216 protein-coding genes, 27 tRNA genes, 3 rRNA genes, 1 other RNA gene, 1 riboswitch and 2 other annotated features (2 of these 250 only partly in view) are annotated in these 230,686 nt (G+C 38.8%); of the genes, 38 read left to right on the top strand and 209 right to left on the bottom strand.

Features of this window, described 5'->3' with window-relative positions; all coding sequences use genetic code 11:
- Together AC3B6D_RS02785 and AC3B6D_RS02780 are read right to left on the bottom strand one after the other, a co-directional pair.
- A protein-coding gene (locus tag AC3B6D_RS02785) for a ComF family protein (RefSeq protein ID WP_489774847.1) crosses the window boundary here: on the bottom strand, positions 1 to 369 show its 5' portion. It extends 315 nt beyond the left edge of the window; the window shows 369 of its 684 coding nt (coding positions 1-369); it begins with the start codon at positions 367 to 369; its stop codon lies beyond the left edge, outside the window.
- On the bottom strand, positions 362 to 1,642 hold the full coding sequence (locus tag AC3B6D_RS02780; RefSeq protein ID WP_489774846.1) for a DEAD/DEAH box helicase family protein: 1,281 nt from the start codon (positions 1,640 to 1,642) through the stop codon (positions 362 to 364). The genes AC3B6D_RS02785 and AC3B6D_RS02780 overlap by 8 nt, the downstream gene beginning before the upstream one ends.
- A 44-nt stretch (positions 1,643 to 1,686) precedes the next feature.
- Here AC3B6D_RS02780 and AC3B6D_RS02775 point away from each other — a divergent pair, with 44 nt between their 5' ends.
- Positions 1,687 to 2,313, top strand: a complete 627-nt coding sequence (locus AC3B6D_RS02775; RefSeq protein WP_489774845.1) for a YigZ family protein — start codon at positions 1,687 to 1,689, stop codon at positions 2,311 to 2,313.
- Here the strand turns inward: AC3B6D_RS02775 and AC3B6D_RS02770 are convergent.
- The 24 genes from AC3B6D_RS02770 to AC3B6D_RS02655 all read right to left on the bottom strand — a co-directional run bounded on the left by AC3B6D_RS02770 (position 2,282) and on the right by AC3B6D_RS02655 (position 29,973).
- On the bottom strand, positions 2,282 to 3,415 hold the full coding sequence (locus tag AC3B6D_RS02770; protein WP_489757357.1) for a glycosyltransferase family 4 protein: 1,134 nt from the start codon (positions 3,413 to 3,415) through the stop codon (positions 2,282 to 2,284). The two genes, AC3B6D_RS02775 and AC3B6D_RS02770, sit on opposite strands and share 32 nt — an antisense overlap.
- A 98-nt stretch (positions 3,416 to 3,513) precedes the next feature.
- Positions 3,514 to 5,076, bottom strand: coding sequence for a ribonuclease Y (gene rny / locus AC3B6D_RS02765; RefSeq protein WP_489757356.1), 1,563 nt, complete (start codon positions 5,074 to 5,076; stop codon positions 3,514 to 3,516).
- A 331-nt stretch (positions 5,077 to 5,407) separates the two neighbouring features.
- Positions 5,408 to 6,511 (bottom strand): recombinase RecA, encoded by a 1,104-nt coding sequence (recA, locus tag AC3B6D_RS02760; protein ID WP_489774844.1) that lies wholly within the window; start codon positions 6,509 to 6,511, stop codon positions 5,408 to 5,410.
- Between the two features lie 41 nt (positions 6,512 to 6,552).
- A complete protein-coding gene (locus tag AC3B6D_RS02755; protein WP_489757354.1) occupies positions 6,553 to 7,083 on the bottom strand; it encodes a CinA family protein in 531 nt (176 codons plus the stop codon).
- A gap of 88 nt (positions 7,084 to 7,171) precedes the next feature.
- A complete protein-coding gene (gene pgsA / locus AC3B6D_RS02750) occupies positions 7,172 to 7,753 on the bottom strand; it encodes a CDP-diacylglycerol--glycerol-3-phosphate 3-phosphatidyltransferase (RefSeq protein ID WP_489757353.1) in 582 nt (193 codons plus the stop codon).
- 5 nt (positions 7,754 to 7,758) lie between these two features.
- Positions 7,759 to 8,595, bottom strand: coding sequence for a helix-turn-helix domain-containing protein (locus tag AC3B6D_RS02745; protein ID WP_489757352.1), 837 nt, complete (start codon positions 8,593 to 8,595; stop codon positions 7,759 to 7,761).
- A gap of 37 nt (positions 8,596 to 8,632) precedes the next feature.
- Positions 8,633 to 9,358 (bottom strand): elongation factor P 5-aminopentanone reductase, encoded by a 726-nt coding sequence (gene ymfI, locus AC3B6D_RS02740; RefSeq protein WP_489757351.1) that lies wholly within the window; start codon positions 9,356 to 9,358, stop codon positions 8,633 to 8,635.
- On the bottom strand, positions 9,359 to 10,624 hold the full coding sequence (yfmH, locus tag AC3B6D_RS02735; protein ID WP_489774843.1) for an EF-P 5-aminopentanol modification-associated protein YfmH: 1,266 nt from the start codon (positions 10,622 to 10,624) through the stop codon (positions 9,359 to 9,361).
- Complete coding sequence (locus tag AC3B6D_RS02730) at positions 10,621 to 11,883, bottom strand: M16 family metallopeptidase (protein ID WP_489774842.1); 1,263 nt, start codon at positions 11,881 to 11,883, stop codon at positions 10,621 to 10,623. The genes yfmH and AC3B6D_RS02730 overlap by 4 nt, the downstream gene beginning before the upstream one ends.
- Complete coding sequence (locus AC3B6D_RS02725) at positions 11,876 to 14,149, bottom strand: DNA translocase FtsK (protein ID WP_489774841.1); 2,274 nt, start codon at positions 14,147 to 14,149, stop codon at positions 11,876 to 11,878. Before AC3B6D_RS02725 ends, AC3B6D_RS02730 begins: the two co-directional genes overlap by 8 nt.
- Positions 14,150 to 14,360: 211 nt before the next feature.
- Positions 14,361 to 15,776 carry an oligosaccharide flippase family protein gene (locus tag AC3B6D_RS02720; RefSeq protein ID WP_489774840.1) on the bottom strand — a complete coding sequence of 472 codons (1,416 nt, stop codon included), beginning with the start codon at positions 15,774 to 15,776 and terminating at the stop codon, positions 14,361 to 14,363.
- 20 nt (positions 15,777 to 15,796) lie between these two features.
- Positions 15,797 to 16,795 carry a Stealth CR1 domain-containing protein gene (locus AC3B6D_RS02715; RefSeq protein ID WP_489769105.1) on the bottom strand — a complete coding sequence of 333 codons (999 nt, stop codon included), beginning with the start codon at positions 16,793 to 16,795 and terminating at the stop codon, positions 15,797 to 15,799.
- Positions 16,795 to 17,904, bottom strand: coding sequence for a hypothetical protein (locus AC3B6D_RS02710; protein ID WP_489774839.1), 1,110 nt, complete (start codon positions 17,902 to 17,904; stop codon positions 16,795 to 16,797). Before AC3B6D_RS02710 ends, AC3B6D_RS02715 begins: the two co-directional genes overlap by 1 nt.
- Positions 17,905 to 17,979: 75 nt before the next feature.
- Positions 17,980 to 19,023: a glycosyltransferase gene (locus tag AC3B6D_RS02705; protein ID WP_489774838.1), complete on the bottom strand. Its 1,044-nt coding sequence runs from the start codon at positions 19,021 to 19,023 to the stop codon at positions 17,980 to 17,982.
- Between the two features lie 10 nt (positions 19,024 to 19,033).
- Positions 19,034 to 20,086, bottom strand: a complete 1,053-nt coding sequence (locus tag AC3B6D_RS02700; RefSeq protein ID WP_489757343.1) for a glycosyltransferase — start codon at positions 20,084 to 20,086, stop codon at positions 19,034 to 19,036.
- 1 nt (position 20,087) lies between these two features.
- Positions 20,088 to 20,786: a sugar transferase gene (locus AC3B6D_RS02695; protein WP_489757342.1), complete on the bottom strand. Its 699-nt coding sequence runs from the start codon at positions 20,784 to 20,786 to the stop codon at positions 20,088 to 20,090.
- 31 nt (positions 20,787 to 20,817) lie between these two features.
- A complete protein-coding gene (locus AC3B6D_RS02690) occupies positions 20,818 to 21,663 on the bottom strand; it encodes an LCP family glycopolymer transferase (protein ID WP_489757341.1) in 846 nt (281 codons plus the stop codon).
- Positions 21,664 to 21,710: 47 nt separating this feature from the next.
- Entirely contained in the window at positions 21,711 to 22,415 is a 705-nt protein-coding gene (locus AC3B6D_RS02685) for a CpsD/CapB family tyrosine-protein kinase (protein ID WP_489757340.1), read from the bottom strand.
- Positions 22,416 to 22,442: 27 nt separating this feature from the next.
- Complete coding sequence (locus AC3B6D_RS02680) at positions 22,443 to 23,165, bottom strand: YveK family protein (protein WP_489757339.1); 723 nt, start codon at positions 23,163 to 23,165, stop codon at positions 22,443 to 22,445.
- 416 nt (positions 23,166 to 23,581) lie between these two features.
- Positions 23,582 to 23,983 carry a DUF1149 family protein gene (locus tag AC3B6D_RS02675; protein ID WP_489757338.1) on the bottom strand — a complete coding sequence of 134 codons (402 nt, stop codon included), beginning with the start codon at positions 23,981 to 23,983 and terminating at the stop codon, positions 23,582 to 23,584.
- An 11-nt stretch (positions 23,984 to 23,994) separates the two neighbouring features.
- The gene (trmL, locus tag AC3B6D_RS02670) at positions 23,995 to 24,504 is read right to left on the bottom strand and encodes a tRNA (uridine(34)/cytosine(34)/5-carboxymethylaminomethyluridine(34)-2'-O)-methyltransferase TrmL (protein ID WP_489757337.1); all 510 of its coding nucleotides are present in this window, start codon (positions 24,502 to 24,504) and stop codon (positions 23,995 to 23,997) included.
- A gap of 302 nt (positions 24,505 to 24,806) precedes the next feature.
- Positions 24,807 to 28,076, bottom strand: a complete 3,270-nt coding sequence (locus AC3B6D_RS02665; protein ID WP_489774837.1) for a pectate lyase-like adhesive domain-containing protein — start codon at positions 28,074 to 28,076, stop codon at positions 24,807 to 24,809.
- Positions 28,077 to 28,439: 363 nt separating this feature from the next.
- A complete protein-coding gene (locus AC3B6D_RS02660) occupies positions 28,440 to 29,603 on the bottom strand; it encodes an AI-2E family transporter (RefSeq protein ID WP_489757335.1) in 1,164 nt (387 codons plus the stop codon).
- 10 nt (positions 29,604 to 29,613) lie between these two features.
- Complete coding sequence (locus AC3B6D_RS02655; protein WP_489757334.1) at positions 29,614 to 29,973, bottom strand: PTS glucitol/sorbitol transporter subunit IIA; 360 nt, start codon at positions 29,971 to 29,973, stop codon at positions 29,614 to 29,616.
- Positions 29,974 to 30,066: 93 nt separating this feature from the next.
- Between AC3B6D_RS02655 and AC3B6D_RS02650 the strand changes: the two genes are divergently transcribed.
- Entirely contained in the window at positions 30,067 to 31,086 is a 1,020-nt protein-coding gene (locus AC3B6D_RS02650) for a lactonase family protein (RefSeq protein ID WP_489757333.1), read from the top strand.
- Positions 31,087 to 31,111: 25 nt separating this feature from the next.
- Positions 31,112 to 31,939, top strand: coding sequence for an undecaprenyl-diphosphate phosphatase (locus tag AC3B6D_RS02645; RefSeq protein ID WP_489757332.1), 828 nt, complete (start codon positions 31,112 to 31,114; stop codon positions 31,937 to 31,939).
- Positions 31,940 to 31,999: 60 nt separating this feature from the next.
- Here AC3B6D_RS02645 and AC3B6D_RS02640 read toward each other — a convergent pair whose 3' ends face one another.
- From AC3B6D_RS02640 to yjbM, 3 genes are read right to left on the bottom strand one after another with little or no spacing between them, the layout of a single operon-like run.
- Positions 32,000 to 32,884 (bottom strand): RluA family pseudouridine synthase, encoded by an 885-nt coding sequence (locus tag AC3B6D_RS02640; protein WP_489774836.1) that lies wholly within the window; start codon positions 32,882 to 32,884, stop codon positions 32,000 to 32,002.
- The gene (locus tag AC3B6D_RS02635; RefSeq protein WP_489757330.1) at positions 32,884 to 33,681 is read right to left on the bottom strand and encodes an NAD kinase; all 798 of its coding nucleotides are present in this window, start codon (positions 33,679 to 33,681) and stop codon (positions 32,884 to 32,886) included. The genes AC3B6D_RS02640 and AC3B6D_RS02635 overlap by 1 nt, the downstream gene beginning before the upstream one ends.
- Complete coding sequence (gene yjbM / locus AC3B6D_RS02630; RefSeq protein ID WP_489769116.1) at positions 33,659 to 34,336, bottom strand: GTP diphosphokinase; 678 nt, start codon at positions 34,334 to 34,336, stop codon at positions 33,659 to 33,661. The genes AC3B6D_RS02635 and yjbM overlap by 23 nt, the downstream gene beginning before the upstream one ends.
- 297 nt (positions 34,337 to 34,633) lie before the next feature.
- Between yjbM and AC3B6D_RS02625 the strand changes: the two genes are divergently transcribed.
- On the top strand, positions 34,634 to 35,260 hold the full coding sequence (locus tag AC3B6D_RS02625; protein WP_489774835.1) for a DsbA family protein: 627 nt from the start codon (positions 34,634 to 34,636) through the stop codon (positions 35,258 to 35,260).
- Here AC3B6D_RS02625 and AC3B6D_RS02620 read toward each other — a convergent pair.
- From AC3B6D_RS02620 to AC3B6D_RS02605, 4 genes are all read right to left on the bottom strand, one after another.
- Positions 35,211 to 36,119, bottom strand: coding sequence for a competence protein CoiA (locus AC3B6D_RS02620; RefSeq protein ID WP_489774834.1), 909 nt, complete (start codon positions 36,117 to 36,119; stop codon positions 35,211 to 35,213). The two genes, AC3B6D_RS02625 and AC3B6D_RS02620, sit on opposite strands and share 50 nt — an antisense overlap.
- Before the next feature lie 88 nt (positions 36,120 to 36,207).
- Positions 36,208 to 36,849 (bottom strand): adaptor protein MecA, encoded by a 642-nt coding sequence (locus tag AC3B6D_RS02615; protein ID WP_489769118.1) that lies wholly within the window; start codon positions 36,847 to 36,849, stop codon positions 36,208 to 36,210.
- A 74-nt stretch (positions 36,850 to 36,923) separates the two neighbouring features.
- Positions 36,924 to 37,325, bottom strand: coding sequence for a transcriptional regulator SpxA (spxA, locus tag AC3B6D_RS02610; protein ID WP_489757325.1), 402 nt, complete (start codon positions 37,323 to 37,325; stop codon positions 36,924 to 36,926).
- A gap of 141 nt (positions 37,326 to 37,466) precedes the next feature.
- Entirely contained in the window at positions 37,467 to 38,204 is a 738-nt protein-coding gene (locus AC3B6D_RS02605; RefSeq protein WP_489774833.1) for an MBL fold metallo-hydrolase, read from the bottom strand.
- Positions 38,205 to 38,231: 27 nt separating this feature from the next.
- On the opposite strand from AC3B6D_RS02605, the gene AC3B6D_RS02600 reads away from it, so the two are divergent.
- Positions 38,232 to 38,645: a hypothetical protein gene (locus AC3B6D_RS02600; protein WP_489774832.1), complete on the top strand. Its 414-nt coding sequence runs from the start codon at positions 38,232 to 38,234 to the stop codon at positions 38,643 to 38,645.
- A 64-nt stretch (positions 38,646 to 38,709) separates the two neighbouring features.
- On the opposite strand, the gene AC3B6D_RS02595 is transcribed toward AC3B6D_RS02600, so the two are convergent.
- Positions 38,710 to 39,126, bottom strand: a complete 417-nt coding sequence (locus tag AC3B6D_RS02595) for a CopY/TcrY family copper transport repressor (protein ID WP_489774831.1) — start codon at positions 39,124 to 39,126, stop codon at positions 38,710 to 38,712.
- Positions 39,127 to 39,244: 118 nt separating this feature from the next.
- On the opposite strand from AC3B6D_RS02595, the gene AC3B6D_RS02590 reads away from it, so the two are divergent.
- Positions 39,245 to 39,775, top strand: coding sequence for a DapH/DapD/GlmU-related protein (locus AC3B6D_RS02590; protein WP_489757321.1), 531 nt, complete (start codon positions 39,245 to 39,247; stop codon positions 39,773 to 39,775).
- 126 nt (positions 39,776 to 39,901) lie between these two features.
- On the opposite strand, the gene ptsP is transcribed toward AC3B6D_RS02590, so the two are convergent.
- The 3 genes from ptsP to AC3B6D_RS02575 form a co-directional block, all read right to left on the bottom strand.
- Positions 39,902 to 41,635 carry a phosphoenolpyruvate--protein phosphotransferase gene (gene ptsP / locus AC3B6D_RS02585; RefSeq protein ID WP_489757320.1) on the bottom strand — a complete coding sequence of 578 codons (1,734 nt, stop codon included), beginning with the start codon at positions 41,633 to 41,635 and terminating at the stop codon, positions 39,902 to 39,904.
- Positions 41,635 to 41,901 carry a phosphocarrier protein HPr gene (locus tag AC3B6D_RS02580; RefSeq protein WP_489757319.1) on the bottom strand — a complete coding sequence of 89 codons (267 nt, stop codon included), beginning with the start codon at positions 41,899 to 41,901 and terminating at the stop codon, positions 41,635 to 41,637. The genes ptsP and AC3B6D_RS02580 overlap by 1 nt, the downstream gene beginning before the upstream one ends.
- 136 nt (positions 41,902 to 42,037) lie before the next feature.
- Positions 42,038 to 42,223: a hypothetical protein gene (locus tag AC3B6D_RS02575; protein WP_489757318.1), complete on the bottom strand. Its 186-nt coding sequence runs from the start codon at positions 42,221 to 42,223 to the stop codon at positions 42,038 to 42,040.
- A gap of 483 nt (positions 42,224 to 42,706) precedes the next feature.
- On the opposite strand from AC3B6D_RS02575, the gene AC3B6D_RS02570 reads away from it, so the two are divergent.
- Entirely contained in the window at positions 42,707 to 44,947 is a 2,241-nt protein-coding gene (locus tag AC3B6D_RS02570; protein ID WP_489774830.1) for an ATP-dependent Clp protease ATP-binding subunit, read from the top strand.
- A gap of 91 nt (positions 44,948 to 45,038) precedes the next feature.
- Here the strand turns inward: AC3B6D_RS02570 and AC3B6D_RS02565 are convergent, their stop codons facing one another.
- The 8 genes from AC3B6D_RS02565 to AC3B6D_RS02530 all read right to left on the bottom strand — a co-directional run bounded on the left by AC3B6D_RS02565 (position 45,039) and on the right by AC3B6D_RS02530 (position 51,528).
- Positions 45,039 to 45,902, bottom strand: a complete 864-nt coding sequence (locus AC3B6D_RS02565; RefSeq protein ID WP_489774829.1) for an aldo/keto reductase — start codon at positions 45,900 to 45,902, stop codon at positions 45,039 to 45,041.
- Between the two features lie 29 nt (positions 45,903 to 45,931).
- The gene (locus AC3B6D_RS02560) at positions 45,932 to 46,936 is read right to left on the bottom strand and encodes an aldo/keto reductase (protein ID WP_489774828.1); all 1,005 of its coding nucleotides are present in this window, start codon (positions 46,934 to 46,936) and stop codon (positions 45,932 to 45,934) included.
- Positions 46,937 to 46,959: 23 nt separating this feature from the next.
- On the bottom strand, positions 46,960 to 47,490 hold the full coding sequence (locus AC3B6D_RS02555) for an NAD(P)H-dependent oxidoreductase (protein ID WP_489774827.1): 531 nt from the start codon (positions 47,488 to 47,490) through the stop codon (positions 46,960 to 46,962).
- Entirely contained in the window at positions 47,487 to 47,882 is a 396-nt protein-coding gene (locus tag AC3B6D_RS02550; RefSeq protein WP_489757313.1) for a MerR family transcriptional regulator, read from the bottom strand. The genes AC3B6D_RS02555 and AC3B6D_RS02550 overlap by 4 nt, the downstream gene beginning before the upstream one ends.
- 102 nt (positions 47,883 to 47,984) lie before the next feature.
- On the bottom strand, positions 47,985 to 48,866 hold the full coding sequence (locus AC3B6D_RS02545) for a DUF4097 family beta strand repeat-containing protein (RefSeq protein WP_489774826.1): 882 nt from the start codon (positions 48,864 to 48,866) through the stop codon (positions 47,985 to 47,987).
- Positions 48,863 to 49,534 carry a DUF1700 domain-containing protein gene (locus AC3B6D_RS02540; RefSeq protein WP_489769124.1) on the bottom strand — a complete coding sequence of 224 codons (672 nt, stop codon included), beginning with the start codon at positions 49,532 to 49,534 and terminating at the stop codon, positions 48,863 to 48,865. The genes AC3B6D_RS02545 and AC3B6D_RS02540 overlap by 4 nt, the downstream gene beginning before the upstream one ends.
- The gene (locus tag AC3B6D_RS02535; protein ID WP_489774825.1) at positions 49,506 to 49,841 is read right to left on the bottom strand and encodes a PadR family transcriptional regulator; all 336 of its coding nucleotides are present in this window, start codon (positions 49,839 to 49,841) and stop codon (positions 49,506 to 49,508) included. Before AC3B6D_RS02535 ends, AC3B6D_RS02540 begins: the two co-directional genes overlap by 29 nt.
- Positions 49,842 to 49,950: 109 nt before the next feature.
- Positions 49,951 to 51,528 carry a peptide chain release factor 3 gene (locus tag AC3B6D_RS02530; protein WP_489757309.1) on the bottom strand — a complete coding sequence of 526 codons (1,578 nt, stop codon included), beginning with the start codon at positions 51,526 to 51,528 and terminating at the stop codon, positions 49,951 to 49,953.
- Between the two features lie 416 nt (positions 51,529 to 51,944).
- On the opposite strand from AC3B6D_RS02530, the gene AC3B6D_RS02525 reads away from it, so the two are divergent.
- On the top strand, positions 51,945 to 52,406 hold the full coding sequence (locus tag AC3B6D_RS02525; protein WP_489757308.1) for a hypothetical protein: 462 nt from the start codon (positions 51,945 to 51,947) through the stop codon (positions 52,404 to 52,406).
- Between the two features lie 51 nt (positions 52,407 to 52,457).
- Here AC3B6D_RS02525 and AC3B6D_RS02520 read toward each other — a convergent pair whose 3' ends face one another.
- Positions 52,458 to 52,994, bottom strand: a complete 537-nt coding sequence (locus tag AC3B6D_RS02520; protein WP_489774824.1) for a DUF402 domain-containing protein — start codon at positions 52,992 to 52,994, stop codon at positions 52,458 to 52,460.
- Between the two features lie 66 nt (positions 52,995 to 53,060).
- Positions 53,061 to 53,840 (bottom strand): recombination regulator RecX, encoded by a 780-nt coding sequence (gene recX, locus AC3B6D_RS02515; RefSeq protein ID WP_489774823.1) that lies wholly within the window; start codon positions 53,838 to 53,840, stop codon positions 53,061 to 53,063.
- A gap of 83 nt (positions 53,841 to 53,923) precedes the next feature.
- On the opposite strand from recX, the gene rlmD reads away from it, so the two are divergent.
- From rlmD to AC3B6D_RS02500, 3 genes are read left to right on the top strand one after another with little or no spacing between them, the layout of a single operon-like run.
- The gene (rlmD, locus tag AC3B6D_RS02510) at positions 53,924 to 55,300 is read left to right on the top strand and encodes a 23S rRNA (uracil(1939)-C(5))-methyltransferase RlmD (RefSeq protein ID WP_489774822.1); all 1,377 of its coding nucleotides are present in this window, start codon (positions 53,924 to 53,926) and stop codon (positions 55,298 to 55,300) included.
- 23 nt (positions 55,301 to 55,323) lie between these two features.
- Positions 55,324 to 55,671 carry a hypothetical protein gene (locus AC3B6D_RS02505; protein ID WP_489774821.1) on the top strand — a complete coding sequence of 116 codons (348 nt, stop codon included), beginning with the start codon at positions 55,324 to 55,326 and terminating at the stop codon, positions 55,669 to 55,671.
- Positions 55,668 to 55,943: a hypothetical protein gene (locus AC3B6D_RS02500; protein WP_489774819.1), complete on the top strand. Its 276-nt coding sequence runs from the start codon at positions 55,668 to 55,670 to the stop codon at positions 55,941 to 55,943. The genes AC3B6D_RS02505 and AC3B6D_RS02500 overlap by 4 nt, the downstream gene beginning before the upstream one ends.
- 8 nt (positions 55,944 to 55,951) lie before the next feature.
- On the opposite strand, the gene AC3B6D_RS02495 is transcribed toward AC3B6D_RS02500, so the two are convergent.
- From AC3B6D_RS02495 to AC3B6D_RS02480, 4 genes are all read right to left on the bottom strand, one after another.
- Complete coding sequence (locus tag AC3B6D_RS02495; RefSeq protein ID WP_489774818.1) at positions 55,952 to 56,374, bottom strand: OsmC family protein; 423 nt, start codon at positions 56,372 to 56,374, stop codon at positions 55,952 to 55,954.
- A 383-nt stretch (positions 56,375 to 56,757) separates the two neighbouring features.
- Complete coding sequence (locus tag AC3B6D_RS02490) at positions 56,758 to 57,918, bottom strand: hydroxymethylglutaryl-CoA synthase (RefSeq protein ID WP_489774817.1); 1,161 nt, start codon at positions 57,916 to 57,918, stop codon at positions 56,758 to 56,760.
- Positions 57,902 to 59,167: a hydroxymethylglutaryl-CoA reductase, degradative gene (locus AC3B6D_RS02485; protein WP_489774815.1), complete on the bottom strand. Its 1,266-nt coding sequence runs from the start codon at positions 59,165 to 59,167 to the stop codon at positions 57,902 to 57,904. The genes AC3B6D_RS02490 and AC3B6D_RS02485 overlap by 17 nt, the downstream gene beginning before the upstream one ends.
- Positions 59,146 to 60,324: a thiolase family protein gene (locus AC3B6D_RS02480; protein ID WP_489757296.1), complete on the bottom strand. Its 1,179-nt coding sequence runs from the start codon at positions 60,322 to 60,324 to the stop codon at positions 59,146 to 59,148. Before AC3B6D_RS02480 ends, AC3B6D_RS02485 begins: the two co-directional genes overlap by 22 nt.
- Positions 60,325 to 60,371: 47 nt before the next feature.
- On the opposite strand from AC3B6D_RS02480, the gene AC3B6D_RS02475 reads away from it, so the two are divergent.
- Positions 60,372 to 60,668: a hypothetical protein gene (locus AC3B6D_RS02475; protein WP_489769134.1), complete on the top strand. Its 297-nt coding sequence runs from the start codon at positions 60,372 to 60,374 to the stop codon at positions 60,666 to 60,668.
- A 131-nt stretch (positions 60,669 to 60,799) separates the two neighbouring features.
- Here the strand turns inward: AC3B6D_RS02475 and galU are convergent, their stop codons facing one another.
- Genes galU through map form a run of 3 tightly spaced genes read right to left on the bottom strand, consistent with a single transcriptional unit; the run spans position 60,800 to position 63,500 of the window.
- Complete coding sequence (gene galU / locus AC3B6D_RS02470; RefSeq protein ID WP_489774814.1) at positions 60,800 to 61,693, bottom strand: UTP--glucose-1-phosphate uridylyltransferase GalU; 894 nt, start codon at positions 61,691 to 61,693, stop codon at positions 60,800 to 60,802.
- Positions 61,694 to 61,745: 52 nt separating this feature from the next.
- Positions 61,746 to 62,699 (bottom strand): YihY/virulence factor BrkB family protein, encoded by a 954-nt coding sequence (locus AC3B6D_RS02465; protein WP_489757293.1) that lies wholly within the window; start codon positions 62,697 to 62,699, stop codon positions 61,746 to 61,748.
- Between the two features lie 12 nt (positions 62,700 to 62,711).
- A complete protein-coding gene (map, locus tag AC3B6D_RS02460) occupies positions 62,712 to 63,500 on the bottom strand; it encodes a type I methionyl aminopeptidase (protein WP_489757292.1) in 789 nt (262 codons plus the stop codon).
- 199 nt (positions 63,501 to 63,699) lie between these two features.
- On the opposite strand from map, the gene AC3B6D_RS02455 reads away from it, so the two are divergent.
- Together AC3B6D_RS02455 and AC3B6D_RS02450 are read left to right on the top strand one after the other, a co-directional pair.
- Positions 63,700 to 64,149 carry a flavodoxin gene (locus tag AC3B6D_RS02455; RefSeq protein WP_489757291.1) on the top strand — a complete coding sequence of 150 codons (450 nt, stop codon included), beginning with the start codon at positions 63,700 to 63,702 and terminating at the stop codon, positions 64,147 to 64,149.
- Between the two features lie 22 nt (positions 64,150 to 64,171).
- On the top strand, positions 64,172 to 64,618 hold the full coding sequence (locus tag AC3B6D_RS02450; RefSeq protein WP_489757290.1) for a GtrA family protein: 447 nt from the start codon (positions 64,172 to 64,174) through the stop codon (positions 64,616 to 64,618).
- Between the two features lie 57 nt (positions 64,619 to 64,675).
- Here the strand turns inward: AC3B6D_RS02450 and AC3B6D_RS02445 are convergent, their stop codons facing one another.
- Complete coding sequence (locus AC3B6D_RS02445; protein WP_489769135.1) at positions 64,676 to 66,031, bottom strand: serine hydrolase domain-containing protein; 1,356 nt, start codon at positions 66,029 to 66,031, stop codon at positions 64,676 to 64,678.
- Between the two features lie 120 nt (positions 66,032 to 66,151).
- On the opposite strand from AC3B6D_RS02445, the gene AC3B6D_RS02440 reads away from it, so the two are divergent.
- Positions 66,152 to 67,072, top strand: a complete 921-nt coding sequence (locus AC3B6D_RS02440; RefSeq protein ID WP_489774813.1) for an aldo/keto reductase — start codon at positions 66,152 to 66,154, stop codon at positions 67,070 to 67,072.
- Positions 67,073 to 67,172: 100 nt separating this feature from the next.
- Here the strand turns inward: AC3B6D_RS02440 and wecB are convergent, their stop codons facing one another.
- The 5 genes from wecB to AC3B6D_RS02415 all read right to left on the bottom strand — a co-directional run bounded on the left by wecB (position 67,173) and on the right by AC3B6D_RS02415 (position 71,632).
- On the bottom strand, positions 67,173 to 68,324 hold the full coding sequence (wecB, locus tag AC3B6D_RS02435) for a non-hydrolyzing UDP-N-acetylglucosamine 2-epimerase (protein WP_489769137.1): 1,152 nt from the start codon (positions 68,322 to 68,324) through the stop codon (positions 67,173 to 67,175).
- Between the two features lie 256 nt (positions 68,325 to 68,580).
- Positions 68,581 to 68,654 (bottom strand) — tRNA-Arg (locus AC3B6D_RS02430).
- 39 nt (positions 68,655 to 68,693) lie between these two features.
- Complete coding sequence (locus AC3B6D_RS02425) at positions 68,694 to 69,890, bottom strand: DEAD/DEAH box helicase (RefSeq protein ID WP_489774812.1); 1,197 nt, start codon at positions 69,888 to 69,890, stop codon at positions 68,694 to 68,696.
- Positions 69,891 to 69,897: 7 nt separating this feature from the next.
- On the bottom strand, positions 69,898 to 70,881 hold the full coding sequence (locus AC3B6D_RS02420) for a Gfo/Idh/MocA family protein (RefSeq protein WP_489774811.1): 984 nt from the start codon (positions 70,879 to 70,881) through the stop codon (positions 69,898 to 69,900).
- Position 70,882: 1 nt separating this feature from the next.
- A complete protein-coding gene (locus AC3B6D_RS02415; RefSeq protein ID WP_489769140.1) occupies positions 70,883 to 71,632 on the bottom strand; it encodes a GH25 family lysozyme in 750 nt (249 codons plus the stop codon).
- A gap of 74 nt (positions 71,633 to 71,706) precedes the next feature.
- Between AC3B6D_RS02415 and AC3B6D_RS02410 the strand changes: the two genes are divergently transcribed.
- Positions 71,707 to 73,014 carry an APC family permease gene (locus AC3B6D_RS02410; RefSeq protein ID WP_489757283.1) on the top strand — a complete coding sequence of 436 codons (1,308 nt, stop codon included), beginning with the start codon at positions 71,707 to 71,709 and terminating at the stop codon, positions 73,012 to 73,014.
- Between the two features lie 98 nt (positions 73,015 to 73,112).
- Here AC3B6D_RS02410 and adhP read toward each other — a convergent pair whose 3' ends face one another.
- The 3 genes from adhP to AC3B6D_RS02395 form a co-directional block, all read right to left on the bottom strand.
- On the bottom strand, positions 73,113 to 74,132 hold the full coding sequence (gene adhP, locus AC3B6D_RS02405; RefSeq protein WP_489774810.1) for an alcohol dehydrogenase AdhP: 1,020 nt from the start codon (positions 74,130 to 74,132) through the stop codon (positions 73,113 to 73,115).
- A 179-nt stretch (positions 74,133 to 74,311) separates the two neighbouring features.
- Positions 74,312 to 75,343, bottom strand: a complete 1,032-nt coding sequence (locus tag AC3B6D_RS02400; RefSeq protein ID WP_489757281.1) for a branched-chain amino acid aminotransferase — start codon at positions 75,341 to 75,343, stop codon at positions 74,312 to 74,314.
- Between the two features lie 165 nt (positions 75,344 to 75,508).
- Complete coding sequence (locus AC3B6D_RS02395; protein ID WP_489769142.1) at positions 75,509 to 76,240, bottom strand: GntR family transcriptional regulator; 732 nt, start codon at positions 76,238 to 76,240, stop codon at positions 75,509 to 75,511.
- A 153-nt stretch (positions 76,241 to 76,393) separates the two neighbouring features.
- Here AC3B6D_RS02395 and AC3B6D_RS02390 point away from each other — a divergent pair, with 153 nt between their 5' ends.
- Both AC3B6D_RS02390 and AC3B6D_RS02385 read left to right on the top strand, forming a co-directional pair.
- Positions 76,394 to 77,767 carry a glycoside hydrolase family 1 protein gene (locus AC3B6D_RS02390; RefSeq protein WP_489774809.1) on the top strand — a complete coding sequence of 458 codons (1,374 nt, stop codon included), beginning with the start codon at positions 76,394 to 76,396 and terminating at the stop codon, positions 77,765 to 77,767.
- A 72-nt stretch (positions 77,768 to 77,839) separates the two neighbouring features.
- Positions 77,840 to 79,162: a PTS sugar transporter subunit IIC gene (locus AC3B6D_RS02385; RefSeq protein ID WP_489774808.1), complete on the top strand. Its 1,323-nt coding sequence runs from the start codon at positions 77,840 to 77,842 to the stop codon at positions 79,160 to 79,162.
- Positions 79,163 to 79,348: 186 nt separating this feature from the next.
- Here the strand turns inward: AC3B6D_RS02385 and AC3B6D_RS02380 are convergent.
- From AC3B6D_RS02380 to AC3B6D_RS02235, 30 genes are all read right to left on the bottom strand, one after another.
- Positions 79,349 to 79,433 (bottom strand) — tRNA-Leu (locus AC3B6D_RS02380).
- A gap of 33 nt (positions 79,434 to 79,466) precedes the next feature.
- Positions 79,467 to 79,537: transfer RNA gene (locus AC3B6D_RS02375), tRNA-Cys, on the bottom strand.
- A gap of 9 nt (positions 79,538 to 79,546) precedes the next feature.
- A tRNA-Gln gene (locus AC3B6D_RS02370) sits at positions 79,547 to 79,618 on the bottom strand.
- Between the two features lie 10 nt (positions 79,619 to 79,628).
- A tRNA-His gene (locus tag AC3B6D_RS02365) sits at positions 79,629 to 79,702 on the bottom strand.
- 10 nt (positions 79,703 to 79,712) lie between these two features.
- Positions 79,713 to 79,783 (bottom strand) — tRNA-Trp (locus tag AC3B6D_RS02360).
- Positions 79,784 to 79,790: 7 nt separating this feature from the next.
- Positions 79,791 to 79,873, bottom strand: a tRNA-Tyr gene (locus AC3B6D_RS02355).
- A 5-nt stretch (positions 79,874 to 79,878) separates the two neighbouring features.
- Positions 79,879 to 79,951 (bottom strand) — tRNA-Phe (locus AC3B6D_RS02350).
- A 6-nt stretch (positions 79,952 to 79,957) separates the two neighbouring features.
- Positions 79,958 to 80,031: transfer RNA gene (locus AC3B6D_RS02345), tRNA-Asp, on the bottom strand.
- 3 nt (positions 80,032 to 80,034) lie between these two features.
- A tRNA-Met gene (locus AC3B6D_RS02340) sits at positions 80,035 to 80,108 on the bottom strand.
- A 10-nt stretch (positions 80,109 to 80,118) separates the two neighbouring features.
- Positions 80,119 to 80,206: transfer RNA gene (locus tag AC3B6D_RS02335), tRNA-Ser, on the bottom strand.
- 30 nt (positions 80,207 to 80,236) lie between these two features.
- Positions 80,237 to 80,324 (bottom strand) — tRNA-Ser (locus tag AC3B6D_RS02330).
- Between the two features lie 2 nt (positions 80,325 to 80,326).
- A tRNA-Ile gene (locus AC3B6D_RS02325) sits at positions 80,327 to 80,400 on the bottom strand.
- Positions 80,401 to 80,403: 3 nt separating this feature from the next.
- A tRNA-Gly gene (locus tag AC3B6D_RS02320) sits at positions 80,404 to 80,474 on the bottom strand.
- Positions 80,475 to 80,489: 15 nt separating this feature from the next.
- Positions 80,490 to 80,562 (bottom strand) — tRNA-Phe (locus AC3B6D_RS02315).
- A 6-nt stretch (positions 80,563 to 80,568) separates the two neighbouring features.
- A tRNA-Asp gene (locus AC3B6D_RS02310) sits at positions 80,569 to 80,642 on the bottom strand.
- Positions 80,643 to 80,645: 3 nt separating this feature from the next.
- Positions 80,646 to 80,719: transfer RNA gene (locus AC3B6D_RS02305), tRNA-Met, on the bottom strand.
- Positions 80,720 to 80,756: 37 nt separating this feature from the next.
- Positions 80,757 to 80,830, bottom strand: a tRNA-Ile gene (locus AC3B6D_RS02300).
- A gap of 6 nt (positions 80,831 to 80,836) precedes the next feature.
- Positions 80,837 to 80,910 (bottom strand) — tRNA-Met (locus tag AC3B6D_RS02295).
- 19 nt (positions 80,911 to 80,929) lie between these two features.
- A tRNA-Pro gene (locus tag AC3B6D_RS02290) sits at positions 80,930 to 81,003 on the bottom strand.
- 9 nt (positions 81,004 to 81,012) lie between these two features.
- Positions 81,013 to 81,086, bottom strand: a tRNA-Arg gene (locus AC3B6D_RS02285).
- A gap of 9 nt (positions 81,087 to 81,095) precedes the next feature.
- Positions 81,096 to 81,181: transfer RNA gene (locus AC3B6D_RS02280), tRNA-Leu, on the bottom strand.
- 14 nt (positions 81,182 to 81,195) lie between these two features.
- Positions 81,196 to 81,267 (bottom strand) — tRNA-Gly (locus tag AC3B6D_RS02275).
- A gap of 4 nt (positions 81,268 to 81,271) precedes the next feature.
- Positions 81,272 to 81,344 (bottom strand) — tRNA-Thr (locus AC3B6D_RS02270).
- A 43-nt stretch (positions 81,345 to 81,387) separates the two neighbouring features.
- Positions 81,388 to 81,470: transfer RNA gene (locus AC3B6D_RS02265), tRNA-Leu, on the bottom strand.
- Between the two features lie 4 nt (positions 81,471 to 81,474).
- Positions 81,475 to 81,547: transfer RNA gene (locus AC3B6D_RS02260), tRNA-Lys, on the bottom strand.
- A 2-nt stretch (positions 81,548 to 81,549) separates the two neighbouring features.
- Positions 81,550 to 81,622, bottom strand: a tRNA-Val gene (locus tag AC3B6D_RS02255).
- Positions 81,623 to 81,637: 15 nt separating this feature from the next.
- Positions 81,638 to 81,754: ribosomal RNA gene (rrf, locus tag AC3B6D_RS02250) — 5S ribosomal RNA — on the bottom strand.
- A gap of 73 nt (positions 81,755 to 81,827) precedes the next feature.
- Positions 81,828 to 84,744, bottom strand: a 23S ribosomal RNA gene (locus tag AC3B6D_RS02245).
- Between the two features lie 155 nt (positions 84,745 to 84,899).
- Positions 84,900 to 86,466: ribosomal RNA gene (locus AC3B6D_RS02240) — 16S ribosomal RNA — on the bottom strand.
- Together the 16S, 23S and 5S rRNA genes with 26 tRNA genes alongside form the textbook arrangement of a ribosomal RNA operon.
- Before the next feature lie 212 nt (positions 86,467 to 86,678).
- Complete coding sequence (locus tag AC3B6D_RS02235) at positions 86,679 to 87,146, bottom strand: CvfD/Ygs/GSP13 family RNA-binding post-transcriptional regulator (RefSeq protein WP_489774807.1); 468 nt, start codon at positions 87,144 to 87,146, stop codon at positions 86,679 to 86,681.
- A gap of 70 nt (positions 87,147 to 87,216) precedes the next feature.
- On the opposite strand from AC3B6D_RS02235, the gene AC3B6D_RS02230 reads away from it, so the two are divergent.
- Both AC3B6D_RS02230 and AC3B6D_RS02225 read left to right on the top strand, forming a co-directional pair.
- Positions 87,217 to 88,200 carry an NAD(P)/FAD-dependent oxidoreductase gene (locus AC3B6D_RS02230; protein ID WP_489769144.1) on the top strand — a complete coding sequence of 328 codons (984 nt, stop codon included), beginning with the start codon at positions 87,217 to 87,219 and terminating at the stop codon, positions 88,198 to 88,200.
- A gap of 67 nt (positions 88,201 to 88,267) precedes the next feature.
- On the top strand, positions 88,268 to 88,903 hold the full coding sequence (locus tag AC3B6D_RS02225) for a VTT domain-containing protein (RefSeq protein ID WP_489757275.1): 636 nt from the start codon (positions 88,268 to 88,270) through the stop codon (positions 88,901 to 88,903).
- 53 nt (positions 88,904 to 88,956) lie between these two features.
- Here the strand turns inward: AC3B6D_RS02225 and AC3B6D_RS02220 are convergent, their stop codons facing one another.
- The 5 genes from AC3B6D_RS02220 to AC3B6D_RS02200 all read right to left on the bottom strand — a co-directional run bounded on the left by AC3B6D_RS02220 (position 88,957) and on the right by AC3B6D_RS02200 (position 92,752).
- Positions 88,957 to 89,592, bottom strand: coding sequence for a TIGR01906 family membrane protein (locus tag AC3B6D_RS02220; RefSeq protein ID WP_489757709.1), 636 nt, complete (start codon positions 89,590 to 89,592; stop codon positions 88,957 to 88,959).
- Positions 89,592 to 90,365 (bottom strand): TIGR01457 family HAD-type hydrolase, encoded by a 774-nt coding sequence (locus AC3B6D_RS02215; RefSeq protein WP_489757274.1) that lies wholly within the window; start codon positions 90,363 to 90,365, stop codon positions 89,592 to 89,594. Before AC3B6D_RS02215 ends, AC3B6D_RS02220 begins: the two co-directional genes overlap by 1 nt.
- Before the next feature lie 7 nt (positions 90,366 to 90,372).
- Positions 90,373 to 90,984, bottom strand: a complete 612-nt coding sequence (locus AC3B6D_RS02210) for a YutD family protein (RefSeq protein WP_489757273.1) — start codon at positions 90,982 to 90,984, stop codon at positions 90,373 to 90,375.
- A 1-nt stretch (position 90,985) separates the two neighbouring features.
- Positions 90,986 to 92,377 (bottom strand): bifunctional metallophosphatase/5'-nucleotidase, encoded by a 1,392-nt coding sequence (locus AC3B6D_RS02205; RefSeq protein ID WP_489769145.1) that lies wholly within the window; start codon positions 92,375 to 92,377, stop codon positions 90,986 to 90,988.
- A gap of 63 nt (positions 92,378 to 92,440) precedes the next feature.
- On the bottom strand, positions 92,441 to 92,752 hold the full coding sequence (locus AC3B6D_RS02200; protein ID WP_489757271.1) for a hypothetical protein: 312 nt from the start codon (positions 92,750 to 92,752) through the stop codon (positions 92,441 to 92,443).
- Between the two features lie 30 nt (positions 92,753 to 92,782).
- Between AC3B6D_RS02200 and AC3B6D_RS02195 the strand changes: the two genes are divergently transcribed.
- Together AC3B6D_RS02195 and pepV are read left to right on the top strand one after the other, a co-directional pair.
- On the top strand, positions 92,783 to 94,201 hold the full coding sequence (locus AC3B6D_RS02195; RefSeq protein WP_489769146.1) for a glycerophosphodiester phosphodiesterase: 1,419 nt from the start codon (positions 92,783 to 92,785) through the stop codon (positions 94,199 to 94,201).
- Between the two features lie 59 nt (positions 94,202 to 94,260).
- Entirely contained in the window at positions 94,261 to 95,658 is a 1,398-nt protein-coding gene (gene pepV, locus AC3B6D_RS02190) for a dipeptidase PepV (RefSeq protein ID WP_489774806.1), read from the top strand.
- Between the two features lie 137 nt (positions 95,659 to 95,795).
- Here the strand turns inward: pepV and AC3B6D_RS02185 are convergent, their stop codons facing one another.
- Positions 95,796 to 96,962 (bottom strand): MFS transporter, encoded by a 1,167-nt coding sequence (locus tag AC3B6D_RS02185; RefSeq protein WP_489757268.1) that lies wholly within the window; start codon positions 96,960 to 96,962, stop codon positions 95,796 to 95,798.
- Between the two features lie 246 nt (positions 96,963 to 97,208).
- Here AC3B6D_RS02185 and AC3B6D_RS02180 point away from each other — a divergent pair, with 246 nt between their 5' ends.
- Positions 97,209 to 100,037, top strand: a complete 2,829-nt coding sequence (locus tag AC3B6D_RS02180) for a transglycosylase domain-containing protein (RefSeq protein ID WP_489774805.1) — start codon at positions 97,209 to 97,211, stop codon at positions 100,035 to 100,037.
- Between the two features lie 96 nt (positions 100,038 to 100,133).
- Here AC3B6D_RS02180 and ccpA read toward each other — a convergent pair whose 3' ends face one another.
- On the bottom strand, positions 100,134 to 101,141 hold the full coding sequence (gene ccpA / locus AC3B6D_RS02175; protein WP_489757266.1) for a catabolite control protein A: 1,008 nt from the start codon (positions 101,139 to 101,141) through the stop codon (positions 100,134 to 100,136).
- A 149-nt stretch (positions 101,142 to 101,290) separates the two neighbouring features.
- Between ccpA and AC3B6D_RS02170 the strand changes: the two genes are divergently transcribed.
- A complete protein-coding gene (locus AC3B6D_RS02170) occupies positions 101,291 to 102,394 on the top strand; it encodes a M24 family metallopeptidase (protein WP_489769149.1) in 1,104 nt (367 codons plus the stop codon).
- Positions 102,395 to 102,476: 82 nt separating this feature from the next.
- Here the strand turns inward: AC3B6D_RS02170 and AC3B6D_RS02165 are convergent, their stop codons facing one another.
- Positions 102,477 to 102,755, bottom strand: coding sequence for a hypothetical protein (locus AC3B6D_RS02165; RefSeq protein ID WP_489757264.1), 279 nt, complete (start codon positions 102,753 to 102,755; stop codon positions 102,477 to 102,479).
- A gap of 14 nt (positions 102,756 to 102,769) precedes the next feature.
- On the bottom strand, positions 102,770 to 103,171 hold the full coding sequence (locus AC3B6D_RS02160; RefSeq protein WP_489757263.1) for a DUF948 domain-containing protein: 402 nt from the start codon (positions 103,169 to 103,171) through the stop codon (positions 102,770 to 102,772).
- 110 nt (positions 103,172 to 103,281) lie between these two features.
- On the opposite strand from AC3B6D_RS02160, the gene AC3B6D_RS02155 reads away from it, so the two are divergent.
- Positions 103,282 to 104,190: a mechanosensitive ion channel family protein gene (locus AC3B6D_RS02155; protein WP_489757262.1), complete on the top strand. Its 909-nt coding sequence runs from the start codon at positions 103,282 to 103,284 to the stop codon at positions 104,188 to 104,190.
- A 133-nt stretch (positions 104,191 to 104,323) separates the two neighbouring features.
- Here AC3B6D_RS02155 and AC3B6D_RS02150 read toward each other — a convergent pair whose 3' ends face one another.
- The 36 genes from AC3B6D_RS02150 to AC3B6D_RS01975 all read right to left on the bottom strand — a co-directional run bounded on the left by AC3B6D_RS02150 (position 104,324) and on the right by AC3B6D_RS01975 (position 146,379).
- A complete protein-coding gene (locus AC3B6D_RS02150; RefSeq protein WP_489769150.1) occupies positions 104,324 to 104,917 on the bottom strand; it encodes an XTP/dITP diphosphatase in 594 nt (197 codons plus the stop codon).
- A 3-nt stretch (positions 104,918 to 104,920) separates the two neighbouring features.
- Positions 104,921 to 105,715: a glutamate racemase gene (gene murI, locus AC3B6D_RS02145; protein WP_489757260.1), complete on the bottom strand. Its 795-nt coding sequence runs from the start codon at positions 105,713 to 105,715 to the stop codon at positions 104,921 to 104,923.
- A 140-nt stretch (positions 105,716 to 105,855) separates the two neighbouring features.
- On the bottom strand, positions 105,856 to 107,136 hold the full coding sequence (dltD, locus tag AC3B6D_RS02140) for a D-alanyl-lipoteichoic acid biosynthesis protein DltD (protein ID WP_489774804.1): 1,281 nt from the start codon (positions 107,134 to 107,136) through the stop codon (positions 105,856 to 105,858).
- Positions 107,129 to 107,371 carry a D-alanine--poly(phosphoribitol) ligase subunit DltC gene (gene dltC, locus AC3B6D_RS02135; RefSeq protein WP_489757258.1) on the bottom strand — a complete coding sequence of 81 codons (243 nt, stop codon included), beginning with the start codon at positions 107,369 to 107,371 and terminating at the stop codon, positions 107,129 to 107,131. Before dltC ends, dltD begins: the two co-directional genes overlap by 8 nt.
- 83 nt (positions 107,372 to 107,454) lie before the next feature.
- Positions 107,455 to 108,675 carry a D-alanyl-lipoteichoic acid biosynthesis protein DltB gene (gene dltB / locus AC3B6D_RS02130; protein ID WP_489757257.1) on the bottom strand — a complete coding sequence of 407 codons (1,221 nt, stop codon included), beginning with the start codon at positions 108,673 to 108,675 and terminating at the stop codon, positions 107,455 to 107,457.
- Positions 108,668 to 110,179: a D-alanine--poly(phosphoribitol) ligase subunit DltA gene (gene dltA / locus AC3B6D_RS02125; protein ID WP_489774803.1), complete on the bottom strand. Its 1,512-nt coding sequence runs from the start codon at positions 110,177 to 110,179 to the stop codon at positions 108,668 to 108,670. Before dltA ends, dltB begins: the two co-directional genes overlap by 8 nt.
- A gap of 11 nt (positions 110,180 to 110,190) precedes the next feature.
- On the bottom strand, positions 110,191 to 110,331 hold the full coding sequence (locus AC3B6D_RS02120) for a teichoic acid D-Ala incorporation-associated protein DltX (protein WP_489757255.1): 141 nt from the start codon (positions 110,329 to 110,331) through the stop codon (positions 110,191 to 110,193).
- Between the two features lie 172 nt (positions 110,332 to 110,503).
- Entirely contained in the window at positions 110,504 to 110,812 is a 309-nt protein-coding gene (trxA, locus tag AC3B6D_RS02115) for a thioredoxin (protein ID WP_489757254.1), read from the bottom strand.
- A gap of 77 nt (positions 110,813 to 110,889) precedes the next feature.
- Complete coding sequence (locus AC3B6D_RS02110) at positions 110,890 to 113,244, bottom strand: endonuclease MutS2 (RefSeq protein WP_489774802.1); 2,355 nt, start codon at positions 113,242 to 113,244, stop codon at positions 110,890 to 110,892.
- 251 nt (positions 113,245 to 113,495) lie between these two features.
- The gene (locus AC3B6D_RS02105) at positions 113,496 to 114,038 is read right to left on the bottom strand and encodes a CvpA family protein (RefSeq protein WP_489757252.1); all 543 of its coding nucleotides are present in this window, start codon (positions 114,036 to 114,038) and stop codon (positions 113,496 to 113,498) included.
- A gap of 24 nt (positions 114,039 to 114,062) precedes the next feature.
- Positions 114,063 to 114,368, bottom strand: coding sequence for a DUF1292 domain-containing protein (locus AC3B6D_RS02100; protein ID WP_489757251.1), 306 nt, complete (start codon positions 114,366 to 114,368; stop codon positions 114,063 to 114,065).
- Positions 114,369 to 114,380: 12 nt separating this feature from the next.
- Positions 114,381 to 114,821 carry a Holliday junction resolvase RuvX gene (gene ruvX / locus AC3B6D_RS02095; protein WP_489757250.1) on the bottom strand — a complete coding sequence of 147 codons (441 nt, stop codon included), beginning with the start codon at positions 114,819 to 114,821 and terminating at the stop codon, positions 114,381 to 114,383.
- Positions 114,818 to 115,081: an IreB family regulatory phosphoprotein gene (locus tag AC3B6D_RS02090; protein WP_489757249.1), complete on the bottom strand. Its 264-nt coding sequence runs from the start codon at positions 115,079 to 115,081 to the stop codon at positions 114,818 to 114,820. Before AC3B6D_RS02090 ends, ruvX begins: the two co-directional genes overlap by 4 nt.
- A gap of 111 nt (positions 115,082 to 115,192) precedes the next feature.
- Positions 115,193 to 117,835 carry an alanine--tRNA ligase gene (alaS, locus tag AC3B6D_RS02085; protein ID WP_489774801.1) on the bottom strand — a complete coding sequence of 881 codons (2,643 nt, stop codon included), beginning with the start codon at positions 117,833 to 117,835 and terminating at the stop codon, positions 115,193 to 115,195.
- A gap of 327 nt (positions 117,836 to 118,162) precedes the next feature.
- Positions 118,163 to 119,506: a DEAD/DEAH box helicase gene (locus tag AC3B6D_RS02080; RefSeq protein WP_489774800.1), complete on the bottom strand. Its 1,344-nt coding sequence runs from the start codon at positions 119,504 to 119,506 to the stop codon at positions 118,163 to 118,165.
- 32 nt (positions 119,507 to 119,538) lie between these two features.
- Positions 119,539 to 120,480, bottom strand: coding sequence for a DHH family phosphoesterase (locus AC3B6D_RS02075; protein ID WP_489757246.1), 942 nt, complete (start codon positions 120,478 to 120,480; stop codon positions 119,539 to 119,541).
- Between the two features lie 9 nt (positions 120,481 to 120,489).
- Positions 120,490 to 121,635, bottom strand: coding sequence for a DNA polymerase IV (gene dinB / locus AC3B6D_RS02070; protein ID WP_489774799.1), 1,146 nt, complete (start codon positions 121,633 to 121,635; stop codon positions 120,490 to 120,492).
- The gene (zwf, locus tag AC3B6D_RS02065; protein WP_489774798.1) at positions 121,592 to 123,079 is read right to left on the bottom strand and encodes a glucose-6-phosphate dehydrogenase; all 1,488 of its coding nucleotides are present in this window, start codon (positions 123,077 to 123,079) and stop codon (positions 121,592 to 121,594) included. Before zwf ends, dinB begins: the two co-directional genes overlap by 44 nt.
- A 274-nt stretch (positions 123,080 to 123,353) precedes the next feature.
- The gene (yajC, locus tag AC3B6D_RS02060; RefSeq protein ID WP_489769159.1) at positions 123,354 to 123,785 is read right to left on the bottom strand and encodes a preprotein translocase subunit YajC; all 432 of its coding nucleotides are present in this window, start codon (positions 123,783 to 123,785) and stop codon (positions 123,354 to 123,356) included.
- A 66-nt stretch (positions 123,786 to 123,851) separates the two neighbouring features.
- Positions 123,852 to 124,994, bottom strand: coding sequence for a tRNA guanosine(34) transglycosylase Tgt (gene tgt / locus AC3B6D_RS02055; protein ID WP_489757242.1), 1,143 nt, complete (start codon positions 124,992 to 124,994; stop codon positions 123,852 to 123,854).
- A gap of 186 nt (positions 124,995 to 125,180) precedes the next feature.
- Positions 125,181 to 126,218: a tRNA preQ1(34) S-adenosylmethionine ribosyltransferase-isomerase QueA gene (queA, locus tag AC3B6D_RS02050; protein ID WP_489774996.1), complete on the bottom strand. Its 1,038-nt coding sequence runs from the start codon at positions 126,216 to 126,218 to the stop codon at positions 125,181 to 125,183.
- Positions 126,214 to 127,230 (bottom strand): Holliday junction branch migration DNA helicase RuvB, encoded by a 1,017-nt coding sequence (gene ruvB / locus AC3B6D_RS02045; RefSeq protein ID WP_489774797.1) that lies wholly within the window; start codon positions 127,228 to 127,230, stop codon positions 126,214 to 126,216. The genes queA and ruvB overlap by 5 nt, the downstream gene beginning before the upstream one ends.
- A gap of 16 nt (positions 127,231 to 127,246) precedes the next feature.
- Positions 127,247 to 127,843, bottom strand: coding sequence for a Holliday junction branch migration protein RuvA (ruvA, locus tag AC3B6D_RS02040; RefSeq protein WP_489774796.1), 597 nt, complete (start codon positions 127,841 to 127,843; stop codon positions 127,247 to 127,249).
- Positions 127,844 to 127,852: 9 nt separating this feature from the next.
- Positions 127,853 to 129,763, bottom strand: coding sequence for a DNA mismatch repair endonuclease MutL (gene mutL / locus AC3B6D_RS02035; protein ID WP_489757238.1), 1,911 nt, complete (start codon positions 129,761 to 129,763; stop codon positions 127,853 to 127,855).
- Positions 129,764 to 129,882: 119 nt separating this feature from the next.
- Positions 129,883 to 132,474 (bottom strand): DNA mismatch repair protein MutS, encoded by a 2,592-nt coding sequence (mutS, locus tag AC3B6D_RS02030; protein WP_489757237.1) that lies wholly within the window; start codon positions 132,472 to 132,474, stop codon positions 129,883 to 129,885.
- Positions 132,475 to 132,532: 58 nt separating this feature from the next.
- The gene (locus tag AC3B6D_RS02025; RefSeq protein WP_489757236.1) at positions 132,533 to 133,315 is read right to left on the bottom strand and encodes a TIGR00282 family metallophosphoesterase; all 783 of its coding nucleotides are present in this window, start codon (positions 133,313 to 133,315) and stop codon (positions 132,533 to 132,535) included.
- Between the two features lie 179 nt (positions 133,316 to 133,494).
- Positions 133,495 to 135,126, bottom strand: a complete 1,632-nt coding sequence (groL, locus tag AC3B6D_RS02020) for a chaperonin GroEL (protein ID WP_489757235.1) — start codon at positions 135,124 to 135,126, stop codon at positions 133,495 to 133,497.
- 63 nt (positions 135,127 to 135,189) lie between these two features.
- Positions 135,190 to 135,474 carry a co-chaperone GroES gene (groES, locus tag AC3B6D_RS02015; RefSeq protein WP_489757708.1) on the bottom strand — a complete coding sequence of 95 codons (285 nt, stop codon included), beginning with the start codon at positions 135,472 to 135,474 and terminating at the stop codon, positions 135,190 to 135,192.
- Positions 135,475 to 135,823: 349 nt separating this feature from the next.
- Complete coding sequence (locus AC3B6D_RS02010) at positions 135,824 to 137,755, bottom strand: LTA synthase family protein (RefSeq protein WP_489757234.1); 1,932 nt, start codon at positions 137,753 to 137,755, stop codon at positions 135,824 to 135,826.
- 323 nt (positions 137,756 to 138,078) lie between these two features.
- Positions 138,079 to 139,056, bottom strand: a complete 978-nt coding sequence (gene manA / locus AC3B6D_RS02005) for a mannose-6-phosphate isomerase, class I (protein ID WP_489774795.1) — start codon at positions 139,054 to 139,056, stop codon at positions 138,079 to 138,081.
- Between the two features lie 108 nt (positions 139,057 to 139,164).
- Entirely contained in the window at positions 139,165 to 139,794 is a 630-nt protein-coding gene (locus tag AC3B6D_RS02000) for a redox-sensing transcriptional repressor Rex (protein ID WP_489757232.1), read from the bottom strand.
- Positions 139,795 to 139,897: 103 nt separating this feature from the next.
- Positions 139,898 to 142,522, bottom strand: coding sequence for a glycoside hydrolase family 38 N-terminal domain-containing protein (locus AC3B6D_RS01995; protein ID WP_489774794.1), 2,625 nt, complete (start codon positions 142,520 to 142,522; stop codon positions 139,898 to 139,900).
- 21 nt (positions 142,523 to 142,543) lie between these two features.
- Positions 142,544 to 143,641: a PTS fructose transporter subunit IIC gene (locus AC3B6D_RS01990; protein WP_489774793.1), complete on the bottom strand. Its 1,098-nt coding sequence runs from the start codon at positions 143,639 to 143,641 to the stop codon at positions 142,544 to 142,546.
- Between the two features lie 22 nt (positions 143,642 to 143,663).
- Positions 143,664 to 143,984: a PTS fructose transporter subunit IIB gene (locus AC3B6D_RS01985; protein WP_489757229.1), complete on the bottom strand. Its 321-nt coding sequence runs from the start codon at positions 143,982 to 143,984 to the stop codon at positions 143,664 to 143,666.
- Between the two features lie 20 nt (positions 143,985 to 144,004).
- Positions 144,005 to 144,451, bottom strand: a complete 447-nt coding sequence (locus AC3B6D_RS01980; protein WP_489774792.1) for a PTS sugar transporter subunit IIA — start codon at positions 144,449 to 144,451, stop codon at positions 144,005 to 144,007.
- Positions 144,452 to 144,453: 2 nt separating this feature from the next.
- A complete protein-coding gene (locus AC3B6D_RS01975) occupies positions 144,454 to 146,379 on the bottom strand; it encodes a BglG family transcription antiterminator (RefSeq protein ID WP_489774791.1) in 1,926 nt (641 codons plus the stop codon).
- Between the two features lie 361 nt (positions 146,380 to 146,740).
- On the opposite strand from AC3B6D_RS01975, the gene AC3B6D_RS01970 reads away from it, so the two are divergent.
- A complete protein-coding gene (locus AC3B6D_RS01970) occupies positions 146,741 to 148,663 on the top strand; it encodes an ABC-F family ATP-binding cassette domain-containing protein (RefSeq protein ID WP_489774790.1) in 1,923 nt (640 codons plus the stop codon).
- 159 nt (positions 148,664 to 148,822) lie between these two features.
- Here the strand turns inward: AC3B6D_RS01970 and AC3B6D_RS01965 are convergent, their stop codons facing one another.
- The 4 genes from AC3B6D_RS01965 to AC3B6D_RS01950 all read right to left on the bottom strand — a co-directional run bounded on the left by AC3B6D_RS01965 (position 148,823) and on the right by AC3B6D_RS01950 (position 153,376).
- Positions 148,823 to 150,163 (bottom strand): aspartate aminotransferase family protein, encoded by a 1,341-nt coding sequence (locus AC3B6D_RS01965; protein WP_489774789.1) that lies wholly within the window; start codon positions 150,161 to 150,163, stop codon positions 148,823 to 148,825.
- A gap of 177 nt (positions 150,164 to 150,340) precedes the next feature.
- Positions 150,341 to 151,360 carry a tRNA (adenosine(37)-N6)-threonylcarbamoyltransferase complex transferase subunit TsaD gene (gene tsaD, locus AC3B6D_RS01960; RefSeq protein WP_489774788.1) on the bottom strand — a complete coding sequence of 340 codons (1,020 nt, stop codon included), beginning with the start codon at positions 151,358 to 151,360 and terminating at the stop codon, positions 150,341 to 150,343.
- A gap of 720 nt (positions 151,361 to 152,080) precedes the next feature.
- Positions 152,081 to 152,803 (bottom strand): tRNA (adenosine(37)-N6)-threonylcarbamoyltransferase complex dimerization subunit type 1 TsaB, encoded by a 723-nt coding sequence (tsaB, locus tag AC3B6D_RS01955; protein WP_489774787.1) that lies wholly within the window; start codon positions 152,801 to 152,803, stop codon positions 152,081 to 152,083.
- A gap of 54 nt (positions 152,804 to 152,857) precedes the next feature.
- A complete protein-coding gene (locus AC3B6D_RS01950) occupies positions 152,858 to 153,376 on the bottom strand; it encodes a folate family ECF transporter S component (protein WP_489757222.1) in 519 nt (172 codons plus the stop codon).
- A 34-nt stretch (positions 153,377 to 153,410) separates the two neighbouring features.
- Positions 153,411 to 153,507: riboswitch (THF riboswitch) on the bottom strand.
- An 81-nt stretch (positions 153,508 to 153,588) separates the two neighbouring features.
- Here AC3B6D_RS01950 and AC3B6D_RS01945 point away from each other — a divergent pair.
- On the top strand, positions 153,589 to 154,557 hold the full coding sequence (locus AC3B6D_RS01945; protein ID WP_489757221.1) for an asparaginase: 969 nt from the start codon (positions 153,589 to 153,591) through the stop codon (positions 154,555 to 154,557).
- A gap of 494 nt (positions 154,558 to 155,051) precedes the next feature.
- Here AC3B6D_RS01945 and AC3B6D_RS01940 read toward each other — a convergent pair whose 3' ends face one another.
- Entirely contained in the window at positions 155,052 to 156,998 is a 1,947-nt protein-coding gene (locus AC3B6D_RS01940) for a PTS sugar transporter subunit IIABC (RefSeq protein ID WP_489774786.1), read from the bottom strand.
- 229 nt (positions 156,999 to 157,227) lie between these two features.
- Between AC3B6D_RS01940 and treR the strand changes: the two genes are divergently transcribed.
- The gene (treR, locus tag AC3B6D_RS01935; RefSeq protein ID WP_489757219.1) at positions 157,228 to 157,953 is read left to right on the top strand and encodes a trehalose operon repressor; all 726 of its coding nucleotides are present in this window, start codon (positions 157,228 to 157,230) and stop codon (positions 157,951 to 157,953) included.
- Between the two features lie 9 nt (positions 157,954 to 157,962).
- Positions 157,963 to 159,630 carry an alpha,alpha-phosphotrehalase gene (treC, locus tag AC3B6D_RS01930; protein WP_489774785.1) on the top strand — a complete coding sequence of 556 codons (1,668 nt, stop codon included), beginning with the start codon at positions 157,963 to 157,965 and terminating at the stop codon, positions 159,628 to 159,630.
- Positions 159,631 to 159,808: 178 nt separating this feature from the next.
- On the opposite strand, the gene AC3B6D_RS01925 is transcribed toward treC, so the two are convergent.
- Both AC3B6D_RS01925 and mmuM read right to left on the bottom strand, forming a co-directional pair.
- Complete coding sequence (locus tag AC3B6D_RS01925; protein WP_489774784.1) at positions 159,809 to 160,894, bottom strand: PTS sugar transporter subunit IIC; 1,086 nt, start codon at positions 160,892 to 160,894, stop codon at positions 159,809 to 159,811.
- Between the two features lie 138 nt (positions 160,895 to 161,032).
- Positions 161,033 to 161,266: a binding site (T-box leader), on the bottom strand.
- A 79-nt stretch (positions 161,267 to 161,345) separates the two neighbouring features.
- Positions 161,346 to 162,266, bottom strand: a complete 921-nt coding sequence (mmuM, locus tag AC3B6D_RS01920) for a homocysteine S-methyltransferase (protein ID WP_489774783.1) — start codon at positions 162,264 to 162,266, stop codon at positions 161,346 to 161,348.
- 119 nt (positions 162,267 to 162,385) lie between these two features.
- Between mmuM and AC3B6D_RS01915 the strand changes: the two genes are divergently transcribed.
- Entirely contained in the window at positions 162,386 to 163,738 is a 1,353-nt protein-coding gene (locus AC3B6D_RS01915) for an amino acid permease (protein WP_489774995.1), read from the top strand.
- A gap of 129 nt (positions 163,739 to 163,867) precedes the next feature.
- Here the strand turns inward: AC3B6D_RS01915 and AC3B6D_RS01910 are convergent, their stop codons facing one another.
- From AC3B6D_RS01910 to AC3B6D_RS01900, 3 genes are all read right to left on the bottom strand, one after another.
- Positions 163,868 to 164,575 (bottom strand): glucosamine-6-phosphate deaminase, encoded by a 708-nt coding sequence (locus AC3B6D_RS01910; RefSeq protein WP_489769175.1) that lies wholly within the window; start codon positions 164,573 to 164,575, stop codon positions 163,868 to 163,870.
- An 86-nt stretch (positions 164,576 to 164,661) separates the two neighbouring features.
- Positions 164,662 to 165,825 carry a hypothetical protein gene (locus AC3B6D_RS01905; protein WP_489774994.1) on the bottom strand — a complete coding sequence of 388 codons (1,164 nt, stop codon included), beginning with the start codon at positions 165,823 to 165,825 and terminating at the stop codon, positions 164,662 to 164,664.
- A 346-nt stretch (positions 165,826 to 166,171) separates the two neighbouring features.
- Positions 166,172 to 167,398, bottom strand: coding sequence for a NupC/NupG family nucleoside CNT transporter (locus tag AC3B6D_RS01900; RefSeq protein ID WP_489757214.1), 1,227 nt, complete (start codon positions 167,396 to 167,398; stop codon positions 166,172 to 166,174).
- 349 nt (positions 167,399 to 167,747) lie between these two features.
- Here AC3B6D_RS01900 and AC3B6D_RS01895 point away from each other — a divergent pair, with 349 nt between their 5' ends.
- Complete coding sequence (locus tag AC3B6D_RS01895; protein WP_489774782.1) at positions 167,748 to 168,398, top strand: HD domain-containing protein; 651 nt, start codon at positions 167,748 to 167,750, stop codon at positions 168,396 to 168,398.
- Between the two features lie 122 nt (positions 168,399 to 168,520).
- On the opposite strand, the gene AC3B6D_RS01890 is transcribed toward AC3B6D_RS01895, so the two are convergent.
- The 12 genes from AC3B6D_RS01890 to AC3B6D_RS01835 all read right to left on the bottom strand — a co-directional run bounded on the left by AC3B6D_RS01890 (position 168,521) and on the right by AC3B6D_RS01835 (position 176,930).
- Positions 168,521 to 169,243 carry an alpha/beta hydrolase gene (locus AC3B6D_RS01890; protein WP_489774781.1) on the bottom strand — a complete coding sequence of 241 codons (723 nt, stop codon included), beginning with the start codon at positions 169,241 to 169,243 and terminating at the stop codon, positions 168,521 to 168,523.
- Complete coding sequence (locus AC3B6D_RS01885) at positions 169,240 to 169,992, bottom strand: acyl-[acyl-carrier-protein] thioesterase (protein WP_489769178.1); 753 nt, start codon at positions 169,990 to 169,992, stop codon at positions 169,240 to 169,242. The genes AC3B6D_RS01890 and AC3B6D_RS01885 overlap by 4 nt, the downstream gene beginning before the upstream one ends.
- Positions 169,989 to 170,870, bottom strand: coding sequence for a 16S rRNA (cytidine(1402)-2'-O)-methyltransferase (gene rsmI, locus AC3B6D_RS01880; RefSeq protein WP_489757210.1), 882 nt, complete (start codon positions 170,868 to 170,870; stop codon positions 169,989 to 169,991). The genes AC3B6D_RS01885 and rsmI overlap by 4 nt, the downstream gene beginning before the upstream one ends.
- A 1-nt stretch (position 170,871) precedes the next feature.
- On the bottom strand, positions 170,872 to 171,201 hold the full coding sequence (locus AC3B6D_RS01875) for a DNA replication initiation control protein YabA (RefSeq protein ID WP_489757209.1): 330 nt from the start codon (positions 171,199 to 171,201) through the stop codon (positions 170,872 to 170,874).
- Positions 171,202 to 171,203: 2 nt separating this feature from the next.
- Positions 171,204 to 172,142, bottom strand: coding sequence for a hypothetical protein (locus tag AC3B6D_RS01870; RefSeq protein WP_489757208.1), 939 nt, complete (start codon positions 172,140 to 172,142; stop codon positions 171,204 to 171,206).
- Positions 172,142 to 172,468, bottom strand: a complete 327-nt coding sequence (locus AC3B6D_RS01865) for a cyclic-di-AMP receptor (RefSeq protein WP_489757207.1) — start codon at positions 172,466 to 172,468, stop codon at positions 172,142 to 172,144. Before AC3B6D_RS01865 ends, AC3B6D_RS01870 begins: the two co-directional genes overlap by 1 nt.
- A 2-nt stretch (positions 172,469 to 172,470) precedes the next feature.
- Positions 172,471 to 173,109: a dTMP kinase gene (tmk, locus tag AC3B6D_RS01860; RefSeq protein ID WP_489757206.1), complete on the bottom strand. Its 639-nt coding sequence runs from the start codon at positions 173,107 to 173,109 to the stop codon at positions 172,471 to 172,473.
- A gap of 69 nt (positions 173,110 to 173,178) precedes the next feature.
- Positions 173,179 to 173,778 (bottom strand): recombination mediator RecR, encoded by a 600-nt coding sequence (gene recR, locus AC3B6D_RS01855; protein WP_489757205.1) that lies wholly within the window; start codon positions 173,776 to 173,778, stop codon positions 173,179 to 173,181.
- Positions 173,779 to 173,795: 17 nt separating this feature from the next.
- Positions 173,796 to 175,505 (bottom strand): DNA polymerase III subunit gamma/tau, encoded by a 1,710-nt coding sequence (gene dnaX, locus AC3B6D_RS01850; protein ID WP_489774780.1) that lies wholly within the window; start codon positions 175,503 to 175,505, stop codon positions 173,796 to 173,798.
- Between the two features lie 152 nt (positions 175,506 to 175,657).
- An RNA gene (ffs, locus tag AC3B6D_RS01845) (signal recognition particle sRNA small type) lies at positions 175,658 to 175,745 on the bottom strand.
- Between the two features lie 107 nt (positions 175,746 to 175,852).
- The gene (locus AC3B6D_RS01840; RefSeq protein ID WP_489774779.1) at positions 175,853 to 176,347 is read right to left on the bottom strand and encodes a nucleoside deaminase; all 495 of its coding nucleotides are present in this window, start codon (positions 176,345 to 176,347) and stop codon (positions 175,853 to 175,855) included.
- Positions 176,322 to 176,930 (bottom strand): class I SAM-dependent methyltransferase, encoded by a 609-nt coding sequence (locus tag AC3B6D_RS01835; RefSeq protein ID WP_489774778.1) that lies wholly within the window; start codon positions 176,928 to 176,930, stop codon positions 176,322 to 176,324. The genes AC3B6D_RS01840 and AC3B6D_RS01835 overlap by 26 nt, the downstream gene beginning before the upstream one ends.
- A gap of 911 nt (positions 176,931 to 177,841) precedes the next feature.
- Between AC3B6D_RS01835 and AC3B6D_RS01830 the strand changes: the two genes are divergently transcribed.
- On the top strand, positions 177,842 to 181,132 hold the full coding sequence (locus AC3B6D_RS01830) for an Ig-like domain-containing protein (protein WP_489757201.1): 3,291 nt from the start codon (positions 177,842 to 177,844) through the stop codon (positions 181,130 to 181,132).
- A gap of 68 nt (positions 181,133 to 181,200) precedes the next feature.
- On the opposite strand, the gene AC3B6D_RS01825 is transcribed toward AC3B6D_RS01830, so the two are convergent.
- From AC3B6D_RS01825 to AC3B6D_RS01735, 19 genes are all read right to left on the bottom strand, one after another.
- On the bottom strand, positions 181,201 to 182,739 hold the full coding sequence (locus tag AC3B6D_RS01825) for an ABC-F family ATP-binding cassette domain-containing protein (protein WP_489757200.1): 1,539 nt from the start codon (positions 182,737 to 182,739) through the stop codon (positions 181,201 to 181,203).
- A gap of 79 nt (positions 182,740 to 182,818) precedes the next feature.
- Positions 182,819 to 183,187 carry a 50S ribosomal protein L7/L12 gene (rplL, locus tag AC3B6D_RS01820; protein ID WP_489757199.1) on the bottom strand — a complete coding sequence of 123 codons (369 nt, stop codon included), beginning with the start codon at positions 183,185 to 183,187 and terminating at the stop codon, positions 182,819 to 182,821.
- A gap of 30 nt (positions 183,188 to 183,217) precedes the next feature.
- On the bottom strand, positions 183,218 to 183,727 hold the full coding sequence (rplJ, locus tag AC3B6D_RS01815; protein WP_489757198.1) for a 50S ribosomal protein L10: 510 nt from the start codon (positions 183,725 to 183,727) through the stop codon (positions 183,218 to 183,220).
- A 24-nt stretch (positions 183,728 to 183,751) separates the two neighbouring features.
- Positions 183,752 to 183,868, bottom strand: a sequence feature (ribosomal protein L10 leader region).
- Positions 183,869 to 183,886: 18 nt separating this feature from the next.
- Positions 183,887 to 184,570, bottom strand: a complete 684-nt coding sequence (gene rplA / locus AC3B6D_RS01810; protein WP_489757197.1) for a 50S ribosomal protein L1 — start codon at positions 184,568 to 184,570, stop codon at positions 183,887 to 183,889.
- 86 nt (positions 184,571 to 184,656) lie between these two features.
- A complete protein-coding gene (gene rplK, locus AC3B6D_RS01805) occupies positions 184,657 to 185,082 on the bottom strand; it encodes a 50S ribosomal protein L11 (protein WP_489757196.1) in 426 nt (141 codons plus the stop codon).
- Positions 185,083 to 185,461: 379 nt separating this feature from the next.
- The gene (nusG, locus tag AC3B6D_RS01800; RefSeq protein WP_489757195.1) at positions 185,462 to 186,010 is read right to left on the bottom strand and encodes a transcription termination/antitermination protein NusG; all 549 of its coding nucleotides are present in this window, start codon (positions 186,008 to 186,010) and stop codon (positions 185,462 to 185,464) included.
- A gap of 148 nt (positions 186,011 to 186,158) precedes the next feature.
- Complete coding sequence (gene secE, locus AC3B6D_RS01795; RefSeq protein WP_489757194.1) at positions 186,159 to 186,332, bottom strand: preprotein translocase subunit SecE; 174 nt, start codon at positions 186,330 to 186,332, stop codon at positions 186,159 to 186,161.
- A gap of 11 nt (positions 186,333 to 186,343) precedes the next feature.
- Positions 186,344 to 186,493 carry a 50S ribosomal protein L33 gene (gene rpmG, locus AC3B6D_RS01790; protein WP_489757193.1) on the bottom strand — a complete coding sequence of 50 codons (150 nt, stop codon included), beginning with the start codon at positions 186,491 to 186,493 and terminating at the stop codon, positions 186,344 to 186,346.
- A 35-nt stretch (positions 186,494 to 186,528) separates the two neighbouring features.
- On the bottom strand, positions 186,529 to 187,140 hold the full coding sequence (locus AC3B6D_RS01785) for a hypothetical protein (RefSeq protein ID WP_489774777.1): 612 nt from the start codon (positions 187,138 to 187,140) through the stop codon (positions 186,529 to 186,531).
- A 73-nt stretch (positions 187,141 to 187,213) separates the two neighbouring features.
- Positions 187,214 to 188,533, bottom strand: a complete 1,320-nt coding sequence (locus AC3B6D_RS01780; RefSeq protein WP_489774776.1) for a D-alanyl-D-alanine carboxypeptidase family protein — start codon at positions 188,531 to 188,533, stop codon at positions 187,214 to 187,216.
- A gap of 23 nt (positions 188,534 to 188,556) precedes the next feature.
- Positions 188,557 to 189,084: an NYN domain-containing protein gene (locus AC3B6D_RS01775; protein ID WP_489757190.1), complete on the bottom strand. Its 528-nt coding sequence runs from the start codon at positions 189,082 to 189,084 to the stop codon at positions 188,557 to 188,559.
- Positions 189,085 to 189,087: 3 nt separating this feature from the next.
- Entirely contained in the window at positions 189,088 to 189,861 is a 774-nt protein-coding gene (gene rlmB / locus AC3B6D_RS01770; protein WP_489774775.1) for a 23S rRNA (guanosine(2251)-2'-O)-methyltransferase RlmB, read from the bottom strand.
- On the bottom strand, positions 189,842 to 190,255 hold the full coding sequence (locus AC3B6D_RS01765; RefSeq protein ID WP_489757188.1) for a Mini-ribonuclease 3: 414 nt from the start codon (positions 190,253 to 190,255) through the stop codon (positions 189,842 to 189,844). The genes rlmB and AC3B6D_RS01765 overlap by 20 nt, the downstream gene beginning before the upstream one ends.
- Entirely contained in the window at positions 190,252 to 191,664 is a 1,413-nt protein-coding gene (cysS, locus tag AC3B6D_RS01760; RefSeq protein WP_489769184.1) for a cysteine--tRNA ligase, read from the bottom strand. The genes AC3B6D_RS01765 and cysS overlap by 4 nt, the downstream gene beginning before the upstream one ends.
- 67 nt (positions 191,665 to 191,731) lie before the next feature.
- A complete protein-coding gene (gltX, locus tag AC3B6D_RS01755; protein WP_489757186.1) occupies positions 191,732 to 193,222 on the bottom strand; it encodes a glutamate--tRNA ligase in 1,491 nt (496 codons plus the stop codon).
- Positions 193,223 to 193,443: 221 nt separating this feature from the next.
- Positions 193,444 to 201,426: an immunoglobulin-like domain-containing protein gene (locus AC3B6D_RS01750; protein ID WP_489774774.1), complete on the bottom strand. Its 7,983-nt coding sequence runs from the start codon at positions 201,424 to 201,426 to the stop codon at positions 193,444 to 193,446.
- Positions 201,427 to 201,533: 107 nt separating this feature from the next.
- Entirely contained in the window at positions 201,534 to 201,674 is a 141-nt protein-coding gene (locus AC3B6D_RS01745; RefSeq protein WP_489774773.1) for a hypothetical protein, read from the bottom strand.
- Positions 201,675 to 201,809: 135 nt separating this feature from the next.
- Positions 201,810 to 203,177 (bottom strand): DNA repair protein RadA, encoded by a 1,368-nt coding sequence (gene radA / locus AC3B6D_RS01740; RefSeq protein ID WP_489757184.1) that lies wholly within the window; start codon positions 203,175 to 203,177, stop codon positions 201,810 to 201,812.
- Between the two features lie 26 nt (positions 203,178 to 203,203).
- Entirely contained in the window at positions 203,204 to 203,740 is a 537-nt protein-coding gene (locus AC3B6D_RS01735; protein ID WP_489757183.1) for a dCTP deaminase/dUTPase family protein, read from the bottom strand.
- 93 nt (positions 203,741 to 203,833) lie between these two features.
- On the opposite strand from AC3B6D_RS01735, the gene AC3B6D_RS01730 reads away from it, so the two are divergent.
- The 3 genes from AC3B6D_RS01730 (at position 203,834) to AC3B6D_RS01720 (ending at position 206,235) form a co-directional block, all read left to right on the top strand.
- Positions 203,834 to 204,148 carry a GNAT family N-acetyltransferase gene (locus tag AC3B6D_RS01730; protein ID WP_489757182.1) on the top strand — a complete coding sequence of 105 codons (315 nt, stop codon included), beginning with the start codon at positions 203,834 to 203,836 and terminating at the stop codon, positions 204,146 to 204,148.
- The gene (rpiA, locus tag AC3B6D_RS01725) at positions 204,135 to 204,821 is read left to right on the top strand and encodes a ribose-5-phosphate isomerase RpiA (protein ID WP_489757181.1); all 687 of its coding nucleotides are present in this window, start codon (positions 204,135 to 204,137) and stop codon (positions 204,819 to 204,821) included. The genes AC3B6D_RS01730 and rpiA overlap by 14 nt, the downstream gene beginning before the upstream one ends.
- Before the next feature lie 70 nt (positions 204,822 to 204,891).
- A complete protein-coding gene (locus AC3B6D_RS01720; protein ID WP_489774772.1) occupies positions 204,892 to 206,235 on the top strand; it encodes a C1 family peptidase in 1,344 nt (447 codons plus the stop codon).
- A 240-nt stretch (positions 206,236 to 206,475) separates the two neighbouring features.
- On the opposite strand, the gene AC3B6D_RS01715 is transcribed toward AC3B6D_RS01720, so the two are convergent.
- The 4 genes from AC3B6D_RS01715 to AC3B6D_RS01700 form a co-directional block, all read right to left on the bottom strand.
- Entirely contained in the window at positions 206,476 to 206,973 is a 498-nt protein-coding gene (locus tag AC3B6D_RS01715; RefSeq protein WP_489774771.1) for a shikimate kinase, read from the bottom strand.
- A 3-nt stretch (positions 206,974 to 206,976) separates the two neighbouring features.
- Positions 206,977 to 208,266: a 3-phosphoshikimate 1-carboxyvinyltransferase gene (gene aroA / locus AC3B6D_RS01710; RefSeq protein WP_489774770.1), complete on the bottom strand. Its 1,290-nt coding sequence runs from the start codon at positions 208,264 to 208,266 to the stop codon at positions 206,977 to 206,979.
- Between the two features lie 97 nt (positions 208,267 to 208,363).
- Positions 208,364 to 209,530 (bottom strand): chorismate synthase, encoded by a 1,167-nt coding sequence (gene aroC / locus AC3B6D_RS01705; RefSeq protein WP_489774769.1) that lies wholly within the window; start codon positions 209,528 to 209,530, stop codon positions 208,364 to 208,366.
- Between the two features lie 9 nt (positions 209,531 to 209,539).
- Complete coding sequence (locus AC3B6D_RS01700; protein WP_489774768.1) at positions 209,540 to 210,598, bottom strand: serine hydrolase domain-containing protein; 1,059 nt, start codon at positions 210,596 to 210,598, stop codon at positions 209,540 to 209,542.
- Between the two features lie 358 nt (positions 210,599 to 210,956).
- On the opposite strand from AC3B6D_RS01700, the gene AC3B6D_RS01695 reads away from it, so the two are divergent.
- Entirely contained in the window at positions 210,957 to 213,044 is a 2,088-nt protein-coding gene (locus tag AC3B6D_RS01695) for a KUP/HAK/KT family potassium transporter (protein ID WP_489774767.1), read from the top strand.
- A gap of 111 nt (positions 213,045 to 213,155) precedes the next feature.
- Here the strand turns inward: AC3B6D_RS01695 and AC3B6D_RS01690 are convergent, their stop codons facing one another.
- Both AC3B6D_RS01690 and AC3B6D_RS01685 read right to left on the bottom strand, forming a co-directional pair.
- Positions 213,156 to 213,836 carry a 2,3-bisphosphoglycerate-dependent phosphoglycerate mutase gene (locus tag AC3B6D_RS01690; RefSeq protein ID WP_489774766.1) on the bottom strand — a complete coding sequence of 227 codons (681 nt, stop codon included), beginning with the start codon at positions 213,834 to 213,836 and terminating at the stop codon, positions 213,156 to 213,158.
- Positions 213,837 to 213,849: 13 nt separating this feature from the next.
- Positions 213,850 to 214,791, bottom strand: a complete 942-nt coding sequence (locus tag AC3B6D_RS01685) for an AEC family transporter (protein WP_489757173.1) — start codon at positions 214,789 to 214,791, stop codon at positions 213,850 to 213,852.
- 111 nt (positions 214,792 to 214,902) lie between these two features.
- Between AC3B6D_RS01685 and lepB the strand changes: the two genes are divergently transcribed.
- Positions 214,903 to 215,487, top strand: a complete 585-nt coding sequence (gene lepB, locus AC3B6D_RS01680; RefSeq protein WP_489757172.1) for a signal peptidase I — start codon at positions 214,903 to 214,905, stop codon at positions 215,485 to 215,487.
- Here lepB and AC3B6D_RS01675 read toward each other — a convergent pair.
- Both AC3B6D_RS01675 and AC3B6D_RS01670 read right to left on the bottom strand, forming a co-directional pair.
- Positions 215,484 to 216,380, bottom strand: coding sequence for a cation diffusion facilitator family transporter (locus tag AC3B6D_RS01675; RefSeq protein ID WP_489769197.1), 897 nt, complete (start codon positions 216,378 to 216,380; stop codon positions 215,484 to 215,486). The genes lepB and AC3B6D_RS01675 overlap by 4 nt on opposite strands.
- A gap of 252 nt (positions 216,381 to 216,632) precedes the next feature.
- The gene (locus AC3B6D_RS01670; RefSeq protein WP_489757170.1) at positions 216,633 to 216,842 is read right to left on the bottom strand and encodes a hypothetical protein; all 210 of its coding nucleotides are present in this window, start codon (positions 216,840 to 216,842) and stop codon (positions 216,633 to 216,635) included.
- 226 nt (positions 216,843 to 217,068) lie between these two features.
- Between AC3B6D_RS01670 and AC3B6D_RS01665 the strand changes: the two genes are divergently transcribed.
- Positions 217,069 to 218,001: a DUF5067 domain-containing protein gene (locus tag AC3B6D_RS01665; RefSeq protein ID WP_489774765.1), complete on the top strand. Its 933-nt coding sequence runs from the start codon at positions 217,069 to 217,071 to the stop codon at positions 217,999 to 218,001.
- A gap of 308 nt (positions 218,002 to 218,309) precedes the next feature.
- Here AC3B6D_RS01665 and rpsI read toward each other — a convergent pair whose 3' ends face one another.
- From rpsI to rplE, 22 genes are all read right to left on the bottom strand, one after another.
- Positions 218,310 to 218,702, bottom strand: a complete 393-nt coding sequence (rpsI, locus tag AC3B6D_RS01660; RefSeq protein WP_489757168.1) for a 30S ribosomal protein S9 — start codon at positions 218,700 to 218,702, stop codon at positions 218,310 to 218,312.
- Positions 218,703 to 218,715: 13 nt separating this feature from the next.
- Positions 218,716 to 219,159 carry a 50S ribosomal protein L13 gene (gene rplM / locus AC3B6D_RS01655; protein WP_489757167.1) on the bottom strand — a complete coding sequence of 148 codons (444 nt, stop codon included), beginning with the start codon at positions 219,157 to 219,159 and terminating at the stop codon, positions 218,716 to 218,718.
- A 149-nt stretch (positions 219,160 to 219,308) separates the two neighbouring features.
- The gene (gene truA, locus AC3B6D_RS01650; RefSeq protein ID WP_489774764.1) at positions 219,309 to 220,052 is read right to left on the bottom strand and encodes a tRNA pseudouridine(38-40) synthase TruA; all 744 of its coding nucleotides are present in this window, start codon (positions 220,050 to 220,052) and stop codon (positions 219,309 to 219,311) included.
- Positions 220,053 to 220,850, bottom strand: a complete 798-nt coding sequence (locus AC3B6D_RS01645; protein WP_489774763.1) for an energy-coupling factor transporter transmembrane component T family protein — start codon at positions 220,848 to 220,850, stop codon at positions 220,053 to 220,055.
- A complete protein-coding gene (locus tag AC3B6D_RS01640; protein ID WP_489757164.1) occupies positions 220,843 to 221,706 on the bottom strand; it encodes an energy-coupling factor transporter ATPase in 864 nt (287 codons plus the stop codon). The genes AC3B6D_RS01645 and AC3B6D_RS01640 overlap by 8 nt, the downstream gene beginning before the upstream one ends.
- Complete coding sequence (locus AC3B6D_RS01635) at positions 221,682 to 222,518, bottom strand: energy-coupling factor ABC transporter ATP-binding protein (RefSeq protein ID WP_489774762.1); 837 nt, start codon at positions 222,516 to 222,518, stop codon at positions 221,682 to 221,684. The genes AC3B6D_RS01640 and AC3B6D_RS01635 overlap by 25 nt, the downstream gene beginning before the upstream one ends.
- Before the next feature lie 199 nt (positions 222,519 to 222,717).
- A complete protein-coding gene (gene rplQ / locus AC3B6D_RS01630; RefSeq protein WP_489769202.1) occupies positions 222,718 to 223,098 on the bottom strand; it encodes a 50S ribosomal protein L17 in 381 nt (126 codons plus the stop codon).
- A gap of 20 nt (positions 223,099 to 223,118) precedes the next feature.
- Positions 223,119 to 224,054, bottom strand: a complete 936-nt coding sequence (locus AC3B6D_RS01625; protein ID WP_489757161.1) for a DNA-directed RNA polymerase subunit alpha — start codon at positions 224,052 to 224,054, stop codon at positions 223,119 to 223,121.
- Positions 224,055 to 224,123: 69 nt separating this feature from the next.
- The gene (gene rpsK, locus AC3B6D_RS01620) at positions 224,124 to 224,519 is read right to left on the bottom strand and encodes a 30S ribosomal protein S11 (protein ID WP_489755290.1); all 396 of its coding nucleotides are present in this window, start codon (positions 224,517 to 224,519) and stop codon (positions 224,124 to 224,126) included.
- Between the two features lie 21 nt (positions 224,520 to 224,540).
- Positions 224,541 to 224,906, bottom strand: coding sequence for a 30S ribosomal protein S13 (rpsM, locus tag AC3B6D_RS01615; protein ID WP_489757160.1), 366 nt, complete (start codon positions 224,904 to 224,906; stop codon positions 224,541 to 224,543).
- 18 nt (positions 224,907 to 224,924) lie between these two features.
- Positions 224,925 to 225,041 carry a 50S ribosomal protein L36 gene (gene rpmJ, locus AC3B6D_RS01610; RefSeq protein WP_045922249.1) on the bottom strand — a complete coding sequence of 39 codons (117 nt, stop codon included), beginning with the start codon at positions 225,039 to 225,041 and terminating at the stop codon, positions 224,925 to 224,927.
- Positions 225,042 to 225,090: 49 nt separating this feature from the next.
- Positions 225,091 to 225,309 carry a translation initiation factor IF-1 gene (infA, locus tag AC3B6D_RS01605; protein WP_489757159.1) on the bottom strand — a complete coding sequence of 73 codons (219 nt, stop codon included), beginning with the start codon at positions 225,307 to 225,309 and terminating at the stop codon, positions 225,091 to 225,093.
- A gap of 107 nt (positions 225,310 to 225,416) precedes the next feature.
- Positions 225,417 to 226,073, bottom strand: coding sequence for an adenylate kinase (locus tag AC3B6D_RS01600; protein WP_489757158.1), 657 nt, complete (start codon positions 226,071 to 226,073; stop codon positions 225,417 to 225,419).
- A gap of 18 nt (positions 226,074 to 226,091) precedes the next feature.
- Positions 226,092 to 227,396: a preprotein translocase subunit SecY gene (secY, locus tag AC3B6D_RS01595; RefSeq protein WP_489757157.1), complete on the bottom strand. Its 1,305-nt coding sequence runs from the start codon at positions 227,394 to 227,396 to the stop codon at positions 226,092 to 226,094.
- Entirely contained in the window at positions 227,396 to 227,836 is a 441-nt protein-coding gene (rplO, locus tag AC3B6D_RS01590; RefSeq protein ID WP_489757156.1) for a 50S ribosomal protein L15, read from the bottom strand. Before rplO ends, secY begins: the two co-directional genes overlap by 1 nt.
- Before the next feature lie 29 nt (positions 227,837 to 227,865).
- Positions 227,866 to 228,048: a 50S ribosomal protein L30 gene (gene rpmD, locus AC3B6D_RS01585; RefSeq protein ID WP_489757155.1), complete on the bottom strand. Its 183-nt coding sequence runs from the start codon at positions 228,046 to 228,048 to the stop codon at positions 227,866 to 227,868.
- An 11-nt stretch (positions 228,049 to 228,059) separates the two neighbouring features.
- Positions 228,060 to 228,560, bottom strand: coding sequence for a 30S ribosomal protein S5 (gene rpsE / locus AC3B6D_RS01580; RefSeq protein WP_489757154.1), 501 nt, complete (start codon positions 228,558 to 228,560; stop codon positions 228,060 to 228,062).
- An 18-nt stretch (positions 228,561 to 228,578) separates the two neighbouring features.
- Positions 228,579 to 228,944, bottom strand: coding sequence for a 50S ribosomal protein L18 (gene rplR / locus AC3B6D_RS01575; RefSeq protein ID WP_489757153.1), 366 nt, complete (start codon positions 228,942 to 228,944; stop codon positions 228,579 to 228,581).
- A 30-nt stretch (positions 228,945 to 228,974) separates the two neighbouring features.
- Positions 228,975 to 229,511, bottom strand: a complete 537-nt coding sequence (rplF, locus tag AC3B6D_RS01570; RefSeq protein ID WP_489757152.1) for a 50S ribosomal protein L6 — start codon at positions 229,509 to 229,511, stop codon at positions 228,975 to 228,977.
- 27 nt (positions 229,512 to 229,538) lie between these two features.
- A complete protein-coding gene (gene rpsH / locus AC3B6D_RS01565) occupies positions 229,539 to 229,937 on the bottom strand; it encodes a 30S ribosomal protein S8 (RefSeq protein ID WP_489755280.1) in 399 nt (132 codons plus the stop codon).
- Between the two features lie 26 nt (positions 229,938 to 229,963).
- A complete protein-coding gene (locus AC3B6D_RS01560; RefSeq protein WP_489755279.1) occupies positions 229,964 to 230,149 on the bottom strand; it encodes a type Z 30S ribosomal protein S14 in 186 nt (61 codons plus the stop codon).
- Positions 230,150 to 230,169: 20 nt separating this feature from the next.
- Positions 230,170 to 230,686: the 3' portion of a 50S ribosomal protein L5 gene (rplE, locus tag AC3B6D_RS01555; RefSeq protein ID WP_489757705.1), read on the bottom strand. It continues 26 nt past the right edge of the window; 517 of the gene's 543 nt are visible here — the last part of the coding sequence; its start codon lies off the right edge, out of view; its stop codon occupies positions 230,170 to 230,172.

The following is a 230,686-nucleotide window of genomic DNA, read 5'->3' as shown; positions in this document are numbered from 1 at the left end:
AATATAAACTACTGTGCCTTGAAAAGACCGTAATTTTTGGTGGATTAGGCTTTGAAAACAAGCCCTTAAGGCATAATCGCCATAGCGCTTATATCGTTTAAAATAATCATGCATGGCATTATTATATTTAAACAAAGCACGATGGCGCACATTTAGATAACCTTGTTTTTGCCATAATTGACAATCTGAACACAGTTTACTGGAACCCATTTTATAACATTGCGGACAATGTGGTGACGTAATTGGCGCAAATTCTTGTAAACAACGCTGACAAATCGCGGGTGGATCAATTAGCTGAATTCCTAAAACTTGCATCGGTGTCAGCTCAAAAACAATCGCTTCTTGGCATAATAAACATTGCTTAAGCACAATTCAACCGCCGAATTTGGTGAATTGCCTGGGCAATATTAGTTGTATAATGTGTTCCAAAAAACCAAACTTGATTATCCGGATGACTACTACTGCGCCCGGCTCTCCCAGCAATCTGAACCAATGCTTGTTGGGTAAAACGCTTGGAATCGGCCTGCCAAACTAAGACATCAATATTATCAAACGTTACTCCTCGTTCCAAAACGGTGGTTGTCACCAGTGCTTGCCACTGACCAGCGCGAAATTTTTGCACTTTGATTTGTCGCATTGCATCTTTGGCGTGCACATAAGTTTGTTGTAAGTCAGGATAGGTTTGCTGTAACAACTGTGATAATTGTTCAGCTTGCCGAATACTATCCACAAACAATAAAAAACGTTGTTGTTTGTCCAAAAGTTCACGAATTTGCCGTTTTAGGCGCCAATGAAGTTGCTGCATCGAAATATGATTGACCCAACAATATTTAGGTTCTGGTAAATCATGTCCATGAAATCGGCGGTTTAGTAAGCTATAGGATAATTTTTGCTTCTTGATCAATTGTAAATATTCTAAACTAGGCGTGGCAGACAAAGAAATTAGTGAATGCTTTGGCTTCAAAGCGTTTTTAACGGCATTATGCAACATTAAATTATTAACATATGGATACGAATCACATTCATCCAGAACTATCAAATCAAACGCTTGGTAAAATTTTAATAGCTGATGGACTGTACAAACTAAGATTTGTGAATAATAATATTGGCTAGCACCTTGTCCATGTAATAGTGCCAAACTAACTGGTTGAAAAGCTGCTTGCAATCGTGGATAGATTTCATTACAAACATCCACTCGCGGAGCAACCCAAGCAATCCGTTCTTTCTGAATAACCGCTTGCTGTAAAACTTTAAATAACATTTCAGTTTTACCACTACCAGTTACTGCCCACACCAAATGATCCTGTTTGGCTCGTTCTATTTGACAAAGTTTGTGCGAAATGATTGTTTGAGCAGCTGTTAATTGCCCAGTCCACGTCAACGGTTGCTGAATTGCTGGAAATTGATTCTGCTCAGCAATCGCAATTAGATAATTATGATTAGTTAAACGTCCTAAGCTTAGACAGGCTGGACAATAAAAATTATCGCCTGGCAAACTATAAACTCGCCAGTCATTAACCATCTGGCACCGACGACAACAAAATTGATTTCCATCAAGTTTATATAGTGCAGGAATAGCTTTAGTATAAGTTGTCGGTGAATCTAGAACTAATAGTCGTCCAGATAATTGTTTTACATCCATCAATTAATCACCTTAAATTAATTACGATAAAAAGGAGAATTTTTTTGCCAAAAATTACAATCGCACAGGACTTTACGAATGAACTAGTTATTAAAAAATCTCGGTTCATTACTTCACTGAAACGCGTGCAAAGCGTTAATGAAGCGCAAAATTTTTTAACAGACATCAAAAAAAAGACTAGCAAAGCTAGTCATCATTGTAGTGCTTATATTATTGATAATTTACAGCAACACGCCAGTGACGATGGTGAGCCCCGAGGCACTGCCGGAATACCTATGTTAGAAACTTTACAAGCTATGCAAGTTCAAAATACACTAGCCGTAGTCACCCGTTTTTTTGGCGGAATTAAACTCGGTGGCGGTGGTTTAATTCGCGCTTACCGTCAAAGTGTTGCAGATGCTATTAATCAAGCAGGACGTGTGCAAATTGTGTTGCAACAACAGCTGCTTGTTACCTTAACTTATAAACAGCTAGACCTGATCAATTACTGGCTCAAACAGCAACCTGTTAATCTAGTTAATACCAATTATGCCGCTCAAGTCCAACTAACATTACTACTTGATCAACAACAGACTCCGAATTTTCTCACCGATCTTAATAACCAACTACACGCACAAATCCCCGTGCAAATGGGACCTACTACTTTTCATGAGATTCCTTATTTAAAGTAACTTCATCATCTTTTTTCAGATCATCTTTTTCCAAACGTTTAACTAATTTTTGAATTGCATGTAACAGAGGTTGGCGATTCTCTCCAACTAAACCAATTGATTCCACAAAGAGCTCCAAGCCAATTAACACAGCAATAGTTAGTAAAATACTACCCCAAAAAGAGGAAACCGGATATAGTAAGGCAATAAAAGAAAAGACTAATGATAAACCATAAATGACTAACACCGTTTGGCGATGGCTCAAACCCAATTGCATCAAACGATGATGTAAGTGATGTCTGTCCGCCTGAGAAATGGGCTTGTTATTCAAAAACCGTCTTAACATGGCATAGACCGTATCACTAATTGGCACTCCTAAAATCACAATCGGAATGACTAAAGAAATAAAAGTGACGTTCTTTAATCCTTTTAAAGAAAAGACAGCAATCATAAAGCCCACAAACAGTGCACCAGTATCTCCCAAAAAAATTTTTGCCGGATGAAAATTATGTGGCAAAAAGCCCACTAAGGAAGCCACCATCGCAAAAATCCAGATCGTCACATAAGTATTACCCACAGATGAAAAAAAGTAACCAATTACACCCATGGTAAACAGTGCAATGATCGAAACGCCAGTGGCCAACCCATCCAATCCATCAATCAAGTTAACCGCATTCGTAATTGCCAAAATCCAAAATACTGTCACTGGCAAACCGAGCCAACCTAATTGAAAGGAACCTACAAAAGGCAAGACAACATAAGTCATTTTAATTCCAGCCAAGAAATAAACTACTAGTGCTGCAATTAAAATCCCAAACATTTTTTGCATCGGCTTTAATTCTCGAATATCGTCAATCAAACCCGTCAATAAAATAATACATTCTGCTAAAAAAACACTAAACAATTCATGTGTGGGAAATTGGGCACGTAATAAGACAAAAGTCGAAAAATTAAACGCTAAAAAAATAGCTAAACCGCCCAGTGTGGGCATTGGCTTTTTATTAACTCGCCGCGCATTAGGATTATCAACAGCTCCCAATACCAGGGCCAATTTACGAACAAAAGGAGTTATTACTGCTGCAATAATCATTGTTAAAACCAATTTTACAATCACACTTAACATCGTTGGTAGCGACTCCTTTCACATACAAAGGAAATTATAATATTTGCTCTACTTGAATACAACTTTTATTAATTTTTTACTTAAAAAAAGCTTATGCCTTATTTAGCATAAGCAATTTTTCGAGTTTCACGAATCACCGTTACTTTGATATGACCCGGATATTCTAATTCTTTTTCAATTTGATTGCGAATTTTCCGCGACAAAATTGTTGCTTGATTATCGGAAATTTGTTCTGGCTTTACCATAATCCGAATCTCACGTCCTGCTTGAATTGCATAACTATGATCAACGCCATCATAACTATTAGCAATATTTTCCAGCTTTTCCAATCGATGAATATAATTTTCCATTGATTCAGAACGAGCTCCAGGACGAGCAGCAGAAATTGCATCTGCCGCAGCCACCAATACTGCAATCATCGATTGTGGTTCAACATCACCATGATGCGAAGCAATCGTATTAACTACCACTTTGGGTTCTTTGTACTTACTTGTAATATCGACACCAATTTCAACATGTGATCCTTCAATTTCGTGATCTAATGCTTTGCCAATATCATGTAGCAATCCTGCACGCCGCGCCAAAGTCTCATCTTCACCTAATTCAGCAGCCATAGTTCCTGCTAATTTTGCAACTTCAATTGAATGGCTCAAGACATTTTGACCATAACTAGTCCGGAAATTCAATCGTCCGATAATCTTAATTAAATCGGGATTAATACTATGAATTCCCAAATCGTAAACAGTCTGCTCACCTAATTCACGAATACGTGTATCCATTTCTTTACGTGACTTATCAACCATCTCTTCAATACGAGCTGGATGAATTCGTCCGTCGGAAATTAATTTTTCCAATGACAACCGCGCAATTTCACGCCGAATGGGATCAAAGCCACTCAAAGCCACCGCCTGTGGTGTGTCATCAATAATTACATCAATTCCTGTTAAAGATTCTAAAGTACGAATATTGCGACCTTCACGCCCAATGATTCGACCCTTCATTTCTTCATTAGGTAAAGAAACAGTTGTAACTGTGGATTCAGAAACAGTATCCGCTGCACTTTGCTGAATAGCATCAACAATAATTTGTTTAGCACACTTATCAGCATCTTGCTTGGCTGCTTCTTCACTATTACGAATCAAACGGGCTTTTTCTTGAACTAAATGTTCATCAATTTGTTTTAAAAGATAGTTACGGGCCTGTTCATGTGTCATGGCCGCAACTTCTTCTAATTTATTTTGTTGCTGAGTTAAGGTAGAAGAAATTTGCTTTGTCTGTTGTTCTAATTGTTGTTCTGTAGTATCAATCTTTTGTTCACGTTTCTCTAAAGAATGTTCACGTTGATCCAGCGAGTTATCTTTGCGATCTAAAGTTTCTTCTCGCTGCAACATTCGATTTTCTTGCCGTTGTAATTCCTTACGGCGATCACGCAGATCATCTTCTTGTTCCTGACGATACTTGTGACTTTCCTCACGTGCTTCGATCAATGCCTCTTTTTTGGCAGATGCAGCAGCTTTTTTAGCATCCACAATAATTTGTGCTGCCGATTGTCCTGCCTGCTCTAAACTTTTTTCGTAGACATTTTTTCTAATCAAAAAACCAACTACAGTACCAATAACTAATAACCCCAGCGCGACTATTAGGGCGATTAAAACTGCCATTTAAATCCCTCCAGCCACACTAATGACTTCAGAGACTGAAATAAAACGGCTTACCATCAAGCAAGTTAATTTTTTAGAAAGTAACTAAAAAATTTCAACCTGACTATTAAACTTAAAACATTCAAATAAGCACATTCGTTTCAGTTTCTTTTTCTATTTTATTGGCACCTAGATAAAGCACTTAATTAAATTACTGCTTTAAAACTCGGTACATATTAATATTATTGTTTATTGGGCAAACTGTCAACGAATGTTTATTTGAATCAGAACTTTAACGTTAAAAAGTTTCGATAATAGGCAAATCTTTCCAAGCAGCAAATTTTAACCAAAATTATTGATCTGTTAAATTAAGATCAGTTTTATTGTTTTTAGAATCGGCAGCAGTTTTTTCTACTGCTTGATCTTCAGTAGTTGATTGTTTAATATCGTCCATTTGATAAGCATCACGAACCTGCTGTTTAATATCGGCTTTCATCTCTGGATGATCATCTAGATATGCTTTCGCATTTTCGCGGCCTTGACCGATACGTTCATTTTGATAAGAGTACCAAGAACCACTCTTGTTAATAATTTCTTGATCAGCAGCCATATCTAAAATCTCACCTGTTTGTGAAATTCCGTGACCATACATAATATCTACTAGTGCTAATTTAAAGGGCGGTGCTACCTTATTTTTAACCACTTTAATTTTAACTTTATTACCAATAACGTCAGAGCCCTCTTTGATCTGTTCAGAACGGCGAACCTCTAAGCGCACTGTCGCGTAAAACTTTAAAGCACGACCACCGGGAGTAGTTTCCGGATTACCAAACATAACGCCCACTTTTTCACGAATTTGATTAATGAATAAAGCAATCGTTTTGGTTTTATTAATATTACCAGACAGCTTACGTAAAGCTTGCGACATCATCCGCGCCTGCAAGCCGACATGTGAGTCACCCATTTCACCATCAATTTCTGCCTTAGGAACCAAGGCAGCTACTGAATCAATGACCAAGATATCAATCGCACCACTTTTAATTAAAGCATCAGCAATTTCCAGTCCTTGTTCTCCAGTATCTGGCTGTGACAATAACAAATTGTCAATATCAACTCCCAAAGCCTTAGCATAATCTGGATCCATCGCATTTTCAGCATCAATATAAGCTGCGGTTCCCCCGTTCTTTTGCACTTCTGCCACAGCATGTAAGGCCACAGTTGTTTTACCAGAACTTTCTGGACCATATATTTCCACAATTCTGCCGCGCGGATAACCACCAATGCCCAACGCATTATCCAAAGCCAAAGAACCACTTGAAATAGAAGAAACTTTAGTTTTAGGACTTTCTCCCAAACGCATAATAGCTCCTTTACCAAAATCTTTTTCAATTTTCTTTAGAGCTTTATTCAGCGCTTCCTCGCGACCAGCTTCATCTTCTTTATTATCTTTAGCCACTTTAATACCTCCATGCCAAACGTTTGTTCTCTCAATCAAGATTATAACTGATTTAAAATCATAATAAAAGCAGCAATTACACTTTTTTGGCGAATGACTTGTCTGGTTCCTTGAAACGCAAACCGCCGAACTTGCACATCTTTGGGTGACTTAACTCCTAGATAAACGGTCCCTGGTTGTTGTTGCTCCAATAAACCTGGTCCAGCCACACCTGTTAAGCCGACCCCCCAATCACTACCAATAATCCGAGCACTATTTTGCGCCATTTGTTCGGCCGTCCAAGCACTCACCACTCCATAATGTTCTAATAAATCTGCATCAATAGCTAATAATTGAGCTTTCATGGCTAGCGAGTAAGTCACAAAACCACCCGCAAAAACTTGCGAAGCACCAGGTACGGTCGCTAAGGTTGCTTGAAATAAACCCGCGCTTAAACTTTCTGCTGCCGTAATGGTTTGCTTATTATGTTGCAATCCGCGTACCACTTGTGCTATTAAAGGTTGATAATCAGCCCAATTAAATTGGGGCGGATTCCCTTGACACATCCAAAATTGTTTTATTTCTTCTGACATCCAATCACCCTTTTATTAATTACAAAATTATCTTACTAAATAACTTAAAAAAGCAAAAAACGTCCTATTAACTAACAGGACGTTTCAATTATTTAAAATCAGAATAAAACTGACGATTCTGCCATAAATAATCATATGCCGAATAAACGGTAAAGATTAAACAAATATATAACATAATTAAACCAAACGGAATATTCCAATAAGCAAAAATCGGATCTTTTAACATTAAGAAAACAATTGCCAACATTTGGGTTGCAGTTTTAATTTTACCGGGCATCTGTGCTGCCATGACGGAACCACCCTGTTCCACAATCAATAATCTTAATGTCGTAATCAATAACTCGCGACAAGCAATAATTGCCACAATCCAAGCCGGGGCTTGGTGCCGAGCTGCCAAATACACGAACGCTGTTAAAACCAACATTTTATCAGCTAATGGATCCATATATTTACCAAAATTGGTCACCAAATGACGTCCACGCGCAATTTTACCATCAATAAAATCTGTAATAGAAGCTACTATAAAGATAATTGTAGCGATTAATGATTGCCACGTAATGGTCGTTGCTAAAAAACTCACCTGTCCTAAATGAAAATCAATCGACATAAAAATCATAAAGATGGGAATTAAAATAATCCGTAATAAAGTTAATTTATTGGGTAAATTCATTCAGATTACTCCTTAATTTGCATTGTATAGGTATGAACCGTACCAGTTTGATTATCTGGAACTGGCAAGTTTTGATTATTAATCAAAACTTTAGTTACCGCAGCATTACCAGTTTGTACTTGAAATTGTTTTAAATTACTACTCAATTGAACCGTTTGCTCAGAATTAGGCTGTAAAGCTCCTTGCCAAACAGTTTGTCCATTAGCCCGTACCGCAATCCACGCCTGGGCAGAAGTAGCTTGTAATTTAACTTCGTGCTGCGGTTGTTGTGACCAATTTTGAATGGTAAAATGATCAGCCACATCAGCATCTGCCTTTAAAACTAGATTTTTATTGTTGGCAGTTGTTTTTTTAGTTGACTGCTTAGCTACTGGCTTTTTAATATGCTTCTTCGGCTTTTTAGTCGTTGTTTGTTCCACTTTTTGATGCGAAGTTGGAATTGGATTAGCATTTTGCTTGTGAACTTTCGCTGCCACTAAACAAATTAAAATCACAATAATTAGCACTACTGCTAAAATTACAATCTGTGGCCAATGCCGTTTTAAATTAGGAGCCAAAGCTTCTTTTTTAACCGTTGGTGACTGGACGGGTGTCTCTTCTGGTTGTACTTTAGGAATTTCCGACTGATAGTCCTCAATTAAAGCTTGGCTATCTAACCCAACACTATCCGCATACTGTTTGACAAAAGCACGCACATAAAAATCACCGGGTAATTGATCTAATCGTCCTTCTTCAATTGCCGTTAAATAACGTTTTTGAATTTTAGTTATTTTTTGTAGATCATCAATTGTATAACCCTTTTCCAGCCGTGCATCACGTAATTTATCGCCTAATTCACTCATTGCTCAACCACCATTATATTGAAATTTAAATAACTAATTAATTTAACCAACCACCAGTTACGTACAAAGTTTGACCTGTCAAGTATTGGGCTTTAGGATCCAAAATCGTTCTAATCCAATAACTTAAATCTTGTGGAGTCGCCATTCTTCCTAGCGGAATCTGTTCCACTAGTTGCTGTTTAGCCGGTGGAGTTAGCATTTGATTCATAGTAGTATCCACTGCCCCAGGAGCCAAAACATTGACTGTGATGCCTAAACTAGCCACTTCTTTTGCATAAGCTTTCGCAAAAGCGGTCAAAGCACCTTTAGTGGTACTATACATCACTTCCATTGCACTACCTTGAGCGCCATATACTGAACCTAATAAAACAATTCTGCCACAATGACTGACCGCCAACTTATCTTGCAATTGTTGGATCAAGTGCAATGGAAAAACCACATTAACACGCAAAATTTCCTGCATTTGTGTCAAACTCAACTGATCAAATAACTGATAATTAGTAATTCCTTGTGCCGCAATCAGGGCATCTAAACTAAAGATATTATCAACTATTTGGGCAGTATTTTCAAGCTTCTTGAAATCGGATTTTAAAACCAAAAAATCTTGTTGGGGATATTGCTGCTGTAATTGTTGTTGATCCTGTTGTAATTGCGCAATATGTTCGTTACCTTGAAGATACAATGACCAGCCTGCTTGTGCTAAATCAGCAGCAATAGCTTGGCCCATTCCTCCACTTGCTCCTAAAATTAACGCCCACTTCATTTAATTCATCTCCGGCTGTAAATAAGTAATGGTCATATTATCTGCTTGAAAAATTGTGGTCGCTAAAGTTTGCAACTTTTCCAAAGAAACCTGATTAATTAATGATGGCATTTGTTCATAACTCAAATCATAAAAAGCCAACTCTGCTGATTCTGTAGCCAAATTTTCCATATAGTCACTCGCAAACAAATAGCTCCCAATACTATCAGCTTTAACCATCTCTAAAGCTGCCGCTGTTAATTCTGCCATAAACTTCTGCTTGAGTAAATACGTGCGTAAAACTTCTCCTAAATGATGGGGCTGGTCAGTTTCTGCACTAATCAAAATAAAGGCATATTGCCGTTCTACAATGACACTATAACCAAAGCTATCATCAATCAAGTGCTGTTCTAATAAAGATTGTCTGAATGAGGAGGTTTCGCCTAAAATCAATTCGAATAACAATTCCAATTGATTTTGTAAAACAATCATCTCGGATAAACTAGCTTGGATCATAATTCGTAAACCAATCATCATATGCGGCCGCTGCGCTTTAAAGACAATCTCTTGTGCACTTTTGACAGGATAGTCCACTGGCCGATACCGCAAAATAGGTTGCTTAGTTCGGTGCGCAAACTGTTGGATAGCCTGATTATGAGCAATAATTTCGGCCAACTGAAATTCTAACTTTTGTTGATCAATAGCACCAGCTAAATAAATCTGAAAATTACTAGGCACATAATATTGTTGGTAAATCGCTAATAAATTAGCGGCGGTGATTTCTTGAATTGAGCTTAAAGTACCCGCAATATCTTGTGTAATGGGATCATGGGGAAACAAGTTATTTAAAGTAGCTTGTTCCAAGACCCAATCCGGGTTATCGGCATACATCTGAATTTCCTGGGCAATAATCTTTTGTTCTTTTAAAACATTCGCTGCCGTAAAATACGGTCGACTGATCAAATCTAGCAATACTCCCAGATTATTGGCTACTTGTCCTACAGTTTGAAATAAATAAGCTGTTTTGGTATAACTCGTAAAAGCATTGGAATTAGCACCAAATTTAGCAAAAGCTTCGGCACTATCAAAATTAGGTTTGGCAAATAACTTATGTTCAAGAAAATGAGCAGAACCCGGGATAATATTTGATTGATTAGTTATCGTCGAATCTAAGGAACCAAAATCAACCATGGCTAAAGCATAAGTTTGATGAAAATCAGGTTTAATGATTGCTTTAATTGGTAAATTGGCGGAATTATGAATTGTAGTAATTTCTAAAGAACTCATTTATTATCACCTATTAATTGATATTGGGCACTTAACTGTAACTGTGCCGCTAAAGCTTGAACCTCAGCTAATTGCACCGCTTGAATTTGGTGAGCATAGTCACTATCAGGCCAAATAAAGTGGGAGTTAAGCGCCTTTAACAGTAACCGCTCACTTTGGTGAGCAATATTATCAGAATCAATCAGTCGTTGATTAACTAACGCTAATTTTGCATGCTGTAACAACTGCTCATGATCTTGTTCGGCCAATTGCGTGATTTGTTGTTGAATTAGCTCTTGAGCAGTTGCAATTTGCGCGGCTGAAACGCCCGCTTGAATTGTTACCAATCCTTCAAAAGCATTCACTGTACTATAAATTGAGTAAGCTAAGCCCTTTTGCTCCCGGACATTAATGAACAATAACGATTGGTCATCACCACCCAACATCATATTGAAGACTTGCCAAACAGCCGCTGCGTGCTTTGTAGAACTATGGTAAGCCATCACTAATTGACTCTGCTGAATGGGTTCATGTTGTTGGATACAGACAGGATGTTTTGGTAAAGTTAATAACTGCTGCGCCTTCAAGTTAATTGATTGTGCGCGGGCCGTTAAAAAATCCAGTTGCTGTAAAAAGGTAGTAGTTGCCTGATCGTGCGGATCACCCACCAGCGTCATAATTAATCGATCTTGTTTTATTAAGTCATGATATTGTTGACTAACTTGCTCATTAGTCAATTGGTGTAACTGTGTCGAAGACCCAAATGCTGGCACTTGATAATCGGCACTGGCTAATATTTGCTTTAACCCTAAGCTAGCTTTCAACGCATAATCATCTTGCAGTGATTGATAAAAATTAGCTAAATTAGTTTGCTCAAGCTGAAACGCGGATTCCATAAAAAGTTGCTGGTTCGCTTGCAAATTAGGAGCCGCAATTAATTCTGACAATAATTTCAATCCTGGTTGTATTAAACTAGTTGTCTGAAAAGCTGCTGGGGCTGTCACAGCTAACGATAATATATTTAAATTTCGTAAAATACTCGTTTTTCCTGTAATCTCTGCCCCATATAATAAAGATAACTGCCGGGCCAACTGTGCTTGTGTCGTATATCGTTTACTAGAGCGTTGTAATAAGTTGACCAACAATTTACGTTGAGTAGTTTGTGCTTTTTTTTGCGGCGTAACAAAATTAAATTCCCAACGAAACACTTGAAATTTATCAGTCGGTAACCACCACAACTCCACCCCCGGGCGTAATTGTATAATTTTAGGTTCATTCATCTTTTCTAATATCCTCAATTTCTGGGCGATCAATCAATACTTTACGTGACTTAGATCCTTGGGCGGGTCCCACAATTCCACGTTCTTCCATCGCATCAACTAAGCGGGCGGCGCGATTATAACCAATTTGAAACCGCCGTTGTAACATTGATACACTCGCTTTTTGTTCCCGAGCAACTAATTCGACCGCTTCTTGCCAATACTCATCATCAACTTGCTGACTATTAGTCGCTTCTGCTTGGTCACTTGGTAATAGCTGTTCATCATATGCTGCGGCCTGCTGCTGCTTAACAAAATCAACGACGCGTTCCACTTCTTCTGTCGAAATGTATGCTCCTTGAATTCGGCTAGGCTTATTTTGCCCAATGGGTTCAAATAACATATCTCCCCGTCCTAGCAATTTTTCCGCGCCAGGTGAATCTAAAATTGTGCGTGAATCAATATTGCTAGAAACAGCAAAAGCCATTCGGGAAGGAATGTTGGCCTTAATTAAACCGGTAATCACATCAACTGATGGTCTTTGTGTTGCTAAAATCAGGTGCATTCCAGCTGCGCGCGCTTTTTGGGCTAGCCGCACAATTGAATTTTCTACATCACGGCCAGCAACCATCATCAAATCGGACAATTCATCAACTACAATAATAATATAAGGTAATTTTTCCTTGACGGGTTTAGTTTTATCTTGATTATTTTGTTCAACAGCTTGATTATACTCCTCAATCTTGCGATAACCGGTTTGTTCAAATAATTGGTACCGGCGTTCCATTTCTTGGACCGCTTTTTGAAGAGCACTATTAGCTTTTTTAGCATCGGTCACTACCGGGATTAATAAATGCGGAATGCCATTATACATACTTAACTCAACCATTTTGGGATCAATTAGAATCATTTTCACTACCTGCGGACTAGCTTGCATTAATAGCCCCGTAATAATCGTATTAATCGCCACTGATTTACCACTACCGGTGGAACCCGCAATTAGTAAATGCGGTAATTGCGCCAAATCACACATTGCAATTTGTCCATAGACATCTTTGCCCAAAGGAACAGCCAAAACCTGTTGCGCATGCTCTGGTTGATTTTCAATAATTTCGCGAAAGGAAACCATAGAAGGCGTTTGGTTCGGGACCTCAATGCCAATATAAGGCTTGCCAGGAATAGGGGCTTCAATGCGCAAGTCTTTGGCGGCCAAGGCCAGAGCTAAATCGTCCGCTAAATTAACAATACGACTGACTTTAACACCAACTGCCGGCTGAATTTCGTACTTCGTAACTGTGGGCCCCAGCGTAGCTTTTTTAACTTCCACTTCAACTCCAAAACTAGCTAAGGTTTCTTTTAATTTTTTCCGATTTTGATCAATTAATGCATACTCCTGCGATTGATCTGCTGGCGGAACTTGTTTGAGCAACGAAAGATCTGGCAATTGATAATCTTCATTGGATACGCTACTAGTGACTGGTTGTAAATTGGGGGTTACCGGTTTTAAAGTTGGGGGCGTTTCAATTTTAAAATCATCATCCCCTTGAGTTGCTGGCTCAGTTTTAGGAACAGCTGGCTGATTGTGATCTGAACTTTCAGTTGCAGAACGTTGCGGTTTTAATTTTCGATTCGTTAAATGTGGCTCATGAACTGGTTGTTCTTGATAAGCTGTTTTTAAATAATTACCTAACCATTGACAACCACTAATCATTTTTTGAAACACCATTACTACTTGTTTAATCTGCACATTCAAAATCATTAGTATCCCACAGATTAGTAATAAACCACATAATAAATAAGTTCCGGGCATCGAAAATAATTCTTGGAACAGTGTCAGTAACCAAGCACCCAGCATTCCACCACCAACATTTGAAGCCACTTGATTAATAGCTATATCTCCCGCTAACATGCGCCACGTGATATGAACTAAATCATGACTTAATTGTAATTGCTTAAACAAAGCCGCATGCATTAACGTTAACAAACTGCTAGTAACAAAGATGATTCCCCATAATTGTTTACCAGCTAAGCGCGGTATCCGCCCCAAAACAAACATACTAAGTCCAATGATAGTTACTACAACCGCTAACACTTGAAATCCGTTACCAACTAAAATGCGGTATAAATTAGCACAAAAGCGCCCAACTAGACCTAATTTAAAATCCGCCAAAATTGAAAGCAATACTAGTGCTAAGCCCACCAAATTGATAACATAATCCGCTTCTTTTACTTGTGCATGTTTTTTACGCTTCTTCTTACTAGTTTGTACCGCTTTTTTACGAACCATTTTCTTCTCCCATTAACATTACTTGACTAATCGTTGAACAAGCACAGTCATTAAAATAATGTTTTTTAACCAGTCTCTAGAATTTAAATGATCTCTCGTTACTTACTACTGGTTTGTATTATCCACTATTTTTAGTGTCTCAATAATATAGTATTAAAAAAGCCGACCAAGTACCAGCCCGCTTACCTTTTTTTACCAATCTTTATCAAAATTAATGTTGCTTGAGTAAATTTAACACAACTGTTTTAACTTGCGGATGTAGAATCCACAACAAACTAAAATAGATTACTACGCCTAAAACCACTTCTAATAATAGCGTAACAATGTTAAAGCTTAACCACAAGTTCAGTGGATAAACCACTAAGAACATGATACTACCAGCTAAAAAGGCTTTCCAGCAATCTCCAAACAATTCTTTCCAAGAAACTACTTTTCTGAGAGCAAATAATTCATAAAGTAAGATACTACTTTCCACTATTACCATGGCAAAGGTGGCACCTATTTGTCCAAAAAATTTGGCTAATGGTGGATTCAACAATAAACTCACCAGCGCTCCTACCAAAATTGCTTTCGTATAAGTTGCTGTTTGATTAGTGGGAATTAAATATTGATTACCCAACACATTTTCCCAGGCAATAATGACAATCACCACTGCTTCTAGCATCGTTAATACACTCACAACTTGATAATGATGACCTAGAAAAAACGGAATAAATTTGGGTGCAATGGCAGCCAAACCAAACATAATTGGCACAGCCAAATAACTAATTCCGTTAAATAACAAACATAGATAACGTTTGACTTTAGTCAAATTGCCTTGAGCAAACATTTGCGCCATTCGTGGTAACATGACGGTTCCTACCGCCGTGACCACCGCTAATGCTAAGCGGACAATTCGATCAGCGTAGTCAAACATCCCTGCAGCAGTAACTGAAACTAACCAACCCAGAATAGTTTTGTTAAACGAAGTATATAAGGATACTGAAATTTGGGGTATAAAAAACAGTAAGGCTTGACGGAAATGCTTAGAAAAATGCAATGGCCATTGCGGCCAAACCACATAGTTTTTGAGATAAGTAAACATAGATAAATTACCTAACAATTGGGCTACAGAAGTAATAAGAATATAGATGACTGTATCTGCTTTCGACTTAACCAAAATAAAAATTAAAACCAAGGAAATGAGTTTGACCACAAAGTTACGCATCACCGTCACTTTAAAATTTTCTAAGCCCATAAAAAACCACGAAATATCAAATGCCGTGGCAATAATTAAAACAGATTGTGCCATGTAAGCCATGACATATTGCTTCTGTCCTATTAATAAGAGCGCAAATAACCCCAGGGTTACAAACATCATAATAAGTCGTAAACTAAATAATTCCCAAAAAATTTGTGATAATGTGCGTCGATCTTGGCGATGATAAGCCACCTCTCGGTTGCCGTAAACTGATATTCCTAACGAAGCCAGTAATACAAAATATTGCGTATTGGAAGCCGTAAAGGCCACAATACCAGAATTTTTTGCTCCCAAAATGCGGGCAATATATGGCATCGTGACTAACGGAATTAGTAATACAAAAATTTGGTAAACTGCGTTATATAAATAGTTCTTAATTAACTGCACTACTAAAATCTCCCATTGTTTTAATTTTTTTCAAACGATGATTTATGGGGTAATCTTTGCTCCAAAATTCCCGCCAAATTATTCTGCACATCCAGTAATTGTGTCGTTGTCATTGGAACATCATTCACACAAATAGTTTTACAATGCCGATCAGTTAAAGCTGTTTGAATAGCAGGCAAGTCAGTTAATGGTAAATATTTACCAAAACGATAGCTGCGCGGTTGAAATTGTCCCGTGCACAGCTGCCAGTAACGAACCAACCAAATGGTCAGATCACCATTTGAGCGCAAGCGGTGTTTGTTAGTTTGTAAAAATTGTTGAGGAAATTGTTCTGCCAAAGCTTGTAACACACTTTTTTTGAGTGATAGTGGAATATGAAAGTCCATAAAACCACTAAACTTGGTATAAGGCAACAAAAACAAAGTCCGTAAATTATAGGGGCCGTTACGCCAATTAAAAAATTTTGACCAATAGTTTTTTACCACTGCTTTTTGGGTAAATTGCGAGTTAATCAACTTGACATCATTAGCCATCGAGCTTTCAATTCCATCAATCTCTGGGCAAATGGGGGATAAAGCGGCGGTATCTTTAGGTAAATCATGCACAAAAAAATCTGTAGGTTGCACTGGTCGGGTTAACAACGTATCGTCATTAAATAAAATAAAATTTTCGGACAATTCAGCTATTTGGTATAGATTCATTTCAATCACATTGGAATTAAAAGTCGGAAGAAATTCCGTTGGAATAAAGTCGCGATGATCAACGACTTGTAACTTTGCATGATGCTCAACTAGCCACTGTGGCACTTGTTGATCCGTTATTAAAAAAATTTTGTGAATCCATGGCGCAAAATCAGCTAAAGAACGCAAGACATACTTTAAGGTATCAAAATCTCGGTACCGTGCTGCTCCATTTAAAAACTGATCTGCTTGGGGTTGATAATGATTTTTTTTAGCTAACCACTTAGGATCATTGTCATTAACCCAAGTAATTACAGCATCAATATTTGCCTCGGACATCATTTACTCTCCTTTTGGGCCGAATCGTTCATAAACCAAATTAATAAACCAATATTGTACTGAAAATAATTTAAACGCGATTCCATTAAACTAACGAGACAAACAACGACGACTAAGGCAAATAGTTGAAAATTATGTCGTTGAATTAAGCGTTTGATGACAGCGCTGAGATAGCCTAGAAAAATAATAATGGAAATCAGACCCGTCCGCATTAAAATGGAAAAATAAGAATTATCGATGACGTTGCGGTTTAAATCTTGATAAAAACCACTTCCAGTGGGGATAAATTGTCCCCAAATAGTCACCGGATAATAATTCCAAACGTTATTCATGTAAGCTAAACGATTGGATAATAATTCATTCAAACGCCAATAAAAATTACTGCCCGAAAAGTTAGTAATCAAACCAACTGAAATCCCAGTCAAAACCCAAGGTAACACCATCCACATTAAGGTCCATGTTTTAGATAGACCGGCCGATTGCTGCCAATTAAAATACAAATTAAACAGCAATAACACCACTAATCCTAATTCGGTGGAGCGTGAATCAACCATAACCATATTCCATATAAAAACTGCAAGAATGGTGAAATTAACCAGGTAAGGATGCTTGCGCCCGTAAAGAAACGCTAAATCACCCATCAAAGCCAGCAACATTTGTCCCGTCGTATTCGGATGATCAAATCCTAACGAAGAACGTAAGCCACTACCATTACGATTCAATAAGAGATTGGGAATGAGGTGCATAATTGACAAAAGTATAACTAAACTGACCGCCACAAGCCGCATTAACCAATCTTTTTTAACAAAAGCTCTAACGGGCACATTTTGTGCACTAAAAATAAAGACAATTAACACAATAAAGACGGTTGTATGTGACGTCACGGAAACCATGATCGCCATGATCATGCTCCCCACCAAAACTAAAAATTCAGTTAAAGAATAAGTGCGCCAAAGTAAAAAGGGACCAAACCCCAGCATGGAAACAATCAAAAAAGGAAATTGCAGTGTCGTGGTTAGCCCTAAATTACTCGTCATTAATACAATATAACCAAATAAGTAAATACCGTACATATTCAGCCAAATTTTAGACCTCAATTCCCATTGCACTAATTATAATCTCCTTTGAGTTACTTACAGTTTCCATTACACTCACATTACCTAGCTGTTGACTGCAGCAAAACTTTATTGATAAATCTGACTAAACTGCTGTTGAAACCGATCCAAACGGTTAATTTGCTGAGCTTTTTGCTGGGCCGCTACAGCTTTAGAATGATACAAAGTTGGCGATTGTAAGAGTTGCATAATGGCCGTTACAAATTCTGTCTTTGTCTGCACTAAAGCTCCACAAGTGGAATCAACAATTTCAACAAGCCCCCCAACCGGTGGAGCAATCACTGGTTTGGCCAGTAACAAACTTTCCAACGCCACTAAACCGAAACCTTCATAATCAGAAGTGATGACTAATAACTTAGTAGCATTAAGATATACATACTGCTCTTTTTGAAAGCCCAATAAAGTAATATTATTTTGCAATCCTTCTTGCCTAATCATTTTTTGTAATTGCGTCATTAAAGGCCCTGAGCCTAACATTGCTGCTTGTAAATCAGGCTTTCTTTTAACTAGTTCTGCCATAACGGCGACAAATTTCAAAGGTTGCTTAGCCGCCACTAATCGTCCAACAAATAAGCAATCCCACTGCTTCTTCAGTGTTTGAGAGGACTGTAATTGTTGCTTAATGCTTTGTGGATTAATCACATTTTCAATAGCTGTAAATTTATCAGCAATCAGTTTCTTGAATAAAAATTCATCTAAAACAGCTTTTGACACTCCAATCACTCGGTCGTAACTCAAGCTACTGACTGCATATAATAATGACCGCCACGTCAAATGTGTCATTTGGGGATCATTACTATGCAATTGGGAAATAATTTGAATTTGGCTTTGATGACAATAATGAGCATTAGCTGCTAAACACAAACTGGCGACCACATCATGACCTTGAACAATATCTGGCTGATATTGTTCAATCACTTGTCGGACAATCCTAGGAGTTAATTGCTGAACAATAATATGTTGAACATGAGCTGCACTTAAATAGTCATCAATTACTCCTGATGGTGAAACATAAGCTTGCTGATAGCCAGGAACTAAGGTGCAAATATTTAAAACCGTACTTTCCAAGCCACTAAAAATATTTGTACGCACAAAATGTAGAATCTTTTTCACAATAGTTTCCTCATGAATTATATAATTGGTAATATTTTTTAACCATCCGTCGTACATCATAATTCTGCAGCACGCTTTTTTTGGCAGCTCTACTATATAAATCAGGTTGCTTTAATAACTCGTTTAATGCCGCCACAGCTTGCGGTAAATCGGCAACCACCAAGCCTGTTTGCTGATCCTGAATCACTGCTTGATTACTAGCAATGTTACTGACTATGCAGCTATTCTGGCAATACATCGCTTCTAATAATGCCAATGATAATCCTTCCCATTTAGACAATAAAATGAAAATTGACGTTTGTTTGAGAATAGCCAATACTTGCTCGTGCGCTAACCAACCTAAAACTTGAATATTTGGCGCCGTTAATTGTGACTTCAAGGGTCCATCACCCAACCACAAAAACTGTTGTTGCGGAAACTTTTGCGCCAACTGATTAAAAAACTTCGGATTTTTTTGTTCACTAATGCGCCCTACCGTTACAATCGCATGCTGATATGGCAAATCAGTTGGCTGAATTGGATCAATTGCTTGGACGTCAATACCATTATTGATACATTGTACATTTTTAGTAACTTTTTGAGCTTGCTGGTACTCACTGAAACTCACCGTGACTGTTTGCACACGTTTGCGGTATCCTAATAATTTTTCAGCCCAAAAATATAAATTTAATTGGGGCTTTGACTGCGGTGCGTTTAAAAAACTATAACCATGTGGTGTGTAAAAAATTTTGGTTTGTGCATTAAATGGTAACAAGCGACCTAAAAAGCCCGCCTTAGAAGAATTCAAATGTACAATATCGGGCTGTAAAGTTTTAAGTAGTTGATACAAGTGACAATATGCGCGACTATCGGCTATCAAATTTAAACTGCGTTGAAAGTCTTTAATTTCAATTAATTTGATCTGACTTGAAAACAGATCAGCCACATTCTCGGGTGTTTGCGCGCGGCGACCATACAGAATGATAATTTCAAAATCTCCAATTAATCCTTGCGTTAACTCCCGTAAAAAAGTTAACACCCCGCCACCAAAGGATTCCACAATATAAACTAATCGTCGTTTCAACTTAATAAGCTCCTACGTGTTTAATGACACTGATAATACTTTTCCAAAAAATCCAAAAATCAAAGCTAAAAGAGGCATTTTTAACATAATATAACTCCAAGGAGCAGCGTCTGGGATAAGGAATATTACTGCGACCACAAGCCTGCCAATATCCTACAATCCCGGGGCGCATCGACAGTAATTGTTTAATCCTTTGGGGCGTTCGATAATTCCGCAATTCTGATGGAACTAACGGTCGCGGACCAATCAAACTCATTTCACCTTTTAAAATATTCCAAAATTGTGGTAGTTCATCTAACGACCACTTACGCAAGAAAATTCCCACTTTAGTCACGCGTGGATCTTGCTCAATCGGAATTTTATAGTCATTAGCAACATATAATTGATTTAATTGCGGATCATTTTTTAATAATACATCGGCACCAACAACCATTGTTCTTAATTTATAAATCGTAAATAATTGGCCATTTTTACCCACACGCTGTTGCCGATAAAAAATGGACTGGTAGTCACCATGCATTACATAAATTAATTTGATAATTAGCGCCGCTATTACCAGGACTAGTAGACCAATAATTGCAAATATAATATCGCATAATCGTTTACTAATTAGATAGAATTTAATATTTAATCCTTTGTCAGAAGTATTCCATGTTTTTGTAGTCAGTTTAAATTGTGGCTTAACTTTACGTTCCTCCACTATTTTCTTATTCCCCTTTCATCAGGTTATACTATTTTAATTGTTGTTTTAATGCTTGTTGCACCTGTAATTTGACCGTCTTAGAACTAGTAGGCAGTAATTGATACTTTTTGACGTGTTGCGTAACACCACGATAATGCAGTGTCAAATGTTGAAAGTCGGCAAATGTCAAATTAGTTTGGACATTATCTTCCAAACTATTGAGCAGGTCTGAATAACTAGTTAAAGTTTGGGGCTGATAAATTTTCCGAATCAAAGCTTGAACAACTTGATCTTGACGTTGTTGACGGACAGTGGCACCAACGGCCACATAACGGATTACTTTTTGACCATCAAAAGGCGTTTTTTGTGGAGCCGATTGCCCCGTTAAGGATAAGTAATTCATTTGAATGCCCCCAACGTTATCTACCAAGCGACCTAAGCCCGGTAAATTTAAAGCAAAGTAATAATCTACTGGAATTTTTAGGTAATTTTGAACTAAATTAATGACCAAGTTAATATCTTTTTGATTGTAGGCTTGTCCTAACAAAACTTTTTGCTTTTGCGAAGAAACAGCAATTTTTTCACTTAAACTAGTCAAGGTCACGGTTTTAGTTTGCGGATTCAAAGTTGCTACAGTTAGCGAAGGCAGAGAACTGTGGCTCACCTTGCGCGAATTATTAATTCCCAATAGCAAAATAGAAATTGGTCGCTGTTGTTTGATGGTTGACTGAGTCGTATGTCGTAAATTGTGCGCAGCTTTAGGATGATAAATATTTTTACTAGCAGAATAAACATCATAATATAATTGTGCGGCGTAAGTGACACTACCAACAACCACTAAACTAATCACTATGACAATAAAACTTTTCAACCAATGTTTGACTTGTTTACCCATTATTTTACCTTCCAATCAATTTAACAATTGTGAAGCTATTGTAGATTTTAACCGTAGTAATACCCAGATTGTGCTTGCATAGCATAGTCATTACAAATTACGCCAAAGATTGTGGAATGGACTAAATTCAAGGTTTCTTGCGCTTGCATCAATGATTTTTTAGTAGTCATTCCCGGACGAACCACTAACAACGAGCCTGTAACTTGCCGCGACAAGATTTGTGCATCTGTTACCGCCAAAACAGGTGGAGCATCAAAAATTACCAAATCAAACTTAGTTTCCATTTGCTGCACGAGATGCTGCAAATTATTGGAATTAAGCAATTCTGCTGGATTAGGTGGCCGAAAACCACTAGTAATTAATGATAAGTTGGGAATTTTAGTTTCTTGAATACAGTCAGTTAGGCTAACTTGATCAACTAACAAATTGCTGAGTCCACTTTGATTATTGACGTTAAAAGTCCGATGCACCGTTGAACGGCGCATATCTGCGTCCACTAATAAAACGCGTTGTGCTGCTTGCGCAAAGACCACTGCTAAATTAGCAGCCACTGTGGACTTACCTTCACCTAAACTTGGAGAAGTTAACATCATGGAATATAAAGGGTGATCTTTAGTCGCAACAAATTGTAAATTAGTTCGAATCGTACGAAATTGTTCCGTGATTGGCGATTGCGGTTTAAAAAAGCTAATCAAACTCACTCCATTTAATTGCTCTCGATCATGAGTATGTGATCTGTACTTCTTAAACATCAATTCACTCTCCTATTGTGAAATAACTTAACTATTTTTGAGTAAAGATTCTTGATTTTCAGACAATCGTAATTGCTTTTTGGAAATTTTCGCAACCCGCCCCATAATTGGTAATGCTAATTCTTGTTTGATAAATTGTTCGTCTTTCACCGTTTGATCGGTTAATTCCAAAAGAATACTTAAAAAGAGCCCTAACAATAATCCCAGGAAGCTGCCTAAGCCTAGAAATAACATTTTAGGAGGAAAAGTCGGCTTCTGGGGTAATTTAGCTTGTGAAATAATTGCAATCTTATCTACATTTAAGTATCGTTGAACATTTTTTTGAAACATCTGTGCTAATAAATTAGCTGTTTCCGTTGCTGCAAAACGATCTTTATCTGTTACTACAATGCTAAACATCAGTGAATTAGGTGCTTGTTTAATCTTAACTTCTTTTTTCACCTGCGCACTACTGCGATGTACGCCTAATTGATCAAGGTGAGTTACCGTTTGTTCAAGTACCACATCCCCCGTCACAAACTCCTTGTACGTATTAACTAATTGCAAATTATTATTGACATCATTATCTGTTTGCTGTGACTGATGAGGTAAAGTTGCCACCACTTGTGTTTGCGCTTGGTACTGCGGTTTTAAAATTACAAACGTTAAGATAGCCGCCACGCCCAATCCGACAATGACACAATTAATCAACATTTGCCAATGTTTTTTAATAATTAAGTCTAAACGAAGTAGATTAATTGTTGGATTCAAATTCCTACCTCCCTTATTAAGAATGAGACCAAAAGAAATTTTTAATGATTGATCCAAGTAATAATTTCTAAAAGTCTAAAGTCGCTGTCTTGCTAAATTCAAGCATTTAATTACAGTTAATAATTTTGTGTCGATACCGGTATTGTCGACTGCTGAGCGATTTTTACCTCTAACTATTGTAGAGTTAACACTAAATTAATACCTAAATTATACTATAATTTATATTAACAATCACTAAAACTGCTTATTTCTGTTAATTATTTTATTTAAAATCTTTTTTACTTTTTTCAAATCAATATTGTTAAAATAACTCTCAAAAACCACAAAAAAAGACCGATTATCACGCTTAACTTTAAAAGTTTTACCACTTTTAAAGCACAGCATGCCTCAGTCTTATCAACTCATTATTAACTTAATTAATTATCCTGAATTTCTCCTGAACCAAAATCCGCCTGAAAGTCCAAATGATAACCATGTTCTAAAGTCAAAGCCGTCACTTGATAAGTAATGGTTTGAATTTGTTCAATCATCGGTTGCGATAATTGTGCAACCATTTCCGGTGTGATTTCTGATAGCTCACCTGTAAAATCAGGCAATTGAAAAACTTGTCCAATTAATCCAGAAACGGCAAATTCCGCTTGAGCTGGATGAACATTAAACGGTGTTAAAATTTGCACCATTTTCCCTGATAATTCTTCACCATCGGCTACCGGATAATCTTGAACTTGAACTTGAATATCCGTTTGCGGCTCAGATTTTGGATCAACTAAATCATAATGAAACGATTGCACAACAACGGGTCCTGTGTTAACTTTCATACTCACATCTCCTAATGTAACTTATCATGTTCATAACGATGTGTTAATTCTAACCCAGCAAAATGCTGTTGTCGAACTGCTTCATAAATTACCAAAGCACAACTATTGGACAAATTTAAAGCCCGAATGTTTTGAGTCATTGGTATTCGCAGGCACTTTTCAGGATTATCGCGCATAAATTTTTCCGGCAAACCAGTAGTTTCTTTACCAAACAAAAAATAATGATCCACATCCGTATTGGAATAATCAACATCACTGTAAACTCGATCGGAAAACTTGCTAATCAAATACAAATAACGTTGATCAGGTATACTAGCTAAAAAGTCGGTTAAATCATCATGCATCACCAATTTAACCTTATCCCAATAATCCAAACCGGCACGCTTCATATGCTTATCATCTAAACTAAATCCTAATGGTCGAATCAAATGCAAGACCGTATCGGTCCCCGCACAAGTTCGGGCAATGTTGCCAGTATTAGCTGGCATTAACGGTTCAAAAAGTGCAATATGATTAGTCATGTATCAAAGCTTCCTTTATATCAGTTTTCTACAAAAAAACGCATCCCCTCGGCAAATGCAGCAAGAAGATACGTTAAATTACTTCTGATTAAGCTCTTTTATCAAACCAGGTCTGATAAAAGAGTTTAAGTTAAGTCCACGTTTAATAATATACAACTTATTTAATAGACTGACAAGTCAAAATGAGTACTTAACTAACTAAATTCCGATAGAATTCAACTTGTTTTCAAAAAATATACTTTAAAGTGGCCATAACTTTCCAGTATTATGAATGAATAATTAGCCTGAACAGAGCAGTAACCTTAATTAACGCTGTTGGTCAAAGACCAAGCTAAACACCCTGTATGATTTTTTGTAGGCATCGTTGTGGCAGCACTAACATTTTTTAAATATGGCCCTTGAGGAACATTCTCCATCGTTTGCGGATCAATCGTCCATGAATGGGAAATATCTAAAATATTATCGACAATTGGTGGCTGATCATTTTGGAAAATTGCTAATGGCGTCGTTGTAATTTGTGAACTGACTAGACCTTCACCATAGTATAGGGGCAAATTAGCCGTCCCCAAATCATCCCCAACTTGATTGTCCAGCTTAACGTTAACTGCCCAATTCGCTGCTTGATGATCCGTATCGGTTACTGCTAAATTACCATCTAATGCAGTAATAGGAATATTATGATGATCATTAGCACGCTGCTGACCAAAATATAATTTGGTAGGCACTTGCAGCGTCAATTCTCCCTTCACCGCTAAGGTCGTTGCTCCGGGCAAAATGGTATCGTGATAAGTCACTGTCGTCTGCGGATTAGTATTATTGGCTGCATCAGTTAACAGAACTTGCAGTTGATCACCTGAATTCAAACCGTGCAATCGCTCTAAACGCCACTGACCCGCGCTATCAACTTGCGTATTCTCTGAAGGCATCGACGAATATTTAAGACTACCATCAGCGTTTAAAATTCGCCACGACACGATTGCATTAGCAGCCGCTGTCCCCGTCAATTCAGTCGTGGAGGGTACAATTTTTGTCAGATTAGTGGCTGCTTGATTGTTCGTTAAAGTCGACTTGGCGGATAAAACTTTGGCTGGTAGTGGTGGTGTTTTATCAACGACAGTTTTTTCACTATCATCAAAATCCTTTTGTGGTTCGGACACAATGACACTTGAACTATAATGTCCATTGTCATAAGTACCATTTCGCCAAACTCGTAAAATCTTAATTTTCGTTCCCGTCGGCAGCAGTTGTAAATCAGGCGCAGCAATTTTCATCACGCCCTTAATTGTTGTTTGATCATAATAAGTGTCTTGTAGCGCAGAAGTTCCCCGCAAAATTTTGACGGTACCATCAGGTAAAGTAACCTGTAATTCTGCTTGCACTTCATTATCTAAGCCCGGTCTTAAGGCATCGTTCTCGGCGGGAACTTGCGCTTTGAGCCAAATATATTTATCAGTATTGGCTGGATCAATAAAATGATTATTCGCATCTTGTAACCAACTCACTTTAGCGGGCGTGACGTTAGCTGTCATCCGCGTAATTTTATTTAATCCCTTAGCACCACTTTTAGCCAATGGAGTTTCTAAATATTGTTTAAAATCAGCGGCTTCTGTCGCATCGCTGTCAGAAGTCGGAACTACAACCTCAAATAACTTGGCAAACAAACCAGATGTCGATTGATAACTAGCACCAACGTGTTGCCAATTTCCCGAAGGATTGCCATTGATGTCACTATTACTGTCCCAAACTTGTAAAGGTAAAGCATTATGTTGAAAAGTACTGTTCTTAGAACCATCAAACAAGTAACTATTACTACCACTTGGAGCTTGATTTTGAAAATCAAAGTAGCGCGGATACGGCATATTAAATGTTAATTTTTGCCCACTAGGAGCAGAAAAAATTCCTCCCTTCGGATAATTACCGCGCGCTACGAAGGAAATCTTATCATTAGCAGTATCCCCTGCATCAATTTTTAACGGTGTCGAATTCGTCATAATGGCAGCACCACTTTGAGCAGCAACCAAAACTTGCGAATTAGGATCTTTTAAAACAAAAGAATTATACGGATCAACGGTGCCATCAGCTCGAGCATCGCGATACAAAATACCTTGTCCACCAGATTCACCTGCACTAGGCGTTCCTACCGCATTATTATTATGCAGATTAAACTCGGCTCCTTGGGAAACAGAAATTTTATTACCCATTCCGTACATCCGAATACCGGGCGGATTGTCCCCTTTACTATTCACATTTTGATAATTTTGATTAACATTGACTTTCGCATTGCCCTGAATATCAAAGAACATGCCGCCAGTCCAAATAAAACGCACCGCCGGATTGGTCGAATCACCACCACCGCCTTCGCCGCGGGTAGCATTCAATGTCGTCGTTTGATCATTGGCAGCACCAGTAACTTTAAACTGACTATTATTGCCTGAGATACTGATCGCAGAACCATTAATATTTTTAATCGTTAAATTGGAACCACTGGCTAATGTAAAGAGTGAATTAGCTCCATAGATTCGAATGACTCCAGATTGATCCAAATTTCCTGCATTGTTATAAAGAACATTAATTTTGGAATGATCATTAATATTCAGATTTAGACCAAAATAATTGCGTTGCGTGGTATTATCATTGGCACTATTTAAGAATAAATTATAATTTTTAGTATATAAATCACTTGCTTGAACAGCGGCAATGGTCGAGTTCTTGATATTAACTGTTTTATCAACACTTAAATTACTATTCATATTCGGGAACATGATATAATTATTAGCTTGAATTTGTAACTTACTATCATTGATAGTTAATTGACTACCACTAGAACTATTCATCACAATCGCATAATCGTTAGTATTACCAATACTAGTTTGAACCAGATCGGCACTCACTTGTTGTGACACATTAGCATGATCAAAAGTTAGTTGAACTGGCGCTTGGGCTTTTTCAGCTGTGTAAAAGCCGCCATTAATAATGGTACTGTTCGTATTAGTATTATCCATATCCGCCGGTGAAGCATTAGTTGTCAGATTAGTATCTTGGACCACCAGGTTTCCTTGAGTGGCAGTAAAACAATAATAAGTAGCAGCACTAGTATGATCAGAAACCACATTAGCATCTTGCACCGTGGTCGTCCCCTGAGTTAATGAGATGGTTTGCTTGGCAGTATTGATTTGATAATTGTTAAAATTAATGGTTTTATCAGTCGTAATGCTCGGCGAAGAAGTAGCTGTTAAATTGTTAGTTAAAATAATGGTAGCTACTTGTGGGTTTTGAACCTGTTCACAAAATTCTGCCCAAGTACTAACACTCACAGTCGTGGCATCTGTAATTGGTGTTTGATGTTGTGTTTTATAACTTAATTTATTAGTTAAGTCAGTTGTGAAGTTCGTTTGCATTTGCAATAAATCACTGTAATCACTACGCAGTAAATTCTGACTCCAATCACCTGTGACTTGATTACTACGACTTAAGCCAACTGGTAAACCCTGATTTTGAATTAACTGCTCTAATGCAATACATTTAAGCGTCTCCGCTCGTAACGTGGTTGTGTAAAAGACACTTTCAACCATAACTATCATTAAAATCAAAAACTTGATATGACGTCGATCAGCGCATTTTGTGATAAAGAAACCTCCCAATGATTCATCTACAAAAACATCACGCTAAGTATAACTTTCAGCTAATATTTTATCAATTTCTTATTATAAATAATAAATTCCTAACAAATCTGTAAAAAACATTTAACTCATACTAACCAATCAGTTTTTTTAGTTTAGTTTAAAATTTTAATTAAAATTTAGCTTTTTTAAGGCTAAATTTTCGAATTAGCCTCAATAAAAAAACTAATTTGGAAAATTTTATCCAAATTAGTTAAATTCATGAACCTTTTTTACATAGCTGTGCTTAGTTATAAGCACAAGTTTGTTCTTGCATTAATGGGAATCTTTTGGCTGTTGTGTTTCTAATAAATTTTCATCTTGGTACCAATTAGAATTAGTTTCAAACCAATTAAATGTTTTAGTGAATAGAATTTTTAAAATAGCATACATTGGAATGCCTCCAATAACTCCTAATAAACCAAACATTCCGCCTGAAACCAATAATACAAAGATCGTCGTTACTGGATGCATATTCATTTTATTGCCCACAACTAGCGGTGAAACCACGCGCGTTTCAATAGTTTGTTCAATAGCAAAAATAATAATTACACTAAAAATCATTCGGTGTCCGGATAATAAAGCCAGAATCACCGCGGGCAATAAGCCAATTGCCGAGCCGACATAAGGAATCAGATTGCAAATTCCCGCAAAAATCCCTAACAGAATACCATAAGGCATGCCCACTATTAAATAGCCAACACTAAACATCACTGCGACCCAGAAAGCGACCGTTAATTGTCCACGAATATAAGAACTAAGTGCCGCATTGATTTCGCTTAAAGTCTGTGCTGTCGCTGCTTTTAAGCGATTAGGGATAAATTTTAAAATTGCTGGTTTAATTTTTTGATCATCCTTCAGTAAAAAGAAGAGGACAAACGGTGCCGTTAAAAAGATCATGATCACATTGGAAATAACTCCTAAAGCCGAAGTAAAATTATTCCAAGCCGTATCAAAAGTCCCGCCCAAACTGTTCATAAAAGTATCCGAAAATTTACTCCAAGATAAATTATCTTGCAGATGCAAATTTTGTAAATGCGGCTCATGGCTAATTGCATTAATCGTATGTTGAATTAAATGCCAGTAGGCCGGCAAGTTTTTGATTAAAGATGTTGCCTGACTCTGTAAAATTGGGATCAATGTCAAAATTGCCCAGACTAAGATACATAAAATCACTAAAAAAACGACTGCAATAGCTACAATTCGATTCAAATGCAACCGCCGTTGCAAAAAATTGGTCAACGGCTTAATTAAATAATACAAGATCATGGCCACAATTAAAGGTGGACAAATAATTCCTAAAATTTGCCACAATGGGCGAAAAACATAACTAATTTTAGCAAAAACCGCAATGATCAAAAATAATAAGAGTACATTCAGTAAAACCACTGTAAACTTATTATTTAAAAACCATTTTGTAAACCAAGTTTTTTTTTTCATACTTACCTCATTATTGTTCATAACAAATGATAGAGCCAACCTGTAGCTTTGGCATTGTACCTGTTACATAAACACCGTTAATCTGGGGATTACTGGGAGCTTTTTGGAAATACAAGATCGTATGACCAATGGCTCGCAATTGATCGTTGACCTGTTGACCAACCGCTTGAATTGTAAAACTGTGGTGATCAATCATTATCTTTTGTCCTACTTGTAAATTTAACAATTGCTGCTGTCCCGCGGCAAACTCTTGAATCAGAGCAACTTTGCGCAAATCCAAGGTTGCACTGGAATTGAATAATATCAAAAAATCATCACTCGAATCAAGTGCTTGTGGACCAATTTCAGTTATTTTTGCTTTGATTTCCATATCTTTTACACTCACTTTTATGATAAATTACTATAATACTACCAGCATTTTAATGGAAGTTGTTATAAAATGTTGTTCAAGGAGGTTTTCTTCATGCAAGAAAAATTATTAATCGGTGGTTACACAAAACAAACCAGTCAAGGAATTTATCAATTAGAATTTGATACACAAAAAGCTAGCCTGTCTGCAGCTCATTTAGCTGTCAAACTACAAGGACCAACCTACTTTACAATTTCTAATAATAATATTTTATATTCCATTGTTCAAGATGGCGACCAGGGCGGGATTGCCGCGTATGATCTCAATAATAACTTTAACTATCTGGGCAGTGCCCTACAAAATGGAAGTTCACCGGCTTATGTGGAAGTAGCTGAACAAAAACAATTAGTTTTTTCCGCTAATTTTCATACTGGAATTGTGACAATCCATAAAATTAATCCCGACAAAACTCTCACCATTACTGATACCATTCAATTAGAAGGCAGTAGTGTTAAACCAGAACAAGAAGCAGCTCATCCGCACATGGCTCATCTCACACCTGATGAACAACTAGTTGTCTGCGATTATGGTACAGATCAAATTACTACTTACCAAATTGATGATCAAGCACACGCTACATTAAATAGTACCTTTACTGCTCCTGCGGGTAGTGCGCCGAGACATTTGGTCTTTAACCCGCAACATCCTGATTTAGCTTATTGTATTTGTGAATTAAGTTCTGTGGTTTTAGTTTTACACTATGATCACGGCCAATTTAATTTATTAGATTCCTATCACTTACTACCGCAAGAATATTTAGGTGAAAATACTGCCGCTGCTATTCGCATCAGCGCTGACGGTCAATACCTCTATACTTCCAATCGGGGCCACAATTCCCTAGTTTCATTTCGGATTAGTGCTGATGGTAAGAAACTGGAACATTTACAAACCATCAAAACACAGGGTGATTTTCCGCGTGATTTTTGCTTAGATCCTACGGGCCAGTTTGTTTTAGTGCCACACCAAAAATCCAATGACGTTACGATTTTTAATCGTGATTTAGATTCCGGTCAATTAACTTTTAACAATCACGATTGTCAAGTTCCCGAAGGTACTTGCATCAAATTTTACTAATCATTAATCTGAAACGAGGAAACTGATGTTAAACATTTTTAAAGCCATTATTTTAGGCATTATTGAAGGAATTACAGAATTCCTCCCTATTAGCTCCACGGGGCATTTATATTTAGCTAATGAATTTGTTAAATTAAAGGAATCCACCGCCTTCATTAATATGTTTATGGTGGTGATTCAATTAGGCGCCATCTTGGCCGTGGTCGTAATTTACTTCCATAAATTAAATCCTTTTTCACCCACCAAGGATACTCGACAAAAAAAATCAACTTGGGTTTTATGGTTGAAAGTATTACTAGCTTGTTTGCCGTCTGTCATCATTGGCTTACCATTAAATGATTATATGGACGAACATTTTAATAACTGGCAAGTTATTTCTGCCACTTTATTAATCTATGGGATTTTATTTATTATCATTGAAAATTGGAACAAAAAACGTCAGCCTCGGTTAACGAACTTGGATAAGTTACCTTATTCGATTGCTTTAGCCATCGGTGTCTTTCAAGTTTTATCATTAATTCCAGGAACCTCGCGCTCCGGAGCAACTATCTTAGGCGCCATTTTAATCGGCACTTCCCGCTTTGTGGCCACAGAATTTTCATTTTTCTTAGCTATTCCGACAATGGTTGGTGCTAGTGGTTTAAAACTGGTTAAATATTTTTTGCATGGTAATACTTTTACTGTCATGCAAACTAGTGTCTTATTAGTCGGCACATTGGTTTCATTTATTGTAGCTTATCTATCAATTAAATTCTTACTCAACTACATTCAAAGAAACGACTTTAAAGCCTTTGGCTGGTACCGAATCATCTTAGCAATCATCGTTATTGGTTACTTTGGCTTTTTGAAATAATATTGTTGATATTAAAAAGGTTGCAGTTTTTAACCTGCAACCTTTTTTCATACATAAAAATTAACTTTTGCTGACTAAACGAGTTAAATCTGAAGGTAATGGGGCCTGAATAACAAGCTGTTTTTGCCCAATTGCATCAAAGAAACTTAACTTTGAGCAATGTAGTGCCTGTCTTTTAATTAAAGAACTAGCTCCCCCGTAAGCTTGATCACCTAGTAGCGGATGCCCAATTGCTGCAAAATGAACACGGATTTGATGTGTTCGCCCCGTAATCAGTTGCACTTTAACCTCCGTGAAATCCGACATACGATGCAATACTTGATATTTGGTTAAAGCCCATTTTCCCTGTTGGTCGACACAACGCAAATTATGATTTTTAGGATCTACACCAATTGGTAGATCAATTTCGCCTTGATTAGCAGATAAGTGTCCTTTTATTAAGGCTATATACTCTTTGGTAATACTTTGTGTGCGAAACTGTTGATCAATTAAGTGATGTGCATAAGCATTCTTAGCAAATGTCAAAACGCCTGAAGTATCACGATCTAATCGGGATACCAAGTGAATTACATCATTGACTTGGTGCGTTCTTTGTAAATAAGCCTTCACCAAATTAGCCATTGTTACAGTCGTTAACCCCTTTGCAGGTAACGAAGCAACCCCGGCTGGTTTATTAACTAATAAATAGTTATCATCTTCATATAAAACTGCCAGTGCCCCTGAAATCGGTTGAATTTGCTCGGAGCCTTGTTCAGTTGGTAAAGTGACAATAATTTCATCACCCACTTTGACTTTAAAGCTCCAATAACGTCGTTTGTGGTTAACGTAAACATTTCCTTGATGATATTGAATTTGTTTGAGTTGCGTTTTAGAAAAGCCTTGTTGCTGTAAAAATTGTCGTAAATTTTGTTCATTAGAACTGGTCTTGAGCCACCGATAATTCATTAACTACCATCCGTTAAAAATGCATTCCGTACTCGTTGCCAAAAATTCTTGGTACGATAAGATGCAATTTGAATTTTTTCATCTGCAATTTGGTATTGAGTTTTTTCAACTAAATTTTTATCATAAGCCAAATTATCTACGGTCAAAACATAATCAGCTGCCATCTGTGGTACCACGGTAATCACTTGACCTTTAGGCAAAATTAAAGGTGAATTAACGGTCCGATAAACACGATTATTAATCGGTGCTACTTCATTAAACTGCATCACTTCTAAATTAGGATTAATAATGGCGCCACCAATAGACTTTGCATAAGCTGTCGAGCCTGTAGGAGTAGAGACCGTGATGCCATCTCCGCGAAAACGTTCAAATAATTGACCGTCAATTAAAATGTCAGCGCGCATTGTTTGGGAAACCCGTTTCAACTGCGATTCGTTTAACGCCAAAAACTGTCGACGACAACCATTCGTATACTGTATCTGAACTTTTAGCAATGGATAAGTAACCACTTGTTGGGGTCCTTGTAAAATTTGTTCCACTAGTTCATCTACTTCAGAATCTTTCCAATCAGTATAAAAACCTAAGTGTCCCGTATGAATGCCAACAAATTGCACTTGATCTAATTGCTGGGCGAATTTATGAAAAGTACTCAAAAAAGTCCCATCGCCACCAATTGTAATGACTAGGTTTGGGTCTTTTTGAGTAATTACTACTCCAGCTGCTAATAACTTAGCATTTAATTGCTGGGCCAATTTTCGCGATAAATCTTTAAAATTATTTTGAATCCACACCTTCATGTGGTTGTTTCTCCTTTGATTGCTTCGAATTATTAAATTTTTGATTAGCAAAATATTTAGGGGCATCTTGAATTTCTTCACGGATTTTAGACATTTCTTCATCCAACATGAAAGATGCTTCCGCAGCCCTTTTTAAACGCGAATTAATATCTTCTGGAAAATCTCCTTGATATTTGTAATTTAAGGAATGTTCAATCGTTGACCAAAAGTTCATAGCCAACGTGCGAATTTGAATTTCTGCTAAAATTTCCTTCACACCGGTGGCTAATTGGACTGGATACCGTAAAACCACGTGATAGGAACGATAACCACTAGGCTTACTGTTAGTTACATAATCACGTTCCTCAACCACCGACAAATCCGTACGATTATGCAAAATATCAACTACTTGATAAATATCTTCCACAAATTGGCATTGAATTCTTAAACCAGCAATGTCCTGCATATCCTGTTCCAATAATTCCGGTGTGATAAACCGCCGTTGCATTTTTTCTTTAATACTGGCTACAGTTTTTACCCGGCCCGTTACGTATTCAATTGGCGAATGTTCTCCTAAATTGATAAATTCTTTGCGCATACTACGTAATTTGATTTTTAATTCGTCCACTGCTTGTTCATATGGCAATAAAAAAGTATCCCAATTTTGATCATTCATTTTAATCACCTCGCCCGTTTAACTATAACATAATGCTTGTCATTTCCAGTTTAAATTTATTTTTTATTTGAAAAGACTGCAATCCGAACATTATTTTAATCCTCACCGAATAAGTCCTCTGGTTCTATCATCCTAAAACTCTAGCTTTTGCGTTAAAGTTCGCTTTTTAAACATCCAAAGCTGTTCAAAATCGCGCTTCACTGAACTTTTGAAGGCTTATTATTTGAAAAATATTTCAGATCTGGTATCTTAATTTATATATGTTCTAATTATGGGGTTTTAGGAGGTATTAGCAATATGTGGGAAGTATTTGTTTTTGTTAATCCGATTGGTCAACGTTGTTTAAAAACGGAACAATTAATTATTGATTTTGCTAAAAAGCATCACATCAATGCACATTTTAAGTTTGTCGCTTTAAACAATTTTTTATCAATGGATCATTATTTAAAAAACAATAACTATAACTTACACGACATTAATCTGCGCAATAAGTTAACCGATGATGTTTATCAAGCAACACTTTATTATAAAGCAGCTACTTTTCAAGGCAACAAAAAAGGCCGCCAATTCTTAATTAATCTTCAACATGCCATCAACTTTCAATCGCAAAAATTTACGATTCAGTTAATGAAAGAAATTGCTCAAAGCGTTAATTTAGATTGGCGTACGATGGTTAAAGATACTAAAAATGAATTAACCTTGAGCCAATGCATTGAAGATCAAAAAATTGCTTCGGAATTAGGAATCAATGAAACACCGACAACGGTAATTTATGATTATTCTCAAAATCAAGAAGCCCAAGCCTTTTGTTTGAAGAATTGTTCACCGATTGAATTGACGACAGTCTTAAAATCATTAATCTCTGATACTGAGCTTAATGATCAACAAATTGCTGCCAATCCTGTTTTGCATTTAGTAAAGTAATTTCTGAATTAATTAGGGGAAAATCAGAAAGAGCTTGAATGTTAAAATGATAAACTAATGGCAAATAACAACCTAAGTATTTATAAATGGGAAACACCGTCTGCGACGGTGTTTTTTTGATCCAATCAAGCAAGTTTTGCTGTTGTTGATAACACCAATTTTGAAATTGAATAAACTGCTGGTCAGGATAACGACAGTGTGTTAGATACCATTGTGCCCAGTCAATCGTGGCAATTTGATAATGACTAGATGGCCTTTGAAATTGTAACAGTTGCGTCCAGGTATAAATCTTTTTCATTTGCCAAAATAATTGTCTGCTACTCGGATTCAAAGCAAAATGATAACACAACCGCAAAAAATCTTCTCGTGGTAATTTATATAAAATGTAATATCCCCACTGTTGATTAAAACTCAATAAACCTTGACTGTGTGTTAGTTGATTTTTCAACCGATAATGTTGCGGTCCAAAAATCCACAACGGATGTAAACCTTTTTGTAAATACTGCTGTTGGCGTGTTGCTAATTCTTGCGAACTAATGGGCGAACATTGATATTCCACTGCTAACCGAAATTGATGGTTATAAGCATAAACATCAATGCGCTGCTTGGGATCTATAACATATTCTAATTGAACGGTAAATTGTTCACGCAACCATTGCGCTAACCATTGTTTACCTTGCAGATGGATTGGCGTTTCATTATTTCCCGCATGTGAAACCACATGTCGAAAATAAGGTCGCTGCTGCTGGCGCACAACTAATTGTACTGGTTGATGACATTGCGGACAAAATACCGCTTGTGGTGCTTGATATTCGGACGCATATATTAATTCTCCGGCTTGATTCTTTGCTACTAACATATAATTAACACCTTATTTTAATTACAAAAAAGATACTAGTTTTAATTTGAATTAATCAAATTAAAACTAGTATCTTTAAGAGAATTATTTATGCAAAATAATAACGTGTTAATTCCAATGCAGATTGTTCCATCACTAAATGACCATACTCTGACAACATTGGCTCAGACACATTAGCCAATTGACCATATTCTTTAGCCAAGGCAATAATATCAGCAACACTAACGCTACGTAATTGATCAGTATAGATAATTAATTCTAAATAATATTGACCTTGAAGTTGGTACAAGTTACTAACAACCGAATTAACTCGTAAAGCTTTACTTAATTCCACGAAATCTTCGAACTCAGAAAAACTAAAAATAATTGTTTTTATTGGGTCATCAAGATTAACTAAATCATCATTGGAAGAATCTGTTTCTGTGGGATTAGCCACAACGTCTAATGCTTGCAAAAGATCATGGTCTTCTTCAGTATCTTCTTGTTTTTGATCAGGAACTTTAGTTATTAATAACTCTAAGCCCTTATGACTTGGAATAACCTGAAAGGTAACGGTCTGATCTTTAACAAATGTATGAGTTGTATCTACTTCTTCTAAAATATTATAAAAGAAACTCTCAATTTGCTTGCGATTACCTAATAAATCTAGAACCGTTACTCCACGTTCCTTTAAGTCATGACTTTCCAATGTTACTCGAATCATGTTTTCATTAACGTGTTCCACTTCCATGGCTGACCCACCTCACTTATTAATTTATTCTAACAGGCATCACCAGAAAGTAAAAGGTTAATCTGAAAAATTTACTAATTAAATGCTTGCGCACGTTGTAGTTCTCGTAATTCCATTACCCGAATTGCTCTTGGCAAAAAGCGGCGAATTTCGTCTTCATTGTAGCCCACTTGCAAACTTTTCTCATCCATCATAATTGGACGTCTTAATAAGCCTGGATTTTTTTCAATTAAACTGATTAATTGATCAACCGTTAAATCATTTAAGTTAACATTTAAAGCCTGATAAGCTTTAGAACGCTTGGAGATGATTTCTTCGGTACCATCTTCAGTTAATTGAAGAATTTTTTTAATTTCATCTTTTGAAAGTGGTTGTGCAAAAATATTTCGCTCTTTATAAGGAATATTATTGTCCTCAAACCATTTTTTGGCTTTCCGACAAGAAGTGCAACTTGGAGATGTGTATAAGGTTACCATATAGAATTTCTCCTTTTTTAAATAATTTAGCGATTATTTTTAATCACAATTCAATTATAGGTAAGTCAAAATTTAATGTCTAGCTTTCTGCTTAGCTGAGGGCTTAACTACAACGAATCAGCAATCTTTGTCGGAATAGCCCTAATCAATTACCTTGCGCCAGCCAGTATTGGCCCGAGCAACCGGAATCTCACCAGCGGCTTGTTGCGTCTCAGCAACTAATTTATCTAACGGATAATTTTGTGGTAAATGAGAAATTAATAAGGCATCTACTTGAGCATCATGGGCCAGCTGTCCTGATTGAGTAGAAGTCATGTGCCACAATTGCCCTGTCTTAGCTGTTCCAAAATTAGTATCGGTAATCAATAAATTAGATTTTTGAGCAAAAGTAGCTAGATCAGCAAAATAGGCCGTATCAGCAGTAAAAGTCAGCACTTTATTTTGCGAATCAGTAATACGAGTTGCAAAAGTTGGCACTGGATGAATAGTTTGTTTAAAATCAAGCGTAAAGGGACCCAAGTTTAACGATTGCAACGGCGAATAAGCCTTTGCTTGTGTAAAATTACCAAATGTTAAGCTAGCAAAATTCAATGGGTCTTGAGTATGACCATAGATGGGCAAAACAGCTTGTTTTTTGGTTCCTTCATGTAATTGCCAATAATATTGTAAAACACCAATATCAGCAATATGATCATGATGATAATGAGTTAAAACTACCGCATCTAACTGCAACGGATCCAAAACATTTTGTAATGAATTTAAAACACCACTACCGCAATCCAACAGCAAGTTATAGCCCTGGTCTTGTAATAAGTAACCAGTCGTTGCTTGTTGACGATATGGATAACCGCCATAATAACCTAAAACTGTGATCTTCATTATTTACACCTCATAAGGAGAATTAATATGTCCAACATTAAATTAATTTTTGGTACGCAATCCTTTTTAACCACATATTTGAATCAGAATAGTCTATTTGCACATAATGTGCAACACCCGCATGATTATTTATTAATTCAAAAAAATGTCGCGCCGACACAAAAAAACGTCTGGCAAACCGTATTTCCACAAGCTAAGCTTACCGTTGCAACACACTTTTACTTGGCTTTTATGCAGTTAAATACAGACAATCGGGCACTTTTAATTAATCAAGCGGTCAAGTTACCTAGTCATAGTACCTTGTACCAACAACTTGAACAACCAGAACTGTTAATTATTACCTCACATCCTCAAATTTTACAAACAGTCAGTCAATTACTAAATATTTCCGTTAAGCAACTCAATGCTTCTTTAACCGGCTATCTCCAAGTTGGACAGTGAAATCAAAGTAAAAACAATTAATTGTCAAATATGCCGCTGTTCTGCTAATTAAATTCTGTATTAATTACTGTGTACAATGTTCAGCCTTTAAACAATTACAAGCAATTGTCTGTGGCGCAGTCTTTTCTTTTTGTGACAATAATTGTTTTAGTGTTTGAAGATCTGCTTGGCTCAAATTAATTTGCTTCACCAAATTAATTAATGCCGCTCCCTGCTTCATTGCGCAAAGATGCTGAAACAAATCAACAACTGCTTGATTCATCATTTGTTCTTCTTGAACTAACGGATAATAAATTTGCGGACGATGCGTCTTATCAACCCCCACTACCCGCTTTTTAGTTAAGCGCGTAATCAAGGTTTTAATGGTATTAGGTTGCCACTTAGTTTGCTCCAAGTTAAGTACGATTTCATTAGCTGATGCCGATTTTAAAGTCCATAACACTCGCATGACTTCCCATTCTGAATTGGAAATACTCTCCATTAACTTTTCTCCTTCAAATTATCATTGTCAATTAACAAGCCCGCGCTCTCATAGTCTCATAATTAACTTGCAATAGTTCCTTAAACAATTATAATAGCCTGTAAAAAAGGATATTGCGATGTCACTATTAGATTTTACCACTCCTGAATATCAAGCAACTTACCGGCCTGCAATTGACCGTAACATGCAACTAGTACAAGAATTAAATACCGGTTCAAGATCTCAACAAGAGATTCATAAATATTTATGTAAAATTACCGGCCACACAGTTGATCACAGTGTCTCCTTGAAATTGCCCTTTTATACGGACTTTGGAGGCAATATCCATTTTGGTAAAAATATTATTATTAATACCGGCGTAATGTTTACTGATTTGGGTGGTATTTTTTTAGAAGATTATGTCATGATTGGACCCCGAGCATCATTAATTACTGTAAACCATTTAACCGATCCTAGTCAAAGAAATATTTTAGATTTAAAACCTATTCATCTACAAAAAAACGTTTGGATTGGTGCCAATGCTACCATTTTACCGGGTGTAACCATTGGCGAAAATTCTATTGTTGCTGCTGGTGCAGTAGTTAATCATGATGTACCTGCCAATCAAATGGTTGCTGGCGTTCCGGCTAAAATCATCAAAACATTGTAAGGTTTCACGTCTAATTGTTTCCCACTTGCTAATTCGATCAAATAAAAAAACTAGGCCAAAAGTTGTTCTCTACAATTACGTAGTCTCAACTTGATCCTAGTTTTTTATTTGCTATTAATTAAATAATTACTTACGATGTGTCGCAACAAAATCGTTAACTAACTTTTCATTATCCGCATTACTTAAGGAAACATTCAAAGCTTGATCAACTAAGTCTGATAACTCTGTCGTATCCAGATGCTTCATCAATGAACGTACTCGTAAAATGGAAGTAGCACTCATTGAATATTCATCTAAGCCCATACCTAACAATAATGGTACCATGACAGAATCGCCAGCTGCTTCACCACACATACCAACCCATTTGCCTTCTTGATGAGCCGCTTTAATCACATGATTAATTAAGCGTAAAATAGACGGGTTGTATGGTTGATAAAGATAAGAAACATGTTCATTACCACGGTCAGCAGCCATAGTATATTGAATCAAATCATTCGTTCCAATACTAAAGAAATCAACTTCTTTAGCAAATTGATCTGCTAAAACGGCCGCTGCTGGAATTTCAATCATGATTCCAACTTCTAAATTGGCATCAAATGGAATCTGCTCAGCAGTTAATTTATCCATTTCTTCTTGTAAAATACCTTTAGCTTGACGGAACTCTTGAAGAGTAGCAATCATTGGGAACATAATCCGCAACTTGCCATAAGACGAAGCGCGTAGCAAAGCCCGTAATTGTGTCCGGAAAATATCTTGACGATCCAAACTAATTCGAATAGCCCGATAACCCAAGAACGGATTCATTTCTTCAGGCAATGGTAGATATGGTAAATGTTTATCACCACCAATATCCATTGTCCGTACAACAACTGGTTTACCATCCATACCTTCTAAAACTTCTTTATAAGCTTCAAACTGATCGTCTTCAGATGGTAATTCGGCAGAATCCATATACAAGAATTCAGTCCGATACAAGCCAATTGCTTCCGCACCATTGGCCTTGACACCAGCTAAATCTTTTGGTGTTCCAATATTAGCTGCAATTTCAAAATGCTTCCCATCAGCAGTCACGGTCTGAGCACTCTTGAGCTTAGCCCATTCTGCTTTTTCTTCAGCATACTGATCAGCTAAATCTTGGTAGTGTTTAACGTCGTCAGCGCTAGGGTTGATGACAGCATCACCGTGAACACCATCAACAATTAATTCATCGCCTAACTTAACATCCGCAGTAATCGTATCTGTACCCACAATGGCCGGAATTTCCAACGAACGTGCCATAATAGCTGAGTGCGCAGTCCGTCCGCCGATATCAGTAATAAAAGCTTTAACATACTTTTTATTTAACTGTGCTGTATCACTTGGCGTTAAATCGTGTGCAACGATAATAACTTCGTGATCAATCAAGGCCGGATTAGGTAATTCAACCCCTAATAAATGACTCATAACGCGCTTCGAAACATCGCGTACATCAGCCGCCCGTTCTTGCATGTACTTATTATCAGTCATCGCTTCAAACATGGCGATAAATTTGTTAGAAACATCACTCAAAGCTTGTTCAGCATTAACTTTATCGTCTTTAATTTGTTGAGCAACTGCACCCGTAAATTCGGGATCAGCTAAAATCATTTTGTGGGCATCGAAAACTTGAGCTTCTTCTTCACCCAAAGCCTCTTTAGCAGCATCTCTAATTGTTGTCAATTCAGCATCAGATTGCTTGATCGCAGCTTGCAAGCGTTCTGCTTCAGCTGTTGTATCAGTCACTGTCTGCTTTTTAAAGGATAAATCAGGTTGCACCAATAAATAAGCCGGTGCATTCGCAAAACCATCACTGGCAGCAATTCCCTTTAAAGTCTTCGTCATTAGTCTGAAAGTCCTTCTTTAGTCATGGTTTCGGAAATAGCAGTGATTGCTTCAGCAGCATCATCACCATCAGCGGTAATCGTTACATCAGCGCCTTGACCAACACCAAGAGACATCACACCCATAATAGATTTCAAATTAACTGTCTTACCATCATATTCTAAGTTAATGTCAGAGCTAAACTTGCTAGCTGCTTGTACTAACATTGTTGCAGGACGTGCATGAATTCCGGTTTCTGCAATTACGTGAAAATCTTTCTTTTCCATATTTAATAACCTCTCTTTAAGCCTAATTTTCATTTTGAGTGAAAAGGGTTAACTTAACATCAAAACTACATTACCATTATTCAAAATACAAGGCAAGTTTTTTCCAATAAAATTCCGAAGCCATCAGCCTTAATAACTAATTGCTTCCGTTTTCAGAAAATTTATATGTGACACGCCCATTTCGATGTGCAGAACCAATAATTTGTTTATGTTGAGGACAATTTAGCCACGCTTGATTAAATTCAAAAAAATGTTCACTATCAACTTCTATTTGATCAATTTTGCCAGCAATTAAATCTAAAATTTCTTGTTCGTAATCCATTTTCTACCTCACAATGCAAAATACTTTAATAACTAAATCATTCCTTATATACTGTGTTCAACATGTAAAGTCAAGTATTTTTAAACAAAAAATTCATTTTTTTGTTTTTAGCACTTGCATGTTGAGAGTGCTAATTGTATAATTCACATTGTACTAATAATTAGTACTCAATCGTCAAACACTCCTGAAGTAAAACTCAATAAGTACGGTTGGGACAAAGTTATTCAGAAATTGAGTACCAACTGCATCCAACATGAAGTATGAACTTTTACTTGATTGTTCGATGTAGTTCAGCCCCAAATTCTGATTTTCAGAGCACCATAAAGAAAAAATATTTATATTAAATATGAATATTTTCTTTATGTCTCAACTTCACTTAACAAGTGTTTTCTTTTGAAGACAGTTGTGGTTTGAACTTCACGATTCAATTCAACGGTTTGAAAATTGATCTAAATTCTTCTTCAGAAAGGTGGAATGTAGTTAATGCTTTGCCAAAACTGTCATAAGAATGAAGCAACTATCCATCTCTACACTAGTGTTAATGGACAACGCGCAGAAGTAAATTTATGCCAAAGTTGTTATCAAAAGTTGCGTGAGCAACAAGCGATGGGAGGTAATTCAAATATGAATAACGATCCATTTGGCTTTGGAGATCTTAGTTCTCTATTTGGCGCCATAGATCCACAACAAGAAATGCGTCGTCAGCAACAAATGTCCTCACAAAGCCAACGTAGTGGCGGTAACAATAATAATGGAAATAGTATTTTAGCCCAATTTGGGGTCGATCTTACTGCTCAAGCGAAGGACGGGAAAATTGATCCGGTGATTGGTCGTGATAAAGAAATTGAACGTGTCATTGAAATTCTCAATCGGCGTACTAAAAATAATCCCGTTTTAATCGGTGAAGCTGGGGTTGGTAAAACTGCCGTTGTAGAAGGATTAGCCCAAAAAATTGTCGATGGCGAAGTTCCGGAAAAATTACAAGATAAACGTGTCATTCGCTTGGATGTCGTTTCTTTAGTTCAAGGAACTGGCGTGCGGGGGCAATTTGAGCAACGCATGCAAGAATTGATTAAAGAATTGCAAAGTAACAAAAACATTATTCTCTTTATTGATGAAATTCACGAAATTGTCGGTGCTGGTAATGCTGAAGGTGGTATGGACGCTGGTAATGTCTTAAAACCCGCCTTAGCACGTGGCGAATTGCAATTAGTTGGTGCGACAACTTTTAATGAATATCGGCAAATTGAAAAAGACTCTGCTTTAGCCAGACGTTTACAACCAGTCGAAGTCAATGAACCTAGTGTTGAACAGACTCTGCAAATTTTAAAAGGCATTGAACCAAAGTACGAAGCTTATCATCATGTCAAATATACCCCAGAAGCGATTAAAGCGGCAGCGGTGTTATCAGATCGTTATATTCAAGATCGTTTTCTACCTGATAAAGCTATCGATTTATTAGATGAATCTGGTTCACGAAAAAATCTTACTTTAAATCCTGTTGATCCTAAAGAAATTGAGAAAAAAATCAAAGCGGCGGAGGCTAATAAGCAAGCAGCCTTAAAACAGGAAGATTATGAAAAAGCTGCTTTTTACCGCGATCAAACCAAAAAGCTCGAAAATGTTCGTGATAATAAAACCGATACTGAAAAAGAACCCAAGGTAACTGAAAAAGATATTGAAAGTATCGTGGAAGAAAAAACTAATATCCCCGTTGGTGAATTAAAGGCGCAAGAACAAGAACAATTGCGCAACTTAACACCTGAACTTGAAGCTCATGTCATTGGTCAGGATAAAGCCGTAGAACAAGTTAGTCGGGCAATTCGCCGTAATCGAGTTGGTTTTAACAAAACGGGACGGCCAATTGGATCCTTCCTCTTTGTAGGACCGACTGGCGTTGGTAAAACCGAATTGGCTAAACAATTAGCACGCCAACTCTTTGGTAGTGAAGATTCCATGATTCGCTTTGACATGTCGGAATACATGGAAAAGCACAGCGTTTCTAAATTAATTGGTTCCCCTCCAGGGTATGTCGGTTATGAAGAAGCGGGACAATTAACTGAACAAGTCCGGCGGCATCCGTACAGTTTAATTTTATTAGATGAAATTGAAAAAGCTCATCCGGATGTTATGCATATGTTTTTACAGATCTTAGATGACGGCCGTTTGACCGATTCTCAAGGACGTACTGTCAGCTTCAAAGATACCATCATTATTATGACGTCGAATGCTGGGCAAGGTGAAAGTGAAGCCAGCGTTGGCTTTGGTGCTGAGGCCAATGGCACCACTAATTCCGTATTAGACAAATTAGGCAATTACTTTAAACCTGAATTTTTAAATCGGTTCGACGGCATTATTGAGTTTGATCCGTTATCTAAGGACAGCTTATTAAAGATTGTCAACTTAATGATTCAAGACACTAACAAAATGATTGCTGATCAAGGTTTAGATATTGAAGTTACCCAACCTGCCAAAGAAAAGATTGTGGATTTAGGTTACGATCCAGCCTTGGGTGCTCGTCCTTTACGGCGGGTCATTCAAGAACAAATTGAAGATCGTGTGGCCGACCATTATCTTGATCATCCTAAGGAAAAGCATCTTAAAGCCGTGTTAGACAATGACAACATTAAAATTGAAACTAATAACGGTGAAACTAAAAAAACTGCTGAAAATAAGACAAAGACTTCTTCCGATGATGACAATCAAGAGCAGTCGAAAAAATAAGCAGCTTTAATTATAGTTACTAAAAAAGCGAATCAGTTGAAAGATTGGTTCGCTTTTTTTACATATTTCTATATTTCAAACATTAAAGTTTTTAGAGACTGGTCAAAACTGGATGATTTAAATAATCATAAACGCGACGTACTTCACTAATTTGGTTTAAATCTAACATTTGTGGATGTTTCAAGTCCATATTGGTAATCTCTTTCATTTCTGAATCAGTTAATGTAAAGTCCCAAATATCTAAATTTTCTTGCATTCGTTTTTCATGAACCGACTTAGGAATAATAACTACGCCTCGTTGAATATTCCATCTCAAGATCACTTGCGCTGTTGACTTGTGATGCCGCGAAGCAATTGTTTGCAAACATTGCTCGTGAAAAATGTCTTGTCGACCTTCCGCAAAAGGTGCCCACGCTTCGGGTTGAATTCGTTGTTGCTTCATAAAATCAAGCTCTGCAGTTCTCTGAAATAGTGGATGCGTTTCAATCTGATTAATCATTGGTTGAATGTCAAAATTAAAACTTAAGTCCAATAAATTAGTTGTTGAAAAATTGCATACGCCAATTGCTCGGATACGGCCTTGTTGGTACAACTGCTCCATTGCTCGCCAAGAACCATAATAATCAGCTAGCGGCATATGAATTAAATATAAATCCAAATAATCTGTGCCTAATTTTTGACAAGACTTTTCAAATGCCGTTAGCGTGGCCTGATAACCCATCTCCGGAATATAGGCTTTAGTGGTCAAAAAGATCTCGTGGCGCGGAACGGAACTTTTTTGCAATGCTCGCCCCACTGCGGTTTCATTTTGATAACTACTAGCGGTGTCTAATAACCGGTAACCGGTATTCAAAGCTTTTAAAACAACTTGCTCACAGTCCTTATTAGCAACTTGAAATACACCAAAACCTTCCTGCGGCATTTGCACACCATTAGCTAGCTCAACTGTTTTCATCTGATCACAGCTTTCTTATTTAGATACAATTATTTCTTTTCATCTAATAACACAACGCCCTCAGGGGGATTTTGATCAATCGCGCCCACAATTGGGTGCGGAACATACGGTTCTTCTAAATATTGCACATCTTCTGGGGTCAATTGAACATCTAAAGCTTGGACGGCACTATCAAAATGCCGTGCTTTGGTAGCTCCAATAATTGGTGCTGTCACACCTTTAGCCCATTGCCAAGCAATTGCAATTTGTGCCATAGTAACTTGATATTTATCAGCTAACTCATGCACCCGTTGCACGATTTTGACATCTTCGGCTTCCATCCGATCATACTTCCCCACTGCTACCCGGTCTGTCTTGGCTCGTAAAGTATCACCTTGCCATGTGGGGCGTGCCAAATGGCCGGCGGCCAACGGACTATATGGCATTAAGGATACATCATATTGTTGACAAATTGGAATTAATTCGTGTTCGTCTTCACGATATAACAGATTATAGTGGTTTTCCATAGCTTGAAATTGTGCCCAACCATGTTGTTGCGCCACTAACTGCATATTATGAAATTGATAACCATACATGGCAGAAGCACCAATTGCTCGAACCTTACCCGCAGTCACTAACTCATTTAAAGCTTCCATAGTTTCTTCAATCGGAGTCTGATAATCAAACCGGTGTACCAAATATAAATCGACATAATCTGTGCCTAGACGTTTTAACGTCCCATCAATTTCATGTTGAATGGCTGTTTTGGATAACCGCCCGGGATTAAAATAAACCTTCGAGGCAATAACAACTTGATCCCGCGCAACATTCTTTTTGAGTGCTTGACCTAAATACTCCTCACTAGTTCCTTTTGAGTAGCCATTGGCTGTGTCAAAAAAATTGACTCCTAAATCTAAAGCATGTTTAACCACTTGTTCCGCCGCCGCAGCATCCAACGTCCAATCATGCATGGTTCCTGCTTTGCCAAAACTCATGGCTCCTACACACAAGGGTGAAACTTGAATATCGGTCTTTCCAATTGTTTGATATTGCATTGTAATTAATCTCCTATTCTTATTTAACCAAAAGTGGCCAGTGGCGCTAACCGTTTGGTATGCAGATACTGATTATATTTTTGTGCTTGCTGTTGTAACTGTGCATCGCTCAAACTAGAAGCTCCTAACGTCACAAATGGTTGCATGAATTGCATTTTGATCAAATGACAAGTTGCTTGAAACGGACGCAATAATTCATTAACGGTATATTGCACAAATTGCTCACGGCCATAATTATTAGCTCCCGGAGAAACCGCAATCACCAATTCTTTGCCAGCCAAAGCGGTGCCTTGACCACCAAAGTCACCTTGCAATACGTCACATTCCCATTGTTTCAACAATGCAGGCGCACTATACCAATACATCGGAAATTGTAAAACAATACGCTGATTGGCGGTCAACAATTGTTGCTCAGTTTTAATATCAATGTGAAAATCAGGATATAATTGATACAGATCACGTACTACAATATCCGCAGTTAAAGCCTGACTTAATTGTCGGTTCACTCGTGAAGTTGTTAAATGCGGATGAAATAATAAAACTATTGTTTTCATGATTCCTCCTGACTAAAGATGGGATACTCTTTCACTTGTCCTGTTTCGTATAAATTAATTTTATGATCCAAACGTTGAATGGACTTGTGAAGACTGACTTGTTTTTGCTGCAGTATGGCACGCTGTTGTTCCAACAAAGTTTGACGTTGTTTTAAAGTCTTGGGTCCCTGTTGCATTAAACGAACATATTCAATTAATGGCTCTACCGCCACTCCTGAATTACGCAAGCAAATGATCATTTCAATTAAATCTTGAATTATTTCCGGATAATAGCGATTACCATTGGGCTTGCGAGGAATCGGCGGCAACAAACCAATTTGTTCATAATAACGCAACGTTGCCGGCGTAATATTGTACTTTTGACTAACCGCAGTTATCGACAAATCCTTCATACCATCACCTCTAAAACTAAAATTAACTTACTTAACAAAAAAGCTAGGATTATTTTTAATCCTAGCTTCATCATATTACTTAAAGTTAACTTTAAGTCAATATTAATTTAATGTTATGTGACTATCTTGTGCTTTTAAATTTAGTTGTTCTAAATTAACTGTACTATGGTGAACCCAGTCATTTTGGATTTGCCGACCAGCAATTTTTAAGACCGTGGCGTGTCCTTTGATGCGATAATTAATAGCTGGTTGGCGCAATTGAACATTTAGATGACTATCAGCCAACTGTAAGTGCGAACTATCTTGTAAAAGTAAATCCTGCATTTTAACTCGCGAGTCCTGTAATCGACCTTGTAAATTAGCTTGCACATGTTGGGCCTGCACGCTACTATTAGCTAGCTGCCAACGCCAACTTGGTAATTGACAATTTTGAACTCGCAAATTGGAGTCCCACAATTTTGTTTGTGCTTCTTGCTGAGCTTGAACGTTTTTTAGTGTTAAGTGACTATCATGTTGCTTCACTAATAACTGTTGCAGTTTTAACTGCTGCACTTGAACGTTGGAATCGGTTGTTTGCAAGCACAACTGCCGAAGATCATGTTTCTCGGGCACTGTCAGCACTAATTTTGGGGCCTTGGTTCCGGCTATATTAACAAAGTTAAAATTCGGTTGCTTCGTAATGACTTGCAGCTGTTGACCACTTTGTTTGATTTTAACGGGCTGTTTATAAGCACCAATCAACTGCAATTGGTAAGCTTTACCTAATTTAATTTGTACATCAGTATCGGAACTATTGAGCGCAAGTTCTTGAAATTCCGGTAATTTTCGCTTAATTTGCACTTTCTTGTTATTACTAAGAACTGTTACTTTCGCAGTTAGTGAGTGGCTAATTAAGGACTGAAAACCATTATTAGAGGCCCCAATAATTAACAAAACCAATCCTAATAAAAAGATTGCCAGACTAGTCTGATACCATTTTTTCATGATTGATCTCCTCGGTGTAATGATTTTTTTTGAAAATAATTAGTTTTCAAAAATTTTTGTCCCAAATGACGAATCAAAACTACGCCCCGATTAGTCAAATAACGCATCAACTTGATTAACAGCGGTCCTAAGCCAACTAAAATTGCTAACATCATCAACGCAATTCCGAGATAAAAGCACCCCACTGCCCAATGAGCGGTCATTAGAAGCGGTGTAATTTTGACCAAAAGGAAAACACTACTGAATAAACAAGCCAGCATAACTGCAATAAAGATTACCACTAATGCAACGATTAACACTAATATTGCTAAAAAGGCGCCCACCACAAGTAAAATGGCAGGAATTCCAATGGGGGCAGCCAACATGCCTAAGACAATCCACCAAATCACATGCAAATTATGGCGCGAAGACTTTTTAGCTGCAATTGGCGCCGCTGGCTCAGTAACTGTTGGCAACAAAGGATCCGCTGCTAAGTAATAATCAGCTAAAATTTTATGGGCTAATTGTTTGGGCGTTCCCAATTCATCATCTAATTGCCAGCGTTCTTTAAAACCAGCATCTAAAATAAATTCTTGGTAAAACAAGATCACATCTTGAGCTTCATCAACTGGCAAAGCAGTTAAGTTGTTCTTCAGTTCCTCAAGATAACTTTTCACGATTGAATTCATGAGCTTCCCCCATCACCTGATTAATTTGTTGACTAAACTGTTGCCAATCAGCTTGAATCTGACCAAATAGCTCTTGCCCCGCCGCCGTTAAATGATAGTAGCGGCGGTTACGTCCCTGATAGGGCTGATCATATGTTTCCAAATAACCATTCTTTTTTAAACGTCGTAAGACGGGATAAATCGTCGATTCAGAAATATCTAAAATACCCTGTACTTGTTGTGTCAAAACGTAGCCATACAAATCTTGGGTACGCAAAAATGATAAAACCGTACCATCTAATAATCGCGTGGGAACTTGAATTGCCATCACGCTATCTCCTTTAATGTTATATTTCATATAGTATTATATGATAAAAAAGCATCATTGACAAATGTGCCAATGATGCTTTTACAAATTTCACCCGAAAATGACTCAATTAGAGTTTCGCAGTTAATTGCACATCTGGATACTTATTTTCAAACCATTGTTCAGCAAAACGGTTTTCAAATAAGAATAAAGGTTGATCATCTAAATCTTTGACTAAAATGTTTCGACTAGAAGACATAGCCGGATCAAGTTGGTCGGGATTAATCCAGCGAGCAATCCGGGAACCAATCGGTTTCATAATCACTTCTGTGTTATATTCATTTTGCATTCGAAATTTAAAGACTTCGAATTGTAATTGCCCGACGGCACCTAAAATATAATCGCCCGTTTGGTAATTGCGATAAAGTTGCACCGCCCCTTCTTGTACCAACTGTTGCATTCCTTTATGAAAGGACTTTTGTTTCATCACATTTTTGGGAATGACGTCCATAAATAACTCTGGCGTAAATTGTGGTAAGTCTGGGTATTGCACTGCTCGTTTACCAGCATAAATGGTATCGCCAATTTGAAAATTGCCCGTATCATATAAACCAACAATGTCACCCGCAACTGCATTCTTTACTTGTTCACGCTGATCTGACATAAATTCAGTCGCATTATTTAAACGGAGTTGTTTCTGGGTTCTATTTAAAGTGACATCCATTCCCTTTTCAAATTCTCCGGAACCAATCCGGACAAACGCAATTCGATCACGATGCTTAGGATTCATATTGGCTTGAATCTTAAAGACAAAACCGGAAAATTCCGGATCATCGGCGGCAATTGTCGAATCATCAATTAATTGATGTTCACTAGGAGCTGGTGCTAATTGTAAGAATTGATCTAAAAAGGTTTGTACCCCAAAGTTGGTCAAGGCAGAACCAAAGAAAACGGGGGTTTGTTGACCTTGAGCAATCTTGCCGGGGTCAAAAGCATTACCAGCTTCCTTAATCAGTCCAATTTCCTCTAAAGTCTGTTGATAAATACTATCCGTCGTCAGCGGCTGCTCTGGACTTAAATGTCCTTGATCATCTAACGGTAAAAAGCGCTCATCAGCGTTTTTGGGATGATACAATTCAATCCGATTATTACTCAAATCATATAATCCTTGTAAGGTTTTACCGCTACCCATCGGCCAATTCATCGCACAACCTTCAATATCTAAAAGGTCTTCCAATTCGCCAATTAAATCCAAGGGTTCACGACCATCCCGATCTAATTTATTCATAAAAGTAAAAATGGGAATTCCCCGTTGTTTAACCACTTTAAATAATTTCTTGGTCTGTGCTTCGATCCCCTTAGCCGAATCAATCACCATCACCGCAGCATCAACGGCCATCAAAGTCCGATAAGTATCTTCGGAAAAATCCTCATGACCAGGCGTGTCCAAAATGTTAACATGCTTGCCCTGATAATCAAATTCCATCACCGAACTAGTGACTGAAATGCCCCGCTTCTTTTCAATTTCCATCCAATCTGATGTTGCATAATTACCAGTTTTTTTACCCTTAACCGTGCCGGCAGACCGAATTACTCCACCAAATAATAACATTTGTTCCGTAATTGTGGTCTTACCAGCATCCGGATGCGAAATAATCGCAAACGTCCGTCTTTGGTTAACCGCCTGTTTTAAATCCGATTGCTTCATTTGATTACTCTCCATTAATTAATATTTATATTTCACAGCAAAGAAAAATATACTCATTAAAAGAAACTACTTTCAAAGATCAAGCGTCTCCTTATTGGATATTTAAATTGCACTTTCACACTATTATTAATGATTTTGACTACTAATTGCTGTAGTTTACATATCATGTTCTCCTTTAAAAATAAGTTCTGGCAAAAAATGCTGAACAGCTCAGTTACTAACGCCTAAAATTAGTTCTTAACTAAAAAATTTAGTCATTATTAAATCAAAGTGTCTACCTTCTAGCACGATATTCATCTAAATTTTAACCATCATTTTTTCTGCTCGCCAATTCTGACTTTGGAGTAGTTGACGTACCATTTTTTTACAACAAATGCTAAAATTAACTTTGAATCAAGAAACGAAAGGACCTCATTATGTCTAATAAAAAAGTTTTTGTAATTTACACTTTCTTATTCATTATACCTTATCTTTTGTGTCTCGCTTTAATCGGCACTGGTTATGATGCACTTGTTAATCATTATAACAGTTGGTGGCGGTTAATTATATGTGCAATTATTGGTGCAATTTTAATGGTCGCGGTTAAATCAATTGCTCATCGGCCCATCAAAATTATTACCCATCAAACAACTAATCGTTCACTACGCACCATTATTAATTTTTTCAATATTGATTACAGTTTAACCAATTTTTATCTCAACTTTATTATCGATTTTATTTTAACCATTACCGCAGCTAAGTTAATCCATGTATTCTTTCAACCTTATCGCATTCAGGGTACTTTGATGGGATGGTTGATTGCCCTCTTAGTTCTCTCTTTAATTCTAGCTTCCAACCTAGAATACAGTACCTTAAGTATTGATTCTTCCCAAAAATAACGTATTAAAAAAGCAGGAAAACCTGCTTTTTTAATTTACATAGTCAATTCCTCAAGCACGATGCAATAATTCTTGATATCTTTGATACCATAAGGCAACATACCCGGGCGAAAATGGTCCTTTTTTAGTTTCAACCCAATCAATTAAAGTTTCCGTACTTTCCTTTAAGATCTGATCAATTTCTGAAGAATAACGCCAAATTCGTTTATGGGCCGCATATTCATCCACATCCAATAGGCGTTTTTCACCATCCGGAAATACTTTAACATCTAAATCATAATCCACATACTTCAAAGCCTCACGGTCTAACACAAAAGGCGTTGCCAAATTACAATAGTAAGATGGACCATTTTCTCGTAACATTGTGACAATATTAAACCAATAATGTTTGTGAAAATAAACTAAAGCTGGCTCACGGGTAAACCACCGCCGATGGTCACTTTCAGTTACTAAAGTTCGGTCATTACAACCAATCAATTCATTTTCACTAGTTTTCAAAACCATTGTATCACGCCAAGTACGATGCAAATGACCATTATGCTTATAGCTCTGGATTGCTATGTAATCTCCTTCTCTTGGAACTTGCATAGTTGAACCAGCTTTCCACTTTCTCACGCAATTAAATTATATCAAACTAGGCCGTTTATGCCACAACTATTTTAAGTTTTCGAGTTGAGGACGAATCTGGTCACTTGTAAAGCCGCGCCGTAACAAAGCTGCGTATAGTTTGTTGCGCCCTTGATCTTTTGCTTGATAACGAGGCCACAATTTTTGCAGCGTCTTTTGGAGTAATTCTTGTTCTTGATCTTCATCTTTTATTTGGGGTAAATCTTGCAGAACTAATTGATTAATCTCACTACTAAATCCGGCAGCCATTAAACGCTGTAAGACCTTTTGTAAGCGCCTTTTATGCGGATGTTGTTGATTTTGATGCCAACATTTTTGTGCTAATTTCGTAGCATTAATTACTTGTTGTTCAGTGGTATACAGTTCTAACGCTTGCTGAATTAAAGTCGGAGCAATGTGTTTTTGTTGCAATTTATGTTGTATTTTCTTTGGACCATCTAATGTCGTTTTAAATTCCGTTCGGACAAAACTTTCCGCATATTGTAAATCATCTAAGTATTGATTTTTTTCTAGTTTAGTAATAATCGCGGTAATCGTTGGAGTGTCAACATCTTGCCGTTTTAAGTAAATTTTAACTTCGGCAGTACTGCGTAATTGATAACTTAAATAATTTAAAGCTTGATTATACGCATAATCTTTTTGTTCCGATTGTTGTATTTGCTCAACCTGTTCAGGTGTTAGCATTTGATCCTTGATTAAATGAAACTTAATCAAGACATTTTCGCCTACAGCAAAAGCAAACTGGTCATCTAAAAAAATATTATAGCGTCCCGGACGTTTTTGTGCGGTAATTTTGGTAATTTTCACGAATTATTATCTCCTCTGCACCTATGCTATACTAGCTTTAATAACTTCATCATGGTCACAATTTAATTTAAAGGAAACTAATTTTGAAAGATCAAAAAGCAACTGTTCAAATAGGACAAACCATTTCAATTATTATCAAAAAAATGGGCATTAACGGCGAAGGTATCGGCTATTACCAACAAAAGTTAGTTTTTGTACCTCAAGCTTTACCCAATGAACTAATCCAATGTGAAATTACCCAAATCCAGCCTCATTTTTTACGCGGTAAATTGCTATCTTATCAAAAACCCAGCTCTTGGCGCAATTTACAGCCACCTGCTTTGTACAATCAGGTTGGCGGCTTAGAATTGGCCCATCTGAAATACTCAGCACAATTAAAATTCAAACGTTCCATCTTAAAGCAAGCCTTACAGCACTTCAAACCAGCCGGCTACCAACATTATTTCTTAGCGTCAACTATTGGCATGGCTAACCCGTGGCATTATCGTAACAAAGCCCAATTTCAATTACAAGTCCAGAACGGACACGTCACCTGTGGACTCTATCAAAACCACACACATCATGTAGTTGATTCACTTCAAATGCCGACGCAAAGTAAATTAACACTCAGTGTGTTGCAACGCTTGGTTCCTATTATTGAACAATTGAACTTACCGATTTATGATGAACAAAAACAAGCTGGAATTTTTAAAACGGTGGTCGTGCGGCAATCACACGTTCAACAAGAAGTCCAATTAACTTTAATTACACACTCCCGTAAGTTTCCAAAATTAAAACAATTTTTACAATTAGTTCAGCAAGATATTCCCGAAGTCCAAGGAATTTTTCAAAATTATAATCCGAAAACTACGAGTGAAATTTGGGGTGAGGAAACCAAACTTCTTTGGGGTCAAGAATATCTGCCTGAAGTGATTAATCAACAACAATTTTTGCTGTCTCCCCGTGCTTTTCTACAATTAAATTACGAACAAACACAAAAGTTGTACCAACTTGTCCTAAAAGCCCTTGACCCTCAAGCCCATGACATTATTGTCGACGCTTACGCCGGTGTTGGTACAATTGGCCTGAGCATCGCACCTTATGTTCAACAAGTTGTAGGTAGTGAAATAATCCCTGAAGCTGTCCACGACGCCAATTTAAATGCCCAAGTCAACCACTTAACCAATGCGCATTATCAATTAGGAACCACAGCAGAATTATATCCTCAATGGTTACAGCAAGGCATTCAGCCCACTGGACTGGTTGTTGATCCTCCCAGAACTGGTTTAGAACATAGTTTAGTACAATTGCTGGTAAAACAAGGACCTCAAAAACTGCTGTATGTTTCTTGTAATCCTTCTACCTTAGCGCGTGACTTACGTCTGTTAACTAAAAGTTACCATGTTAAAAAGATTCAACCTTTGGATATGTTTCCGCAAACCCCACATGTCGAAAGTTTAACCATTCTTCAACGCCATTAAGTTTTGTAGAAAGGACTGTTTCGATGCCACAAAATTCAGTAACTTCTCTTCAGATTACTTTTGATCGGCACGGCTGTAAACCATTCTTTAAAAAACATGCTGGTCAAAAACAAATCGTGTCACAAAAAATCGCCAACGTCCTGAGTCGCGAACTAAGTACAGGCATGACTAAGATTAAATTAGCCACAGAGCAAAAAATTGCTGGTCATCCTTGTTACGAATTGCGCCTCAATTTAGGGACCATTGGTTCAGCCCGCATCGCTTTTACAGTCTACAATAAACAAGTACAGGTGATTTTCATTACGAGTCAACTCCAAAAGGCCACCTTTACTCGCGACTTAAAGCAAATCTTAAAGGGAGTTAGTTTATGAAAAGTATTCCCATTAAACAAGCTGCAACCCTAATTAAAAAAATTACCAAAACTAAACAAGCGCAAACTTTAACACTCTTGACACGCAAAAAAGACCGCTTCTTAACTATCTTAATTGCTAATCAACAGCTTACCTTCACTGAGCACGGTTATCTCAACCAGACGGTGACTTATTCTTTAACTGACCGGCAATTAAAACACCAACTGCAAACGGCTTTTAAGCGCGAATTTCCGCGTAGCCATCAAATTTACATTTCTCAAAGTAGCAACTGAAGCTAAAGCTAATTCAGTAATTTGACAGAATAATTAGGACTGCCACTTAATAGCTTAGAAACTGGACAGCGTTTTTCGGCTTGGTCGACCATTTCCTGGGCGTGAACTTGACTAACCCCCGGAATATTGACGCGCGCTTGCACCAAAAATTCTAAACCGGTATTTGCTTTAATCATTTTCACGTGCACATTCACACTGGCACGATGCTCTAATCCTTGTTCAGACTCGATAGCTTGTAAGGTTGCATTGAAACAAGTACTTAGTGCTAAGCCCAATAACTGTTCAGGATTAGTTCCCGGAACATCACCTTTTTGTGGATCACTAACCGCTACACTAATCTCATGCGGTACATAAGCATAGCCTTGAATTCCATCTTGATTATAAATATCTGTCTCGTATAATGTGTGTGCTTTGGCAATATCTGTCAACATTTTTACATCTTCTCTTTCTACTAAAAACTAGATAATTAAAAAGCCAAGGAAAGATTTCCCCGGCTTTTTTTAGATGAGACAAGCAACTGCTCCCAATCCATTTTGACACAAAAACTTTTAACTTGCCTATTAATTCATCCAAAAGACTACTTGTAATAAATAAGAAAGTTTGATGTCTGATAAACAGGAACATCCGCATTGACCAATTTTATCTTTAGAATGAATTTGTAAAGTTTTCGACTAATTGCCGAAACTCTTACCTGATCCATTTTAAAACTATCACCTTATCGAAAGATGCACATTGCATCCTGATAGCAGTTGCAGTAAGGTTTCATCTCACCACGTCTTTATTATAGTCTGTTTTGTAACCGATTTCTACTATTTTATTGATATTTTCGTTCATGATTAACAATTTTAGCTAAACGATGGGCCGCCTGCGGATCCGAATTGGCTAAAACTTGGGTCGAGCCATCAGTCACTAAACTGTGTTGAAATTGTTGTTCATATTGTTCTATCGTTAATTGTTGCCGCTGGCGCAACAATTGTTGATGCTTCTCTATGTTTAAACCAGCGCGAAAATGTGGCTGTAAAATACCAAAAAAGAGTTCTGCTTCTGAGCCCGAACCGTAACTATATAGACCAATCGATTCTCCCGGATGTAAGCTGGTATCATTTTCTAATAAAGACAGTAAACTCAGATACAAAGAACCCGTATAAATATTGCCCACTTGTTGGCCATACATAATGCTTGCCTCAAAACGGCGGGTTAAGCGCTGATAATCCGGTTCTGCAATCTTAGAAGCGAGGCTTTTTAAAGCTTTGCGTCCCATTTTGGAAAAGGGAATATGAAATAACAAAGCTGCCAAGTCGGACACTGCAAATATATCACTAGTCACAAATTGTTGCCATAACTCTGTAAACATCGCGATGTAAACTTCTTCGGAGTATTTTCCCCGAGCAAAAGCTTCTGTCGAATAATTCGGGCGCCAAAAATCACCTGTACTTTGACTCATATAAAATGATTGCTCTTCTAAAGCTAAAATTTGTGGATCAGCCCCCACTAACATAGCCACCGCACCAGCACCCTGGGTGACTTCGCCAGCACTTTTTAAACCATACCGGGCAATATCACTAGCAATTACTAAGGCTTTTTTATGCGGATGTAAGCGCACAAAATCGGCTGCTAATTGCAGACCAGCAGTAGCTCCAAAACAAGCCTCTTTAATTTCTAAGGCACGTAAATTAGTTGGTAAAGCTAACACCTCTTGAACAAAGAGGGCTGAAGCTTTCGATTGATCAACGCCACTTTCCGTACCTACTATCACTAAGCCCAATTGCTGTTGGTCTTGAAGCGTCAATAACGGCTCAGCCGCATTAGCCGCCATAGAGACAATATCTTGATCTAATGGTGCTACAGCCATTTTTTGTTGGCCAATCCCAATCAAGTATTTATTGGGGTCCACTTTGCGGGCACTAGCCAAATCTTTTAAATCTAAATATTGGTTGGGTGTATAAAAATCAATCTTATCAATGCCGACTTTCATAATTTTCTCCTAAACGTAATTGTTGTAAAATCTGGCGAGCTGTTTGTAAGTTAGCCTTGGTGGGTGCTAACCGTAATTGTTTAACTACTGGTTCAACCTCTGTTGCTGTAGCCCCGGCCATCAACGCTAAACTTTTAAATTGTAAATTCATATGTCCGGCTTGAATGCCTTGTGTGACTAAAGCTCTGAGTGCCGCTAAATTTGAAGCCAACCCCACACTAGCAACAATACTCATTAACTGTCGTGCAGAAGGTTGTTGCAAAATTTTCATACTTAATTGGGCCATGGGTAAGGTCGAAATTGCACCGCCTAAACTACCTAAAGGCAACGAAATTGTAATTCGACCAACTAACAATTCATCTTGAATTTGCCAAGAAGTCCACGTTGGTCGCTGCTTGGATAATCCAGCATAACTCGCCGCATTAATACTGCGCGGATCATTACCGGTGGCTAACACTACAGCGTTAATACCGTTCATAATGCCCTTATTATGCGTTGCAGCCCGTAAAGTAGATTCTTGGGCAAACTGGGTGGCAGCGACAATTTTTTGAGCTACGACTTTACCGGTATCGTGTTTCGTCGCCAAATCAGGTAAGGCAAAAGCGGCTGTTGCCGTAACTGATTGTTGGGGGGCCTGATTAGACAAGATGGCCATTAACAAACTTAACTGTGGCAGTTGTGTGGCTAAATATTGGGCTACTGCCTCAGCCAGAGTATTGACTATATTAGCGCCCATAGCTTCACCGGGATCAATTAATAACCGAAATTCCACAAAGTCGGCTGACACATGAACGCTAACTTGTTTTAATCCTCCACCATGTTGTTCTAGACTAGGATGTGCGCTCAGAGCAACTTGGCGGATCATTGCTAAATGTTGGTTCAAAAAAATCTGTGGGGTTTTTAATTGTCCTTCAAACACAATTTGACCAATTAAGCCCGCACGTTGGACTGTTGTTTGAAAACCGCCCTTTGCCAAACAACGCTTGGCGGCATTACTGGCAGCCGCAATCACTGATGGTTCTTCCGTAGCCATGGGAATCAATAACGATTGTCCATCAATCACAAAATTTTCTGCCAAACCTAGCGGCACTCCAAAAACTCCAACTTGATTTTCAATTAAATTAGTCGCGATAGCCGTTGGCAAATTAGGATAAGAATGTAATAATTCTAAATCTGCTGTCGTTAAAATTCCCGTCTGATATAATTGCTGTAAACGCTGCTTAGTTGTTAATTCATAGAATTTGACCATTGCAAATTTTCCACCTCTAATGCTATTGCTTGACCACCACCAATACACAAGGCTGCGATCCCGCGATGTTGGTGAGTTCGCTGTAAATTGTGAATTAAAGTAGTTAAAATACGAGCGCCAGAAGAACCTAACGGATGTCCCAAAGCCAAAGCACCGCCAGTGATATTATATTGACTATCAGCAATTTGTAATTCTTGTTGCACTAACAAAGCTTGACTACTAAATGCTTCATTAACTTCAAACAAATCAATGTCGGCAACTGTTTGCTGTTTTTGCGCCAGTAATTTTTGAATAGCAATTACTGGGGCATAACCCATTAATTGCGGTTGGTACCCCACTTCTTGATAAGCGGTAATTTTAGCCAGTGGTTGCCATTGATTCCTACAGGCCACATTAGTAGTCGTTAAGACAAGTAAGCTAGCACCATCACTTAGCGGTGATGCATTCCCCGCTGTCACTAACCCCTCAGCCTGAAATGCGGGGGATAATTGTTGTAAAGCCGATAACGTAGTTTGCGGGCGCACGGTTTCATCGGCCGACAACCCCGTAATCGGCAAAATTTCTTCATCAAACCAACCAGCAGCTTGCGCTTGCACCGCTTTTTGTTGTGACTGTAGTGCAAATTGATCTAACTGCTGCCGCGTTAAATGATATTTTCGATTTAAATTTTCTGCTGTGATTCCCATCGGTTGCTGACTAAAAGCATCCGTCAAACCATCATTAAACAACGTATCCTGCCAATCATCGGTTGCAAAATCTTGTTTAGTCAGGCGCGCCGCCACTGCTGGTGCCTGCGACATACTTTCCACACCGCCAGCCAAAACAACTTGAGCATCATCTAACATTAATGCGCTTTGCGCTAGTCGAACTGCTTTCAGCCCTGAACCACAGACTTGATTAACAGTCATTGCCGTCCCCGTCAAATCTAACCCAGCATTTAACTGGACTTGACGCGCAATGTTTTGTCCGCTCCCCGCTGTTAAAACACTACCTAAAATCACCTGCTGAATCAGTTGGGGAGCGATCTTTTCTTTCACTAAAATCTGTTGACATAATTGGGTTGCCAATTGAACTGCTGTAAAATCTTTGAAACTACCTTGAAATTTACCGGTTGGCGTCCGATAGGCAGCAGTAATTACAATCTCATTCAAATTCAAACTTTTTACTCCTGTTAATTTATTGAATAATCATTAAGGAGGCCACAATGGACACTCAAACTTTAATAAAACTTTTGCTGGATGTGAAAACTAATTTACTAGTTTTTTATGAAGATAATCAGCATAAAACTTGGGGAATCTCTAGTATATCATCAGAATTTACTAATGAAAATCATTATTTAATATTAAATTTGCAATCTCACAATCATTCTTATCAAGTTTGGGAATTAATCACTCTGCTTAAAACAAAATCTGCTCAAGCCTTAGTTTACGTGAAATTTTCAAAAAAATATCACCAAATCTTTGGTTTAAGATTTGGTGATAAACATATTTATCTCAAGTAATACTACACTTAAAAGCCGCTTAGCAGTTGAGTAATAAACTTGCACTTTAAACTGACCAAGTCAGCTGTCACTAGAAACCAACTACTAATAAGCACGCATAGCCAAATATTATGACCAAAAATCATAATATTTTATTTTTTATCTGCTGCTAATTGTTGGCCTAAATTAATAATATATTTGCGAAGTTCATCTTTCACTTCGGGGTGATTCAACCCATATTCAATGCTAGTTTTCATATAACCAAATTTATTACCAACATCAAACCGTTCGCCTGTAAATTCATGTGCAAACACCCGTTGGGTTTTATTTAAGCGATCAATCGCATCTGTTAGTTGAATTTCGTTGCCTGCACCGGGAGCCTGCGTATCCAGCATAGCAAAAATATCCGGCGTCAACAAATAACGCCCAATAATTGCTAAATTGCTTGGTGCATTTTCCACAGCGGGCTTTTCTACAAAATTATTAACCCGATATAATCCTGGCTTAACTTCGCCATCTGGATCAATCACTCCGTACTTAGAAACCTCTTTTTGAGGAACCTGCATGACAGCTAAGGTCGAAGCATGCGTTTCATTATAATCATTAATCAATTGCTTGGTCAACGGTACTTGATCTTTCATTAAGTCATCACCAAGCATTACAACAAACGGTTCGTCACCTACAAAAGATTTGGCTAAGCTCACCGCATCCCCTAAACCATTAGGATATGACTGACGCGTAAAATACAAATTTACACCAATGTTGGTTGTATCTTGTACCACTTTCAATAGTTCATCTTTATGCTTAGATTTCAAATTTTGTTCTAATTCTGGTGCTGAATCAAAATGATCTTCAATGGGGCGTTTACCCTTGCCAGTAATAATTAAAATATCTTCAATTCCGGAAGCTTTGGCTTCTTCCACAATGAATTGAATCGTAGGTTTATCCACGATGGGCAACATCTCTTTTGCCATTGCCTTAGTAATGGGCAAGAATCGGGTGCCTAATCCTGCTGCTGGAATAACCGCTTTTCTAACTTTTTCCATAGATAATTGTTCCTCTCATGGTAAAATATGTTCTCATCATACAACAAAATAACTATTTATGGTGATTTTTTCGTTGTTGGTAAAACTGTTTTAAACCACCAGATTGTTCTAACTGACCTTGAAATGCTTGAAGCACAGCGGCATTAATGGCAGCCCCGATCAAAAAGATATACGCAAGAAAGTTAAGCCACAATACTAGAATAAAAAAAGTACCAATCGTGCCATAAGAATGCCAGCGACTACCAAAATATTTAATATATAACGAAAAGCCTTGTGATAATAAACTAAAACCTATTGTTGTAAACACCGTTCCTGGCCAAACATAACTAATCTTTTCGTGAGAATTCGGCAAAAAGATATAGGCGACTAGTAAGATGACGACTAAAACCAAACCGGTTACCGGCCATTTCCAATGAATAAATTCTTGTAGTAACTTCGGTCCCCATAAAACATAGGATTGCAACCAATTTAATAATTGTTGCCCAACTAAAACTGTCAGAAACAGTATTAACAAAATCACAATTAATGAAGTGGTTACCAAAATCGCTACACTTCTTAGAATAAGAAAATTTAACAATGATTTTTTTGTATAAATAGTTTGATTATCTAATCCATAAACTTGGTTAATACTTCGTTTTAAAATATTAACCACACCTGAACTAGACCAGAGTGTTCCCAAAATACCAAATGACAGTAGCCCGTTACTTTTTTGAGTCAATAATTTAGTTAAGATTGGATCAATAAATTTAATTAAACGCGTCGGCATTAAATTTTGAGCATATCCTAGTAACATTTGCGGATCCAAATGAAATAATGGTAACGCACTACCAACCAATGAAATTAATGGAAAAAATGACAGTAAGCCGTAATAAACTACTGCTTTGGAAGAAAGACCAATATTGCCACTTTTAATCCGTTGCATCACTAATTGACAAAAATAAATCAATTTTTGAAACCACGTTAAATCAGAAGCAAATAAGGACTGTTTTTCTTTATCAGAAGCCAAATTATTATCCTTTTACAAATATTTTTGATCACCAATAGGATCTTGCGAAGTTAAAATTTTAGGACCATCTTTGGTAATAGCCAAGGTGTGCTCATACTGAGCTGAAGGAGTTCCATCAGCTGACACAAAATATTCCCAATTATTATCTGTAAACTTGCTGGTAATTTCCCAAGTTCCCAAGTTAACCATTGGTTCAATGGTAATAGTCATGCCTTCTTTGAGCCGTAAGCCCTTGCCTGGTTCACCATAATGGGGCACATTCGGTGCTTCGTGCATCGTCGGTTGAATCCCGTGACCAATTAAATCACGCACATCACCCATATGTTCTTGATCTTCGACATAATGTTGAATAGCGTAACCAATATCACCTAAGCGATTACCGACTTGAGCCTGATCAATTCCTAAATATAAAGCTTTTTTAGTGACTTCCATCAAATGCTTTTTTTCGGGCGAAATTTCCCCCACAGCATAACACCAGCAGGAATCACTTTGATAACCATCCAATTCAACTGTCATATCGACTTTCACAATATCGCCGTTTTTTAAAATCAAACTGTGGCGTGGTTCTGCATGCGCTACTTCATCATTCACACACACACAAGTTGCGTAACGATAGCCTTCAAAACCTTTTTCTGATGGATGCCCACCATGATCTGTAATAAATTTATCAGCAAACTTTTCAATTTCAAAACTAGAAATTCCCGGTTTGATAATGTTCCGTAAACCAATATGGGTTTGCGCCAACAAAGCACCTGACTTTCTCATACCTTCAATTTCTCTAGCTGATTTTAATGTAATCAAACAAGTTACCTCCACTCTTTCACGCTAATTTTATTATAGCTCAACGGACGAATAATTGACTAATAATTTCCTTTTTACTTTCAAACGCTCAAAAAATTTTAGAATTTTTAAACTTATTAATAAGTATCTAGCTAGTAATTTATCCAAATCAAAATTATGATATAATAGTTGCCGAGATTATGGGAATGGAGCAAGATTCGTGACAAAAGTAAAAATCGTTTATGCCAGTATGACTGGTAATGATGAAGATATGGCAGATATTTTAAGTGAAGATTTTGAAAACGCCAAGATGGAAGTGGACGTCTCAGAAATCTCCCAAACTGATGTCCAAGATTTTCAAACCGCCGATCTCTGTATTGTGGTTAGTTACACTTATTCTGATGGCTTAGAAGGTAACATTCCAGACGAAGGCCTCGACTTTTATCATGACTTACAAGAAGCCGACCTCTCAGGCAAAATCTTTGGTGTTTGTGGTTCAGGCGATACTTTTTATCAAGATTTTGCCATTGCAGTTGATCATTTTGAACAAGCATTTGAACAAGCTGGAGCCATCAAAGGCGCCACTAGTGTCAAAGTAGAGCTCGCCCCGCAGAGCGCCGATATTGCTAAATTAGACCACTTTGCCCAAACATTGATTGACCTATTCTAAGTAAGAGAAAAGAAGTTGACTCATGGATATCTATAAAAAGCATCGCGATTTTATTGTTTACACATTTTATGGTTTCTTAGCTTCTGTTATTAATGTCTTTGCTTTTCATATTTTACACAATCACTGGCGTATTAATATGTTAGTTGCCAATACTGTCGCCTGGCTGATTGCGAATGTTTTTTCTTTCATTGTTAACAAAAAAATTGTCTTTCAAAGCAGCTATCAAAATTGGAAAACTTTTATCCAAGAAAGTGGACTTTTCCTTTCGCAGCGGTTACTGTCATTAATTTTAGATAATATTTTGATGTGGATTGGCATCAGCCTGTTACAATGGAACAATTTAATTGCTAAAATGTTAGACCAAATCATCGTTGGTTTAGTCAATTATTTATCCACGCAAGCTATTTTTTTGCGAGAAAATAGCGCCATGATTCAACATCTACATCAGCGGATTCATCGTGAAAAATGAAAGCACGATCAAAAAAAGGTGGGATAAAAGTCTCACCTTTTTTAATTACCATCATTATTACTGCCGTGAAAAAATGATCGGTTCATTTAGTGCTGTTTCTGCAAACAAAGCAATTTGTTGTTGCGTAATGTTTAATTGTACGATTTTATTCAATGGAGCAATATCAATCCAAGCTTGTCCCTTTAAATCAGTGACAATAGCAAAATCAAATTGCGCAAATTTAATATGCAACTGCCCCTGCTCTGCACACAACTCTAAGCGACCATACCCCGGATTAGCGTAGACACCTAACCACTCTGGACGACTCAAAACAACTTGTTTAGTAGCCCCAAATTGTTGTTGTAGCTGCTGCTTTTTTTGGCTAGCTTTTTGATGGTCATCTTGTAAAATCTTGTGTGTCCAATCAACTGTTGGTAATTGAGCTGCTTGATCAATTATTTGATAAGCCAAACCAAACATTGCATTTGTTGAATCTAAATTGGTGACCATGCCAAAAGCTAAATCTAATTCCGGTACAAAACCTAAAATTGCACAATAGCCAATAAAAGAACCCGTATGATAAAAATATTTATACCCGCGATAGGTTTCCATCATCATTCCAAAGCCGTAAGCACTCAATTGTGGCTGGGCATAATTGCGACTAGGTTGCATAACAATTTGTGGTTGATACATTTGCGCCGCATTATTATGTGACTGTTGTTGATAATTCTGCAATTGAAATTGCGCCCAGGTCAATAAATCTTGTGGCTTTGCTAACATACTGCTGGCCCCACCTAAATGACCAGGAGACATGAATTGCATTGGACGATAATGATTACCTTCTGGCAAATAAGCTGGAGCAATTTGTTCTAACGCTACTGCTTCATCATGTACATAAGTATTAGTTAAGTTTAAATCTGTTAATAGATGTTGTTGTAGATAAGAATAATAATCCGTTCCTAAAACCTGCTCTAACGCAAATGTTAATTCAGCAAACATTAAGTTACTGTATTGCATTTTATAGCGTAGATCAACGTTCGGTTTTAAATATGGCACTTTCGTGACTACTTGACTTAAACTCAGTGGACCATTGGTAAAGCGCATTAAATCATGTGCCGGCACTCCACTACGATGACATAACAAATCACGCCACGTTAAATGTTTAGTAGCATAATCATCATAAACTTTAAATTGCTGCCAACTATCAATAATCGGTTTATCCAAATCTAAAACGCCCTGATCAGCTAGTTGACAAATGGTGGTTGCCAGAAAACTTTTGGAAATGGAACACAGGGGAAAGACCCATTGATCATCATAATCACCGTATCCCTGAACCATCGTTTGATCATGACTCGCTATTCCGACTCCACAAGCGGGCAAGTTGAACTGTTGAATACTATTAGCTAAAGTTTCATTTAATTGTGCAAAATCCATTAAATTTTCTCCTTTTTAATCATATTATAAAGAGTTAATTTAAAAAAACAAGTTACCAAGTCAATTGGTACAAATCGAACTCGTTTCGTCGTATACTTATTTTCATCAGGAGGTTCTTCAATGAAATATTTGCAGATTAGTCCAAACTTACCACCAGTATCCACTGTAGCTTTAGGTCTTATGCGCTGGAAAGATTTATCCACGGCTCAAGCCACTGCTAATTTAATTGCTGCCCAACAATGTGGTATTAATTTCATTGATTCTGCCGATATTTATGGCAATGGTCAATCTGAACAAGTTTTCGGTAATGCTTTCACTACAGGCAATTTTCAACGCGAAGATTGGATTATTCAATCTAAGGCTGGTATTGTCCCGGGTCAACGTTATGATTTTTCAGCGCAATATTTATTGCACAGCGTCGAGCAAATTTTACAGCGCCTGCAAATCGATTATTTAGATTTGTTTATTTTACATCGCCCCGATCCACTGATGGATTTAGCAGAAGTTAATTCGGCTTTTCAACAACTACAGCAAGCCGGTAAAGTCAAAAACTTTGGCGTTTCCAACTTTAATGCCGCCCAGATTCAACTTTTACAATCAGGCTTATCTACTCCAATAGTTGTAGACCAATTGCAATTTAGCTTAGCTCATACTCAACTGATTGACTTTGGCTTACATGTTAATATGGCCAACGCTTTCGCTATTGATCGCACTGGCGGCACTTTAGAATATTGTCAACAACACCACTTGACCCTTCAAGCTTGGTCACCTTTTCAAGCTGATTTTTCGAAAGGAACTTTTATTAATAGCGCACAATTTCCGCATTTAAACCAAGTTTTAGCCCAATTGGCCCAGAAATATCAAACTAATAAAAATGCGATTGCCGCTGCTTGGATTCTACGCCATCCCGCCAAAATCCAAGTTCTCTTAGGAACTACGCAGCCCAAACATATTATCTCTAGCAGTGAATGTACTGATTTTTCATTGAGTCGTCAAGAATGGTACGATCTGTACTTGGCAGCTGGTCATGATTTACCTTAAATCAAATGCCTATTGTTAGGACTAATTTATGACTTTTAAAGTACCATGAAAAAAAGATGTTCGTATTACTGCGAACATCTTTTTTAACAAATAATTCATTTTATTTATGGTAACTAAACTCCGCTGGACGCTGCGCTAATTGTTGAAAATGATAACGAATAGCCGCACAAATGCGTTCACTCGCTAAACCATCACCATAGGGATTTTTGGCTTGAGCCATCGCTTGATAAGCTGCGGAATCATCTAACAGTTGACTCATTGCCGCTTTGACCTTTTGGGGATCAGTACCTACTAATTTCAAAGTCCCGGCTTGAACTCCCTCGGGACGCTCCGTCGTGTCACGTAAAACCAATACTGGCTTACCTAAAGCTGGGGCTTCTTCTTGAACACCGCCAGAATCGCTCATGATAAAATAAGACCGCGCAGCCAGATTATGAAAATCTAACACATCTAACGGATCAATTAAATGAATGCGTTCATGATCACCTAAAACTTCATGAGCAGCTTGTTGAACCACTGGATTTAAATGAACGGGATAGATAATTTCTACATCAGAATGACTTTGGACGACTTCTAGCATCGCTTGAAACACTCGTTTCATCGGTGCACCTTGATTTTCTCTGCGGTGCATGGTCACCAAAATCATTCGCTTATTATGGTCAACAAGATCTAAAGCGTGATGATGATAGTCACTTTGGACAGTTTGTTCCAGCGCATCAATGGCAGTATTCCCAGTGACGAAAATTTGTTCTGCTGGATGATTTTCAGTTAATAAATTAGCTTTGCTTTGCTCCGTCGGCGCAAAATACAAATCCGCCAGATCATCGGTCATTTGCCGATTCATTTCCTCAGGCCAAGGTGAATACTTATTCCAAGTACGCAACCCCGCTTCCACATGACCAATCGCCGTTTGGTGATAAAAAGCTGACATGGCAGCCGCTAACGTGGTGGTTGTATCGCCATGTACTAACACAATATCCGGCTGTTCTTGTTCAAAAACATCATCCATGTCTAGCAAGACTGAACTAGTAATTCCACTTAATGATTGCTTTTTCTTCATAATGTTCAAGTCATAATCTGGATGAATATGAAAAATATCCAAGACTGAATCTAACATTTCTCGATGTTGAGCAGTAACAACTGTGGTGGTTTGAAAGTATTGGGCTTGCTGCTGTAATTTCAAGACCAAAGGTGCCATCTTAATGGCTTCTGGACGCGTTCCAAAAACCGTCATAACCTTGATTTTTTGCAAAAGTGTTCCTCCTCAATCACCTATTTTATTTACACTAGGAGTTTTTTTATGATTTATTTAATAATTTGCGGCATATTATTATTAATTTGCGGCTTTAGTTTAGTTTTTACTTTTGATCAAATTTTACACCAACATTGGCGCTACAGCTTCTTTTTTATTTTAAGTTTAATTATTTGTGGTTTAATTTTTTATTTCTTTCAAACAAAATTTTTGAAATAAAAAAGCCGCAGATCACTAATGAACAGCGGCAACACGATGATCTCGATCGGATTCGAACCGATGACCTACTGCTTAGGAGGCAGTTGCTCTATCCAGCTGAGCCACGAGACCATGGTTTAATCTTGCCACGAAATAACTCAACTGTAAAGATTATTTTTTGACACCATGATAACCTTGGCGTTTTTGATCACGTTGTCGCTTTTTAGAACGATGCCGAATAACTTTTGCTTTAGCCCCACTTTTGGAGGACTGGGCCGTTACCAACTGTTCATCAACTAACTGCACTTTCCGTAATTTAATATGTTGCGCTTGCAATAATTCTTGTAATTGTCGAAAATCATGTTCGTTACCTAAAGTAATTACCTCGCCGTTACGCCCCATCCGACCGGTCCGACCGCTACGATGAATATACTCTGTTAAATTTTGCGGATTGTTCCAATTAATGACTGTCGTTAAATCCGGCAAATCCATGCCCCGAGCTGCTACATCCGTCGTCAATAAAAGTGAAGTATCACGCTTTTTAAAATTAACTAGTGCATCAGCCCGCCGTTTTTTCGGATCACTGGTATCTAATACTGTAAAATACGTTTTGCGATACCGCATATCGGCAGCGTATTGGTGTAATTCTTTACTAGATTGATAAAAAACTAAATTGCGTTTGTGTTTGCGATGTGCTAAACGTTGTAAAGTAGCTGCTTTTTGTGAATTACTCGTCAATAAAAAGTAATGCTTGATCCCCGCCCGAAACTGTTGGTCGGCACGCAAATCAATCTTGAGAAAATCTTGAGGAAACCACTTAGACAATTCTTGAAAAATCGGCGCCGCCGTCGCTGAAAACAAGGCTAATTGAAACTGACCTTGCAAGCGACCCAATAAATCCCGTACCGGCGTCAATTTATCCATCAACAAATCATCAGCCTCATCAATGACCACCGTCTGGATTTTATTTAATTTAAATTTGCGTTTAACAACTAGATCTTGAATGCGCCCAATTGTTCCGACAACGACCTCAGGTTTTTGTTTTAAATGTTCAATTTGCCGCTGAACATTAGCACCTCCAATCACCTCTAACACCCGTAACTGGGGATTTAAAGAGCGTAACACATTGCGCGTTTGAATAGCCAACTCCTGAGAAGGTTCCAGTACTAGTAACTGAATCCCACCATTAAGCGTTAATTTAGACAATAACGGCATTCCAAATGCTAATGTTTTACCAGAACCAGTAGGAGCTAAAGCCAGTAAGGATTTTCCTTGTTGTAGCGGTTCATAGACTTGTTCTTGAATCGGTGTCAAACTTTGAAAATGATGTTGCTGATAATATTTTTGATAAATCTTTGGTATTTGCATATTTTCCTCATTTCTCATCGGCAGTAAAGTGAATTTTCGCTGCTAAGCGCACCGTTGTTAAAATTTGATTCACTTGATCAGCTAATTGCCAGAGCCGTAAGAATTCTTTGTGATCATGTTGTTGAATAATTTGACTAAAAACTTGCGCTTCCGCCAGCATCGGATTGTGATCCGCAAATTTTTGCACTTGCTGGTTTTGATCATCCCAAATTTTTCGAATGGTGCCACCATCATTAAATAAAAGCGTTTGGTGATTACTATAAATTTCCGATGGTAATAAAGAGTTACTAATTTTGCCTACTAATAGGGTTACGTCGAACTCGTGATAATGTAAGACTAAAGTCCCTTGACCATCAACTTTCGTCGCAATCATTTGCGGAAAATACTGAGCCGTTAGTGGTTGTCCAAATAAGCAAAGGGCATCATAAATTAAATAAACTCCCAAATCATACAAGGCGCCGCCCGAAAATTTGGGTGAAAACACATTCGGTTCTTGGCCCGCTAAGACTTGATCATAGCGACTAGAGTATTTGCGATAAATAATCGTGGCGCCCGTAATTACTGGTAATTCGGCCACTCGTTGTTGTAATTGGTGAAATTCAGTCTCATGAATATGCCGGGCAGCTTCAAAAACAAATAACTCCGGATGTTGTTTTAAAAAAGCTTGAATTTGCAAAAATTCAGAGCGCTTGGAGACCAACGGTTTCTCTACAATCACATGTTTGTGGCATTCTAAAGCGGCCATAATATCTTGAAAGTGACAACTATTAGGTGAAGCCACATAGATCACATCAACTTGGGAACTAGTAAAAAGTTGTTCACGTTGATCGACTAACTTAACGTCTTCTATTTTTAATTGCTGCGCCAATTTTTGAGCATGACTTAATGTGCGTGAATAAATTGTTGTCAATTGAAAACTAGCCGTAGCCTGAATTGCTTGCACAAATTGTTTAGTGATCCAATTGGTACCAATTACACCTAAACGTAACATTTTACCAACCTCCTGTTTGCAAAAAAGCCGCCCATTGCTGCTGATTGCCGTTAAACACTAATAAACTATACTGATTGGCAGTTGCCAAACTAGGAATGCGTCCAGCATCCGTATATTGCCAAAATTTCACTTGATCACCCTTAATGGGATGGGGTCTAGTCTGTAAAATACCGCCACATGAATTATGATTGATCAAATAATTCAAGGCTGGATCTGTTTGAATTAAAACTGGGCGCTGATAATATTTTACCAGCAAACTTTGTAATCGTGAAACAGATTTATCAATTTGGTGCGCAGTTAACTGCGAAGCTGAGGGAGCTTTAACTTGCAGAACTAACGGTAACGTTCCTACTCGAGTACCAACACTAGCCTTAATATTAGTAAACTGGGCCTGTGGTGAAGTTTGCCAACTAAAATCATGCTCAATACCATACGGTAATTGCGCGCCTTGAATCCGCCAATAATTACTTAAGAATGCATCATCAAAATAATCTGCACCTTGAGTGGCCCTTAAATAAACAAAATCTATGCCATGTTTCTTCAGCAAATGAAAGTCCTGATAGCCATCCGTTTGACTCAAGCTAACTCCTAAAACTGGATAGTTGCTAGTACTGGGACGACCACTTTTTTGCCAATAATTGAAAATTTGTTTACTCACAAAAAGCCCTGCCAAAACCAATAATAAAAAGCCCACAAAGAGCAGTTGTTTTTTATGAAATTTTTGTTGACGGACCATTAATCGTGACTGCATTAAAAATCTTTGCCTCTCTCTTAAAATCAAGTACAATACTCAGTATTAAGAAAATTTAGTTAGGAATGAAGCAAATGAAACGTCAATTATCTCTTTTCTCGGCTCTGGCTACCGTCATGGGGACTGTCATCGGTGGCGGAGTCTTTTTTAAAGTTGCTAGTATTACGCAATTAACCAAAAGTTCCTGGCTTAGTATTTTAGTTTGGCCATTAGCCGGAATTATTACCCTCATGGCTGGTTTAACCGTTGCCGAATTAGCTGCTACTTATCCTGAAAACGGTGGTCCCGTTAAATACCTCAGCGAAATTTATGGACCCAAGATTGCTTTCTTGTTTGGTTGGTCCTTAATCATTGTATACTATCCCGCTAATATTGCAGCAATTTCCATCGTTTTTGGAACGCAAGCACAACAACTATTTAATTTACCACACATTTCGCCAACCATGTGGGCGCTAATGTGCCTTTTTTCATTAGTTATTGTCAACTGGTTAGGTAGTAAGCTCAGCAGTCAAGTACAAAAATTGACTTTAATTATTAAATTGATTCCAATTATCGCTATTATTATTGCTGCCTTGGGGTTTAATACCACTAACAATTTAAATTGGAGTCATTTAACATCAGCCTTAACCTTTCAACATCCGCAAGCTTTCGGGCAAGCTTTACTCGCTACTTTATTTGCCTACGATGGTTGGCTAAGCATTGGTAATTTAGCTGGTGAAATTAAACGTCCGGAAAAAAATTTAGCGCATGCTATTATTTGGGGATTAATCGCCGTAACCATTGTTTATACTTTACTCAACTGGAGCTTTATCAAAATTTTGCCCTTTACCCAAATTGCGGGCAATCAAAACGCTGCTATGCAAACGGCCCAAAAATTATTTGGGCCGCTGGGTGGCAAAATTTTAACCATCGGTATTTTAGTATCAGTTTATGGTGCAGTGAATGGTCACTTAATGGTTGGTTCTCGCATGCCGTATACTTTAGGTATTCAAAAACAATTACCAGCAGCCCATTTTTTTAGCCATTTAAATGCCAAAACAAAAATGCCCACCAACAGTTTATTATTCGAAAGTTTAATTGCCGTCATCATGATTTTTTCGGGAACTTTTGACACTTTAACCAATATGTTGGTTTATATCTCTTGGATCTTTTCAATTCTTCTGTTCATCGGAATTTTTATTCTCCGTAAAAACAAACCTAATTTGCAGCGACCGTATCAAATTATTTGGTACCCCATCCCTCCTATTTTAGCAATTTTAGGTGGTTTATTTATTGTGATCAATACTACGGTCAGTCAACCATTACTAGCCTTAGCCGGTTTGGGATTAACCTTAACTGGCTGGCCCGTTTATTACTGGCAGCACCGCCAATTGCAAAATTAAGTACTAATTATGAATAATCTAAAAAGTGATGCGACTAAGCACAATTAGTTCAAACCAACTGTGCTTTTGTCACATCACTTTTTGTTTTGGCTAAAATATTAATTATTAGTAAAATCAACTACCATTCGTCCAACAATTTGATTGTTTTTCATTTCATCAATAATATCGTTAATTTCCGATAATTTACGTGTTTGGACAATCGGCTTTACTTTTTGTTCAGCTCCAAAAGCAAAAGCTTCAGCCAAATCTTGCCGAGTACCAACTAATGAACCAGCAACTTTAATCCCATCTAAAACAGTCTTAGAGATATTTAAAGACATGTCTCCTTGAGGTAAAGCAATCGCTACTAACGTTCCGTCTGGTCTTAATGAGTTAACTGCCGATGTAAATGCCGACGGGCTCACAGCCGTAATAATTGCACTATGAACACCACCAACTTTAGTTTGTAAAACATCAGCAGCATCTTCGGTTTGCGAATTAATTGTCAGATCAGCCCCTAACTTTTTAGTAGCTTGCAATTTTTCATCATTAATGTCGACTGCTGCTACATGCGCACCAAAAACATTCTTAGCATATTGTACTGCTAAATTGCCTAAGCCACCAGTGCCAACCACTTCAACCCATTGACCAGGACGAACATTTCCGGTCTTCAAGCCCTTATAAACTGTTACTCCCGCGCAAGTTAGAGAAGTAGCCTCAATCGGATCTAAATCAGCGGGAACTTTAACTGCATAGTCAGCAGGAACGATACATTCTTCAGCCATCGCACCGTCAACATTAAACCCAGAGTTTAAAACATTACGGCATAAAGTTTCACGGCCAGTCGTACAATATTCGCAATGCCCGCAGCCTTGATAAAACCACGCAATTGATACTCGATCACCAATTTTTAAAGTAGAAACTCCAGCGGCTACTTGAATCACTTTACCAACACCTTCATGCCCGATAATGCGGCCGGGAACTTTACCAAAGTCACCCGCGGCTACATGCAAATCCGTATGACACAAGCCACAGTATTCCATCTTAACTAAAGCTTCACCGGCTCGCAGATCACGTAACTTAACATCTTTAATATCAACATAACCATCGCAATTGTCCCGTACTACTGCTGCTTTCATATCAGTTAACCTCTTTTTGATTTTTTGAATCCCACAATTGAATTTTAAGTGAATATCTTCACATGGTCAAGAGATTTTTTAATTTTTACTTAAAAAACAAAAAAAGCATTTAATATAATTAGTTTATAACTATATTAAATGCTTTGAGATTTTAATTGAAGTTTATTAATAAATTGCTTTTATTCAACTGGTTCAACCCAGCCTTCAGGTCCTTTGCGATCACCAAATTGAATGCCAGTTAAGATGTCATACAACTTCTTGGTCACTGGTCCGACCTCAGTTTGACTATAAAAGACGTGCATCTTACCATTGTGCTCCAAACCACCAATTGGTGAAATAACTGCCGCTGTACCACAAGCCCCAGCTTCTGCGAAACGATCTAAATCATTGATATAAACATCACCTTGCTCAGTTGGCATGTTTAACTCATGCTCAGCTAAATACAAAAGTGAATATTTGGTAACACTCGGTAAAATAGATGGTGATTTTGGTGTCACAAACGTACCATCTTTCGTAATTCCAAAGAAATTGGCTGATCCAACTTCTTCAATCTTTTCATGATTAACCGGATCCAGATAAACACAATCGGAAAAACCATGCTTTTGCGCAGCGTCACCAGGCATTAAACTAGCAGCATAGTTACCACCAACTTTACTTTGTCCAGTTCCTTTATGCGCTGCCCGATCATATTGCGAAGTGGTGAAATTAGTTGGTGTTAAACCACCTTTAAAGTAATTACCAACTGGCATTGCAAAAATCCGAAAAATATATTCAGTTGCCGGATGTACACCAATCATGCCGCCAACACCCATCATAATTGGTCGTAAATATAACGTTGCTCCGTTACCATAAGGTGGCACAAAATCAATGTTCGCCTTCACCACTTGTTTCACAGCATCTACAAACATGTCAGTTGGTACTTGTGGCATCAACAGACGCTGACAACTGTTTTGCATTCGTTGCGCATTTTGATCGGGACGGAATAATTGCACATGACCATCTTTAGTACGATAAGCTTTTAAACCTTCAAAAACTGATTGTCCGTAGTGTAAGGCCGTTGAATCCTCATTAATTGTTACATCACTTTCGGTGACCAAACCTTCATCTTGCCATTGACCATCTTTGTAAGTTGCCTGGTAGCGATAAGGTAAGTCTAAGTAATTAAATCCTAAATTATTAAAATCAACCTCTGATGCTTTTACTTTAGCCATCTTACTTACCTCTCTTTTTAATTTTTATTTAATTTAAAGAATAGCATTAAATCCTATTTTGTCAAGAATGGTTTTATAGAAATAGCTTATCTTTTAATTTTTATTAATTTAAAAATAGCTATAATTAATTTTAATTAATGTTGCATTCTTAATAAATTAGTAGCGTCACTTAGTATGTCCTGGCAGATAAACTGTAATTTGCTCTTTATCATATCGATGATGTGTTTCAGACAATTCAAACGGAACATTATTTTCTAAAAAAACGACCTGACGCAAACGCAAAATGGGATCAGAATTTTGACAAGCTAAATACTGTTGGTCAGCTGCCGTGGCTTTTGCAGCACTAATCTTACGGTAAGCAGCACCAATTTTTTGATGCAACGTGGTTTCAATGTAACGATAGACTGAAGCCTTTAAAACCGTTTCATCGATGCCGGGCACAATTTTGACTGGCATTTTTGTATACTCCAAAGCATAGGGTTCGCGATCGACTAAACGTTGGCGTTGAATATCATAAACCATTTCGTGCGGTGTCAAATTTAGTAACTGACACTCTTCAGCATTAGGATAGCGAATTTGAAATTGAATAATTTGACTGGTCACACGACTTTGATCACCAACTAATTTAGTCGTACCAATATATTGATCCACTGCACGATCAAAGTGAGAAGTTTTTAACACGGTAGTTCGAACAAAAGTCCCCGCTCCTCGCTGAGTATAGACCAAGCCAACCTTTATCAACTGTTCAATGGCTTTGCGAACTGTTACGCGACTAGTTTGAAATTCTTGAGCCAATTTACTTTGCTGTGGAAAAGGTGTTCCCGGTAAATACGTTCCGTTTTGAATCCGTTTTTTTAAAGTTGCAGCAATGATTAAATATTTAGGTTTTTGTGCCATCAACTGATCCCACCTTTTTATCACTTGAATTAAGTTTATCACTCTCCACTAGGCCATTGAAAGATTCAATAAAAAGTATTTACATTTAAAAATAAATGTCTATACTTAAAAGTGGTTTTAAATGTTAGCGATTACAAAAAAGGAGTATAAATTATGACACAGTTACCAGATAACTTTTTCTGGGGTAATTCTACCTCTAGTATGCAGACTGAAGGTGCAGCTAACGAAGGTGGCAAAGGCGCTTCTGTTTATGACCTACGCCCCAGTGGCCCCAACAATTCTGATTGGTCGGTAGCCATTGATGAATATCACCGCTATCCCGAAGATATTGCCTTAATGAAGGATTTAGGAATGAACTTCTATCGTTTTCAAATCTCTTGGAGTCGTGTGCAACCTGATGGCGAAGGCCAGTTTAATAAACAAGGTCTCAAATTTTATCATGACTTAATTGATGAATTACTTAAAAATGGTATTCAACCGATGATTTGCTTATATCATTTTGACATGCCTTTAAAGCAAGCACAAAAATATAATGGCTTTGTGAACAAACATGTGGTTGACAATTTTGTGACTTACGGTCAACAAATGGTGATTGAGTTTTCTTCACAAGTCAAATATTGGCTCACGTTTAACGAACAAAATTTATATAGTACCCAAGAAGCCTTTCATTGTAGTGGCTACTTAAAGGGGCAAAAAACTACTCGTGAACTGTTTCAAATTCAACATAATTTAGCTTTAGCTCATGCGCGTATCGCTAACTTTATTCATCAAAATTATCCTGATTTAAAAATTGGCGGAATGGAAGCTTTCCAAGAAATTTATCCCGCTACTGCTAATCCACAAGATGTGGCCGCAGTTAGAAAATTTAAAGAATTTACAGATTATAATCTTTTGCGCATTTTTACTGAAGGACAATATTCAGACGAAGTAGTGGCCTTTATGAAGCAACAACACTTAGAAGACATTTTACAAACTAGTGAGCTAGCTGAAATCAAACAAACCCGTAGTGATTTTATCAGTTTTAGCTATTATGCAACCTCTTGCCTAGACAGCTCTAAAATCCCCGTTGGGACTATTCCTAATGACTTTGGTTCCGTAGGTCATGCGCATAATCCTTATTTACAAACTAATGAATGGCAGTGGCAAATTGATCCCCAAGGTTTTTATGGTATTTTAATGGACTTAGCTAACCGCACTCACTTACCGATTTTCCCAATTGAAAATGGTCTTGGGGTCCGTGAAAGTTGGGATGGTCAACACGAAATTAATGACTATTACCGTATTAACTACCATCGCCAACATTTGGTGGCCTTGAAACAAGCAGTCCAAGATGGAGCTCACGTTATTGGTTATTTGGGTTGGGGGTTAATTGATATTCCAAGTTCCCAAGGCAATGTGGATAAACGTTATGGCGTTGTTTATGTCAATCGCACGAATCATGATCTCAAAGATTTAAAACGGGTCCCCAAAAAAAGTTATCACTGGCTGCAAAAAGTAATCCAATCCAATGGTAATCAATTATTTTAATTGTAAATAGACCAACAGTGAAACACGAGCAAATATTCTTCAATCAGATTTAACCATAAGGAGGTTGTTTTAATGGCTCAAACTGCTTCAGCAAATAAAAGTCGTGGCAAACGCTTTTTTGATAAATTTACTGAAATTTCTGTCAAAATTGGTAATGAAGTTCACTTACGCTCTTTGCGAGATGCTTTTGCCACAATCATGCCCCTCTTCATTTTAGCTGGCTTAGGTGTCTTAATGAATAATGTAGTCTTTCCTCTATTTGCTCATGGCAAAACCTTAGCCAATTTACAAATTTGGGGCAGTGACATTAGCAACGGGACCTTAAACATTGCCGGATTAGTTTTAGCACCAGCAATTGGTTATACCTTATCAGTTAATAAAAAGTATAAGAACGGAATTCTTGCGGCTATTATTTCCTTAGCTAGCTTAATTATTATGATGCCCGCTACAGTTAAGTTAACCATTGCCCACAGTACGAAAAATATTAACGTCACCGGTGGCTTATCTTATACTAACTTGGGCACCACAGGAATGTTCTCTGGCATTATTATTGGATTATTAGCAACCGAATTATTTATTGGTTTATCAAATATTAAACATTTAAAAATTCATCTCGGGGAAAATATTCCGCCAGCGATAGCCGCTTCGTTTAACGACTTGATTCCCTCTATCTTAACTTTAAGTATTTTTGCACTCATTTCCGCCCTATTGATGGTTTTCGGTAAAACTAACTTGATTGACCTGATTACCAACTTAATTCAAGAACCATTACGCGGCTTTACAACTAGCTTACCGGGGATGCTTTTTATCTATAGTGTAGGAAACTTTCTCTTTACTTTAGGTATTCACCAAACAGTTATCAATGGGACTTTACTGGATCCATTATTATTAATCAATATGAATAAGAATATGGCAGCCTTTGAAGCACACAAACATATTCCCTATATTTTGACTTATACTTTTCGCGATGTGTTCGGAATGATTGGTGGTACGGGCTGTACCTTGTGTTTATTAATTGCTATTTTTATTTTTTCCAAAATGAAATCCAGCAAAGAAATTGCGGGATTAGCCATTGCGCCTAGTATCTTTAATATTAATGAACCCGTCATCTTTGGCTATCCTATCGTTTTTAATATTCCTATGATGATTCCCTTTGTTTTAATGCCCGTCATTGGTGATTTAATTGCTTACTTTTTCACAGCCATTGGTTGGATGAATCGTGTCGTGGTTTTAGTTCCTTGGACCACTCCGCCCCTCTTAAATGCTTATTTATGTACTGCCGGTGATTGGCGTGCCGTCATTGTACAATTATTAATTATCATTATCGGCGTGCTATTTTATTTACCATTCATGTTTATTAGTGAACGTACAATGCAAAAAAGCGCACAATTGTAAAATTAAAATAAACAAATTTTAAAAAACAAGTCTTGTTTGATTTTCTGACCAAACAAGACTTGTTTTTTAAGGTTCTATAATATTGAGTGTTGATAAGTATTTCGTCGGCACTCTTTTTTATGTAGACCAATTTATTTTGAAACACAAAAAAACAGCTAACATAATTAAGTTAACTGTTTCATCAGATACCGGTGATCGGGGTCGAACCGATACTCCTTTAACAGGAACTGGATTTTGAATCCAGCGCGTCTGCCAATTCCGCCACACCGGCAAAATATTAATAATAAACCATGGCTAAAGCCAAAGGCGGTAACCGGATTTGAACCGGTGGTCAAGGTTTTGCAGACCTCTGCCTTACCACTTGGCTATACCGCCAGGTAAAAATTGGGTTAGCTGGATTCGAACCAGCGCATAATGGAGTCAAAGTCCATTGCCTTACCACTTGGCTATAACCCAATAAAGAAAGGGCGGTATATGAGACTCGAACTCATGTATGCCGGTGCCACAAACCGGTGTGTTAACCAACTTCACCAATACCGCCAGGATATAACAGGGATAGTAGGAGTTGAACCCACATCGACGGTTTTGGAGACCGTTGTTCTACCATTGAACTATATCCCTATTATGATGGAAGGGAGTGGATTCGAACCACCGAACCCGAAGGAGCGGATTTACAGTCCGCCGCGTTTAGCCAGACTTCGCTACCCTTCCATAAATGGCGCGGGACAGAATCGAACTGCCGACACATGGAGCTTCAATCCATTGCTCTACCGACTGAGCTACCGAGCCATCTAACGGTCCTAACCGGACTTGAACCGGTGATCTCCTGCGTGACAGGCAGGCGTGATAACCAACTACACCATAGGACCAAATTGCGGGAGTAGGGTTTGAACCTACGACCTTCGGGTTATGAGCCCGACGAGCTACCAGACTGCTCCATCCCGCGATAATTATAAAGGAGGATGTGGGATTTGAACCCACGCACGCTGTTACACGCCTGACGGTTTTCAAGACCGTTCCCTTAAGCCACTTGGGTAATCCTCCAAATCGCAATAAACATGGAAAAAATTCCAACGGAGAAGGAGGGATTTGAACCCTCGCGCCGCTTACGCGACCTACACCCTTAGCAGGGGCGCCTCTTCAGCCACTTGAGTACTTCTCCAATGGGCCTAAATGGACTTGAACCATCGACCTCACGCTTATCAGGCGTGCGCTCTAACCAGCTGAGCTATAGGCCCATAAGCGGGTGACGAGAATCGAACTCGCGACAACAGCTTGGAAGGCTGTGGTTTTACCACTAAACTACACCCGCAATCTTTAACAAAAATGGCGCGGGACAGAATCGAACTGCCGACACATGGAGCTTCAATCCATTGCTCTACCGACTGAGCTACCGAGCCATCTAACGGTCCTAACCGGACTTGAACCGGTGATCTCCTGCGTGACAGGCAGGCGTGATAACCAACTACACCATAGGACCAAATTGCGGGAGTAGGGTTTGAACCTACGACCTTCGGGTTATGAGCCCGACGAGCTACCAGACTGCTCCATCCCGCGATAATAAAATCTTACCACAAAGTCCATAAAAAATCTATGGACCTTGTAGGACTCGAACCTACGACCGAACGGTTATGAGCCGTTTGCTCTAACCAACTGAGCTAAAGGTCCGATTAATAGCGGCGAAGGGGATCGAACCCCCGACCTCCCGGGTATGAACCGGACGCTCTAGCCAGCTGAGCTACACCGCCATAGCTATTAAAAAGCTAATCGGGAAGACAGGATTCGAACCTGCGACCCCCTGGTCCCAAACCAGGTGCTCTACCAAACTGAGCCACTTCCCGAAAAAAACATGCACCCAGTAGGAGTCGAACCTACAACCTTCTGATTCGTAGTCAGACACTCTATCCAATTGCGCTATGGGTGCTCATTATAATGCCGAGGACCGGAATCGAACCGGTACGGTAATCACTTACCGCAGGATTTTAAGTCCTGTGCGTCTGCCAGTTCCGCCACCCCGGCGTGATTATAATGAAAGCGGAAGACGGGATTCGAACCCGCGACCCCCACCATGGCAAGGTGATGTTCTACCACTGAACTACTTCCGCAAAATGCCGACTAGAGGATTCGAACCTCCGACCCTCTGTTTACAAGACAGATGCTCTGCCAGCTGAGCTAAGTCGGCATAATAAAAATAAAACTATAACATATTTCAAAGAACATGCAAGTGCGGGAGAAGGGACTTGAACCCATACGTCCAAAGGACACTAGAACCTAAATCTAGCGCGTCTGCCAATTCCGCCACACCCGCAAAATGAGTCGCGTGGGGCTCGGACCCACGACCCACGGCTTAAAAGGCCGTTGCTCTACCAACTGAGCTAGCGACTCAATGGAAGATACAGGGCTCGAACCTGTGACCCTCTGCTTGTAAGGCAGACGCTCTCCCAACTGAGCTAATCTTCCAAGATAATAAGAGCAGCATGGCAACGACCTATCCTCGCAGGTAGTTTCCCACCAACTACTTTCGGCGCTGAGAAGCTTAACTTCTGTGTTCGGCATGATTCCAGGTGTTTCCTCCTCGCTATCGCCACCACACTTGCTCTCTTCTTACCTTCTGAAAGAACCTTAGTCCTCTCAAAACTGAATATTATGTTCTTACTCGACACCCTTGGTTAAGCCCTCGACCGATTAGTATTGCTCAGCTCCATGTATCACTACACTTCCACTCGCAACCTATCTACCTCATCTTCTTTGAGGGGTCTTACTTCATTACTGAATGGGAAATCTCATCTTGAGGTGGGTTTCACACTTAGATGCTTTCAGCGTTTATCCCTTCCATACTTAGCTACCCAGCTATGCCTTTGGCAAGACAACTGGTACACCAGTGGTATGTCCATCCCGGTCCTCTCGTACTAAGGACAGATCCTCTCAAATTTCCTACGCCCGCGACGGATAGGGACCGAACTGTCTCACGACGTTCTGAACCCAGCTCGCGTACCGCTTTAATGGGCGAACAGCCCAACCCTTGGGACCGACTACAGCCCCAGGATGCGATGAGCCGACATCGAGGTGCCAAACCTCCCCGTCGATGTGAACTCTTGGGGGAGATAAGCCTGTTATCCCCAGGGTAGCTTTTGTCCGTTGAGCGATGGCCCTTCCATACGGTGCCACCGGATCATTAAGCCCGACTTTCGTCCCTGCTCGACTTGTCTGTCTCGCAGTCAAGCTCCCTTCTACCTTTACACTCTACGAATGATTTCCAACCATTCTGAGGGAACCTTTGGGCGCCTCCGTTACTGTTTAGGAGGCGACCGCCCCAGTCAAACTGCCCACCTGACACTGTCTCCCGCCGTGCTTCAACGGCGCGGGTTAGAGCTTTCATATAACAAGGGTAGTATCCCACCAGCGCCTCCTTCGATACTAGCGTACCGATCTCTACGGCTCCTACCTATCCTGTACATGTTACACAAAAACTCAATATCAAGCTACAGTAAAGCTCCATGGGGTCTTTCCGTCCTGTCGCGGGTAACCTGCATCTTCACGGGTATTATAATTTCACCGAGTCTATCGTTGAGACAGTGCCCAAATCATTACGCCTTTCGTGCGGGTCGGAACTTACCCGACAAGGAATTTCGCTACCTTAGGACCGTTATAGTTACGGCCGCCGTTTACTGGGGCTTCAATTCTGGGCTTCGACCGAAGTCTAACTCATCCTCTTAACCTTCCAGCACCGGGCAGGCGTCAGCCCCTATACGTCATCTTACGATTTTGCAGAGACCTGTGTTTTTGATAAACAGTTGTTTGGGCCTTTTCACTGCGGCTGGCTCTTACACCAGCACCCCTTCTTCCAAAGTTACGGGGCTATTTTGCCGAGTTCCTTAACGATAGTTCTCTCGCTCACCTTAGGATTCTCTCCTTGACTACCTGTGTCGGTTTGCGGTACGGGTATTCAGTGTCTCACTAGAAGCTTTTCTCGGCAGTGTGACTATTGTGCTTCGCTACTTTAATTTCGCTCCCTATCACAACTCATCCTTCGCGGTTATAAGCATTTGACTCATATCCAGACTCGCTGCTTAGACATGCTTTTCCAGCTGCATGCTCACAATTCATCTCCTGCGTCCCTCCATCGTTCAAACAACACTGAACAGTACAGGAATCTCAACCTGTTTTCCATCGATTACGCCTCTCGGCCTCATCTTAGGTCCCGACTAACCCTGGGCGGACGAGCCTTCCCCAGGAAACCTTAGTCATCCGGTGGACCAGATTCTCACTGGTCTTTCGCTACTCATACCGGCATTCTCACTTCTAAGCTCTCCACCAGTCCTCTCGATCTGGCTTCTTCGTGCTTACAACGCTCTCCTACCACGTACATCTTTCGATGCACATCCACAGTTTCGGTACCATACTTAGCCCCGGTACATTTTCGGCGCAGAACCACTCGACTAGTGAGCTATTACGCACTCTTTAAATGAGTTGCTGCTTCTAAGCCAACATCCTAGTTGTCTGTGCAGTTCCACTTCCTTTTCCACTTAGTATGGATTTTGGGACCTTAACTGGTGATCTGGGCTGTTCCCCTTTCGACGATGGATCTTATCACTCACCGTCTGACTCCCGGAGAAAGATCTTTGGCATTCGGAGTTTATCTGAATTCAGTAACCCATGTTGGGCCCCTAGTCCAAACAGTGCTCTACCTCCAAGATCCTCTTCTCCGAGGCTAGCCCTAAAGCTATTTCGGAGAGAACCAGCTATCTCCAAGTTCGTTTGGAATTTCACCGCTACCCACACCTCATCCCCGCAATTTTCAACTTACGTGGGTTCGGTCCTCCAGTGCGTTTTACCGCACCTTCAACCTGGACATGGGTAGGTCACTTGGTTTCGGGTCTACGACTACGTACTCTCTTTCGCCCTATTCAGACTCGCTTTCGCTTCGGCTCCGTCTTCTCAACTTAACCTCGCACGCAATCGTAACTCGCCGGTTCATTCTACAAAAGGCACGCCATCACTCTTTAACGAGCTCTGACTACTTGTAGGCACACGGTTTCAGGATCTATTTCACTCCCCTTCCGGGGTGCTTTTCACCTTTCCCTCACGGTACTTGTTCTCTATCGGTCACTAGGGAGTATTTAGCCTTGGGAGATGGTCCTCCCTGCTTCCGACGGGGTTTCACGTGCCCCGCCGTACTCAGGATACTGGTAGAGTGTCTCTGATTTCGCCTACTAGACTATCACTATCTCTGGTTCAGCTTCCCAACTGATTCAGCTATCTTCGACTATCTCACGTCCCAGTCCTACAACCCCAAAGAGCATGCTCTCTGGTTTGGGCTCTTTCCGTTTCGCTCGCCGCTACTCAGGAAATCGATTTTTCTTTCTCTTCCTATGGCTACTTAGATGTTTCAGTTCACCACGTCTTCCTCACTTACAACTTTCGTCGCAGTGTGACTAAGCTTTACCTTAGCCGGGTTCCCCCATTCGGATATCTCCGGATCTTCGTTTACTTACAACTCCCCGGAGCATTTCGCTGTTCGTTGCGTCCTTCTTCGGCTCCTAGTACCTAGGCATCCACCGTGCGCCCTTATTATCTTAACCTTAATTACTACTGTTTCTTACTTTCTTCGAATCTCTCGATTCTCGGTGTCTTTCTTCTCATAATATTCAGTTTTCAAAGTACTAATGTTTGAGAGTAGACCTCTCAAAACTAAACAAAGTTTCTTGCCAACTGCTTTCCGTTTATTTTTCCTTAGAAAGGAGGTGATCCAGCCGCAGGTTCTCCTACGGCTACCTTGTTACGACTTCACCCTAATCATTTGTCCTACCTTAGACGGCTAGCTCCCCGAAGGGTTACCCCACCGGCTTTGGGTATTACAAACTCTCATGGTGTGACGGGCGGTGTGTACAAGGCCCGAGAACGTATTCACCGTGGCATGCTGATCCACGATTACTAGCGATTCCAACTTCATACAGGCGAGTTGCAGCCTGCAATCCGAACTGAGAATGGTTTTTAGAGTTCTGCTTGCCCTCACGAGTTCGCTTCTCGTTGTACCATCCATTGTAGCACGTGTGTAGCCCAGGTCATAAGGGGCATGATGATTTGACGTCGTCCCCACCTTCCTCCGGTTTGTCACCGGCAGTCTCACTAGAGTGCCCAACTTAATGCTGGCAACTAGTAACAAGGGTTGCGCTCGTTGCGGGACTTAACCCAACATCTCACGACACGAGCTGACGACAACCATGCACCACCTGTCTTCCTGTCCCCGAAGGGAACCCTGTATCTCTACAGCTTTCAGGAGATGTCAAGACCTGGTAAGGTTCTTCGCGTTGCTTCGAATTAAACCACATGCTCCACCGCTTGTGCGGGCCCCCGTCAATTCCTTTGAGTTTCAACCTTGCGGTCGTACTCCCCAGGCGGAGTGCTTAATGCGTTAGCTGCAGCACTGAGAGGCGGAAACCTCCCAACACTTAGCACTCATCGTTTACGGCATGGACTACCAGGGTATCTAATCCTGTTCGCTACCCATGCTTTCGAGCCTCAGCGTCAGTTACAGACCAGAGAGCCGCCTTCGCCACTGGTGTTCTTCCATATATCTACGCATTTCACCGCTACACATGGAGTTCCACTCTCCTCTTCTGCACTCAAGTTTGACAGTTTCCGATGCACTTCCTCAGTTAAGCTGAGGGCTTTCACATTCAGACTTTTCAAACCGCCTGCGCTCCCTTTACGCCCAATAAATCCGGACAACGCTTGCCACCTACGTATTACCGCGGCTGCTGGCACGTAGTTAGCCGTGACTTTCTGGTTGAATACCGTCACTACTTGAGCAGTTACTCTCAAGCACGTTCTTCTTCAACAACAGGATTTTACGATCCGAAAACCTTCTTCATCCACGCGGCGTTGCTCCATCAGACTTTCGTCCATTGTGGAAGATTCCCTACTGCTGCCTCCCGTAGGAGTTTGGGCCGTGTCTCAGTCCCAATGTGGCCGATTACCCTCTCAGGTCGGCTACGTATCATCGCCTTGGTGGGCCTTTACCTCACCAACTAGCTAATACGCCGCAGGTCCATCCTTTAGTGACAGCCGAAACCGTCTTTCATTCCTTAATCATGTGATTAAGCACTTTATGCGGTATTAGCAACTGTTTCCAATTGTTATCCCCCGCTAAAGGGCAGGTTACCTACGTGTTACTCACCCATCCGCCGCTCGCGTCCATATCTTCCTACCCGAAGGTATTCCGTTACTTCTGCTCGCTCGACTTGCATGTATTAGGCACGCCGCCAGCGTTCGTCCTGAGCCAGGATCAAACTCTCATTTTTTGTTAGTTTGTTGACTCAGACTTAGAACTCTAACGTTCTTTGTCTTCTTTATTACTTTTAAATTGACAGGTTCTTTTTCAAGAACCCAGCACTTGGCTTTTAAAGAAACTTTGTTCAGTTTTCAAAGATCTACTTAACTTTTTGTTGATTACCACTTGATTAAGCGGCTCATTTAGTTTATCATCTTATCATGAGCTTGTCAACTGTTTTTTTTATTTGCTTAACAGTGACGCGCATGACTCATTGACAACAGAAAATATATTATCAACTTTTTTACCCTTTTGCAACCCCTTTTTGACATTTTTTGATTTTTTTTCAATTTTCTGTAGTTCTTCCTTAATCCAAGCCTCTTTATGCCTGGCAATTGTATGATAACCGATGTTCTTTTGTTGATCGGTCCAGTAACTTTTTCGATTATAATGTTGACTATCATATAAAACTGGCTTTAATGCTCGTAATGATAAACTGATTTTTTCATCATATTCATCAATATTTAGGATACGCACTTGAATTACCTGTCCCAAATGTAAAAGCTCAGAAATATCATCAACATAACCATTCCGAAATTCCGAAATATGAATTAATCCTTGTCGATTACTATCCTTTATTTGGACAAATGCACCATAAGATCTAATTCCCGTAACGGTTCCTGAGACAACCTGGCCTATCGTTAAATCCATAAAATTATTACCTCTTTACTAAGATTAACATATAATATTAACCAATGTAATTATATTTGAGGTGCTACTTATGAAAGATAAAACGTTTGATGTCGCAATTATTGGTGGAGGGCCAATCGGGATTTTTACTGCTTATTACGCTGCTATGCGGGGCTTAGATGCAGTCTTAATTGAAGGAATGCCTAATCTAGGAGGCCAACCACGCAACTTATATGCGCAAAAAAAGATTTACGATGTTGCTGGCAAATTTGGCATTACTGGTCAAGGTTTGATTGATGATCTAATTCAAACTGGAACCCAAATTCAGTATACTAAGCGATTAAATACCATTGTCAATAATATAGTTAAACAAGATGATATTTATCAATTAGTAACTAATCGTCAAGATATTTTCGCTAAAGCCGTCATCATCACCGTCGGCAATGGTCCTTTCAAGCCGCGCAAATTAGCCTTTGACTATGATCAAAAACTCGAAGGCCATCAGTTAGACTACTTTGTTCAAGATATTAATTCTTATCAGAACAAAACAGTGTTGATAGCTGGAGGTGGTGATACTGCCGTAGATTGGGCCTTAACAATCAACAAAATTGCACATAAAACTTTTCTCTTACATCGCAGAGATCAATTTCGTGCGTTAGAATCTAGTGTCCAGGCTTTAAAAGAATCTACCATTCAACTATTAACGCCCAAAATAATCACTAACCTTGTGTTAGCTGACAATCAGCAACTAACTGTTAGCTATAAAGAAGTGGGACAAAATCAAGTAGAGACTATTAATGTTGACAAATTATTAGTTAACTATGGCATTATGAGTGATTCACGTCTTTTAAGAAATTGGGAGCTTAAACTTCAAGGCCCGTTTATTCAAGTTGATTCCAAAATGCGAACCAATCGTCCTAATATTTATGCTGCCGGCGATGTCGTTAGCTATCCGGGGAAGCAGCGCCTAATTACTTTAGGATTTAGTGAAGGCACCATTGCCGTTAATTCTGCTGTTGAGGCAATCAATCCGAAGAATAGTCGTTTAATGCACAGTTCTTCCATGTTCAATTAAGTTTTTATGGAACTTCTCACTAGCAACCAGTAAAATATACATCAAAAGCAAAAATTAAGGAGTCTTTATGCAACTAATTGATTTTGTAATGAATGTCGACAAACACCTTGCTGGGTTGGTTAACCAATTTGGTAACTGGTCTTACATTATTTTATTTTTGATTATTTTTATCGAAACTGGAGCAGTCATTCTTCCATTTTTACCCGGTGACTCACTTTTATTTGCTGCTGCCGCTTTAGCAGCCAACAAAGCTAGTGGGCTTAATGTTTGGTTATTATTTTTACTCTTTCTGCTGGCTGCCATGGGTGGTGATTCTTGTAATTATTCAATTAGTAAGTATCTCAATCATTGGCTGCAAGGAAAAGCTTGGTTTCATAAACTGGTTAAACCCGAATATATCAATCAAGCTCAAACATTTTTTGATAAACATGGTGGTAAAGCCATCGCTATGGGCCGATTTATTCCAATAGTTCGCACGTTTGTACCTTTTGTAGCCGGCAGTGGCGCATTAAAGTATCGACGTTTCTTGCACTATAACTTCATCGGTTCTTTTATCTGGGTTAGTATTTGTTTAATTTGTGGGCACTTTTTTGGCAACTTGCCCTTCGTTCAAGAGCATTTTTCCATGATTGTACTGGCAATTATCGTCATTTCGGTACTGCCTGCCGTCGTGGGCATGCTTCGGGCCAAATCAACTAAATAAAAACTATTAAAAAAGGCTGAATTCTTCTAATTGATAGAATTCAGCCTTTTTTATTATGATTTTAGTCTTTTTTGGGCATAACAATGTTGCCAATATAAGCTTATTAATACCAATAATTCAAAAACTAGAAATGCTAGTATAAAGCAATGTAAAAAGAAGGTATCTGGCAAAATATTAATAACCGGATCTTTTAACGGATCAAACAACCAATCATTATTGCGAAAAAGAAGCTGGTGAAATACTACAAAAAAGCCATCAAAATCTAAACCAGCCAATGCCCCTAAGATTAACGGCACTACTCCTAAAATTCGCAACCATTGCAAATTAATCGTCATTAAAGGTAATAATTGGTGGTGCTTTTGCCACCAAATAATGATTGCTCCACTGAACAGCCATACTAAGCCCACTAATAAAAACAGCTCCTTGACCTCTCGAAAATGTTCCAAGCCCTGAGCCGAACTAAAAAAGTTAGCCAATACCAAATGTTTTTTTAACGGATTAATTAAGTACAGCATAATTTGACCATAATTATGCCAAATTTGATGATTAGAAAGGTGCACTACCAAATTTAATTGTAAATAATGTAAGTCACACCAAAAAATCAAAAAACTGCCTAAAATCGTCACGATCACAGCCGACGTTAAAATAAAAACTAAACTAACTACCAAAAAATTGAGGTTTAATATCATCAATCCACACGCCACTCATCCAAACTAGCAATTTGATAAGTTGGTTTGCGCGCATATTGTGCCACTTGTGCTGGCGTACTGACCCCTGTATAAACTAAGATTGTATCAATTCCGGAATTAAAACCACATTCAATATCTGTATGATAATTATCACCAATAATGGCCACTTGTTGGCGTTGCCAACCTAATTGTTTCAAAGCAAAATCAGCAATCGTCCGTTCCGGTTTACCAATATAAATAGCTTTTTGTTGTGTCGAAGTTTCCACAAAAGAAACAATTGACCCCGCTCCAGGGACTAATCCACGTTCATTGGGCAAATTAGTGTCCGCATTGGTTCCAATAAATTGCGCACCATTTTTGATCGCCAACGTAGCTACTTCTAATTTATGGTAAGTTAAATCTGTGTCTAACCCCACTACTACATAATCAGGATTGACCTCTGAATACTGAATACCAGCTTGAAAAAGTGCCGACTTTAAGCCCCATTCACCAATCACGAAACAAGTATTTGCTGCCGAAAGTTGATGGTGTTGAATATAATCAGCACTCGCTGCTGCCGGGGTAATAATTTGCTGCGGTGTCACCTTAATCTGATGATTAACACGTAAATTATCAGCCACCTGCTGTGGCGTTTTGGTAGTATTATTACTCAAAAAAGCAAACGGAATCTGTTGTTGCTGTAATCGCGTAATAAAGCGTGCGGCGGCAGCAATTTTTTGCCGCCCCCGATACATTGTTCCGTCCAAATCAATTAAATAGCCTTGATATTTCATACTTCATTTATCCTTGTTGTTTAAGATTTCGAATTTTAAAATTGGATTTTTTAGTAACTTTTCCCCGTGAATGAACCACAGGCGTTTTCTTTAGTGAACGGCGCTTAAACTGTTGCGCCGTTGTTTTAACTTTATGCTGATTCGCATACTTTTTTTGAATATTACGCTTTTTAATCAGCTGTTTATGAACTTCGGGGGCCTTTTGTTCCCGCTCTAAGACAAAATAAGCACAGCCAAAATTACAATATTCTAACAGATAATCCTGCAGTGTATTAATCTTTTGATCAATCTTGGCATGAATTCGATTATTATCATAGAACCCCCGTAAGCGTAATTGCCCGTAGCCCCAATCGCCGACAATATAATCGTACTTTTGTAAAACGGAATTATAACGTAGCGCCAGCCGATTTAAATCCAAACCATTCTGGTGGTTAGTGACAATCAAATACGGTTCTTGATTGATTTTAATCTGTTCAGGACTAATCTGTAAAACTTCAGCCGCTGATTGTTCCGCCTCGTCTGATAACTCATCATTTGTCACAGCAATGGCATGTTCAATACTGCGACTCAGAATCGATTTTTTTTTCGTCGCTACAGTAACGCTCTTTTTCTCTGGCATACTAATCACCTTCTTTTATTAATGGAAATTTTTGTTGCAAATACTTCCCTAACACTTCCCGTAAAAAATCAGGGTACAAAATCGTATTCTGACCAACAATTTGCAAAGTAGGGAAAAAAGGAATAAACAAATAATGATCCAGTAAAGCAATTTGATACTCTTTTTGTGGTTGAATTTCTTGACCGCAATAAAATACGCGGTTAGTTGTTGCATCAAATTCTACGCCTGAAAAGAAAATTTCACCAAAAATTTTGCCACGAAAGCCCATTCCTTTTTGATGAAAGTTCCGCAAAAAATTACGATTCTTTTCTACTTCCATGATAAAGCGCCAAAAATCTCGCCCCTTTAATTTGGTAATCATTAAATGAATGGCATGCGGTAATTGGCGATGCAAATCGTCCGCTGTAATTACCCCCGCAGATAAATCTGTCAAAAACAAGCCACTATTTAGCATTGCCGCTGGCACCTGAGTTCGTTCCAACAAAGCCTGTAGTGTGAGTTTTAAAGCTGCCTGCTTGGCAAAAGGATCTTGCGTTAAGGTGAACGGTAAGTTGGCGATTTTTTGTTGACGGAGTAACTGGTGTCCCTGATCTTCATACTTAGCAATCACAGCTTGGTCGTCGTCTTGACTTGGCATTTGAGCTACCGTCACTGTTTGGGCTTGTTGTTTAATTAGTTGATGATCAGCCAAAGTTAAAGTCACGGTCCCAACGTGTTGCCCATACTTGCCAGCAGCTGTTAATAATGTATGATCAATTAATTGACCTTGCGGTAACAAATGATGCGTATGCGAACCAATAATCAAATCTAATTGTGGATATTGCCGAGCCAAGCGTTGATCTATTGGCAAACCTAAATGCGACAATAAGATTAAGACATCCACCTGTGGCCGCACGGTTTGAATCAAGTTTGGTAAAACTTCATCAACCATTTGAATTTGCCAACCAGCTAAGGGATACGTTAAGGTATAAGGTGCCGTCAAGCCTAAGACACCAATTTTCGTTTGCTTGGAAGTTTGTAGAATCTTATAATCTTGCACAAATGCTGGGGGCAGGCCATTTTTTTCTTTCAAATTACCTAAAATCACATCAAAATTAGCTTGATCATACATATGTTCTAAATCTTGATGGCGATAATATAGACCTTCACTGTTACCAATCGTCACTCCATCATAATGTAATTGATTCATCCATTGAACATTAGCTTGCGCTTTAGTCGCTTCAGTTAAGGGATGCTGCCGATCCGAAGCATCACCCAAATCAAACAAAAGCAGCGTTTGCCCCGCCTGCTTGGCTGACGTTCGTTGTTGTTGAATGAACCGCTCAATTTTGGGAAAATTTTCAAAATGTGAATGCAAGTCGTTAGTATGGATTATCTGAATTTCTTCTGACATACTTTTCCCCCTCTGGTTAATTTAGTTCCACCGATGACTTATTAAAAGTATTATCATATAATCTTAGTTAATGTTATTAGCATGTAAAATTTGTTCAAAGGCAGTTTTAATGGGGCCAGCGGGCTTTTCCCATTCCTGCCAATGATCAAAATCTTCTTTAGGAAAAGTATATGTTTTATTAATATAGTCTTCATAGACTTGAACAGCTGTCGAATGTGGAATATTTAGCTGCAAAATGCGGACTTCTTTAATCATTTTCCGTTCCGCAGCTAACTCCGCGCGCCCATTCATAAACATATTGGCAATTTCATAATAACGACTGCCATCATTTCGCGTAATCTGTTCAATTAAATCTAAAGTTTGATAATCGTGCAAAAAATCCGCTCCTTTAAGAGGTTACAGTCTGTGTTTAAAAAATCTTTCTTTTCTATTCTACTATTAATTAGTCTAATTTTTAATACCGGTTTTATTGTGGTTGGTCATCGTGGCGATCCGTTAAAGGCCCCCGAAGAAACTTTTGCTAGTATTGATGCGGCCTTTAGTGATGGTGCGCAATGGGTTGAATTAGACGTTCATGAATCTAGTGACAATCAATTGATCATTTCTCACGATCGTAATTTGCAGCGAGTAACTGGCGCCAATTTAATCGTCTCCCAACATCCGGCTAGCCAGCTGACACAACTCAAGCAAAGTAACGGTCAAAATATTTATACAATTGAGCAGTTGTTTAGCCATTACCAAAATAACCCTAACGTTAAGTTTTTAATTGAAACTAAAAAAACTAAGCATAACAATCCCCAAAATATGGAACAACTCTTAGTTAATGCTATCAATAAGTACCACATGCAGTCCCGCATTATGGTTCACTCTTTTTCAATTGATAGTTTAAAGAATATGCAACAACTCGCGCCCCAAATCCCACGAATTTTTATTGCCGGAAGTCTGGGACGTTTAAATTTTGACGTTTTCACACATACCAATGCAGTTAACGTCTCTTCAGCTTTACTAACCCCGGAATTAATTAGTCAATTGCACGCCATTGGGCAACAGGTCTTTGTCTGGGATGAAATGACTGAAAATCCCAAGCAATGGAATTGGCTTGTTAATCTGCCCATTGATGGGGTAGTGACTAATTTTCCGGCGCGGGCTAGTTATTATCAACAATTAAAACGCCAAGCTAATCAAAGTAACGTGAGTTTTGACGCCACTTTGATTAGTCAAAATCCACAAATAATCTGGGAAAATCCTTACCCACAGTCACCACAAAAAGGCATGTTACAGCCCAATGACACCGTTCATGTCCAAAAAATTGTGCGCTGGAATAACGACAATTACTTACAAATTGATAACAATCGTTTTATTACTGCTAATGGTTTAGTACAAAGTGACTTTGTTGCCAATCTTGCTCCCTTTTTAAATCAAACAGTTATCCCCGAAAATAACAAAGTTAATCGCAATTTATATTTACAGCCGGCTACTAAAGCTGCCCAAAAAGGCAGTTTAAACTGTAATCAAGCTTATCAAATCACTGCCTTGCAAAATATTGATGGCCATAATTGGGCCCAAATCAATAATCAAGGCTGGATCAAACTGAAAAATTTATTGGTCTTAGCGGCCAACCCAGATTTGAATCCACAACTAACCACAACGGATCCCTTAATTAATAATTTGAATCATCCGATTGATATTAATACTCAACAAGCTCTACGCTCTAATGCTAACCGCCCACCAAGCGCCCACCAAGTTTCTAACTTACCAGCGATCACTTATACCGATTTGGTCGCTAATAACCTCACTGCTTTAAAAAATAATATTTGGTGGTAAATACCACAGTTGAAATCTGCTATATTAGTAATGATTGATTGAACAACAGGAGGTTTATTATGAATTGGAAACAATTAGCAACCAATTATCAAACAGCAATTTTAAATGATTTACAAACATTAGTGGCCATTAATAGTGCCAGCGATGAAGACCATCAAAGTTCTACTTTTCCCTTAGGACCTGGTCCGGCCAAAGCTTTACAGCAAATGCTAGCTCTGGGTGAACGGGATGGCTTTACAACTAAAAATGTCGATAACTTAGGGGGGCACATTGAATACGGTCAAGGCGAAAAAATTTTAGGTATCTTTGCCCATATGGATACCGTTCCTGCTGGAGAAGGCTGGGACAGCGATCCTTTTTTGTTAACCCAAGTAGACGATAAATTATTTGGTCGTGGTACTTTAGACGATAAAGGCCCCGCATTAGCAGCTTACTATGCCTTAAAAATTTTAAAAGACCAAAATTTTCAGCCTCAAAAGACTATTCGATTAATCTTCGGAACTGATGAAGAAAATCAGTGGCGAGGTGTTAACCGTTATTTAGAAGTTGAACCACTCCCGGATCTGGGATTTTCACCAGACGGTGAATTTCCTGTAATTAATGGCGAAAAAGGCATTGCTTCATATGAACTACACTTTGCCCCCCAAACCAGTGAAGGTGAACAAATTTTAATTAGTTTCAACAGTGGTTTACGGCCTAACATGGTTCCGCAAAGTGCAACTTGTCAAATTCAAACACTGGACAGTTCCAAAGTCGTTAATGCTTTTAATCAATACTTGAAACAAAACCCAAAATTACAAGGCAATGCTTTAATTCAAGATCAAATTGTCACACTCAAATTAATCGGTCAAGGTTCCCACGCGATGGAACCAGAAAATGGTTTAAATGCCGCCACTTTTCTAGCCAACTTGTTAATTAACTTGCCATTAGATCAGCCTGGACACGACTTTCTTCAAACTATTGTTGACAACTTTCATCTAGACTATCTGGGCAAAAAAGTAGGTATTAACCATCAAGACGTAACAATGGGTGCTTTAAGTCAAAGTCCCGATATTTTTGAATATCAACTGAACCAAGGTGGCCAAATTATCGTTAATGTCCGTTATCCTAAAGGCATCACTGCTGATAAAATAGCCACACAATATCAAACAGCTATTCCTAAGGCTACCGTCAAATTGGCTGCCCATGCTCAAGAACCACATTTTGTGGAAGCTCATGACCCACTAGTCAAAGAATTATTAACTGCCTATCAAAATCAAACTGGTGATTATCAAAGTAAACCAATGACCGTCGGCGGTGGAACCTATGGCCGCTTACTAGAACGTGGCGTCGCCTTTGGCGCTTTAATGCCAGGAGCCGCTAATGTCATGCACCAAGCTAATGAATATATTACTTTAGACAACCTACTAACTGCCACCGCCATTTATGCAGATGCCTTGTGGCGCTTATGTAAATAAAGAACACAAAGAGATTGGGATTAAAGACACTTCAAAGTTAAATCTAATAAAATACGTTTAACTTTTGCAGTGATCTAAGAAAAAATTATTCATATTTCATTATGAAAATTTCTTCGATGCCCAATCTCTTTTTTGTTCTATTCTTTAGATTTTTGTAAAACAGCCACCCTTTGTACAATTAACGTTATCACAAAAGAAATGAATAAAATAATTGTCACCAATAGATACGGACTATTAGCTCGCCAATCCATCAACATCCCCGAAACTAACGGGCCAACGACGTTACCCACACTCGTCAAGGACGTATTAAGACCATTAATTAAACCTTGATTAGCATGACTCATCTTCGTCAGAACCGTCGTAATCGAGGGCCGCAACAAATCAAAAGCCGTAAAGACAATCAAAGTAGCAATAATCACTACTACATGATTATGTGTTTGTGTGATCCATAAAGTGGCTACTGAGCCTAACAAAAAGCAAATCGCAATTAGGCGAATTTCGCCAACAGAGCGAGTTAACCAATCAAACAAAACCACCTGAAAAAAGAGGGAAATAATTCCATTTAAAGTTAAGACTAAAGCAATTGAGCTCATGTTAAAATGAAAAACTTGATTAACATAAATACTATAAATACTTTCAAAGCCCTGCAAACCAAATGATGAGATAAAAATCATGACAAATAAAATCAATAAAATAGGAGTCATAAAAGTCCGCCAATTAATTTTGGCAACAGCTTTTTGCGTAGTGGTTTTGACATTAGGTAAACAAAAGAAGGTAAAAATACTACTGATTAACCCCAAGACTCCTGCGGCCCAAAAGGGTAATTTATAAGTAACATTAGCAAGCAAGCCCCCAATTCCGGGTCCTAAAATTAACCCCCCACTAAAAGCCGCGGAAATCCAACCAATGACTTTGGCACGTTGCTGTTGATTGGTCATATCAGCAGCCATGGCCATTGAAGTTGGGACAAACATGGCTGCTGAGATACCGCCAATAATACGTGAAACATTAAATAACCAAAAATAATTCGACACCGCAAACAAAAATTCAGAAAACATATATAAGACTAAGCCTGTTAAAATCACTGGCTTACGTCCGACACGATCAGAAATCCGGCCCATAATCGGGGACACAATAAATTGCGCCAAAGCGTATAACGAACTCATGATTCCCACGTCAGTTGTCGTTAAATCATAAGCTTTCTTAATATAAGGCTGAACGGGAATCACCAAACTAATTCCCAAACAAATTAAAAAGTTTCCCACTACTAGAATATAAATGGCCCGTTTTGCTTCTTTATTCACGTTTTAACGCCTCCTAAACAAAAAGCTTAATAACAGGTTTAACTAAAAACCAATTATCAAGCTATTGACTGCTAGCTAGTAAATTAGATTAATGATAGCATATTATCTGCTGAAGATATACTTTAGATTTTAATCATTGTCATCAGATGAATTATCTTGTTGTATAATAATTAGAATAGATTTATTATTGCCCAAATAATTCTAGGACTATCAAGCACTAAATTATAGCCAAAGGTAGGTTTTTTTGTGAGAAATCAAGATTCATGGTGGGACCGGCTTTTTAATAAGCTCCGTAACCATTTTTTAGAAACTGATCAACCAATTGGAGTTCATTCCCAAAATCATTTTCGTTCGCAGCCTGCACCACAGCCAACACCAAGCGCCCCGACTCCAAATTCCAATCGGGTGGTAGACCCCGACGATTTACCAACTACTTGGACCGGACGGATTACCCTTGGCATCAGCGTTATTCGGAAACTATTTTTAGTACTTTTTGTCGCTGGTATTTTAGTCATTGGCTTAGGAGCAGGAATTGGTGGCGGCTATTTAACTGCTATTATTAGCCGTGAACCGATTCCTAGTTATACCAGTTTAAAAAATCAAATTGAAAAAGTCGATCAATCGACGACGCTTTATTTTGCCAATAATGTCAAGATGGAGCGGGTTCCTTCAGATACCAAACGCCAACCGGTCAAGTTCAATCAAATCTCTCCTTATCTTAAAAAGGCCGTCGTTGCCACGGAAGATGAAAACTTTTATCAACATCACGGCGTCGTTCCAAAATCAGTGATTCGCGCCATCTTGGGGCAAATTACGGGTTACGGAACGCAAACTGGAGGTTCCACTTTAACGCAGCAATTAGTAAAAATGCAAATCCTTTCATCAGAAACCACTTGGAAACGGAAAGCGACTGAAATTTTGCTAGCTACCCGTTTAGAAAAGCATTTTTCCAAATCGCAAATTTTAGAATCCTACTTAAATGTCATACCTTTAGGCCGCAATAACCGTGGCCAAAATATTGCCGGTGTAGAAGCTGCTGCAGAAGGTTTATTTAATACCTCCGCAGCCAATTTAAGCTTAGCTCAAGCTGCATTTATTGCTGGTTTACCACAAAGTCCTTCAGTTTATACTCCGTTTGATCAAAGTGGTCATTTAAAACAAAACTTAAAACTTGGTTTAAAACGTAAAGATATTGTTTTGTTTAGAATGTATCGCAGTGGCGATATTACGCATCAACAGTATTTAGCTGCCAAAAAAGTTGATCTCTCCAGTCAATTCATTGCCCATCAGGCTGCGCCAAAAAACAAAATTAAATATGGGTATCTGTATAATTTACTGACTGATAAATTACGGGTCAAGTTAATGCACCAATTGGCGACAGAAAATAATTTAAGTTATCACCAAATTACGCATGACAAAGATTTATATCAAGTCTATTATCAAAAAGCCAACCAAATGATGAGTGAACATGACTACCATATTCATTCAACCATTAATAAAGATTTATATGATAATATGCAAACTGCGTTTGCTCAAAATGCCGACTTATTGGGAACCACACATCAATCAACCGCCAAAGATCCGAATACTGGTGTCAATGTTAAGGTGCAAGAACCCGTGCAAAATGGTAGCATTTTGCTAGACAACAAGACTGGTGCGGTCTTAAGTTTCGTGGGTGGCCGTGATTTTAAAAAGAACCAACTCAACCACGCTTTTGATACGCTACGTTCACCTGGATCTTCCATTAAGCCAATGTTAGTTTACGCGCCCGCCATTGAAAATGGGCTCATTGGTAGTAAGAGTCTAATTGCGGACTTTAAAGTTAAATTTGGCAAATATGCGCCAACCGATTTTGACGATACCATCGGTAATAAATTTGTCCCAGCTGACAAAGCTTTAGAGCAATCATTAAACATTCCGGCAGTCCAGTTGTACCAGAAATTACAGCAAAAAGTTAATCCCAAAACTTATATGGATAAAATGGGCTTAGCTTTAAGTAACCGCGAATATCACGAACTAGGTATTTCTTTAGGTGGGACCCGTAATGGTTTCAGTGTTGAACAAGAAGCCAGTGCGTTTTCTACTTTTGCCAATCAAGGTGTCCATGTTAATCCGTATTATATTTCCAAGATTACTGATGTTAATCACCATGTTATTTATCAACACAAAACCAAAAAACAGCGCGTCTTCCAAAAAGGGACCTCTTATATCATGCAACACATGATGCACGGAGTTATTGAACAAGGAACAGCTTCATCCTTAACTTACCAATTAAACTTTAATTACAAGAATGCCTTTGGTAAAACCGGAACTTCGAATAACTTCCGTGATAACTGGTTTGTTGGTAGTACACCAGGGGTCACATTAGCTTCGTGGATGGGTTATGATAATTTATACGGTCATAACTACAATTTAGCCGAAGATTCCACAGAGACGAACCAAACTACTTGGGCTAATTTAATGAATAGTGTCTACCAAACTAATCCCCAACTTCTCAAGGCCAATCAAACAATGCAACGTCCGACAAGTGTGCATGCCCAAAAAGTTCTTAGTGCTACTGGTACTTTGCCTGGTCATACCACTTATCAAGGCTATGACACTGATCTTAATTCGCCTTTGACAACCAGCTTATTTTATAAGCAAACAGCCCCATCACTTAGTCACCACTTTGCAATTGGTGGTACTAATAAAAATTATCGTTTATTCTGGAATCATTATTTTGGACGCGATAACGGCTACGGTGTAACCCAATACTTGGATGACGAAACGCCAAGCCATAAAACCAATCGTAAACGTAGCTCCAATGGTTTACCGGATTCTCTTTTAGGCGATTATGTCCCACCAACTCGCAGTACAGAAAATTCCAACAGTATTTCCAATAGTGAAAGTAACAATTCCTATAACAACTCGACGATTAGTGGTGCTGGAAGTAATACTAGTTCGACCAGTACTTCGCAATTACCAGCCACTAATAGTCCGACCAATAATTCAACTTCCTCAACAGTCGATACTCCTCCAGCAACTACTCCTGAAGACAGTACTACTACCAATCAATCTAATGATTTGGAACAATAGCAAACAAAAAGACGTCGTATCAGAAAAAATTCTGATAACGGCGCCTTTTTTATTTAAGTTGGAACCCAAATTCTAAGCGATTTTCATCCCAATTTTTTATTTAGTAGTATTACGTTTAATTAAGCTGTAAGGTAAGCTAACTTCCAATTGATCCACAGGTTCATTATTCATCAATTTAGTTAACATCCGCATTGCAACAGCACCAATATCATATAACGGTTGAGCAATGGACGTCATTTTGGGGCGTGTGACATCACACAAAATGGTATTACTGCTAGTAATCAATTCAAAATCTTCCGGAATCTTAACGCCCGTTGTCGCTGCTGCATTGACAATGCCGGCCGCCAATAAATCATTAGCCACATAAACTGCTGTGGCCCCACTTTCATGAATGGCATCCCAAACTGCAGCCCCTGCTTGTAAATTGTAAACTGTTTCGAAAACATTACTGGAAGAATAAGTTAAACCGGCTTGTTCTAAGGCATCACGATAACCTTGTAAACGATATTTGCCATTAATTGAGTTACTTAAATCATCGGCTACCATGGCAATTTGTTGGTTGCCATTATTGATTAATAATTGCACTACATCACGAACCGCTGTGCGATAATCAATATTCACACTAGCAATCTTGCCGCTATCATCAATCGCACCAGCGAAAACTACTGGCACGCGAGAATTAATCATTTCTTTATGCAATTCAGGTGAAACACTTTCTCCCATATAAATAATTCCATCGACTTGCTTAGCCAATAATTCATTAAATAATTGTTGTTCACTGACAATGCCCTTATTTAAACTAGTCAACAAAATATTATATTTATACATTGAAGCAACGTCATCAATTCCTTTAGCTAGATTAGCGTATAACAAATCCGTCATACTAGGAATAATGACACCAATCGTGGTACTCTTTTTGCTTGCTAGACCACGTGCCACCGCATTGGGCCGATAATGTAATTTATCAATTACCGCCATTACTTTCTTACGCGTAGTTTCTTTAACATTATTATTCCCATTAACAACCCGAGACACAGTTGCCATGGATACGCCAGCTTGTCGGGCCACATCCGTAATTGTTATGTCTTTCTCTGGTTTATCCATTTTCAATACCTCAACTCAATTGAACTTATTTTCATTTATTTTCATAACTAATTTAACAAAAATCAAGCATATTTGCAAGCGCTTCGATGAAAATACATCATTTTTTCAAAAAGTGCTATACTTGATATAATTATGTTGGGAGGTATGACATGAATCATTTACAAAGTTTACAACAATGGGTTGCTGATCAAAATTACGATGTTGTTTATATTAGTAATCCAACTGATATTTTATATTTCACAGGTTTTCATAGTGATCCTGAAGAGCGCGTGCTAGCATTATTTGCTTTTCCAGATGCTGAGCCGTTCTTATTCACACCGCAATTAGAAGTTGGTGCCGCCAAAAAAGCCGGCTGGAAACATGATGTGTTTGGTTATTTAGACCATGAAGATCCATTCCAATTAATCGCTGATCATATTAAAGAACGAACCAGTAAGACTACTAATTGGGCAATCGAAAAAGCCGATTTATCCTACATTCGTTATGAAGCAATTAAGAAACAATTTCCAGATGCGCAATTTCCTGGCAATGCTTCTGAATTCTTGGATCAATTAAAATTAATCAAGTCACCAGCAGAAATTGAATTGATGAAAGAAGCTGGCAAACAAGCTGATTATGCCTTTAAATTAGGGTTTGAAGCTTTATCAACTAGCCGCACGGAACAACAAGTAGTAGCTGAAATTGAGTATGGTCTGATGAAGCAAGGTGTCATGCATACGAGTTTTGATACTATCGTTCAGTCCGGTGACAATGCTGCTAATCCGCACGGTGTACCAGAAAAGCGTAAAATTGAGGCCAATGCCTTAGCCCTCTTTGATTTAGGAACTGTCAACCAGGGTTACATGAGCGATGCGAGTCGGACAGTAGCTTTTGGCACTTTAAATGATCAACAAACAGATATCTATAATGTTTGTTTGGAAGCCCAATTAGCTGCCATGGATGCTGCTAAACCAGGAATTACCGCTGAACAATTAGATGCGATTGCGCGCAAGATTATTACAGACGCTGGTTATGGTCAATACTTCATCCACCGGCTTGGTCACGGCATTGGCACTTCTACGCATGAATTTCCATCCATTATGGAAGGCAACCAGATGGAATTAAAACCTGGTATGTGCTTCTCTATTGAACCTGGAATTTATGTTCCTGGTGTCGCAGGTGTGCGGATTGAAGACTGTGTTTACTTAACAGACAATGGCTGTGAAGCATTTACCCACACCACTAAAGAATTACAAACTATTCCGGTTCGTTAAGTTAAATCGCACTTGAATCTTCCAGAATAATATCATTTGCTTATCTTATGTAATAAAAAAATGAGGTTAACACCTCATTTTTTTAATCTTCAGTTTTGACAATTTGACTTTCATCTAATTTAATATCATCAAAATTGGTTTTAGTGTCATCATTGGCCGAGGTAACATTTTGATGTAATGTTTGAGTATTCTGATGATGCAAAATTTGCTGAACTTGACCAAAATCAAATTGCGCTAATTGACTTAAATGTTCAATCACGTAATCAGTAATTTCACTTTGATGCTCCTGCCATTTTTTAAAGGCCCAATAACTTAACCCTGTACCTAGTACTGTGCCTAAAATAAACTTACCTTTTGCCATTTTAGATTACCTCTTTATTTCTTACGATAGATCTTCCACGCTACTTTTGCTAATTTACCGGCAGTTTTGGGACTTAACTTGCCCAAATGTAATTTAGAACTAGCTTCAGATTTGTCAGTCATTTTTTCTAAACTCGTTCCTACATTTTCCAAAGTTCCAAACAATGGATTCAAACTTGCTATTTTTGAGTTAACATCATCCATCAATACATTTACTTTAGCAGTTAAATCATTGCCCTGATTAGCGATTTTATCAACATCAATCGTTAACGTCTTAACAGTTTTAGTAGTTTCTTCAACAGTAGCTTGTAAGTTCTTTAAAACCTTCGCTAATTGAACCAACATCATTCCTAAAAAGATTACTAAAACTACAAAGGCTAAAGCTGCAATTAAGCCTGCTACTTGTCCCAATGTCATATTAATTCCTCCAGTTTTTGTATTATCATTATAAATTCTATCATCAATTCATGACAACAGCAATTTTAGCGGTTATACTTTAAACTAGTTCTTAAAGGAGTGTACTTTCATTGAATAATATTTTAGGTAAATATAACCTCAATAATAATACGCAACAACAGCAACAAAACAATGCTAATCACAATCAATTATTCTGGCAACAGCTCAATAACCCCCAATACTGGATTAACTTACTGAATACAATTGTCAGTGACTTGATCAAGATTATTCTATTAACTATTGCCTTTTGGCTACTTTATAAATTAGGCCGCCGCTTTGTTTCGCGGATTGCCAACAATCTAAAAAGTAGTGAAACTAGCTCCAATCGTACGCGCACGATTGCGACTTTAACTCAAAATATTTATTTTTATTTTTTAGCCTTTATTTACATTTATATGGTTCTATCTATTTTGGGCGCCCCCGTCGGTACTTTAATTACCGGCGCCGGTATTTTCAGTTTGGCTTTAGGGCTCGGTGCTCAAGGCTTCGTCAGTGATGTGGTTACTGGCTTTTTCATTCTAGTGGAACAACAATTTGACGTTGGCGATTCAGTTACCGTGGGCGATATTTCTGGCACAGTCACTTATATTGGTTTACGAACTACGCAAATTCGCAGTGCTGACGGTACTTTGAATTATGTTCCCAATCGCAATATTACCATCGTTAAAAACTTATCCCGCGGTAACATGACGACAATTATTAACTTACAGTTATTTCCGCATACGGATATTAAAGCTGTCACCAAAGTTTTGAGTCAAGTCAATCAACAACTAACTCCCGAAGATCCTGATTTAGTGAATGCGCCGCATTTATTAGGACCAACGGATGTTGTGAACGGCATCTTAATTTATCAAATTCAAATTGATACTCGTAATGGTGCCCAACTAATTGTTAAACGTAAATTTTTGGAGGCTTATCTAGCCGCGTTACAAACTGCTAAGATTGCTCTACCCGAAAATAAACTTGATTTAACCCAATAAATTGTCGCAATTAAAAGACAGAAATGGTTAGAAATTTAATAATTTCCTGCCACTTCTGTCTTTTTTATAGCTTGTTAAAATTGACGATTTGTGTAAAAGAATATTGGCTTTAATCTAGTCAATTAACTAGCATCTAACCTAATTCTTGATAAGCTGTCACAAACTTTTTCAGAGCTTGTGCTCGATGACTGACTTGATTCTTTTCAGCGGTAGTTAACTCGGCCAAAGTTTTTTGTAGTTGTGGCACATAAAACAAAGGGTCATAACCAAAACCATCATTGCCTCGCGGAACTGTTAATATTAAGCCATCCAACTGTCCTTTAACCACTAATTGTTGCTCTTGAATGGGATCTTTATACACTAACGTCGTGACAAAGTGGGCAGTTCTTTGCTCCAGAGGAACTCCGCCTAATTCCGCTAACAGCCGCGCATTATTGGCAGCATCATCATGATCACCGGCATAACGCGCTGAACGTACCCCAGGTTGCCCATGTAACGCATCAACCATCAACCCTGAATCATCAGCAAGTGTTGGCAAATTTAATTCTTTGATGGCTGCATTAACTTTTAACCACGCATTCCCCTCAAATGTCGTAGCGGTTTCGGCAACGTCCGGCATTTGTGGATAATCTAATAATGTGGTAATTGTAATTGCTTGTTGTGCTAATAATTGCTGTAACTCTCGAACTTTATTTGCGTTCTTGGTTGCCACTAATAACTTTTTCATTGATCAAACCTCCACTTGTTGGGCTGTAATCGGTTGTTGTAACCATTGCGTTGCTAATTTTTTAAATTGTTGCGCAGAGCCAGTAGTATAGTACTGATGTTGAGCTAAATGATCTGGCGCAGCTGTCAAATTCTGTTGCTGTAAAAAATCTTTTAATTCAACGACCGCAGCACTACCCGCATCAATTAGCTGAACTTTAGGCCCCATTGCTGCTTGAATTAAAGGTGTCAGTAACGGAAAATGGGTACACCCTAAGATTAATGTATCTAACGACTGCGGCATTAATGGCGCTAACGTTTGTTGAACTAGCAATTGGGCAGCTGAACTTTTTAAATCACCTTGTTCAACCAACGTCACAAATTCCGGTGTTGGTAAACCGCAGATTTGTATCTGTGGCGCTAACTGCTGAATTTCTTTTTCATAAGCTTGAGAATTAATGGTGCCCTGGGTCGCAATTAATCCCAATTTATTTTGCTTAGTTTGGCGAATTGCTTGACGACTGCCCGCATCAATCACGCCAAAAATGGGAATTGGAAATAATTGTTGCATTACTGGTAGGGCCGCAGCGGTTGCTGTATTACAAGCAATTAAAACTACTTTCACCTTTTTAGTGATTAAAAAAGCAATTAACTGTTTGGTAAATTGCTGGATTTCTTGCGGTGAACGAGGGCCATATGGCAACCGTGCCTGATCACCAATAAAAACAGAACTTTCAGCTGGTAATAATTTTAAAGCAGCCTTGACTGCCGTCAACCCACCCAATCCGGAATCTAAAAAACCAATTGGCCGATTATCCATCGACTCACACCCTTCAAATTTAAATTGTAATTAATACTTGAATTTCTAGTGTACTACAAATGAGCGGCTATATGTAAAAATGCAGTCCAATTAAGCTAGAGTTGATACAATCTCAATCTTACTGAACTACATTTTAAGCATTAGTGATATTTATTAGAGATGGTAGTAGGTTTACGCTGCTGCCAATCTTTGGTATAGAAATAATCTTTTAAATGGTAACTAGTCTGTTGTGGCTGTTTTTCGTGCACAAATTGATTAATACCTTGATCAACCTTAACCCAGCCGCGCCAGCCTAAATGAATCGTATCTTGCATAAAGTAAGGTATATTACCATCAGAATGCAAATCTAAAATATGCTGAAAACCTTGGGAACGTAACTGATAAGTGATTTTATGGTCAAAACGATTTAGCATGGACTCCTGTAAACCAGTATAGTCCATCCATTGCCGATTAATCGGTGGAATCACAAATAGAGGTGTCACGTGGTGTTTTTGAAATTGATTTAATAATAATTGAAAATCAGAAAATTCCGGACCATATTCATAGGTATAGTGTTCTTGACTATTTTTTAATCCCCGCATAGAGTTCTTTAATTTCTGATTATAAAATTTATTTTCAATCCCCAAATTATTATCAGTGGAGTGTTCTTGACCTAAGTCTTTGGCCATCACATCTAATTGATGGTAATTATAATGATCAGGCAAAGCGCGCGCATGTTCAGCAATCATTGCTCGACGATCTTTTATGAAAAAGCGTGTGAATAATTGATCCTGATGCTGCAAGTTTTTGCTAGCTAAACCAGTAATCATCAAGCGTTGCTCGGCATTAATTGGTTGGCCGGCGGCAATATTTTTTAATGCACTTTCCACATTTTCGTCGGCACTACCTGCCGGCATACTTAACAAGCGTCTAGCAGCGTAACGATCCGCTTCAGTCTGTGGTCGGGCATGATTAATAAAATATGTCGCTTGTTGCTTAGAATAATAGTAGTCAAACATATTTTTATCAACGCCTTTTTGCACGAACCATTGCGGCGAAATAATTACAACTACGCGGTGATGATCCAAATGCTTTCCCATGGCTTGTGCTGAAAAGAAATGCGTCAAAGACTGCGTTCCTGGAGCTCCCAATAAAAATGGTTGGTAGCCACGGTGATACTTCTGCGTCAAGACAGATGGATGAAAAGAATCAAACCGTGATAATTCTGAAGACCCCATAATCATCAAATAATTCTCATCCAAAGCTCTATCTTTAATTTGATCACCACGCAAAACATTCGCTGATAATGAAGTGGCGGCCTTTTTAACCGTTGTAGCTCCTGGTGCGGGCACTTTCAACGGACCGTATAAAACTAATAAGGCTAAAAGTGCCGCGGTTAACATTGGAGCAATAATTTTGATTAACTTTTTAAAGTTACTCATTGGCCAGATCTTTTACCTTCGCAATAATTTTATTCGGTGTGTCCCATTCGCTACGCTCTAATTCGGAAACCGGAACGTCAATACCTAATTGCTGCTGTAATTCGAGTAATAATTGCACCGTAGCCATCGAATCCAACAAACCACTATCAAATAATGATTCATCTAAATTTTCCTTCACAGAATCTGTCCCTGTTAAATCTGCCAAAATATCTAAAACTGTTGTTTGAATATCCATAATCATTGATCTCCTTTAATTTTACTTAAATTAGATAAAACTATATCCAATTTGATGAACTATTACCGCATTAACCAGTTTGTTTAATTAAACCATAATTGGTTTAAAAAGCCCGAAAAGATTAAAAAGCTAAAACAAACTGTATTAAAAGTTAAAAAGATGCCCAAATATTTGGTCCAGCGATTAGACGGAATTTGTTTACGATGCCGTTTCTTAAATCTTAACCAAGCATCAGTCCCGATAATTAAACAGGCGTGAAATAACCCATACACAATATAGTACCAGGTCTCGCCGTGCCAAATTCCCATTAAACCAAACAAGAGCAAATAACCTATATTCGCCATTGCGATCCGACTCTTTAAAACTTTATGCTTCATCGCCCAAAAAACAAAACGCATATAAATATAATCACGGAACCAGAAGGACAAACTCATATGCCATCGATTCCAAAATTCTTTAATATTCGGTGCCAAAAACGGTTTATTAAAGTTAATCGGAGTTTGAATTCCCATTAAATAACTGGTCCCAATTGCAAACAAACTGTAACCGGCAAAATCAAAGAACAAATACATACTATAACAATACATAACTAAAATCACATAAACAGATAGTCCTAAAAAATGACTATTGCGTTGCAATAAGGCAATGTGCTCCAAACGCGGCAACATTACCGTTCCAAATAGGTAACCTAAAAGAAACTTATATAAAAATCCTAAAAAGATATTATGCAGCCCTTTACCAATGAGCTCAACATATTGAGCTTGCGTCGGCACATTATCGTAATCTTTAATAAAGCGCCGGTAACGGTCAATTGGTCCCGATGACAACGTTGGGAAAAATAATAGAAAATGTAAGAATTTTCCTAAATGAAATTCCTTAATAGCACCGTCGCGAATTTCCATTAACATTCCGACCGTTTTAAAAGTTAAATAACTAATTCCTAAAAACGCCACAATCGAATCCCGCCCGTGATCAAAGAGGGGCGTAAATTTAACAATTGCTACTTGAATAATGGATAAGAAGACTGCTAAGGCAAAAATTCCAAATTTATTAGGTGAGTCCTTCTTCGTCCGATAATGACTGTAGCTTGCCACGATAATGACTTGGATAATCGTATACCCAATTAAAGCTAAGCCTTGTTTCAGTTTATCATTGTCAAAAATTAAAACCAAAAAGATCAGCGAAATGATTGTTTCGTACCACCGCCAACGCTTACCATGATATAAACCAATCATTAATGGCAGTAAGGCAATGAGTAACAGAATAAAATACTGTGGATTTTGATAGGGTTGCACATTAGGCATGATGATTTACCTCAGCCATCAATTTTTTCCGATCAATTTTGCCATTAGCGGTTTTCGGTAAAGCTTGTCGTACCTCAATGCGCTGGGGCACCATATATGACATGACATTTTGTGCTAACTCTTGCTTTAAGGTGGTAGATGCTTGCTCCAGTTCTTGATTCAAGACTACAAAAGCCACCAATTGGCTCACCTTATGCTGCGCATCATAACGCGGAACAGTGACAGCTTGATCAACTTGTGGCAAAGCCGCTAAATTTTGATCAATATCTTCTAGCTCAATGCGATAACCATGTAACTTCACCTGAAAATCCGTGCGTCCACGATAAAACAATAAACCGTCCGAATCCATAGTTGCCAAATCGCCAGAACGGTAAGCCAAACGTCCAGCCTGTTTTTCAAAAGCTTGAGCCGTTTTATCAGGATTATTCAAATAGCCCTTCGAAACACTGGGACCACTAATAATTAATTCCCCGGCTTGGGCTGATTGTCCTGATTCATCAACCAAGGTAATATTCGTGTCAGCTTTAGCATAACCAATTGGTAAACGCTCATACTGTTCAATGATCTGTGGAGTGATTTCAATCGAAGTTACCGCAACACAAGCTTCAGTTGGTCCATAGGTATTAAAGACTTGGGCTTGTGGAAAACGTTGTAACAGTGTTTGGGCTGTACTGCACGTTAATTCTTCACCACAAAACAAAAAATGCTGTAATTGTGGATAGTGTTGTTGATCAAAATTTTTATCTAATAAGCACAATTCCACAAAAGATGGTGTTGAAACCCATTCCTGTAAGTCTAGTGTCGGTAAAACCTGAAATAATTGCGCAAAGTTATCAGTCGTTGCTTGATCTAAAGCCAATAATTTGCCGCCCAACACTAAAGTCGGATACAAGTCCATTACCGACAAATCAAACGAATACGGCGGCTGTGATAAACAACGAACTTGCTGTGGCAAATTAAAATCAGATAACATCCAATTAACATAACTTAGCAAATTATTATGACTAATTTGAACTCCCTTAGGTACCCCCGTAGTCCCCGAAGTAAAGATAATATAAAAATTATCATCACCTTGGACACTTAAATCAGAATCTAATGGTGGTTGTGAACTAACCAAAGCGGTCTGTAATTGCTGTGGTGTAACAGTTATCACATCCAGAGTAATTGGCAACTCTTGGACACCAATTACCGCTGCTGGGTGAGCAATCTCACTAATTTGTAGTAAGCGCTCATTGGGTGAATGAACATCAACTGGAATATAGGCATGACCGGCTTTGACACAAGCTAACATAACCACTACAGTTTGAAAACTTTGATCTCCATAAATCATGACCGGCTCACCAGTCGGCAAGTCCAAACTTTGCAAATAAGCTGCTAATTGTTGACTATCATGAAATAATTCTTGATAAGAATGCTGACCGGCAGTATCTTGATAGCAAATAGCCGGATTATCTTGCGCAATCTGATCGATTGTTGTCAAAAGATTAGTTATTTTTTCATTCAAAAGGCTTCCTCCTAAAATTCATTGTAGATGAATTTACTATTATTAATACCAGAATAACTATATAAATACACCAAAGCCATAATGATGAGAAAATACAGTAAAGTCAACGATACAAACCGCACTGTTGGATGCTGCCAAAATTTTTTGAACATAAAAACTCCCCAAACTAAAAAATTTAAACAAACACATTATAACGCAATATTCTAAAAAAAAAGAACTTTCCCTCTACTACTTACAAAAAAATATCTTTTTTGCACAGTGTAAACAAAAAGTTCCTCATAAATTATTTATTAATAACTATCAAATAACGCAGCACAGTCCTGTTTAGGAGTGTTTAGCAATTACTTGTTTTAATTGGTCTTCACTTTGATAACCTACCAAAGTTTCCACAACTTGACCATCTTTTTTCAAAATTAAAGTTGGGATTGCCCGAATACCAAATTGTTCTGGTGTCTTGGGATTAGCGTCAACATCCATTTTGGTAAATTTAACATCATCGTATTGCTCAGATAATTTTTCAACTACTGGTGATTGCATCCGACAAGGACCACACCAAGTTGCCCAAAAATCGGTCAACACCAAGCCTTCTTTAGTCTCATTTGCAAAATCCTGATCAGTTAAACTGTCAACCATGAGCTCATCTCCTTTAAATAATTACACAATTTATTATAACAACTATCTATTCAGAAACCAATTAATTGCCTGGCACTTTAGCCAAACTTCACAATGGTTGCACCCTGGCCACCAGAACTAGCTGGGGCATATTCGAAAGATTTAATACGAGAATTTTGTCGTAACATTTTCCAAACGCCTTTGCGAATCACTCCTGTACCAAAGCCATGCACAATTGTGACCTGCCCGTAGCCCGCCATCAAGGCTGAATCTAAATACTGCTCCAAATCATTCATAGCCTCTTCATAACGTTCGCCTCGTAAATCAAGCTTTAAGGGGACGTTAGTATGCGCCCGTTTTTGGGAAAAATGACTCTGTTGCGCAGCAGCTGCATTTTTGACCTTAGTTAACTGTTCTGGTTTTAATTTCATTTTGATAATTCCCAATTGCACTTCAAAATTACCTTTTTTATCCTGACCAACGACCACTCCATCTTGACCATATTCATCAACATGGACATCATCGCCCACTTTGATCTGTTGCTTGCGTTTTTCCCGTTGCAAGACCTTATTTTTTTTGAGCACGGGGTCTTGATGCAAGTTTTTCAAACCAGTTTTGGCCGCAATAATTCGATCTTCTTTGATTAAATTAGGGGCCTTTTTTTGTAAACGGTGCAAATCTTGAATAATTTGGTCTGATTTTTGTTGTGCTTGATCCACCAGCTGATTGGCTTGTTGACGAGCTTGATTTAAAATTTGATCTTGTTGTTGTTCTAAAGCTTGTTGCTCTTGTTTTAATTGTCGTTCTTGCGCTTGCAATTGTTGGGATTGTTGTTGATAATGCTGATATTGTTTTTCAAATTGCTTCCGCTGACGCTCTAGATCTTGAATCATTTCATTCAAATCTTGATCAGCGCCACTCTGTAAATGGCGTGCCCGCTCAACAATCGTGGTTTGCATCCCTAGTCTTTGAGCAATATCAAAAGCATTACTACTTCCTGGAATCCCAATTAACAATCGGTAAGTAGGCTTTAAAGTTTGCAAATCAAATTCCATGGAAGCATTGGTTGTTTGCGGATAGTTATAAGCAAATAATTTTAACTCAGGATAATGGGTGGTGACCATCAATAAACAATGACTTTGACTCATCGCCTCAATTACAGCAATTGCCAAGGCTGCTCCTTGTTGTGGATCTGTGCCCGCACCTAACTCATCTAATAAAACTAAACTAGAATCGCTTAATTGCGGTAACATTGTAATAATGTTATCCATATGTGACGAGAACGTACTCAAATTTTGTTCGATTGATTGTTCGTCACCAATATCAGCAAAAATTTCAGTCATGACTGCTACTTTACTCCCCGTTTGTGCAGGAATAAATAACCCCGATTGCGCCATTAATTGCAATAAGCCGACCGTTTTTAACGTTATCGTCTTACCACCCGTATTTGGACCCGTAATAATTAAATTCTGAAAATCTTGCCCCAAATTAATCGTATTCGCTACGACCTGTTGCGCATCAATTAGCGGATGACGTGCTTGATTTAAAGCAATAACTTGATTAGCAGTGACTATTGGCTGAGTAGCTTGTTGTTGTTGCGCCAATTGTGCTTTAGCTTGAATTAAGTCCAATTGGCCAATTAAATCGCTGTCTTGTTGTAACTCGGTGACGTAAGGTCGCAATAAATCACTTAATTGCTGATAAATGCGTTGAATAATTTGTTTTTCTAAAGCTTGTTGCTCTTGAATCGTATTATTTAAATTAATGACACTCTGAGGTTCTACATAAACTGTTTGACCACTAGCACTTTGGTCATGAATAACCCCACCAAAGTGATTGCGTGCTTCTTGACGCACGGGTAAAACTAAGCGGCCATCGCGAATGGTAATTAAATTTTCTGTGAGATATTTGCGACTATTGCCTTGTAAATAATGATCCATTTGGGCCCGTACTTTTTGTTGCGAATGATTAATTGTCCGACGAATTTGCTTTAATTGCGGATCAGCATCATCTAACAAATTTCCTTGTTCATCAACCGATTGCTGCAAACGTTCATTAATACTAGCTAGTGTAACGAGTTGCTCACCATAGCGGTATAACTGATTTAATAACACCCCATCAACACGTAATTGATCAAAGAAAGTCTTTAATTGATTGCTAACCCGTAATACACTACTAACTCGATATAGTTCATTACCATTGAGCACTGCACCAATTTTAATACGCTTTAATTCAGATTGTAATTCGTGAACCGGTTCTAACGGCAAATCTTGCGCTAAGCGATGTAATTCCACAATATCGGCAGTTTCATCCAGTAATTGCTGCACCAAAGACCGTTTGGTTTGCGGTTTTAATTGTTTCAGTTGTCGTTTTCCAGGCTCTGTTATTAAAAATGGCGTCATTAAGTTTAAAATTTTGTCGTACTCCAACGTTTCTAAAATCCGTTGATTCATCTTGTTCTTCCTTTATTGTTAAATTAATTTCACAACATTACATCAATATTGTTCGTCAGCTGGCGCTGTCTGTATAACTACCAGCATACTTTGAATAAATTTTCAGTAGTGGTTAATTTTCTAACCAAACAAAAAACTGAGTCCAAAGTTCTTAGAATTTGCGATAACCTAGACAAATCTTTTCAGTAAGCACACCTTTTGATTTGTTCCCATTATTTTGCATGTTCTAAATAACTTTATGCTCAGTTTCTTTATAAAACACCAATTAACAAATTAGTAAACAATTGTGTTAGTCCAGTTGAGTAACGGATCATTGTTGAAGCAATTGTCGAACGACTTAAAATATGCTGCAAGCCCGTAATTGGAATTAAGGCTAAAATATATAAGACCATAAAAATTCCCACATAATTGCATACTAAAGCCAAAATTGCACTCAAAGGGCGATTAAAATCGCCGCCGAAAGAAAGATACGTCAAATCGTTAAAATACGCTCCAACTATTCGCGTTAAACACCAACCACCAAAAACCACAAATAAGAATGCAATTCCTAAATAAAAGGAACTATCTAAACTTAATCGTACACGTTGACTAAAAAAAGCAAAATAGCTTTGCGGCGAAGCGGATGGATAAGGAACAATTAAGTCTAATTTAGGACCTAACCAGCGATAAGTGCCCCACGCACAAACGAAACTAATTACATAACCGATTGTATAAACGCTTTGCAGCGCTAATCCTCTTCTAATCCCAGCATAAATTCCGTAAGCCAAAGTTAGAATTATTAATACACTTAACATTCTGACACCTGATCATTATAAAATTTATTGTTGTGAATTATCTTCATCACTAGAAAAGGTATTTAAAACTTCCTGTACCATTTCCCACTCATCGTCATCAGTAATTGGCATCAAGTCACCAGAAGTTACATCCCCATTTTCATCAGGAATAAAGCTAAAAGCTTGAATTTCAATTTCATCGTCATCTTCTTGAGCAGCGCGATACATTAGAACATATGATTTGCCATAATCATCCGAATCAAATGTAAATAAAATTTTATAAACTTCTTGGTTGCCTTGATCGTCACTTAAGACAATTTCTTGGTCAATATTTTCAGGTTTGCCGTCCATTAGTTAACCTCTCTACTGTGGATTAGCCTTTTGATAGGCCAGTTTATCTAAATAATTTTGCAGAATCATCATCGCTGCGACTTCATCAATTACTTGATGACGTTTATGCCGTGATACATCAGCCTCTTCGATCAACATCCGTTGAGCTTGCACTGTCGTTAAGCGTTCATCAATATAATCAACGGGTAAATTAAACTTTGTGGCAATCATTTTACCATATTCTTGGGATTTAGTAACACGTTCACCCTCAGAATTATCCATATTTTTAGGTAAGCCCACGACAAATTGCTCTACTTGATATTGCTGTACTAACTGTGCCAAGCGCTCCAAACCAAACTCTTGTTGGTCTTCATCAATGCGGATAATTTCTACACCTTGAGCAGTCCAGCCTAGTAGGTCACTCACCGCGACACCAACGGTCTTGGAGCCAACATCTAAGCCCATAATTCTCAATGATTGTCACCATTTTCTAAATAATAACGAACTAATTCTTCAATAATTTCATCCCGCTCATGCTTTAGAATCAAATTACGCGCATCATTATAACGGGGAATATAAGCTGGATCACCCGACAACAGATAACCTACAATTTGGTTGATAGGATTATACCCCTTATCTTCCAGTGCCTTATAAACCTTTTGCAAAGTATCGCGAACATCCTGTCTTCGACTCTCGTTGAAGTCAAAGCTCATTGTATTATCTAAAGAACTCACAAGCTACACCTCTTTTTATAATCCTTATCATACTCAAAAACTGATTCAATCACAAATCTATTTTCAAGTAATCATTATATCATAGTCTAAAAAGAGGTCCTTGACCATTGATTAAGCTTGAGCAATTAATTGACGGGCCAAAGTTAAAGCTGCATCTAATCCAGTAGCATCTTTCCCGCCCGCCTGGGCTAATTGAGCGCGACCACCGCCGCCGCCATTGATTTTCGGAGCAATTTGCTTAATTAATTGTCCAGCTGTCAATCCTTGGGCAATCGCCTTAGAACTAGCAGCTATAATTAAATTAGCTTTACTTCCGTTTTTAGTTCCCAATACCAAGACATCTGATTGCGACTTTTGCTTCCAAGTATCTGCCATTTGCCGCAATTCATTCATTCCCGTATCGGGTACGGCTGTAATAATCGCTGTCATGGAACCAAGTTGTTCAACTTGATTTAATAAGTCACCGGCTTCTTGTTGGGCCACCTTGGTTTTTAAATCTCGTAATTTTTGCTTAGTACTCTTTAATTCGGCGGTCAATTGTGTGACTTTTTCAGGCAAAACTTTCATCTGCGGAACTTTTAATTCTTGCTGCATTTGTTGCAAATAATGCAACTGTTCTTGATCGGCCTCGTAAGCTTCTTGGCTTGTAACCGCCGTAATTCGTCTGACACCGGAACCAATAGCTGTTTCAGCAATAATCTTAAACATGCCAATTTCGGCCGTATTTTTGACATGCGTACCGCCACAAAATTCCATGGAAAAGTCAGCAATTTTCACAACTCGGACTTGATCACCATACTTGTCATCAAATAGTGAAATGGCACCTAATTTCTTCGCCGATTGCAAATCTGTTTCAATCGTTTCTACAGGAATTTCTTGCCAAATTTGTTCATTAACGATTTGCTCAATTTGGCGCAACTGCGCGTCAGTCAAACGATCTAAACTAGTAAAATCAAAGCGCAGATAATCTGGCTCGACTAATGAACCCGCTTGATGGGTTTTATCGCCCAAAACATTCCGTAACGCCTGATCCAATAAATGCGTAGCTGTATGATTCCGCCGGACTTTTTTCCGGAAAGTTTGATCAATAGCTAAATGATAGGTTTGGCCTTGCACCAACGGTGCTTTGACATCAACTAAATGTAAATTTTGACCATTTGGTGCATGTTGAACGTCGATAACTTGGGCAACCGTGGTTCCGTTTTGATCTTGAATCACCCCAATATCGGCCACTTGACCACCCATTTCAGCGTAAAAAGGCGTTCGATCAAAAATTAATTGTGCTTGACCAGCTTTGACCTCAGCAACTGTTTGATCAGCCACGATAATCGCTTGTAAAACACCATCATCAATGCTCATTTGGTCATAGCCGACAAATTCACTCTCAATGTTTAAGCCCATTAATAATTGATCTTGATTGCCCATGGACTGTTGCTTACCACGTGCTTGCCGAGCACGTTGCTTTTGTTGCTCCATTTGGGCATCAAATCCAGCACGATCGACACTTAAACCTTGCTCTTGTGCTGACTCAACCGTTAATTCATACGGAAAACCATAGGTATCAAACAATTTAAAAGCCGCACTACCACTAATTTGTTGGCTGCCGTTAGCTTTAACTTGAGCAATCGTTTCATTTAGCAAAGCTAAACCATCATTCAGGGTTTCGGCAAACCGCTTTTCTTCACTAGCAATCACCTTTTGAATGTATTCTAATTGGGCCAATATCTCTGGATAATAACTGTCCATAATTTTTCCAACTACGGGAACTAATTGACTTAAAAATGGACCTTGGATTCCTAGTTTATGACCATTTAAAACCGCACGTCGAATTAAACGCCGCAAAACATAGCCCCGACCTTCATTCGAAGGCAAAGCGCCATCACCAATTGCAAAACTAACCGTCCGCACATGATCGGCAATAATCTTAAAAGCCACATCATCGCTAGCAACAGCACCATAATGTTTATCAGCAGTAAAAGTTTCTGTAGCTCGAATGATTGGTAAGAACAAATCAGTTTCAAAATTTGTTGGTGCATTTTGAATCACGGAAACAATCCGTTCTAAGCCCATACCAGTATCAATATTTTTATGTGGTTGATCCACATATTGACCGTCAGGCAAATGGTTTAACTGGGAGAACACGATGTTCCAAATTTCCAAGTAACGTGCATTTTCGCCCCCAGGATAATTCTCAGGATCGTTTTCCGCAACATCATTATTTTCCTGTCCGCGATCATAAAAGATTTCAGAATCTGGACCGCAAGGACCCACCCCAATATCCCAAAAGTTATCTTCAACTTTATAAATATGATCAGGCCGCACACCTTGTTTAATCCAACAATCATACGCCGCTTGATCCTTAGGATAAACTGTGACAAATAATTTTTCCGGATCAAAATCAAACCACTCGGGACTAGTCAACAACTCCCATGCCCAAGCAACAGCCTGATCTTTAAAATAATCACCGACTGAAAAATTACCTAACATTTCAAAAAAGGTTTGATGCCGAGCAGTATGTCCCACATTTTCAATATCATTAGTACGAATACTTTTTTGTGCCGAAACTAAACGCGGATTTTTCGGAATTACTTCACCATCAAAGTATTTCTTCATCGTTGCTACACCAGAATTAATCCACAATAATGTTGGATCATCTTTGGGTACTAATGATGCACTTGGCTCAATCGTATGACCTTTTTGAGCAAAAAAATCTAAGAACATTTGGCGCACTTGCGCACTAGTCATTTGTTTCATAATTTCACTCCTCAATAAAAAAACAAAATCATTGCTTCACAAGGGCGCTTAAGCGTGGTACCACCTTGATTGCAACGATTTTGTCGTTTGCCACTTCATTTATTATTTTAATTTAAACGTTGGGAGCACTGCATTAAAACCAACAGGTAATTCCACCAACCTTACCCTCTCTCAAGAAAGTTTGAACACAGCATATCCAATTAATTTCAATAATAATTTTAAAATTCTAGAAAGTCAATTCTTTTTCAATAATCTATTCATAAAAAATGCCTCCAAAAATTAAGACTATTGTCCTAATTCTCAGGGAGGCATATCATACTAAACACTTTAGTGCTGTTGTTTCCGCATTTTTTTGCGTTGGTTACGCTGAGCACGTTGTTCTATTTTACGTTTTTGCCGCCGGTCTTGGTCAACCGCTTGTTTAATTTTCTTACGATAACCAGGCTTTTTCTTCTTCTTTTCTTTTTTAACTAAGCCGACTAATGTTGGATCTAACTGATGCTGCGAAGCCGTGCGTTGTTGGCGGCGATCATGCTGATGGGTCGCAACTAATTCACCGTTTTTGATTTCTTTAGCTGCAAATTTGATTCCTAAATTTTCTAAATGTTGTAACTTTTCTTCTTCTTCCGGTGCATATAACGTAATAGCACTCCCGGCCATTTGATTGCGCCCAGTCCGTCCCACGCGGTGAACAAAAAAGTCATCATCGTCCGGAATTTCATAATTAACTACATGAGAAACTCCCGGAATATCAATCCCCCGAGCAGCTAGATCAGACGCTACGACAAATTGATAATCCATATTTTCAATCGCCTTCATGGTGCGCTTACGTTCCCGTGGCGTTAATCCACCATGAATGCGGGCAACATTTAACCCTTTAACTTTCAAAAAATTAAAAACTTCATCAACCGTTTTTTTCGTATTCGCAAAGATTAACGCTAAATACGGTTGACCTAAGGTTAAAACTTGATATAAAACAGTCTTCCGATCCCGTCCACGCGTAAAAATTGCCAAATTCGTAATATTAGGGGCAATAATTGTTGGAACCGCTAGTTTAATCACTTGTGGTTCATATAAATATTTTTTCAAAAATGGCTGTAACTTATCCGGAATTGTTGCTGAAAACACCATCGTTTGTAATTTGTCAGGCAAACTGCTGGCAATATGGTCGACCTCTTGCAAAAAACCTAAATCCAAAGTCATATCAGCTTCATCAATCACAAAATATTTAGTTTGGTAAACCAAGAGCGCCTGATTTTTGATCAAATCCCAAATTCGTCCTGGAGTACCAATAACAATTTGAGGTTGATGTTGTTTCAAGTGTTGTACTTGTTTTAATTTATCGGTTCCTCCGACGTATAAACCAATGTGCAAATCTAAAGTACTCGTTTGAATTAATTGCTGTGCTGCTTCGCGAATTTGATACGCTAATTCCCGACTGGGAGCAGTAATTAATAATTGTACTTGTTTAGTAGCCGTTAACTGATTAATTAACGGTAACAAATATGCGTGCGTTTTGCCACTACCCGTTTGTGCCTGGACAATCACATCATGACCTTTTTGGATCACTGGAATGACTTGCTGTTGAACGTTAGTAGGCTGCTGAAAATTAATTTTAGTCAGCGCTGTCTTCAAAAATTCTGCAAAATGATAATCTGCAAAATTAGCCATAATTTTAACCTCAAATTTCCTTAATCTCTATCTTAATCGTCTAATTTAGCTTGTAGTTGCTGATAAATTTGTTCCACCTCTGCCAAATCTTGCGCATTAGCACCACTAGCTAGTGGATGTCCGCCACCATCATGTTGTGCTGCCAAATCATTAATGGCTACTTGCTTAGAACGCAAATGAATACGGTAAGTGCCATCAGCTTTAGCTACCGCAATGACCCAAGATTGAACATTCTTTAACCGCCCGGGTGTCCCAACGACCACATGGGCATCTGCCTGCTGTAAACCTAATTTCGTTAACAATTCAGCTGGCAAAACCACTTTGGCTGCACCATTAGGAGCAATCACCAAATGTTCAAAGACATAACCTTGTAATTTGGCTTGTTCTAACGTCATTTGCCCCATATTGCGATTTAAAGCGGCGGCATCAAAACGATAACCAATTAATTGCGCAGCTAAAGCTAAAGTATGAGAAGTTGTACTTTGATACATGAAGCGTCCCGTATCACCGACTATTCCTGCATATAAAGCGCGGGCTGCTTGGTCCGTGAAAACCAAATCAGAACCAGCACTATTAATTAAATCACCGATAATTTCTGAACAACTCGAAGCACTCGTATTCACATACTGTAAATCACCATATGAATCCACATTGGGATGGTGATCAATCTTAATCAGTTTTTCACCTTCACTATAACGCTGATCACTAATGCGCGGTTGATTAGCTGTATCAACGACAATCACTAATGCTTGTTGATACTGCAGATCACTAACTTGATCCATCGTACTAATCCAGTCTAAATCACCGACTGACCCCCCCGCTAACAAAACCGTTTTATCCGGATAAGTTGCTTGAATGCTGGATGCTAAACCTAACTGTGACCCTAGAGCATCTGGATCAGGATTTTCATGTCGATGGATAATGATTCGCTCATATTGTTTAATTTGGGTAATAATTTCTCCAAAAGTATTCATAATCTTCTCCTAAAAAAGCTCAATTTCCTCAAAATTTTGTGGCACTAAGTTGGTTACCGTAATTCCTAATAAGCGCAGTGGTTGATTCTCTAACATTAAAGTGGCTAACAATTCTTGACTAGTTTGGTAGATTAATTGTGCATTATTAGTCCAATTAGTCAAAGTTTTGCGCCGTGTATAAGTCACAAATTCCATCGTCCGAACTTTTAAAACAATCGTTTGCCCATGCAGCTGCTTTTGTTGCAAAGTTTGTGCCACCGATTTTGCCTGTTCCTTTAAAACATCATTAATCTCTTGGTCATTAAAAATTGGTCGATCAAAGGAACGTTCATTACCAATCGATTTATGCTGGCGCTGTGCGCTCACTTGGCGATCATCAATTCCGTGAATTCGCTGATACAAGAGAAAACCCGTTTTTCCCAACAATCGCGTTAAAAAAGTCACTGGACATTGCTGCAACTGTTGACCGGTAGTTAAGCCAGCTTGTGCTAGTTTAGCCTGTGTGGCTTTACCAATACCATGTAATTTAGCAATCGGCATCTGCGCCAAAAAATTCAACGCTTGGTTGCTACTAATTACCGTGCGCCCGAATGGTTTAGCATAATCAGATGCCATTTTAGCTAAAAATTTATTATAAGAAATTCCTACCGAACAAGTTAATTGTAATGAATTCTTGATAGTATGCTGAATTAACGCGGCAACCTCAATTGGATCTTCCATCTGCAAATGATTATGCGTTATATCTAAATAAGCTTCATCAAACGCTACAGGCTCCCAAACAGCCGTAATCTTCGCAAAAATCTGGTGAATTTGTTGTGAAACTTGCCGATATAACTTAAAATTCGGATCCGTAAATTGCAATTGCTCAGCAGGGATTAACTCCAATGCCTTAATCGCTGGCATTGCCGAATGTACCCCAAACTTCCGCGCCTGGTAATTAGCAGTAGTAATAACGCCATGACCATTGTGCAAGCGCGGATCGCGAGCAATGACTAGCGCTTTATGGCGATAAGCTGGATGCTCACGTTCTTCCACTGAAGCGTAAAAAGCATCCATATCAACATGCAGAATTTGACGTTGATCATTAATAACAATGGGTAATTCCCAAAAATCAGAGTTCAAGATTATCCGAATTCCAAATCCACTCGTTGCCATCTTTCGCTAATAAATCGTCACTAGCTTGAGGGCCAAAACTATTACTATAGTAATTAGGGAACTCAGGCTGAATTTGATCAAAATATTGGCGAATCCGATCAATAAAGCGCCAAGTGTAATACTGTTCTTGCCAATTGGTAAAATTAGTTTGATTGCCCAACAAAATATCAATTAATAATTTTTCATAGGCTTCCTGTGAGTTAACCATGCTATCTGACAATTCATGAAAATCTAAAGTTTTCAAAGAATTGCGCAAACCCTCTCCTGGTGTCGTCAAGTTCAAACTCAATTTAATTCCCTGCGTTGGTTCTACTACAATTGTCAGTATTGGTCGACAAGGTCTGATTTGTTGCGGTAAAACTTGAGCAAAAATATTATCAGTTTGTTCATTAAAAACAATATCAATCCGCGTAGCTTTCTGACGTAATCTCTTACCAGAGCGAACATAAAATGGTACATTTTGCCAACGTTCATTATCAATCAAAATTTTTCCAGCAATAAAAGTTTCTACGACTGAATTATCGGCTACATCATCCGCTGCTCGATAAGAGCGATGATAACCTTTCTTATCAGTACCATATTGACCGCGCACAAAATAGCGCTCAACTTCTTGAGCTGAATATAACTGTAATTGCGAGAATAATTTGACTTTTTGTTGGTGCACTGCATCAGACGTAAAGACCGACGGCTGATCCATCGCCAATAACCCCAAAATTTGTAAGGCGTGATTTTGAATCATATCACGCAAAGCACCAGCTGTTTCATAATAACCCGCACGTTCACCCACACCCAAGGTCTCAGCCAAGGTAATTTGCACATTATTAATATACTGCTTATTCCAAACAGCTTCTAACATCGGATTCGTAAAGCGAAGAATCGGCAAAGCCTGAACCATTTCTTTTCCCAAATAATGATCAATACGATAGATCTGTTTTTCTTGGAAAGTGGCTGCAATACTATCGTTTAATTCCTGTGCGCTTTTTAAATCACGCCCAAATGGCTTCTCGATGACCAAACGGTTAAAACCCGTCGCTGTTAATAAATGTTCTGAATTAATATGTTGTGCCACCACTCCAAAAAACTTGGGCGCAATCGCCATATAAAAAATTTGATTAGCGCCAGTTTGATATTTTTGATCTAAACTAGATGCCAATTTTTTTAAGGCAACATAGTGTTCGGCATCATTAACATCATGTGATTGATAATAAAAATGTTGTAAAAATTGATCAATCTGGTCTTGATCGGCAGTTTCATCAACAATTGATTGTAAAATCGTTTGCCGAAAATATTCGTGGCTCCAAGCCCTTCGCGCTGTACCAATTACTGCAAAATGCTGTTTTAAATAACCTTTTAAATATAATTTAAAAAGCGCAGGATATAATTTACGGTGTGCTAAATCACCTGAGCCACCAAAAATAATAAAAATAACTTTTTGTTCCTGCATTATTCATACCTCACACATCGTAATTTTTGTTTTTGGATTGTAGTTATATAAAAATTACTCCAACATAATAATTACAACCAATTAAAAACCGTCTTCAAACTTAACTAATTGCAGCTAACAAAAAGAGGTTGGGGCAATAATTATCATGTTCTAAACTAACTAAACATTGATTAATTATTGTACTCCAAAAGTCTAAAATTTGTGGCAAACTTACTCAATTATCGTTAGTTTTCAAATTTCAGCGACTTTTGTCCCAACCTCTTCAAAACTCAAATTATTTATCTGCTGTTTCAGTAGTAGTGTCATCATCCGCTTGACTAGCAGGAGCAGCATCGTCACTAGCCGCTTCATCTGACTTTGCTGGTGCTTTAGTTTCTGTCTCAGCCTTAGCTGTTGTCGCTGATTTAGTTGCGGCTGGTTTATTGACACTTCTAATCGCTGAACGATTAAACGTTAAATAAATTCCATCACAGTCGATCACGATGGTCTTTTCTGCATCATTAATCGTATCAATCGTTCCGTAAAGGCCACCGATGGTGACGACCGGATCACCAACTTTTAGTTGACCCAACATTTTTTGACGTTGTTCTTGTTGCTTTTTTTGTGGGCGCCACATCGTAAAATACATAAATACAATTAAAATGACGAAAAAGAGTAATAACATCATGTTACCACTACCACTTGCTTTAGCTGCCAATAAGTTCAATTGCTCCACCTCTAGTTTGATTTTACTACTATTCTAACAAACAATCCTTGAAAACACAGTAACTCATTAAAAATTCTTTGCGTTTTTTTCATTAAAGCCGTACTGTTCGAAGACCTGTTGCTTCAAGTCTAATAAATTATCATCCCGAATTGCTTGGCGAATTTGCGCCATCAAATGCACTAAATAATATAAGTTATGATAACTTGTTAAGTGAATGCCAAAAGTTTCATCAACCTGCAGTAAATGTCTGATATAAGCCCGAGAATAATTTCGACAAGCATAACAATCACAATTCGGATCTAACGGGCCAAAATCGTGGGCATATTGTGCATTTTTGACGACCAAACGCCCATTAGAAGTCATGCAAGTTCCATTACGCGCAATCCGTGTGGGCAAAACACAATCAAACATATCAATTCCACGAATGACACCATCAATCAACGAATCAGCTGTACCCACGCCCATCAAGTATCGTGGCTTATTTTCCGGCAAAAGTGGCGTCGTATAATCTAAAACTTGATTCATTTGCGTTTTCGATTCACCAACAGATAAACCGCCAATAGAGTAACCAGCAAAATCTAATGAAACTAAATCCTTGGCACTTTGCTGCCGCAAATCTTTAAAACCTGCGCCCTGCACAATTCCAAAAATTCCCTGCCGGTTAGGATTACGATGCGCTCTTAAACCACGTTCTGCCCACCGAGTTGTACGTGCAATTGATTTTTGCAAGTAATCATGTGATTCAAAGAAAGGCGGACATTCATCCAAGCTCATCATAATATCTGGGCCCAAATCATTTTCAATATGAATGGCCTTTTCTGGTGATAAAAACATCTTACGCCCATCTAAATGGCTCTTAAAAGTAATACCTTCTTCACTAATACCGCGCCTTTTGGCTAAAGAAAAAACTTGAAAGCCACCAGAATCGGTTAGTATGCCACGATCCCAATTCATAAACTGGTGCAAACCACCTGCTTCACGCACCAACTTAGAACCAGGCCGTAACCATAAGTGATAGGTATTAGATAAAATGACCGTTGCTCCGATTTCCTTTAATTCCTCTGGTGACATAGTTTTGACACTGGCTTGTGTCCCAACAGGCATAAAAATCGGGGTCTCAAAAGTTCCATGCGGGGTAATTAATTCGCCTAACCGGGCGCCAGTATGTTTTTCTTTTTTGATTAAATGATATTTAATTGGTTGTTCCATATAAAACTCCAAATTTCTGTATATTATTGGACATCGTACTGCACCAAATAACAACTCATTGCTTCAACAATGTGGTCCTAACTTGGGTAATGAAGTTGGGAAAATTACTTAGCAATTGAGTGCATAAAAATGTTCGTTTCTATTCACGACAAATTCTGTTTACCTCAACTGATTTTTACTGCAATTTTATTTAATAAACATTGCATCACCAAAACTGAAGAACCGATATTGCTCTTTAACTGCGTGTTCATAAGCATTTAAGATATTTTCGCGTCCGGTAAAGGAAGCTACTAACATCACCAAAGTGGACTTAGGCAAATGAAAATTAGTAATAAACTCATCCACTACCCGCCAACGATAACCGGGCTTAATAAAGATATCAGTCCAGCCACTGTCTGCCTTAATTTTTCCGTCAAACTTCGTTCCAATTGTTTCTAAAGTTCGAATAGAAGTGGTACCCGTTGCAACAATTTTGCCACCATTAGCCTTAACTTTATTTAAAGTTTGCGCCGCTGCTTCACTCAAACGATAAAACTCACTATGCATCTGATGATCATCAATATTTTCTTCAGAAACTGGCCGAAAAGTTCCCAACCCCACATGTAAGGTTAAATAAACTAACTTAACACCCTTAGCTTGGACTTTCTCTAATAAGTCTTTCGTCCAATGTAAGCCAGCTGTAGGGGCCGCTGCTGAACCTTCTTCTTTGGCATAGACCGTTTGGTAACGATCAGGATCAGCTAATTTTTCTTTGATATAGGGCGGTAAGGGCATTTCACCTAATTGTTCTAAGATTTCCATAAAAATCCCATCATAATCAAAGTGCACCATCCGACCACCGTGTTCCAATTCTTTCGTAACCGTACATTTTAACTTTCCACCACCAAATTCGACAACGGTCCCCACTGGTGCTCTGCGTGCTGGTTTCATCAAAACTTCCCAGTCATCGCCCTCGGTATTATTCAATAATAAAACTTCTAAGTGTGCCTGAGTCTTTTCCTTAATGCCATACAAGCGAGCAGGTAAAACCTTAGTATTATTCATTACTAAAGCATCACCAGGATTTAAATAATCTAGAATATCAAAGAAGTGTCGATCTTGATATTCACCAGTTTGATGATCTAACACTAACATGCGTGATTGGTCGCGATTTTTAATCGGGGTTTGTGCAATTAATTCCTGAGGTAAATGATAATCAAAATCTTCTAACGTTAACAATTTAATTTTCTCCTTTAGTTAATGGAATTCCTAAATGTTCATAGGCTTTGGGGGTCACTACCCGACCACGAGGGGTCCGCTTTAAAAAACCTTGCTGCAACAAATATGGTTCGTTCACGGTTTCAATTGTTTCTTGCTCTTCACCTAAATTGACAGCCATCGTTTTAATTCCTAACGGCCCACCCTGATACAGATTAATCATCATCATCAATAATTTGCGATCTGTCTGATCAAGCCCTTGATCATCAACTTGTAATTGGTCTAAGGCCGAAGCTGCCAAAGTTTGATCAATTTCTGCCTGACCAGAAACCTGCATAAAATCGCGGACACGCTTTAATAAACGATTAGCTACGCGCGGTGTGCCGCGTGAACGCCGTGCTAGTTCATGCGCACCAGCGCTGGTTACAGACACATTTAAAACCTGGGCGGAGCGTTGGACAATTTGCGTCAATTCGGCTTCATCATAAAAAGCCATATGTTCGACAATCCCAAAGCGACTCCGCAAAGGTGAAGATAATTGGCCTGCCCGAGTCGTTGCACCAATCAAGGTAAACGGCGGTAATGGGTAGTGAATTGCGTGCGCATCGGAGCCTTGGCCGACGACGATATCGATATAAAAGTCCTCCATCGCCGAATACAAGATTTCTTCAATATTTTTTGGTAGACGATGAATTTCATCAATAAATAACACGTCACCCGCTTGTAATTCACTCAAAATAGCAACCAAATCACCCGGTTTTTCAATTGATGGACCCGTCGTCGTTCGCAGATTGACTTGTAACTCATGAGCAATCACCAAAGCTAGCGTTGTCTTGCCTAATCCGGGCGGTCCGTACAATAAGACATGATCCAGTGCTTCCTGGCGCTTTAAAGCTGCTTGAATATAGACATGCAATTCATGTTTAACTTTTTCTTGTCCCAAGTACTGATCCAAAGTTTGAGGCCGTAAAGATTGTTCAACCGCCGCTTCTTGATCATCGAGAATTTGATCATCAGTTAAATGATCCTTGTCAGACATCTAATCACCTCAGTTCTTAATGTAATAATTTTAAACCTGCCCGGACGTAATCACCCGCATTCTGGGCCGTTACCTGACTTAAAGCCGTTTCAATTTTTTGTAATTCTTTTTGAGAATAACCTAAAGCGGCTAACGCCGCTAAGCCATCAGCAAAGTCTTTATTAGCAGCTGCTGATGGTACATGACTAAATAAGTTAGTAGGATTGGTTGCCAGAGTTGTTTTTGGTAATTTATCTTTTAAATCCAAAACAATTTGTTGCGCCGTTTTTTTACCAACACCAGGAAACTTCGTCAGAAATTGCACATCGTCGCTCCCAATTGCTTCAATCAATCCCGAATGATCATCATCAGCCAAAATAGCTAACGCACTTTTGGGACCAATTCCAGAAACCGAAGTTAATTGTAAAAATAATTGTTTTTCTGCTAAGTCATAAAAACCATAGAGGGATTGATCATTATCACGAATAATTTGTTCAATATAAAGCTTGAGCGGTTCGTCTGTCTGGTAACGATAAGGGTTCGCCACCAAGATATGATAACCAATGTGTTGGACCTCTAATACCACATAAGTGGGATAAATCGCTGTAATAATTCCTTGAAAATATTCAAACACAATAAAACCTCACTTAAACCGTCTAGATTGATGGGGATCTTGAATTCTCTTAAACATCTTTTGGATTTCCGCATCACTAAAATGAATTAGTGTCGGCCGCCCATGCGGACAATTATACGGATTTTGGGCTTGTGCTAATTGATCCAAAATTGCCTGGGCCTGAGGTCGATCCAAATGATGATTAGCCTTAATAGATAATTTACAGCTCATAGTAATCGCTGTTTGTTCTCGAAAACGGGCTATATTAATTTTACCGTCTTGCAAAATATAATCAATCATTTCTCGAATCGTCTTTTCTTCTTGCTCAACGCCAATCCAAGTAGGATGGCTAGTTACCACAAAACTATTTTGTCCAAACGGAGCAATCTCCACCCCCACCTGACGTAATAAATCTAAGTGTGCACTTAAAGTAATCGCCTCTGAATTAGCGTAATCCAAAATTAACGGTACCAATAATTTTTGTTGATCGCTACTAACTTGACCAATTGCTTGACTAAATTGCTCATACTTCACCCGTTCTTGGGCAGCATGTTGGTCAACCAGATAAAAACCATCACCACTTTGAGCTACTAAATAAGTTTCATGAATTTGTGTCAGGAATTGTAATTGGGGAAAAGCTGATTTGGATAACGACTGTTGTGCCACTGACTTGACTTTGGGTGTAGCATCCGACGCTTTTGGTGGTAATTGCGTCAGAGTGGCATCTTGTTGAGCAATTTGCTGCATTTTTTGATCCCATTGTTGTAGATGCTGAGGATCTTGAAAGATTTCTTGTAAATGCACTGCTCCTGGTTGAATCCAATTAGTCGTTGGCGTGGTCTTGGTAACAGATGGTTCACGTAAAAAAGATGTTGCCGCATTAAATGACTCATCAGTTTGCACAAAAGGCGGTCTTGGTTTGGAGGGAGTTGTTTTTAAAGCATCCGGAATTAAATTTAATTGCCCCAATGCTTGTGCAACGCTTTGTTCAATTAAATTAGCTAATTGTTGTTCTTTACTCAAGCGAACTTCACGCTTGGTTGGATGAACATTAACATCAACTAATAACGGATCAGTCGTAATTTCTAGAACACCTATAGGATAGCGCCCAACCATTAGCTTTGAACCATACCCCGCCAAAAAAGCTTTACTTAATTGATAATTATGAATATAGCGTTGATTAATTAACAGTGCGATATAATTGCGGTTAGCTCTCGTTTGTTCTGGCAAAGATAAATAGCCTTGAACCTGAAAATCAGCATCAACACCTTGACAAGCAATTAAGTCAGCTGCTACTTTGCGGCCATAGATCCCCGCAATAGTTTGTTTGAGATCGCCGTTACCAGAAGTTCGCACTAAGGTTTTCTTTTCATTGTTTAATCTCAACGCAATCTGGGGGTGACCTAAGGCTAGATGATTTACAACCTCAACTACTTTTTTTAACTCAGTATTTAAAGTTTTGATATATTTTAACCGCACGGGTGTATTGTAAAATAAATCGGTCACCACCACTGTGGTCCCCTTTTTAGCCGCGGTCACCTGTGGCGTTTGGAATTGTCCACCTGCTACTTGCAACAGCGTGCCACTGGCTCCATCAGTACTAGTAGTAAGCACGACCTTGGCAACTGCAGCAATACTAGCCAAAGCCTCACCCCGAAACCCTAAAGTCTGTACATTAAATAAGTCCTGGGTTGAACTGATTTTACTAGTGGCATGCGGTTGAAACGCTAGCTGAACTTGATCTCTAGCAATACCATCACCGTTATCAACAACCTTAATTTGCGAAATACCCGCATCTTGCACTTGAATTTCAATTTGTGTTGCGTGTGCGTCAATTGCATTTTCTACTAATTCTTTGACCACGGATGCTGGCCGTTCTACCACTTCGCCTGCGGCAATTTGATTACTTAAAGTACTTGGTAATTCATGAATTTCTGCCATTGAATATCCCTACTCTAATCTAATTTACAGCTAATGTTTACTAACACAATTGGCTTGCAAAACTTCTCAGCAGTTAGTATTGCTACTACTTAATTTTTGAACAACTTTGATGCAGAAAATTAATGTAATTTGGCTTGTAATTGATACAAGAAATTTAACGCCTCTAATGGCGTCATATTCAACACATTAGCTTGCTGCAATTCTTGTAATAATTCTTGATGAGTAGCATCACTTTCTGAAAATAAAGATAATTGTTGCTCCACTGGGGCTTCTTGTACCTGATTAACGACGGGTTGGACTGCTTGGGAAACTGGTGTTTTTTGTAAATTAGTCGGTTTGTGTTCCAGATTATCTAAAATCTCTTGTGCCCGCTGTAATAGATCAGTCGGCAAACCTGCCAATTTTGCAACATGAATTCCGTACGACTTATCAGCGGGACCTGCTAAAACCTTATGCAAAAAGACTAATTGCCCATTTTCTTGAGTTGCATCCACGTGTACATTCGTTACCGTGGTTAAATCTTGAGCTAATTGGGTTAATTCATGATAGTGTGTGGAAAACAGCGTTTTGGCATGAACTGTTTGATCTAAATACTCAATAATTGCCTGTGCCAAAGCCATTCCATCATAAGTCGCCGTTCCCCGCCCAATTTCATCAAAAATAATCAAAGAATTACTCGTCGCGTGCTGCAAGGCATCATTGGCTTCCATCATTTCGACCATAAAGGTGGAATTGCCCGCAATTAAATCATCAGCGGCACCAATCCGCGTAAAAATCTGATCAAAAATCGGCAGCGTAGCCGCATCGGCGGGAACAAAACATCCAATCTGCGCCATAATGACAATTAACGCCGTTTGCCGCATATATGTGCTTTTACCAGACATATTAGGACCTGTAATTAATAAAATATCAGTTTGATCGTTCATCTTCACATCGTTAGGAATATAACTATCACTACCTAATACTTTTTCAACCACCGGATGACGACCATTAACAATTTTAATTTCATGATTGTGCGTAAATTGTGGGCGAACATAATGCTGATCCTCACTAATTACCGCAAAACTTTGTAAAACATCCAACTGGGCTAAAATTTGAGCTAAAGCTTGAATTTGCTCAATTTGTTCTTTAATTTGTTGCCGAACTTGTTTGAATAATTGGTGTTCTAGTAACGTCGATTTTTCTTCTGCTTCCAAAATCAAACGTTCTTTGTCTTTTAATTCCGGCGTAATATAGCGTTCTGAATTAGTTAATGTCTGCTTGCGTTCATAGCGATCCGTGGGCACCTGGGCTTTATTCGCATTAGTTACTTCAATATAGTAACCAAACACCCGGTTAAAACCAATTTTTAAGTTCTTAATGCCTGTAGCTTGTTGTTCATCTGCTTGTAGTTGAGCAATCCAAGCCTTCCCATTCGTCATCGCACTACGGTATTGATCGAGTTGTTGATCGTAATGATCCCGAATTAAGTTACCTTCCGTCACAGAAATTGGCGGATCGTCAACAATCGCTTGTTGAATCAATTGCACAACTTCCTGACATTCTGGCATTTTGGTTAACAAATCATCTAGTAACGGATCATGTAAATCTAACAAAGTTTCCTTAATTAAAGGAACTTGCTGTAAAGAAGTTGCCAATTGAATCAAATCGCGCCCATTAACATTGCCAAACGCAATTCGCCCGGCTAAACGTTCCAGATCATAAACCTTCGTTAAATAATCTTGTAAATTGCCCCGTTGAAAAAAATTATCCAATAAAATTTGAACTAAATCTTGACGCTTTTGAAGAAGAGCTGCATCTAGTAATGGGCGTTGCAGCCATTGCTTTAACAAACGGCTACCCATCGCAGTCTTAGTTTTGTCTAATAGCCAAGCTAATGTCCCTGACTTTTCTCCGGTCCTTAGGGAACGAAATAATTCTAAGTTACTTTGAACATTGTGATCCATTTGTAAATATTTACTAGTTTGGTAAACTTGGGCGATCTGCAAGTGCGCCAAAGAACGTTTTTGAGTTTCAATTAAATAAGAAATTAAATAAGTAATCGCCTGACGTTGGAGCTCAGACTGGACTTTTTGCGTCACAAAAGCTACTTCGGCGTAAGCTTGCTGGGGTTGCTCACTGGATACCAAAATTCCCATCTTTTTTAGTTGGTCCTGTTGGTCTTGATCTAGAGTGGCCGCAATCACAACTTCCTTAGAGCGTAAATTTAATAATTCATTTTGAACTTGCTGCCAATTATGAAACGCAGTTACCCGCACTTCACCGGTGGACAAGTCCGTATAGGCAAAACCATATTCTTGATCTTGAAAAATTACGGCCGCCAAATAATTATTCTCTCGGCTTTGATTCGGCTTATCTTCCAAACTAGTTCCTGGCGTGACTAATTTGATAATCCCGCGCTTGACCATCCCCTTAGCTTCTTTGGGATCTTCTAATTGCTCACAAATAGCAACTTTATACCCTTTATCTACCAAAACATCAATATAACTTTGCACGGCATGGTGGGGCACCCCACACATGGGAATCGGATCAGCGGCATTTTTATTACGGGCTGTCAAGGTTAATTCTAGTATTTGTGCCCCTTTGATTGCATCATCGTAAAACATTTCATAGAAATCACCAATCCGATAAAACAAAAAAGCATCTGGATAATCCTTTTTAATTTTTAAATATTGTTGCATCATTGGTGTATCTTTAGTAGTTTGTGGCATACAAAACTCCTCTAGGCTAGGATCTTATTGATCAGATTAATTCAAAAAACAACAACTTTTATTCAACAAACGGACGATCCGGATTAATTTGATACGCATGAATTTTATTTTTCGTTTCTAGATCAATTACGCAATAATTAATTTGGGGACGACCATGTTCCGTTAATTCATAACGAGTTGGTCTCTGTGTTAAAAAGCGGCGAATACTACTCTGGGCTTGAACGCCAATAATTCCGTCATAATCCCCCGTCATGCCCACATCTGTCAAAAATGCTGTCCCTTTCGGCAGAACTCGGGCATCATTGGTTTGCACATGTGTATGTGTCCCGACAACTGCCGCCACTCGACCATCTAAATAGTAAGCCAATGCCGCTTTTTCACTAGTTGTTTCTGCATGAAAGTCAATAAAAATTTGCGCTTGATCCGGAATTTGCGCCAATAATTGATCAGCTATTTGAAAAGGGTCGTCAATTGCATTCATTAAAGCGCGCCCCTGTAAATTAATTACTGCTAATTGCTCCTGATTGACTTGTTTAATTGTCATTCCTGCTCCCGGAACTGCCCCAGGGTAATTAGCAGGTCGCACCAAATTATCATTCTGTTCCAGTAAATCATTCACTTCTGACTGATCAAAAGCATGATTTCCCAGTGTAATCACATCTGCTCCCGCTTTTAAAATCTTTTTAAATTGTTGTTCCTTAATGCCTCGTCCTTTAGCAGCATTTTCACCGTTAACAATCGTCACTTGGGGGCGAAAATGTGCCTTGATTTGTGGAAGATATGTTTGCAAAGCTTGCAGTCCCAAATCTCCCATGACATCACCCACAAAAATAATTCGCATAAATACTTTCCTTATCTATTATTTAGCTACTTAAGACTTAATGATACCACTAAAACTTCTGCTAATTAATCTCATTAGTGCCGAAGTGTTTGAGAATTAATAATTGACGCAAAAAATCCGTGTGATTAAAAAAAAGACATTTCCGAAGAAATGTCTTTTTGATTAACAATCAATATTAATTACATCATACCGCCCATACCAGCATTAGGGTCAGCTGGTGCTGCAGGAGCAGCAGGTTCAGGCTTATCAGCAACAACAGCCTCTGTTGTTAAAATCAAAGCCGAAACGCTGGCTGCATTTTGTAAAGCAGAGCGAGTTACTTTAGTTGGGTCAATAATTCCGGCCTCAACCATATTTTCCCACTTGTCAGTTGCAGCATTATAACCAACTTCATTATCTTGTGCCTTCAAATGTTCAACAATAACAGAGCCTTCTTTGCCGGCATTTTCTGCAATTTGCCGAACTGGTGCTTCTAAAGCCCGCTTAACAATGTTAATACCAGTTTGCACATCGCCAGTTTCGCTTTCAGCTAATTTGGCAACAGCTGGAATGACATTCATCAAAGCTGTACCACCACCAGCAACGTAGCCTTCTTCAACAGCGGCCCGCGTAGCATTCAAAGCATCTTCAATCCGATATTTGCGTTCTTTTAATTCGGTTTCAGTAGCGGCACCAACTTTAATCACACCAACGCCACCAGCTAATTTAGCTAAACGTTCTTGTAACTTTTCACGGTCAAAGTCAGAAGTTGTTTCGCTAACTTGCTTCTTAATTAAATCAACCCGTTCATCAATCGCATCTTTAGAACCAGAACCTTGGACAATTGTTGTGTTGTCTTTAGTAACAGTTACACGACCTGCTTGACCTAATTGATCAATGGTTGTGTCTTTTAATTCTAAGCCTAAATCAGCTGTAATGACAGTACCACCAGTCAAGATCGCAATATCTTCTAACTGTTCCTTACGACGATCGCCAAAACCAGGTGCTTTAACAGCTACAACATTGAACGTGCCCCGAACCTTGTTCAAAACCAATGTTGGTAAAGCTTCACCATCAACATCATCAGCAATAATCAATAAAGCTTTGCCTTGTTGCACGATTGATTGTAATAATGGCAAAATATCTTGAATGTTGGAAATCTTCTTGTCAGTAATTAAAATGTATGGATTATCTAAATCGGCTTCCATTTTATCGTTATCAGTTACCATGTATTGTGATAAGTAACCACGATCAAATTGCATACCTTCAACAACATCAGAAGTTGTTTCAATACCCTTTGATTCTTCAATGGTAATTACACCATCATGGCCAACTTTTTCCATCGCATCGGCAATTAATTCACCAACTTGTTGATTGGAAGAAGAAACTGCGGCAACTTGAGCAATTTGATCACGGCCACTAACTTCGTGAGAAATCTTCCGCAATTCATCAACAGCAGTAGCAGTAGCCTTCTCAATTCCCGTCCGAATACCAACAGGGTTCGCACCAGCAGTTACATTCTTCATGCCTTCTTGAATAATTGCTTGAGCTAAAACTGTCGCAGTGGTTGTACCGTCACCGGCAATATCATTAGTCTTTGAAGCAACTTCAGAAACTAATTTAGCACCCATATTTTCAAAATGATCTTCTAATTCAATATCTTTGGCAATAGTTACACCATCGTTGGTAATATTTGGAGAACCATAGGATTGTTCCAAAACAACGTTACGACCTTTAGGTCCAATTGTTGTTTTTACTGTATCTGCTAATTTATTAACGCCTTCAAGCATCTTAGCCCGTGCGTCTTCTGAAAATTTAATTTCTTTTGTCATTTTTCAGCCACCTCAATTATTATTTAATACTTTATGTTCTTAATTTCTAATTAATTACAAAAATTAGTCAACAATTGCCATGACATCTTTTTCATGCATTACGAGATATTTTTGGCCGTCATACTTAACTTCTGAACCAGCGTATTTATCAAATAAGACTTTATCGCCTTTTTGAATGCTTAATTCAATTGTTTTACCTTCTGGTGTCCGTTCACCGGCGCCAACAGCAATAACTTCACCAACTTGTGGCTTTTCTTTAGCATTATTGGCTAGAACAATTCCACCAACTGTTTGTTCCTTTTCTTCATCAACTTGTACCAGAATACGATCACCTAATGGCTTTAACAAAGTAATCCCTCCAAATAAAAACATTTTTAGCACTCTTAGCACTCATCTTTATATAGTGCTAATACAAGTTCTATAATAACATGTTCCTTTCCAGATGCAAGTATTTCCGTTTAAAAATATTCGGAAAACTTACTTTTTTACAGTAGCACAGATCGCTTTGAAAGCACATTAATTGGCTCAAAATCTAGTAATCTTCCTTTACTTTTTTTAATCAAAAAGTCGCCCGTAATGGACGACTCACTTGATTTATCAAATTTGGAGCATAAATAGCTTTCAAGCCACGTATGCAATTATTAGATAATTAATTTTGCAAAATAGTTTTCAAATTGTTGACCCGATTCAGCTATGACTAGCGGGGAATTTGAAACATACCATCCTTTTTAGCGTAAGCTTTACCATAAGTCATATCATATTCTAATAACCGATAATCTTTATAAACTCGTGATTGATCCCACTTAGCATTTTTAGGGCCGTGAACATTTTTAGCAGTTAACGCATACGTATCGTTGCTTACTTTGGTTCGATTCTGTTGGCCCGTACCAGAAATTTGTAGTGGTTTGGTCAAAACTGGAACTTGCTGTTGTAATTGTTCCAATAATTGATAAAACGGAGTTTGCGGATAGTTAAGTTGTTGCAATAACTGTAAGGACATATAGTTGGGTGAGAAGTAATTATAATGATGCGTCTGTAAAGGAAAATTAGCCGCCATCACAAACGGCGTTGCATGAGAATACAAGGTATTCTGATTGAAGAGATCATCATAAATACCATCACCAGGATAATGATCGCCATACATGACAATTAACGTTTTTTGCTTAGCGTGTTGATAATGTTGCACTAATTGCTTAAACGCTTGATCCGAATCGTGAACTTCTTGAAGATAAGCTTCTAATTTTTTAGTCTTATCAGCATCTCCGGCTACTTTATTCTGGAGTTGATAAGAACTTTTGGGACCTATTTCTGCTTGATAAGGCATATGGTTTTGCATCGTCAACATCAAACTAAATTGGCGACTAGACTTTTTTTGTTGTGCATAAAAGTTCGGATAGGCGGAGGCATCTGTATCATACAAACCATGTGGTGACTTCTTTAAATGCTGTAATTTCGATTGATCTTGGAATTTATGGATACCGATCGCTGGATAAGCTTGATTTCTACGATACATAGTGCCGGCATAAGGATGGTAGGCCTGTGAATTATAGCCAGCATCATTTAAATAATGCATGACACTCGGAAAATATTTTTTATTAGGTAAAATATCCTGATAGGGCGTATTGTTTAAAAAGTAATTGGAGAAACCTGTATTGGCTTCAAATTCAATATTAGCCGTACCCCCACCAAAACCAGGAGACACCATATAGCCCCCAGCTTGTTGGACCGTTGGATTCGTAATCATCTTAGAAATATAAGGCATCGGATTTTTATTGCCAACAAGGGGATACCATTTCTGTGTCCGTAAAGGATTGGTTAAAGATTCATTTAAAATATAAATAATGTTAACTTTCCCAACTTTTTTCCCTTGATTGGCTTTAACCAAACCTTTTTGATAACGTTTAGTAATTTGCTTCATAGTCGCCGCGCTATAATTAGCAGGCTTAATCATTGGCGTAGAATGGGCATTAAAGACAAAACCAATTAAAGTACCCCGATTACGATAATTGGCCAATTGTGAACGATCAACATTAGTAATATTATGCTTCGCCAATTGTTTAGAAGCAAAAGAGCGCGTATTTCCTGCTTGTGAGAACAAGCTTAAAGCTATTATTGCTAACACCAAAAAGCCAATTCTCAACGGCCACAGCACCCGATGATTTTTTAACCACAAGCCTTTGGTAACTTTGTGTAACAGGTAGGCCGCTACAAGTAGTAATACAATGCCAATGGCTAAAAGTAATAATGATTGCCAACTGACCATTTTAATTAAACCACCAGCTTGACCAGCCATGTTTAAATCATTAGGTAACAATGGTTCAGAACGTGAAATAATTTTATTAAAGTCCACATATAAAATAATACTAAAAATAATGACGCTCAGGGATATTCCCCACCAATAATCACCTAACAGCGCAATTAGCATCGTTATAATAACTACTAGGCAAAACCAGTTGATTCGCGTGACGACAGGATTATTCTTAATTTCCCAGAACATCTCATGATAGCCGTGTGTCAAACTACCGGTTAAAGCTAGTTGAAATTCAAAATAAAATCCGTAAGCAATTAAACACACTAAAAGTACTTGCAGTAAAAAATACATAAAGCGTTTGACAGTTAGATTATGCACAATAAATCCTCTTTCGACTTAAATTAATACAGTTTTAAATTTTAGCACAATCTAATTTAGATAGGTATATTACTAGCATAATTTGCCGATAAGTCAAAAGCAGTTAAAATGCGGTATTACAAAAAATATTAAATTAAATATTTAAAAATGAGGTTGTAACTAGCAGCTAAATTGCTTTTGTCACAACCTCATATTAAGTATTAAAAAGTCGGAACAAAAAAATTTCGTAAATCAAACAAACCTTCTCCGCTGATAGTGACTTCAAAAGTCAAAAATCTGTGTTTAACTTCTCAAAACTTTTTGTCCCGACTCTTTTTTGAATATTAATCGACCTTGTCAATTGCTTCGGAAGCAATTATTTGAAGATTTTCCCCTTGAAATTGCCAAGCAGTAATTGGCGCCGGAATAATAAAGTGATCACCTAACTGTAACTCGTAGGTTTTCCCAGCAATCACTAGCTGTCCCGTTCCGGAAATCACGGAACATAAGGTGTAAGCACCCAACTGATGTTGCAAACTTAAAGCATCATTTTGCACTTGTAAGCCCCACACTGCAAAGTATGGCGAAACAGGTGGTTTCACATAAGTGGTGATGGAACTAGCACCAAATTGCTGGACCGCTTGATTAAGTTTTGGTGTTTGGAAAGGAACAGTAATCGTATCTAGAGCCTGTTTTAAATGCAGTTGGCGTTTTTGACCGGTAGCTTGTTCAATACGATCATAATCATACAAACGATAAGTAGTATCACTACTTTGTTGTGTTTCTAAGGCAATAATTCCTTGATTTAACGCATGAACACACCCACTAGGCACAAAAACAAAATCTCCTGTTTTGACTGGCATTTTTTTGAGCAAATGTTCCCAGTCTCCCGAGTCAATCAGTGCTTGTAATTCTGCCTTAGTTTGCGCATTATGTCCATAAATCAAATAGGCACCAGGCTGGGCATCAATAATATACCAACACTCCGTTTTGCCTAGCTCACCTTCATGTGCTTTGGCATAAGCATTATCTGGATGCACCTGAACTGATAAACTAGCTTCCGCATCTAAAATCTTAGTCAATAAAGGGAAAACTTTTCCTTGCGGGTAACCAAACAGCTCTGGTTGTTTTTGCCATAGTTGGGCTAAATCTTGCCCAGCAAAAGGTCCATTTTTAACAGTTGATAAACCATGAGGATGAGCAGAGATGGCCCAACATTCTCCCACTTGACCATCAGGTATGCGATAACCAAAACGTTCTTGTAGCTTACGCCCACCCCAAATTTTTTTTTGGAAAGCGGGTTGTAAAAACAATGGTTCCATCTAATACCTCCTAATAAAAGCAGCCGTAATCAACCAAAATTACTACTAACTTACCGCAAAATTCTCGCCTTACAAGCTAAACGGTGAATCAAAAGTTAAACATTTAGTTTAACTATAGTTATCTAAGAAATAAATTAATGTTTGTAATTCATTCGCTAAATCAACATTGTGTACGCGCACAGAATTAGGAGTTGCCAATCTTAACGGCGTAAAGTTCAAAATGCCCTTGACGTTGGCTGCTACCAGTTCATCAGCGACCTTTTGTGCACTGATGACTGGTACTGACAAAATCACAACATCAATCTGTTCATCTGCTAAACGTTGTTCTAAAGAATCGACATCATAAACTTGCACACCATTGACAGTTTGACCGATTAATTCCGGATTCTGATCAAAAGCGGCTGTAATCTTAATATTGTTCGTCTGTGAAAAATTATAGTTTAATAATGCACTACCTAAGTTACCTACTCCGACCAACGCTACTTTCGTCGTTTGACTTTGGTTAAGTAACTTTTTAAAAAATTCCAGCATTGGTTCAACTTCGTAGCCGTAACCCCGCTTACCTAAAGAACCAAAGTAAGAAAAATCACGCCGAATCGTCGCACTATCCACTTGAACAGCTTTAGCTAATTCTGTTGAGGAAATCTTTTTAGTATTGGAATCATTTAAAAATTGAAAGTAACGATGATACAACGGTAAGCGCTTAATAGTAGCATTTGGTATTTTGTATTTTGTCATGGTTAATATCCCCTTGTGAACAAGTATAATTGATACTTTCAGTATCTACCTTTTAATATCACAATGTCAAGTAAATAAAATCACAAAGTTATTACCTTGAAAATTAACCATTAATTTTGATAAAAGTTGCCATCTCATACGGTGCCAGTTGTTGCGCGTCTGCTTGTAAAGACTGAACTTCTTCTAACGCATTGGTTCGTTGAAAACCCGCCGCTAAGAATTCCGTTAAAGCAACCGTTTTATTCGCTTGATTACTCAATCTAACCACAATCGCATTCTGAATTGTATAAGCACAGTAGAGAGCCGTAATCGTTACATCCGGATCCAACCGTAAGAAAGTCGCTTGGCGTGGTAACTGAGGTAATGATTTATCAAATTCAACATCCCAAATTTTATTGTCTAACCGATTGACAAATAAATTCAGTTTTTGTAACTGGTAATTAACATTGGGGGCCAACCAATTTTCAGCAGTCCGTGCTAACTGATTCTCGTCTAAGTCCGCAACTGCCACTAATCCAAACGCAAAATGATTTAAGCCGATTTCTTCAGCTAGTGGTGTTGGCGTCATCTGATGACCGACACTAGTAGTGTCGCCCGAAGCTCGCCCGGGACGCCACAATAAATTGGGTTTTCCTAATTGACCCGTAGTGGCTAGTAAAGTGACGGCAAAGCTTTGATTCAATAATTCGTATTCTTTCATGCCGCCACTTAACAAAAACAAACCTTGCTTGGGCTCATACATGCCCACAACTTTATCAAAGTTGTAAAGATTGACCGGTTTTTCAACAAACTCGTCTTGCCAATTATCCGCAATAGGCAAATTAGTAGTGGTTCGAAAACCGCCTTGAATTTGCGCCCACGCCTGTGAACTTTTGATACCCGTGTTAATCTTTAATCTCAAGCGATGATCTAAAGCTTGGTTGTCAATAATTAATTGACCATCTAACACCGAAGAACTTGTTGCTAAACTTAAAATAATTTTGAAGTTCACGTCAATTAATTGCGGATGGTCCTTTTGCCTTTCAGCTAAAGATTTAGGTAACTGCCAAGTACCTTGAACCGTCATAGTTTGTAAATTAGGAGCAGTCTGCACTTGACATTGTCCAGTTAACGGCAAGCTGACTTCTTGTTCCTGCGGTAAAGGCGAATAATCATACGTATCACCATCATTACCCGAATCTAAAATTTCTAACAGCTGTGGATAAACGTGACCTTGCGTTTGAGCAGTAAAGCTTGTTCCTGTGTATTGAACTTGCCACTTTTGATTGTTAATGGACACAGATGAACTATCTTCTAAAGTTGCTAGCTCCGTTGGAGCTACTTGATAAGAAACCACCTGATAGCCTAATCCCTCGTAGTGCATCTTTAACCGAACTGTCAATCGATAATAGCCCGGTTCATCTTTAAATTCAAAACCTTTGGCGGTTTGTTGCATAATGTGCTCACGCTTAGGGACATAAGTTGCACGAACTAGAACAGCCTGATATTGCTCAGCAAATTTCACTTTTTTATTAGTCGTTAAAAATTCTACTTCTTGATAACCATCAAATACCCGTGGTGAAGTATTAAATAGTAACAATTGATTACTATCCAGATTTAAACGTTGTGCTAAGCGCTTCTTAATATAATTTTCAATTCCGGCAGCGATTTCGAAACCTTCTTTGAAACGTTGCTGAACATCAACAGCAACATTATCCGTGATACTACCGCCTAATGTATCATGCGGTTGACACTTTAATAACTTTTTCCAAAGTTTTAAAACTAATCCGTTGGACACTTTGATTCCACAAGCTTGGGCAATAACCAGCATCGGTTCAACTCGGCGTAAAATTTGTTGTTCTAACTTGAAATTTTGACGTTTAAGCTGCGAGCGCACTGACCCAATCGTCCGATGCACCCGTGAATAGGTAGGATAACGTAATTCGCCTTGATACTGAGGCAAATCTTGGTGGCGCAATTGTTGCATAAATTGGGGATAACTGCTCAACACTATTTGGTGTTTACTATATTGATTTAATTGTTGAATTACCTGGGAAATATTATGAATAATATTCATCTGATCAATCCCCGAAGGAATTAAAACGGGATCATTATGACCATGTTTAGCTTCTAGGTCAATCCCTGGGTCTAATCTTTGCTCGACAAACTCTTGTAAATGCTGCTTCGAATTTAAATCAATTTGCCCCGTATAATAACCTAAGGGAAAGTTAGCTGCATAAACTTGGTTATTTCCCAAGCCCTGCCACTTAAAGTAAACTGAATCGACTTGTCGAGCAAAATTAGTACCCCGCCAACATATAAAATCTTGAATGCCGACTTGATTTAATAGCATCGGTAATTGTGCATTAAAACCAAAGGTATCCGGTAAATAGCCAATCATCATGGCCTGCCCAAAGAGTTGGCGACTGCCGATAATGCCAATCACTAAATTACGAATAATGGATTCACTATCTGGTATTAACGCGTCTGTTTGGGTATACCAAGGACCAATAAATAATTGCTTGCGCGAAACCAATTGCTTAATTCTCTGTCGATCTTCTGGATGAATCGTTAAATATTCCTCCACAATCGATAATTGCCCATCGAAAGTAAAGTTAGCCTCTGGATGTTGCTCTAACTCTGTTAAAACCTCACCGAATAATTGATCACTGAGAACCTGAGCATCTTGAGTTGTAAAATACCATTCGCGATCCCAATGAGTATGATTAACAAAATGTGCCGTTACCATATATTATTTACTCCCATATTTTTATTCAAATTCAATCTCAATATCTTCTTCGTCTGCTTCACCATCAACATCTGGCGTATCATTTTGGTTAAAATCAACGGCTAACGGCGCCAATATTCCAATAATCAAAGCACAAGCAAAGAGTCCAATTAGATATGCCCACCAGTTAGTTACTGTTACTGCACCATAAATACCACCAACTGGTGGAATCTTAGCTTGAGCACCTAATAAAATCGCAAGTGCGGGGCCCACTGCTCCAGCAAGCATATTAATGGGAATCAATTTTAACGGACTAACTAACGTAAACGGAATGGCCCCTTCAGTAATACCAATAAAACCCATGAACCAATCACTACGTCCAGCATCCAATAATTCATTAGAAAAACGTTTTTTATAAAACAAAGTAGCAAACGCATAGCCTAAGGGAATACCAGCAATAGCAATATTTACAATCATTGCCGGAGTATAAACTTTTTCTGCCAATAGCACATTACCAGCCATCCAAGCCGCTTTATTAATTGGACCACCTAAATCAGATCCAATCATCGCTCCCATAATGATCGCTAGAGTCATCGCGCTGACCCCGCTGTTACTCATTGCTTTAATCCAAGCGACTAAAGAACTATTAATCCAAGCCAATGGTTGCTTCAATAAGACACCCATTAATAACGCCACGACCATGGTCGATAAAAGTGGTACTACTACTAATGGCATAATGGATTCATATTTAGCACTGACATGGATCTTGTCATGGCACCATTTAGCAGTATAACCTGCTGCAAAACCAGCAACCAATGCTCCTAAAAATCCCATGTTGGAGCTAGAAGCTAAGGAACCACCAATAAAACCGGCAGCTAAAGCTGGCTTATCACCAATGGCATAAGCAATATAACCCGCCAAGACAAGATTAACTAAGCCGACACCAATCCAACCAACAGCCTCAATTTGACCCATGTAAAACCAAAAACCCGTTTTATAATGATCAAAACTTGTAATGCCAAATAATAAACCAATTAATTTAGGCACAGCCACGACTAGCGAACCACCAATAACTACGGGTAACATGTAAGAAATCCCCGACATTAAGTAGCCTTTCCACTGTGATAATAACTTTTTCATAATTTTCACCTCTGAAGCGTCACTAAGCTTTTTTCTGAGCCACTGCTTTCATCACTTTGTTAATTACTGCCTTCGGTTTTTTAATGCACATATTGATATCCACGCGAACGGTGGGAATCCCCTTAAAACGATCCATTTTTTCAATTTTTTGGTCAGAACCAATTAACAAGAACTTCGCACTTTGAGCTTCTTGTTCCGTGATTTCATTTTTGAGACCCATAGCTCCTTGTTGTTCAACCTTGGCTGAAAGCTGCAGTTCTTGGGCGGCTTTCTCTAATGCTTTAGCAGCCATAGGGGTATGGGCTAAACCTGCGGGGCAAGAGGTAATTGCTACAAAATCCATAATTTTACTTCCTTTTCGCTTTAATTATTAGTTAAAATTTGATAAACATCTTGAACGCTTTGACTAGCAACCAGTGCTTGGCGCTTTGGGGCATCAATTAATGAAGTGGCCAGATTGGCTAATAATTGTAAATGCTCCTGCGCACCATCTGGAGGAGCTAACATCACAATGATTTGTTGAACTGGTTGATCATCAATCGTTTGCCACTCTGATAACGGACTTTGGGTCCGAATAAACAAAATTGCTGATTGCTTAATCGCCTGAGAAAGCGTGTGGGGGATCGCAATCCCATCCTGCAATCCTGTTGAAGCCTGTTGTTCACGCTCCTGTAGCGATTCATAAATTGCTTGTTCGTCGTCACCTACGCCTAAACTAACTGCTTTTTGGGCAATAAAATGAAACACCTCAGTTTGCGAACATAGCGGTTGATTTAAAAAAATTTGGTTCTTCGTCAAAATCTTATCCATCCTTATCCATCCTTTATTTCTGTTGAATATTGCAAACATTCAACGACCGTTTCGACATCTTGCGCATTTCTCAACTGCTTCATTTGCTTAGCATTTTGTGTTAAATCGTAGAAATAATCATAAATATCATCTAAACTGTCTTCGACTGTATCGTTAAACGCCATAAAGAAAACTACATAAACCGTTTCCTTACCCCACAAAATTCCATTTTGAGAAGTTAAAATACCAATGACCGGTTTTAAAACATGTTTGGCAGCCCCATGGGGAATAGCGTAAGTTCCTAAAGCTGTGGAAGCTAATTGTTCTCGTTTCCAAGCTGACTCTTGCATCGTATCTTTCACGTAATGATTAGCCACTAAAGCTTGCGTAATTTCTTGAATAGCAATTTGAGGGCTTGGTGCTGTTGAATCAACAATGATTGCTGGTTTAGCCACCAAATCCAAAAAAGTTGCTTTCAAATATTTATCGTGCCAAATCTTTTGGCTTAATTGGCGTAACAACTGCAGTTCTTGCTGATTTAACAGTGGACTAACTTGAATGACTACTTGTTGTGTCTGTAATTTAAGCGGAATCGTTGTTAAGATAATGTCAGCACTCACAGGTTTTCGTAATAGCTCAGTCACCGATAAAGTCCCAATTACATTGAGTTTCGGTAACTTATCCTGAATTTTTTGCCGAATTAATTCAGCAGTTCCGTAACCGGTACTGCAAACGATCACGACACTAACTTCACGGAATTCTTTTTGCCGCCGCTCGCGAAATGATTCCAAATGTAAACACAAATAGGCCACTTCATCCTCGGGAAAGCGAACTTGATATTTTTGAAAAATAGCATCTGCTAAAGTCAGAGCTTGATCAAAGGCTTGGGGAAAATTAACTTTCACTTGATGACGATATGGATTGTCAATTTTGATGCCATTTTTGATGCGTACCAAAGCCGGTTGTAAATGCAAAGTCAAGTTTTGAATTAATAAGTCATCATAGTTAACCAAAACTTGCTGTAACCAAGTCACTAACTCTTGATTAGAATTTTCACTCGCTGGACTAGGCAGATAGCCTTCTTCAATCGCTACAATATGCACATTTAAATTATTAATTTCTACTGTTGATAACTGGCAGTGAAATTCTTGTTCCACTAACGCAACCAAACGTTGGGTATTAGTAGATATTGCAAATGAAGCTACTGTTTTGGTAGCTGGTGGTGCTTTTTGAGATTGAATTTTTTGAATCGCTAACGCTAAATGAATCAATAAAGATTCATACTGGTATTCACTAATATTACCGGGTAATTTTTGTAAAAATTGATTTAAAACCTTTTGCGTTCGATCCAAAATTTTTTTGTCAACTAGCTGGCTCAAAGCTGGAGGGACTTGAAAATTGCGGGTGAGCCGACCAGTACTTTGATTTTGCTTAATCTCTTCGCCCCAATACATTTGAATAATTTGTGTCTGAAAATGGCGTAATTCAGCTTCAGAATTATTGAGCCTAATGCCTTGTTGAGAAGTACTAAACTGTAAATGATAATTTTGTTTCAGAGAACTCAAATCACGCTCTAAGGTACTGCGACTGACAAAAAAATGGGCGGACAAGTCATCTAACAAAACTGGTTGCTGGGCTTTAACCAAGAACGAGACTAAATTAATTTGCCGTTCCACGGCATCATTGTTAGGATTCATTGGTGGAAATAAATTTAACAAGTCTTTGGTAGAACCTGTAAAGTAAATGCCATAGCCTTTTTTGCGAACTAATTTAACGCCGTATGGTTGGACAAATTGCTCAACTTGCTTCAAATATTTAGCTACCGTTTTGCGCGATAGGCCTGTGTATTCCATTAAATCTTGATAATGGACAACTGGTTTTGACAAAATAAATTGAATAATACTTTTTGTAATAGTTTTTGGTGAATGCTTTGGCGCCAAACGGATCACTCCTTAACTTTTACATTTTCATCATAATGTAACCGGCTTCAAAAATTAACTTCAAAAAAGTACACTTACCTTAGGTGTACTTTGTCGCTGATTGTTTCAGAAAAAATAACTTCAAATATTGATTAAGATGACAATTTAAGCTGGTTTCAACATTAGCTACCGTTTCAACGAACATTATTGACTAACGCCGTGTTAAAATAAGATTAACTAGAATTCGATTAGCCAAAATTATGTTTCCACAAACTTTTCACACAGTGATACTAATCTATAATATCAAGCAATAATTGGTGCATAATTTTAACAACGGATAACATCATCCGCCCCAAGATTCGAATGTAATTTAAACTTTAGGAGCTTAAAATTGTTAATTGTACAAGGACAAAATATTGAACGTCGTTTCGGCAGCGATGTTTTATTCAACCATTTAAATTTTCAAATTGCCGAGCAAGCCCGAATTGGTTTAGTCGGACCTAACGGAGCTGGTAAATCAACTTTATTAAAAATCATCAATCAAGAACAAGACGCTGACGCCGGACATATGATTTATCAAAATAATTTAAGTATCGGTTACTTAGCACAGAATCCCACCTTTCAATCCGGGAATACTATTTATGAAGAAATGGAACGGATATTTGAAAAAGTGCAGCAAGATGAACGTCAATTACGTTCTTTGGAACAGCAAATTGCACAACAGAGTAGCCAAGGCGCTACTCCTGCTTATCAAAAATTATTACAACAATACGACCAGTTACAAGTTAAATTTAAAGATGAAAATGGTTACGGCTTCCGGTCTGAAATTCGTTCGGTCCTAACCGGTTTTGGTTTTAGTGCTGAGCGCTTTGATGAACCAGCTTTACACTTATCTGGTGGTGAACAGTCCCGCCTAGCTTTTGCCAAAATGTTATTGGAACAACATGATTTATTAATTTTAGATGAACCCACTAATCATTTGGACATTGATACTTTAAATTGGCTCGAAAAATATTTACAAAGTTATCGCGGAGCACTGTTAATCGTGTCTCATGATCAATATTTTTTAGACCATACGGTCAAGGAAATTTATGCGCTAGAAAATGGTACTTTAAAACATTACACGGGTAATTATTCACGTTATTTAAAATTACGAGCTGACGATTTGGACTTAGCATGGAAAGCATATAACAAACAACAAGAAGAAATTAAAAAAACGGAAGACTTTATTCAAAAAAACATCGTTCGAGCTTCCACCACCAAACGTGCCCAAAGCCGCCGCAAGCAATTAGAAAAATTAGAGCGGCTACCTCGCCCACAAGGAACACCAAACAATGTCCATTTTCAATTTACCGTGCATAAAGATAGCGGCAATGACGTCTTACAGGTCAAAGATTTACAAACCGGATATCCGGATAAACAATTAAATCAGGCAATTACCTTTAAGCTCAAAAAAGGTGAGCGCTTGGGAATTATTGGTCCTAACGGTGTCGGCAAATCAACCTTAATTAAAACGTTAATTAAGCAATTATCACCGCTTGCAGGTAGTATCGAATGGGGCACTAACGTCCAAGTTGGCTATTATGATCAGACTTTAAACCAATTAGATTCTACGAAAGATGTCTTGCATGAGATTTGGGATGCTAATCCGACTATGGATGAAAAAGATATTCGAACAGTTTTAGGATCATTTTTATTTCAGGCAGACAGTGTCTTTAGTACCGTTCAAGATCTATCTGGTGGTGAAAAAGCACGGTTAACTTTATGTAAATTGGCCTTGGAGCACAATAATTTATTAATTATGGATGAACCAACTAACCATTTAGACATCCAAAGTAAAGAGATCCTTGAAAAAGCCTTAAAAAATTTCGCTGGCACAGTCTTATTCGTTTCTCACGATCGCTACCTATTAAATGAAATTTCGACCAAATTACTCGAATTGCAACCGGCAGAAAGTACCATCTATCTAGGTAATTACGATTATTATTTAGCCAAAAAAGAAGAAAATTTAGCCCTTCAAGAACAGCAAACTGGCGCCCAGAATGCGGAACATTCAACAACCAGTCAAGGTCAACAGGATTATCAACAATCCAAAGCCCAGCAACGCGCCCAACGCAAAAAAGACCGAGAATTAGCAGCCTTGGAAGCTCAAATTGATCAATTGGATCAACAAATTGACCAAATTAACCAAGAAATGTTACTCCCTGAAAATTTGAGTAGTTACACTAAATTACAAGATTTACAAGAACAATTAACTACATTGACTGACCAAAAAGAAACAGCCGAAAATCAATGGGAAGCACTACTAGATTAACGGCAAAGAGGTTAATGCCAAAATTTTCAGTCTTGACTAAAAAAATCCTAGCTGATGTTCGTTTAAGAACAATCATCGCTAGGATTTTTTGTTAAAAATAACTTTTGGATGCACTAAAAAATGAGACTTAATTACCAACTGTTCGTAATTTGGAGCTGATTACCAGCCAATATGTTGATCACCACTAGGTAATTCCACTTTACCAGCAGCTACATCTTGACAAGCTTGGTCAATGATCTGAAAAGCCTGTTGTAATTGCTCTTCAGTAATTACTAGCGGTGGCTGAAAACGCAAAATATTTCCGCGTAAACTAATCATAACCGCTCCTAAATCAAAAATTCGCGTAATTAGCTTCGTTGTCAATTCAACATCAGGCTGCTGGGTTTGGGGATTAATAATATCAATCCCTCCATTTAAACCATACATCCGTACTTCTCCAATAAAGTCATATTTGGCTTGCTCTTCTTGGAAAAATTGCTCCGCAATTTTACCTAAATTGTGCGAACGTTCAACTAAATGTTCCTGTTCAATCACATCAATTGTTGCGTTGGCAGCAGCAGTCACCACTGGATTACCAGCTGTTGTATAAACATTAGCCGGAGCCGCTAGGGATTCCATGATTTCTTTTCGACCTAAAACAGCACTTAATGGCATGCCTGAAGCCAACGACTTGCCCATGGACATTAAATCGGGTTCAATCCCAAAATGTTGAATTGACCACCACTTACCCGTTCGTCCCATGCCTTGGTTAACTTCATCAATTGCTAATAAAATTCCATTATCATGCGCAAATTGGGCCACTAATTCTAAATATTGCTGGGGGGCTTTTACAATCCCACCATCACCTTGAATTGGTTCAATCAAAATAGCGGCTACCTCTTCAGCAGGTAAATAAGTATTGAACGGTAATTGAAATTCGTGAAACATCCGTTGCACAAAATCTGCTTCACTTTCGCCAGCTAACTTTTCGTGGCTGTCAGGATAAGGTACTCGAATGATATCTGGCAATAATGGTCCCATTTTCCGGGCCATGTTTAAACTAACACTTGAAACACTCATTGAACCGTAAGTAGAGCCATGATAAGCACCCGTAAAGCAGACAATATATGGCCTTTTAGTATACGCGCGCGCAAACTTAATAATTGCATCGTTAGCATCTGAACCAGAGTTACCCCAAGCAACTTCTGCCGGTCCACTCATCGGCGCTAATTTAACCAAGCGTTGGGCTAGTCGAGCGGTAGTGGGATTGGCAAAATAAGCTGGCGTATATTCAATAAGATTTTGGGCTTGTTCACAAATAGCTTGCACAATGTGCGGATGCGCATGCCCCGTATTTGTAGCCGATGCACTGGCTAATAGATCAATATACTGGTGGCCATTTTCATCTGTTAAAATAGCCCCTTCTCCTTTTTTAATTACTAAATTAAAATATTGAATTCGTGAAGCTGTGGCTAAGGCCTGACTTTCTGCTTGCAAAATTTGTTGATTACGATCAGTCATTTCTAATCATCTCTTCTTAATAATTAAATTTAAATTAGTTTATCATTAAAAATAAATTTTAGCAATCACTGATTTTCCCACAAAGTTTGCTCCAACTAAAATAACAGCTAACAGTTATGTCATCATAGCTGTTAACTGTTAAAAAACAATCATTTTAAATAAAATTTAAGCAATTAATTATTCGCCAACGTAACTAAAATCTAATCCTGGATCAGCATTCAGTGTTAAAGGACTAAAATCTTGCTTTCGATATTTAACATCCGCAAAGGCACCAATCATTGCCGCATTATCGCCACATAAGCGCAATGGTGGAAAAATTAACTCAATTTTGGGATCAATTTCAGTCTGCAAACGTTCGCGCAAACCGGAATTAGCTGCTACCCCGCCAGCAACAATTAATTGCTGCGTCGGATATTTTTGTAACGCGCGCTGAGTTTTAGTAACCAAAATATCCAAGACATCTGCTTGAAAACTAGCAGCAATATCTTTTTTATTAATCTGTTCACCGATTTGATCGGCATGATGAATCGTATTAATCACGGCACTCTTAATACCACTAAAACTAAAGTCTAGATTATCTTCGCTCAGCATTGCCCGCGGAAATTGATAAGTAAGTTTGCCTTCGTGAGCCCATTGATCAATGGTTTTACCAGCTGGATAATTAACCCCCAACATTCGACCAACCTTATCATAAGCCTCACCAACGGCATCATCACGAGTGTCGCCCAAAATCTGAAAATCTCCTGGTGCAGTTAAATAAACTAATTCTGTGTGCCCGCCAGAAACCACTAAAGCTAACGCTGGATACTTAATTTCACTCACTAAATTGGCTGCATAGATATGTCCTGCCAAATGATTAACACCAATTAATGGTAAATTATGTGCCCAGCTAATCGTTTTAGCCGCCATCAAGCCCACTAATAAAGAGCCCACTAATCCTGGACCATAGGTCACAGCTACCGCCGACAAATCCTTATAATCTACTTTAGCTTGTGCTAAAGCCAACTTTGTACAATGAATAATTTGTTCAACATGATGGCGACTAGCAACCTCGGGAACCACGCCACCAAAACGCTGATGACTTTTAATCTGTGTTGCAATCACATTGGATAAAATTTCCCGGCCATTTTTAATAATTGCAACACTCGTTTCGTCGCAACTACTTTCAAATGCCAAAATCAATACGTCTTGATCCATCATTAACCTCTTCTCAAATACTGCAACCAGTAGCGATAAGAAGTTGAGTATAGCCTAGAATAAGGCCATAAGTTTTGGTTTTTAAACTTGAGGACTTATTCGTAGCTAGACGCAGGCTTCTGCTGCTGGGTGCGCTATATCAAACACTGCAACAAAAGCCGCTTAAAAGCTGAGGATTAACCTAAACTAAGGTCTTAAGTCGGTCTTTTGACTTGAGGGCTTAGTTGTAGTTAAGCGCAAGCTTTTGGCTTTTGGTGCGCTATATCAAACACTGCAACAAAAGCCGGTTAAAAGCTGAGGATTAACCTAAACTAAGGTCTTAAGTCGGTCTTTGACTTGAGGGCTTAGTTGTAGTTAAGCGCAAGCTTTTGGCTTTTGGTGCGCTATATCAAACACTGCAACAAAAGCCGGTTAAAAGCTGAGGATTAACCTAAACTAAGATCTTAAGTCGGTCTTTGACTTGAGGGCTTAGTTGTAGTTAAGCGCAAGCTTTTGGCTTTTGGTGCGCTATATCAAACACTGCAACAAAAGCCGGTTAAAAGCTGAGGATTAACCTAAACTAAGATCTTAAGTCGGTCTTTGACTTGAGGGCTTAGTTGTAGTTAAACGCAAGCTTTTGGCTTTTGGTGCGCTATATCAAACACTGCAGCAAAAGCCGGTTTAGAATTGCCAACACTCCGGTCACTTGCTTACAGATATTTTTGATTTTTTATTATATTTTTAAACATCTTGTACATAATCTTGCTGATGCTGAGCCAAATCAGGATGATCTTTCCGCCAGACTAATTCGGCTTGCGTTTGACGCAGATAATTCGGAACAAAACTATCTAAATCTGAAACCGGTGATTGAGCCAATCCCAAATCAACTAATGATTGTGCTTGTGGAAAGCCATCATTTTTAATTTGTGCCTGTGGTAGTTGCTCATTAATTAACCCGACCATTTCATTAGTCAACTGGCCCACAATCATAATCGGTTGTTTTAATGTCTTTAAGTTACTTAACAAATCTATTAAGCGCATATGACTTTCCTGCACTAACGCTTGAAGTTTTCCAGATTGCTGCTGATAAACACCCGCAAAAACATTTAAATTACGTGCATCCATTAAAGCAACAATAACTCCTTGAAAATCAGACACATTTTGTGCTAAAACCTGCAGACCAGAAATGCCGACTAAATCCTTCTTTAAGGTCCAAGCTAACATCTTAGCAGTTGTTACAGCAATGCGAAGCCCTGTAAATGAGCCAGGCCCTTGTGCTACAACAATTCGATCTAAATCTTGAGGTTGCCAACCGGCTGTTTTCACTACTTGATCAATAGCTGGTAATAATTTAATACTATGTGACTTTAAATTCGTTTCACTGACCTGTGCTAAGACTTGATGATCTAAAGCACTGGCCACACTTAAAGGTTGATTAGAAGTATCAATGGCTAAAATCTTCATTACAAAATTACATCCTTATAATTATTCTAAATTCACTATACTTCAAATTTAGTCTTAATGAACGGTAAAATTACGGTTTTGTAACCATTTGAATAATAAAACTAAAATAATTGTTTGAATTGGAATAAAAACAATTTCTTTTATTCCTCGAATCCATAACATTTGACCAAAATTTAAATTTCCCAAAACGCAAACCCAAAGAGTATTTAACAGCCAATTAACAATGAGCGTCACTTCAATTGTGGTCATTAATAAGCGTTGACTAGTGGGCTGATTATGATACAAATTGATTCCATATAAAAAGCCAGTGACTACAGCTGACAACGTAAAGCCCCAAAAAAATCCACCTTGTGGTGGAAAGATAGTATTAGCGATAATATCGGCAATCAGGGCAGCTAACGTTGACTTAGCGGGACCAAAATAATAACCAATTAAGGCAGTAATCACAAAACCAAAACCGACTTTTAAAAAACTTGGCCCTAAGTGAATGCGACCGACAATGACTTGCAAAGCCGTTAACATCGCTAACCAAGTGATATTAAAGGTCCGATTGTTTAACTGTAATTTATTCATTTTAAGCATCTCCTAAAGGAGCTGCCACTGTGATCGTGGCGAATGCGAGAATAAAACCGCAAGCTATCGCTTTTCGTCCAGCGTTCACATTCCGTTCCGCCAGCACTTAACGCTTTATTCCCTACTCCAAGATTTTTAACTTCTTAACCATATCATAGATTCGAACAAACATGTTAAAATTACTATAATAATTGTAAAAAGAGGCTTAAACCGTGAATAAAAAAATTTTAGTTTTACACACTGGTGGGACTATTTCCATGTCAGAAGACGAGCAAGGTAATATTAAACCCAACGCCCAAAATCCGTTAGCTAATTTAGAACTGCCTAATTCTGATCAACTACAAATTATTTCCGAGGAAATTTTTAATTTACCATCACCACATATGACACCCAAACAAATGTTAATGTTAACCAAGCGTTTACGCCAAGCAGCACAAGAAGGCTTTTTTGGTGCAGTCGTCACTCACGGTACCGATACTTTAGAAGAAACGGCCTTTTTCTTAGATTTAACTTTAGATAATGACATGCCGGTCGTGGTCACCGGTGCAATGCGTTCATCCAATGAAATTGGTAGTGACGGACTGTATAACTTTCGTTCGGCGATTCAAGTAGCCAGTTCAAAAGCATCAATTGGTCAAGGCGTTTTAGTCGTCATGAACGATGAAATACATTCAGCCCGTTACGTCACTAAAACTCACACTACTAACGTCGCCACTTTTCGGACTCCAACTTTTGGTCCCATTGGGATTATCTCTGAGGGTCACGTCAATTATTTTCAAGAAATTGTTCCACATCAACACTTGCCAATTACCAACATTGTCGATCATGTTTATTTAATCAAAGCTTACGCTGGCATGACTGGCGAACTTTTTGAAGCCTTAGATCAAGAACAAACACAAGGCGTCGTCATTGAAGCCCTAGGTGCTGGCAATTTACCTCCAGCTACTTTAACCGCAGTTCATAACTTGTTGGACCATCATATTCCGGTAATTCTAGTATCACGTTGCTTTAACGGTATCGCTGAACCGGTTTATGATTATGAAGGTGGTGGTGTCAATTTGGAAAAAATGGGTATTACTTTTTGTCGTGGCCTCAATGGTCAAAAAGCTCGCATCAAATTATTAGTGGGAGTTAGTGCGGGATTAAATAATCAAGAATTACATCATTATATTAATAATTAACACTGCAACAAAAGCTGGTTAAAAGCTGATGATTAACCTAAACTAAGGTCTTAAGTCGGTCTTTGACTTGAGGGCTTAGTTGTAGTTAAACGCAAGCTTTTGACTTTTGGTGCGCTATATCAAATACTGTAACAAAAGCCGCTTAAAAGCTGAGGATTAACCTAAACTAAGGCCTTAAGTCGGTCTTTGACTTGAGAGCTTAGTTGTAGTTAAACGCAAGCTTTTGACTTTTGGTGCGCTATATCAAATACTGTAACAAAAGCCGCTTAAAAGCTGAGGATTAACCTAAACTAAGGTCTTAAGTCGGTCTTTGACTTGAGGGCTTAGTTGTAGTTAAACGCAAGCTTTTGGCTTTTGGTGCGCTATATCAAATGCTGCAACAAAAGCTGGTTAAAAACTTCAAGTTAAAAGGCAAGACAATCATGGAAAAAATTCCAGATTATCTTGCCCTTTTATTTAGTGGTTAACTTTTGCTGCAACCACTTTTATTTTCACTAAGCTTTGCCAGGACGCTTAGCTTTTTCAACTTTTTGCCCCATGACCATTTCGTCATTGTAGCCCCAGAACCAAGTGACAAGAAAGGCAACTACAATCGTGACAGCGCTAGCCAATAAGAATGCGTAAAAACTATGCAAGTCACCAGGATTTTTCGGGTTGAAGAAACTAGAAAAACCAATTAATCCACCTGTAAAGCCAAACATTGTTCCGTGCATTAAACCAGTAACTAAGCCACCAAAAGCGGCACCAATAGATCCAGAAATAAAGACTTTCTTATAGCGTAAGTTAACACCATAAATTGCCGGTTCAGTGACCCCACAAAAGGCACTAATCATGGCTGCAAAACCTAATTCTTTAATATCTGACTTCTTAGATTTAATCGCTACTGCTAACACTGCCGCTCCTTGAGCAATCATTGTTGAACAAACAATCGCATTGATGGCACTTTGTCCGGTACTAGCAATCTGTTGTGCCACCAATGGGACCACGCCCCAGTGAAAGCCAAAGATAACCAAAACTTGATACAAACCACCAATAATAAAGCCGCCGAGCCAGCCAGAAACAGAAACTAACCAGTTGATTAAGACTGCTAAACCATTCGCAATCGTTTGAATAATTGGTCCAGTAATTACTAAAGTAATCGTAGCGACTATTAAAATCGTAATTAACGGGACAAAAATCATTTGTAGATAGGTTGGCAAAACTCGTTTTAACCATTTTTCACATTTCATTGCCAGCCAAGCTGCTAGAATCATTGGAAAAATTGAGTAAGTATAATTTAGAAATTGAAATTTCAACCCACCCAAACTAAACATTACTTTACCAGCTTTACCCCATGTCACTAATTGTGGATATGCTAAGACTCCACCAATCACTGCGGCAATAATGGGATCACTCCCCAAACGTTTAGCTGCACTAAAACCAACTAAAACTGGTAGGAAGAAGAAAGCTGAATCTGCCATTGCACTGACCGTAATATAAATGGCACTCTTCGTACTTAATAAAGAGCCCAATTGCGGTAAAGTTAACAATGCCAATAAACCTTTAATAATACCCGAGGCTGCAATAACACCAATGACGGGACTCATAGATCCCGTAATAAAACCAATTAAGTTACCAATTGCCCGAGAAAATGGATTACCACCCGTTTGTGGCGTTGTTGCTGTGGTGGCATCGTCATCATCAGTCTTCGCTAACTCTGGAAAACGCTTTAAGATGGCATCAAAAGCGTTCGCTACCCCGTCGCCAATGACTACTTGATACTGGCCAGAAGCATGCATGACGTTTAAAATGCCACGTTGATTTTTCAAGATATCATCATTAGCCTGAGATTCATCTTTTAAATAAAATCGTAAGCGGGTGATACAGTGAATGACACTTTTAATATTGTCCACGCCACCAACGTTTTTAATAATAAAAGTTGCTAATTCATCATAAGATAATTTTTTATCAGCAGTAGCCGTGGTAGCTTTTGCTTTGAAGTAAGCCTTAGCTACCGGTTGACCTGATTGAACTGTAGCTTCAGTTAAATCTAAACCGTCTAAATAGTCATTGGAATTAGTAATGACCACAATAATTGTAGATTGTAAATCATGTTGCTTAATTGCGGCTAAATCCATTTTGACCAGTGGCGCACCAGCTTTAATTTTTTGACCGGTTTGAACTGCCACTTCAAAGGCTGAACCTTTAAGATTGACCGTATCAATTCCCATGTGAATTAAAACTTCTAAGCCACTAGCTGTCGTAATACCAATTGCGTGCTTAGTTTCCGCAACCATCGTAATTTGACCACCAACTGGTGCTACCAGTTGACCATCAGTTGGCTCTAAGCCAAAACCTTGGCCCATGGTTCCCTGACTAAAAACAGGATCGTTTACTTTACTTAAAGCAATGGTTTGACCATTGGCCGGAGCTAAAAGCTGCTCCTCTTGATTAATAGCCATAATTTTCCCTCCCATGAAACGCTTACAGGGCATATTTTAAACTTGTATAGACAAGTTGTCAATTACTTAATTACAGCCAACTACTTTAACAGCAGTCAAAAGCTTTTTTAGCAATAAATTCAAGCAAGTAATTCCAGATCAAGTTAATTTTTTTCTTTTTATTCTTGGTTTCTTTACTTGTCTAGACAAAAATAGCTATAATATAATTAATTATTGAAAGGACTTCAAAATGACAGAATCAAAAGCCGTGCTCATTGCCAAAGATTTGGCTTCTAAAATTCAACATCAGCAATTTCCCGCCGGAACTTTTTTACCGACTGAAAACCAATTAGCTACTCTATACGGAACTGCCCGCGAAACAATTCGCAAAGCTTTAGCGCAACTCAACGACTTGGGATTGATTCAAAAGATTCGAGGGAAAGGTTCCGTCGTTTTAAATCTCGAAAAATATTCTTTCCCGATCTCTGGAATTACCAGTTTTGCTGAATTAAATAACTCTTTAAAAATGCACGCTCAGACTCAGGTCTTAACTCTAAAAAAGATGGCCACAGCACCTAAAATGTTTCAAGCAAAATTTGCGAATGAGTCTGCCCAAAAGGGTATCTACTTAGAACGTTTACGCTTGATCAACGATGAACCGGCAGTACTAGATTGTGACTTTTTATTTACTCCTCCAATTAATGACTTACCGATGTCCGCCGCTCAAACTTCCATTTACCACTATTTAGAACAAGAATTGGGTCTGGAAGTCTCTTACGCCACCAAAACCATTACAGTCGAACAGGTCACGCCACAACTTCAAGCAAAATTGCACCTTAATAACAACTTAGTCGTGTTAGTGGCCAGTCACAGCTTTTTAAGCGACACTACTTCTTTTCAGTTAACATTATCCTTTCATAATCCTAGTAAATTTAAATTTGTGGATTTTGCTCGAAGAAAAAAAATTAAACTTTAGGAGACAATTATGACTAATTTAGGTAAAAAAGTGATTTACCAAATTTATCCCAAATCGTTTTACGATTCCAATAATGACGGTATCGGCGACCTGCGGGGAATTATTCAAAAAATTGATTATCTTAAAAAATTAAACGTCGATATGATTTGGTTTAATCCATTCTTTGTCTCACCCCAAAAAGATAACGGCTATGATATTGCCAATTATTACCAAATTGACCCGCTGTTTGGTACTATGGCCGATTTTGAAGAGTTAGTTGCTAAACTCAAGCAAATTAATGTTGATGTCATGCTAGACATGGTCTTTAATCATTGTTCCATTGAAAACGAGTGGTTTCAAAAAGCCCTTGCTGGCGATCAAGAATACCAAAAATTCTTTTACTTACGTAAAGCTAAGCCCAATGGTCAACTACCCACTAATTGGCAAAGTAAATTTGGCGGTCCCGCTTGGTCCCGCTTTGGACAAACGGATTATTACTACTTACATCTCTATGATCCCACTCAAGCGGACTTAGATTGGCATAATCCACAAGTTCGCCAAGCCGTTTATCAAGTGACTAATTTCTGGCGCAATAAGGGGGTCAAGGGGTTTCGCTTTGATGTCATTAATGTCACCGGCAAAGCTGCTGTCTTAGTAGATTCCAGTAATCCACTGCAAGAAAAAAGCTTATATACGGATACACCGATCGTGCACCAATACCTCAAAGAAATGAACCAAAATAGTTTTGGACAAGATCCCGAAGCCATTACGGTTGGTGAAATGTCGTCCACAACTATTCCAAATTCGATTGCTTATTCGAACCCTGATAGTCATGAATTATCAATGGTTTTTAATTTTCATCACCTAAAAGTTGATTATTTAAATGGTGAAAAATGGTCCAAAATGCCGTTTGATTTTATGCAATTAAAATCTTTGTTGACTCAATGGCAAGAACAAATGGATCAAGGCCATGGTTGGAATGCTTTATTTTGGAACAATCATGATCAACCAATGGCACTCAATCGCTTTGGCGATCCGGGCAAATATCGGATTAAGTCAGCGCAAATGTTAGCTACTGCGATGCATTTACTGCGGGGAACACCTTATATCTACATGGGCGAAGAAATTGGCATGATTAACCCTTCGTATTCGTCGATGGACGATTATGTCGATATTGAAAGTAAAAATGCTTACGCAAAACTAATTAATCAGGGTTTAACTACCAAAGAAGCCTTAACTATTATACAAACTAAATCGCGTGACAATTCCCGCACGCCTATGCATTGGGACGACAGCCAGTATGCTGGCTTTAGTCAAGTCCAACCGTGGTTGTTGCCCACTGATCAACAAACTATCAATGTCCAAGCCGAATTAGCACACGGAGCAATCTTTGATTATTATCAACAATTAATTCATTTACGCAAAACGGAACCACTAATCTCAGATGGGCACATTCAAATGTTCTTAAAAAATGATCCGCAAGTTTTTGCCTACCGCCGTTACCTTGACAACCAATCACAGCAATTATTAGTTTGGACTAACTTTTATGGTCAAGACACCACTGTTGTTTTACCTAAAAATTTACAAAATAAACCGTGTCAGGTAACAATCAGTAATTACCAAGTCCAATTAGAACAACTGCCCCCGACACTGAAATTACAACCCTATGAAGCACTAGCCGTTAAAATTAATTTATAAACATTAAAAATACCAGCCGGTTTTTGTAATTAACAAAACTGACTGGTATTTTAATAATTGCCGAACTTGGGGTCAAAAGATAACTTGTATTGGAGACAAAGATTTTGCTCCACAAGCTAGAAGTTTATTTTTACCACCAATCAATCGGCAAAAGTTTTTTAACTAAATTGCTACATTATTAAACTACTTCAACGTGTAACTGACCATCTTTCACTAATTTAACTTTCAACATGAGTTTGTAAATCACTAATGAAAGCACTGCCGGCACTACCACACCCATAATCAAGTAAACTACCAAGGCTTTCGGATTACTTGAGGCGAGATTAATTGGCACAATCAATGAATTCAGACCTAAACCTGCCAAAGTATAACTAACTTTAAAATGAAACACGATCGTCGCAATCGGTGCGGCAACCACCGCCGAAATAAATGACGGTACAGCTAACATCGGATTGATTAACAAATTAGGAAATTGAATTTTTGGTGTAATAAAACCTTGCGCAATATTGGCACCTAAATTATTTTGCCGCCAAGAAATCGCTAAAAAGCCGACAAATTGTGCAGTTGTACCAATTAAGGCCGCCCCTGACGAGAGTGGATCTAACATGACTGCCACTGCTAAGGCTGCTGAAGAAGCTGGCGTCATTAAAAATAGCGACCAAGCAAATGAGACACAAATAGAACCTAAGAGTGGATTAACCTGCATTGATTGAGCAATGAATTGACTCAACCAATTTAAGGCCGGTGTCGTAACACTTGCCAAACCTAAACCGGAAATCGTCCCCACTAACGTTGCACTTAATGGAACCAAGATCATATCTAATGGTGTTTTACCGGTTAAGTATTTACCAACCAAAGCGGCAATCAATCCGGCAGCAACCGCGCTAATCGGTTGTCCTGAAGTAAAAATTCCCGAATGGGCCGCTTCCACCAACATATTGCCAGTGGGCGTCACCCCTTTCATAGCACTACTTGTGAAATAAACCGCATTCGCACCAATTGTCGATGAAATCATCGAACTAAACATTACTAACGAGTTCGTTCTTAATTGAGTTGCAATAACCGCCCCAAAAGCGGGAGCTAACATCCACTGCGCAATGGCTCCAACTTGGTAGAGGGCGTGCCAGTGTACAAAATTAGCAATGGATTGAATCAACAAGCCCACACCTAACATTACTAAGACCGCATTCGATACCCCTGCAGATACTGTATAGACATAATCTTTAACAGTCATCTTATGTTCTTGTTGCACTGTTTCTTCCATAACTAAACACTCCCCATCTCTTCAATATCAACTTGCATCCATCGACTAAATTAAAAATTATTAATGATAACATTCAAATCTTCCTGCGCAGTTTTTACCAAGAGTCAAAAAAAGCCCTTTTAAAGAGTAAATGCTCTTTAAAAGGGCGTCAGTTCACGCGGTACCACCTTTTACTAAACTTATCCGAACTAACCAACTTGATCAGAGTCAACTAATTCGCGGCAGTGATAACGGCTGCTTTCCGGTAAAACTTAATTAATTTTCAGTTAACAACTAAGAAGTGAGATTCACATAAGACCTTTCACCTGCTTGCACCTAACCAGGCTCGCTAATAAAGATGTTTATGCTGTTTGTCTTCCTTAACGTTTTTTAATTTTTAATTTAATTGTTTTTAATGATAACCAGAGATGTGGTGCTTGTCAACCCTAAAATTAATTTTTTGTAACTTTATTTAATAATTATCTAAGCAAGTCCTGATTTGCTTCATATCTGCTGGCGTGGTACGACAACAACCGCCTAACACTCCCGCCCCTAATTCTAGCCACTGCGGCACTAAATCTTTAAATTGCAAAGCATCAGCCGTTTTTTGCCAAGTTTTAGTCAGCGGATCATACGTATCTCCATTATTCGGATAAACAATAACTGGTTTAGTGGTGTTTTGTGTAACTGCTGGTAATAATTGCGCCACATTGTCTAAGGCGGTGCAATTAAAGCCTAAAGCTACTATTTGAGGATGATCAGCAAAATACTGCACTGCCGTAGCCAATTTGGTTCCGTCACACAAACTATCTTGACCATCCACACTAAATGATAACCAAGCACCAAATTGGGGAAATTCCGTTTCTAATAACTCTACCAAGGCTTGGGTTTCTGCAAAATTTGGCATCGTCTCAAAGGCGAACAAATCAACGCCCGCTTCAGCCAAAATTTGCAGCCGTGGTCGATGAAAGGCTTGGTACTGTGCTTTGGTTAGCTGATAATCACCACGATATTCACTGCCATCCGCTAAATAAGCACCGTAAGGCCCAATGTCACCCGCAATTAAAACGGGACGTTGTGCAGATTGTTGGCGAACTTCTTTAGCCAATTGGCCAGAGCGTGCAATCAAATCCTGCGCCGTTTGTTCACTGTAACCAGCCTGCACAAAAGCTGGAATATTTGCTTGGTAACTATTCGTCGTCAAGACTTCACAACCAGCTTCTAAATAACTTTGATGAACCTGCTTAATCGCCGTGGGATTAGTAATTAACGCTTCCGCAGACCATAAATTATTATCAGTATCAACGCCATTTTTCTCTAGTTCACCCGCCATTGAACCATCAATTAAACGGACTTTTTCTTGGAAAAATTGGCGGACTTCCTTTAATTTCATTGCCATTTCACTCCTCATTGCTATCAATTATACTTTAATGATATTATAATCTGTGCAAATTTAATACACAGAATAAGGTGTAAAATGTGAAAAAAACTCAAACTGATCTCAAAAGAACTATGAACCAGTATCAACTATTCATGATTTCGTTAGGCGGGGTCATTGGTACCGGACTTTTTTTAAGTTCTGGTTATACCATTCATCAAGCTGGCCCCATTGGCACTATTTTGGCTTATGCTTTAGGAGCGGTGATTGTTTATTTAGTTATGTTGTGTCTAGGTGAATTATCCGTAGCTATGCCAGAAACTGGATCATTTCATGTTTATGCAACTAAATTCATTGGACCAGCAACTGGATTTACCGTCGCCATTTTATATTGGTTAACCTGGACAGTCGCCCTAGGTTCCGAGTTTACCGCTGCAGGCATCATTATGAAGCAATGGTTCCCCCATTCCCCCACTTGGATCTGGAGTCTGTTGTTTATGACTTTAATTTTTGTTTCCAATGCTTATTCCACTAAGTTCTTCGCGAATACCGAATTTTTATTTTCGAGCATTAAAGTCATTGCAATTGTGGTGTTCATTCTTTTAGGAGCTGCGGCTATCTTCGGGATTATTCCGATGAAAGGTTATACTCACGCACCACTCTTTCATAATTTATTTAAAGATGGACTCTTTCCCAACGGTTTTAAAGCAGTCTTTACAACCATGTTAACTGTTAATTTTGCCTTTTCCGGTACCGAATTAATTGGCGTCACTGCCGGTGAAACTAAAGACCCGGCTGTGGCTTTACCCAAGGCTATTCACACTACCTTATTTCGGCTAGTCCTCTTTTTTATTGGAAGTATCATTGTCATGTCCGCCTTAATTCCATGGCAAAAAGCCGGCGTTAATCAAAGTCCGTTTGTCCTTGTTTTCAACAAAATGGGCTTACCGTTTGCTGGCGATATCATGAACTTTGTCGTCTTAACTGCCATTTTATCAGCCGCTAATTCGGGATTATATGCTTCAACGCGTATGTTGTGGTCACTGGCTCACGAAAAAATGATTCCTTTAAAGTGCGCACAAACCAATTCCCGTGGTGTTCCCATGATCGCTTTGTGCTTGAGCATGGTGGGCGGCGTTTTGGCGTTGATCTCTAGTGTTTATGCAGCTTCAACCGTGTATTTAGTACTCGTGTCCATTTCTGGCTTAGCCGTCGTCATTGTCTGGATGGCCATTGCTTTATCCGAAATTAATTTTCGCAAGCAGTGGATCAAAGCTGGTCACACTGTCGATGAATTACAATACAAAACTCCTTGGTATCCTGTGGTACCGTGGGCTGCATTTATTGCAAGTTTATTATCATGTGTCTTGATTGTTTTTGACCCAACCCAACGGCCCGCATTATTTTATATGATTCCCTTTCTCGTTTTGTGTTATGCTGTTTATTATCTTAAAGAATGGCTGGTCAAACGCCAAACTAAACATTAACTAGTAATACTTTTCAAATATCAAAATAACCAATTAAATTGCTTAACAAAAAAAGTAATGCCCACTTGCATTACTTTTTTTATATTTATAATATTAAAACTTTATCTTTATTTTCTGATTAAACTAAATTTACTTACTTAATAATGAAGCCGCCGCTTGATCTAGTAAGATTACGACATCTGAATGCCGTTGCAACACACTGGCAGGCACGTCCTCAGTCACCGGTCCTTCAATCATTTGTTGCACCGCTTGGGCTTTGTCCGCGCCAAAAGCTTCTAAAATGATCTGCTTGGATTGCATAATCGATGCAATCCCCATCGAGTAGGCTTTCTTTGGCACCTCTTCAATGTTCTTAAAGAAACGCGCATTGGCATCAATCGTAGATTGCGTCAAGTCAGCTACATGTGTCGTTAAAGCAAACGAGGTCCCCGGTTCATTAAAACCAATATGCCCGTTACGCCCAATTCCTAAAAGTTGTAAATCAATTGGATTTTGCGCAATTATTTGGTCATACCGTTGAACTTCTTGGTTTGGATCTGTTGCTAAACCGTCAGGTAAATAAGATTGAGCAAACGGTTTTTGCTTAAACAAATGTTCTTGCATAAAATAATGATAACTTTGATCATTAGCAGGACTAATCCCCAGATATTCATCTAAATTAATGGACACACATTGTGAAAAATCCAAATTACTTTGGACAAGATTTTGATAGGTCATAATAGGAGTTGACCCAGTGGCCAAACCAAAAGTCTGAGCTCCCTGCGTTAAACTAGCCGCAAACATTTGTGCTGCCTGTTGACTAGCAACCACTTGATCCTTAGAAATAATAACTTGCATAGTTGATCCTCGTTCCTCTAAATAATGGTCTAGTCCAATTATAATTAATCTAAACCATTAGTCAAGTTGCAAGCTTGCACTACTGTTTATAATAACTTCAAAAAGATCGTCGCAATCACCACTGAGGCCAAAGAAACTGTCGCAAAGCCCCCCACCAACATCTTGGGTAACATTTGATCTAACAAGTATTCATGCTGTTGCGGATCCTGCGTTAAACTATCCACTACTTCGTTGGTCAAAATGTAATCCATTGGAAAGCCGAATAAAGCAGTTAGTGAACAAGCAAAGGCCATTTGCCACGACATTTTTAAAGGTTTGGACAAAATAAACGAGATAATAAACATTCCCAATAAACCTAAAACAATTAACGTAAAAATCTGCACAATTAAGCCCAACACTTCCTGTGGTTTAATTAAACCCAATTGTGAAAATCCGTAAGCCAAAATTCCGTACATTAACCAATTATAAACGCCCGCTTGATTTAAAATTTCATCTTCTAAAAAGCCAATTTGATGAAAGATAACACCTAAAACCAAGCACCAGATACTAGAATTAATACTTCCGTGCATCAATTGTGACAACCCATTACCTAACAAAGCCACCAGTGCCACTTTAGCTAATAAAAAAGCCGATGTTTGATAAGATTTTGGTAGTCGCAAACGTTGTACCTTCTCGGCACGCTGATCGTTAGTTGCATTATCAATTTCAGGTTTCGACGAGAAAGTTTTTAACAGTCGGTGACCTTCTTGTTTTAAAACCAATGAAGTCAAAGGATAACCGACCAAAGAATGCATTACCATCATCGCAATCGGTAACGCTGATAAGGCAATAATTCCTTTTTGCTTGAGACCTTCGGTCATCAATAACGCGGCCACAATTCCACCAGTTAATGGAGGGATCGCCGCTATCACAGTATGCCAGTTAAATAATAACGTTCCAATCGTTAACGTTAATAATAAAGTTCCTAATACCCCACTAATTGCAATCAAAACCGCTTTCCATTGTTGTAACAACTTCTTTAAACTCATCATCGTTCCCAAATGGACTAAGATGAAGGACATAAACATATTAACCGCCGTATTCGTATATGACGCATTAGCTGCTAAATTTTTTGGAAAAAACGTCCAATAGCCAATTAAAAATAAAATAGCCGTAACAAAAATTGAGGGCAAGTAAGCATGAGTCTTAGTTGAAACCCACTCCCCCACAAACATACAACACATTACTGCCAAAAATGATCCAATAATCATTAGCACTTGACTCACCCTCTTCTTTCAATAAAAAATTAGTTTAATTTAATATTATTTAATAATATTTGTCAACGCTTTTTTATTTTCTGACAACTAAGTAGGATAAATCGCAAACTTTTCCAAATCATTTTTTAATAATTATTCAAATTAAAATCTTCAAAAAATCATCTTTCCTCTAAAAAATTTTAACGGTTATTCTTTTTCTTAAGCCATTTAATTCTCTGAAGACTAAAAAGTTTCCATCAAAATATTCTCCTCATTTCTTAAATTTGAACCAAAATAAAAAAATACCCGTCTAATTGCGGAGTATTTTTTTAAAAGTATTCTTAGAACCAAACTTATTATTTTACCAAACGAATAATCCAACTGTTGCTGCCGACAAAAGTGAAACTAAAATTCCAGACAGTAACAAATAACTAATATTTTTAGCGATATAATTGTTTTTCTCACGATCAATCAAATCTTTAAATGCCCCAATAATCATGCCAATCGTTGAAAAGTTAGCAAAGGAAGTTAAAAAGACGGTTAAGATGGCTTGATAATGTGGCGCCAAATCATGAATTGTTTTTGTAACTTTACCCATGACCACAAATTCGTTCGTCACTAACTTAGTTCCCATGTATTGAGCAAATTGAAAGGCATCGTGGACATTGAGCCCCATCAACCAAGCAAACGGGAACATGACAATTCCCAACAAGTGTTCCAAACTTAACCACGGATTGATAATTCCTAACAATTTATCAATCAAAGCTGCTAAGGCCACAAAGGCCACAACATTAGCCGTAATAATTAACACTAATTTACCAGCAGCTAAAATCGAATCACCTAAAAATGAGAAAAACGGTTCTTTTTCATTGCTACCAGCTTCTTGGTCAGCGTCATTAGCTTGACCACCAACAGTGGCAATTGTATCCTCACTCGGAGTAACTGTTACCGGGTTTAAAACACTAGTAACAATAATGGCATTAATGATATTCACAGGAATCGCGGTCAACACGTATTGTCCGGGCACCATTTTGGTATAAGCACCAATAATCGAAGCCGTCACACAACTCATCGACATCATCGCAATGGTTAAATTACGTTCCTTACTCATTTGCCGTAACTGAAGACCTGAGACTGCTAAGGCTTCAGTATTACCTAAAAACATCATTTCTACAGAAAAGAATGATTCAAAGCGGGGTTGACCAGTAACTTTAGCTAAACCTTTGCCAATCCATTTAATGACCCACGGTAGAAAACCAATATAAGTCAAAATATCAAACAGTGGAACAATCAACAAAATTGGCATCAAAACACTAATCACAAAGTCCATGTTTTTGACATGCACCATGCTTGGCAACGCGAACGCAATTCCGGTATAAGCTACTTGAACAAGTTGATTAAAACCTTCCGCAGCTCCGGAAACAATGTCCCGCCCAATGGCAAAACTAGTTAAGAACCAGGCAATCACTAAATTGATGATTACCATGATAATTACTGACCGCCAATTAATTGCCTTTTTGTTTTTCGAAAACAAAAAAGCTACTCCAATAAAGACCAGTAAACCAATTGCATTAACAATTAAGTACATCGCTCCTTCACTCTCCTATATTATCAGTCTAAATATATCATTACATTTTTTTTCGACGGTGGCAACGGAACTTTACTACAATTTATACATTAGATTTTACTAATTTAACCAAAATATCAAATTTAAACTATTTATTTTTTAATCATGCCGCTACTGTTTTCTCATTCTGATCTGACTTCACTTAAATGAGAAAAATCTTGGATTAGCTCAAAAATTCGCCATAAAAAAATTTTTCAACAATAACTTTTGATATAAAAAATTAAAGCCATTTCCTATAACTAATAAATTGTCATGCTATAATGGCTGTGAATTTTTGCCGTATCAATTGGAATAATATATGGAGGTCTGCATGCAATTAACCCAGATTAAGCGATTTGCTAAAAATAATTTAAAAAACGATGTTAGTGGTCACGACTACTGGCATTTACAACGTGTTGCTAATTTAGCCATTACACTTTATCAGACTGATCACCAGTTAGACTCTACGACCAAAGATTTGCTCACGACGGCCAGTTTCTTACACGAAACGACTGACGAAAAACTGGTCAAAAATCTGCAGCAACAACAACAAACAGTGCAAACATTACTAATCACAGCCGGTTTTGATCATTTGCAACAACAAGAAATTCTGCAAACAATTAATAATTTATCTTTCGCTCATAATCTCGCACACCACCAAAAATTGCCCGCTTGGGGATATTATGTACAAGACGCAGATCGCTTGGATGCTTTAGGGGCAATTGGAATTGCCCGGGCTTTTGCCTATGGTGGTAGTCACGAACAGGCCATTTACGAGCCGAATATTCAACCTATTCAGCTCACCAGCCAACAAACTTATCGCCAACATCCGACGACGACCATTAATCATTTTTATGAAAAATTATTGCACTTAAAAGATTTAATGCAAACCGCTGCCGGACAAGCCATTGCCCAACAACGAACACAAATCTTACAAAATTTTTTAACTGAATTTTTTGCTGAATGGTCTGGGCAAAAATAGCCAAAAAAGCTGAGATAAAAAGAAAATACCTTTCTTCTTGTCTCAGCTTCTTTATTGAGTTTGCAGCAAACTCTTATAGATATTGTCTGGAAACAAACTGCTCTAAAATTTTTGAAAACTATTTACCACAAGAACTGACCAATCTCTGATCCGATCACTGCTGGCTTTGAAGCCGTTAATTCTTGATACTGTTGTACTCGTGGTTTCAAAATTGTTTCGAGCGAATGTGCCGTTAAATCAGTAGTTTGCTGTTGAATATTTAAGACCCGCACGTTACCTTTCAGGTGATGCCGCTGGTGCCAAAAATAATCTAAATCTTGAGCTGGAATTTTGGCAGTAGTGATATTAACTTGCCGTTGTAATTGTGGCAAAGTTGTTTGTTTAGCTGCTTGTACCTGGTAAGCTAACGTTACTGTGTTGCCTGCGTCTTGAGCAACTACATTATATTCTTTAATGCGGTATTGTTGTTGTAATTGCAGTAAGACTTGTTTGAAATTACGACTCATTTGGCGGTAACTGAGTGTTTGGGCCTTTTGCATCGTAACTTTAATCAAAGGATGGTGCACCTTCGTTTGCCAATTACCATGCCAGGTAACTTTACCTTGCGGTGAAACCACCGCCCTTAATACAGTCTGCGCCTGGTTATGCTTGTTAGCGTATTTCATTAACGATCTTTTAGACTGCTTAGCTTCTTGCACATAAAGTGTAGGAATACTTTGGGCTTGATTGACACTGTGCGGTTGAGTCGAACGCCATGATAAGACTGCCAGCAAAATAAAAATAACTACTAGCGCCAAACCTAATCCTAAATTGCGCCCCCGCAACTGCGCATGCTCTTGCTTCATTGATCAACCTCATCTCTTGAGCGTTTTTGCCAGACAGCTTGTGCTTGTGCATTGACACCAATTGCTGTTTTAATCAAATGGTGGGTTGTTAATTGCTCTTGTTGGACAAAGCTCTGTACCATTTCCCCATAAGGAACTTCACGTTCATATTTAATATCAAATTGTCGCAAACGATATTTTAATAAAAACTCACGCCCTAATGCATCCATCATCCAGTCTAAATAAATCGAATTATTCACATGACCATTAACATCAATATCCGCAAAACGTGTCCGATAAATAACGGGTTCATTAACATATTCAATTAAATCTATCCGCGGAAACCGCCAAATTTCATTGGAGTAAGGACAAGCCAAGCGCTCCATAATTTGGGGGTCAATCGCTAACATCTTACGTGTTTGAATATCTAACATCACCCAATTACTGGTTAATTTAACTAACTGTTCACCAGCCATATTTTGCACAGTAAAAGTCCGATAACAAAAGAACTTATTATAACTGTTGGCTTGCGTGGTAATTTTGATTTGTTCATTCAGTTGCGGTAAATGGGCAATTTCTAGGTGATACTTAGTGACCACCCAGCCTAAACCTTGCTGCACCATTTGTTGGGAATCAATCTGAACTTGATGTAATTGATGCTCAGATACTAGTAAAATTTCATTAAATAAACTGGATAAATTCATTTCACCAGTGGAATTAATATCGTAGAACGGAACCTTGATTTGTTCCGCAAAGATTTGTGAATTCATACTTTCGGCTCCAATCTGTGATAACTGTTATAAACTTGTTGACGTGATAACTGCTGTTGGTGAGCTACTTGCTTAATAGCGGCATTGGGCTTTAAGCCTGTATCAATTTGTTGTTGCACTAAGGTGCGCACTTGCTCACTAGATAATGCTTCATGACTAACTGGCTCTACAGTTCTCCCAGCAACAATGATAACATACTCACCACGCGGCTGATGGGTTGTGAAATAGTCCTGTACTTGTGCTAAACTGCCACGTAAAAAGGCTTCGTGAATCTTCGTTAATTCCCGCGCTAACACGACTTGGCGTTGTTTGCCTAACGTCGCAATCAAGGCCGCCACGGTCTTGACTACCCGATACGGTGATTCATACAAAATAAAAGTCGCGGACAGTTGCGCTAATTTAGCTAACTCCGCTTGCATTTGGGACGCTTTCCGCGGTAAAAAGCCATAAAAATAAAATGGTTGCGGTAATAATCCCGAAGCAATGAGTGCTGTTAAAGCGGCGTTGGGACCAGGCAAGGGAACCACTGGAATTTGAGCTTTAATACAAGCTGCGACCAGTTCTTTACCAGGATCACTAATTGACGGCATTCCGGCATCACTAACCTGCGCAATCTTGAAGCCTGCTTGTAATTTAGCTATGAGCTCGGGCAAACGTTGCTGGGTATTATGTTCGTGAAAACTAATTTGAGGTGTCGTAATTTGAAAATGATTGAGCAATTTTTGTGTATTTCTGGTATCTTCTGCGGCAATCAAATCTACGTCCTTGAGTGTTTGAATCGCTCGTTCACTCATATCTTGTAAATTACCAATCGGTGTGGGTACCAAATATAAGCAACCCGTAGCTGCCGCTTGAAAACTAGCTACTTCTTGAATCATTTTATTTTGGCCCCCGATCACCATAAATTACGTCTAAACAAAAAGCGCATTCTTCATTGTTCTCACGGTGGGCACCATACATAACGGTACAAACATGAAAACCTTCTTCATAAAGTTTTTCTAAAGTCCGCCGCGCATGTGGTAATTCAGGTTCTTTTTTGGGATCCATCTCTGCCAGACGATTACGTAAATGTTCATTTTCAATTTTCAGCTCTGCATTTTCCTCTAAAACGCGTGAAACATCATCTTTCATGGTTGCCAAGGCAGTAGTTAAATCCTGAGCCACTTGTTGTAGTTCTGCAAACTTTGCATAATAATCTGTTTGTTTCATAATCAACTTCCTTTAATGGGCGTTGTTGCTTGTAAAGCTAAAAGTTCCAAACAATTTTCAAAACTAACATTAGCATGCCATAACTTTTGCGAATGTAACAGCTGCACAGTCAAATGCGTAATCCTTTGCAAGCGGGGCGCATCGGCCACACTAGCTTGTAACTGTTTGGTTAACATAGCTTCAATCAAGCCCCAAAATAGCGCTTGTTGGGAATGATTTTCAATTAACGGCACCACTTTTGCCGCCACATTCACAAAAGCTTGCCACGGCTTGGTTTCTAACAATTGGACCCAAGTTTGACTAGTTTGCTTTAATTTCGCAAATTGTTCGCCAGTCAAATCATCCGTGATTAAGCTTTCTAAATGAAAAGCCGTAATCATTTTTTGATCTGGTTGACTAAAAGAACGTGCTTGTAAAGTCTGTGCCAAAGTCAAATCTTCATGTTCCTGCAGATTAAAAACTTGAACCCGTGACAAAATTGTCGGCAACATGGTCGTTGCACTATCAGTTACCAAGATCGTTGTCACTCGACCACTGGGATCTTCTAAAAATTTCAATAAGCTGTTAGCCGCTGCCGCCGTTAGTTTTTGTGCCTGTTCAATCAGTAACAAGCGGCGCGTACTTTCAACCGCACTTTGCTCTAATTGCTGCTTAGCTCCGCGGATTTCATCGACGCCTAAACTTGCTTTAGTGGTCGATAAACGCAAAACATCTGGAAAATCCCAGTGTGCAATCCGGCGACAATGATCACACTGTAAGCAGGGAAAACCGGCTGCAGTATCTAAGCAATAAATGGCTTGCACAAACCAAACACTTAAAGCTTGCGCCTGCAAAAAATTATTGCCCGCTATTAAATAAGCATGAGAAATATGTTGCTGATCAACCTGTTGGGCTAATTGTTTCGTTAAGGCTGGTTGTTCTTGAATAATCGGTGCAGTCATTAAAAATGAACCAGCTTTTCTATCGGTAAAATAAAGACCGTAGCGCCCCCAACAGTCACTTCTACTGGTTGTTCCGGAATTTCACCGAGCATATTCGTCGCAATGGCTGTAGAAACGTATTCTTGGCGTGTCTTAGAATTATCATGAATTAAAGTTAACAATTCGTCCACCCGTTCATCCGCAATTCCAATTAAAAACGTTGAATTACCATTGCGCAAAAAATTTCCGGTCGTTGATAAACGCGTTGACTGAATTTGAGCCTGATTCAGTGCCTTACTTAATTTAGCATGGTCTTTATCTTGAACGATTACAATTACTAGTTTCATAATTAGCCCTCTTTTGTGAAAACCGTGGTGATTTCTTGGAGACAAGCTGCTACTACTGCGGCTGGTGTTTGAGTCGCATCAATTTTTTTAATCCGTTGCGGATTTTGTTGCCATAATTTTAAATACGCTTGGTGCACCCGTTGATGAAAAGCCAACGTCTCTTGCTCCAAACGATCAGTCGCCGTCGCTCGCTGGCGTTTAATCCGTGCTAAACCCACTTCGGGCGCCACATCAAAGTATAAAGTCAGCTGAGGCATCACGTTTTGCGTGGCAAACTGATTAATTTGCCAAATTTCATCCGTACCTAACTGTCGTCCAGCACCCTGATAAGCAATCGAACTATCTACATAACGATCACTCAAAACTATCTGACCTTGAGCTAAAGCAGGTTCAATAACATCCACTAAGTGCTGGCGCCTTTGCGCAGCATATAATAAAGCTTCCGTACGCGCATCCATTTGTGTGTTATCAACATCTAAAATCAATTGGCGAATCTTTTCAGAAATACTACTACCGCCTGGCTCACGTGTCAAAAGCACTGGCTGGTGCAACAACTGGGGCAATTGCTTTGCGAGTTGCTGAGCCGCAGTTGATTTACCAGAACCATCTGGTCCTTCTAAGGAAATAAAAATTTTCGGCACAGCAATTACCTACTTTCTTAGTTTATAGTTTTATTGTACAAAAGAAGTCCGTGAACGAGAAGTTTTTTCTTAAAGTTGTTGACGACCTTCGACTGCCCGCCGCAACGTCATTTGATCAGCATATTCAATATCGGCGCCGACAGCTAAGCCATGCGCCAAGCGGGTTACCTTAATGCCCGCTGGTTTAATCAATTTAGCTAAATACATTGCAGTGGCTTCACCTTCTGGTGTGGCATTAGTTGCGACAATCACTTCTTGAAATTGCTGATTTTGCTTTAAACGCTCTAATAAATGTTTGATTTGTAAATCTTCGGGACCTACACCATTGACTGGCGACAAGACGCCGCCCAAGACTTGATATAGTCCATTATAACTTTGCATATTCTCCATCGCCATAATATCTTTGGGTTGTTCAACGACTAATAACTGGCTGTGATCCCGACTAGTACTACTACAAATTTCACAAGGTTCTACATCAGTAATGTTGCCACAGATTTGACAATAGTGTAGCTCGGTTTTGACAGCCGTCAAACTTTGCGCAAATTCACTGACATCTTCTTGATCCATTCCAATTGTAAAAAAGGCCAACCGCGTAGCCGTTTTCTCACCAATTCCTGGTAATTTCATATATGAATCAATTAATTTCGTCACTGGACGAGGATATTGCACGTTCACAACTTCCTTTCTTAATCATGATCAACTTCCACTAAATCATCGCCAAATAAGTCTTGGGCCTTTTTGACTAAATCGACAGTTTCCGATTTTTTTTCCGCATGAGTGGCACGGACATCATGCCCCTTTAAAAAATCTTGCCGAATTTGGGGCCAATCTTCTGCCGCTACTAAGACCACATCGGCATCATTTTTCAACAACTTATCCAAATTATCTTTCAATAACGCTAACATTTCTTGATTACTCATCACGCGCTCAAACCAAAGCGCATAATCAAACGAAACAACCACTCCTTCGGCACTGGCGGCCACGGGTTTGGAAACTTTCATCACGGCTTTTTGGGTCACATTTAACATACTCATTAAATCTGGCCAAATATCTTGGACTTGAGTTAAAGCTTGGCGTGTGGCTGATTGTAAAATTTGATTAATTTTAGCTTGATCAACATGAACTGCTGCTTTGGGCTTGGCTGTTTGGGGCCTAGTTTGAACTTTACTGTTTTGCGCGGTAGTCGCTGACGGCTCAGTTGTTGGCTTTACTTGTTGTAATTGTTGCACTTGTGTTTGTAAACTTTGCACTTGTGCTTGTAACTGCTGTAATTGGGGAAGTTCAGCGCCTGGGGCCGGAGTTTTCGGTTGTTGTAATTGTTCAATTAATTTAATAGTCAAGACTTCTAAATAAATCGACGGTCGATCAGCTGCGCGTAACTCCTGTTGTGTTTGAGAAACTAACTCAATCAACTGATACAATTGATCAGTGGTAAATTGATCCTTTAAGGTTAATAACTGTTCCGACACCAGTGAGCGATCTAAGTCCGATAATAAATCAACATCCGTTTTAGCCAATAATAAATCCCGGGCTGTTGACATTAAAGCGTCCGTCAAGCGCTTGGCGGAACGTCCACTAGCCATAATTTCGTGCAGGCTAGTCAAAGCTTGGGCGACGTCGGTGGCAGCCAAAGACTTAAAATAGGTTTCTAATTGTTGATTATCTAAAGCCCCCGTGACTTCTAGCGCATTCTCTAACTGCAATTGTCCTTGCCCCAGCGATAAGGCTTGATCCAAAATACTTAAAGCATCCCGCATCCCACCTTCAGCTGCTTGAGCAATTAAGTCTAATCCTTGCTCGTCATATGGCACTTGCTTCTCTTGCAAAATTAATTTCATGCGCGCCAACAAATCCCTGGCACCAATCCGGCGAAAATCAAACCGCTGTGTCCGCGAAATAATGGTTGCAGGCACTTTTTGTGGTTCGGTAGTTGCCAGAATAAAAATCACTTTGGCCGGCGGTTCTTCTAAAGTTTTTAACAAAGCATTAAAAGCGCCTGTCGATAACATGTGTACTTCATCGATAATATAAACCTTATATTCCGCCTGCGTTGGGGCATACTTAACTTTATCGCGAATATCACGGATTTGCTCCACACCGTTGTTAGAAGCCGCATCAATTTCTAAAACATCATTCAGGCTGCCATTAGTAATGGCCTGACAAATTTCGCATTGATTGCAGGGCTCACCATTATCTTGATGCGGACAATTGACCGCTTTCGCCAAGATTTTGGCACACGAAGTTTTACCAGTACCCCGCGGTCCTGTAAACAAATACGCATGACTAACTTGTTGTTCACTAACGGCATTCTTTAGTGTTGTAGTAATCACTTCTTGACCGACAACATCGCTAAACTTTTGTGGACGCCACTGCCGATATAACGCCTGATAAACCATTGAATACCTCCCCAATTAATTATGTTGCTTACTTTTAGAATTGCTAATTTAATATTACGTCAAACTTCTATTAATTCTCACATTGATTCAGTACTGGTCATATTTCATTATAATAAAAAAACCCTTAGCTAAACAGCTAAGAGCGTTAATAATCATATCAAAAGGCACATGACCGCACTTACTTAGTGCTGCTTTCTCTCGAACCTGACACGATTCATAAGCCAATCATTGCCTCTGGCCTTACGGCAAAAATAATTATAGCTTACTTTGCAATAATTGACAAGGAAAATTAGTATCTAAATTTTTACAGACATTTTTATACCGGCTTTAACTTGGTTTCCTATGGATCACTTACGGATTTCACGAAAAAAATTCGTTAATAATTGCGCACATTCCGACTGCAAAACCCCGCCCTGATAATGAGGACGATGATTATACGGTTGCTCAAATAAGTTCACTAACGAGCCGACCGACCCCGCTTTAGGATCCCAAGCGCCAAAAATCACATTATTAATGCGACTATTAATAATCGCGCCAGCGCACATCGCACACGGCTCTAGCGTCACAAATAACGAGCACTGTTCTAAGCGCCAGCTTTGTCTTTTTTGACAAGCGGCATCAATTGCCAGTAATTCGGCATGGGCCAAAGCATCTTGCTTAACTTCGCGCTGATTAAAGCCCGTCGCCAGAACTTGGTGTTGAACTTCATCGACAATCACAGCACCAATGGGCACTTCCGCTAATTGGCGCGCTTGATTGGCTGCGGCAATGGCCTGTTGCATATAAGCTGTTAATTGCGTTGGTGTATATAATTCCTCAATCGTGGGTCTTAAGACTTTCAATAATATAATATCCTTTATCTCGTTGAATAATCGTGGCATTACCAAATGTTTGTTGCATTAATTTTTGGTAAGTCTTGGCTCCTTGCTTTTTTTGGCCAACAAACCAGAACTGGCCTTGATTTTGCAAATGTTCACTGGCCTGAGTAATCATTGTACTAACCACCTGTTTGCCGGCACGAAACGGCGGATTCGTATAGATGGCTGCATAATCAGTTTTGCTCACTTGGCGATAACTATCTGAAGCGAAAATTCGCACATTATTAATGGCATTGAGCTGTGCATTCTTACGCGCCAAATCCAGTGCTCGTTCATTTAAGTCGACTAAGTCCACCAACCGACCTGTTTCCTGAGCTAACGTGAGCCCAATCGGGCCATAGCCACATCCCAAATCTAATAAATCCCCCGTTGGCAAATTTTGCAAATTAATGGCCGCGAGTAATGCGCGTGTGCCATAATCAATCGTTTGCTTGGAAAAAACTCCGCTATCCGTTTGAAATTGCAGTGTTTGCTGGCGTAATTGAAACTTAAATTCTTGATAATCATGCGCTGATGTGGGCTGATTGGTAAAATATTGTTCCGCCAAATCATTGACCTCCTGTTAATCATTACATATTTAGTATAACTAAAATTCGCTACTAGGGAAATTTGAAATTAATTTTGCCCAAAATTGGGACCACTTTTTCAACTCCAACTATGACTTTTTAATTTTGTTACTGCTGGAAAATAACCGCAAAATTGTTCTTAATTATTCCAATCTACTAAATTTTAAAAAAATTTATCAGCCAGAACTAAAATTAAGAACTAAAAAACAAGCAACTACCTCTTAATCATCGTCGTTGAATGACCTTGCTCACTCTTGAACAGCTTAACGCAACTAACTATCAGAATCAGCATTCTGAGCCTAAATTAATTACGATCAATCAATTCTACATGTGCTTTTAATAGCATTAACAAAATTTTACCTATTATTTATCCCAAAAAGTTTTTGGGTTAAGTTTTGCTTCTACAAAATACTATTTGTCAAATTCATAATATTTTTTACTATAAAATGCGCCGTTGACGGGTCATTAACTAATGGTTATGGTTATTATAATTAATTTATAAATAATATTTAGATTAATGATCCTCAGGAGCCAAGCTATCTATATGTCAATCAAAATCAACCACACTCGTGGGAATTTCATAATCAGCCTTCTTTATTTTAATTTCTGTTACTCTGGCGCCTTACACATAGCCTCCTGTGCTAGGCCACCGTTAAACCAAATCATTCCTATAAAAGGTTTTCCTATTAGTTCAGCAACCCACCTAATCTCCTATAATCTTATCTGCAATGCTCACTTGCCGGTATTCGAACATGCAACTAAGCGCTAATTTAATAATTACGCTTAGCTTTTTCTTTGCTCAATTCCAAAACAATTAAGCAAAATGGACGATAACTTTTTAAAAATTATGAAAAACATCAACAAAATAAAATTTATTTGAGGAGTGTCTAAAATGAAAAATCACCAAAAATTTCAATTGGTTATTTATGTATACACCATTATTATTAGTTTGTTCTGTACCACCACGCTCCACGCTGAAGACAATGATCATTCAAGTGAAGAATCTGCCATGGCCGAAATTATTCACAATCAAGGGTTGCCTAATAGCTTTGTGAATGATTTGATTAACAGTCCCCCGACCGCGAGTACCTTTGCTGGCGATATTAACGATCCTGACTTTCAAGAGATGCTAGATCTGCAAGCTAACTCGGACACTGACCTCCAAAACAAACTCATGTATAAAACCACTCACCACCCCGCAACTACAGCGGCTGGTACTGTCAGTGTCAGTACTTGGAATGATTTTTGTACCCAAGTGAAAAATCCCAAAGTCCAAACAATTATTCTGACCAATAACCTCGTGGCTAGCACCCAATCTGCGCATGTTACTTCAGATAAGACCATTGATTTTAATAATTACCAAATTAATACCACTGATTGTACAATTTCATTAGACCAAGGTACCACAACAGTGAAAGACGCTTATGTCACAGCCACAACTACCGCTGCCAAAATGTACTATAGTTTCACGGCTACTGGCGGTAATTTAATCGTTCAAGACACGCCAATCAATAATGCTACAACGCCTGCGGACATCAATAATGCTACTACCAATAGCACAATTAGCAATGGTGGCTTTTATAGTTCCGAAGCCGCAACTGCTCCTGTATCCATCACTTTTGATCATGCCAATGTTTCTCAACAAATGCCCGCCAATTTAACTACCTCTAGCGCCACTAATACTTCTGTGTACGCAATCGTCTTAAACAGTAGTGTCGGTAGTCAGTTAAATATTAATAGTAGTAAGATGCAAGTTAAAGCTAATAATTATCTGATGTTCCCCGGAATGAGCAAGAATTTAACTGTTGATAAAAGTATTAGCATTAACAACTCCACGATTAATGCAGTACAAGCATCCGCCAGTTACACCAATTACGACAACTTTTTTATTAATGGTGACAATAAAAATACGTATACTGGACTTAATTTGAACATTATAGATCACTCCCAAATTAAAGTTAATTATAGCAATAATAATGATCTGAATTCGTCCGGAGTCATTCGTTTGTATGGTACGGGTTCCCTGCTTAAAATGGCTAGTGGTTCTAGCCTCGATATTAAAAATATTAATGGTCCGGCCGTCAGCATTTCTGGCACCGATAGTAAATTCGAGGTAACGGGAACACCAGACGACAAAACAACCAGTCTTAATATCACACGAGGTACAGGTACTGGGGGCGTCAGCCTCAATCCCGCCATTCGCTTCATCTTGACTGGGGGAATGCTCTTTGATATGCAGGGCAACGTTAAAGTTAACGTTTATCAAAATACTCAAAGTTCGAATGCGCCAGGTATTCGCATGTATGGTACCGGCAACCAAGTTTCCGTTTCGCAAGGTGCTGAATTTAATTTACACAATAATTCCACTGCTGGTTCTCCCGGAACTGGTGATGTTGGTGGTGAAGGTATTTTATACACTGGTAGCACTGGGGGCGCCACGTCTAATTCCTTTACTTTGCGCGATCCAGATTCTCAAGTGCTTGTCGACGCTAATAATGGACCTGCCATTGCCTCGCCTTCACTACCATTAAAGATTGATGCCGGCGTTTCCAGTAATGATTCGATTTCGTTTGTAGCGCGCGGCAATTATCCTAAAAATGCTATTTTCTCTGCGAATAGTAATGACCTCAACTTCAATATGCCGTATCCACGTTATTTTGATTTTCAAAACCGCGCTCCGAGTGGTAGTAATAGCTATTTATTTAACGGTGCGAAGACGAGTCTGTTCAACCATAAAGCTCTGCCGCTACAAGTTTGGGATAGTAATAGTGACGTTAACGGTAATCCTTCCGGTAATTGGGCCCACGTGGGCGCTACTTACCAATCATCTTCGGCTTCTTCGACCTTTGACACCGTAGTTCCCAGTAGTGACAGTGACCCAAGTGACGCTAGTAATTTTAAACAGTATTTAGACACGCCCCTAGGATCTGCAAAGGGCTTAACTAAGATTATCCGCATGACTGCTAATGTCACCCCCGGCAAAGTTAGCTGGTTGCAAGATCAAAATAATCAGTTTATCCATCCAGCTAATACGGATAAATATATTTGGTTACAAGCTCAAGTTCCTGCGGAAAACAGTGCCTTCCGCCCTGCATTGGATAATGAAATTCATGCGGACTTACAAGTCACTTTACCTGATGGCACTGTCCAAGAATTACATGGCCTGTCCAGCACTCAAGAAACTTATTATGACAATACCAATCTCAAAGGTGCTATTAAAGTGGCTGCTCCTGGCTTAAATTTACTGCCTACGGGTACCAAAATTAAAATTTTGCGCGTCTGGCGAAATGGAACCTACGAAAATGGCAAATATAGCTCCAGTGCGATTGTCTCTGAACCCCAAAAAGATTTTGATGACAGTGAAAAAATCGTCATTAATAAAACTCCCCCTGCCCCCGCTAAAGTCTTTCATGCGCAGTCGACTTTAACCGATCATCATTCAACTACTGCTCTGAACACCATTGTTCCGTCAACTACCAGCTTATCCGGAACTGGTGCTGCTAACATGCAAGTTTCCTGGCGCGTTTTAAATGCGGATGGTAGCATTCATTATGAGTCAACTCCTGCTGAAAATACTACAGTTGATAGTGCCGGGCAATGGTCTTTAACCAAAATTCACGGGCTCAGTTCCGGACAAAAATTACAAGTTGTTCTCACTGACGCTGACCAGAACTCCAATCCGCAAGTTACCACGGTTTATCATGATACGACTTTCCCAGCAGCGACCACTTTAACTATCAAAGGGGATCTGACTATGCAAGTTCCGAGTAGCTTAGATTTTGGCACCCATATGTCGGCTGATCGCAAAAATTTGCCTATGAAAACTATTACTGGTAATTTAGCGGTCACTGACACAGATCATCAAGAAGCTAACTGGACGGTCGCTGTCCAACTAGCTAACCAATTAGATGATGATTTAGGAACGGGGAATTTACCACTATATTATGGTAATAATGGTCTGAGTACTCAAATAACAGCGACGCCAACAATGGTCTTTCAAAAAATCGCTCCTGATCCCAATGATAACATCTTAGATATCTCACAAACTTGGACGACCAGCGCTAACTCAAGTGCTGCAACTCCTCAAGGACCATTCTTAAAAAATACCAGTGCAACACCTACGCTGCCAAATACCAATCATCATGGTCATTTAACTTGGACCTTGACCAATAGCTTAACTTAAATACAAAAAGCTTGAACACCGTGTTTAACAACTTTAAACGCAGCGCTTCAAGCTTTTTTACATGCTAATTATTGTAATAATTGTTCAATATCTAAAACTTTACTAATCCACGAACTATCATAAAAATCCGTTTCGTGCGTTATCAAAATGACTGTCCCCGGATAATTAACTAAAGCTTGGCGCAAGGCTAACTTACTATCATCATCCAAATGATTAGTCGGTTCATCTAAAAACAATACGTTGGCAGGTTGGAGCATCAATGCGGCCAACTTAACTTTGACCTGTTCACCACCCGATAGTGTTTTGACTGCCGAACTAGCTTGTTGACTCGTCAAGCCCGTCTGCGCCAAAGTTCGTCGAATAATCCGCGGTGGCTGTTCACTAAAGCGCTGTTCTAAAATTGCTAACGGACTCGCTAGCGGCGTGGACCAATATAAACTTTGCTCATAATAAGCACTAGTAATCGTTGCTGCTAACTCTACTTCTCCACCTAACGCCGGAATTAAACCTTGAATGGTTTTTAATAGTGTGGTTTTACCAATACCGTTAAAGCCTTTAATAACAACTTTTTCACCCATAGCCACCGAAAAATTCAATGGTTGTGCTAATAATGGTTGTTGATAACCAATCACTAGATTATTGGCTTCCAGAATGACGTTGGCTTTACTAGTGACATATGGAAAATTAAATTGGGCAATTTGCCGATTAGCTGGTGGCGTTAACTTATCCATTCGCGCTAATTGCTTTTCACGACTGCGGGCACTTTTCGAGCGCGAACCGGCTTTATTTTTTTGAATATAAGCTTGTGTCTTCGCAATTTTCTTTTGTTGGCTGGCGTAAGCTTTTAAATAAGTCCGTTGATCAGCGGCTTTTTGACGTAAAGCTTGCTTTAACGTTCCCGTATAAGTTTTAATTTGCCCTAATTCAACGTCGCAGACTTTATTGACAATCTGATCCAAGAATTGATAATCATGTGAAACGACCACAAAAGCGCCGGCAAAATTTTGCAAATATTCAGCCAGCCAAGCAATATGTTGTTGATCCAAATAATTAGTCGGTTCATCTAATAATAAAATGTCGGGTTGTTCTAGCAACAATTTTGCTAAAATTAACTTCGAACGTTGCCCCCCACTTAATTCAGCAACGTCATGGTCATAACCTAAGGCATCTAAACCCAGCCCCTGCGCTACTTGCTCAACTTTCAAATCAATATCGTAATAGCCATTGGCTTCTAAAGCGGTTTGTAATTGACCAGCTAATTCCAAATCATCGGCACTCGGCGTTGATTGTTGATAGATTAATTCTAATTTTTGAGCTTGATCTAACAATGGTTGAAAAGCCGTCGTTAAAAATTCCCGCAAGGTTTGGCTCGGTTTTAGATTAGCATACTGATCCAAATAACCAACCTGAATTTTTTTCTTCCAAGTAATTGTGCCATTGTCTGGCGTTAAAGCCCCCGTTAAAATATTAATTAGGGTACTTTTACCAACGCCATTTTGTCCAATAATCCCCAAATGATCTTGTTCATTGACTTGAAAACTCGCATCGGTATATAAAGTTTTATCTAAAAATTGTTGACTCAAATGTTCAACACGTACAATACTCAAATTCTGCTCCTTTAAAAAGTTATTTTAAGCAAAAAAGCTACCGAATAAAAATTCGGTAGCTTTTTCGATATAACAATGACTATTTCAAAGTTACAGTAGCGCCAACTTCTTCAAGTTTAGCTTTCATATCATCAGCATCAGCTTGAGCTACGCCTTCTTTGATAACTGAAGGAGCTTTGTCAACTAAGTCCTTGGAATCCTTCAAGCCTAAGCCTGTGATTTCACGAACAGCCTTGATAACCTTAACTTTTTCTTGACCAGCTTCAGTTAATTCAACATCGAATTCATCTTTAGCGGCAGCAGCATCGCCACCAGCAGCACCAGCAACTGCAACTGGAGCAGCAGCTGAAACATCAAATTCTTCTTCGATTGCCTTTACTAAGTCGTTTAAATCGGAAATACTTGCTTCTTTTAAGGAAGCGATAATTGAGTCTTTATCGAAAGCCATTTTTATTCCTCCAATGGATTATAAATTTAATTAAGCAGCGTCGCCGTCTTCATTTTCTTTATCAGCGATTGCTTTAACAGCATAAGCAACTTTGCGAATTGGATCTTGCAACATTGAAGCAAGAGTAGCCAACAATTCGTCGTGACTTGGCATATGAGCATATTCATCAATTTTGGCTAAGCTTTGAACTTCACCTTCGATGATACCACCCTTGATTTCCAAGACATCAGCAGTTTCCGCAAATTTAGAAATAGTCTTAGCAGCAATAATTGGATCTTCATAAGAAAATGCTACCGCTGTAGGACCTGTGAAGGCTTCATCTAAACCTTCAAAGCCAGCTTTATCAGCAGCCCGCCGTAACACAGAGTTCTTAATAACTCGCATCTCTACGTCTTCAGCACTTAATTGGCGCCGTAATTCTGTTACTTGCGCAACATCTAAGCCTAAATAGTCAACAACAATAACTGATTCAGAACGCTTGATCTTATCAGCGACTTCATCAACTAATTCTTGTTTAGCCTTTAAAACAGCATCTTTCACGTGATTTCACCTCCATAATTATTTCTACCTAAAATTAAAGGACACCTCAGCAAAGCAAGATGTCCTAACGAATGCATCTAGCCTCGGCAGGATATTAAGGCATACTGCCACCTGAGTCTTAGGTAGTTTCTGTTTAGTAATTTAACATTAATTAATTAATTAGTCAACGTTAACTTTGATACCAGGGCCAAAGGTCGAAGTTAAGTAAACAGAGTTTACATATTGACCTTTAACTGTTGCTGGACGAGCTTTAACAATCACATCGTTTAAAGCATTAAAGTTAGCAACTAATTTATCAGTATCAAATGAAATCTTACCTAACGGAGCATGAATCAAACCTTGAGAATCAGCCCGGTAAGTTACTTGACCAGCTTTGATATCATTAACAGCTTTAGTAACGTCCATGGTAACTGTACCAGTCTTTGGGTTTGGCATTAAACCTTTCGGTCCTAAAATTCGACCCAAACGACCAACTTTAGCCATCATCTTTGGTGTTGCAACAACAACATCGAAGTCTAACCAGCCATCAGTAATTTTGTCAACTAAATCATCATCACCAACATAGTCAGCACCAGCTGCTTGCGCATCTTTAGCTTGTTGACCATCAGCAAATACAACGACCCGTTGAGTCTTACCAGTACCATTTGGCAAAACCATTGCGCCCCGAATTTGTTGGTCAGCTTGTTTAGTATCTAAGTTCAAATTATAAGAAACTTCAATTGTTGCATCAAAGTTTGCATAGTTAACTTTCTTTAATAAGTCCATTGCTGCTTGTGCATCGTAAGCTTTGTTTTTATCAACTTGCTTAGCAGCTTCTAAATATTTCTTTCCATGTTTAGCCACGTTCGAGTTCCTCCTTGTGATTGTGGTCAAGTGGGTTTTACCCCTCCCACTGTGACAAGCTCTTGATTGATTAAAGTTAGTGAAGATTAACCTTCAACTGTAAAGCCCATACTCCGTGCTGTTCCTTCGATCATCCGCATAGCGGCTTCGACATCATTAGCATTCAAGTCTTTCAGCTTTGTTTCAGCAATTTCACGTACTTGATCTTTAGTAACTTTCGCTACCTTTTCGTCACGAGGATTACCGGAACCCTTCTTGACACCAGCTGCTTGCATCAATAATACAGCTGCTGGTGGCGTCTTGGTAACAAAATCAAACGAACGATCTTCATAAACTGTGATCACTACAGGAATAATCATCCCTTTTTGATCAGCGGTCCGTGCATTAAAATCTTTCGTAAATTCAACGATATTAATTCCGGCTTGTCCTAAAGCTGGACCAACTGGAGGAGCTGGTGTTGCTGCTCCACCTGGAATTTGCAATTTAACAACATTTGCAACTTTTTTAGCCACGGTACATACCTCCTTAAGTCCGTGATGTGGTCAAAAATGGGAATTGAAATTTTCCCTCCCACAGAAATGTCTAAGACATTCTTAGACAGAATAACATAAATTTCAATGATATACAAATTACTGCGACAAAGAACGGTTTTTAACTGAGCACTAACCTAAACTAAGTCCTTAAGTGGTATTTTAACTTGAGAACTTAGTTGTAGTTAGGCGCAAATTTTTGTTCTTTGAAGTGGCTTATGTCAATTACTGCGACAAAGAGCGCTTAAAAGCCGGAAATTAACCTATGATAATGGCTTAAGCAACCTTTATGCTTGAGTTATTCTCCATAGTTAAATATAAACTTTTGCTCCTTGGAACATTAAGCAATATCACCTTGTCCTCAAGCCTTGGTGATACTTTGATAATCAATTTCCGCTTCGGTCATTCGTTCAAACATATTAATTTCAACTTTGACCTTACCATGTTCATTATCAATTTCGGTAATCGTCCCTTCCATTCCTGAGAACGCACCACCGTCTTGAATCTTAACCACTTCTCCTACTTCAAAATCAATATCATATGGCGTTTGATCTTGCTGCATCGTATTTAAGATTGCATCAACTTCTTCAGGCAAGAGTGGCGCTGGCTTGCTTCCAGCACCGTGGCTTCCAACAAATCCTGTAACACCGGGAGTATTTCGTACCACAAACCAAGACTGATCAGACATTACCATCTCGACTAATACGTAGCCAGGGAAAGTTTTTTTCATTTCCGTTTTTGTCTTACCATTTTTGGTTTCTGTTTCTTGTTCTTCAGGAACAACTGCTTGAAAAATATAGTCTTCCATGCCCATTGATTGCGCCCGTGATTGCAAATTTTCTTTAACACGATTTTCATATCCGGAATAGGTATGTAAAACATACCACATTTTTTGATCTTGTTCTGCCATTAATCTAACCTTCCTTAGTATTCAATCAAACAAAAAAAACCTCGTTTCAACGAAGTTTTTATTAAGCACTGTTTATAGCATAGCAAATTATGGAATAAACTACAAATTATTCAAAAAGTTTCAACTGTAATCTAACCGGTCTTGGTAATTAGTGAGAAACAAACAAAGTAACAAGCGTTTGGAACAACCAATCACAAGCGCCCAAGAAGAGTGCAAAGAAAATAGAAGTTAAGATCACCGTCATCGTATCATGACGATTTTCTTTAGCTGTGGGCCATTGAACTAATTTCATTTCTTGCATAACACTTTTTAAAAATTTCATTAACAATCCCTCTATCTAGTTTCCTGATGAATCGTGTGCTGATTACAATGGTTACAAAATTTTTTAATGGTAAAGCGCTGCTTACGGTCAGTCGCTACTAAAGTGTGATAATTGTGTGCACCACACACGCTACATTCCAAAACAACTTTAACTCGTTTCATTATATCACCTACGTCAATTTTTAACTATACTGACTCTAAGATGGAGTGTCAATACCTAAGCGCTGGTAAAACGCCAAAAACTTTAAGCGACTTCGCTGACTAGCTTGGAGAATCTGCGTTTTCGAATAAGCGGAGTGTCGTGTGACTTGCTCTAAGTCAGTCCCTAATAAAAAGCGCAAGCCTTGTAACTCCACTAACGACAATTGTTGCAGCATGTGGGGAAACTCTGTTGACAAAAACTCTACTTCATTTTTGAACGTCGTCAATTGCCAACACAAATCATTTTCCAATTCTGGATTAGCCTGTGCTAAAGCTTCCATTGACACAGCATTAACGTTTGTTTGCCGCTTTAATGCCAATTGCTGACGCACTAAATTAGTCCAATGATTTTGTAAACGCAACTTATAAAAACTCCCAAAACGTGATCCTTGACGCTCATCAAAGATTTGACAGGTTTCTAAACATACAATACGCGCCTCTTGCCGCCAATCATCTCGATCAAATAGACGTAAACGATATTTTTGACTGGTACTTTCAATCAAAGGTAAATATTTTTGCACTAAACATTCTAATGCCTGCGAATTATTGTGTTCACGTACCAATTTAATCCATGCCAATTCTTGTTGAAGCGCCTGCTTAGCTATCATAATATTATTTAATTTTTAAAGAATTCATGGATAATATAGCAAATTTAATTTCATTTGATAAGCGAACGAACGTTTAAAAATTTGATAAATAAATAACTTTTTGTGAGTTAATAACTTTTTTTGCAGTAATTTTAGGATTTTTTTGCATAACATTTGCATGATAAGCATCTTGTAGCACTGGTTTAGGCTGACTAGTTGTCCATAAAAATTGCTTCTGAGAGCCAGACCAATGCCTAATTGCGACTTTTTGTAGTTGCAAATGCGCTTGAACAAAATTCAAGATCGCCGTGGCTTGACTAAAGCGCGCGGCATCACTATTTGCATGTAAAATCACCAAAATTACTCGTCGCTGGTGTAACTTAGCGGTGGCCACTAAACCAGCACCAGCTAAATTACCAGTACCGGTTTTTAAGCCATCAACTACATAACCTTTAGTAGCAAATTTACCGCCAGGTACTAACTGGTTAGTATTGGCTAATTCGTGTTGACCTAATTGCATTTGCTTTGGCTTCGTTAAGTTTAAAATTTGTGGATCAACTTGTAACAATTTTTGTGTGATTTTAGCTACTGCCACTGCTGATAATTCATTTTCAGTGGCAGTTGTTTGTGGATTATTATTGACCGCTGGATCCATGGATCTAGGCAGACCGTTAGCATTAACAATTTGATATTTGGTTAAATGTAACTTCTGCGCTTGTTGTAACATTTTTTGCACAAATCGTGCTTGACTACCGTACAGATTTTGACCAATCACCATAATTGCATCATTAGCGCTAGCTAGCATCGCTGCCTGTAATAATTGCTGCACAGTATAACGTGCTCCCACCTGCAAATGAGCACTACTTAAATTAGGCTTTTTTTCCAAACCAGCAATCACCGAGGAAGCTACCATAGGCGTTTGCAAAGATAAATGGCGCTTCTTTAGCGTGTACTCAACAGTTAAAACGGCTAATAATTTAGATATTGAAGCAACAGGCTGGCTCACGTGCGCATTTTTTTGCCACAAAATTTGTCCCGTCGTTTGATCCACCAAAATTCCTGCCATCACATTCTGAAACGCAGGACTGACAACATGATAGTTATCTTTGGGCAATGGTACCGCCGTAGCCGTAATTTGCTGACTTAGCTGTTGCAAACGCTGGGCTGTCTTTTTGATCTTCGGCAAAGTTTTAGCCGTGGTTAATTGCTTAGTGGTCGCCGTCAATTGATCCCACTTTTGCTGATTAAATTGTTTTTGGGCGGTAGTTAATAACCGAATTTGGTGCAAATAATCTTTGGCAAGTGTGGAATCACTTTGCCGTAAGACAGTTTGTGCAACTTGATAGTGGCCATTTTGTACTAATTGCTTAGCGGCTAGCAAATTCATCTGCTGCCGTTGTGTGGAACAGCCCACTAATAATAAAATCAGACAAAAAGTTAAGAATTGGAAGATAATTGGTCGCGTAAATGTTCGAGTTCTTTTAATTGATCTTCCCTCCATGGACTATTGCGCTGAATGTCCCGGTCAAAACGTTCGCGACTTTCTTGGTGTAATTGTTGGCGCATTTCTTTAATTCGTTTATATAATTCATACGATGGAATCCGAATCGCCCCCCGCGAAAAAATCGTCCATTGGACTGCTTGATCCGAAGTAACGACCGTGACTTGATTGGTTAATATATTGAGTTCGTTACTCAAGTTTTGAATATAGGTATCGGCGGTCACATCTTCCGGTGTAAAAATTACATCAAGATCCCATTTGGTAAATTGTTCTTTTAAACCAGGAACATACATCGCATCAAACACCACAATAATTTGCCCTTCAAAAAACTTGCGATAATCCGCCAATGTTGCCAATAATTGATCACGCGCATCTGCCAGTAAATCCTGCTGCTTTAATTTTTTCAATTGTGGCCAACTGCCAATAACATTATAGCCATCTACAATTAAGATATTCTTTTTCATATACTACTGACTTTCCCGGTTGCTAAAAGCTTGATACAACAAGACGCCGGTTGCTACACTAGCATTCAAACTTTGTACGTGACCAATCATTGGAATCGTCAACATCTGGTCAACTTGCTTTTTAACTAATGGCGATAAACCTTTACCTTCATTACCAATAACTAGTGCAATCGCCCCCTTAGCATTCCAAGTCCGATAATCACTGCCATGCATATCTGTTCCAAAGATCCAAATCCCTTGTTCTTTTAAATCTTGAATTGTGCGGACTAAATTAGTCACCCGAACAATGGGTAAATGTTCAATCGCCCCTGTGGATGTTTTAGCTACCACCGAAGTTACCCCGACGGAGCGGCGTTTAGGAATAATAATACCATTGACGCCCACCGCATCCGCTGTTCGTAAAATTGAACCAAAGTTGTGCGGATCGTTTAAATTATCCAAGATTAAAAAGAACGGTTCTTCTTGACGTTGCTTCAACTGCGCTAACAAATCCGCTAATGGCGTATACAAAAAAGGTGTCACGGTTAAAACAATGCCCTGATGATTTCCATTTTGGGACAATTCATCTAATTTTTGTTTGGGCGCATCTTGCGTTACCAGATGTTTTTCCCGGGCAATTTTAACAGCGGCTTTAATACCGTCATTGTGTAAGCCACGTTGTAAAAAAATCTTGTTAACTTTTTGTGGAGCATCCTCAGCTTGTAATGCCGCCAAGGCAGCATGATGTCCGAAAATTATTTCTGCTTGATTAGCTTGACTATTGGAAGTTGAATTCATCACTATGACCTGCCTCTACTTGTTCAATGCACCATTGTGCTAATTGTTGGACCCGCTCCAATTGTCCACTAATTTGTAAATATCCAAAAATTGCTTCAAAACCAGTCGAAATATTATAGGTTTGGACAGAAGTATTTTTGGCGTGCGTATAACTCTTAGCGTTACGGCCGCGTTTAAAAACTGCCACTTCTGTAGGGGTTAAAATCTCTTGTTGTTGCATTAAAGCAATTAACGCCGCCTGTGATTTAGCTGACACAAAATGCGTCGCCCGCTTTTGGAGCCGGTTAACTTTGGTTAGACCTTGCTCTAATAAGTGTTGGCGGACAATAGTTTCCCAGACTGCATCACCTAGGTAAGCCAAAGTTACACCATTTAATTGTTGATAATCAATCATTGTTTATGCCACCGTGTTCCTTGAGGAGTGTCTTCTAAAATAATTCCTTGTGCTTGTAGTTGATCCCGAATTGCATCACTGGTTGCAAAATCTTTGGCTGCTCGCGCTTGGTCTCTTTGCGTAATTAATTGTTGAATTTGCGCATCAACACTAGAAGTCTGCTCAAACACTAAACCAAAGATTCCAGCCAACTGAGAATAAGTCGCTTTTAATTGGGCCAAGTTTTGCGCATTGACTGCTGTTTGATCAACATATGAATTAATTAAGCGCATCACTTCAAACAGGTCACTTAACCCATTTTGCACATTAAAATCATCGTCCATATGTGCCTGAAATTGTTGTTCTAATTGACTGAGCTGATGAGCTAGTTCGGCATCAAAAGCCGTGGTTTGGACTAAGTTATCCTGACGGAAAATTAAATTTTGCCAAGTTGTTTGTAAATGTTGCAAATTGTTCGCTGCAGTTCGTAAATTAGTAGCTGAATATTGGATTGGGCGGCGATATTGTGTACTAGCAATAAACAACCGTAATACCTGGGGATCAACCGTTTTGAGTAATTCATGAACCGTCACAAAGTTGCCCAAGGATTTACTCATCTTTTCATTATCTTCACCCACCGTCACAAAACCATTATGCAACCAATAATTGGCGAATTTTTGTCCAGTATGCACCTGACTCTGGGCAATTTCATTTTCATGATGTGGAAAAATTAAATCTTCCCCACCTGCATGAATGTCAATGGTTGCTCCTAAATATTTGGTGGCCATAACTGAGCATTCAATATGCCAACCTGGACGCCCTTTGCTCCACGGTGAAGACCAAGATAATTCTCCAGCAGGTGCTTTTTTCCATAAAGCAAAATCTAGAGGATCAGCTTTTTTGGCTGTTTCTTGTGCTGTAATTCGTTGACTGGCGCCCTGTTCTAAATCGTCAACTGCTTGATGTGATAATTGCCCATACGCTGAAAACTTACGAGTTCGATAATACACATCACCAGCGCTCTCATAAGCATAACCTTTTGTAATTAAGTCTTGAATAAAGGCAATAATCTCGGGAATATTCTGCGTCGCTTGGGGATTACGTGTGGCCGGCAAAACATTCAAAGCATCCCGATCTTCATTAAAAGCGGCGATATACTTACTAGTTAATTGCTGTGGTGTAATTTGCTGTTGCCGAGCCGCCTTAATAATCTTATCGTCAACGTCCGTAAAATTAGAGACATAATTAACTTGAAAACCACGATACTCCAAATACCGACGAATCGTATCAAACGCGACTAATGAGCGCGCGTTACCGATGTGGATATAGTTATACACCGTCGGGCCACAAACATACATCCGAATTTTATTAGCTTCTAACGGTACTAATTCTTCTTTGGTTCTCGTTAACGTATTATAAATTTTAATCATCAGTTCACCTCTTACGAAAAAAACAGCCGATGATTATTCACACTTATCATACGCTGTTTTTTAATAACTAGTCTGCTAGTTGCTTTAACGTCTCAGCTAAATGCTTTTGTGAGCGTTCTAAGCCTAACAATTCAATTGATTCACCAATTCCCGGGCCATGCATGGAGCGAGTAGTTGCAATACGAATTGGCATATACAATTTACGTCCCTTAACGCCTACTTCATCACGAACAGCAAAAATAGCTTGCATAATCTGAGTTGCTGTAAACCGCGGTAATTGAGCAATTTTCGCTTGAAAGGCTTCTAAAGTTTTCAAAGCATCATCCTTTTGCAATTCTGCCATCGCTTGCTCGTCTAATTGATCAGGATCTTTAAAGAAAATTTGAGATAATTCCACAATTTGACTCGTGTAACTCATCTGATCCTTAAATAAGGCGACTAACGCCCGCGCCCACTCAATGGTCTTGGTATCCAATTGTTGCGGCAACAAGCCGGCTTCTTGTAAATTAACAATTGACAAATCAGTAATTTTACTTAAATCGGCTGCCTTAACGTATTGGTTATTAACCCATTCCAGCTTTTTTTGATCAAAAGCGGCGGGTGACTTACTTAAACGCTTGGGATCAAATTGTTTAATAAACTGTTTGCGCGTAAAAATTTCATCTTCACCAACTGGCGACCAGCCTAATAAGGTAATGAAGTTAAACATTGCTTCTGGTAAATAACCACGTTCTTTATATTGTTCAATAAATTGCAAGACACTTTCATCACGCTTGCTGAGTTTTTTACCCGTAGCACTATTGATAATTAAAGTCATATGACCAAACTTCGGTGGTTGCCAACCCAAATAATCATAAATCATTAATTGCTTGGGCGTATTAGCTACGTGATCATCACCGCGTAAGACATGCGAAATTTCCATTAAGTGATCATCAATCACGACAGCAAAGTTGTAAGTTGGCATGCCATCACGTTTTTGAATCACCCAATCGCCACCAATGGTATTAGCGTCAAACTTAACTTTGCCCTTAACCATATCGTCCCATTCATAGACTTTATCTTTAGGAACTTTAATCCGAATAACAGGCTTAATGCCTTGTGCTTTCGCTTCCGCAATCTTGGCTTGTTTTTGTTCCTCAGTCATACCAGCAAATTCATATTCATAATGAGGCATAATTTTGGCAGCCTTTTGAATTTCCCGATCGTGTTCCAATTCTGCTTCCGTTTTATATGACTCGTAAGCTACACCGGCATCAATCAGTTGTTGAATGTACTTGTGGTAAATCGCTTGACGTTCTGATTGCCGATATGGACCGTAATCACCGCCTACGTCAGGACCTTCATCCCAATCCATTCCGAGCCATTTCAGATTTTCTAATTGACTTTGCTCGCCACCTTCAACATTACGCTTAGTATCTGTGTCTTCAATCCGAATCACAAATGTTCCTTTATTGTGACGAGCAAATAAATAATTAAATAACGCTGTCCGCGCATTACCAATGTGTAAATGTCCTGTAGGACTGGGTGCATAACGAACCCGAATTTTATTATCAGTCAAAACTAACTCCTCTTTCTTGACAAGACTTTCTATTATATAGCTTACTTACTTTTACTTAAAAGTCAAAACTTCCAAGCAGGATTCTTCGATTTAATTCGAATTTCATCCACAAATATGAGGTGCAAAAAAGAAAATGCTCGTCCTAATTGAAGCGAACATTTTCTTTTTTATCGTACTCAATTTTAAACATCTTGGTATCAATATCATTTAATTAATTAAATTTATTGCTTGCGCTTATAACCAAACTTCGCTAACAAAACATCAGCTGCGGCGAGTAATCCGCCCGCAACTTGCCAAGAAGTTGCAGAATCATTCCCCGTTTGCGGGTAACTTTCTTGATTACTCTGCGATTTTTGCTGTGGGTCAGCTGTCAAGCTGGTCATTGGTGGCCGTTGTGTAGTCAATGGCGTCGTCGCCCCAGCATTCTGGAAAATCGGCTTAGGTTGCGTCGCCAATGGCTTAGTCGTGGTTATTGTTTGATTTGGCGGTGTTGTAGCACTTGGTTGATTAAGAGCATCCGTCACTTTAACGATCGCCGTATTTTGATACAACTTTCCGTCAGTTGCTCGATAATAATACGTCACAGAATAATTACCCGTTTTTTGAGTATTAACCTGGCCGGAATAGTATAAACCAACCGAAGCAGGCACATGATCTTGATCACTAACATGCTCAATATTATTCGTATTCACACTAATTTGGTAACCATTTTTATCTGTTAATCCTGAAAAACTAGCTTGTGGTGTCCAGTTACTACCAACTGGTAAATTAATATCCGTCACATGAACAACATAATTGGGCGTACTAGGAGTCGGAGCAGGCGTTGCTGGAACATTATTATTGTTAGTCTCAGAACCACTTGGTGGTGCAGGATTATTATTCGTTCCCGAATTGTTAGGATTACTATCTTTAGCTGTTACTTTGACATTAGAAGTACTTTGATATAACTGACCATTAGAAGCCCGATAGTAGTAAATCACCGTATAATCGCCGGCTTTGGTCGAATCCACTGTTCCCGAATAATATAATCCTACAGTTAGCGGCACATGATCTTGATCACTAACTTGCGAAATCTTGGTCGAATCCACTGTGACGGGTTGACCAACTTCATCAGTAATGCCGGCGAAGGTCGTTTGCGGTGTCCAAATCTGCCCCGTTCCCAACTGCAAACTAAAATTAGTGACATGAACGGTATAGTTATTTTTACCCGCTATTTTGACATGCGCAACACTTTGATATAACTGTCCTTCCACCGAACGGTAATAATAAGTGACAAAGTAATCTCCCGCTTCGTTAACATTGACATTACCAGAATAATAGAGTCCAGCAGTGGTTGGGACATGATCAGCATCAGCGACTTGCTGGATATTATCGGTATCCACCGCAATGGAATGTCCCTCCCTGTCAGTAATACCCGCAAAAGTCGTCTTGGGCGTCCAAACTCGACCGTCACCCACTAGTGAACTAAAGTTCGTCACATGCACTGCATAATTGGGTTTAACATCCTGACCTGCTACTTGAATGTGGGCAATGCTTTGATACAGCTGACCATTGGCAGCGCGATAATAATAAGTGACATAGTAATCGCCTACTTTATCAATGTTCACATTACCGGAATAGTATAATCCTGTCTCAGCAGGCACTTGTTTTTCATCAGCCACTTGTGGAATTTTTTGTGTATCAACAGAAACTGGTTGCCCAGCTGCATCAGTAATACCCGCAAAAGTCGTTTGTGTTGTCCAAACTCGCCCATCACCTAGTTGTACATGAAAATCAGTGACATGAACCGTATAACTTGAAGCTTCTCCTGGTTTATTTGGATTTGTTGGATTAGTGCCTGGATTAGTATCTGGCTGATGATTATCTCCAGGATTCGTGCCCGGCAATTCTCCTGGTTTATTCGGATCTGTTGGATTGGTGCCTGGATTAGTATCTGGCTGATGATTATCTCCAGGATTCGTGCCTGGCAATTCTCCTGGTTTATTCGGATCTGTTGGATTGGTGCCTGGATTAATATCCGGATTTTGACCATCGCTAGGATCCGTTGGAACTTCGCCTGTGTCTGTAGCTTTAGCCTTCACAGTCACCACGGCATCTTGTTGAGCCCAAGTATTTCCTTCACTGTCCACATAAGCATAATGAATCGTATAAGTTCCCGGAGTTGTCACATCGACACTACCAGTAACCTTAATTTGATCCTTATTTAACGGATTACCCTTCTCATCAGTACAATGTTGAAGATCCAAGTTGAGCATTGGATCCCAATAAGCATCCGCACCAGCTGTAATTGTACTTGAATGCGTAATAATTTGCGCTTTACTTGCTTGAACGGTAATCAAAATACTATCCGTCACAGTTTTCGCTGCACCATCAGTATAACTATAATTAATCTGATATTCTCCTGGAGTACTAGGATCGACTTTGCCGTGAGGATAACTTATAACCACTTGACTAGGATCAAGCACTTTACCGTCTGAATCTAATAAACTATTACCATGCTCATCGACTAAACTAGTGATCAAAGCCAAGGACTGTTCATCACTCCATTGCGCATTAGGTTTAGCAATCAAAGTAGTGGCTTGTGCTTTAATCTCTGATACATCGGCGACTACAGTAATCGTCGAATCTGCCGGGACTTGATTGCCAGCCAAATCAGTGTAAACATAATGCACTACATACTTTCCAGGTGTTGTTAGATCTACTTGATCACCAGAAATAGTTAAGCGACTTGGGTCAATAGCGCTCGGTTGCACCAGATTGCCTTGCTCATCCACCAAGTGATCTAATCCAGTTACTGGATCCCAATGGACACTAGTGCCAGCAACTACCGTTTGATCTTTACCAACTAATGCCACTTGACTTAAGACGACATGGACTGTAACTGCTGTTGCTTGATGATTACCATCTTGATCGGTATATTCATAGGTGACAACATAATCGCCTGGTACTTGTGGATTAACTTGATCTGCTCCCGTAACTTGCAGTTGCTCAATATTTAAAGAATTACCATTCTCATCAGTCGCACTAGTCAGATTATCTTGAGCCTTCCAAGAAGCTTGTGGGCCGGCAATAATAGTTGAATCATGCGCCTTGATCTCTATTGGGCTCAAAACTTGGATATCAGCATCAGCTTGGGCTTGATTGCCCGCTAAATCGGTATAAATATAATGAACTTGATAATTGCCTGGTTTTGTAGGATCCACTTCATCCCCATTAATACTCAACCGACTTGTGTCAATATTATCAGGCTGAATGATATTACCATATTCATCAACCAGATGATCTAATCCAGATATTGGTTGCCATTTAGCGTCAGCAGCAGCAACGATTGTCTGATTTTTACCGGTTAAGGCAACTTGAGTGTTAGCGACCTGAACTGTTGCCGAAGCTGTAATATCATTCCCCAAATCATCAGTATAGTGATAAATAACGCTTTGATCACCTGCTTGCGTCACATCAATTGACCCATCAACATGATAATTAGGATTAGTGACTACTTGACCTTGACTATCTGTTACTTGATCAAAGTTATCGGCTGGCTGCCAAGCTGGTGTATTCGGACCAATAATTACTAACGTATTGTGAACCATAATCTTTGAAGCGGGAACAACTGTCACTGTTCCGATAGCTGTTACTGTTTTACCAGCGTGATCAGTGTAGCTATAAACAATTTCATAATTACCCGGTTTCGTCACGTCGACCGGACCATTAGGATAGCTAATTGTTACTTGAGAGGGATCAATTACCTTGCCGTTACTATCCAGTAAACTACTGCCATTTTCATCAACTAATTGGGTGATTAAGGCTAAGGATTGATTATCAGTCCAAGCAGCGTGTTCGTCAGTGCTTTGGGTGATGGTCTGATCTTGCGTTTGCATTTGAGCTTGATCGGCCTTCACAGTAACGATAGCTGTTGTGGTCACTGTCTTACCTGCATGGTCGGTATAACTGTAGTCAATTTGGTATTGTCCGGGCGTGGTCACATCCACATTACCCTGGGGATAACTAATCGTCACTAAATTAGGATCAATTTTGCCGTCGCGCCCAATTAACGTATTACCACTCTCACTGACAAAACGACTAATTAAAGCCAAAGATTTATTATCATTCCAGCTATTAGCTGGTTGGGAGCTTTGCGTTACCGTCGTATTTTGGGCCGTAATGCTAGCAATATCGGGGGCCACCATCACGGTTGCTTGGGCGGTTACGGTTTTACCAGCATGATCGGTATAACTATAATTAATTTCATAATAGCCTGGTGTAGTCACATCAACATTATCGACATCGGTATACTGGTTACCGTCTTTTTTCTGATAACTAATTGTCACCAAATTAGGATTAATTTTGCCATCGCGACCGATTAGCGTATTACCACTCTCACTGACAAAACGACTGATTAAAGCCAAAGATTTATTATCATTCCACGCATTAGTTGCTTTGTTACTTTGCGTCACCGTTGTATCTTGCACTGTAATGCTAGCAATATCGGGGGCGACCATCACAGTGGCTTTGGCGGTTACGGTTTTGCCAGCATGATCGGTATAACTATAATTAATTTCATAATAACCCGGTGTGGTCACATCAACATTATCGACATTAATGTACTGATCACCGTCTTTTTTCTGATAACTAATTGTCACTAAATTAGGATTAATCGTCCCATCACGACCAATCAACGTATTACCACTTTCATTCACCAAGCGATTGATTAAAGCTAATGACTTGGACTTATTCCACGCATTAGTTGCTTGATTACTCTGCGTCACCGTTGTATCTTGCGCTGTAATATCGGCAATATCGGGCGCGACCATCACAGTAGCTTGACTGGTGACCGTCTTCCCTGCACCATCGGTATAACTATAATTAATTTCATAATAGCCCGGAGTCGTCACATCAACATTATCGACATCAATGTACTGGTCACCGTCTTTTTTCTGATAACTAATTGTCACTAAACCAGGAGCAATCGTCCCATCGCGACTAATTAACGTATTGCCACTTTCGTTCACCAAGCGATTGATCAAGGCTAACGACTTCGACTTATTCCACGCATTGGCAGCTTTGTTACTTTGAGTGACCGTTGTATTTTGGGCTGTGATGTTGGCGATATCAGGGGCCACCATGACCATTGCTTTACCGGTTACTGTCTTGCCCACACCATCGGTATAACTGTAATTAATTTCATAATAACCAGGCGTCGTCACATCAACATTATCAACATTGATATACTGATCACCGTCTTTTTTCTGATAACTAATTGTCACTAAACCAGGAGCAATTGTCCCATCGCGACCGATTAACGTATTACCACTTTCATTCACCAAACGATTGATCAAGGCTAACGATTTTGAATCATTCCACGCATTAGCAGCTTGATTACTTTGGGTGATCGTCGTATCTTGCGCTGTAATGTCAGCAATATCGGAAGCAACCACCACAGTGGATTGACTAGTTACCGTCTTACCTGCATTATCCGTATAACTATAATTGATTTCATAATGACCAGGAGTCGTAACATCAACTTTTCCATTAGGATAGGTAATTTTCACTTTAGTAGGATCAATTACTTGACCCTTGCTATCTAGTAAGCTATTACCCTTTTCATCAACTAATTGGGTGATGAGGGCCAAGGATTGATCCTCAGTCCAGCTAGCATTAGCCTTAGAGCTTTGTGAGACAGTAGTGCCTTGCGTTGCAAGGTTTGCAACATCTGGATTAACAGTAACTTTGGCTGTAGCCGTCACGGTCTTACCCGCATTGTCAGTGTAGCTATAATTAATCGGGTATTGTCCCGGCGTGGTTACATCAACATCGCCTTGCGGATAACTAATCGTCACTAAGTTCGGATTAATCGTGCCATCGCGACCAATTAACGTATTCCCATTCTCGCTCACAAAATGATTAATCAAAGCTAACGATTTCGAATCATTCCACGCATTGGACGCTTTGTTACTTTGGGTCACCGTTGTGTCTTGTGCCGTAATGTTAGCAATGTCGGGCGCAACCATCACGGTCGCCTTGCTGGTCACCGTCTTACCCACACCGTCGGTATAGCTATAATCAATTTCATAATAACCGGGTGTGGTCACATCAACATTATCGGCATCGGTGTACTGGTCACCGTCTTTTTTCTGATAACTAATTGTTACTAAATTGGGCTTAATCGTGCCGTCACGACCAATTAACGTGTTGCCGCGTTCGTTAACCAAGCGATTAATCAAGGCCAACGACTTCGAATCATTCCATGCATTAGTAGCTTTGTTACTTTGGGTCACCGTAATATCTTGCACTGTCATGTCGGCAATATCCGGGGCCACCATCACTATCGCCTTGCTAGTCGAAGTCTTGCCTGCATGATCGGTATAACTATAATCAATTTCATAATAGCCCGGAGTGGTCACGTCAACATTATTAACAGGCGTGTAATTTTGACCCTCTTTTTTTTGATAACTAATCGTGACTAAATCCGGATCAATCGTGCCGTTGCGACCAATCAACGTACTTCCGTGTTCATCCAAAAAACGATTAATTAAAGCTAATGATTGATTCTTAGTCCAAGCCTTGGCTGGTTGGTTACTTTGGGTGACGGTTGTACCTTGGGCTTCAATAGCCGAAATATCAGGGACAACTATTACCTGGCAATCAGTCTCCGCTTGATTGCCAACGGAATCAATATAAACATAATGAACGTTATAAACACCTGGATTGTGTGGATCCACATTGTCCCCACTAACTGTTAAATTAGCTGCGTTGAGATCACTTGGTTGAACTTTATTGCCAGTTTCATCAGTTAAATAAGCTAACCCCTCAATCGGATTCCAAGTGGTGTTAGGTCCAGCAACTAAAGTCAAATTTTGACCAACTAAGGCGACTTGACTTCTAACTAAATGAATTGTTTCTGGCGACGTAATATCATTACCATATTCATCTGTATAGTGATAATTAACCTTTTGCTCACCAGCTTGCGTAACATCTACTGGCTGATCGGTACTAAATTGTGGGTTGTCAACTTTCTGACCATTACTATCAAAAATTGCATCTAAATTATCGGCTGGCTGCCAAACTGGCGTATTCGGTCCCATAACAATCGTAGAACCATGCGTTACAACTTTAGCAGTGGGTGCACTAACCGTGACCTGCGTTGTTGCCTGATGCTGATGATTATTACCATCAGTATAGGTATAAGTTGTTTCATACAAGCCAGCCGTCGTGACATCAACATTGCCGCTCGTCTCAACCTTATCTGCTGGCGTAATTGTAATGCCATTTTCATCTGAGCCCAAATCGTAGCCGTCTGCAGCCTGCCATTGATCGGTTGCTAATTGACTTTGAGGAATAGTTTGATCAGCTTGAGCCTGTACGTGAGCATAGTTCGGCATCACTTGAACCGTTACTGGTACACTAATCACCTGACCCGAAAGAGCGGTAAATTGATAAGTTAAAGTCACTGTTTTGGTTGGCACACTAAAATCAGTAAAATGGGTCTTATCAGTGCAGGTATCATAATTCATCTCTGGATCATTAACCGCCGCCATTAATTCGTCCCAACCTAAAACTGCTACTTGGTTGTCAGCATCGGCTACTGCTTGACCATCACTATCGATCACATCCGCAAAATCCCATTTACTAGGATATTCGTGATTGGTTTCATTGCCAGCATAAACAGAGCGCTTCTTACCATCGGTTTTTACTGCTGCCTGATCTCGATTAACCACAATATTTCTTGAAAAATTAGTCGTCTTACTGCCGTCGCTAACACTGTACGACACTTTATAACTTTTATTAACGGTTAAATGCTGGGGATCAAACCCCGCATTATCAACCACTTGAATTTGATGGGTCAAATCCCCATTAACACCGGCCGCCAATCCAGCATCAATGTCAATGTTCGTTTGATCCGGATAAACTACTAAATCATGAGCAACATATGGAATTTCTGCTCCGACACTTGCTTGGCTTTTGGACTGAGCAGGTTGCACGTTGACCACCCTCTTCTGATCTCCAGTAGCCTCAATATTATTAGCTGAGTTCCTTGATGAGGACACAGGTTGAGTAGTTGTTGGTAAGTTAGTTGTTACATGATTATTAACTTGTGGAACATCATTTGTAGACTCAGGACTAACCGGAGTACTATCATTAACCACAGCTGCGTCAGCATTAGCCTGACTGCTAGCTGCACTATTTTGTGTCGATGGCGTTGCCATTGGTCCTGCTGACTGTGAAGTTGATATCTGCTCTGAACTAGTCGAAGCTGTTTGATCAGTAGCTGCCGCCAGATTCGGATTACTATCCGCTGAATTGAGATCAGTGTCTAGTTTGCTATCTTGAACATCCGCATGAACTGTTTGGCTGGATTTATTAACCCCATCAAAGCCAAACTAGTTACCGTCATCGTCGCCATAACCCCAATTTTTTTAGGCTTTTTGTTAAGTCCCCTAATATCGTGCTTCATGTAGTTCTCCCCCAAAGAACGCAACCTTAATTATTCCCCAATAATAAAATTGCAAAATTAAAACCGTCTAATCTTTTGTAATCGTAACACACCGATTTTCTGATAGCAATCACTTTTTAGTGAAAAATTATACAATTATAAAAATACTTTTTTGATAGTCTCATTTAAGGTGTGCACCGCAACAATTTGAATGTCTGGATAATCCCCTCGTACTAACTCATTGTTAGCAGGGACATAAATCGTTTGAAAGCCTAACTTTTCAGCTTCCTTGACCCGTTGGTCAATCAGATTAACACGGCGAATTTCGCCCGTGAGGCCAATTTCCCCGACGAAACAAACGTCACTCGCTAAACTCCGATTTTTGCAACAAGAAACAATCGCCATTGCCATCGCCAAATCAATGGCTGGTTCATCTAAACGCACGCCCCCTGTTGCTTTGAGATAGGCATCCTGATTTTGGAGTAAAATATTGGCTCGCTTTTCTAAAACTGCCAAAATCACCGCCACGCGATTATGATCCAAGCCTGTAGTCGTACGTTTGGCATTACCATACAAAGTGGGCGATGTTAACGCCTGAATTTCTACCAAAATAGGCCGTGTCCCTTCCATAGAAACTACCACCGCAGAACCCGTTGCATTATTCAACCGTTCGGCCAAAAAAATTTCCGATGGATTTTGGACTTCACGTAATCCCGTATTGACCATTTCAAACATGCCAATTTCATTGGTCGAGCCAAAGCGGTTTTTGACCGAACGCAAAATCCGATAATTATGGTGTAAATCGCCTTCAAAGTATAAGACCGTATCTACCATATGTTCTAAAATTTTGGGTCCCGCAATAGCACCACCTTTAGTCACATGCCCAACAACAAACACAGTGACGCCTTGTTGTTTAGCAATATTCATTAATTCGGCTGTTACTTCTCTGATCTGGGCGACACTGCCAATAGCTGAAGCTAATTCGGGTTCATTCATTGTTTGTACGGAATCAATCACTAAATAATCTGGCTTTTGTTCATTAATTGCATTGCGAATAGCTCCCATGTCCGTTTCTGGATAGAGATATAAGTTGTCACCTTGAATTTGCAAGCGATTAGCGCGTAATTTAATTTGGGCTGCACTTTCTTCGCCGGAAACGTATAAAACTCGGCCCCCCGTTTGCTCCAGTTGTCCGGAAACCTGCAATAATAAGGTCGATTTCCCAATTCCTGGATCACCGCCAATTAACACCAATGACCCCGGCACTACTCCGCCACCTAAAACTCGATCTAATTCCGTCAAGCCTGTTTGCACCCGTTTTTGTTCATCAAAACTGACCTGATTTAATTTAACTGGTTGACTCGTTGTCGAACTAACGCGACTAGGAGTAGCTTTTGTATTAACCGGCCGCTGAACTTCTTCCACTAATTGATTCCAGGCCCCACAATTTGGACACCTTCCTAACATTTGGGGCGCAATATAACCACAGTTTTGACATACATAACGCGTTTTGGCTTTGGCCAATGTACTTCATCTCCTATTATTAATTTCTACTTACCTGAAGAACCAAAGCCGCCTTGCCGCGGTGTTGTACTAATTTGGTCATCAGCTGTCCGTAAATACTTTATAAAAATGCCTTGGCAAATGCGTTCACCCTTTTTAATTAGATAATCAGTTGGATAATAATTTAACATTTGCACAAAAATTTCGCCTTCATTTTTGGCATTATTATAGTAATCTGCATCAATCACCCCGATGGAATTAGGCAACATCAAGCCCCGCTTCAACGGACCACTAGAGCGATTAACTAACAACAACACTTCATCTGCAGGTAAACTGACTTTTAAACCAGTTGGTACTAAAACTGGTTGTAAAACTTTCTGGGCCCACTGAGCCCAGCGAGTAGTTTCTTGATAGCGACTTTGCCGCCAAATCAGTTGGGCCAAGGGATGTTTCCAAATAGAAGGTACAACAAAATCTTCGGCGGCCGCTAAGTCATATCCTGCGGCGGCTGGCGTTTGCCTTTTGGGCAAAATCAAGCCTTGATTTTGGTACCGAGTGACAAATTCAAATTTACGCTCTACCATAACTTTAATTTTCTTCTTTCAATTTTTTCTTATTATGAATAATTTAGATTATACTTAATTTAACCAGACGATACATTAAGGAGTTGAACAACTTTGGCTTTTGAGCACAAGGACCAAGAATTTTTCCAAACCAATCCCCAAGGTGAGACCATGGTACAATTACACTATACGTTATTACCGCACAAACAGGCGATTAGCATTGATCAAATTTTTGTCCAACCAGAATATCGCAACCAAGGTTTAGCCGGAAAAATTTTATTAGCGACGCTTGATTGGGTACAACAACAAAACTTAACAGTTGTACCAGTCTGTCCGTTTGCGCGCCAATTTTTTCAGCGTGAACCCAAGTTTCAATCGTTATTAGCAATCAATTCAGACAAGGGAGATAATACTGATGAATCAAGATGAATTAAAAAAGATGGCGGCTATTAAAGCCGTAGATTTTGTTCAATCAGATATGATTTTAGGTTTAGGTACTGGCTCCACCGCTTTTTATATGGTTGAAGAACTAGCTCGCCGCGTCAAAGAAGAGCATTTACAAGTTGATTGTGTCTCCACTTCTCAAAGGACCTATCAACAGGCCCAAAATCTGGGAATTAAGATGCACCCACTAGCAGACATCGAGCAGGCCGATTTAACTATTGATGGCGCCGACGAAGTCGATGCCCAATTTCAAGGTATCAAAGGTGGCGGTGCCGCTTTAACTTATGAAAAAACCGTAGCAATTAATTCCAAACGCAATTTATGGATCGTTGATCAATCTAAAATGGTGCAACAATTAGGTCAATTTCCACTGCCTTTAGAAGTTAATCCCTTTGGTGCCCAACAATTAATTGCACGTTTAACTCAGGAACAACTTCACCCCCAATTACGGTATGAAAAACCACAACAGTTAGTCAAAACCGATATGAATAACTATATTGTGGACTTACATTTAAACCAGATTGAACATCCGCACTTATTAGCTGACTGGTTAGACCACCAAACCGGAATTATTGAGCATGGTCTTTTCTTAGACTTAGTCAATACCGTGGTCATCGGTCGCCCTGAAGGTCCCCAAGTTATCGACAATATTCGTTAAAGTACTAGTCAAACGTCCAACTTTCCGCTATATTTAGCTTAAGCTTTTTTAATTTAATGGAGGATTTTTTATGACAAAAGCAATCAGTCAAGCTGATTTACAACAATTTCAAGCAGATTTTGACCAAATGCCCGCGGCACAAGTCATCAAAAACAGTGTTGCCAATAATGGTATTTATCAATCTAGCGAAACTTTACAATCACAAATCGCGATGGATCCGACTTTTTCCATTGATTTAACTACTGGAAAAGTTGCCGATCAAAAACAATCCGGTCTTTGCTGGGTTTTTGCAGCGTTAAATACCTTGCGCCATCCCATGCAAAGCAAATTTAAAATTAAAGACTTTGAGTTATCTCAAGGCTATGTCTTTTTCTGGGACAAACTCGAAAAAGCCAATTATTTCTACGAAAATGTCATTAAAACTGCTGATTTGCCCATTGGTGATCGCAAAGTCGACTTTTTAATGACCACTCCGCAACAAGATGGTGGACAATGGGACATGGTTTGTGCCCTCTTTGAAAAATATGGTGTTGTGCCGAAAAGCGTGATGCCCGATACTGCTAGTCGAACTAATTCTTCAGAGTTAAACAGCGTTTTAAACACTAAATTACGCAAAGATGCTGTTGCTTTACGCCAATGGCTCAAAGACGGTGTTCCCGACGCCACGGTTGAAGAACGTAAAGAAAAGATGTTATCCGAAGTTTACCGGTTATTAGCTTATGCTTTAGGTGAACCACCCGTACAATTTGATTGGTCTTATCGCGATGATGACAATCAATTTCATTGTGAAAAAGCCATTACGCCACAAGAATTTTATAAAAAATATATTGATTTAGACTTACCAGATTATATTTCCACCATTAATGCTCCAACTGACGACAAGCCTTATAATCATGTTTACACTGTCGAATTATTAGGAAATGTCGTCGCTGGCCGCAATGTTCGGCATTTAAACTTAGAATTAGCAGATTTTAAAGCCAGTGCCGTCAAACAACTTCAATCCGGCGAAGCCGTGTGGTTTGGTAGTGATGTCTCCGCCATGTCCGACCGCAAAAAGGGAATTTTAGATACTAAAATCTATAACTTAGCTGACTTATTTAATATCGATTTTTCGATGACTAAAGCGCAACGGTTAGATTATGGCGAAAGCTTAATGAACCACGCCATGGTCTTAACTGGAGTTGACTTAGACGATCAAGGCCAACCAACCAAGTGGAAAGTTGAAAACTCTTGGGGTGAAAAAGTGGGAACTAAAGGATACTTTGTGATGAGTGATGCTTGGTTCGATCAATTTGTTTACCAATTAGTTATCAACAAAAAATACCTGCCACAAAAAGCGCAAGCAGCTTATGATGCTGAATGTGACGATCCAAAAGTTTTGGCGCCTTGGGATCCAATGGGTGCTTTAGCTTAAAGTTAAGTACTAACTGTATTCAATAACAAAGTTCAAACTTTACTTTCAAATTGAATGTCATTCAACACCAACTACTGCTTTGGGCAGTAACCGAAAAAGAAAATGTTCGCCTCAAGACGAGCATTTTCTTTTTTTATCCTTATTTTATTGACACTAACTTTGAAATTACCGACCACTGAGTCCGGCACAAAAAGTTATCCACAACTACTTACTGTTGCTTACATTGTGATTTGACCTTTTTTATAAACTTTGAACTTGCGTTAAGATTTGAGCCATAACTTGTGTTGGCAACAATGTGTCCGTTTGCACAACAATGTCTGCTACCTGTTGATAACTTGCTTGTCGTCTTGCCTTTAATTGCCGTAGCTGTTGCATATTTTGGGCTAGCGGTCTGGAAGTATCATTTTTAATTCGGTGCCAAATAACAGGAATGTGTGCATCTAACCAGATGATCGGTACGGGGGAATGTTTTAAAATTTGCACATTGTCAGTATTTTCCAACGTACCTCCACCTAATGCTAACACTCCTGGTTGCGTTAATACTTGTGCTAACGCCTGCTGTTCCAATTTGCGAAAATACGCTTCACCCTCAACAGCAAAAATCGTGTTCACGCTTTGACCACTGGCTTGTTCAATCCACTGATCTAAATCCCAGAGCGGTAATGCCAATTGCTGTGCTAACAGTTGCCCCACTGTAGTTTTACCTGTTCCCATAAATCCCGTCAAAATAATATCCATGACTTAAACTCCAATAACCTTATCTAAATCCCGCCAAAACTCAGGATAAGAAATTGCCACACATTGTTCGTTATTTAATGTGAGTGCCGCCGGAACAGTTAATGCCGCAATCGCTAACATCATAGCCAAACGGTGATCACCATGACTATCCAATTTAACGTTGTGCTGCTGCCACTGCGTTGGACCTTCAATCTGCCAACCATCAGTTCGCGCTTGAATCTTCACACCTAATTTTTGTAATTCTTGGGCCACTGTTTGAACGCGATCAGTTTCTTTATAATGCAATTCTTGCGCGCCTTCAATCACGCTAGTTCCATGTGCATTGGCCGCTAGTAAAGCTACCAACGGCAACTCATCAATGATGCTAGGAATTTGTGGAGCAGTTAAGTGAATCGCGCTTAAACGACTGGTCCTGATTTCTAAATGCCCCCATAATTCCCCGGTCGTCGTTTGGGGACTAATTTGGATTTGGGCACCCATTTGCTGCAGGACTTGCAAAAAGCCACTCCGCGTAGGATTTAACCCCACATGCTTAATTTTTAAATGGGAATTAGGGACTAAGGTCGCCGCCGTTAACCAAAAGGCCGCCGCCGACAGGTCCCCGGGAATGGTTAATTCCTGACCATTGAATTGAGTAGTTGGTAAAACTGTAATCGTCCTTTGATCCGTTGCGGTGACAACTGGTACCCCAAACTGACGTAACATTACTTCTGTATGATTGCGTGTCGGCAATTTTTCCACAATTGTTGTGGGTTGCGTGGCTTGTAAGGCAGCCAAAATAACCGCACTTTTAACTTGTGCACTCGCCACGGCTAATTCAATTTGCGTACCGTCTAACTTTTGTCCCGTGACGATAACCGGCAAATGTTCGTTAGTGGTCCTAATATTGGCTCCTAACTGCTGCAAGGGAACACTTACCCGAGCCATCGGCCGTTTAGTTAACGAAGCGTCCCCCACTAAGGTTAAGCGCCACCAGCCCCCTGCTAACAGTCCCATTAATAAGCGCACGGACGTTCCCGAATTATTAAAATTAAGCGTTGTTTGAGTGGGACGCCAAAATTTCAAGGGCCGACCACTAATTTTAATTGTCGTGTGCCAGCGTTGGATCGGAATTTGAAAGCTTTGTAACACTGCTAATGTCGTCAAACAATCTTGTCCCAAACTTGCTTGGTGTAAAAGCGTCGGGGTCGAAGCTAACGCTCCCAAAATTAACCCCCGATGCGTAATACTCTTATCACCCGGTAAGGTTAACGTTCCGTGTAAACCTTGCGGCGCATATCGTAAATCTTTCATTCTCTTGATCCTTAATTCTTAAAAATTAATTCCACAGTCAAGTTCGCACTGGAAACTTCTACAACTGTGCAGTCCCTTTAGTTTCAAGCTCAGCTGGTTAATATTCATCCAGTTCTTGACGGTAAGCCGAAACTTGCTCTTGTAAACGTCCCAAGTTGGAACCATCAAAAGTCGTAGTAATTTGTTTGACTAATTCAATGGCCACAACACTTTGAATCACTAACGAGGCGGGGACAATGGCCGTAGTATCTGAGCGCTCAACATTGGCCTTTTGCTCAACTTTCGTATCAATATTCACTGACGGCAAGGCATGATACAGCGTCGGTAATGGCTTCATCGCTGCATTAATAATCAAAGGCATGCCATTAGTCATACCACCTTCAAATCCACCTAAATGATTACTAGAACGCTGCCAGTGCTGATCTTGATAAGTGATGGCATCCATTGCTTGGCTGCCCAAATGCTCACTATTCAAAAAGCCAGCGCCAAAACTAACTCCTTTAATTGCGTTGACGCCCATTACGCTAGCAGCAATTTGGGCATCAAATTTGCTATCCCAACTAGTATAGCTGCCTAAACCAGCAGGCACGTTTTCCACAATAACTTGCACAACGCCGCCTAAAGTATCACCTGCCCGTTTAGTTTGATCAATGAGTTCCTTAATGATCGGTTCTTGTTGATTACTCAAAATTCGTAAATCATTAGTTTGAATTTGCTGTTGAATGGCCTTCACCCCCAAATTCTGAGGATTGCCAACGACCTGCGGTCCAACTTGATAAACATAACCGACTAATTGAATATCTAACTGGTTCAATAATTGCTCACATAAATTGCCAATAGCCACCCGCATTGCGGTTTCGCGCGCTGACGAGCGTTCCAACACATTCCGTAAATCCCGATGACGATACTTCATTCCTCCAACTAAATCTGCATGTCCTGGACGCGGCCGTTTAACTTGCCGCAAGTTAGCCCGCTTGGACGTGGTAGCTAACGGATTCATAACATCTTGCCAATGACTAAAATCACGATTGGTAATTGTTAGGGCAATGGGAGAACCTAAAGTGACTTGTTGGCGAAGACCACCAGTAACTTGCACTTGATCATGCTCAATTTTTTGCCGATTGCCACGACCATAACCACCTTGTCGTTTTGCTAAGGCATTATTAATTTGCTCCAAATCTACTGCCATTCCGGCGGGAAAACCTTCAATAATACCAGTTAATTGCGGGCCATGTGATTCGCCAGCTGTTAAATAAGTAAACATCTTTTAACCTCATTTGTTCATTAATTCATAAAATTGCTTAGCCAATAAAATAAAATTAGTAGCGTTCGCGTTATGCCGATTACTAAATAAAATTACGGCAGTTTTTGCATCATCACTCATCAAAACCACACTATCAAAGCCTTGTTGCACCCCGTGCGCATAAAAATAATGTTGCCGCACATCATGATAAACACCGCCATTATATAGACCATTAGCTGTTGGCGTTCGTAATTTACGTAAATCGCTTTTCGTAATAATTTTACCTTGAATAATCGCTTTTTGCAGCCGATAAAACTCAGCGGGATTCGAGTATAGTTGGCCGGCACCTCGTTCAAAGTGAATTTGTGACCATTGCCAAGTTAACGGTATTTGATAATTCACCGTTTGATCCTTAACTGCATAGGCAGTTACATGGTACGGGTTAGCTAAATAATCCGCTGTCACATTAGTATTGTGCAGCCGCAATGGTTTTTTAAAAAAACGATTAAATAAATGGCTAAAAGATTGATGGTAAACTCGCTGTAAAATTTGTGCCAACAAAATATAATTAACATCACTGTAATGCCACCGATTAATATATTTTTTATCCACTTTGACATGCATCTTTAAATAATGCTGCAGGTGTTGCGTTGTGACATTAGGATTTTCTGGATCCATCACTAATCCCGACTGCATTGTTAATAAATGCCACAAAGTCAAGTTGGCACTATACGGAATTTGGGGAAAATATTTACTTAACGGATCTGATAAATGCAATTTGCTCTGCTCTTGGGCCTTCATTAATAGTGTTGCTGTAATCGCCTTTTCCAATGAAGCTAATTGATACGTTGAGTGCTGTGTCAACGGCTGTTTTTGTTGATAATTACTATATCCTTGTGTTGTGCGGTAATAAGTTTTACCATGCTTAATTAACAAGACACTGCCGCTAAATTCATTTTGTTGCAGTAATTGTTGATAAGCTTGGTACCGCGCTTTAGTAGCCTGCGCTTGAATTGGTTGCACAGCAAATACCAAACTAAAAATAAATAACCAACTCAGTAACACTGGGAAAACAACGAACTTTTTCATAAGACACCTTCAAAATTTAATCTGTCTAATCATATCATTTACCTTTCTGTTAGAAAAGCTCTTCAGTTGTTCGCAATTTTTTCTGTTATAATCAACTATGATTAAAGAGCACTTCAAGTTTTAAAAGCAGCAATTTAGCAGTCAGCTTAAAAGTTACATGAAAAATTAAATCTAAGTTTTACGAGGTAACCAGAAAGAGCACAATAATGTAATATTGACACCTTACCAAAAACTAAACAGTGCTGCTAACAAGCGGCATTAAAAATGCTTTTGGCTGAATCTGTTTTGTGTTAATACTCTAGCTTTTTTTGAGTTTTCCTTGATTATCTTTAGATTAAATAAGGACAAGCGATTAACTATGAAATTTCAGAATACAATTCAGCAAAAGAAAAATTTGCAAAATAAACTATCCATGGGTGGTATTTTAGTTGCTTTAGGTGTGGTTTATGGTGATATTGGTACTTCACCAATGTATACCATGTCGTCTTTAATTCATGGCAATGGTGGTTTGAGTCATATTTCAACAGATTTTATTTTGGGAACCGTTTCGTTAATTTTTTGGACTTTAACTATTATCACGACCACTAAATATGTTTTAATTGCTTTACGAGCTGACAATAATGGCGAAGGTGGTATCTTTGCTTTATACACTTTGGTTCGCAAAAAAGCTAAGTGGTTGATTATTCCAGCAATGATTGGTGGCGCCACTTTTCTGGCTGATGGCATGATGACGCCCGCGGTCACCGTCACAACGGCTATTGAAGGCTTAAAAGGTGTCCAAATTTTGCATCATATTCCCATTACAACGCAAGGAACAGTCATTTTAACCACAATCATTATCTTATCGTGCTTATTTTTTATTCAGCGCTTCGGTACGGAAGCCATTGGTAAAGCTTTTGGTCCGATTATGATGCTTTGGTTTACGTGTTTAGGAGTAATCGGCCTGTATCGCTTAGCCGGTGATTGGAGTTTTCTGCGCGCTTTAAATCCCTATTACGCTTTTAAAGTGCTCGTGAGTCCACAAAATAAAAACGGGCTCTTTATTCTTGGGAGTATTTTTCTGGCAACTACTGGTGCTGAAGCTTTGTATTCGGATATGGGGCACGTCGGCCGCAATAACATTTATGGTAGCTGGCCTTACGTTAAATTGTGCCTCTTAATTAATTACTTGGGTCAAGCGGTTTGGATTAACCAAGTTAAGGGCCAAGCAGCTTATCAAAAACTGACCGATCTTAATCCCTTTTTCTTAATGGTTCCGCAACGCTACCGCTTAGCGATGACTTTGTTAGCTACTTTAGCAGCGATTATCGCTTCGCAAGCGTTAATTTCGGGTTCCTTTACGCTGGTTTCGGAAGCCACGAAGTTAAAAATTTTACCGCGTTTACGCATGAATTATCCGACCAATTTCAAAGGTCAATTGTATATTCCGGCTGTGAATAACATTATCTGGGTTATTTGTTCTTTTATTGTTATTTTCTTCCAAACTTCAGCTAAAATGTCCGCCGCTTACGGCTTAGAAATTACCATTACTATGTTGATGACTACTTTATTATTAAACGCCTGGTTATCAACTACCAAAGTTAATCGCTGGTTAACGCGTCTTGTCATTGCCTTTTTCTTAATGATTGAAACGGTCTTTTTAATTACCAATAGCGTCAAGTTCTTACATGGTGGCTATATTACTTTAGGAATTGCGCTTTTATTAATCATCATCATGGTGATCTGGCGGTATGGTGAATTATTGAAAAATGATAATACCTTCCACCGTGAATATGTGTCTTTACTAGCTTATAAAAATCAATTACGCAAATTAAGTCAGGACCAAAGCTTACCCATGTATACCACTAATTTGGTTTATCTAGCCAAAGTTAAAGATGGTTATAAAATCAAAAAAGACATTCTGTATTCTATTTTAGATAAACGTCCTAAACGGGCTCAAGTTTATTGGTTTGTGACCGTGAATGTTACTGATAAACCGTACACGACTGCTTATAGTGTGGACACTTACGGCACTGATTATATGGTCAATGTACAGTTATATTTAGGTTTTCGTATGGAACAAAAAGTTAATTTCTTCTTGCGCCAAATCGTGAACGAAATGATGATTAAAAAAGAACTTCCGCGTCAACCACAACGTTATACTACGATTCCGGATCGTAGTGTGGGGGATTTTTCCTTCGTTTTGATTCGCGAGGTTTTATCACCAGATACGCAACTAAACAATTGGAAAAAGAATTTAATCCAAAGTCGTCTCTGGCTTCAAAAGTATACCGTGACGCCGGCAATTTGGTACGGCTTATCCTACTCCGATGTGGTCACAGAATATGTTCCTTTAACCTTGGGTCAGGTGCGATCTGACCGGTTACAGCTCATTCAACGTGATCCCAAGATTAAATATAATTCGGAAGAGCTGGATGATGAAGACGACGATGAAGATGAATACTAATTAATTGGAATCATAAAAATAGAGGTTAAGATCATTAACACAACGAACCTGCTGGGTGGGGTGGAATGATCATTAACCTCTATTTTTTATGCAATAACCTAATTAAGAGTATTACTTTGTTAAAACTACTTTACTTATAATCTGTAATTGAGCGTCTAATTGGTAAACAATAGGTTCACAATTTCCCACTTCGACGCCATCAATTGCCTGGTCAGAAATCTGTTCCAAATATTTGATTAATGCTCGTAATGTACTGCCATGCGCAACAATCAATTGATTATGCCCCGCTTTTAATTTAGGACCAATCACCTCTTGAAAATATGGTACCGTCCGTTCTAGGGCCATTTTTAAGCTTTCCGCGCGCGGCAAAATGTCTTGCGGCCACCCTTGATACACACGCTGACTAGTATCTACCGCTGGTAACAACGGCGGCACACTATCAAAGCTCCGCCGCCATAAGGCTACCTGTTGCGCACCAAACTTTTGCCGGGTAAAATCTTTATTCAACCCGCGTAGCGCGCCATAATGACGTTCATTTAAGCGCCAAGATTTATTAATCGGGGTCGCTAATGCTGCACACTGCTCCTGAATTAGATACGCTGTCAAAATCGCTCGTTTTAAGACTGAAGTGTGTACTTGGGCAAAAGTCAATTGATGTTGCTTTAATAATTGACCAGCATGTTGTGCTTGCCGTCTCCCCTTTGCGGTCAAATTCACATCTGACCAACCTGTATACTCATTATGTTCATTAGCCACGCTTTGTCCGTGCCGCACTAAAATCAACTTAACCATGAATCTTCCTCTATCAAAAACTAATTGTCACTACATTCATTAAAATGGGCACCATCACCAAACTAAAAATCGTAGTCGCAGTAACCATCACAGCTGCATAATCGGAATCTGCACCGTACAACTTCGCTACTACCGGGGCATTCGTCATCACTGGCATCGCTGCTTGTAAAACAAAAACTTGTTTCATTAAAACTGGGACGGCTGCCGACTTAACTAAGATAAACATTAAGGCTGGTGCTAAGATAAACCGTCCTAAAAAAATGCCCAACATATCTTTACTTAAGCGAATATTCTTTAAGCCCACCTGGGCTAATTTCATCCCAATAAAAAACATAGAGAGCGGAATAGTTAAATTACCAATATATTTAAAATCTGAATTCAAAAAAGTGGGCACTGAAATATGACATAAAACCAAAATCACACCAATTAAAAAACCGAGTAATGGCGGCGAAAAAATCTTTTTGAGCATCTCTGACCATTTTAGTTTTTCATTATTCGAACCATCCAAGCGAATCAGATACACGCCTAACGTCCAAAAAAACGTCGTATTAGCCATGTAATAAATTAAAACATATGGCAGACTGGCTTTACCAAACAGCGCCATATTCACTGGTAAACCCACAAAGACCGTATTCGAATTGGAAAACATAGATTTAAACAAGCCTCGATGTTTAGAATCAATCCGTAAAACAGACTGCATCACCCAGGAAATTATGAATAATAACATCATTGATAAAATTGGAAATTTTAAATCAGGAAAAATCCGAAAAAGTTCTCCTCTAGAAAACTTAGACGTGATAGTATTAATCATGTAACACGGTAAGGCTATCTGCGTTACTAATTTAGAAACAATCTGACTAAAATTTTCATCAAACCATTGTCTGACTGTCAACCAATAGCCAACTACAATCATTCCTAAAATGATTAACACACCACTAATACTATGCAATAACATAACTTCATCTCACTATCTTACTTAGCCTATCTATTCTATGTTAGCATGATCCCTTCAGATTTTCAGAAGAGATTGACACGGTGGGAATTAAAAAATAAAGGCGGCTTCCGTATGAAGATACAGCTTCACTGGGATTGGAAACAATTTTGGCACAAAAATCACTTATTTATCATCATTTTAGGCGGCTTTATCATTACTGTCGCTTTATTTTCTTATCTTTTATTTAATGTTGTTTGGATTAATGGCACCGTACATGGTCAATCCATGCAGCCCAACTTTTACGCTAACGACCGCGTTTTAGTTAAACCCAATGCTCAGATTCACCGCGGTGATATCGTCTTATTAGATCCCCCCGGATCCACTGAGAACAAACTTTTTGTCAAGCGGGTGATTGGCATTCCGCATGATCAAATCACTTCTAAAAACGATACCACTTACATCAATCACCAAGCTATTAACGAACCTTACCTCGATCCTTACAAAGCCAAATTAGCTCCGGGAAAGTTACTCACCAAGAATTTTAAATTAAAAAATCTGTTTGGTATTTCTCATGTTCCCGCAGATAATTATTTTGTAATGGGCGATAACCGCCGCAAGTCGGCTGATAGTCGTAGTTTTGGCCCCGTCAAAAAAGACCAAATTTTAGGGGTTGTCAAAGTTCGTTATTGGCCCTTAAATCGCATCAAATTCTATTAATCATGCTGTTTTTGATGGACTATTTGCTCCTGTAAACCATGCTTAAATTCTGGTTGTAGCGTGACGTGTTCTATGCCATACTCTTTGAGAATTTGAGCAATTTTTTGATAGAGTTGTTCTAACTGGGAAGTCGGTTCATCCTCCTGAACATTAATATGTGCATCAAAAGCAATCAATTGTTCATCAATGCGCCAAACATGCACATGATGTACCCGCACCACCTCAGGCAAGGCTTGAATCTGTTGACAAACTGCTTGTAAATCGATTTGCGGACTAGCTTCCATCAAAATTGCGACCGTTTGTTTAACCACTTCCAGTGATTCTTTTAAAATCCAAACGGCAGTGATTAACGTAATTACGGGATCCGCCCAATACCAATTAAACAGTTGCACCAGGATTGCGGCTAAGATGACGCCAAAAGATGACAAGGCATCCGCCGCCATATGTAAAAAAGTTGCTTTAATATTTAAATTATGTTGTGAACCCTGCATCATGATCAGAGCGGAAATCAGATTAGCTACAAAACCAATCACCGCTACAATTAACATCAGATGACCATTAACTTTTTGTGGATGAAAGAGCCGCTTTAGACCTTCCACTGCTAAAAAAATTGTAATTGCAATTAAAATAGCTGAATTGACAAAAGCGGCTAAGATTTCAGCGCGCTGATAACCAAAAGTCTGCCGTTCATCATTGGCCTTTTTACCAATTAAATGAGCAATAAATGACAAAACGACTGACAAAGTATCTTCCATATTATGAAAACCATCAGATACCAACCCTAAACTGCCCGCAACCAAACCGCCAACCAGCTCAGCTCCTGTAATTGTGGCATTTAAAAGCGTTACTAGCGAAAATTTCACAGTCGACATTTCTTTATGCTTTTCAGTCATTTAATATTACTCCTTTGAACTTTATTTTAAGTTAAATGACCAAAATGTTCAATCCGAATTCTAGAACTTATTCCAATGTACAAAAAAAGATTGACGCTAACTATTGCTTCAATCTTGACTACATAATTTTAATTGCTCAGTACCACTCTCGGTAAATTGCTTTAAACTTTTTACTTCAAAAATCAGAAATTTGGTCTGAAGAAGTTAGACTAGTTAGTACCCAATGACTAAATTCAGTCGTCAAAACTGTAATTAATGATTAACTTTCACATTAACCTTAATGGGTTGGTGGACGTCCAGATTGTCAGAATAATTCGTTTGTACCCAATTTTTCATTCGTTGAATAGCTTCCCGCCGTGATACATTATGACAAACTCTTTTAGCAACCACGCGCTCACCATTAACTGTATTAAACACACAAACTACTTCGTAATCACATACCTGACGATTGAAAACAAACATAATCATTCCTCCATCAGAACCCTCACTCTTTTAGCAACCAGAATGTTATATCATTTTTGGTTCAAAAATTCAAGGGGCTTGCTGTATTTTTCTGATTATTGGCGCCTAATTGAAAAAAATTTTTCCTTACCAAACGTTTATTTTTTAAGATTTAGTTGAGTTTTCATCAGAACAGTTTAATTTGAGGGCCAGATTGTATAAGATGTTGTAGAGGAGGCTGATGTATATGCCGAAACAAAGATCGAAACATCAATTTAAAACCAATCAAAACAACAATTTAACTAATAACAATCCCGTGCCACAACAACCCAGCGCTCCCAGAGCACCTGAGCCTGTGGCGCCTAATTTTTCTGAACAACCAAAAGCTCCTTTAAACACTAATCTCCCCCCCAAACCGGATTATCCGCATAATCAAACACCAAATTATCAAATGCCACCGACTAATACCCAACCAAGTAATGATAGCAATAATCATGGCAAACATAATAAGGCTTGGTATAAACAACCAATTTTTTGGATTATTGCAGTGCTCATTATTGTAGTAGCTGCAATCTTACTAGTTTTCTTACTTTTACATCCGACTAAACAAGCACCGAAAACCACTGATCATCCTAAAAGTGAACAGACAACTTCTAAGCAACTACCGTTAAAGAAGCACCCGAAGACTACGAAAGTCACGCCCGCTTTAAAGAAAGATACTGCAGCCAAAGATGTCCAACATAGTGAAGCTAATGAACGCCAATGGAAAAATCCGGGTTCCTATGACAATATGAAATATGAGACTGATGATTTTACATTAGAGCTGAATAATTCGGCTGACGGCGTTAAATTGATTTCTGACGCTAATAATAAACCAGCTTTATATATTGAATACACAATTACTAATAATTCTAAACAAGATTTGAAACCAGCAGATATTGTTAGTCAAGATTTGCAATTAAAACAGGACAATCAAATTTTAAATGCTAATAACGATATTGGTGATAACCAAGATATGAAAGATCGTTTGAATACCGCTCAACAAGCAGTGGCTGCCGGTCAAAAAGCCCAAGCAGCAATGCTTTATTCCGTGAATAACACTAAGGATCAAATTTCCATGTTCTTTATGAACTTAAAAACTAAACAGCCTATTGCTACAACGCAGCCGTTTAAGTTATAACACAACAGCAATTTCAAATTGATCATACTGATAATTGATTTAATTTATAATGTGGCTCCCGAAGTTAGAACAACTTCGGGGGCCTTTTTGTGTCTAATTATCTAAGTAAAATAAGATTGATCTTTTCTCTTTATGGAAAGATGATAATATACTTCTTTTTTATTGGCATAATTCTACTTTAGGTGTTCTTTTAATGCTCACTGAAACTCAACTAATCAATGGCTATTAAAACTAGCAACTAGCTACCTAATATTTAATTGAACAAATAAAAAAACACTTTCGTAATCGAAAGTGTTAGTAGAAATATCTTAACGTTTGGAAAATTGTGAAGCCTTACGAGCCTTCTTCAAACCTGGCTTCTTACGTTCTTTCATTCGTGGATCACGAGTTAACATGCCTGCACGTTTCAAAGGTGCCCGAAAATCAGGATCTACTTCCAATAAAGCCCGCGCAATTCCATGACGGATTGCACCAGCTTGACCAGAAAAACCGCCTCCATGAACATTAACCAAGACATCATAACTATCAGCAGTTTCAGTGATATCCAACGGTTGTTTTAAATCTTTGATCAAACTTGCAGAAGGAATGTAATCTTCTGCAGCACGTTTATTAATTGTTACTTGACCCTTACCAGGGACCAAGCGTACACGAGCAACTGAGTCTTTACGACGTCCAGTTCCAGCATAAGATACTTGTGCCAAATTATTCTCCTCCTTAAATCAACTTATTAACATCTAAAACTTCAGGTTGTTGAGCTGCATGTTTATGTTCTGAACCTGCATAGACATAAAGCTTCTTAAATTGTTGACGACCAAGGGAATTCTTTGGCAACATGCCGCGAACTGAAGTTTCAATCAACCGTTCAGGCTTTTCAGCCAACATTTTACCTGCAGAAGTAGTCTTCAACCCACCAGGATGATTACTATGATGATAGTACATCTTCTTAGTAGCTTTCTTGCCGGTCAACTTCACTTTGTCGGCGTTAATAATAATTACATTATCACCAGTATCAACGTTCGGGGTAAATGTTGGTTTATTCTTGCCACGTAAAATTGTAGCGACAGCTGATGATAAACGACCTAAGACGACATCAGTTGCATCAATCAGATACCATTTACGTTCAACTTCGCTTGGTTTAGCTAATGGTGTTGTACGCATTTGTTTTCCTCCAATATCTGTGTTTGTTCACACACTCAATAAGTTTCCGGGGCTCATCGTGGGGTAAACAATACCATTTATCAGTATAATCGTTAATTTTATTGAAGTCAATGATAAGTCACTGTTGTTTTCAACACTCACGTTTTAACTTAATAGAACACTTGCTTTAAAAATAAACCACTCGCAGGCGCTGTTACCCGGGCTTGTTGTCGATCTTTGACTTCATATAATCGCATAAAATCATGCACATCACGCCGACCGTTGCCAATTTCCAAAAGTGTTGCGACCATAATGCGCACCATATTATACAAAAAACCATTACCGTGAAAAATAAATTTCAATTGTCGTGGATAGTCACTTAAATCGAGCTGAGCTTGATAAATTTCGCGTACTTTATTTTTAATAACGCCGCCACTGGCAGCAAAGCTAGTAAAATCATGAACACCAACAATATCTTGTAGCGCTATCTGTAAGCGTGAAACTTCCAGCGGATAAGGGTAATGACCCGTATATAATCGTAAAAAAGGATCCGTATAACGCCCCAAAGCCACCCGATATTCATATATCTTACTAACCGTATCAAAACGGGCATTAAAATTTTCCGGGACAATTTGGGAATTTGTAAAGAGGATATCTAGCGGCATGAGACTATTTAACGCCTTTAACATTTGCTCCGCTGGAATATTTCCCGGGTAATTAAACGAAATAACTTGTCCTAAAGCGTGCACTCCTGCATCCGTGCGTCCCGAACCAATTATTTCAACTAATTGACCCTTCGTCATCTTAGCTAAGGCCTGTTCAATAGTACCTTGAATTGTTGCTAATTGTGGCTGTTTTTGAAAGCCATGATATTTAGTGCCATCATACGCCACAGTCATTTTATAAGTCGTCATTTAATAACTCCGTAAAATTAAAAGTAAAATTGTCAGTAATCCAAATGTCATTAACATGATGGTATCTTTTTTTTGCCAGTGCAACTGACGATATTTACTTCTACCAGCACTACCTTGATAGCCCCGTGATTCCATCGCCACTGACAAGTCATAAGCAATATTAAAACTACTAACAAATAACGGAATTAAAATCGGAACAATCGCTTTGATTTGTTTAATAATATTTCCTTCGCCAAAGTCCACGCCCCGCGCCCGCTGAGCATTCATAATCTTAGTAGTTTCATCAGATAACAAAGGAATAAATTGTAAAGCAATTGACAACATCAAAGCTACTTCGTCAACCGGAAAATGAACATATCGCAACGGTTTTAATAATGATTCAATCGCGTCAGACATTTGTAACGGAGTAGTGGTAATTGTTAATAAAGTTGAAATGAAAATAATTAAAATAAAGCGAAAAAAAATGTATGCTCCATTAGTCAAACTCAAACTTGATAATGATAAAAAGCCCCAGTGCCAAAAAGGATGCCCCCCAGGTGTCAAAAAGACTTGCAAAGCAACCGTAAATAAAATAAGAATTAACATCGGGCGAATACCACGCAAAAAGAAACTCAGCGAGATTTGCGACAAATAAACCGCCCCAATAACAAATGCCAACAAAGTGGCGTAGGTTAACCAATTATTAGCTAAAAAAACAATAATAACAAATAAAAAAGTGGCCGTAAATTTAGCTCGCGGATCCAACTGATGAATGAATGAATTGCCAGGTAAATAACGCCCAATAATGATTTTACCCATCGTTCTCTCCTCTCAATTGTGGAACTAACTGTGCGACTAGCTCTGGCATCGTAATCGGCAATGATGCAAATTTAAAGCCTCTTTGTAGCAACTTTTGTGCAAATTGCGTACTTTCTGGTTGTAACAAATGATGCTGAGTTAAAAATTCTTGATCATTAAAAATCACTTGTGGACTAGCAGCACGAACCAATTGTGCATGGTCCATCACTAAAACTTGGTCACTGTATAATGCCACATCTTCCATTTGATGAGAAATCAACACAATCGTAGTACCAGTTTGATTCAATTGGGCAAATAACTGCATTAATTCCTGATGTCCTTGGGGATCTAAACCTGCTGTTGGTTCATCCAAAATCAATACTTGTGGCTGCGATGCTAAAACACCCGCAATGGCCACCCGCCGCATTTGCCCACCAGATAAATCAAAGGGTGACTTATCAGCTAAACTTTGTGGTAAGCCAACCAAATCTAACATTTTTAAAGCTAAGTTATTAGCTTCACTCGCATCTACACCAAAGTTTTTCGGACCAAAACTAATATCTTCTTGGATCGTTTCTGCAAATAATTGCTGTTCTGGAAATTGAAAAACCATCCCTACTTGCTGACGCAACGGCTTTAAATGCTTATTTTTTGTCTCTGCAGTAATTTTGTGCTGACCAATTGTTACCGTGCCACTGGTCGGCTTTAAGAGCGCATTCATATGCTGCACTAAAGTTGACTTTCCACTGCCAGTCTGACCAATAATCGAGGTAAAACTGCCATCAGCAATTTCAAAGCTGACGTCCTTTAAGCCAGTATACGCTAATGGTCCATCAGCTTGATAAGTATGTGTTACCTGTTCAAATGTAATTGCCATAATTTTTCAACCAATTCCTGCTTTGTTAAATATTGATTATCAATTGCAATTTTTTGTTCCTGTAATAATAATTGCAAACTTTGCGTAAACGGTGGTTGCAAACCAAAATCGGTTAGTTGTCGCGGATTTTGAAAAATATCTTTCACAGCACCTGTTTTTAAAACATGCCCCGCTTTTAAAACCACTACCTGATCTGCTTGAACGATTTCTGTTAGATCATGGGTAATTGATAAAACCGTCATGCCTAATTCTTGTTGTAAAGCTTTAATTAATTGAATAATATCGCGACGACCTTGCGGATCCAACATACTCGTGGCCTCATCCATCACAATAATTTTAGGTTTTAATGCAATAATACCAGCAATTGCAACTCGTTGCTTTTGCCCACCAGACAGTAACTGTGGCGACTTTTGCGCATAATCTGTCATTTGTACACGCTCTAAAGCCCAAGCCACTCGTTGGACCATCTGTTCTCGGGGCATCCCCTGATTCTCTAGGCCAAAAGCGACATCATCTTCAACAGTAGCACCCACAAACTGATGATCTGGATTTTGAAAAATAATCCTCAACTGTTCCCGAATCGTCCAAAGTGTTTCATCGGATAATACTTGCCCAGCAACCTTAACTTGTCCTGATTGTGGTTGTAATAATCCATTTAAAATTCGGGCCAAGGTACTTTTACCACTACCATTACGACCAATAATAGCGACCCATTGCTTGGGTTTAACTTGTAAACTAACCTGATCCAATGCTGGTGTTACTGCTTCTTCATAAGTGTACGTGACATGGTCTAATTGAATAATATTTTCCATGCTGTCACCTCATCTCAATAGTGCTTTTAATCAATATCATACCATAGACTTTCTTAAATATAATCAAAACCACAAAAAAATCATTCCCGAAAAGTAGCGCTAAAGCATTAGAGCTAGACTTAGCTTTCACCAACATCATTACGCTCACTACTAATCGAAAGAATGATCATTTAAATAGCTATTTAAAAAAATCTATAAATTAAACTAATTCAATAATTGCCATGGGTGCTGCATCACCACGACGAGGGGCAGTCTTTAAAATACGAGTATAGCCGCCTTGACGATCTTGATAACGTGGAGCAATATCACTAAATAATTTTTGCAAAGTTGATTGAATAACTACTGCATCTTCTTCTTCAGTAATACTTGCTACTTCGTTACGCAAATAACTAGCTGCCAAACGCCGAGAATGTAAATCGCCACGTTTAGCTAACGTAATCATCTTTTCAGCTGTTTTTCTAACTTCCTTAGCGCGTGCTTCAGTAGTAACAATATGTTCGTTAATAAACAAATCTGTTGTTAAATCACGTAACATTGCCTTACGTTTATCTGATGCTCGACCTAATTTACGATAACTCATCTGTTTACCTCCTTTTCATCTTAATCATCTAGACGCAGTGACAATCCTAAATTGGCCAACTTCTCTTTAACTTCTTCTAGAGACTTACGCCCTAAATTGCGCACTTTCATCATATCTGATTCAGATTTATCGGTTAATTCTTGGACAGTATTAATCCCCGCCCGCTTCAAACAATTGTATGAACGAACTGAAAGATCAAGTTCTTCGATGGTCATTTCAAGTTTCTTCTCTTTACGAGTTTCTTCCTTTTCAACCATCATCTCAGCGTCTTTAGCTTCATCGGTTAATTCAACAAAAACGCTCAAGTGCTCTGTCAAAACTTTAGCAGCTAAGCTAATTGATTCCCGCGGACCAATTGAACCATTAGTCCAAATATCCAAAGTTAACTTATCAAAGTCATTTCGCTTACCCACACGAGTATGCTCTACTTGATAATTAACCCGAGAAACAGGGGTAAAAATCGAATCCACAGGTAAAACGCCAATTGGTGTTTCATCAGTTTTATTTTGATCTGCCGGAATATAACCGCGACCAGTTTTAACAGACAATTGCATGTGCAACTGTCCACCTTCAGCTACGGTACAGATATATTGATCAGGATCCAAAATTTCTAAATCAGCATCCGTTTCAATGTCAGCAGCCGTAACTTGTTTGGGGCCTTCAACATTAATTTCAACTTTTTTCTCGTCGGAATGTAATTTTAAAGACAATTTTTTGATATTTAAAACAATCTCAGTTACATCTTCTAAGACACCATCAATTGTTGAAAATTCATGTAAAACTCCATCAATTTGAATGTCAGAAACTGCTGTTCCTGGTAAAGAAGCCAATAAAACTCGCCGTAAAGAATTACCTAATGTAGTCCCATAACCGCGTTCCAATGGCTCAATTACATATTTACCGTAATTATCTGTTTCATCAATTTTTGTGATAACAGGTTTTTCAAATTCAATCATTATTTATGTTTTGCCCCTTTCACAACACTGTTTAACAACAAAAGTTTAACACTAATGCTTGGGTCAAAACTAAACACGACGGCGTTTTGGTGGACGTGAACCGTTGTGAGGAACTGGTGTGACATCACGAATTGCAGTCACTTCTAGACCGGTAGTCTGTAATGAGCGAATCGCAGCTTCACGACCAGAACCAGGACCTTTAACAGCTACTTCAACTGATTTCATACCATGTTCCATGGATTCTTTAGCAGCAGCTTCACCAGCCATTTGCGCAGCAAATGGTGTTGATTTACGACTACCCTTAAATCCTAATGCACCTGCAGAAGACCAAGAAACAGCATTACCATGAGTATCGGTAATCATCACGATCGTATTATTAAATGTTGAATGGATATGTGCTACACCAGATTCAATATTTTTCTTTACACGACGCTTACGTGAAGTCTTTGCTTTCTTGTTTGCCATTAATCATTACCTCCTTTATTATTATTTTTTCTTGCCAGCAATAGCCATCTTTTTGCCCTTACGAGTCCGAGCATTATTTTTCGTGTTTTGACCACGAACGGGCAAACCACGACGATGACGCATACCACGATAAGAACCAATTTCTTGTAGACGTTTAATGTTCATGCTGACTTCACGACGTAAGTCACCTTCAACCTTAATGCCATCTACTTGCGCACGGATTTTTTCCTCTTGTTCAGGAGTCAAATCACGCGTTCTGATATCTTCAGAAACACCGGCAGCAGCCAACACCTTTTGAGCGGTTGTATTACCGATCCCATAGATGTAGGTTAATGCGACAACAATACGTTTATCACGTGGTAAGTCAATACCTGCAATACGTGCCATATGTTGTTAACCTCCTTTTTAACCTTGTCTTTGTTTATGCTTTGGGTCAGCAGAACAAATAATCATGACGCGACCCTTCCGCTTAATCACTTTACAATGCTCACACATTGGTTTCACTGATGGTCTAACTTTCATAAACTAAATCCTCCCATCTGAACTGACGGACAACTTTGACTCACACTATTTACCGGAAACGATAGGTAATACGTCCCTTAGTTAAATCATAAGGTGAAAGTTCAACCGTAACTTTATCACCAGGTAAAATCCGAATATAATGCATCCGAATTTTACCAGAAACATGAGCCAACACAGTAGCACCATTTTCCAACTTAACTTTGAACATTGCATTTGGCAAAGTATCGGAAATAGTTCCTTCAACTTCGATTACGTCATCTTTAGCCAAAAAAGTATCCTCCTCGTTTCTTTTAAACACAAAAATAGTGAGAGCTTGGCACTCACTAGACGATACACGCGCTTAGTGTACCATATAAATGAAGTGATTGCCACCAATTAATTAATCTGTTTTAAAACTTGATCAATTTCTGCAAAAACTTGATCAATTTCTTGCGCACCATTAACTTTATGCAAGATACCTGCATTTTGATAATAATCAATTAACGGTGTATTCATTTTAATATTAACATCCAAACGATTTTTAACCGTTTCAGGCTTATCATCATCACGCTGATAAAAATCATGACCACCACAACGGTCACAAGTTCCATCAACTTTCGGTGGATTATATAACTTATGATAAGTGGAACCACAATCCCGGCAGATAAAGCGTCCTGATAAACGATCAACCAACAAATCAGTTGGCACATCAATATCAATCACGGCATCCAGTTTTAAACTTAATTCATCATCAATCTGATCTAAAGCTTTCGCTTGATCCAAATTTCTTGGAAAACCGTCTAGCATATAACCAGCTTGAAAGACATCACTTTGAGCTAAACGTTCCTTAACAATTTCATTAGTAACACTATCAGGAACTAAATTTCCCTGATCAATATAAGACTTAGCTTTCAAACCCACTGGTGTTTCTTGAGCCATAGCCTCGCGAAACATATCACCAGTTGAAATATGAATGACATGATATTGATCAACAATTTTTTCAGCTTGTGTTCCTTTACCAGCCCCTGGTAAACCCATTAACATTAAATTCATCAAACTTCCTCCAAGCTTTTAACGAATAAAACCAACATATTCACGCTTCATCAACAATCCTTCTAATTGCCGATTAGCTTCAATCGCTACCCCAACAACAATTAACAAACTTGTTCCACCTAAGCCAATCGATTGTGGTAGGCCAAACAAATTAGTTGCTAACTGAGGTAGTAAAGCAATTAAACCTAAAAAGACAGAACCAACAGTTGATAGACGCATTAATAAACCAGAAATATATTTAATTGTCGCATTTCCTGGCCAAATACCCGGAATATAAGCTCCTTGCTTTTGCAAGTTCTCCGCTAATTTTTCAGGGTTAACCTGAACAAAGGCGTAGAAGAAAGTAAACAGAACAATTAATACAGTATACACAATAGAACCAGTTGTTGTTTGTAAGCTAAAAATATTTTGTAAGACTTGATACCAAGTATCACCGCCATGAGAATTTTGAAAGGCCATCAAAATCGTCGACGGAGTAACAATTAGTGAACTAGCAAAAATAACTGGGATAACTCCCGCTACATTCACTTTCAATGGTAAATAACTTTCAGAACCACCACTAATTGCTCGCCGAGTATATTGAATCGGCACTTTACGATTAGCTTGTTGAACATAAGTTGTAAACTGTGTTACTAACAAAACAGCAACTAAAATCAAAACTAAGAATAAAATGTTCAACCAAAGATCCGAACCAGTCGAACTAATAATTTTATCCTTTACTAATTGATAAGTTCCGTGTGGCAAGCGAGCAACAATACCAGCAAAGATAATCATGGAAACACCATTACCAATACCCTTATCAGTAATTTGCTCACCCATCCAAGTTAAAAGCATTGAACCACCTGTCATGACAACCCCTAAAACTACAAAGGTTTGCCAATCAGGTTTAGGAACTAACTTCAAACCCTTCATTGAACTCAAAGCATTAAAACCAGCGGTTATTCCGACTGATTGTACAAAGGCTAAGAAAATCGTCAAATAACGAGTTACTTGATTTAATTTACGTCGACCAACTTCACCTTGCTTACTCCATTCAACAAACTTAGGAACAATATCCATTTGCAACAGCTGAATTACAATTTGGGCAGTAATATAAGGCGAAACACCTAACGAGAAAATCGAATAGTTAGATAAACCACCGCCACTAACTGTATCCAGCAAAGGAATTAATCCGGTAGAACCAACCTTTTCCATTGCTGCAGCGTTAATACCTGGAACTGTAATTTGTGCTCCCAAACGATACACTGCCAAAATAAACAATGTGAAAAAAATCTTTTTACGAATTTCTTTAACTTTAAGAGCATTCTTAAGTGTTCCTAGCATTAAATCACCTCGATTGAACCACCTGCTGCTTCAACCGCTTCTTTAGCAGCTTTAGATACTTTATTGACTTTAATGGTTAATTTCTTAGTTAATTCACCATTAGCTAATAATTTAACGCCAGCTAATTCTTTCTTGATGATTCCAGCTTTTTTCAAAGCTTGTGCATCTACAACACTACCAGCACGAAATTGGTTCAATTGATCTAAATTAACAACCGCATATTCTTTACGATTAATATTATTAAAACCACGCTTAGGCATCCGCCGGAATAAAGGCATTTGACCACCTTCAAAACCTAGACGAGTCTTACCACCACTACGTGCTAATTGACCTTTTTGTCCGCGTCCGGAAGTTTTTCCAAAACCCGAAGAAGTTCCGCGACCTACACGCTTGCGTGTATGACGTGAACCTGCACTCGTTTGTATTTCATGTAACTTCACGATTAAGGCACCTCCTTAAAATTTAATGATTAAGCTTCTTCAACTTCAACTAAATGAGCAATCTTTAAAACTGCTCCGCGCATTGCAGCATTATCAGGCTTGATTACTGAACTGTTAATGCGTCCAAGGCCCAATTCTTTAACAACTTTACGTTGTTCTGGAATCCGATGTGCCACACTACGCTTCAAAGTAATTTTAATTTTATTAGCCATTGTGTGCTCTCCTAACCTTGTAATTCTTCAGTTGAAATACCACGTAAATTAGCAACTTCTTGCGCAGTCTTCAACTTCTTTAGGGCATCCATCGTAGCACGAATCATATTAATTGGTGTGTTACGACCCAGTGACTTACTAGTAATATCATCGATACCAGCCAATTCCATAACGGCACGAACAGAACCACCAGCAGCAATTCCAGAACCAGCAACAGCTGGCTTCAAGAGAACTCGACCAGCGCCAAATTCACCGATGATTTCATGAGGAATGGTTGTTCCAACTTTTGGTACTTCTACCAAGTTTTTACGTGCATCGTCAACAGCCTTACGAATAGCTTCTGGAACTTCTTGAGCTTTACCTGTTCCTAAGCCAACGTGACCATTCTTATCGCCAACCACAACAATTGCAGCAAACCGTAAACGACGACCACCCTTAACAACTTTAGTAATCCGATTGATAGAAACTAAGCGATCTTCTAATTCTAATTGAGATGGATCAACAAAAGCCATAAATCTTATTCCTCCTTTCTAAAACTTTAAACCATTTTCACGTGCGGCTTCAGCCAATGCTTGAACCCGACCTTGGTATAAGTAACCGCCACGATCAAAGACAACATCTGACTTACCAGCTTTGACAGCACGTTCAGCAATTAATTTACCAACAGCACTTGCTTGTTCGGTTTTGTTAGCTGCTGCTACTTCAGAGTCTAAAGTTGAGGCACTTGCTAGCGTTACACCCGCTACGTCATCAATTAATTGAGCGTAGATGTTTTTATTGGAACGAAAAACGTTTAAGCGTGGGCGCTCAGCAGTACCAGAGATTTTAGCACGAACTCGACGATGACGCTTAGCGCGAGTCTTGTTTTTATCTGGTTTAGTAATCACAATTTTCACCTCATAAATTATTCAGAATAAACTGGTTAACTATTTACCAGTCTTACCTTCTTTACGACGAATATGTTCATCAGCATATTTAATACCTTTACCCTTGTATGGTTCAGGTGGACGAACATCACGAATTTCAGCCGCAAATTGACCAACTTTTTGTTTACTTATACCACTAACATTGATTTGAGTATTTGACGGAACATCGATTGTTAAACCTTCAGGTGTTGTCATTTCAACGGGGTTAGAATAACCAACATTTAAAACTAAGTCATTACCCTTCTTTTGAGCACGATAACCAACACCAACCAATTCCAAATTCTTTTGGAATCCGTCTGTAACACCGAGTACCATGTTATTCACGTTAGCTCTAGTTGTTCCGTGAATAGCTTTGTCACTTTCATTGTGACGTTCAAATTTTAATTGATTGTCTGTTTGTGTAACTGTAATCTTCGGGCTAATATCACGAGTCAATTCACCCTTAGGTCCCTTAACAGTAATAGCATTTTGATCATTATCAATTGCTACTGTTACGCCTTCTGGAAGATCAATTACTTTATTTCCAATACGACTCACGCTAAGCGCACCTCCTTGTTATTGATTTTACCAAACGTAGGCAATAACTTCGCCGCCGATGTCTTTAGCCCGAGCTTCTTTGTCTGTGATAACTCCTTCAGATGTTGAAAGAATAGCTATACCTAAACCATTAAGAACCTTGGGAACTGCATCAGCTTTAACGTAGCTACGTAAACCTGGCTTTGAAATCTTCTTCAAGCCAGTAATGACGCGTTCATTATCTTTACTATATTTCAAGTAAACCTTGATAATACCTTGTTTATGATCATCAATTACTTCATAATCGCGAATAAAACCTTCACGTTTAAGAATTTCAGAAATACTTTTCTTCATATTAGAAGCTGGTACTTCTACTGAAGCATGACGAACCATGTTCGCATTACGAATCCGTGTTAAGTAATCCGCAATTGGATCTGTCATAGACATGTGCTGACCTCCTAAGTTTTATTTTTTTACCAACTAGCTTTACGCATACCTGGAATTTGTCCATCATGAGCTAATTCACGAAGGCAAATACGGCAGAGCTTAAATTTACGATATACAGAATGTGGACGACCACAGCGTTCGCAACGTGTATAAGCTTGTGATGAAAACTTTGCTGGACGATGATTCCGAACAATTTGTGACTTCTTAGCCAATAGTTTGACCTCCTAATTTACTACTTTGCAAATGGCATTCCAATTTGCGTTAATAACTCTTTAGCTTCTTCATCAGATTGAGCTGTTGTAACAATTACAACGTCTAATCCGCGGACTTTGCTAACTTTATCATAGTCAATTTCTGGGAAAATTAATTGTTCCTTAATTCCTAAGGTATAATTTCCACGACCGTCAAATGAACGACCGTTGATACCATGGAAATCACGCACACGTGGTAATGAAATATTAATCAACTTATCTAAAAAGTCGTACATTCTTTCACCACGTAAAGTAACTTTAGCTCCAATTGCCATGCCTTCACGTAAACGAAAACCAGCAATGGATTTTTTAGCTTTAGTAATTAAAGGTTTTTGTCCAGAAATTAAGCTTAATTCTTCAACTGCATTATCCAAGTTTTTAGAATTAGAAACAGCGTCACCAACACCCATGTTTAAGACAATCTTATCAATCTTTGGGACTTGCATAACAGAACTGTAATTAAATTTCTTTACTAAACTAGGAGTAATTTCTTCAACA

The sequence above is a fragment of the Bombilactobacillus sp. ESL1097 genome, assembly GCF_058107205.1.
Note: the sequence above shows the minus strand (reverse complement) of the source record. Positions and strands in the feature narration are given on the sequence as shown.

Bases quoted from the DNA above. Each gene is read 5' to 3' on its own strand.
- AC3B6D_RS02780 (WP_489774846.1), bottom strand. From the start codon at position 1,642: ATGGATGTAAAACAATTATCTGGACGACTATTAGTTCTAGATTCACCG.
- AC3B6D_RS02770 (WP_489757357.1), bottom strand. From the start codon at position 3,415: ATGTTAAGTGTGATTGTAAAATTGGTTTTAACAATGATTATTGCAGCA.
- rny (WP_489757356.1), bottom strand. From the start codon at position 5,076: ATGGCAGTTTTAATCGCCCTAATAGTCGCGCTGGGGTTATTAGTTATT.
- AC3B6D_RS02755 (WP_489757354.1), bottom strand. From the start codon at position 7,083: ATGTCAGAAGAAATAAAACAATTTTGGATGTGTCAAGGGAATCCGCCC.
- pgsA (WP_489757353.1), bottom strand. From the start codon at position 7,753: ATGAATTTACCCAATAAATTAACTTTATTACGGATTATTTTAATTCCC.
- AC3B6D_RS02745 (WP_489757352.1), bottom strand. From the start codon at position 8,595: ATGAGTGAATTAGGCGATAAATTACGTGATGCACGGCTGGAAAAGGGT.
- ymfI (WP_489757351.1), bottom strand. From the start codon at position 9,358: ATGAAGTGGGCGTTAATTTTAGGAGCAAGTGGAGGAATGGGCCAAGCT.
- yfmH (WP_489774843.1), bottom strand. From the start codon at position 10,624: ATGAGTTCTTTAGAAATTACTACAATTCATAATTCCGCCAATTTACCA.
- AC3B6D_RS02730 (WP_489774842.1), bottom strand. From the start codon at position 11,883: ATGAATGAACCTAAAATTATACAATTACGCCCGGGGGTGGAGTTGTGG.
- AC3B6D_RS02725 (WP_489774841.1), bottom strand. From the start codon at position 14,149: ATGGTTCGTAAAAAAGCGGTACAAACTAGTAAGAAGAAGCGTAAAAAA.
- AC3B6D_RS02715 (WP_489769105.1), bottom strand. From the start codon at position 16,795: ATGTCCGAGGCAAATATTGATGCTGTAATTACTTGGGTTAATGACAAT.
- AC3B6D_RS02690 (WP_489757341.1), bottom strand. From the start codon at position 21,663: ATGGGTAAACAAGTCAAACATTGGTTGAAAAGTTTTATTGTCATAGTG.
- AC3B6D_RS02685 (WP_489757340.1), bottom strand. From the start codon at position 22,415: ATGTTTAAGAAGTACAGATCACATACTCATGATCGAGAGCAATTAAAT.
- AC3B6D_RS02675 (WP_489757338.1), bottom strand. From the start codon at position 23,983: ATGAAAGTTAACACAGGACCCGTTGTTGTGCAATCGTTTCATTATGAT.
- trmL (WP_489757337.1), bottom strand. From the start codon at position 24,504: ATGACTAATCATATTGCACTTTTTGAACCGTTAATGCCAGCTAATACT.
- AC3B6D_RS02665 (WP_489774837.1), bottom strand. From the start codon at position 28,076: ATGGTTGAAAGTGTCTTTTACACAACCACGTTACGAGCGGAGACGCTT.
- AC3B6D_RS02660 (WP_489757335.1), bottom strand. From the start codon at position 29,603: ATGAAAAAAAAAACTTGGTTTACAAAATGGTTTTTAAATAATAAGTTT.
- AC3B6D_RS02655 (WP_489757334.1), bottom strand. From the start codon at position 29,973: ATGGAAATCAAAGCAAAAATAACTGAAATTGGTCCACAAGCACTTGAT.
- AC3B6D_RS02650 (WP_489757333.1), top strand. From the start codon at position 30,067: ATGCAAGAAAAATTATTAATCGGTGGTTACACAAAACAAACCAGTCAA.
- AC3B6D_RS02645 (WP_489757332.1), top strand. From the start codon at position 31,112: ATGTTAAACATTTTTAAAGCCATTATTTTAGGCATTATTGAAGGAATT.
- AC3B6D_RS02640 (WP_489774836.1), bottom strand. From the start codon at position 32,884: ATGAATTATCGGTGGCTCAAGACCAGTTCTAATGAACAAAATTTACGA.
- AC3B6D_RS02635 (WP_489757330.1), bottom strand. From the start codon at position 33,681: ATGAAGGTGTGGATTCAAAATAATTTTAAAGATTTATCGCGAAAATTG.
- yjbM (WP_489769116.1), bottom strand. From the start codon at position 34,336: ATGAATGATCAAAATTGGGATACTTTTTTATTGCCATATGAACAAGCA.
- AC3B6D_RS02625 (WP_489774835.1), top strand. From the start codon at position 34,634: ATGTGGGAAGTATTTGTTTTTGTTAATCCGATTGGTCAACGTTGTTTA.
- AC3B6D_RS02620 (WP_489774834.1), bottom strand. From the start codon at position 36,119: ATGTTAGTAGCAAAGAATCAAGCCGGAGAATTAATATATGCGTCCGAA.
- AC3B6D_RS02615 (WP_489769118.1), bottom strand. From the start codon at position 36,849: ATGGAAGTGGAACACGTTAATGAAAACATGATTCGAGTAACATTGGAA.
- spxA (WP_489757325.1), bottom strand. From the start codon at position 37,325: ATGGTAACCTTATACACATCTCCAAGTTGCACTTCTTGTCGGAAAGCC.
- AC3B6D_RS02605 (WP_489774833.1), bottom strand. From the start codon at position 38,204: ATGAAGATCACAGTTTTAGGTTATTATGGCGGTTATCCATATCGTCAA.
- AC3B6D_RS02600 (WP_489774832.1), top strand. From the start codon at position 38,232: ATGTCCAACATTAAATTAATTTTTGGTACGCAATCCTTTTTAACCACA.
- AC3B6D_RS02595 (WP_489774831.1), bottom strand. From the start codon at position 39,126: ATGGAGAGTATTTCCAATTCAGAATGGGAAGTCATGCGAGTGTTATGG.
- AC3B6D_RS02590 (WP_489757321.1), top strand. From the start codon at position 39,245: ATGTCACTATTAGATTTTACCACTCCTGAATATCAAGCAACTTACCGG.
- ptsP (WP_489757320.1), bottom strand. From the start codon at position 41,635: ATGACGAAGACTTTAAAGGGAATTGCTGCCAGTGATGGTTTTGCGAAT.
- AC3B6D_RS02580 (WP_489757319.1), bottom strand. From the start codon at position 41,901: ATGGAAAAGAAAGATTTTCACGTAATTGCAGAAACCGGAATTCATGCA.
- AC3B6D_RS02575 (WP_489757318.1), bottom strand. From the start codon at position 42,223: ATGGATTACGAACAAGAAATTTTAGATTTAATTGCTGGCAAAATTGAT.
- AC3B6D_RS02570 (WP_489774830.1), top strand. From the start codon at position 42,707: ATGCTTTGCCAAAACTGTCATAAGAATGAAGCAACTATCCATCTCTAC.
- AC3B6D_RS02565 (WP_489774829.1), bottom strand. From the start codon at position 45,902: ATGAAAACAGTTGAGCTAGCTAATGGTGTGCAAATGCCGCAGGAAGGT.
- AC3B6D_RS02560 (WP_489774828.1), bottom strand. From the start codon at position 46,936: ATGCAATATCAAACAATTGGAAAGACCGATATTCAAGTTTCACCCTTG.
- AC3B6D_RS02555 (WP_489774827.1), bottom strand. From the start codon at position 47,490: ATGAAAACAATAGTTTTATTATTTCATCCGCATTTAACAACTTCACGA.
- AC3B6D_RS02550 (WP_489757313.1), bottom strand. From the start codon at position 47,882: ATGAAGGATTTGTCGATAACTGCGGTTAGTCAAAAGTACAATATTACG.
- AC3B6D_RS02545 (WP_489774826.1), bottom strand. From the start codon at position 48,866: ATGAAAAAATGGTATCAGACTAGTCTGGCAATCTTTTTATTAGGATTG.
- AC3B6D_RS02540 (WP_489769124.1), bottom strand. From the start codon at position 49,534: ATGAATTCAATCGTGAAAAGTTATCTTGAGGAACTGAAGAACAACTTA.
- AC3B6D_RS02535 (WP_489774825.1), bottom strand. From the start codon at position 49,841: ATGGCAATTCAAGTTCCCACGCGATTATTAGATGGTACGGTTTTATCA.
- AC3B6D_RS02530 (WP_489757309.1), bottom strand. From the start codon at position 51,528: ATGAAGCAATCGGATTTAAAACAGGCGGTTAACCAAAGACGGACGTTT.
- AC3B6D_RS02525 (WP_489757308.1), top strand. From the start codon at position 51,945: ATGTCTAATAAAAAAGTTTTTGTAATTTACACTTTCTTATTCATTATA.
- AC3B6D_RS02520 (WP_489774824.1), bottom strand. From the start codon at position 52,994: ATGCAAGTTCCAAGAGAAGGAGATTACATAGCAATCCAGAGCTATAAG.
- AC3B6D_RS02505 (WP_489774821.1), top strand. From the start codon at position 55,324: ATGCCACAAAATTCAGTAACTTCTCTTCAGATTACTTTTGATCGGCAC.
- AC3B6D_RS02500 (WP_489774819.1), top strand. From the start codon at position 55,668: ATGAAAAGTATTCCCATTAAACAAGCTGCAACCCTAATTAAAAAAATT.
- AC3B6D_RS02495 (WP_489774818.1), bottom strand. From the start codon at position 56,374: ATGTTGACAGATATTGCCAAAGCACACACATTATACGAGACAGATATT.
- AC3B6D_RS02490 (WP_489774817.1), bottom strand. From the start codon at position 57,918: ATGAAAGTCGGCATTGATAAGATTGATTTTTATACACCCAACCAATAT.
- AC3B6D_RS02485 (WP_489774815.1), bottom strand. From the start codon at position 59,167: ATGGTCAAATTCTATGAATTAACAACTAAGCAGCGTTTACAGCAATTA.
- AC3B6D_RS02475 (WP_489769134.1), top strand. From the start codon at position 60,372: ATGGACACTCAAACTTTAATAAAACTTTTGCTGGATGTGAAAACTAAT.
- galU (WP_489774814.1), bottom strand. From the start codon at position 61,693: ATGGAAAAAGTTAGAAAAGCGGTTATTCCAGCAGCAGGATTAGGCACC.
- AC3B6D_RS02450 (WP_489757290.1), top strand. From the start codon at position 64,172: ATGGATATCTATAAAAAGCATCGCGATTTTATTGTTTACACATTTTAT.
- AC3B6D_RS02445 (WP_489769135.1), bottom strand. From the start codon at position 66,031: ATGGATTTTGCACAATTAAATGAAACTTTAGCTAATAGTATTCAACAG.
- AC3B6D_RS02440 (WP_489774813.1), top strand. From the start codon at position 66,152: ATGAAATATTTGCAGATTAGTCCAAACTTACCACCAGTATCCACTGTA.
- AC3B6D_RS02425 (WP_489774812.1), bottom strand. From the start codon at position 69,890: ATGCAAATACCAAAGATTTATCAAAAATATTATCAGCAACATCATTTT.
- AC3B6D_RS02420 (WP_489774811.1), bottom strand. From the start codon at position 70,881: ATGTTACGTTTAGGTGTAATTGGTACCAATTGGATCACTAAACAATTT.
- AC3B6D_RS02415 (WP_489769140.1), bottom strand. From the start codon at position 71,632: ATGCAGTCACGATTAATGGTCCGTCAACAAAAATTTCATAAAAAACAA.
- AC3B6D_RS02410 (WP_489757283.1), top strand. From the start codon at position 71,707: ATGAAACGTCAATTATCTCTTTTCTCGGCTCTGGCTACCGTCATGGGG.
- adhP (WP_489774810.1), bottom strand. From the start codon at position 74,132: ATGAAAGCAGCAGTAGTACGGGACAATTGCGATGGTTATGTTGATATT.
- AC3B6D_RS02400 (WP_489757281.1), bottom strand. From the start codon at position 75,343: ATGGCTAAAGTAAAAGCATCAGAGGTTGATTTTAATAATTTAGGATTT.
- AC3B6D_RS02395 (WP_489769142.1), bottom strand. From the start codon at position 76,240: ATGGCACAAAAACCTAAATATTTAATCATTGCTGCAACTTTAAAAAAA.
- AC3B6D_RS02390 (WP_489774809.1), top strand. From the start codon at position 76,394: ATGACACAGTTACCAGATAACTTTTTCTGGGGTAATTCTACCTCTAGT.
- AC3B6D_RS02385 (WP_489774808.1), top strand. From the start codon at position 77,840: ATGGCTCAAACTGCTTCAGCAAATAAAAGTCGTGGCAAACGCTTTTTT.
- AC3B6D_RS02235 (WP_489774807.1), bottom strand. From the start codon at position 87,146: ATGGATTTAACGATAGGCCAGGTTGTCTCAGGAACCGTTACGGGAATT.
- AC3B6D_RS02230 (WP_489769144.1), top strand. From the start codon at position 87,217: ATGAAAGATAAAACGTTTGATGTCGCAATTATTGGTGGAGGGCCAATC.
- AC3B6D_RS02225 (WP_489757275.1), top strand. From the start codon at position 88,268: ATGCAACTAATTGATTTTGTAATGAATGTCGACAAACACCTTGCTGGG.
- AC3B6D_RS02220 (WP_489757709.1), bottom strand. From the start codon at position 89,592: ATGATATTAAACCTCAATTTTTTGGTAGTTAGTTTAGTTTTTATTTTA.
- AC3B6D_RS02215 (WP_489757274.1), bottom strand. From the start codon at position 90,365: ATGAAATATCAAGGCTATTTAATTGATTTGGACGGAACAATGTATCGG.
- AC3B6D_RS02210 (WP_489757273.1), bottom strand. From the start codon at position 90,984: ATGCCAGAGAAAAAGAGCGTTACTGTAGCGACGAAAAAAAAATCGATT.
- AC3B6D_RS02205 (WP_489769145.1), bottom strand. From the start codon at position 92,377: ATGTCAGAAGAAATTCAGATAATCCATACTAACGACTTGCATTCACAT.
- pepV (WP_489774806.1), top strand. From the start codon at position 94,261: ATGAATTGGAAACAATTAGCAACCAATTATCAAACAGCAATTTTAAAT.
- ccpA (WP_489757266.1), bottom strand. From the start codon at position 101,141: ATGGATAAACCAGAGAAAGACATAACAATTACGGATGTGGCCCGACAA.
- AC3B6D_RS02170 (WP_489769149.1), top strand. From the start codon at position 101,291: ATGAATCATTTACAAAGTTTACAACAATGGGTTGCTGATCAAAATTAC.
- AC3B6D_RS02165 (WP_489757264.1), bottom strand. From the start codon at position 102,755: ATGGCAAAAGGTAAGTTTATTTTAGGCACAGTACTAGGTACAGGGTTA.
- AC3B6D_RS02160 (WP_489757263.1), bottom strand. From the start codon at position 103,171: ATGACATTGGGACAAGTAGCAGGCTTAATTGCAGCTTTAGCCTTTGTA.
- AC3B6D_RS02150 (WP_489769150.1), bottom strand. From the start codon at position 104,917: ATGAAAAAGTTATTAGTGGCAACCAAGAACGCAAATAAAGTTCGAGAG.
- murI (WP_489757260.1), bottom strand. From the start codon at position 105,715: ATGGATAATCGGCCAATTGGTTTTTTAGATTCCGGATTGGGTGGGTTG.
- dltD (WP_489774804.1), bottom strand. From the start codon at position 107,136: ATGAGTAACTTTAAAAAGTTAATCAAAATTATTGCTCCAATGTTAACC.
- dltC (WP_489757258.1), bottom strand. From the start codon at position 107,371: ATGGATATTCAAACAACAGTTTTAGATATTTTGGCAGATTTAACAGGG.
- dltB (WP_489757257.1), bottom strand. From the start codon at position 108,675: ATGCCTAATGTGCAACCCTATCAAAATCCACAGTATTTTATTCTGTTA.
- AC3B6D_RS02120 (WP_489757255.1), bottom strand. From the start codon at position 110,331: ATGTTCAAAAAATTTTGGCAGCATCCAACAGTGCGGTTTGTATCGTTG.
- trxA (WP_489757254.1), bottom strand. From the start codon at position 110,812: ATGGTTGACAGTTTAACTGATCAGGATTTTGCAAATGAGACTAAAGAA.
- AC3B6D_RS02110 (WP_489774802.1), bottom strand. From the start codon at position 113,244: ATGAATCAACGGATTTTAGAAACGTTGGAGTACGACAAAATTTTAAAC.
- AC3B6D_RS02105 (WP_489757252.1), bottom strand. From the start codon at position 114,038: ATGTTAAGTGTATTAATAATTCTAACTTTGGCTTACGGAATTTATGCT.
- AC3B6D_RS02100 (WP_489757251.1), bottom strand. From the start codon at position 114,368: ATGGACGGCAAACCTGAAAATATTGACCAAGAAATTGTCTTAAGTGAC.
- alaS (WP_489774801.1), bottom strand. From the start codon at position 117,835: ATGAAACAAATGACTAGTGCGCAAGTGCGCCAAATGTTCTTAGATTTT.
- AC3B6D_RS02080 (WP_489774800.1), bottom strand. From the start codon at position 119,506: ATGGCTAATTTTGCAGATTATCATTTTGCAGAATTTTTGAAGACAGCG.
- AC3B6D_RS02075 (WP_489757246.1), bottom strand. From the start codon at position 120,480: ATGAATACTTTTGGAGAAATTATTACCCAAATTAAACAATATGAGCGA.
- dinB (WP_489774799.1), bottom strand. From the start codon at position 121,635: ATGGCAACGAGTGGATTTGGAATTCGGATAATCTTGAACTCTGATTTT.
- zwf (WP_489774798.1), bottom strand. From the start codon at position 123,079: ATGCAGGAACAAAAAGTTATTTTTATTATTTTTGGTGGCTCAGGTGAT.
- tgt (WP_489757242.1), bottom strand. From the start codon at position 124,994: ATGGAACAACCAATTAAATATCATTTAATCAAAAAAGAAAAACATACT.
- ruvB (WP_489774797.1), bottom strand. From the start codon at position 127,230: ATGTCTGACAAGGATCATTTAACTGATGATCAAATTCTCGATGATCAA.
- mutL (WP_489757238.1), bottom strand. From the start codon at position 129,763: ATGGCAGAAATTCATGAATTACCAAGTACTTTAAGTAATCAAATTGCC.
- mutS (WP_489757237.1), bottom strand. From the start codon at position 132,474: ATGCCACAAACTACTAAAGATACACCAATGATGCAACAATATTTAAAA.
- AC3B6D_RS02025 (WP_489757236.1), bottom strand. From the start codon at position 133,315: ATGCGAATTATTTTTGTGGGTGATGTCATGGGAGATTTGGGACTGCAA.
- groL (WP_489757235.1), bottom strand. From the start codon at position 135,126: ATGACAAAAGAAATTAAATTTTCAGAAGACGCACGGGCTAAGATGCTT.
- manA (WP_489774795.1), bottom strand. From the start codon at position 139,056: ATGGAACCATTGTTTTTACAACCCGCTTTCCAAAAAAAAATTTGGGGT.
- AC3B6D_RS02000 (WP_489757232.1), bottom strand. From the start codon at position 139,794: ATGACAAAATACAAAATACCAAATGCTACTATTAAGCGCTTACCGTTG.
- AC3B6D_RS01995 (WP_489774794.1), bottom strand. From the start codon at position 142,522: ATGGTAACGGCACATTTTGTTAATCATACTCATTGGGATCGCGAATGG.
- AC3B6D_RS01990 (WP_489774793.1), bottom strand. From the start codon at position 143,641: ATGAAAAAGTTATTATCACAGTGGAAAGGCTACTTAATGTCGGGGATT.
- AC3B6D_RS01985 (WP_489757229.1), bottom strand. From the start codon at position 143,984: ATGGATTTTGTAGCAATTACCTCTTGCCCCGCAGGTTTAGCCCATACC.
- AC3B6D_RS01980 (WP_489774792.1), bottom strand. From the start codon at position 144,451: ATGGATAAGATTTTGACGAAGAACCAAATTTTTTTAAATCAACCGCTA.
- AC3B6D_RS01965 (WP_489774789.1), bottom strand. From the start codon at position 150,163: ATGACTGATCGTAATCAACAAATTTTGCAAGCAGAAAGTCAGGCCTTA.
- tsaD (WP_489774788.1), bottom strand. From the start codon at position 151,360: ATGGATCAAGACGTATTGATTTTGGCATTTGAAAGTAGTTGCGACGAA.
- tsaB (WP_489774787.1), bottom strand. From the start codon at position 152,803: ATGAAGATTTTAGCCATTGATACTTCTAATCAACCTTTAAGTGTGGCC.
- AC3B6D_RS01950 (WP_489757222.1), bottom strand. From the start codon at position 153,376: ATGAATAAATTACAGTTAAACAATCGGACCTTTAATATCACTTGGTTA.
- AC3B6D_RS01940 (WP_489774786.1), bottom strand. From the start codon at position 156,998: ATGGCTATTAATCAAGAGGAGCAGCTTTTAGCTCCGGCCAATGGTCAA.
- treR (WP_489757219.1), top strand. From the start codon at position 157,228: ATGACAGAATCAAAAGCCGTGCTCATTGCCAAAGATTTGGCTTCTAAA.
- treC (WP_489774785.1), top strand. From the start codon at position 157,963: ATGACTAATTTAGGTAAAAAAGTGATTTACCAAATTTATCCCAAATCG.
- AC3B6D_RS01925 (WP_489774784.1), bottom strand. From the start codon at position 160,894: ATGGAAGAAACAGTGCAACAAGAACATAAGATGACTGTTAAAGATTAT.
- mmuM (WP_489774783.1), bottom strand. From the start codon at position 162,266: ATGAAATTAAAGGAAGTCCGCCAATTTTTCCAAGAAAAAGTCCGTTTA.
- AC3B6D_RS01915 (WP_489774995.1), top strand. From the start codon at position 162,386: ATGAACCAGTATCAACTATTCATGATTTCGTTAGGCGGGGTCATTGGT.
- AC3B6D_RS01910 (WP_489769175.1), bottom strand. From the start codon at position 164,575: ATGCAAGTTATTATTTCTAAGGATCAAGTGGTTGCTAGTCAACAGGCA.
- AC3B6D_RS01905 (WP_489774994.1), bottom strand. From the start codon at position 165,825: ATGATTATTGGATCATTTTTGGCAGTAATGTGTTGTATGTTTGTGGGG.
- AC3B6D_RS01900 (WP_489757214.1), bottom strand. From the start codon at position 167,398: ATGTACTTAATTGTTAATGCAATTGGTTTACTGGTCTTTATTGGAGTA.
- AC3B6D_RS01895 (WP_489774782.1), top strand. From the start codon at position 167,748: ATGCAATTAACCCAGATTAAGCGATTTGCTAAAAATAATTTAAAAAAC.
- AC3B6D_RS01890 (WP_489774781.1), bottom strand. From the start codon at position 169,243: ATGAAGCAAGAGCATGCGCAGTTGCGGGGGCGCAATTTAGGATTAGGT.
- AC3B6D_RS01885 (WP_489769178.1), bottom strand. From the start codon at position 169,992: ATGAATTCACAAATCTTTGCGGAACAAATCAAGGTTCCGTTCTACGAT.
- rsmI (WP_489757210.1), bottom strand. From the start codon at position 170,870: ATGATTCAAGAAGTAGCTAGTTTTCAAGCGGCAGCTACGGGTTGCTTA.
- AC3B6D_RS01875 (WP_489757209.1), bottom strand. From the start codon at position 171,201: ATGAAACAAACAGATTATTATGCAAAGTTTGCAGAACTACAACAAGTG.
- AC3B6D_RS01870 (WP_489757208.1), bottom strand. From the start codon at position 172,142: ATGACTGCACCGATTATTCAAGAACAACCAGCCTTAACGAAACAATTA.
- AC3B6D_RS01865 (WP_489757207.1), bottom strand. From the start codon at position 172,468: ATGAAACTAGTAATTGTAATCGTTCAAGATAAAGACCATGCTAAATTA.
- dnaX (WP_489774780.1), bottom strand. From the start codon at position 175,505: ATGGTTTATCAGGCGTTATATCGGCAGTGGCGTCCACAAAAGTTTAGC.
- AC3B6D_RS01830 (WP_489757201.1), top strand. From the start codon at position 177,842: ATGAAAAATCACCAAAAATTTCAATTGGTTATTTATGTATACACCATT.
- rplL (WP_489757199.1), bottom strand. From the start codon at position 183,187: ATGGCTTTCGATAAAGACTCAATTATCGCTTCCTTAAAAGAAGCAAGT.
- nusG (WP_489757195.1), bottom strand. From the start codon at position 186,010: ATGGCAGAACAAGATCAAAAAATGTGGTATGTTTTACATACCTATTCC.
- secE (WP_489757194.1), bottom strand. From the start codon at position 186,332: ATGAAATTTTTAAAAAGTGTTATGCAAGAAATGAAATTAGTTCAATGG.
- rpmG (WP_489757193.1), bottom strand. From the start codon at position 186,493: ATGAAACGAGTTAAAGTTGTTTTGGAATGTAGCGTGTGTGGTGCACAC.
- AC3B6D_RS01785 (WP_489774777.1), bottom strand. From the start codon at position 187,140: ATGATAGCTAAGCAGGCGCTTCAACAAGAATTGGCATGGATTAAATTG.
- AC3B6D_RS01775 (WP_489757190.1), bottom strand. From the start codon at position 189,084: ATGAAAAAGAATATCTTAATTGTAGATGGCTATAATGTTATTGGCAGT.
- rlmB (WP_489774775.1), bottom strand. From the start codon at position 189,861: ATGAATTCAACTTCCAATAGTCAAGCTAATCAAGCAGAAATAATTTTC.
- AC3B6D_RS01765 (WP_489757188.1), bottom strand. From the start codon at position 190,255: ATGATTGATTATCAACAATTAAATGGTGTAACTTTGGCTTACCTAGGT.
- cysS (WP_489769184.1), bottom strand. From the start codon at position 191,664: ATGATTAAAATTTATAATACGTTAACGAGAACCAAAGAAGAATTAGTA.
- AC3B6D_RS01750 (WP_489774774.1), bottom strand. From the start codon at position 201,426: ATGGCAACGCCATCGACACAAAATAGTGCAGCTAGCAGTCAGGCTAAT.
- AC3B6D_RS01745 (WP_489774773.1), bottom strand. From the start codon at position 201,674: ATGAAGCACGATATTAGGGGACTTAACAAAAAGCCTAAAAAAATTGGG.
- AC3B6D_RS01735 (WP_489757183.1), bottom strand. From the start codon at position 203,740: ATGGTAGAGCGTAAATTTGAATTTGTCACTCGGTACCAAAATCAAGGC.
- rpiA (WP_489757181.1), top strand. From the start codon at position 204,135: ATGAATCAAGATGAATTAAAAAAGATGGCGGCTATTAAAGCCGTAGAT.
- AC3B6D_RS01720 (WP_489774772.1), top strand. From the start codon at position 204,892: ATGACAAAAGCAATCAGTCAAGCTGATTTACAACAATTTCAAGCAGAT.
- AC3B6D_RS01715 (WP_489774771.1), bottom strand. From the start codon at position 206,973: ATGGATATTATTTTGACGGGATTTATGGGAACAGGTAAAACTACAGTG.
- aroA (WP_489774770.1), bottom strand. From the start codon at position 208,266: ATGAAAGATTTACGATATGCGCCGCAAGGTTTACACGGAACGTTAACC.
- aroC (WP_489774769.1), bottom strand. From the start codon at position 209,530: ATGTTTACTTATTTAACAGCTGGCGAATCACATGGCCCGCAATTAACT.
- AC3B6D_RS01700 (WP_489774768.1), bottom strand. From the start codon at position 210,598: ATGAAAAAGTTCGTTGTTTTCCCAGTGTTACTGAGTTGGTTATTTATT.
- AC3B6D_RS01695 (WP_489774767.1), top strand. From the start codon at position 210,957: ATGAAATTTCAGAATACAATTCAGCAAAAGAAAAATTTGCAAAATAAA.
- AC3B6D_RS01690 (WP_489774766.1), bottom strand. From the start codon at position 213,836: ATGGTTAAGTTGATTTTAGTGCGGCACGGACAAAGCGTGGCTAATGAA.
- AC3B6D_RS01685 (WP_489757173.1), bottom strand. From the start codon at position 214,791: ATGTTATTGCATAGTATTAGTGGTGTGTTAATCATTTTAGGAATGATT.
- lepB (WP_489757172.1), top strand. From the start codon at position 214,903: ATGAAGATACAGCTTCACTGGGATTGGAAACAATTTTGGCACAAAAAT.
- AC3B6D_RS01675 (WP_489769197.1), bottom strand. From the start codon at position 216,380: ATGACTGAAAAGCATAAAGAAATGTCGACTGTGAAATTTTCGCTAGTA.
- AC3B6D_RS01670 (WP_489757170.1), bottom strand. From the start codon at position 216,842: ATGTTTGTTTTCAATCGTCAGGTATGTGATTACGAAGTAGTTTGTGTG.
- AC3B6D_RS01665 (WP_489774765.1), top strand. From the start codon at position 217,069: ATGCCGAAACAAAGATCGAAACATCAATTTAAAACCAATCAAAACAAC.
- rplM (WP_489757167.1), bottom strand. From the start codon at position 219,159: ATGCGTACAACACCATTAGCTAAACCAAGCGAAGTTGAACGTAAATGG.
- truA (WP_489774764.1), bottom strand. From the start codon at position 220,052: ATGACGACTTATAAAATGACTGTGGCGTATGATGGCACTAAATATCAT.
- AC3B6D_RS01645 (WP_489774763.1), bottom strand. From the start codon at position 220,850: ATGGGTAAAATCATTATTGGGCGTTATTTACCTGGCAATTCATTCATT.
- AC3B6D_RS01640 (WP_489757164.1), bottom strand. From the start codon at position 221,706: ATGGCAATTACATTTGAACAGGTAACACATACTTATCAAGCTGATGGA.
- AC3B6D_RS01635 (WP_489774762.1), bottom strand. From the start codon at position 222,518: ATGGAAAATATTATTCAATTAGACCATGTCACGTACACTTATGAAGAA.
- rplQ (WP_489769202.1), bottom strand. From the start codon at position 223,098: ATGAGTTATCGTAAATTAGGTCGAGCATCAGATAAACGTAAGGCAATG.
- AC3B6D_RS01625 (WP_489757161.1), bottom strand. From the start codon at position 224,054: ATGATTGAATTTGAAAAACCTGTTATCACAAAAATTGATGAAACAGAT.
- rpsK (WP_489755290.1), bottom strand. From the start codon at position 224,519: ATGGCAAACAAGAAAGCAAAGACTTCACGTAAGCGTCGTGTAAAGAAA.
- rpsM (WP_489757160.1), bottom strand. From the start codon at position 224,906: ATGGCACGTATTGCAGGTATTGACTTACCACGTGATAAACGTATTGTT.
- rpmJ (WP_045922249.1), bottom strand. From the start codon at position 225,041: ATGAAAGTTAGACCATCAGTGAAACCAATGTGTGAGCATTGTAAAGTG.
- AC3B6D_RS01600 (WP_489757158.1), bottom strand. From the start codon at position 226,073: ATGAATTTAATGTTAATGGGTTTACCAGGGGCTGGTAAAGGAACACAA.
- secY (WP_489757157.1), bottom strand. From the start codon at position 227,396: ATGCTAGGAACACTTAAGAATGCTCTTAAAGTTAAAGAAATTCGTAAA.
- rpmD (WP_489757155.1), bottom strand. From the start codon at position 228,048: ATGGCTAATAAAATTAAAATTACTTTGAAGCGTAGTGTGGCACATCGG.
- rpsE (WP_489757154.1), bottom strand. From the start codon at position 228,560: ATGGCTTTTGTTGATCCATCTCAATTAGAATTAGAAGATCGCTTAGTT.
- rpsH (WP_489755280.1), bottom strand. From the start codon at position 229,937: ATGTCTATGACAGATCCAATTGCGGATTACTTAACACGGATTCGTAAT.